We start from the raw sequence: 230,686 nt of genomic DNA, 5'->3' as shown, positions 1-230,686 counted from the left end.
TAATTCTGCGGCAGCCGCTTTTACTTTTTCTACCACTTCAGCAGCGGTGGCGGCTTCTTCTGCGAAAACGTTGGCAGAAAAACTCAAGCTCAGGGTTAAACCAGCAACACCGATCAATGATTTTAACGTCATAAGTTAGCTCCTTTGGTTAGATTATTATGTGTAATATATAGAGGGGAAAGTTTGCTGTGAACAGCATCCACCGCAAACGATGCCATTGTACTGGCTTGTGCCAGAAACTGCAATGTATCTGCAATTGTATTGCAAAATAATTTATCTATTCCCGCGGCGGGTGAATAATCCGATCCACCACATTAATTTGTTCTAAAAACTGTTGGGTGGCGCGTAAAATTTTTCCACGAGAAAACAACAATTGTAAGCGTGTTCCGCCCTTTTGCCGCCATAACACGGCTGAACGCACGCCCGCTAACAGCAATGCGCGCACTTTATCGGCATTACTGGTGTTTTCTAAATAGCGTGGTTCTCCGCTGACTTGAATACGATAATCAAAGGTGCTTAATGTGTTGGAATATAAGCGTGCCATTTGTGTCACAACTTCGGGATGAGCCACCGAGCGCGTTTCAGCGAAGGCGCGAATGTCTTCGATCCCTTCTCCTAAGCGCGACAATACGTCTGAGCGTTTGCTCAACTTGCGTTCCAATAAAATAGCACCCAACGCATAACGCATGGCTTCCATTTCTCGCTTGCGACTTTCGGGAGTGGGATCGTTACGTTGCAATTGGCGAGACAAGGCAATCAGACCGCATTTCAACCCACTTAATTCGCCATAAACCGCGACAATGGAGTCTGCATTGACTTGTAAAATACTGTACAAACTGCTTTCAAAAGGGGTTTGATCGACCAAACCTTGTCGTGCCACCGAGCGAACCAGCTCGGCTGCTTGAAACACGCCAGCAAGCGCGAGGGTACTTTCTTCGATGCTCATAGAATGCGTTGCTATCCGATCACTTTTGTTATCGTTACTGATGAGGTCAAGACAGGAAAATTCAGAATTGGTGGAGGCGGCGGGAATTGAACCCGCGTCCGCGAACACTCCGCCGTTGGCTCTACATGTGTAGCCGCGTCAATGATTTAACCGCCAGCATCCCGACGGGCAGGGCGTACTGACGGTGAGTCTGGAACTTTTTAGCCCATCCACCCCAGACAAGTGAACATAGCGATCCGATTCAATGTTACCCCTGAAAATCCGCGCAGAAACGGCACGTCGCGGCCAGAGGCTGGCTATTTAAGCAGCCAGAGCGTAGTTGTCGTCGTTGGCAACTAATTGTTTGCAGTAGATTTACGAGGGACTGCACCTCGACATGCACCTCTGGTTTTGCCACCCGCGTCGAAGCCAAGTCGCCCCCATAATGAGATTCAGTTTCCAAGTCTAGGCGTTTTTTTAAGATTATGCAAGGGATTTGTGTTTATGAGTTTTCTTCTGGCAAATGAGTTTGTCCACTGAGGCGATAAATCCGTCGCGCCAGCACCAAAGCCAATGCCGTTGCACTCACCGCAATCACAATTCCCGTCAACACCAAAGCATGAGGCAAGGCATCTATTGCAGAAAAATCCCGCGCCGCCGCCGCAATGAGTACCATAAAAACCCCGCTGCCTAAGATATTTAACGCGATAATTTTGCGCAACAAATGTCGATCTCGAATCAACGCAAAAAAACTAAAACACACCAATATCATGCCTACGATAGCGTATAAAGTGGATACCGTCATTTTTTCTTTTTCCTTAATGAAAACCCGCCGCGCTATTTTAATATTAATCCCTTAACACATTGAGACAATCGCCTAAATATAACTGGTTTTGGTTCATCTTAATATTGTCCGTTTTTCTGCCAACAAACCCCCGGCGATCCCACAAATAACAGCAATAATGACATGGCAATAGATACCGTTAAACTGGCTTCAATTAATAAAATTAATCCCCCTGCCCAAGTCGATGGATAAGTTAATAATTCCCCTTGACTCCACATCACGGCCACGCCCACGCTTGCAAAAACCAGTAAACCAATTCCCAATAAATAGCGTACTGCGGTATCACTTTTTTCCTTTGCCTGTATAGCACCGCTCAACCGAAGTAAAACCCCCGCACCACTCAACACCGCGCCCGCTTGAAATGCGCCGCCGCTGGTATAAGCACCTGCCCACAGCAAATAAGCCGCCGCCAACACCAATACTGGCACGTTTAACGACAACATAGGTGTCAACAAAGGCGACAAAGGCGGCACATTCGTCAAAACACAGTCAGCAGCCTCACAATGGGCATGAAACACCGTCCACCCCCCCAACACCGCTAATAGTAACACGGAAATTTCTAATAATGTATCATAAGCGCGATAATTTAATAATACCGCAGTGACGGGATGAGCCACTCCGCTATGTGACAAATTTTGTGTCACTAAAGTGGGAATGTCCATCACTGGCGATGGCGGCCAAGCCCACACAGCCCAAATCAAAATTCCTGCCCAAAAAATTAATAATAACGTCGATAATTGCTTGATAATAAACATTATTTTTACTCCTTTGAGCGGGAAAAATCCCGTAATGCGTCCAAAAACAACGCACCCGTTAAACCTGCGCCAATTGCCGCTTCAGCCAAAGCCACATCCGGTGCCGCCAAGCGCGCCCACGCCAATGCCAACAATAAACCAAACACAATAAACATTAATACAGAACGTAATAAATTTGGATGGGTCAACCCCTGCCAAGCCGTCCACAACAAACTTGACACCAAAAATAAATCAAACCAAATTAAAAATCCCATGATCTCGACAGCCACCTTATGTTTAGTGTGATATTTAAGTGGAATAAAAATAATCTGTACCCATAGAATATGGTGGAAATGTGCTAGAAATAAATACTATTTTGACTTGAAATAGTCCTAAAATGACCAGATAACCTGAGTGGTTATCCCATGTGGCTTTAAGCGGAGAAATTATGGATATTTTGTATTTATTAATTCCAGTTTCACTGGTTTTTATTGCGTTAATTGTGTGGATTTTTATTTGGGCGATTCGTTCGGGACAATTTGATGACTTAGAAGGACCCGCGCACGAAATTCTCATGGACGATGAAGAAAATTCTCATCCTAAAAAATAACCGCTACATAACATGATAAATAGCGGTTATGCAGCTTTATTACGCCTCTTTATTTTGCTTTTTATGAATTGCCGCTTCTAACATGGGTTTTAATTCACCTTTTTGTAGCAATTCTAAGGTAATATCGCACCCCCCAATTAGCTCTCCATCCACATAAATTTGAGGAAAAGTCGGCCAATTGGCAAAGCGAGGGAGATTTTGAAAAATCTCCGGATCAGTTAATACATTGACATAAGCAAATTCAAAACCACACGCATGTAGAGCTTGTGCGGCACGATTGGAAAAACCACATTGCGGCATCTGGGGCGTGCCTTTCATGTAGATAATAACGGGATTATTGGTGACTTGCTCTCTGATTCTTTCCAAAATATCCATAAAAAATAACTCCTCACGTTTTAACAGGTTTTTAGGCTAAGTTCTAAGTGGTTCTTAGCCAAGTGAAAGGGGTATGTAAGGGTTGTTGGTGATTTTTTCAAGTTAAGGGCGATTCTAAATTAAAAAGATAAGTTTCAATCTAAAATCGCAATGCACACCAATACAGGCCATTGCTTATTGGCTTAACTCTGGGGTTTTATCAGAAGATGAATCTTCTTTTTTAATTTTTTTTGCTAACAAGGCTTGTAACATCGCTTTTTCTCGTTGTTCAGCCGCTTGTTTTATTTGGCGGTGTTTTCTCCAAGTATAAAAGGCAGTTAATACCGCAATAATCAGCAATAGCCAAAAAATAAATAACATCATATTTGTCATTATATCACCTCTGAGTTTTTATTCTCATGAACCATTATTGTGAATCGGTTATTCAAGCGCGAAATTTGACCAAATGTTATGGGGAACAATTGGTTGTAAATTCGATTAATTTTCAAGTGCGCCAAGGCAGTTGTTGCGGCATATTGGGACCCAATGGTGCGGGAAAAACGACCACGTTAAAAATGTTAGTCGGCCACACCTTGCCGACTGCGGGAGAATTGTCTGTTTTGGGCTATACGATTCCCAATCAATCACGACAGTTACGGCAAATTATTGGTATTGTACCCCAGCAGGATAATCTCGATCCTGATTTCACCGTCACGCAAAATTTGCAGATTTATGGGCGATATTTCGGATTGAATGCGGCTACTTTAAAAAAACGAATTCCAGATATTCTCAGTTTCGCTACTTTGGGACATAAAGCCAATACCCTAGTCACAACATTGTCGGGCGGAATGCAACGCCGTTTGTCGCTGGGACGGGCGTTAATTAATGAACCGCAATTGGTGGTATTAGATGAACCGACCACGGGATTAGACCCGCAAGCTCGGCAATTAATTTGGCAGCGATTGCGACAGTTAAAAATGCAGGGATTAACGTTAATTCTCACCACGCATTATATGGAGGAAGCAGAGCGGCTTTGTGATGATATTATTGTGATGGATCAGGGAAAAATTTTAGAACAAGGCGCGCCGCAAGCGTTAATTAAGCGTTATATTCCGCCGCAAGTGGTTGAGGTGCATGGCACGCATGTAGATGCTTTAGAAAGGTGGCATGAGGAAGTCGGTCGTCGTTTTAATTTAAACAGCGAAATAGTAGGCGATACGCGATTTTATTATGGTGAAAAAGTGATTTCATTATTAGATTCATTAAGCGAACAATCAGATTTACGTTATTTGCATCGTCCTGCAAATTTGGAGGATGTTTTTTTAAAATTAACAGGGCGAGATTTACGTGATGATTAATTTATTAGAACTGTTTCAATGGCGTTGGTTTAGTGTGTGGTTGCGTAATTTTAAAGTGTGGCAAAAAAATTTAATGCCAGCCTTGTTAGGAAATTTTGGTGAACCGGTGTTAATTTTATTGGCATTAGGGTATGGTTTAGGCTATTTTGTAGAAAGTATGGAGGGAGTGCCTTATTTGTCTTTTTTGGCTTCGGGAATTTTGTGCAGTGGCGCGATGCAAACGGCCAGTTTTGAAGCCCAATATTCCGCTTATACGCGCATGAATGTACAGCACACTTGGCGCGGGATATTAGCCACGCCTTTAGATATTCAGGATATTGTTTTTGGTGAAATTTTTTGGGCAGCTACCAAAAGTTTCATTCATGTCACTGCTGTTTTAATTGTGGCGGTACTATTGGGTGCAATTGACAGTGTATGGTCAATTGTGGCATTACCTGTGCTATTTCTGGCAGGATTAACTTTTGCCAGTATGGCAATGGTGATGACCGCATTGGCAAAAAATTATGATTTTTTCCTTTATTATCAAACACTTTTATTAGCTCCAATGATGTTTTTAAGTGGGATATTTTTTCCACTGTCGAAAATGCCAGAGTTAATACAATCTTTAGTGTGGTTATTACCGCTCATACATGTGGTGGAATTGGTGCGTCCATTATTGCTTAATCAGGCTCTGCCTTCAATAGATTATATATTATGGCATTTATTGGTTATTGCGATTTATGGACTGGTTTTTTTTACCATTGCCTTCATGTTATTACGGCGGCGGTTATCCCAATAGCGTAAGGAGTTTTTTTAATGGCTAAATCACAGTATTCCTCTTATGAACAAACCACGACTTTTCTTAATAAGATGGCGTTATTATTAGACGGAAAACAAGAGGTTAGTTTAGTTTTAGATTTATTGCGCAAAGGGTCACATTGGGCGCAGTATAAAATGTGGTTAGAACAGATCGAAGCGGATTGGAAAAAACACGGCTCTTTTGCGTTGGCTTTGGGTTCTACTTTACCGACATTAGAGCCTTTTTTTACCGATTTTTTACGCAAAGCAGAACAAGAAGGGCAATTGTCTCAAGGCTTGTTGCAATTCGTAGCATTTCGAGAAACAAAAGAATCTGGACACACTGAAGTGATGCAAAAATTATTAGCGACATTGGCTTATTATTTGGTGTTATCTGTCTTTTTCGTTATTTTCCTAATTTTTGCAGGACAATATATTGTTCCTAATTTTGTCTCTATTTCTATTTTGTCTCGTGTAGGAAGTGAACCCCCCATCACGACTCAAATAGTGACTTTATTAAGCAGTGGAGTATCTGTTAGCGTTTTAGGTTTATTAGTGCTTGTATTGATTTATATTGCGGCACGGGCTGATCTGCGGGATTGGGTGTTAAAACGATCTCCGTTAATTGGTGATTTATTTTTGCAATTAACGCGAATTCAAGTTTTAAATACCTTAGCTTTTTTATTGCGACAGGGTTATCCTATTCATGACGCATTAATAATGACGGCAAATTCGCTGGATTATTTACCGTATCAACGGCATTTGCAAGAAGCCGCTCATCAAGTCAAGCAACAACAACATCCTACTACTTTAGATCATTTTTCTTCTGATAATATTGGACATTTGTTATTAGATGTAAAAAATGGGGAATTATTAGCGGATTTATTAATGCGTTTGGCACGTTTGGATTTTTATAAATTGCAACAGCGAGTTCCTGTGATTAATACCATATTGATGTGGTTATTATCGCTGTTATTTGGGGCATTTTTATTGTTAATATTGTTGGGGTTATATATGCCTATTTTTCTTTTGTTTAGTTATTGAGGATGAAGCGATGAGAAAAATAAAATCAGGTTTTGTTTTTCTTGAATTGTTGCTGGTGGTTTTTGTGATTTCTATTTTAGCGGTGGTGTCAATTCCCGCTTATTCAGATTATTTAGAACGGGCTAAAGTCACCGAGGCCTTGGCAATAAGCCAACCCGTGCAGCAGCATATTGCGGAATATTATGCGTGGCATGGTCGATGGCCTGAAAATAATGCGGTATTGGGATTGCCCGAACCCACGCAATGGCAAGGGCGTTATTTGCGACAATTAACGGTTAATCAGGGAAAAATTGAATTGCAAGTGGCGTTGACTTCTACGGAATTGGTTTTATTTTTTACGCCAATAATAGATTCATCGAACACGCGAATTGTTCATTGGAATTGTCACCCGACTGAAGGGTTGCATGAAGAGGTGAATCCTTTTCTTCCGTCTAGTTGTAGAAATAGATAATTAGGGAGTTTAATCATGTTTTCTTTTTCGCGCCCGCAATTAGGATTCACTTTTATTGAGTTAATGACATCAACAGCCATTATTGGTGTTTTGGCTTCGGTGGCTATTCCTGCTTATATGGATTATTTATTGCGATCTAAGGCCATTGAAGCCCTCACTATTTCTCAAGAAGCCATGAGAAAAATTACGGAATATTATGCTTTTTACGGCACTTTTCCACAGGATAATGCAGAGGCAGGATTGCGTGAATCGGATCATTTTTACGGCCATTATGTGAAAAATATCACGGTAGAAAATGGCGCAATTCATCTTGAATTAATTGATTCTAAATTTAAGATGAATTCGGAAGAGGAAGGCAATGCAATGTTGACTTTGCGTCCCACTTTAACGCAGGAAGGAACGGCTTTTACAGGACTTATTTTATCTTGGACGTGTGGTTATTTAAATCCACTGCCTCATGAAACGGTTTATGGCGTGAATAAAACGAATGCAAATCCAAATTTCTTGCCATTAGAATGTCGAGAATAACACGCGATTAACAAATGCGCGGTAAAGGATCATCTTCCAATTCTTCTAATAAACGTTCTCCGCCCAATTCCGTTTCCAAAATCACTCGCGGTGGATGTTGCTCGCACACCGTGCCAATCAGCGCGGCGTGGCTGCCTTCAGGCAGGGCGCGCCACGTTTCCAATACGGCGGTGGCGATGTCGGGCGCGACCACCGCCACCACGCGCCCTTCACACGCCAAATAAAGCGGATCATAACCCAACATGTCACACACCACTTGTACCTCGCCGTTGATTGGCAACTCACTTTGTCGAATACGTAAAGTTAAACCTGTAGCGCGCACATAATCGTGTAAAACAGTAGCCACGCCCCCACGAGTGGGATCACGCATCACCCGCACGCGGTCGCCATAAGGCAATAAAGCCTGCGTCAAAGGCAATACACTGGCCGCGTCCGAACGCAAAGAACCGCGTAAACCAAATTGCTCCCGCGCCAACATCACCGCAATCCCGTGATCCCCCACCGAACCGCTCACCACTATTACATCTCCAGCCTTAATTTGTCTCACATTGAGGGGGCTGGTATTCGTACGATAACCTACGCCCGTCGTCGCTAAATAAAGACCACTGACTTGACCCCGTGGCAACACTTTAGTATCTCCCGCTACAATGGCGACTTGGCATTTTTGTGCGGCTTCGGCTAAACTCGCCATTAAACGTTTCAATAAAGCAATTTCAAAACCTTCTTCAACAAACACATTTAAAGTGAAATAACACGGAATAGCACCCGAAACCGCTAAATCATTCACCGTTCCATGAACCGCCAAACTGCCAATATTTCCCCCTGGAAATTCCAAAGGTTGCACCGTAAAACCATCTGTGGTGATCACCAATTCACCATACGGCCACGATAACATTGCCGCATCTCGTTCAATATCCAGATTGGAATTAGCGAATTGTTGGGCGAAAATGGTTTCGATCAATTCTCGCATGAAATAGCCACCATTTCCGTGTGCCAAACTAATGTGCGTATCTTGTGTCATTGCCGATCCAATTTATTGATTTTTTAATTGCCAATTACCAATATCCGCATTAAATCCTGTTCCCCCCGATTGACCATCTGCGCCTTGACTCCATAAGTCAAATTCACCGTGTAAACCAGGACTTAAATATTGATATGGAAAGCCCCAAGGGTCTTTCGGCAGACCATCTAAATAGCCGCCATCTTTCCATTGGCGCGGCTCTGGCATTCCTGTGGGGCGCGTGACTAAGGCTTCCAAACCTTGATCAGTGCTGGGGTAATTATAATTATCCAAACGGTATAATTTTAATGCCGCTTCAATCGCACGAATATCTTGCTTGGCTTTGACTAAACGCGCCTCATCTGGACGGTTCATAATTTTAGGCACCACTAAAGCCGCTAATACGCCTAAAATAACCACCACAACCATCACTTCAATGAGCGTAAATCCCCATTGGTATTTGCGACATTTATTCATAACCCATTATCTCTTACAAAATCTCTGATAAAAAATTTATTTTATCGCTTCATTTAATGCTGCTTGATAAGGCAATTCTCTAAATTGAAAACGATCTTTATTGGCATTATTCAGCCGCAATAGACTCTCGTTATTAGCATAAGCAATTTCCACCACCGCTAATGCCGAATAACCTCCGCGGGGATGCGGTTGAATCGCCACAAATTCGCCCACACTTCGCTCTTGATCAGGGGCATATAATTTAGCGTGAATATTCGGAGGAAATTCGCAATCAATATGTCCTAAAAATAGGCGTTGTTTTAATTGACCTAAGTAATGTAACCGTGCCACAATTTCTTGTCCTGTGTAGCAGCCTTTCTTAAAATGAATACCATTGAGCAGGTCGTAATTGAGCATTTGTGGCACAAAAGTCTCTGTATTAATTTGCGTCACCTGCGGATAACCCGAAAGAATGTCTACCAATTGCCAAGCGTGCGTAGAAACCGCCGGCAAACGCGTTTGTTGCCAAAACACTTGCAATAACCCCGGATGCGCAATAATCACATAACGTGGGATAATTCCCGCCATTTTGATCAAAGTGACCGCATCGGTGGTAAATACTTGATAATCTTCTGTCGGAGGTTCTACACCCAAGCCATTCACAATCACAGAAGTACTTTGTTCACCGCTGATCCCGATAATGGCGTATTCGTCGCAGGCATGCTGTAAAGTCACTTTACTGCGTAAAACATAGCCTTGTAAACGTTGTAACGTTCCCATTACCCGATCTTTAGGCAGTAATAAGCAATACGCATTGTGGCGTTTAAATAAGGTAAAGGTGCTGATAACGCGCCCTTTTGGATTACACCAAGCCGACAAATGACTGGTTTTTTCATCAATTGCCCGCACGTCATTGGTGAATTGACCTTGTAAAAATGAGCTGGCTTCCTCGCCTCGCGCTTGAATCAAACCATAGTGGGATAAATCCACGATCACGGTCGTTTGTAACACTTGTTGTTGTTCTTGGAGGGGCGTGCCAAAATCGTTGACCATGTCCACTTGGCTAAATTGTGCGCCTTGTGTATGCAGAAATGTACGCCATTCAGAGTTCATCATAAGCCTTTCCTTGTGGTTTGTCTGAATCAGAATTTTAAAATGTGCAGAATTAACTGGCTTTCAAAGCCAATTAAATTATTCGTGTTTAATTCTGTGTATCTTGATTCAAACCCGTTAATTTTTCCATTTTAAAGGGGAATGTTTCTGTGGTGGCGGGCAGGGCAACAACCACTTCAATGCCTTCGTGACCAATGCAATTATGGATTTCGCAATGACCACCGCTATTCCACACCAAACGCGCCACCATGGCTAATCCTAATCCCATGCCTTTTATTTCGCCAGTAAAAGATTTTTCACTCTGATAATAAGGCATCCATACCCGTTCTAAATCTTCGTTAGATAAACAGCGTCCATTGTCGCGGACGGCCAATTTTACCTGATCTAAATCAGATTTGCAGAGCGAAACGGACAAACTAATATCAGGGGAATGTTTGGGGTGAAATTTTTTCGCGTTATTTAATAATTCCCGCAAAATTAACTCAATTGCTTCAGGAGAACAAGTTAATACTTTATTGAGGAGTGATTCAGGTAATTCTAATTGAATGGGTTCTAAAGATAAATCCCATTGCAGGCGGGTTAATAATTCGGGTAAATCAGCCAGTCGAAAATTGGCTTGTAAGGTGCGTAAGCGGGTGGTGTCGATGTAGCGTAAAATTTCTAATACTTGATCTTGCAAGCGTTTTGCGCTTTCTTTGGCAATTTTTAATAAAGCCACAGCCCGCTCGCTGGATAAATCCACATGGGGACTGTCGAGCATTTGCAGGCTGACTAAACCATTTAAAGGACCGCGTAATTTATGCGAAACCAAGGTTTGAAAAGTCCACACTTGGCGTTGTAAATTAATATGCTCGCTGACATTGCGTAAATGCACTAAATGCGAGTGATCTGAAGGATAATCAAAAATGTTTACTTCTAACCATAATGGTGGATGATCTTTGGTTTCAGGGCGCACCAAATAGCGAACATTATCTTTAAGATTATCGGCTGGCCAATTTTCCCAAGCTAAAGTGGGTTCTTTTTGATAACGCGCTGCGGTTAAACATTCATTAAATGATAACGGTAATGTGTGATTTTGACAAATGCCTAAATAACGGCGAGCCGTTGAATTGGCATAAATCAATTGATCCGTGCTTTCTAACAGTAAATAACCTTCATTAGAACGATCCACTACCCATTCAAAGCGAGAACGTTCTAATAATAAACGTCGATAGCGATTTAAACGGGTAATGGTGCGCACTCGTGTCCGCAATTCACTGCGATCAAAAGGTTTGGTAATAAAATCGTCTGCACCCACATTAATACCGTGCAAACGAGATTCGGGATCATCCAGTGCCGTAATCATAATCACCGGCACTTCAGCCAAACGTGAATGAGAACGTAAACGCTGACAGACTTCAAAACCATCCATTCCCGGCATCATTACATCCAGCAATATCAGATCAGGTGTAGTCTCCTCTGCCTTTTGTAATGCTTCCTTGCCCGATGCGGCAAATAATAAATCATAGCCCTCGGTCAGCAATAACATTTCTAATGCGTCTCGCCCCCGATCCTCATCGTCAACAATCAAAATACTGCTTTTATTTACCATTTAAATTAGCCTTAATCTTTTTAGAAACTTTTACTTTTCTTAGGGGAATTATATTTCAAAAGTGATGGACACGTTGTAAAAGTTGAATTAAATTTTTGTGGGTGGATTGCAGAGATTGTAATTCTGATTCTAATTGGTCTAACGACTTCAATTCGCGTTCTCGCTTTTCTTTGTCGTCGATACGGGCGACTTCTGAGGTTTTGCGCAATAATTCTGTGGTTTTCATGTGCATGTCGAGTTCAACGTTGCGTCTGGCACTGTCTAAACCGCGTCGATAACCACGAATAAAGCGATCTTCTCGATCTGTGGGACAAACCCGCTGATAAGTAACGCCTTGTTCTCCTTCGTGAAACCCATTGGCTTCCGTACAATAGTAAATTAAGCCGCGATCACGTCCTGCTTGATAAGCGGCTAAATCAGGTACAATGTGATAGGCACGACATGCCTCTTCGTGTTCATGAATACGCTTCATGGCGTAACCTTCCGTGCCATCACGAAAACCAATCGCTGCCCAATCGTTACGTAAACACTCTTCTTTCGATAACGAGGCACAGCCTGCTAATAATGCACCAGAAACCAGTAAAATGGAAAAAATAGATAAGCGCATCATAAGTTATCACAGCTAAATTAAAATTAAGGCTAAATTAAGAAACTGTTAAAATGGCTTAAAGTCCGCTTTAAATGGGCTAAATGGACTCAAATTCAAATTGAATGCCAACTGAATGGGTGAGATGGCCGCTGTCTTTTACAATGAATCCGACAGCTTGCCAATAGTTACCCTTTCTCATCATGATTACGGTGGCTTGGTAGTTATAGTTATTGGCAAGACAAATATCAAGCTAAATAGCCGTGTAAGCCTAAGATGCACACGTTACCGGCGGAGTGCGATTGAAATAACGATTATGATACACTAATTATCTCGGTGTTTAAGCGTTTCTTTAATGTTCATTTTATGTCATCACCTGTTATCCACAGATGCGAGGAGGTTTTACGGTGCAACGACAGACACTCACCATTGTCAATAAATTAGGCTTACATGCACGCGCCGCTGCAAAATTGGTGCGTTTGGCTTCGTCTTTTGACAGCGATATTACCGTGCGCCGCGAACAGCGTGAAGTCAATGGCAAGAGCATCATGGGCGTGATGTTGTTGGCCGCCAGCAAGGGAACGCAAATTGAGTTGGTGGTCTCTGGTCATGATGAGGAGATCGCTTTAGCCGAATTAGCCGATTTAATCGAAAACCGTTTTGGAGAAGAAGAGTGAGTATTGCACTACATGGAATTGGTGTGTCAAAGGGTGTCGCCATTGGTGCGGTGCATATCATTGACCATGTAGAGATTGATGTAAATGAGTACACCTTATCTCGACAATCGTTGGAAACGGAAATTATTCGTTTTCAAGAAGCCTTAGATACCGCTCGTGAGCAATTAACACGTATTCGCACGCATGTGACAGAAAGTATGCGGGTGGATTTGACGGCGTTTATCGACACGCATTTGATGATGTTAGAAGATGATTTGCTGACTGATGCGCCGGTGCAGATTATTCGTCAACGGCAATGTAATGCGGAATGGGCGTTGAAAATTCAGTGCGATAATTTGGTAAAAATTTTTGAGGAGATGGAAGACCCTTATTTAAGCGCACGTAAACAAGATGTGGTACATGTAGTAACACGCATTCAGCGTATTTTAAAAGGCTATGAGACAGAACCTGCTCATGAGTCTTTGATTGAGAGTTTGGCGGATCGTATTGTGGTGGCTGATGATTTGTCTCCTGCCGATACGGTGTTAATGCAACATCAAGGGGTGTTGGCTTTTGTGACGGAGTTTGGTGGTACGACTTCGCACACGGCGATTTTGGCGCGGAGTTTGGGGATTCCGGCGATTGTGGGCTTGCGGCGGGTGCGGGGTTTATTGCGGGCGAATGACATGTTGATTGTGGACGGTGGCCATGGGGTGGTGATTGTTGACCCTGACGAGGCGACACTCAGTTATTACCGCCAAAGACAGCGCGAGGAAAAGCGTTATCGTGCGTCACTGAATAAAATTAAACATTCCCCCACGCGCACGCTTGATGGAGTGGATATTGCGCTGCAAGCGAATATTGAGTTTCCCGAAGACATGACGGCGGTTAAACGGGTGGGTTGTGAAAGTGTGGGATTGTATCGCACTGAGTTTTTATACATGAATCGTCAGCAAGCTCCTGATGAAGAAGAGCATTTAGATGCTTATGTTAGAGTTTTACAGTCGTTACGTGGCGGCCCTGTGACGATTCGGACATTAGATTTGGGGGCGGATAAGCAAGTTGATAGTCGTATTCATCTTTCGCCATCGGCCAATCCTGCATTGGGATTGCGGGCGATTCGTTTATGTTTACGCGATTTGCAATTGTTTCGTCCGCAATTAAGGGCGATTTTGCGAGCTTCTGCGAAGGGGCATGTGCGTTTAATGGTGCCGATGGTGTCCAGTCCGCAAGAAATGATTCAAGTGCGTAATTTGATCGGTGAAATTCGCAATGAATTAATCCAGAAAAAAATCCCTTTTGATCCGCAAATGCCTATTGGGGCAATGATTGAAGTGCCTGCTTTGGCGATTTGTGTGGATTTATTTACGCCTTATGCGGATTTTTTCTCTATTGGGACTAATGATTTAATTCAGTATAGTTTAGCGATTGATCGGGTGGATAATAGTGTGAATTATTTATACGATCCGTTGCATCCTGCGGTGTTGCGTTTAATAAAAATGAGTATTGATGCGGCCAATAAAGCGGCTAAAAGTGTCAGTATGTGTGGAGAAATGGCGGGAGATCAGCGGTATGTGCGGTTATTATTGGGTTTGGGTTTGCGGGCGTTTAGTGTGAATCCTGAGTCATTTTTAGAAGTGAAACAGACTATTAATCACAGCGAAATAAAAGGCTTAATTCGCCTCGCCAATCGCATGTTAAAAGCGAAAACCAATGAAGAAGTTACATCGTTATTAGAACAGATTAATGGGACAAAATAGTTTTTTCTCCGTTTAAAATTCTTCTGAATCAGAATTATGGGAATGTTCTGATTCAGAAATTTATCGTAATTTCCAAAAAATTCTTTTTTCTGCGCCTAAAAAATTAACCCTTCATAAGTTCTTCAACTTTACTGCTTTAAATAGCGAACCCCGCATAAATCTCATTCTAAATTCTGAATCTGCTCGCGGATTTGTTCAATATGAACTTTTAATTCAATTGCACTTTTAGTGAGGGTTAAATGGCCTGATTTCGCGCCTAATGTATTGGCTTCTCGGTGCAATTCTTGGGCGAGAAAATCTAAACGTCGTCCAATGGCATCTTGGGTTTTTAGGGTTTGACGAATTTCTTGAATATGCGCGGTAAGGCGATCTAATTCTTCAGAAACATCTGATTTTTGTGCCAAAATTAACATTTCTTGTTCTAATCGCTCTGGATTCAGTGCGGTGATTTCTGCCAAGCGAAGTTGCCATTTTTCGCGTTGTTGTTGTACCATTTCGGGTAATAGATTACGAATTTGTGCGATTTCTTGGGTGATTTGTACACAACGCTGTTCCACAAATTGAATCAATTGTTGTCCTTCGCGTTGACGATGAGCGGATAATGCGTCTAAAGTAACTTGTAAAGATTGCATGACATCAATGGCGATTTGTTCAGTATCAATATGATTTTCCAGCACATTTGGCCAGCGTAAAATATCTAATAATTGAGGCGTTTGTGTAACATTAGCCAGCGTCTCGATATGCGCGTGGGCTTGGAGTAGGTTTTTAACTAATGTTTGATTTACAGTGAGTTGGTTGGCATCGCCACTGTATTGTAAATATAAATTACAATATATTTTGCCGCGTTTCAGTTGTCGTTGTACTTGAGTTTGTACGTCAACCTCTAAACGACGAAATTCTTCAGGTAAACGAATGGAAATATCAAGGTAGCGGTGATTGACTGAGCGTATTTCCCAGCATAATTGTCCCCATGTGTGATGTTGTTCATTGCGTGCAAACGCGGTCATGCTGTGCGCCACTCAAAATTCTCCCTCTATCAGTTTTAATGCTGCTGTCTAAAGCAGACCCTAATGATCTGCTTTAGATGAAAAAAAATAAAAAATAAATGATAACTGAATTATCCCATATTATATGGCAAAATAAAATAGAATAAACTGCCTTGATTTTTCTCGCTAATCACTCCCGCTTTTCCGCCTAATTTTTCAGCTATCTTTTTCACAATGGATAAGCCTAATCCATGCCCTTCTATGCTGTGGTGATGCAAGCGCGTAAAGGGTAAAAATAAACGGGCTTGCTCACTTTCAGCCAAACCATTTCCGTTGTCTTTCACCCAGAATTTAACGTGATTACCTTCTATTTTCTCTGCGCCCAGTGTTAATTTCGGGGGCGAGCCGCCGTATTTTATCCCATTGCTGAGATAATTCGCCCACACTTCCTCTATCCAAGGCGGATAACTGTGGATTAATGGCCATTGTTCGGGCAATTCCACTTCGGCCTGATGTTCGGCAATCAAGTGGGCAAGACGCACTTGTAACACTTGTTGTACGATAGCGGCCATGTCCACCGCTTCTAAGACCGGTTGGGATTGGTTGGATACGCCTGCTAAAGTCAGTAACGCATTGATAATACTCATCATTCTGCGAGAAGTACGCGCCAGAATGTCCAGTTGTTTCAAGGTTCGCGCTTCGGGATAACGGTCTGGCGAAATGGTTTGCGCCAGAATATCGGTCAACGTGATGACACCACTTAACGGATTTTTTAAATCATGCGCGACCATTTGCGCAAACATATCTAAATCTTGATTGCGTTGTTGAAGAATTTCATTTTGTTGTTGGATTTGCTGTTGTTGTTTGCGCAATTTAATATGGGTTCTAATTCGCGCTAATACTTCTTCATGTTGAATGGGTTTAGTCACATAATCTTCCGCACCTAATTTAAGCCCTTTTACTTTATCCACCGTATCGCTTAATGCGGTCATAAAGATAATCGGAATGTCGCGGGTTATTTCTCGCTCCTTTAAGGCTTGGCAAACGTTAAAACCATCGATAACAGGCATCATGACATCCAGCAGAATTAAATCAGGCTTGGCGTATTCAGCAGTTCTGATGCCGGTTTCTCCGTTATTAGCGACCAGTACACGAAAGCCGGCTTCGTTTAAAAAGCGTCGCAATAAAGTGACATTGTCTGGCATGTCGTCAACGATCAGTAAAGTGTCTTTTTGGGTCATGGTGTTCATCGTCTTGTCCTTATTAACGGTGTGTTGACTGAAACCCAATTACTGACTAAACATTAAGTGTTGTTTTTTATTGGTAAGAATATCTAAATTTGGCAAGATGTTGTTGGGGAAATGTAGTGACAATTTTCACGGTTGCAATAGTTGTTGCAATAAACCGGCTTGGGCTTGGGTTTGTCGTTTGACCCGTAAACGCTGGCTAGACACAATCGCTTGTAGAGCGTATAGAGCTTCGGCGAATATTTCATTGATGACGAGATAATCGTATTCGTCAAAATGTTGCATTTCAGCCACCGCCGCTTGTAAACGTTTAATAATCACATTTTCGCTGTCCTGCGCTCGACTGCGTAAGCGTTGCGCCAATGCCGCTTGTGAGGGGGGAACGATGAATATGCTAACACTTTCTGGATAAAGTCGTCGAACTTGACGCGCCCCTTGCCAATCGATTTCTAAAATAACATCTTGTCCGTTGTCAAGTTGTTGATCTACCCACAGTTTTGATGTGCCGTAGTAATTGTCAAACACTTGGGCGTGTTCTAAGAAAGTGTTGTCGTCCAACATGGCGCGAAATTCAGACACCGTGATAAAATGGTAATCTCTACCGGTTTGTTCTCCCGGCCGGGGTGTGCGGGTGGTGTGCGACACGGAGACGATGAGGCGAGCAGTTTGTTTTACTAATTCCCGCACAAGACTGGTTTTACCTGCCCCTGATGGGGCTGAAACGATGTATAAAGTGCCGTGGATCAAGAAGGGTCTCCTGTTTTTTTGGTGTAAAACTAAATTTATGGCTCAATCTTGTAAGATTGTTGTTCTTTATGCGGGCGATCCTCTCTTTTCTGATGTCATCACCATGCAAATTGTGTCAATGACAATCATCGTGTAAATTACAGTTCACCTGACGGTGCAAATCCCAATCATTGTATAAATTACCGCTGAAAAATGCAGGAGACAACAAATGATCAAATTCACTCGTGGCTTTACTTTAATTGAACTGATGATTGTGATTGCGATCATGGCCATTCTGAGTACGATTGCCATGCCGACCTATCAAGATGCTGTGATTCGGACGCAGATATCGGAGGGGATTAAACTGGCAGAACCGTTACAACGTCATTTAGAGCTGATTTATCAACAACATCAACGTTTTCCTGCTGACAATCATCAAGCAGGACTGCCACAGCCACAACAATTAATAGGCAATTACGTGACAAAAATGTGGGTAGAAAATGGAGCCATTCATATTACCTATGGCCACCGCATCAACGCCCATGTGGCGGGTAAAACGCTTACACTACGCCCTGCCACCGTCATGGAGAGTCCAAAAAGTCCCTTGTCTTGGTTGTGTGGTTACGCGCAAGCGGTGCCGGGAATGCAGGCACAAGGACATAACTTAACCGACATTCCCAGTCTCTACTTATCGCCAGAATGCCGCAGTTGGCGTAATGCGAGTTAAACGACTCATCCACTAGAATTGCACCACAATGGCTGTGACCTGATGCTGAGTCAAGCGGGCGCGAATATCGTTGAGGCGGTTTAAATCATTAAACGGTCCCAAACGCACCCGATGCCACACATCATGACTATTTGACAAAGTGGCGCGTTCGATGTGCGAAGTAATTCCTAAAGAAGCCAGATAACTTTTTAGCCCTTCCGCTTCTCGCACATCTCGAAACGATCCCACTTGCAACAAATACGTCCCCGGTGTGGTGATTGGTGCTGTCCCCACAGCTAACGTGGCAACATCTTCCGTTTCCGCTTCTGGATTTGTTCCCAAAGGCAGCGGACGCGGTGAGGTGTTATTCACAGTCACCTCTTGATCGGGCAACACCGTATAAAACTCAAATCGGGGCGTAGTTTTGGTGGGTGTGGTTTCTGTTTTGCTGCTGGGTTCGGCACTGACAACTGTTTTTTCCGTTTCACTGGGCGAAGTTTCCGTTTCTGCCAACACCGCCGGAGCCGCGTCAACCGTTGTGGTGACGGCAGTGGGTTGCGTATGCGGTAACATTAACTGCGTGTAAGTGAACACCGAAAACCCAATTCCAATTAAAATTCCCGCCAATAACCATGACCACGGACGCGAAGAACGCCACCGATCCACTTCTTCATAACGAGAACGACGCGGCACTGCCATATTACATCACCTCTGGGGCCGACACCCCAAGAATTGCTAAACCATTTTGTAAAACTTGACGCACAGCCATCACCACACTCAAACGCGCTTGACGTAAGGCTACGTCTTCCACGATAAATTTATGTTCATTGTAATAAGTATGAAAGGCTTGCGCCAATTCACGCAAATAATAAACCACTTGATGCGGCTCATAATTTGCCGCAGCCACTTCAATCACTTCAGGATAACGCGCCAAAGTGTGTAATAAACTCATTTCATGCGCATTATTTAATAATGCCCAGTCTGTTTTATCATCGAATTGCCACGTTAAATCCCGATCTGCCAATTGTTTTAATACACTATGAATTCGCGCATGCGCATACTGAATATAATAGACAGGATTATCGGTAGAATGTGATTTAGCCAATTCCAAATCAAAATCCAAATGTTGCTCACTGCGCCGCTGGACATAAAAAAACCGCGTAGCATCTTTCCCGACTTCCTGACGTAATTCGCGCAGTGTCACAAACTCACCGCTACGGGTGGACATTTGCAAGCGTTCTGTCCCACGATATAAAGTGGCAAACTGCACCAATTGAATACTTAACCGCGTCGGATCGCCGCCTAAAGCCTGAATTGCCGCTTTAACCCGTGCAATGTAACCATGATGATCCGCACCCCAAATATTCACCAAACGCGAAAACCCACGCCCTAACTTATTCCAATGATAGGCCACATCTGATGCAAAATAAGTTTTTTGTCCATTTTCTCGCACCAACACGCGATCTTTTTCATCGCCAAATGTCGTAGAACGAAACCACAACGCGCCTTCTTGTTCATACGTATGACCTGTTTTGATCAATTGCGCAATGGCTTGATCGACATCGCTGGGCTGTCCGTCGTATAAACTTAATTCGGAAAACCAACGATCATAAGTCACCCCAAATTGCGTTAAATCTTGACGAATATCTTCTAAAATCACCTGTAAACCCGCATTAAACACGATACGAAACGATTCAAGACCTAATAATCGCTTACTATTACGGATTAAATCATCAATATGCTGTTCTTTATCGCCATTTTCTTGCGTGGCATCGGGCGTGACATCGGCGAAAACCAAAGCCGCCGCCACACGAAAACGATCTTTGTGTTCTCGATGCACATCCGCAGCAATGTCAAAAATATAATCGCCTTTATAACCATTTGAAGGAAAAACAAAAGATTCCCCGCACAATTCCAAGTACCGTAACCAGACACTCACTGCTAAAATGTCCATTTGACGGCCGGCATCATTCACATAATACTCACAAAAAACCGAATGTCCCGCCGCCATTAATAAATTCGCCAAAGTCGAGCCATACGCCGCGCCGCGCCCGTGTCCGACGTGCAAGGGGCCAGTGGGATTGGCAGAAACAAACTCAACTAATACCGAATCTTTACTGCCTTTTGCGCCACAACCGTATTGATCGGCTTGCATTAATATGGTTTTTACGGTTTTCTGATAGGCTTGTGGATGTAAAAATAAATTAATAAACCCCGGCCCAGCCACTTCTACCCGTTGTAAATCGGGCGCAGAACTGAGTTTTTCCACGAATTTCACAGCCAAATCTCGTGGCTTGATTCCGCAAGGTTTAGCCAAGATTAAAGCAATATTACAAGCAAAATCCCCGTGTGCAGAATCACGTGTCCGATCCAACTGAATCGCGGGAGTGAGATGAGAAGGAATCACGCCTTCAGTTTGTAATGCGATAAATGCCTGTTCAAACAGCGCAGCAAATTGTTGTTTCAAAGCAAAATCCTTATAGTAAGCAAAAAAAACCAAGCCTCATCCTTGAACCGATGAGATCATTTAACTTTTGAACGATGACGATATTATGCAACATTTAGACGAATTCATTAACCACGCGCAAACTGAAATCAAGCAAGCGGCTGATTTACAACAATTAGAACAATTGCGGGTGCATTATTTTGGCAAAAAAGGTCGCCTGACAGAACAGTTAAAACAATTGGGACAACTCCCCCCCGAAGAACGCCGCGAGGCAGGTCAACGGATTAATCAGGCGAAAGATCAGTTACAAGCCGCCTTAGAACAGCAACGAGAGCAATTACAAGCGGCTGCTTTAGCGGCGCAATTAGCCGCGCAGCAGTTGGATGTGTCGTTACCGGGGCGCGGTCAATCTATCGGCGGATTACATCCGATCACCCAGACTTTACAACGGATTGAAGCCTTATTTACCCAAATTGGTTTTACTGTCGCGCAGGGGCCGGAGGTTGAAGATGATTACCATAATTTTGAAGCGTTAAACATTCCAGCGCATCATCCTGCGCGGGCGATGCACGACACGTTTTACTTCAATGCTAACACGCTATTACGCACCCACACCTCTCCTGTGCAAATTCGCGCCATGCGCCAACAGCAACCGCCGTTAAAACTCATCGCGCCCGGTCGCGTATATCGCTGTGATTATGACATGACGCACAGCCCCATGTTCCATCAAGTGGAAGGTTTAATGGTGGATGAAACCGTGAGTTTTGCCGATTTAAAAGGCATTTTACACGACTTTTTGGCGCGTTTTTTTGAGCGGGATAATTTAGAAGTGCGGTTTCGTCCTTCGTATTTTCCTTTTACTGAGCCATCGGCAGAAGTTGACGTGCGCTACACCACCTCACAAGGGCAAACGCGCTGGTTAGAAGTGTTAGGCTGCGGGATGGTGCATCCAAATGTTTTCGCCCACGTCGGCATTGACAGCGAACGTTATACGGGATTTGCATTTGGAATGGGTGTGGAACGTTTGGCGATGTTGTGGTATGAAATCAATGATTTACGCTTGTTTTTTGAAAATGATCTGCGCTTTTTAAAGCAGTTTTAACAAAGTAAACCACAATTTTCACCATTAAGAAAATGGTGGGGGTTGTGGTTTAAAGTAATGCGTTGTGTATTTGGTTCATTTTAAAACCATGTCTATTTTGCCTTTATTGCATCATCGATTACGCGCTGAATTTGTGGTAGAAACGGATTTAAATTTACCAGAATTTAAAGGTATTATTTGGAATCGTGTTTTTAATCAAAATTTAAAGCAAGTGATTTGTCCATTTCATCACAAACGTTGTCAAGATTGTTTTTTATTATCCCGATGTGATTATCCGAAATTATTAAATAATAACACTAATCCAGTATTAATCAAACCACCTTTAATTAAAGATAAAAAATTAGAGCGTGGAAAGCTGTTTAGTGCAGATTTTATTTTACTGCCTGCTGCATTTAAGTCTCTAGCTTATTTACTATTGGCTTTGCAACGAATGGGGAAGATAGGAATTGGTGAAAATTTTCAAGAATTAGGTCAATTTAATTTGCGGCATTTAAGTTACTGGAAAAATGGAAATTGGCAGCTTTTATTTACAGATGAACAAGGATTATTTGATCACTTACCTGAGGCATTTTTGCCTCAATTACCATCATCCCCTATTACACAATTAACCATTCATTTAGTCACGCCTTTGCGACTTAAACATCAAGGAAATGTGTATCAATTTAGCTTTAATGAATTTATTCATGCCATTGAGCAGCGAATATTTAACATTAAAATGGTTTTTCCTTTACCTTCTAAGTCTCGAATTAACACAACAGTTGAAGAATTGCGGTGGCAAAAATTTTCTTATTATTCAAGCTATCAAGGCTGTGAAATCAGTCAAGGCGGTTTAATGGGAACGGTCACATGGCAAGGCGATTTAACACCTTATTTACCTTGGTTGCAAGCAGGTGAATTATTGCAAATTGGGCATTTAATAAAGTTTGGTTTAGGTTGGTTTGAATTGGAATTTTAAGCATAAAAAAACCGCTGGGTAGCGGTTGTTTTTAACGCCCTGTGAACGGGCTTGAATCTCAAATAAGATTCTGTTTAGAGATTCAATTGACAAGATGTAGATAAATGGTTTTTTCTACGCCTTTAGAACAGGCTATAATTAAGAAAAAAACGCTACATTAACAAGCAACAAAATCCTCTTCTTTTTGCACGGCCGCAATTTCTTTTTCGGATGGCGCGTATAAATAAGGTAAATCTTGTCTTATTCCATCTTCAACTAAATCACTAATCCATTGATTCAAACTTTTTTTACGTACTTTTGCTGCAAGACTGGCATAACGATGTTGTTCTGGCGACAAACGCAAGACCAATTTTCCTGAAAAAGGTTTTTCGGGTTCATTGCCTAATTCTTGGCAAAAATCTAAATAATCATCCACCGAATCTTTAAATGCTTTCTTAATCTCAGCTACGGATTCAGCTTGGAAAGTGATGACGGCACGAGTATTAACGACCATGCCATGTAAAATTTCAGCATCGTCATCAAACTCAACCTTTCCGATATAACCCTTATACTCTAACACAATTAACACTCCCTTAGAAATCGTCTGATTAACCCACTAAATTTAATAAATCTATACCAAAATTATGTGAGATATAAAAACAAATTAAGTTTTAATATCTACCTAGATATTAAGTATAAGATACTGTTTAATTTTATTAAACTTAAACACTTTACCTGACAAAAAGGTCTCAAACATACTAGTGACTTCTTTAAAGCTTGATAGGCGATGAAAATTCTTTCTGACCCAATTCTTACCTTGAAGCCAAATATCCTCGACTGGATTTTGCTCTGGGGCATTAGGTGCAAATCTTAATAAACGAACTTTCCATTCTGATTCTGGAAGTCCCCCATTTAATTTCTCTAAATAAGTTCTTAAACCTTCAGAACGATGATAACTTGCACCATCCCAAATAATCACATGACGGGCTTCTTTATATCTGTAAATGAGCCAGTTAATAAAGTCTATCGTATATTTTGTATCAGCTTTCTTTGCCCTATCTAAAATAAATTCTCCCGTATAAATATTCACCGCTCCATACCACGTTTGAGAAGTGCGATAATTACTCATCTTTATTGACGTTCTTTCTCCTTTTTTCGACCAAACATAACCACAAATATCTCCCCACAACTGATGGCTTTCGTCTTGCATCCAGTACATTACCTCTCCACTTTCTATCTGTTCACGCTCCTTATCTATTAAATCCTTAATCTCTTTTTTTTTAGCTTCTACTTTTACCTCATCTTTTGCCGAATTCTCTTTGTGTGTCTTCTTATAACTTAAATTCGCTTCTTCTAATAATTTAGTATAAGAAGTATTTGAAGAATAGAAAACATCATACTCCTCTTTTAAGTATCTCTTTAGTTCCTCTATTGTTATTGTCTTCTTTTCTTGTATCCAATTAATCACATCTTCTCGTTCACGCGGCTTTAAATACCCTGGTGAGCCTTTATACGCTAACTTTAATCCTTCAACCCCTGACGCTAAATAAATGGCTTTCCATTTATCCACAAATTGCACACTGACACAACACGCTAAAGCCGCTTCCGCACGCACAAAACCAAGCAAAGACATTCTTACTGCCATCGCTCGCTTCACTTCTCTCGCTTCACCTGTTGACATTAATTCTTCTAAATCTTCATATCTTTTGTTCATTATTCTCTCCTATTTGAAAAGTATTATTATACGACTCTGAAAAAATTGGTATAGCGGGAGTTTCATCAGAAGATGAAGCGGCTGAATATTTACTTTGGACATCCAATAAAAAAGATTTGCAATTTTGTAAAAAAAGAAAATTAAATAAATATTCAGTAAAAATAGATGAAAAACGTTTATTTTTATTATCTCAAGATGAACTGACTCATTTTTTAAAAGAATCTCGCTCAGAAAGCAGCCTATTTGAACGTTTAAATGACTTTGATTGTTTTAAACATCACACTGAAAAGAATATTTATAAAACCCGTTTGTTAGGGCGTTGGGATAAAAAGAAAAAGAAGGAGTCCCGTGATTGGCATTTTGATCAATTCGCCACACATGCGGATGGAATTAAGCGCATGGGTGTTTTGCGTATGGATGTCGATAACTTGGGTAGTATTTTTAGTTTGGGTTTAGGAAAAAATCCTTCTATTTCCCAACGTGCCAGTTTATCCCGACAATTAAATATATTTTTTTCAGGTTATTTAAATAGTTTGCTTGAAAAATATAATAAAGTGCAAATTATTTATTCAGGTGGAGATGATTTATTTTTAATCGGAAGTTGGGATAGATTGCCTTATATTGCAGATGAAATAAGAAGAAAGTTTTTACATTACTGCGCCCATAATGAAAACTTTAGTTTATCAGGTGGAATGGTGGTTGTTGAAGGCAATTATCCTATGGCATTAAGTGCTGTTCAAGCAGGCGAAGCAGAAGAGGCAGCAAAAAGTTTATTGCGCTATAAAAATGGTGAAAAGCAAACAGATAAAACTAAAAATAGTTTTTGTATGTTAGACATTGCCATTCCTTGGGAAATATATCAAGATGTGGTTGAATTCCGTGAATTAATTGTTAGCGTAATTGAAGGCATGGAAAATAATAAAGCCATTATTGACCGTTTGCGTAAAGTGGTTTTAGCAATGGGCGAATATGAACGGCTTTATTTGCAAAAAAATAAAGATAACAGCACCCTCCATCAATTAATGCAATGGCAACAATGGAGATGGCAATTGGTTTATAATTTAAGTCGTTTAAAACGCAGTTGCTCAGATAACGTTAAAGCAGATATTTCTAAAATAGAAGAAATGCTTTCTAAAAATGGTTGGGAAATGCAATTACCCGTCAATCAATGGTTAGAATTGCCTGTTAGATGGGCTGAGTTTTTAACCCGTAAGGAGTAAAAAATGTCTAATGATATATGTGATTTTATTCAAGAGAAAAAAAATCAGTCTGTTAAATTTGATTTAGAAGCTGCCAAAAAATTGGTAGATAGAGCAGAATATCTGGGGAAATCAATGGCAGATAATAGAGTCACGACCACTCAGATTCGCAATGTTTATGGCACAATGAAAAAACTGGAAATGCTGGGCTGGAATAACAGAACAGCCCGCGAATTATGGTTGATGAAACCTCGTCTTGCTTATGCCGCTAAACGTCAAAAAAATGTTGAAGAATTAAAAACGACTATTAGTGAAGCAATTGATTGTGTTAATGACGCGGAAAGTTTCAAGCGTTTTTGTCAATTTTTTGAAGCCATCGTGGCTTATCATCGCGCCCACGGAGGGAGTTAATTATGTCAGATGTTGCACAAGCAAAAATTAAAAGCAAGATTTTTATTAGAGGTAAAATGATTGTATTAACGGGATTGCATATTGGCGGTAATTCTGTGGGCATGTCAATTGGGGGTGCGGATAAGGTTGTGGTGCGCAATCCACTGGATAATGTTCCTTATGTGCCGGGGTCTTCTTTACGTGGCAAAATGCGCTCGCTCATGGAGCGTTTACGCGGTCATGAGGATGATCCCAACAATGGTGGAAAGGGTGGATTTTCTTGGGATGAACGTAAAAAAGAAGCCATTGCAGGTAAAAAGGGTGAGACTCAATTGGGTCAATTATTTGGAATTACCGCCGCCCATGAAGAAAAAGGGAAATTAACCGCAACTCGTTTAATTGTACGCGACGCAATGATGACGAAAGAAACGGTTGAGAAACTGCAAAATGCACCTAATACCGACATGCCCATGACTGAAGTTAAAACAGAGGTATTTATTGATCGCATTACTTCTGGAGCAAATCCGCGCCAAATTGAACGAATTCCAGCAGGGGCAGAATTTACCATTGAATTTATTTTAACGCTCTTACAAGAAGATGAAAAAGAAACTTTTCTTGATCTGATACAAGAAGGGCTTTTGTTATTAGAAGCAGACGCATTAGGCGGCAGTGGCGGACGCGGTTATGGTCAGGTTAAATTTTTGATTGAACAGATTGAAGAAAAAACCGCACAAAACTATTTTAATGGAGATAAAGCCACTCCAATTACTCATAAAATGACACAGCTATTTAGCAGTGAATTGAGTAAGGAAGCGGTTTAAATGGATACCTTTATTTGTCACCTTAATTTTACTGCACCGCTGCATGTTGACAGTTTGGGAACGGGCTTTTATCAGGAAACCGATAAATTTATTCGTTCTGATACATTAAGCGCGGCTTTATTGTCAACATGGCTGCAATTATTTCCCGAAGATGTGGGCGCATCTAATCAGCAACAACGAGAAGAAGAGATTAAAGAAAATATATTAAATACCAAAAAGATATGATTCATAGAATCCTTAATTTGTCAGAATCAGAATTTACAGACACAAAAATTTTCAAAATTTGTTCTTGTAAGTCGTTTATTTTAAACAGATTTTTTATTCTTTAATTCTGAAAATCTTAAAATTCTGTAAATTCTGATTCTGACAGAAAAATTTTATGAATGACTTAATTTTGGTAAAGCAATTTCGCTTATCTTCAGCTTTTCCTAAGTTGCTTATATTTGATTATAAAACTCAGCAAGAAAAGATTTTTTATTTTTTGCCAAGAGCTGTTAAAACATCTGCTATTCCAGTGGATAAAAAAGATTCTGGCTCTATTAAGAAAATGAAAAAAATAAAATGGATAGAATCCAGCCTTTATTTTGCGTCTTTAACAGAGCGTTTTTGGCAAGCGGATAACCTAGATGAAATGATATGCAATACTGAATTTATTCTGCCTGCTGATCAAATAAAGCAGCTTCCCAGCGATTTTAAAATGTGGAAAGAAAGTGATAATACTCGTGTTGCTATTGATCGATTAACTGCACATTCATCTAAAGGAATTTTATTTGAATTTGCGCGGTTATTTTATGCGGATTTTCAACAAAAAGATGTGAAAAATAATCCTGTTAAACATTTTAAATCTGGATTATATTTTTTTGTGCGTTTTAATAAACCCAATGACACTAAAACCCAAAAAAAATTTAGAGCCGTTTTAGATTTATTAGGAGACAGCGGTATTGGTGCAGACAGAAGCAGTGGACATGGGTTATTTTCTGCCAAAATGATGCCTTCTCATTTGCCATTTCATTCGGCTAAAACCAATCAACCTGCCATTGCACTTTCTTTATGCGCTCCTTCTCAAGAAGAATGTTATCGTTTCTTTGAAAAAGCAGGGTTAGAAAAAGAAAAATTTATGCAAAATGCCGCTTATGAATTGGTGAAACGCGGTGGCTGGATTGCAGGTTCAGGACATCGTAAGCAAACATTACGTCTTTTTGCTGAAGGCAGTTATTTTCATACGCCCTTAGAAGGCGACATTATTGATGTGACTAATACCCCAGATTATTCTGCTTTACGCGATGCGCGTGGTTTTTTTATTGGAGTACCTAATTGAAATGGATAAGCCCACCGTAAGTTATCAGCATATTGTTGAAATATTAACGCCCGTGCATATTGGTACTGGGCAATTGTGGCATCAAGAAGCAGGTGATTTTTTATTAAAGGGTAATGAATTGCATGTGATTGATCAAAATGGATTGTTTGCTATTTTAGTGAATAGCACCCATCAAGATTTAAAAGAATTGGTCGATAAAAGTACTCAAATTGAAGATTTAATGAAAGCCGCTGACACTAAGATGCCAGGACATAGTTATGTGTTAAAAAGTTTTGGTCATTCTAATTTGCCCGAACGGGAATTAAGACCTTTTATAAAAACAGCGTTATTTCAACCTTATATTCCAGGCTCCTCTTTAAAAGGATCGATTCGCACTGTTTTGTTTAATTTATCACTGAATAAATCTCATGTTTTATCAGAAAGAAACAGTGTTTTTAAAAAATTAAATAAACAAAAAAATCCTTCTGAAAAAATAAATACTCAAGCATTTTCTGACACTGCGCCTAAACCTTCCCAAACGCCTAATTATGATTTTTTAAGAGTGCTGCATTTAAGTGACAGCCATTTTTCAACTCAAGATTTAGTGGTTGCTGATATACGCTGGTTTAATTTAACGCAACGCGGCACGGATTTGAAAAAAAGTTGGCGCGATATGGGAAGTCGCAGAAATATAGAAAAATGGCAGGATGCTAAAGGCATTTTTACTGAAGCATTAAAGCCCGGTAGCAAGACCTATATGGCTATTCAATGGGATGATTTTTTACTCAGTGAATTTCCGCAAAAAAATGTTTTGCATTGGAAAGATTTACCTGATTTTATTGGCTTTAATAAATTAAAAATTTTAGTTAATGCTCATGCCTTGAGATTATTAGAAAAAGACATTGCTTTTTATAAACAATATCGGGCTGATGATATACCAAAATTATGTGAGATATAAAAACAAATTAAGTTTTAATATCTAGCTAGATATTAGGTATAAGATACTGTTTAATTTTATTAAACTTAAACACTTTACCTGACAAAAAGGTCTCAAACATACTAGTGACTTCTTTAAAGCTTGATAGGCGATGAAAATTCTTTCTGACCCAATTCTTACCTTGAAGCCAAATATCCTCGACTGGATTTTGCTCTGGGGCATTAGGTGCAAATCTTAATAAACGGACTTTCCATTCTGATTCTGGAAGTCCCCCATTTAATTTCTCTAAATAAGTTCTTAAACCTTCAGAACGATGATAACTTGCACCATCCCAAATAATCACATGACGGGCTTCTTTATATCTGTAAATGAGCCAGTTAATAAAGTCTATCGTATATTTTGTATCAGCTTTCTTTGCCCTATCTAAAATAAATTCTCCCGTATAAATATTCACCGCTCCATACCACGTTTGAGAAGTGCGATAATTACTCATCTTTATTGACGTTCTTTCTCCTTTTTTCGACCAAACATAACCACAAATATCTCCCCACAACTGATGGCTTTCGTCTTGCATCCAGTACATTACCTCTCCACTTTCTATCTGTTCACGCTCCTTATCTATTAAATCCTTAATCTCTTTTTTTTTAGCTTCCACTTTTACCTCATCTTTTGCCGAATTCTCTTTGTGTGTCTTCTTATAACTTAAATTCGCTTCTTCTAATAATTTAGTATAAGAAGTATTTGAAGAATAGAAAACATCATACTCCTCTTTTAAGTATCTCTTTAGTTCCTCTATTGTTATTGTCTTCTTTTCTTGTATCCAATTAATCACATCTTCTCGTTCACGCGGCTTTAAATACCCTGGTGAGCCTTTATACGCTAACTTTAATCCTTCAACCCCTGACGCTAAATAAATGGCTTTCCATTTATCCACAAATTGCACACTGACACAACACGCTAAAGCCGCTTCCGCACGCACAAAACCAAGCAAAGACATTCTTACTGCCATCGCTCGCTTCACTTCTCTCGCTTCACCTGTTGACATTAATTCTTCTAAATCTTCATATCTTTTGTTCATTATTCTCTCCTATTTGAAAAGTATTATTATACGACTCTGAAAAAATTGGTATATTGTTTATAAATATGAAGAATTGCACAAGCAAATTGAGTCAGATTCGGAAAATATGTTTATTCGATTGGGATGGGGCAGTGGTTGGGAAAGTATGACGGGTGGCTGGTTGGATGATGATGAATTACAGACAGCCCGACAAGCCTATGGCAGTAAAATGGGTAAGGTTGGGGTGGATGTTTTCCCAAAAACGCGCCGTTTGGTGGTGAGTGAGGGGTCGCCGTGTTTGCCTTTCGGTTGGATTAAAATTTACTCGCCAGAGGCTTCCAGCGGTCAATTGGCGGCATTGCAGACCTCACAAGCCGCCGAAGCCGCACTGTCCCCATTACAACGACAATTACAAGGCGAATTATCAGGTAATTTACTCAAAGCCAGTGAAAAAGCAGGCTTATGGTTAGCTCAATTGTCTAAGCATTCAGCCGCAGAACAAGTTGAAATTGCTCAAGTATTGAAAACATTTTACCAAGAAACAGGTAAATGGAATTCAAATAAACAGAAAGATGTAAATAAAATGCAAATTTTACGGGATATTTTGGGAGAATAAGAAATGTACACTTTAATTACTTTTATTGGAAAAGTACACAACAAAAGTGGAAAATATCAGACGGCAAAATACCGTTTTTCTGATAATTCTGTGAAAGAAACTTCCCTTTTTGGGATTGCTCTGCAAGAAAAATTGCAAGTTGAACGCTTGGTTGTTTTAGGAACAAGCGGCAGCATGTGGGGTGTCTTTGTAGAATCATTTGATTTGCAAGATGAATTGATCGAAAAACACAGTTTGCTAATTGATAATGCTAATAATGATAATGATAATGATCAATTCACTCAAGAGCAACTGGACAAATTAGCACCATTACTTGAGAAAAAATTAGGAATTTCTTGTGAACTTCGATTAATTCCCTATGGAGAAAATGAAATTGAGCAAGCCGATATTCTACAGGCAATTGCAAAAGGGATAAAAGAAGGAGATAAAGTTGCTTTAGATATAACACATGGATTACGTCATTTGCCTGTCATTACCTTAATAAGTGCTTTTTATTTAAGTAGAGTATATAAAGTAAATATTGAAGGTTTATATTATGGTGCATTTGAGATGCGCCAAAGACACGGTGAGATTGTTCCTGTTTTAAAATTGGATGGTTTATTGAATATTGCCAATTGGGTCAGTGCATTAGATAGTTTTGACAAAGATGGCGATTATGATGTGTTTTCTGAATTGTTGGAAAAGGACGGAATGGCTAAAAATAAAGCCGAATTGCTTAAAAAAGCAGCATTTTATGAGCGCAATTTTAATTTGTCAAAATCTAATGATGCCCTGAATAGTATTGATATATCCTCTGTTAATTTAACAGGCATTACTGGTGTTTTATTTAAAGATGCCTTAGAAAAAAGATTTAAAAAATCTAAAGGTTCTAGTATTTTAGAACGTCAGAAAAAATTGGCTGAATTTTATATTAATAACCGTGATTATGTAAGAGGTGTTATTTTTTTATTTGAAGCTTTTATTACCAGTAAAATGCCCTGTCCTTCTCATGATTATAAAGAGCGTAATCGTGTAAAAGAAGAATATGACACTGGAAAGGGATGTGACGCTTATAAAAAATTAAGAGAAATTAGAAATGCCCTTGCTCACGGAAATGAGCCAAGTCAAACTATAAAGCAATATTTGAAAAGTGAAGATGAGCTTAGACGTTTTTTGAAAAAAGCACGAACAGAACTTTTTAATTAAAAATTGTAAACAGACTCTATTATTTGAGCCGTATCTATTGCTGCTATTTACAACCAACTAAAGCAAACTCTAATTGCTGTAGCCTATTTCCGCACATTATCCTCTAACAATATCCCTCCCCATCGCTTTTATAAAGAATCTCGGTAGTCCCATCACGATTTGGATAAGACTACCAGATTATTTTTGCTCGCATTCATACAGTGGTCAAAAAACTGTTTTAAAGTAACCCGTTCAAGCACAATTTAACCCCTCTGATGATAACGGCAAGATAACAATGTATAAATTTTTACGTTTTAAATTTAATTCAATTTATTCCATCGTCAGCATATTGCTATTTATGGGAATTATTTTTGCCACATTAGGCATTGCTATGTTTTACCAATTCCAAAGTGTACGCTTACAAGAAACGGCCTTACAAATCCAAAAAGAAAAAGCACAAAAAATTGCCTATGGAATAGAAGATTATCTGCGCATTACGATACAATTATCTCGTTCTTTAACCAGTTTAGCAGCACCATTACAGCAAAATAAAAATGAAGTTGAAACCCTATTATATCGCATGTTGCAATCAGCTCCCGAAGAAATGATTTATGGAATGGGAGTATGGTTTGAACCTTATTTATTTGATAAAGAAATTGAATTATTTGGCCCCTATGTTCACCGCAGCCAAACCACGGGAAAAGCCGCTATTTTAACTTATGAATGGAGTCAAAAAGATTATTATTACCCTAAACAATTTTGGTATGTAGAAGGTAAGAAAAAAGAAGGAAAAACATTTTTTACTGCACCTTATTTTGATACCAATTTGGTTTATATGAGTGCAGTTCAGGCTTTTTATGATCAACAAGGACATTTTGCAGGGGTAACGAGTGTCGATATGATTTTGCCTTTGTTACAAAAATTTGTGGCTAAATTTAATATTTCAAAAGAAGAAGTTATCTATGTAGTGACTCAAGAAGGAAAATTATTTGTTCACCCAAATGAAAATGAATTAATGGCTTATGCTAAACAATTGGGTTTGCCCGTGAATAGTATTTTAGATTTAACCAAATCTCATCTTGAGACATTCATGCAATCTCAGGGAGAAAAACAACGGGTCATGGTTTCTTCCGAAGTCGCCGATGTCCATTGGCAAGTGCATATATTGGCTGATGAAGCCAATGTTTTTCAACAAGTGACGGTATTGCGAAATAATTTATTGTGGGCCATAGGTTTATTGTGGTTACTTTTTATTTTCTTATTTATTCTGTTATTACAAGCACATAAAGCCCGCGTCAGGCATAATAAATTGAAGGAAAAATTAAAAGAACAAAATCGCAAACAAAAATTATTACAAGACCTTAATGACGCTTTAGAAGATAAAGTAAAAGCGCGAACCTTGGAATTAGAAACTGCACATGAAAAAATCTGTCATTTGAATGAGCAATTAAAAGCAGAAAATTTACGCATGGGCGCGGAATTAGAAATTAGTCGTCGTTTGCAACAAATGGTATTGCCACGTGCCGAAGAATTAACCCAAATTCCTGATTTAGATATTGCTGGTTTTATGCAGCCGACCAGTGAAGTGGGTGGAGATTATTACGATATTTTACGAGATACGCATGGGGTTAAAATTACGATTGGTGATGTGACAGGACATGGTTTAGAAAGTGGGGTAATTATGCTCATGGTACAAACCGCTATTCGCACTTTATTAGCCAGTCATGCTGCGGAAGATTCTAGCCATTTCTTAGCCATTATTAACCGTGCTATTTATGAAAATGTACAGCGAATGCACAGCGATAAAAATTTAACATTAGCCATATTAGATTATGCCCAAGGTCAATTGACCATTAGCGGACAACATGAAGAAGTTTTAATTGTCCGCGCCCATGGAGAAATTGAACAAATTGATACTTTAGAATTGGGTTTTATGGTGGGAATGATTCCAGATATTTGCCATTTGTTGGGAAAGAAACAAATAGAATTGGCCGCAGGTGACGGCGTTGTGCTTTACACCGATGGCATTACCGAAGCACGAAATCACACGGGAAAATTATATGGTTTACCGCGTTTATTAACTTCAATACAACGACATTGGCCACGCAATAAAGCACGATTTATTCAACAAGCCATTATTGCCGATTTAATGAACTATTTAGGAAATCATCCGATTGATGACGACATCACCTTAGTGGTATTAAAAAGAATGTAGAATTATCTGAATTAAAATACTCCCTGCCCGACTCCCGCCATGCCCAACACAACCCACCACGGCGACACCCGCCACACAGTCAGTAATAAAAAAGCCAATAAAGCCAATACAAAATGACGCGGACTGAGAATAGCACTCGTCCACACAGGATTGTAAAACGCAGCAATGAGCAAACCGACCACCGCCGCATTAATTCCCGCTAAGGTGGCCGCCGCATCCGCACGCGAACGCAACCCTTCCCAAAACGGCAATGCTGCTAAAATCAGAAGAAAACCCGGTAAAAAAATCGCCACCAACGCCACCAACGCACCAATAACAGGAGAACTCTCAAAAAGCCACACACCCAAATAAGCCGAAAGACTAAACAAAGGGCCAGGAATGGCCTGCGCTGCACCGTAACCCGCTAAAAAAATAACAGAATCCACTTGACCCGTCGCCACAAATTCACTTTGCAACAAAGGTAACACCACATGACCGCCACCAAATACCAAGGCACCCGCCCGATAAAAACTGTCAAAAATTCCCCACACACTATTGACTGGTGTATGACTTGCCAATAGGGGTAAACTGAACAGCAACAGTAAAAATACAATCCCACTTCCCAAAGCCAGCCAGCGCGGAATAGACAGCGTAAAAGGCGTGGGCGAAGCGGCTTGTGCGGGTAAATATTTCCAACCGATAAGCCCCCCTAAAGCAATAATCACCCATTGTATCCACCATAACGGCCACCACAACATCAGGGAAGCCGCCGCAAATGCCAGTGTTATTCTCTGACGATCCGGACACAATGTATTGGCCATGCCCCAAATGGCTTGGGCAACAACGGCCACCGCCACCACTTTCAAGCCTTGTAACCACCCTCCCGACACGCCCAACGCTTCCAACGACAGCAAACCATAGGCAAAAGAAAACATGATCAACGCCGCCGGCAATGTAAAACCCACCCACGCCGCCACCGCCCCCGACATCCCCCCACGAATCAAACCTAAACTAAAACCCATTTGACTGCTGGCCGGCCCCGGCAAAAACTGACACAAGGCCAAAACATCCGCATAATCCCGTTCAGACAACCAACGACGTTTCACCACAAATTCTTCTCTAAAATAAGCCAAATGCGCAATCGGCCCACCAAATGCGGTCGCTCCTAACCGTAGAAAAATCAAGAATATTTTCCAGCTATTTTCCATTAGAATATCTCTTCATAAAACGCCCATGAAAATCAACAATAATCAAGGTGACAGCCCCATAAATCATCATGATAAACCACTGATTTAAAGCAATAGGCGCACTGTGAAAAATAGTATTCATAAATGGGAGATAAATAAATGCCAATTGTGCCAAAAACATCAAACCAATACCAATCCAAATCCAATAATTAGAAAATAGATTAACATAAAAAACAGATTGAGTTAATGAGCGACAATTGAGTAAATAAAAACTCTGCACAATAACAAATAAGGTGACAGCTAAAGTTCTTGATTCTGCTTCACTTGCACCTTGCATTTGCGACCAAGTGAAAATACCAAACGCACCGAATAACAATAAAAAGCTAATTAAAAAAATACGGATCATAATATCCGTATTTAAAATAGGTTCATCCACATGTCTGGGTTGGCGTAACATTACGCCACTTTCTTGCGGTTCAAAAGCCAACATTAAACCCAAAAATAAAGCCGTAGTCATATTTAACCATAACGCATGCACAGGCAAAACAGGTAAAGTAGTCCCTAAAAACACCGCTAACATAATCACTAAACCCTGCCCCACATTGGTGGGTAAAATCCACGCAATAAATTTGATTAAATTATCAAAAATCCCGCGTCCTTGTTCTACAGCAGCAGCAATAGAAGCGAAATTGTCATCAGCCAACACCATGTCTGCGGCTTCCTTGCTGACTTCCGTGCCGTTGATGCCCATTGCAATACCAATATCGGCTTGTTTTAATGCAGGCGCGTCATTGACTCCGTCACCTGTCATAGCGACGATGTGACGATTGGCTTGTAGCGCGGAGACCAATTTTAATTTTTGCTCTGGAGCAACTCGCGCAAAAACATGAATATTTTTAGTGGCTTGGCTCAATGTGACATCGTCCATCAGTGACATTTCTGCGCCGGTTAAACCGTTGGCACTGGTATTAATGCCCAATTCTTTTGCCACCGCTAACGCCGTGACTTTATGATCACCGGTGATCATTTTCACATGAATACCCGCTTGCTGACACAAAGCCACCGCCGCAATCGCCTCAGGACGAGGTGGATCAATCATGGCTTGCACACCGAGAAAATGAATATTTAATTGATCCATTTCTTGGAAAAAGGTTTTTAACGAATTCACCGTTTTTGGCACATAACACACACTAAATGCCAATACCCGCAATCCATTCTCTGCCAACTCAATCGCTACTTTTTCTATTTTTTCTTTAGAAAGTGCAATCACATTACCTTCAACATTTAACGCCTGTTTTGACATCTGCAATAAACGTTCTAATGAACCCTTAATGCAAATCATATTCTCTTCGGCACTAATCGGATGTAATGTCACCATATACATACGATCCGATTCAAAAGGAATGGCATCTAAACGAGGGTGTTCTTTAGTCAAGGTTTCATCGTCAAAACCATATTTTTTACCGCTCACCAATAACGCGCCTTCGGTGGGATCGCCTTGCACTTGATAATGACCTTTTTTTGGCTCAATTAACAAAGAATCATTACACAACATGCCACAACGCAATATTTCAGCTAAAGTGCTATAACTTTGATTAGAAATGGGGTCACCATTAATATAAAACGATCCTATGGGATGATAGCCATTTCCCGTTACATTAAAAACAGTATCATCAATGGCAATTTGCGTCACCGTCATTTCATTTTTGGTTAATGTTCCCGTTTTATCAGAACAAATGACAGTGGTGCTTCCTAAGGTTTCTACCGCAGGTAATTTGCGAATAATGGCATTTTTATGCGCCATAATGCGCACGCCAATCGCTAAAGTAATGGTCACCACCGCGGGCAATCCCTCAGGAATCGCCGCCACCGCCAACGCCACTGAAGCCATAAATAAATCTAAAGCATTTTGACCATGTACAAAATAACCCACAAAAAAAGTTAATAATGCCAAGCCAATAATAATCCATAATAATGTTTTAGAAAATTCCGTAATTTTCTTCGTTAATGGCGTATCAATGGTGGTGGCTTCATTGATTAAATGGGCGATTTGTCCCGTTTCCGTTTTATCGCCAATCGCCGTGACCACGCCGACGGCTTGGCCATACGTCACCAGCGTCCCCGCATAAGCCATATTGATGCGATCTGCCAATACCGTGTCTTCGCTCAAAGCTTCGATGCGTTTTTCTACCGCGACGGATTCGCCTGTCAACATCGATTCGTCAATTTTCAAATTATTTACGCTGATTAAGCGCATATCGGCGGGAATTTTATCGCCCGAATTCAACAAAATGACATCACCTAAAGTTACGCTTGAGGATAAGACAGACATTTTTTGTCCATTACGCAACACTGTGGCTTTAGTATTAAGCATTTTTTTCAGTGAATGAATGGCTTTTTTGGCTTTACTTTCTTGCACAAAACCAATGATGGCATTAACAAAAATAACGCCAAAAATAACCGCACTGTCAGCATATTCTTTAAGCAAAAAAGTCACTATACTGGCCACTAATAAAATATAAACCAGTGGATTGTGAAATTGCAGCAGAAATTCAATGAAAGCTGAACGTTCTTTTTTAGGCGTTAATTGATTTAAACCGTAATGTGCTATTCTGGCTTGATATTCGGATTCAGAGAGACCTTTTTTTAAGTTTGTATTTAACGCGGAAATGGTCGAATCGGTATCAATAGAGTGCCACTTTTTAAATTCAATATTCATCACTACTCCTGTCAAATTAGTTTAAGCTAATTTTAACATCATAATAATTTAATAAGTCAAAATGATTGAATGAGAAAAAATCGGCGAATTAAAGAGAGGGGGCTGTGAAAGTGCGTCGTAACGCACCTCACAGTAAAACATGGGGGTTAGGCAGGATTAAACAACACTTCAACTTTGTGGGCGACGCGGTTCTTTGAGGCGGCGGCTTTCATAAAGATCACCACAGATTCTAATTCGCCAATCGCGGCGCGGCAATCCACGCCTTGTTCAGTCAAGAAGTTACGCACTTCTGTGCCACAAAATTCAATTAAAAATTGATCATCTCGCGCCATACCAATCGCTAAACCAATTAAATAAGGCGTTAAACGATCACCACGTTGTAGCGCGATTTTGACCGAAAAAGCGTGCCACGCTTGCATCCAACGTTGTTTTTCCGTTTGCGTTATACGAGACACATCGGTGCGTAAAAACAAAATAATCGCGTTCATGTTTTTAGACAGCGTATCGGGATCCAGTTTTTTGCCCACGCGCCGCAAGGCTCTGGTGTGATGTTCAATGCAATGTTCACATTGATAATACAATGCCAAGCCCAAAGCCACACATTCTTTCTGCTCTAAGGTCAAGTAAGTTGGCCACACTTCTTCGCCATCCGTGCCGTCGAATACAGCCATGTGCATCAGACTCATGATGTCTGAAATGTGTCTGGGAAATACATTGTCCTTGAAAACCTTACTGCTCATTTGCAACCACTCCGTCTGTTGACCTAATTTAAATAACCGATAATATCCCATTATAACAATATCAACATAATCTGATATAGCACGTTTTTTTAAACTCGCCATGCTAACAAAATGATATGACGATTTGATTAAGCTATTGTTTAGGGTATTTAAAACCCATTTTTTTGTAAAAAAGTCATTTTTCAGTAAAAAACAGTTTTTTAAGCAAAAAAATTAATTTAAATCTCATTTTTTTGCGCTAAACAGGCGATTTTATTTAAAGTTTTCTCTAGCAGAATATCCAGATTTTCTCTGTAAACGTTGTTATTTTTCGATCAGAAGAAAATTAAAATACATTGAACACCCTTGCTCTAATGCCCGTTTAACTCTATGATCTATCCATAGTCGATGAGATTGAGGCTTTTATATAAATTGCTTTATAAACAATAAAATAGACCGTTTTTTCTAGCAATCGCCGCCAAAAAAACGGCTCAACGCTCCTTCGATCCGTTCCATACATTACAAGCTGTCGTGTGACTTGGCGCGGTGTTTGCGCCCATGCTAGACCACACGGTTGTGGCTAGAGTCCTCTGATGATCGTTGATGAATATGCAAAATTAAAGTCAATGACTCAAAATTCATAAAATAGCGAGATTTTATCCGCTTTATGTCGGTATGATGGTGTAAAAATCAACCGACTGCCTGTTTTTTTTCTTAAAAACTGACCCAGTTGTGTCCATTCCCACGTGGGTTTTAGGAGAATATGCGAATGCAACATGATCCCTTGTTTCAAGAGCCGACAAGCCCTTCTGTCAAGTCAGCAAGCACGGTGGCTGCGGCGCGGCCTGCGGTGGCTGCAACGTGCGTGATTACGCCGCCAGAGCGGGTAATGACTCCCGTTGCTGCGGCGACTCGTCCGACTTTGGCGAAAATTAGAATTGGTAAGCACTTAAATGCCTCAGCCATTAAAATTATCGGCGGTCAAGATTACGACACGCGCCAACCCGTGCCGCTGAAATACACAGAAGTACGGAAACGTTTTTTATCCGCACGTAATAATTTTTGGCTGCCGAATGACATTTCTATGGGCGACGACAAGGTTCAGTGGAATACTGGACGTTTAACCGAAGATGAAATGTGGTTATTTAAAACCAACATCAGTTATTTAACCGCTTCGGACAATCTTGTTCCCGATAATTTAAATCACGCCATTTTAGAAAACATTACCGCCAATGAAATGCGGCAATATTTGCGTTGGCAAATGGCGGAAGAAGCCAATCATATCGAGTCCTATTTTTTCATTTTGGAATCTTTTGGTTTGGATGAAAAAGGGCAAGGACAGATTTTTGAATTGTATCAGCAAATTCCTGAGTTAATCGAAAAATTAAACTGGAATTTGCAATTTACTAACAACGTTGTTTCTTGTGATGCGCCGATAGGTTCTTATGAAAAGAATCGAGCGTTATTAGAGGATTTAATTAGCTATTATATTTTTGAATATTTATTTTTCCCGTGTGGATTTTCTCAAGTTTTTGCGTTGGCCAGAAATGGCAAATTGAGAAACACGGCGCAACAATATCAATATATTTGGCGCGATGAAAACTTACACGCGATTAATGGTCGTTGGTTAATTCGGCAGATTATTGTAGAGAATCCCAAATTATGGGATGGCAAAATGCGGGATCGGGTGCGGGATATTATTCACGAAGCGGTGGAGTTAGAAGCGGCTTTTGCGCGTGCGACCATGCCCAATGGCGGAATTGTGGGTTTATCGGTGAAAAGTTACACTGATTACGCCAAGATGTTAGCGGATAATATTTGTCGCAGTTTCGATTTACCCGCGATGTACGGTATTTCTGAACATCCTATGCCCTGGCTTAATGAGTTTGAGGTAAAGCAAGAAGTGAATTTTTTTGAAGGTCGGGTCAGAGATTATCAAATCGGAACGACTTTGGAATGGGATTAATGCTCAATTTTTTTCTTGAACAAGATAACCTGACTTTTTTATTCTTACCCATCCTATACCAAGATTAAGTCATTCATAAAATTTTTTCTGTCAGAATCAGAATTTACAGAATTTCATGATTTTCAGAATTAAAGAATAAAAAATCTGTTTAAAATAAAAGATTTACAAGAATAAATTTTGAAAATTCTTGTGTCTGTAAATTCTGATTCTGACAAAATAAGGATTCTACGAACCCTATCTTTTTGGTATAGGGAATTTGCTTTAATGTTTCTTTGTTTTTTGATAAAGAAATAAAATACCAAAAGCCAGCAAACCAAACCCTAATCCCACCCCTAAATGCGCAAAAATACCTGTTAGATGTTCCCCGAATATTCCGCTGATGTTGGAATAATAGTGTCCAAATAAATCCTGTGCAAAATGATGGTGATAATCCACTTTGACCGAAATCGCCGCACTTTCTAAAGTCGAAGCAATAACTACCACTAAACGTTCTAAACGTTCTTGTTTATCGAATTCGTGTTTTAAGGTTTGGATTTGTAACAAACCTTGAATATTTTGGGTTAATTCTTGGAATAAGGGCTGTGTTGGGGATAAGTAGCCTTTGAATAAATCCAGTTGCAACGCGGTGATGTCTTTGGCGTAATGGTAAAAATTTTGCCACGCATGGAGGTCATTGTCCGCGGTTAGGGTTTGGAATTGTGTCAATAAATCGTGGTAATTTTTTAAATTAGCCGTAAGGGTAAATTGATGATCGTTAAGGGCGCGTAAATGATCGCCAAATTGTTTGGCATCATTGGGCAATTCTTGCAGGAGTTGTTCGAGTTGATCTACTTTATCGGTTTTGCTGTGCGGTAATTGGGCGAAAATTTTATTTTTTTCTTTTAATAATTTGTCTAATTCGCGGGCTTCATTGTAATTAATTTGGGCGTTTCTGGTGACATATTCGACTTTGTGGCGTGAGGCCAATAATTTCATTAAAATAAGGTTGTGTTTTTGGGCTAATTCAAGTGTTTTTGCGTGATTTTCTTCGCCGATGAAGACAATTAAATGAATAGGGATGACGTTTTGCGCTTGAGAAACGGAAACGCAGTCGTAAAAAGAACTGCCAAATAATCGGCCATGTTTAACCACAAATTCAGGCGATGTTTCTCCGCTGTCTTGCCATAATTGGGCAATGCACTGACGAATAAAAGGCTCGTCAATAGAAATCGCGGTTGTGGGCTGGAGATAAAGCAGTAAAGTTTGTCCTAAATTGGCGTTAATGGTTTGCGGTAATAAACAGCCTTTTGGATTTAATTGGTGCAATTGCGCGAGGGAAAGCGGATTATTGACAGGGGAAAGGGTGAAATCTACCGCGTAAACATCATGTAATCGCACGGGTACTATTCTTGCACGCCAGTGTTCGTTTTGTTCCGCTTTTGAGGGATTTTCACCGCCAAATAGGGATAAAAAACGGGTATCCTGCCCTTTTTCGGATATAAAATGCCGTTTGAATTGCGCCAATTCGGGCAAATGCAACACGTTTTGACACACAGCAGTTAAGTTATCCCACAATTGCTGTGCATCGGCGCGTTGATCGGTGTCGGTGTCGCTGGCGAGTTGGTAGGCGTATAGGGTTAGGCTGCTGGTGGTGAATTCGATCATTTGGCTTTACCTTCTTGATTTGTGCTTGTTTGGGCGACGGTTTGGTGGGGGTTGATGACGTTGATAATGCCTTCGACTAACCGTTTATATTCTTCTGGAGTCACAGGTTTAGCAGGGGGATTGCCTGCGGCGCGGGTGGCTTCGGACAAATCCAAGTCTATGTTATTGTCCATACACCAATCCGCTAACGTATCGGCTAAATTGCCCAAATGGGTTACGCTGCCGAAAAACGGTTGAATGTGTGCCAATAATGCAGTTTGTTGGGCTGGAGTGACAGCAGGTTTTTGGTCAATAAATTGTTGGATAATTTGCTGATGTAGCGACATGATCGGTCTCCTAAATTAAATTCCCGTATAATAAAACGCCCCCCAATAATAAGCACTTTGATAAGGTTTTTCCAGTGGTTTATTGTTGGCGTTTTGGTGAAATCGGAGGCGATAAGATGAACCCAGTTGACTTAACACAGGCTTTTTTAACCAGTCGTAAATCTCCTGATTATTCGCTTCGCGCAGCCACAATTGCGCTTCCCGCAAAGCCGCTTGCGGGGCTTGTTTTTTCTGCATAAAGTTGTGGTAAAAGTGCATCATCAATAAGGCTGTTGAAACATCTTTAACTGGCCACAGCGAAGCCAATATTCCCGCCGCGCCCGCGTGCAATAGGCTGGTCGGCAAACCAACCACTTCTTCTACTTTCTTCGTGCCAATAATTCCCGTTTGACAAGCGGATAAACTGACTAAACGCGCTTGTAATTGGGCTTGGAAAAAATCGGCGACAGTGAGCATTTTATAATTCGCCATTAATAAACCTGTTTTTAATGGATTTTCAAAATCAACTTCACCATGACAAGCGAAATGCAACACATTAGGGGAATTATTCAAGGCTTCTTTAACCGCAGAAACCGTGGCTTGTTCATGCGCAAATTCTGTGTGTTGTTTAAAGTGTTGTTTAATGGCGATGCTTTCCATTATTGAACTGGGCAATTCGCTTGCCTCTACGGGTTTAGGTTCGTTAATCAGTAATAAATTATCAGATGGTAAAATTGCCGATTTTTGCGCATTCACTAAAGCCAGTGCATTAGGGGCATAATTAATGGTGAATTTATCCACCATATAGTGGCGCGTGCCATTTTCTTTTGTCCATGCCAAATGCAGCGGGAATAGATTTAAGTAACCAATCGGAATTAAGGTGAATTCAGTGCTGGGTAAATGCGACACAATAGGTTGCATAATCGCGGTATATAACCACGCAGTTAAATCATCAATGGCTTGTTGCCATTCTTTTTGGTTATTGTGGGCGTTATCGTAGGCATTAAAGTATTTATCAAATCGCTCTTGCCATTTTTCTGTAGTCAAATCAGGCAAAACAATAGCCTGTATCTCTTTTTTAAATATCCGTAGTGCATAACCTCCTTTGTCCGTATAAAAAACATACACCAGTGGTCGAGTGTCCGCAGCTTGATAAACGCGGTTAATATCGGTGGCGATATTCAGGAAATTTTCCTGATCAGGCTGTTGGCGAATTTCACTTAAAACGCTCTGAAAATGGGCTTCTTGTTGTTGCCACTGCTCAAAAGCGGCTTTGTGCTGTTCTTCATTGGCATTTTGGTAAAAGCGTTGGGCATTTTTAACGGCTTTGCGTTGTTGCTCATAACGCGCATACAAATCAGGGTAATCCTGTTGCAATTGGCTAATATCGGCATTGTCGCGTGCCAACGCAGTGCTTAATAAGCGCGCTGCGCCTTGTTCTAAGGCTTCAACTGCGCCCGCTGGGTTATGTAGCTGAATGCGGGCATAGGCCATTGCAGCGGAAATACCTTGTGTTTCGGTTAAAAACGCCTCTTGGTGTTCGCGTTGTAGTTGTTTTTCTACCAATTGTTCACTGGTAGCTTGGATTTGAGGATAAACCTCTTCCATTTCCTGCCAATTGCTGCGTTCAAATGCCCAGTTGAGCAAATTAACGGAATGATTTAGTAAGTTTTCCAGTGAACCTTTTTTATCCAGTTCAATAGCTCGTTGATAAGCCTTAATCCCCGCCTGCAAATCGCCTAAGTCGTCACCTAAGCGCGAATAGCGGTCGCTTAGTCCATTGCCTAGGTTGTTGAACCAACCCGCCAAATCAGGAGAATCGGGTGGGGTGTGAGCAATAGCTTTTTCGTAAGCTGCAATCGCTGCTTGCAAATCGCCTAAGTCACCTAAGCGCAAATAGCGACCTCTCAGTCCAGTGCCTAAGTTGTTGAGTATAGTCGCTAAATCAGGGGAATCGGGTGGAGTGTAGGTAATGGCTTTTTCGTAAGCCGCAATCGCTGCTTGCAAATCGCCTAAGCCACCTAAGCGTAAATAGCGGTCTGTCAGTCCACTGCCTAAGTTGTTGAGCCGACCCGCCAGTTCAGGGGAATCAGGTGGGGTGTGGTCAATGGCTTGTTGAAAAGCCGAAATTCCCGCTTGTAAATCACCTAAGTCACCTAAGCGTAAATAGCGGTTTGTCACCCCCAGACCTAAGTTGTTAAGACACTTAGCCAACTCAGGAGAGTCGGGTGGAGTGCGGTCAATGGCTTGTTGAAAAGCCGAAATTCCCGCTTGCAAATCGCCTAAGTCACCTAAGCGTAAATAGCGGTCTGTCACTCCCAGTCCTAAGTTGTTAAGACACTTAACCAACTCAGGAGAGTCGGGTGGGGTGTGGGCAATGGCTTTTTCATGAGCCGCAATCCCCGCTTGCAAATCATCTAAGTCACCTAAGCGTAAATAGCGGTGGCGCAATCCACCGCCTAAGTTGTTGAGTATAGTCGCCGACTCAGGAGAGTCGGGTGGGGTGTGGGCAATGGCTTTTTCGTGAGCCGCAATCCCTGCTTGCAAATCGCCTAAGTTACCTAAGCGTAAATAGCGATCTGTCAGTCCCAGACCTAAGTTGTTAAGACACTTAGCCAGCCCAGTAGAATCGGGTGGGATGTGGGCAATGGCTTGTTGAAAAGCCGAAATTCCTGCTTGCAAATCGTCTAAGCCACCTAAACGTAAATAGCGGTGGCGTAATCCTCTGCCTAAATTGTTGAGCAGGCTAGCCAAATCAGGAGAATCGGGTGGGGTGTGGGCAATGGCTTTTTCGTAAGCCGAAATCCCTGCTTGCAAATCATCTAAGTCACCTGAGCGCGAATAGCGGTTTGTTAGTCTATTGCCTAAGTTGTTGAACATAGTCGCCAAATCAGGGAAGTCGGGCGGGCTGTGGTCAATGGCTTGTTGAAAAGCCGAAATTCCCGCTTGCAAATCGCCTAAGTTACCTAAGCGCGAATGGCGGTCTCTCAGTCCAGTGTCTAAGTTGTTAAGTATACTGGGTAAATAAGGCGAATCATCGGGTAGTTTTTTCACCAAGGCTTGCCACGCCTGCAATGCAGTGTCCGAATCTTGAATAACGCCTCTTGCCTTATAGCGATACCAATAAGTTACCGCAATGTTATTTAAAATACTTAGTTGAAAATACTCATCTTGTGCTGGAAAATTAGGGGATTGTAGAATTTGTTGCCAGTAATGAATCGCCTCATCTAAGCCGCTGACATCGTTGTGTTGTAAATAGCGTTGTTCTGCGCTTTCGGCTTGTTCAAGTAGCGACATAAGCGGATTTTGCTCTTCATTCATCTCCAAATCCCCTGCGGTGTGTGTGGTTCAGATTACGTTTTAGCGCGATTCTAGCATATCCAATTGACTTTGTTCAGTCCACCTTTGATACTGCGAAAACAAGCCTAATTCTTTTGATAAGGCTTTTAAGGATAATCTTTTTAATAGCTGTATCGTAATGGGACGCTTTTCATCCCAAAATATTATGGAGTTAAAAAATTCAAGCGCGGGTTCAGAAGTTAATAATGCGTAAATAAATAACGCTTCTTCTTGCGTGTTGAAAGATAAAAAATTAACTGTATCGTCAAATAATACTGTTTTTCCGTCTAATGTACCGACTAAAGTAAAATTTAAAGTTTTATATAATCCTGAAATAGCAATTTTCCACGGTTTAAATGAATAATCGCCTACACCAAAAATTGAAAATTCAGGCTTATTTTGATAAATGACACTTTTGCGCTTGGCTAAATATTCTTTATGTCTTATTAAATAATCCCATGTTTTTGGCGCGATTTTCTTAATGACAGCGGTATTTTCTCCGACAAATTTTTGCGGCACAATAACCACTTTTCGATAAACACCAATATCCCCATGCGCAAGGTCAGAACTTTTTAATAAAGGATAAAGATAATCTGTTTCACATTCGATAAATTCACCTAAACCATTTTTATAGCCCCCATTAACGGGTTCTAATTCCATAATTTTTGCGCAATCATGTTTTATTCCAGAACGCCATATATAATGCGATTCTTCTCCTCTTAAATGTCGCCATTTTTCATACAAATAAAGATGACTGACCATATCACCCTCTCGCTGACCAATAAAGCGGTCGGGTTGTGGCGCGTCTAATGAAGCGTAAACTTGACAATCCACATCACCCGCATCTGTGGTGACTACCAATAAACAAGATTCTACGTTAGCAGAAAAATATTTTTTAGTATCAATCAGATAAATAGAGAAGAAAAGACGATATATTGTATTTTTCCGCAATCGCCGCATCACTTTGCGCGCAACGGCATATTTACACAAAAAAGCCAGTGTGCCATCTCTTTTGGTGAATAAATGCAGCAGTTGTAATAATATAAATTCTGATACATCAAAATTACTGCTTCCCGTAATGGCTTCTATGCCTTTTTGTTGATGAAAATTTGATTTTTCAGGAATATTTTGGCTATTTAAAACACTTAACGCGCTATTTGTCACCCAAGGCGGATTCCCAATAATTAAAAGATAGCCTTGTAATGATGCGATAATAGTTGCCCAATCGGTATTAAAAAAATCCGCTTGTTTAACGATTACTTGTTTATTATCAGGCAATAATTGCTGACTATTTTTCACATAATCAGGATTAATTTCAAAACCCAAAATAGTGGCATGAGTAAATGCTTGATAAGCAGCTAAAATAAATGCCCCTTGTCCGCAAGTGGGTTCAATAATAATATCTGGGTTAAGATGATGATTTTTTTTTAAAATCGAGACAATTTTTTGTGCAAGAGGAATAGGCGTTTGAAAATCGCCAAATTGGGCTTGATGAATTGATTTTGTAGGCATTGATTTTTAGCGAATTTTAAGCACTCCTGATACAGTGCCAGCGTTTTGAATGGCGCGGCTGTATTGGAGTCTCCATTGAAGGGCATTTGAAATGGTTAAATAACCTTGATTTGGGGGAGATTGTAGAATTTTATCAGCCAGTTGATCTGCGCCAATTTCATCTATGGGTAAATTTCTCTCCATAAGAAATGCCATAATATCATCCTTATTTCCATCTCTTGTTAATATATCCAAGATTCCTTTTGTGGTTTGAAAATCTGCGGTATATTCTTTTTCAATAAAAATAGTGTGTTGCATATTTAATTGACTGGTTTTATTGTCGCTATTATCCATTTTATCATAAACAAAAATAAGCAAATGATAACCAAGACCAAATATTTTTTGAGCCGCAGATTTAAAAGGACAAGAGGATTGTGGTTGTTTAATGCTGGTTACTTTTATATCAACTTCCAATTCAGGAAAATCAATTCCAGATGCAGAATTACCACGTAGATATCCATATTGACTTAAAAGAAAATCAGCAAATTTATGCTCAAGATAAGTGCCTACTGCTTTCCCATCGGTTATGCCGTAGAGTGAGGGTTCATGATGCAATGTTTCAATAGCCGCAAATTGTGCAGCCGCTTGCTGTAAAGAGGAAATTGTTAAAATAGGTTTCATATATTTTTGTAGTTTAATTGAAATTTACCAAAAAGATGTGACTCATAGAATCCTTATTTTGTCAGAATCAGAATTTACAGAATTAAAAAATTTTCAAAATTGACTCTTGTAAATAGATTTTTTACTCTTTAATTCTGAAAATCCTAAAATTCTGATTCTGACAGAAAAAATTTTATGAATGACTTAATTTTGGTATTATTGTCCTTTATTTAGCCTCAACAATTAAATTCCCGTATAATAAAACGCCCCCCAATAATAAGCACTTTGATAAGGTTTTTCCAGTGGTTTATTGTTGGCGTTTTGGTGAAATCGGAGGCGATAAGATGAACCCAGTTGACTTAACACAGGCTTTAACCAATCGTAAATCTCCTGATTATTCGCTTCGCGCAGCCACAATTGCGCTTTCTGCAAAGCCACTTACGGGGCTTGTTTTTGCTGCATAAAGTTGTGGTAAAAGCGTGTCATCAATAACGCTGTCGAGGCATCTTCTACTGACCACAACGAAGCCAATACTCCCACCGCGCCCGCGTGCAATAAGCTGGTCGGCAAACCCACCACTTCTTCTGCCTTTTTAAAGCCAATAACTCCCGTTTGACAAGCGGATAAACTGACTAAGCGCGCTTGTAATTGGGCTTGGAAAAAGTCGGCGACAGTGAGCATTTCATTATTCGCCATTAATAAACCTGTTTTTAAAGGATTCTGCACATTCGCGCCACCATGACAGGTAAAATGCAACACATTAGGGGAATTATTCAAGGCTTCTTTAACCGCAGAAACGGTGGCTTGTTCATGAGGGAGTTCTCTATTTTGTTTAAAGTGTTGTTTAATGGCGATGCTTTCCATTATTGAACTGGGCAATTCGCTTGCCTCTACGGGTTTAGGTTCGTTAATCAGTAATAAATTATCAGATGGTAAAATTGCCGATTTTTGCGCATTCACTAAAGCCAGTGCATTAGGGGCATAATTAATGGTGAATTTATCCACCATATAGTGGCGCGTGCCATTTTCTTTTGTCCATGCCAAATGCAGCGGGAATAGATTTAAGTAACCAATCGGAATGAAAGTGAATGCGCGGGGTAACTGTGGCAACAGCGGCTGCATGATGGCGGTATATAACCAAGTGCTTAAATCCTCAATCGCTTGATGCCATGCTTGTTGCTGGGTGTGGGCGTTAAAATCAGCCTCGAAATACTTATTCCCCTGCGCTTGCAATTTTTCAAAACTCAATTCAGGCAAAGCAATGGCTTGTATGTCCTGCTGCAACACCCGCAATGCGTAACCGCCTTTGGGCGTGTCGAAAAGATACACCAGCGGGCGGCTGTGCGCAGCTTGATACACCCGCTGGATGTCGGTGGGGATGGTCAAGAAATTTTCATGCGCGGGCTGTTGTCGAATCTCGCTTAACACCGCCTTAAACGCGGCTTCTTGGGTTTGCCAGTGTTTAAGTGCTGCCTCGCGTTGTGCGGCATCGGCGTTTTGATAATCGCGTTGTGCTTGGCGCACGGTTTGCCGCTGCTGTTTATAGCGCGCATACAAATCGGGGTGTGCCTGCTGCAATGGGCTGACATCGGTGTTATCGCCCGCCAATGCCGCGCTTAATAAACGCGCCACGCCTTGTTCTAAGACTTCCACCGCGCTCGCCAAATCCTGGGTTTGAATACGGGCATACGCCATTCTCGCCGCCAGCCCTTGGGTTTCGGTTAAAAAGGCTTCCTGCTGTTCACGCAATAATTGCTTTTCCATCAAGTGTTGACTGGCAGTTTGGATGTTGGGATAAACCGCTGCCATCTCCTGCCAACTGTCGCGTTCAAATGCCCAGAGGAGAAAATTGCGGGAATGCTTCAGCAAGTCTTCCAGTGAACCTTTTTTAGCCAATTCAATCGCTTGTTGGTAAGCCGCAATCCCCGCTTGCAAATCCGCTAACTCCCCTAACTGAGCATAGCGGTCGCTAAGTCCCAAACCTAAGTTGTTGAGCAGACGCGCCAAATCAGGCGAGTCGGGCGGGGTGTGGGCGATGGCTTTTTTGTAAGCCGCAATGCCGTCTTGCAAATCCGCTAACTCCCCTAAGCGGGCATAGCGGTCACGCAGTCCAGCACCTAAGCCGTGGAGATGACGCGCCAAATCAGGGGAGTCGAGCGGGGTGTGGTCTAGGGCTTGTCGGAAAGCCGCAATCCCCGCTTGCAGATCCGCTAAGTCCCCTAAGCGGGCATAGCGGTTGGTGAGTCCCAAACCTAAGCCATTGAGCCGACGTGCCAAATCTGGGGAGTTGGGCGGGGTGTGGGCGATGGCTTGTTGGGCAGCCGCGATCCCCGCTTGCAAATCCGCTAACTCCCCTAAGCGGGTATAACGGTTGGTGAGTTCAGCACCTAAGTTGTTGAGCCGACCCGCCAAATCCGGGGAGTCGGGCGGGGTCTGATCTATGGCTTGTTGGTAAGCCTTTATTCCTGCTTGCAAATCCGCTAAATCCCCTAAGCGCGAATAGCGGTCCGTCAGTCCATTGCCCAAGTTGTTGAACATAGCCGCCAAATCCGGAGAGTCGGGCGGGGTGTGGGCGATGGCTTGTTGGTAAGCTGCAATCCCCGCTTGCAAATCCGCTAACTCCCCTAAGCGGGCATAGCGGTTGCTTAGTCCAGCACCTAAGTTGCTAATCAGCCTAGGTAAATAGGGCGAATCATTGGGCAGTTTTTTCACCAAGGCTTGCCAGGTCTGCAATGCGCGGTCTAAATCCTGTATCACGCCTTTTGCCCCATAGCGATACCAATAAGTTACCGCGCTGTCATTCAAAACCCCCAGTTGCAATTCCTCGTCTTGCTTGGAAAAATCAGGGTGTTGCAGAATCTGTTGCCAATAATCAATTGCTTCATCTAAGCCGCTCACGTCACCGCGTTGCAAGTAGCGTTGCTCTGCGCTTTGGGCTTGGTTGCTCAGCGACCTGAGCGGGTTTTGTTCTTCTTCATGCTGTTGCTGCATTTGCTGAATTATCTCTAATAATTCAGGGTGTTGCAGTATAATTAACATGGCTTCTGCGTGGTTATCATTCTGTATAGCCTGCATCAGTGCCATTAATGCTTTTTGTAATTCCTCATTCATCTCCAAATCCCCTGCGGTGTGTGTGGTTAGTACTGCATTTTATAGCCGTTCTATGTATATCTAATTGGCTTTGTTCAGCCTCAGTTTCAGAAGTAGCCATATCTGAATCAATAGCAACTCGCAAATCGCCTAATCGTTACTTCAAATTTACCCAAATCTTTCCACAAATAGTTGTGCATTGGTCTGGTATTGAATTCCTAATTCACCGAGGATGGTTTCACTCAAAGCATATTGCTTAAAGCCAGAGCCTTCCTCTCCAAAGGCTTAAACGGTGTAACTCACCGCATAATTGGCCAAATTGATAGCCGCATTCAAATCACGGTTTTGGACATGACCGCATTCACATTTAAAAACTCTGTCTTTCAAGGTTAAATCCTGTTTTATCCCACCACAAGCAGAGCAAGTTTTAGAAGATGGATACCATTTGTCGGCAATAACAATCAAATTACCACGCATTTGTGCTTTATATTGCAATTGCCGCTTGAATTCATAAAAGCCCATATCAGCAATACTTCTCGCTAATTTACCATTCGATAACATGCCTTTTACATTTAAATCTTCAATTCCGATGATTGAAAATCGTCTGGTTAAATTACTGGTGAGCTTATGTAGAGTATCTTTACGAACATTGCTTATTCTAGCGTGTAATGTAGCTAATTTTGCTTTAGCTTTGTACCAGTTAGATGAATCTTGTTGTTTTCTGCTCAAAGATTTTGACAGTTTTTTGAGTCGAGAAATTAGAGTTTTCAATGGTTTAGAACCTGTAATTACTTCACCATTACTCAGTGTTGCCAAAGATGAAATGCCCAAATCTACACCCACAACGCCTTGGTTTTCAGCTTTGCGGAGGTGAGAATAATCATCTATTTGAACAGCAATACTGATAAACCACTTGTTTGCTTGCCGTGAAATAGTTGCAGACAATATTTTACCGTTAAATCTTAGCGATTCTTGCAAACGTACCCAACCCAAACGAGGAATTCTGATACGATTTAATGTATCATTCAGCACAAATTGGTCATTAGTGATGCCAAACGAGTCATGGATACCTTTTTTCTTGAATTTTGGATAATTTGCCTCTCCTTTGAAAAAACGTTTAAACGCCTCACCTAATTGAGTTATTGCCTTTTGTGGGGCATTTTTAGTCACTTCTAACATCCAAGGGAATTCAATATGTTTAATAGCATTTAATTGTTTGCTTAAACTATACCAAAATTATGTGAGATATAAAAACAAATTAAGTTCTAATATCTAGCTAGATATTAGGTATAAGATACTGTTTAATTTTATTAAACTTAAACACTTTACCTGACAAAAAGGTCTCAAACATACTAGTGACTTCTTTAAAGCTTGATAGACGATGAAAATTCTTTCTGACCCAATTCTTACCTTGAAGCCAAATATCCTCGACTGGATTTTGCTCTGGGGCATTGGGCGCAAATCTTAATAAACGAACTTTCCATTCTGATTCTGGAAGTCCCCCATTTAATTTCTCTAAATAAGTTCTTAAACCTTCAGAACGATGATAACTTGCACCATCCCAAATAATCACATGACGGGCTTCTTTATATCTGTAAATGAGCCAGTTAATAAAGTCTATCGTATATTTTGTATCAGCTTTCTTTGCCCTATCTAAAATAAATTCTCCCGTATAAATATTCACCGCTCCATACCACGTTTGAGAAGTGCGATAATTACTCATCTTTATTGACGTTCTTTCTCCTTTTTTCGACCAAACATAAGCACAAATATCTCCCCACAACTGATGGCTTTCGTCTTGCATCCAGTACATTACCTCTCCACTTTCTATCTGTTCACGCTCCTTATCTATTAAATCCTTAATCTCTTTTTTTTTAGCTTCTACTTTTACCTCATCTTTTGCCGAATTCTCTTTGTGTGTCTTCTTATAACTTAAATTCGCTTCTTCTAATAATTTAGTATAAGAAGTATTTGAAGAATAGAAAACATCATACTCCTCTTTTAAGTATCTCTTTAGTTCCTCTATTGTTATTGTCTTCTTTTCTTGTATCCAATTAATCACATCTTCTCGTTCACGCGGCTTTAAATACCCTGGTGAGCCTTTATACGCTAACTTTAATCCTTCAACCCCTGACGCTAAATAAATGGCTTTCCATTTATCCACAAATTGCACACTGACACAACACGCTAAAGCCGCTTCCGCACGCACAAAACCAAGCAAAGACATTCTTACTGCCATCGCTCGCTTCACTTCTCTCGCTTCACCTGTTGACATTAACTCTTCTAAATCTTCATATCTCTTGTTCATTATTCTCTCCTATTTAAAAAGTATTATTATACGACTCTGAAAAAATTGGTATATTCTGTCAGAATCAGAATTTACAGAATTTTAGGATTTTCAGAATTAAAGAATAAAAAACCGATAAAAAACAAACGACTTGCAAGAATCCATTTTGAAAATTCTTGTGTCTGTAAATTCTATCTTTTGGGTATAGCAAGAGGGAGAGTAGAAATGCGGACATTCCAGATTATTTTCGTAGGTACTTAGCTGATTCTTAATGAACTCCCACCACCACATACCCTTGTTGTTGCAATAAATCCAACAATCCCCCTTCGCCCGGTAAATGCAACGCACCCACCGCAATAAACGCATTGCCCTCGCGTAAACGTGGCAGCATTCGCGTCAGCATACGGCTGTTTCGTTCAGAAACCAAACCATGATGAAATTTATCCATTAATTCGGTATATTCCGATTTAGCCAAACCCTCTCGATAAAATGCTAACATTTCCCCTAAATTCCGCTTTAAATAAAGCTCGTGCAACTGCTCAAAAAAATCAGGCATTTCTTCCAATTGATTCAAGGTTTCTTCTAATAAAATTAACTGCTCATCCGTGGTCAACGCATCAAAAAAACCTAACTGCTCTTTAACCGATTCTAAACCGTAAACTGCTTTACTGGATAACTTGGCTTGTTGAAATAACATTAAATCTAAAATTTCGCCTGTTTTAGTTTCAGGCATACTCACTGTGACCATCACTGCCCAAGGTTTTAAACGACGTAAAGCTATTTCAGGAATTCCGCGTTTTTCTAAACGAGAAATTAATATGTCATAATGCGCTTCATTAGCGACAATATCTTTAAGAGAACGTCCGCTGTCTAAGAACATTAATTGCACACTTTGCAATAACTGCCCAGCTTCCATGAGAATTTCAAAAGAAGCACTATCCGCCTGTTCAAAACGTTGCCAAATCACATCAGATAATTGCGTGACACGCTGATCTTCCGTGTGCATGGTGCCGAGTAAATAACTGGGCGACACATTAGGATAACGAATTTCCCAAAAAATGCCCGTCAAATTCCGATCTTCAACATCAATCGTTGGCTCTGTTCTTATCGACATATCTTTAGCCGATACACTCAAGATAATAAAATAAAATAAGAGAGCCACTATACTTTTCACATTAAACATGCCATTATCCTTAAAATCAATTAAAACACAATCATCTCTTCTCGCTCAAAAGGATTCGCATAATCAATCCCCGGCGCATCTTCCCAACCCGAATAACGCTGCATTGCCGTACGCACAAAATCGTAATCTACCAAATCATTAATCACAAATTCACTGTCCAACTGCTGTAAAAAACGAGTATCCGCATGACCCATTAATGTTTGCTTTAAATTATCCACAATTAAACGAGTCGCAGAAGGATAAGGCCATGGTGCAAAATCAATACGTCCCGATCCCCAATCATGATGACGAATTGCGCCCGTTTTTAAATAAGTTTCGTCTTCAGAATAATGGTTAATGGCTTTGTCTAATAAATCCGTGGGAACGGGTAAATAATTCCGTCCTTCTTGCGATAAAATTCTAGGAATGTCGGCTTTATTGTTTTGGGCGAAAATTTGCGCCCGCACCATCGCATTAACCACTTTTTGCGCCCATTGCGGATAGGCTTTAGTATCACGCTCATCCATACACACCACACAACACGGATGATTACGCCAAATATCTCCTGTAAAACGCAATAACCGCGCTCCCGCTTGTATTTCTCCACTGGCATTATGTGGCTCGGCCACAATGTAAGCGTCAAGATTTCCCGCCTGTAAAGCCCACACCATCAACGACGGCGGCAATAATCTTAAATTAACCTCATGCGCAGCCACAGCCGCTTTAGCAGGACGAATCACGGGCGTTAAACCGGCATGGCGTAAACCCATTTGTAAAACCATATTGTGCATGGAAAACCAATAGGGAACACCCACTTGTTTACCACCCAAATCGGTAAAAGTACGCGCATTCAAATGTGGCGCAGTGACCACACCCGATCCATTGGTATGCGCCCACGCCACAATTTTTACCGGAACATTAAAATGGTAACGTAACCAAATGGGAATCGGGTTTAAAAAATGCACCACATTATAGCGGCCACTAAAAAACCCCCGCACCAATGCCGTCCAACTGTTGACTCGCTCCGGCACCGCGACTTCTAGGCCTTCCTCTTGCAAGTAACCCTGTGTTTCTGCTAACAATAATGCGGTAGCATCAGCAATAGGTAAATAACCAATTTTCACTACAGGTTCTGTTTTACTTGTATTATCTAACGTGTTCGCCAACAACGGAGAAGTCATGAGACCCGATAGCCCCAAACCCCCAACCGTCAACGCCTCGCGTAAAAAATGACGACGAGTCGAATCCTGTAGTAAATTGTTTTTCATGATGACGACACCTCATAAAAAGGATAAAAATAAAATAATGCGTTCGCATAAACTCATTTTAGTATTGTTTATTATCTTGTAAAAAGTAAAATAGAGCCATAGCGAATGTCCCCCCAATTCCAACAGGTCTGCCAATATCACCCTCAATGGAGACAATGTGATGAAACTCATCCGTGATTTAAAGATCAAACACAAACTGATGTTAATGCTTTTTTTTCCTTTTGCGGGATTAATTTATTTTGCATCGGTACTGGTTTTTGAGAAGGCTGAATTTTATTTCCAGATGAAAACGCTGGAACAAAATAGCCGATTGTCGTTAAAAGTGACCGAATTGGTTTATCGCTTACAACATGAGCGAATGTTTTCGTTATTCTACCTGCGAACGCCATCAACAGATCGCAAAGACGAACTGAATCAGCGCATTGCTAATACGGTAAAACTGATTTCAGACATAGAGAAAGAATACAACGAAGCCATGTTGCAAGGCGGAAATGAAACGCCGAAAATGGTACTTAATGAATTACAGCCTCATTTTGAAACTGTTACTGCATTACGTCAGCAAGTTGCCGATTTGAAAGCCACCCAAGCACAGGCTTTTGACGGTTATTCTAAGATTAACCAAAGTCTAATTGAATTGCTTACTTATCTGGTGAAAGATCAAAAATATGCCAGTTTTTTCAGACTGGAATTAGCGCGTCTCAATGTAGCGGCTGCTAAAGAAAAATCGGCATTAGAACGTTCGTTATTAGTGCAGGCATTTAAACAGCGTTACTTTGAACCGAGTGATTATAAACATTTTATTCGCTTGGTGGCAGAGCAAGGCGTTTATTTAGACAGTGGTGCTAAACGCTATATGACTCCTGAACAACAGGCAGAATTAGAACAGATTTTTGAGCATCCCCAAGTCAAAGAAATGGAGCGATTGCGAGAAATGGCTTATGCGGCCAGTGTGGATGGTATTTTACCTTTAACTGTTGAAAATGCACAAGGCAAAACAATCGATATATCTGATTATTGGTATGAAACAAAAACGGCACAAATTGATTTATTAGATAAACTCGAAGTGGCATTAAGCCAATATGTTGCCGAAACGACACGAGAAGCGGGAGAATTGGCTTATATTGAATTAATTTTAATTAGCGTTTCTACATTGGTGTTAGTGCTAATTGCCCTGTCTTTTGCTTACACTTTATTGCGTGGGGTGAATTTGAGTTTAGACAAAGCGGTGAATGTAGCCAATTCCATCGCACAAGGCAATTTGAACAATGAATTTGCCATTGAAAATCAAGACGAAACAGGGCAATTACTGCACGTGTTGGACAATATGCAGCAACAATTGCGCGAACGTATTGAGCGAGAACAAACCATGGCCGAAGCCGCATTGCGCATTAACGAGGCGTTAGATAATGTCACCACCAGCGTGTTAATTGCTGATAATGATTATAAAATTATCTACCTGAATAAAGCCGCACAACGCCTGTTTAAAGAACAAGAACCCGCCTTTATGCGTGAACTTCCCAATTTCCGTGCGGATAATTTACTGAATCAATCGGTAGATGTGTTGCATAAAGACCCACAAGCGCACCGTCGTTTATTAGCCCAATTAAAAGGCAGTGAACATGCCCGTTTAGATTTAAGCATGGCTAATATTGAATATTTTGCCACGCCCGTGATTAATCAGAAAGGACAGCAATTGGCGATTGTCAAAGAATTTAAAGATCGCACGATTGAAGTTTCTACTGAACAAGAGATTAATCACGTGATTCATGCCGCCTCACAAGGTGATTTTTCAGGTCGAATTGATCTGGAAAATAAAATAGGATTTTTCCGTAGTTTCGCTGAAGCGTTAAATCAGATTTTAGATTATAACGAACTGGCAATTAAAGATTTAATGACCGTTTTCTCGGCCTTGTCTAAAGGGGATTTAACACTGACTATTGAAAACAATTATTTAGGTTCATTGGATCAGTTAAAACAAGATATTAATACCACTATTCGCTTGCTCAATGAAGTGATGATCACCATCCAACAAAGTGCCAGCGCGGTGAATCAAGCGGCTGAGGAAATTTCGCAAGGCCACATCAGCCTCAGTCAACGCACCGAAGAGCAAGCCGCATCGTTAGAAGAAACCGCAGCCAGCATGGAAGAAATGACCAGCACGGTGCAGCAAAACGCGGATAATGCACGCCAAGCCACTCAATTGGCTTCTAGTGCGCGCACCTATGCCGAACAAGGCAGTAAAGTGGTCAATAATGCCGTGGTGGCGATGGCGAAAATCAACGACAGCAGCAAGAAAATCGCGGATATTATTGGTGTGATTGATGATATTGCCTTTCAAACCAATTTATTAGCCTTAAATGCCGCGGTAGAAGCGGCACGCGCAGGCGAACAAGGACGCGGCTTTGCGGTGGTTGCTACTGAAGTACGTAATTTAGCCCAACGTAGCGCAACGGCGGCCAAAGAAATCAAGAATTTGATCCGCGATAGCGTCAACAAAGTAGAAGAAGGCACTGCCTTAGTCAATCAATCGGGAGAAACATTGACGGAAATCGTCACGGCGGTCAAAAGAGTAAGCGACATTATTGCCGAAATCGCCGCCGCCAGTCAGGAGCAATCTTCTGGTATTCAGCAAGTCAATAAAGCCGTCGCACAAATGGACGAAATGACACAGCAAAACGCAGCCTTAGTTGAAGAAGCCACCGCTGCGGGCGAGTCTATGAGTCACGAATCGCAAAGTTTACGCGAACAAGTGGGCTTTTTCGTCATCAATACCCGCTATGTAGACCTGATCAATGAGAACAATTCTGCTGTTGCCGCGTCCAATTCTCGCACTTCTCGGTTGTCGAAAAAAGCGCATCACACCCCGAAAAAACCCGCCAAACCCACCGTATCACCTAAAGCCGTCACCGAAGACGGGTGGGAAGATTTTTAATTCTGACATATCACATATCACCCAATATTTGCTATATACCAATTTTTTCAGAGTCGTATAATAATACTTTTTAAATAGGAGAGAATAATGAACAAGAGATATGAAGATTTAGAAGAGTTAATGTCAACAGGTGAAGCGAGAGAAGTGAAGCGAGCGATGGCAGTAAGAATGTCTTTGCTTGGTTTTGTGCGTGCGGAAGCGGCTTTAGCGTGTTGTGTCAGTGTGCAATTTGTGGATAAATGGAAAGCCATTTATTTAGCGTCAGGGGTGGAAGGATTAAAGTTAGCGTATAAAGGCTCGCCAGGGTATTTAAAGCCGCGTGAACGAGAAGATGTGATTAATTGGATACAAGAAAAGAAGACAATAACAATAGAGGAACTAAAGAGATACTTAAAAGAGGAGTATGATGTTTTCTATTCTTCAAATACTTCTTATACTAAATTATTAGAAGAAGCGAATTTAAGTTATAAGAAGACACACAAAGAGAATTCGGCAAAAGATGAGGTAAAAGTAGAAGCTAAAAAAAAAGAGATTAAGGATTTAATAGATAAGGAGCGTGAACAGATAGAAAGTGGAGAGGTAATGTACTGGATGCAAGACGAAAGCCATCAGTTGTGGGGAGATATTTGTGGTTATGTTTGGTCGAAAAAAGGAGAAAGAACGTCAATAAAGATGAGTAATTATCGCACTTCTCAAACGTGGTATGGAGCGGTGAATATTTATACGGGAGAATTTATTTTAGATAGGGCAAAGAAAGCTGATACAAAATATACGATAGACTTTATTAACTGGCTCATTTACAGATATAAAGAAGCCCGTCATGTGATTATTTGGGATGGTGCAAGTTATCATCGTTCTGAAGGTTTAAGAACTTATTTAGAGAAATTAAATGGGGGACTTCCAGAATCAGAATGGAAAGTTCGTTTATTAAGATTTGCGCCCAATGCCCCAGAGCAAAATCCAGTCGAGGATATTTGGCTTCAAGGTAAGAATTGGGTCAGAAAGAATTTTCATCGTCTATCAAGCTTTAAAGAAGTCACTAGTATGTTTGAGACCTTTTTGTCAGGTAAAGTGTTTAAGTTTAATAAAATTAAACAGTATCTTATACCTAATATCTAGCTAGATATTAGAACTTAATTTGTTTTTATATCTCACATAATTTTGGTATAGTAGTTAATACATCAACCCCTTCTCGCCCCACGCCAGAGACTGTAATTGTATTATAGTTTCTGGCACAACAATTTATAAATATCAACATATCTGTCACGCAAATTTCTTTTAAAAAAGAGAAGCCGTGTTTCGTTCAAATTTTGTTCAAAAATTAACCGAATAATTGCTGGCAAATTGATATGATCTATAAAGATTCTCATAAAAAACTGACATTAACTTATATTTTCGCCTTGTCTTTAATTGCGTTATTGACGCTGACCAGTCAATATCTAATTCACAACACTTTAGAAGTGCAATCTAATGATTCTCGCATTATTAATATTTCAGGGCGGCAACGGATGCTCAGTCAGCGCATCACTAAATTTGCTTTGTTATTAGAACAAGCTCCCGACGCTGAACAATTTAAACAAACCATGCGCCTATTTAAAGAAAGTTTATCTTTATGGGAAAAGTCACATTTGGCGTTACAATATGGTGATGAGGAATTGGGTTTATTGGATCATGAAAACAGTGTGGCGGTGAATGATATGTTTCGTCAATTAACGCCACATTACATCGCTATACATCACGCTGCACAAGCGATTATTGCCTTAAATCAACAACCTATTCCGCCACAATTATTACAAACTATTTTGTCACATGAGGGAGAATTTCTTAAATGGATGAATAGCATTACTTTTCAATACGACACGGAAGCCAATACGCGTGTGAATTCGCTCAAAGAAATTGAGTTTATTTTAATGATCATTACCTTATTGGTTTTATTATTTGAGGCTTTATTTGTTTTTCGTCCTGCGGCAAATGTTATCTCTCATCAAATTGAAACCATTGAAACCAGCGAAACAGAAAAACTCAAAGCACAAAAAGCTCTGATTGCGCAATTAAAAGAAAATGAACAATTGCAGCAACAAATCACCCAAGATTTAGAACAAAAAGTGCGCGAACGCACCGCAGAAATGACGGAACAAAATCGCCACATTCTCGCCCAATCGCAACAATTACAACTCGCCAAACAACACGCTGAATCAGCCAATCTCGCCAAAAGCCAATTCATTGCCAATATGAGCCACGAATTGCGCACGCCATTAAATGCTGTTATTGGCTACAGTGAAATCTTATTAGAAGAAGCCGATGACAGAAATTTGATTGAATTCTCTCAAGATTTAAAAAAGATTCGAGATTCAGGGAAGCATTTATTAGGCTTAATTAATGATATTTTAGACTTATCTAAAATTGAAGCGGGACGTATTGATTTATTTTTTGAAAATTTTGATGTGCGCGAATTGGTGAATGAATTAGTTCAAACCATGCAGCCCATGTTATCAAAGAATAATAACCATTTTAATGTCGTTCTCCCCAATGACAGCGAAAAATTAATCATTATGCGGGCTGATCATACACGGGTGCGACAAGTTTTATTGAATCTCCTTAGCAATGCGGCAAAATTTACCGAAAAAGGATTTATTACGTTACATATTGAACGCCTTTATTTTCATGATATAAATTGGTACAAGTTTCAAGTGATAGATAATGGCATTGGCATGACTCCAGAACAGCAGAAAAAACTGTTTCAGAGTTTCACTCAAGCCGACAGCTCCACCACCCGCAAATACGGTGGCACGGGTTTAGGTTTGGCGATTACAAAACGTTTTGTAGAAATGATGGGTGGACGTATTCAAGTGCTTAGTGAATATGGAAAAGGCTCGTGTTTTACCATTGAATTACCCACCAACGTAGAAATTTATCTGTCACGCACCAAACAGAATACTTTAATTAAAACCAGTCCTCTTGCTTCTCCTCCGCCCGAATCGTTAGAACCACAGAGCTTGCCGCCTGTTTCTCCAGAAGTTTCCCACAAAGGGGAAATTTTAGTGATTGATGACGATGCCACCGTGCGCGAATTAATGCAGACACATTTGCGTCGTTTGGGGTATCAGGTATTGTTAGCGGACAATGGTATTACTGGATTACGATTAGCGCAACAATTTGAACCCAAAGCGATTTTATTGGATGTGATGATGCCCGAAGTGGATGGTTGGAATGTATTATCTCAATTAAAAGCCGATGTCCATTTGCAACACATTCCCGTCATTATGTCCACCATGGTGGATAACAAACGCTTGGGTTACGTATTAGGGGCAGACGATTATTTGATTAAGCCCGTGAGTCGTCAACAATTGCAAAGCGTTTTGGCGCGTTACTCCCAGCCACAACAAACCTCAACCGTATTATTAGTTGAAGATAATGTGGTGACGCGAGAGATGATGGAGAAAATTTTAACGCGGGCAGGTTGGCATGTGGTACAAGCAGGCAACGGTCAACACGCCTTGGCACAAATAGAACAGCAGATTCCTGATTTAATTTTGACCGATTTAATGATGCCTGAAATGGATGGTTTTGAATTTTTGCACCATTTACGGGAGAATCCTGCATGGAATTCTATTCCTGTGGTGATATTGACTGCTAAGGAATTGACTCCAGAAGAAAGTGTACAGCTCAGTGCAATGACACAACATACCTTTATTAAAGGAGCTTATGAAAAAGAACAACTTTTAATCGAAATTCACCAACGATTAACCGCTAATTCCCGATTAAATAGAGAAAAATAATAGGGCAAAAATAACTTTGCTGCATATCACAAATTTTTGCTATAGTAATTGACACATTATCGCATTTTAACTTGGGGAGTTTAACAGTGAATGGTTGAAACATTTGATCCAAATCATTGGCATTGGTGGATTTTAAGCGTTGGTTTTTTAATTTTAGAATTATTTGTGACGGGGACTTTTTTTCTCTGGTTGTCTGTGGCGGCGGGTTTGGTGGGGTTATTACTGTTTTTATTTGAAATTACCTCTCAAGTGCAATTGCTGCTGTTTGGTGTGGGGGCGATTGTGAGCATGGTGATTACTCGGACTTATCTCAGTAAAAACCCTGTGCGTAGCGATCATCCTCAATTGAATGTGCGCGGAATGGAGTACGTTGGGCGAACTTTTCTGGTGCAAGAAGCGATTGTCAATGGCTTAGGTAGAATACATGTGGGCGACGGCTCGTGGCGCGTTGAAGGCCCCGATTGCCCCGAAGGCACGCAAGTCAGAGTGATCGCAGTAGAAGGAGCGCGCCTCAAAGTGGAATTGATCAATTCTCAACCAGAAAATTAAAATGCTTGAGCGCATACTGTTAAAATAAAACTAAGGTGAGTCTTCACTCACCTTAGTTCACTGGTCTTGTGGGTTTAAAACCATTCATTAAGGAGCATGATACATGCGAAATGTGAAAAAAATGATGTTCTGGCTGTTGTTATGTGCCAGTCCATTGACTTATGCGGGGACTTATTATCTTGCCCAATCGGGTAACGATAGTAATGACGGACTCAGTCCGCAAACCGCTTGGCAAACGGTTGAGAATTTAAATAAAAAATCATTCCAAGATGGTGATATTTTTTTATTTAAGCGAGGTGATGTGTTTCGTGGATCAATTCAGTTATCGCGTTCACCCCAAAATATTGTTTTTTCTACCTATGGCGAAGGCAATAAACCGATTATTTCGGGAAGTATTGTGGTTTCTAATTGGGTGGCCACGAAACATTCGGCTTTAGATTCTCGCGTGGTTTATGAAGCGGATGTTTCGGCTTTATTGCCGCAGACTTCTAGCGGTGATTTTCGACCGATTCAACAATTATTTGTTAATGGTCAATTGATGACGATTGCCCGTTATCCCAATGTACCAACGCCACTGGATAAAAATTGGCTTAAAATTGGGACGGTGACGGGGAAAGATTTCTTTGCCGATCCGACATTAGCAGCTTATCGTAAACCTGACAATTACTGGAAAGGCGCAACGATACGGGTTCGTGACAGTTGGACGTTTACCGTGCGAGAAATCACGGGTTATCAGGCGCGTGATGGGCGTTTATCGGTGGCAAATTTGGGCAGTAAATTGCCTGAATGGGGCTATTTTATTGACGGCAAATTAGAAGAGTTAGATTATCCTAATGAATGGCATTATGATGCGGCGAATAAAAAGTTATATCTTTATCCGCCCGCAGGTGTAAATCCCAATCAAGCCTTAATTGAAGCCGCAGTGTATGAAACAGGCTTAAATGTCAATAATAACAAGCACAATACTTCAGTAGAAAATTTGCAATTTCAGCATTTCATGACACAAGGAATGCACGTTAATAGTTCTAATAATGTGCGTGTGCAACATTGTTATTTTCACCATAATGTCAAAGGGATTACCACGTGGAATACTGCTGATGTGCTGATTGACAGCAACGAGTTCCATCACCATCTCCATGCCAGCATCGGTTTACAATCCAGCGTAAAAGATAATTTTGACGTGAAAAGCAGCACAGTGAGCAATAATATTGTGCTGAATAATGCGTTGTATCGCGCTTATGGCTTGCGTTATGACGGTATTTATCAAGGCAATGCCGTGGATGTTTTTGGTAAGGCTTATACTGTGCGCGGTAATTACGTTGAAAATGTCGCCGAAAATGGAATGTATCTTAAAGACGGTGGCCATCATTTAATTGAAAATAATGTGGTGAAAAATGCCTTATTAATTTTAAATGACGGTGGCGCAATCAGTATTGGTTCTAGTGGTAATGTGATTCGTGGTAATTTTCTCAGTGGTTCTTTGGGAAATATTGATGAATCTAACGGCTGTTCTACCACGAATTTAAACCCTTGTTCCCATCATTCTCGTTATGGTATGGGGATTGGTGCAGACGGTGGTTTTAAAGACAATCTGATTGAAAATAATGTGATTTTCAATAATGCCGATATGGGAATTCGTTTAGCCAGCTTAACCAATACCATTGTGCGTAACAATATTGTTTATAATAATGATCCGCAAATTGTGTTAGAAGATAAATATGGGCCATCTTCTAAGAATTTGGTTGAGAATAACATTATGATCTCATTACATCCTGACCAAATTGGTTTGGAATTGACGGGAACAACGGCGCATGGAGACACGAGAAATAATTATTATTGTAATCCATTTAGCGAATTAGCCGTGACGCGAGACGGACAAAACTATTCTTTGGCGCATTGGCGGCAAGATTTTCCGCAATATGACAAAGGTTCACAAGATTGTGGGGTGTTAATTCCCGCAGAGGCGGTGCAACCCATTGGGGAGAATTTGGTCAGCAATTCTACTTTTGACACCAGTGCCAAGAGTTGGGGGCCAACCAGTAAACCCGATAAATTATTTCATGACACGACTAAATTGGATCAAGGCAGTTTAAAAATTGTTTATAATCCAGAAGATAGAATTTTAAGCGTGTCTCCGAATGACAGCTTTTCTTTACAACAAGATCAGTGGTATCGTTTTGCATTTAGCGTGATTGCGAATGATTTTGGTAATATTCGCCTGCGTTTTAACCAAACACAACCCAAGCATGTTGTCCATGAACAACGGGTTTTTGCGATGGATAAGCAACGGCGAGATTACGAATTTGTTTTTCAAAGCAAACTCACCGACAGTTCTATGAAGGCATTTTTCGGGACGGAAAAAGCAGATGCCAGTCCGTATTGGTTGGATAATGTGTCTTTGCACGCGGTGGCTTTTCTGCCCAATGTACCGGCTCAAGAGCGATTTGCCTTGTTTAGCAATCCCACGTATCAAGACAAGTCGTTTAATTTACCCGCCGCCGCGCAATATGTGGATATAGCGGGCAAACCAGTGCAAAGTTTGACGCTGAAACCTTTCACCGCCACCGTGCTATTGCGCACGGACAATACATTGCCGGCCGCGCCCAGTCCTTTGCCTGCGCCCAGATTGTATTTAAGAGTGAAACAAAACGCGCTGACATTGACATGGGATGACATTTCAGGTGCAAAAGGGTATCAACTCTATTACGCCAATTATCCCCATGTCGGCCAAATCGAATCGGCAGATATGCGATTAAGCCGTCAATTCCGACTGCAATTACCAGAGGGCTTTACCATGCCATCGAATGGCGTTGGTTTTTATGTGGCAGTTGCCGCTTATGACGATAAAAAACAGGTCGGTTCTCTTTCTAATATTGAGCATTTCATGCTGCATTAATCAGGGTGTGAACCACTGCTAGAGGGTAGAGACGCATCGTGTGTGCGTCTCTACAGATTGAAATTACACCGTGAGCGTTTAAATTAAAAGAAATGCACATTGCGCATTGCCACGGGATTAACAATTCGGTAACGAGCGGTTTTAATCGACTCTTTAATCTGTTCTAACACTTTTTCTTTCACACGAATCTTACGCCGCAAATCCTGCATTTGCTGCGTCAATTGCGCCCGACGTTCTGACCATTCGCACGCATCGGTATTGTCCAATTCACCTTGTCGAACCAAAGCCAATGCGGCTTCATAGGCAACGGTCTGTTTCTCAAAAGCCACTTGCAATTGGCGATGTTCAATTTCCAGTTCTATCACTTCATCTTCGACTTCCTGCGCCACTTTCAAGGCCAGATAATCCTGCTCTTCTTGTTCGGTTTGTGGGGACAGGTAATGATCATCCTCGTCGTGAAGATCGAACTCGTGACGCAACGCAGGGGAAACTTGAGACATACGCTCAGTGGTAACGGACATGGCTGACTCCTTATTTTTATTAAACATAGGCTATGAAAAGGAAAAATTCCTCGTTGGCAAAAATAACCAACCTTGTTAAAGCCGCTTTTTACAAAGCCAATAACAAAGATAAACAACAACAAACTCAGGCCGCAACACCAATACACGCCGCGCCATCTCGTCAAGAAAACAACGGCGTGTATTTTTATTTTGTCCTGTTAAACAAAACAGAATTGTTTCTTCAGCGCATTGCAATAAAAAGCACGCTCCTCACTCAACAGAAGGTGCGCAAACGCATAAAAAATGGAGCAAACCGTGTCATACTCGATGTAAAGTCAAAACGCGCCTATCGACGCTTTATATTACATCTGTCCAAATGATCTTGGATCAACCTAATTTAAAAATAGCCTTAATTCTAGCATTTAACCAGTGCTGTCTGCAAAATTGAGCATTTTGCGCTTAAACAATCCCATCCAACCCCCGCGCCAAATCTGCTTGAATGTCCCCAATCGCTTCTAAGCCCACAGAAATCCGAATTAATCGCTCACTAATCCCTGCGCGTTGACGTTGTTCAGGCGAGAGACGGCCGTGCGTGGTGGTTGCGGGATGCGTGATGGTGGTTTTGGTATCGCCTAAATTGGCGGTGATAGACAATAGACGCGTAGAATCAATGACCTGCCATGCTTGCGCCCGATCTCCGCGCACTTCAAACGACACAATGCCCCCAAAACCACGTTGCTGACGCGCCGCTAAAGCATGTTGGGGATGATCCGCCAAACCGGGATAATAAACCCGCTCCACCGCAGGATGTTGTGCCAACCACCGCGCCAATTGTGACGCATGGTCACAATGGGCTTGCATTCGCAGTGACAAAGTTTCCAAGCCTTTTAAAAAAATCCACGCATTGAAAGGACTCATACTTGCCCCTCCAGAGCGCATCACGCCATAGACTTCCCCTTTCAACCACTGCGCCGCACCCACCAACGCACCGCCCACACAACGCCCTTGTCCGTCTAAATATTTGGTTGCCGAATGCACCACAATATCCGCCCCCAAACTTAACGGCTGCTGCAATGCAGGCGTGCAAAAACAATTGTCCACCGCCAATAAACACCCTTTGCTTTTAGCCAAATCAGCCAATTGCGCAATATCCACCAATTCCATCAATGGATTAGACGGTGTTTCTACGAATAACAAGCGCGTTTGTGGTGTCATCGCCTGTTCCCATGCGTCGATAGCCCTTAACTCGACAAAATCCGTGCGCACACCAAAACGTCCTAAAATCCCACTGAACAACGTCACCGTGCTACCAAATAAACTGCGCGAAGCCAACACCTGATCGCCCGCTTTGAGCAAACCCAAGCACAAAGTGAGAATCGCACCCATACCTGATGCCGTTGCAATACACATTTCCCCCCCTTCCAATGCCGCTAAACGCTGTTCAAACATGCGCACAGTGGGATTAGTAAAACGAGAATAAATATTGCCCGGTGCATTATTCACAAACCGATCTGCCGCTTCGGCCGCATTTTTGAACACAAAGCTAGACGTGGTAAAAATCGGCTCGCTGTGTTCTCCCTCTTCGGTGCGCGTTTGGCCGGCACGCACAGCGCGGGTCATCAACTCATAATCGTCCCAGTCCATAATTAATCCGTATTGTTATATAAATCAATAGTTTCTACGTGCGACTGTTTTTTGGACTTCGCGCCGTCGTTACGTTGGTTTTCAATATAGTCCAAATAACCTTGATCCACATCGCCCGTAATATATTCTCCGGTAAAGCAAGAAGTATCAAATTGTTTAATACTCTTATTGCCTTTGCGGGCGGCAGCGATAAGGTCTTCTAAATCTTGATAAATCAACCAATCGACTCCGATCAATTCCGCAATTTCTTCTGTGGTGCGATTGTGGCCGATGAGTTCATTGACGGAAGGCATATCAATGCCGTAAACATTGGGAAAACGCACGGGAGGCGAAGCAGAAGCAAAATAAACTTTTTTCGCGCCCGCATCGCGTGCCATTTGCACGATCTGTTTTGAGGTATTGCCACGCACGATAGAATCATCTATGAGTAACACGTTTTTATTACGAAATTCCAATTCAATCGTGTTTAATTTTTGCCGTACCGATTTTTTACGCATACTCTGGCCGGGCATGATAAAAGTACGTGGAATGTAACGATTTTTCACAAAACCTTCGCGGTATTTGCGATTTAAGGTATGGGCTAGGGATAAGGCAGAAGTTCGGCTGGTGTCGGGAATGGGAATGACCACATCAATGTCGTGATCGGGAAAAGTACGTAAAATCTTCTTGGCTAAGGATTTTCCCATGCGTAAGCGGGCTTTATAGACCGAAATACTGTCAATAATCGAATCCGGACGCGCCAAATACACATGTTCAAAAATACAAGGGCAATAATTACTCTGATCGCTACACATACGAGTAAACAAACGCCCTTCTCGACTGAGATAAATCGCCTCACCCGGTGCCACATCGCGCACCAACTCAAAACCCAGAATATTCAGTGCCACACTTTCCGAAGCCACCATATATTCCAAACCTTGCTCTGTTTCCCGCTTACCAAACACCAGTGGACGAATCCCATTGGGATCACGGAAAGCCACAATTCCGTAATGGGTGATCAAAGCCACCACCGCATACGCGCCACGACATCGCTTGTGAACGCCTGCAACCGCGTTAAAAATATCGTCTTCGTTTAAATTTAACTTACCTTGTTTAAGTAATTCGTGCGCAAACACGTTTAATAACACTTCTGAGTCAGATTCAGTATTGATATGGCGTAAATCTTCTCGGTAAAGGTCTTTTTTTAACGAATCGGCATTGGTCAAATTCCCATTGTGCGCTAAGGTAATGCCATAAGGGGTATTGACATAAAAGGGTTGTGCTTCGGCAGTGGTAGAACAGCCTGCGGTAGGATAGCGCACATGACCAATGCCCATATTACCTTTTAAACGCACCATGTGGCGCGTATGAAACACATCACGCACAAGACCGCTGTCTTTGCGCAAATACAATTTATCGTCTTCACAGGTGACAATGCCCGCGGCATCTTGGCCGCGGTGTTGCAAAACGGTTAATCCGTCGTAAATGGCTTGATTGACGCTGCTTTTGCCGACGATTCCAATGATTCCACACATAGTTATTTCGACTCCAATTTGTAAGACCTCATGCGCTGCGGCGGGCTTTTTATTATAGGCGATTATGACATGATTGGGTGGAAAAGGGTTGAAAGACGGTAACTCTCCATGCAACCCAAAAAGGCGGCTGTCACGAAGCCACAAACCATACAATGTTAAGTCAAGTAAAATGGGAATGATGCAGCCATTCCCACTCTATTTTAGATTACTCTTTTTTCGTATCAAACGAATGAAGCAAATGCGAAATCATACTTTGCGCCAATTCATGTTCACCGAAAAACACATGTTCAATGCCTTCATTTTTCAAAAGAGCCATTTCTTCATCGCTGTGCGTGCGCACCAAAATATCAATATTGGGGTTTAACATACGCGCCACTTCAATCATTTGGCGCGTGCGCACCAAATCAGAAATAGCAATGACTAAAGTTGCCGCGCGTGCCACATGCGCTTGAATCAACACCGCCGGATCAGCCACATCTCCCACCACTGCATGAATACCGTGATCGCGTAATTTTTCTACTTGTTCTCGATTCTGTTCAGCCACCACCACGGTCATGCCGTTGAGTTGTAAGGCTTCGGCAATGCGTCGCCCAACTCGCCCATATCCCACCAAAACCACATGTTTACCGATTTCAGCCGTTTCTTTGGTCATGGGCAGTTCAGCCAAAGGATCATCGGGTTTTTCTAATTTTCGCGCCAACTTAGAGCGACGCAACACCCAATTTTGTACAGGCTTAATGGTTTGGAAAATAAAAGGATTAAGTGCTATGGAAATAATCGCACTGGCTAACACAACGCTTTGATTTTCAGCGGAAAATAGTCCTAACTGTACGCTTAAACCCAATAAAATAAAAGAAAATTCCCCAATTTGCGCCAAACTGGCAGAAACAATCAACGCCGTGTTCAACGGATAACGAAAGGCTAACACCAAACCAAAAGCCACCACCGATTTACCGATGATAATGATTAATACCGTGGCCAATACATGGCCGGGTTGTTCAATAAATACTTCAGGGTCTAATAACATGCCTACGGAAACGAAAAATAACACCGCAAATGCGTCACGTAAGGGTAAAGATTTCTCAGCGGCACGATGGCTTAAATGGGATTCGCGCATCACCACGCCCGCAAAAAACGCCCCAACGCAAAAGAAACCCCAAATAATTCTGAAGAAACATAAGCAATTCCCAACGCCGCACTGATCACACATAAAGTAAATAATTCCTGCGATCCCGTTTTAGCCACTTGCCATAATAACCAAGGAAAAAACCGTTTTCCGATCACTAACATTAAAGCGATAAATAGAGTAATTTTAATGATGGTTTTTAATAAAGAAAAAAACAAATCAGGTCCCAATACCACATTAGTGCTGCCACCTAAAATTAAGGTCGATAACGGCGGCAATAACACCAATAATAGCACCATGACTAAATCTTCAACAATTAACCAACCAACGGCAATTTGTCCATTAACGGATTTTAAAATATTATATTGTTCTAAGGCTTTTAATAACACCACGGTACTGGCGACAGAAAGCGATAAACCAAACACCAAACTTTCGCCAAATTCCCAATTCCAAGTCTGCGCGACAAAAAAACCTAATAAAGTTGCCGTAGCGATTTGCAACATCGCCCCCGGTACGGCAATTTTACGCACCGACAATAAATCTCCCACAGAAAAATGTAAACCCACACCAAACATCAATAACATCACACCAATTTCTGCCAATTGCGCCGATAATTTTAAATCAGCCACAAAGCCCGGTGTGGCAGGGCCAAGAAATGCACCCGCTAATAAATAACCTAATAACGCAGGTAATTTTAAACGTGTTGCAATAAAACCAAAAATAAAAGCTAACGCTAAACTCACGGCTATCGTTGTAATTAAGGCAATATCATGGTGCATATTATTTTCCGTGTATAAAAACTAAACCTTGCAGAATATGGCTAATCACACCTAAAAAATAATTCATGGTGATTTTTCCAAATAAAGCGGCTTTAACAATTTTAGAATCTCTCGATTGCTGGCAAGGTCTAAAGCGGTGAAATCATCTTGGCTTTTTAAGCGGTGATCCGCACCGTGTTTCAATAAAGCCTTTGCCACTTCTATTTTACCGGCCGAAGCCGCATACATTAAGCAAGTTGCGCCTGCCGCATTTTGGTGATCGATCTCTACGCCCGCCGCCACTAAACGATCAATAAATGTTATATTATCCCGAAAACAAGCAAACCAAAGACTATTATTACCATCATGATTGCATTGATTAATGTCAATTAATCCAGAAGCTAATAATTCCTCCGCAATCGCCACTTCATTACGCATAATGGCGCAGGCTAAAGCATTATTACCATAACCATCTACTTTTGCCCAATCATCAGGCGTAAAACCATTGCTGTGTAACCACGTTAAAACAGCAGAAGAAGGAGTATAAGACATGATTGATTCTCTATTAAAAAACCCACGTTTTAGCGGGTTGACCAGGGATTTCTTCTACCAATTTCGGCACTAAATAGCCTGATAATTGAGACTGTAATTGGCGGTGTAATTGTAAAGCCTGCGCTTTGGGCACATCAAAATGCGCCGCACCACTGACTTTATCTAATAAATGCAAATAATAAGGCAACACTCCCCCCGCAATCAGGGCTTCTGATAACTCCACTTGGGCTTGTAATTGATCATTGACTCCGCGCAATAACACCGCTTGATTTAATAACTGCACTTTTGCCATGCGTAAATCAGCTAATTTTTCATACACTTCGCTGTTAAATTCATTGGCATGATTGGCATGAATCACCATAATCACCGTTAAACGAGTCTGACTTATCCAGTCTAATAATGCCGCATTAATACGCAACGGCAACACAATCGGTAAACGAGTATGAAAACGTACCCGTTTTAAATGAGGAATATGGGCTAATTGTTCCATCCATTGCCGCAATTTATTGTCAGAGAGAATTAACGGATCGCCACCGCTTAAAATAACCTCTTCAATTTGCGTATTGTCACGCAAAATAGTTAAGGCATTTTCCCATAAAGGTGCGTTTAATTGCGCTTGATGATAAGGAAAATGACGGCGAAAACAATAACGACAATGTACCGCACATGTTCCTGTGCTAATGAGCAACACTCGTTTGGCATATTTTTGTAAAATGCCCGTAGATTGAGGCATTATCGAATGAAACGATTGTTCTGCCAATGGATCAGCGTGATAGCCATCAACCTGCGCCAATTCTTCCCCCAAAGGCAACACTTGACGCAACAACGGATCGTGCCAATCGCCACGTTTCATGCGAGCGCAATAGCTGTGAGTGACTTTGAGACGAAAAGTCGCCACGGCGCGCTCGGCCGCGGGCAACTGGTCAGCAGGCAACTGTAGTAATTGCCATAAAACGTTGGGATCGGTAATGGCGGTGGCTAAAGCCTGTTGCCATGATTTAAACTCAGTTGATGCCACATAAAACATATTTTTTACTTAGGCCAACCACGTTTCCAACGTCCATTGTTCTGGACGACAAGAGAGAAACACGGCCGCATCGTCGTGCCAATTGCCAACGACATAGCGATAGGCCTTTGTTTCCCCTAACATAAATTCATGAATGGCAGGACGGTGCGTGTGGCCGTGGATTAGGGAATTGACGTGACGTTGTTGCATTAATTCACACACCGCGCTCAAGGTGACATCGGTGATCAGGGTATCTTGTTGTTGTGTGTAATGCTGGCTTAAATGGCGCGCTTGCCGTGCCATGTCGCGGCGTTGCGTTAAGGGTAAACTTAAAAACTGCGTCTGCCACTCTGGCGAACGCACTTGGCGACGAAACGTTTGATAGGCGATGTCTTCCGTGCAAAGTGTATCACCATGCAGCAATAAAGTGGGTCTGCCGTAGATGTCGGCGATCACGTGATCGGTTGTGTACAATTGCCCCCCTAAGCGTTGCACCATCGCAGGCGTAAGCAAAAAATCACGATTGCCGCGCATCACGGTTAAATGTAAACCCCGTTGGGTTAAGAGTAACAGAGTATCCATCAGCGGTTGTAAACTTTCTACATCGTCGTCATCACCCAACCACGTTTCAAATAAATCACCAAGAATATACAAACTCTCAGCCTGACAAGCCCGCTGTTGTAAAAAACGAATAAATAAATCTTGTAGTGAGGGGTGTTCTGGGCTTAGGTGCAAATCAGCGATAAATAAAGTTTCTGGCATGTTTATCATCCGCATTTTATGAAATATTTTTGCCGCTATGGTAGCATGATCATCGCCTTTTAATACAGATTTGATGTGAAAAATGCGAGGATTTGGGGGGATTGAGGTTTTATGACTCAATACGGGTTGCATTGTTATCGCTGTTGTCTAACCCTTGATTTTGCCATTTTGGTAATTATCTCTAGCGAGGTGTGGGTTATTGGCTTAGGTAAAGAGCCACACTTTGTTTCTCTTCAACTTATTTTTTCGGAGTAAATACGGCATGAGTGCGTTTAACAGCGTAAAAGATTGGTTAAATCAACAAAAAACCTCGGTTTCTGAGGGGATTTCGCGTTTTAAAAACAAAGAATTTATGGAAGCTGTTGTGGCAGGTTGTGCTTTTGTGGCCTGCGCCAACGGCGAAGTGAAAGCCGAAGAAAAACGCAAAATGGCAGGTTATATTGAGCGTTCTGAAGAATTGCGCGTTTTTGACATGAAAGATGTTATTAAGGCGTTTAGTCACTATGCGGATGGTTTTGAGTTTGATTTTGTTATTGGCAAAGGCGAGGCGATGAAAGCGATTGGCAAACTCAAAGGGAAAGATGAAGCCTCTCGTTTACTGATTCGGGTTTGCTGCGCGATTGGGATGTCGGATGGTGATTTTGACGACGATGAGAAACAAGCGGTACGGGAAATGGCCACTGAATTGGGATTAAATCCCAGCGATTTTGGTTTGTAATAATGATGAATAACCCGTTGACTGGTTAAAGGTTTAACGGGTTTTGTTTTATCTGAGAAAATTAAGGAGCTTATAGTGACCACTTTTAACAGTGTGAAAGATTGGTTTAATCAACAAAAAACATCTATTTCTGAGGGGATTGCGCGTTTTAAAAACAAAGATTTTATGGAAGCAGTCGTGGCGGGTTGTGCTTTTGTGGCTTGCTCTGATGGTCAAGTTAAACCCGAAGAAAAACGCAAAATGGCGGGTTATATCGAACGTTCTGAAGAATTGCGGGTTTTTGACATGAAAGATGTCATTAAATCGTTTAATAATTATGTAGAAGGCTTTGATTTTGATTATTTAATCGGTAAAGCTGAGGTAATGAAGTCGATTGGCCGCTTGAAAGGTAAAGATGAAATGGGACGCTTATTGATTCGGGTTTGTTGTGCGATTGGCATGGCGGATGGGGATTTTGATGACCATGAAAAACAAGCGGTACGGGAAATTTGTCAAGAGTTGAATTTAAGCCCGCAAGAGTTTGGTTTGTAAAACAAAGTCGGTCGGGATAAATCTCACGTAAACTATTAGGCGCAGTCGCCAATTTATGCGATAATGTACAAATATACAGTATTGGTTTTAACCGTTTCATCTGCCACGTGAGTAACACATAATGGACGACAGCAAAAAGAAAGCCCTCAGCGCGGCCTTAGGGCAAATTGAAAAACAATTCGGCAAAGGCTCTGTCATGCGCATGGGCGATGTCGGAGTTATACAAAATATAGAGACGGTGTCTACTGGCTCTTTAGGATTGGACATTGCTTTGGGGGTGGGAGGCTTGCCGATGGGACGGGTTGTAGAGATTTACGGCCCAGAATCGTCAGGAAAAACCACTTTAACCTTGCAAGTTGTGGCTGAAATTCAGAAAAAAGGCGGAGTCGCTGCCTTTATTGACGCAGAACACGCCTTAGATCGCCAATATGCAGAAAAATTGGGCGTAAATGTCGGCGAATTGCTGCTGTCTCAGCCAAATAATGGTGAGGAAGCCTTAGAAATCACTGATATGTTGGTGCGCTCTGGCGCGGTAGATGTGGTGGTGGTGGACTCGGTTGCGGCTTTGACTCCTAAAGCAGAAATTGAAGGCGAAATGGGCGATTCGCACATGGGTTTGCAAGCGCGCCTGATGTCTCAGGCTTTGCGCAAATTGACCGCAAATATTAAGCGTTACAATACCTTAGTGATTTTTATTAACCAGATTCGTATGAAGATTGGCGTGATTTTCGGCAGTCCCGAAACGACTACGGGTGGAAACGCGCTTAAATTTTACGCTTCGGTGCGTTTGGACATTCGCCGCATTGGTGCGATTAAACGCGGCGATGACATTATTGGTAACGAAACCAAGGTGAAAGTGGTTAAAAATAAAGTGGCTCCGCCATTTAAAGAGGTGGTTTTTGACATTTTGTATGGTGAGGGGATTTCACGAGAAAGCGAAATCATTGATCTGGGCGTGAAAGCCGGCATTGTGGATAAAGCTGGCGCGTGGTACAGCTACAACGGCGAGCGCATCGGCCAAGGTAAGGACAATGTACGTAACTTTTTAAGAGAAAAACCCGATATGGCCAAAGCCATTGAGCAGCAAATTCGAGAAAAGTTATTGACCAGCAGTGTGATCAATGCCAGCAGCGCGGGCAGCGAGGATGAAGTGCTGATAGAAGATGACTTGCCGCCTGGGGAATAAATCCAGTTTTAATATTCGCTAAACTGAAAAACGGCTAAACCAAGATTGAGTTGGTTTGGCCGTTTTTCTTGTCTCAGTCTCAAAAAACTACCAACACGCACTGGGGTCTTCGCCTTCGGCGGCTTTTTTCCCTGTGGACGTGATGATTAATGCGGTACATTTGGTGTCATCAATCGCTTGACGACCATAAGGCTTGGCGGTTAGGGTGTAGTTGCGGCGGAAATTCTCGCTTTCAATCGACAATTCATAAAACTTACTACCCGCATTACCTGCATAGTAAGAAGAGCCTTCTTTTATAATACGGTCTCCCACGTCTGATCCCAAAAGCTCGGACAGGCTACTGGCATAACGATTATTATCCGCGTAAAAAATCTCTTGACGCTGCGTCAACTCCAGCAACGCACCAGTGGCGGTGCTGCGATTGGCGCGTGTTATTTGTTCATTGTACATCGGATAGGCAATCATCGCTAAAATCGCCATGATCGCCACCACAATCATCAATTCCATCAGAGTAAAACCCCGTTGTTGCTGCAACTCACGCATATTATTTTCACACTCCTGAAAATGAAGTCTTTGTTAAATCTTAGGATAAACTAATTACGCACCTGAACGGTCGTGGTAAAAATACGGTGACGATAACCTTGTTCATTGGTTAAATTATCTCGCATCGGCTGGTAGACAACATCAGGGTCTAAAGTGAAAGTGTAGCTTTCTGGATTCGTGACTTCGGGTAAAGTGCCTTGAAAATTCGGGGTGCGCATGAGTAAGGTGATTCGCACACTCACCACTCTTCCAATGACATTTTGCGTGATCGGCACGTAACGGTTGGCAACTCCATCCCCAGGACTATCCGTATCTACCCCAAAACGCACTTGTAAATTTTCTACGCCATCAACCAGTAAGCGCATATTTGGGGGATTATTGGGGTCGGTACGGAACAAGGCAAAACCATCAACCCGATCCCGTGCCGAATCATTGTCGTCCTTGTCAATTGCCCGTACTTCGTAACGAATCACACTTTCTTCGCCCGAAAACAAATCCACCGGACACCCATAAGTGCGCTCAAAACTGCCTTCTATTCGGACTTTATCGCCTGTACGAGCAGCCACACGATAAACACGCCCTCCTCCACAATCTGCCAAAACCAGCGAACTGCCCAACGGATAGTCCGCATTGGGTAGGAACAGTTCTGATCCTGTGGAAGTGTTCAAATTGCTAATATTGGTTGCCGCATTGGTATTCACTGAACCATCACATAAATTCGTAGAACGTCCCAACGTGGCAACTTGTAAAATATCGGATGCCGGTTCATTTTTCCCAGCGTTAGCGGTTTTCACTGTGGGATTGACCAAATAAGTGCCATCAGCCCCACGAAATGCAGTGATAATTGATTCATTGTCCCACCCCCGAATCGGCGCAGCCGCCGCCAATCCCATAGGACGTGACGCAGAACATCCATAAAAACCCGCCATTCGCACATTAAAAGCAATGTCATCCAGCGCAAAACGCGCATTTTCTTGTAACTGCCCCAACTCATCTTGTAATAAGTAGGTACGTTTACTGCTTGACATGATGGTCAAAACGCCCGCCATTAAGATCAGGCTGATGACCAAAGCAATCATAATCTCAATGAGGCTGAACCCTCGTTCAGTACGGTAATTTTGGCGCATCGGTTTATGCGGAAACGCTCACAGACTGCAAGCAGGGATAGCACGTCAGTGTGGACTGACCCATTTTCCGCTCTCCTTTTCTATGATAATGCTATCTTAAAATAAATACAGTGTAAACGCTGTGATTGGCACATCACTACAATTGTAAAACCCATGCCTGAGTGATCTGGGTATCATCGCTTTGGGGATTGATCCAACCAATACGAATATGATAACGCCCGGGTACAGCATCGGCTTCAATTTGCGCCACGCCCGAAGGTAAATTTTCCCGAATGCGGGCAAACCAATTGTCTAAGTCGTAAGCCGCTAATTCTTCAGGGGTACAATCGGAAGTGTCACATTTGGTATTGTAGTCTTGACCGCCGGGGCCTTCATCAGTAAATCCTGACGAAGGATGGACATAAGCACTGGCAACCTGTTGATTATGACGCATTTTGTCCATCATATCATAAGCCAACCACGTGGCTTGCGTGCGGACATAGGCGCGATAATTGGCTTGTTGTCCTGTGGTTTGGAGTGCGGCAATCCCCAACAAACCCACTGACAAAACAAGCAACGCCACCAACATTTCAATCATAGTAAAACCGTTGGGACGAAATAACTGTTTGTTCATCATGTTGTACTCCATACCAAACCCAAATCATCCAAAATCAGTTCATTAACTGTTACAATCAAAATGGCGATCCCGTAAACTCACTCGCCCCGTATATTCGACCTCAATGCGGCGGCCAGCAAGATTAGACTGGCTATCGGTGTGGCAAATCGTCAGCAACAGCGGGCTAGGTAAATTAACCTGTCCTCTGGAATAGGCGATTTCGCTGATTGCGTTATTGGCCGTCACCAGAATGCCATTATCAAATTCAAAACGTCTTAATTCTTCTTTGACTCCGCCCCGCTCCAAAGACAACACCCAACCATCGCCCCATTCATTGGAAGCACTGATCGACTCAATACGCAACACGGCTGAACTGCCTTTGACAATCGATTCATTACGGGCATAATTAAGAGTACGCACTAGGGCATTGGTTTTTGATGTAATTTGATTGCTTTGCAGGGTTCGGCGCATTTCTGGCACCACCAAAGTGACAAGAACACTAAGAATAGCCACTGCAATAAATAATTCGATTAATGTAAATCCAGCCTGTTTTTTCATGATTTTTAATCCATCTTTATTGCAAAACCAACCCATCATATCAGATTGGTCTATGTTGTTACCTCAAGAATAGGTGATCGCCACCACACATCACAGCACGGGAAGCATTAACGGTAAAATAGAGTAGCATAAGTGGTCAGTGCATCAGGTGATGATAACATTCAACGAGAGTTTAAATAAATATTACATTACTTTTATTGGGTAAGTTAAAATTAATCATGCGGATAGGTCTGCATTTGTTATCATTAAACAAAATCCACTCTCTTTACACAGCGAGATAATGATGAAATTTCCTTATGGTTTAGCCGATTTTGCTGCCGTCATTAGCGAAGGTTATTACTACGCTGATCGCACGCAATATATTCATGAATTTGAACAAGCGAGTAAATATTTATTATTTCTCCGTCCGCGCCGTTTTGGTAAAAGTTTAATTTTAAGCATGTTAGAAAACTATTATGATGTGCGTAAAAAAGATCAATTTGAAGCCTTATTTGGACATTTACATATACCAAAATTATGTGAGATATAAAAACAAATTAAGTTTTAATATCTAGCTAGATATTAGGTATAAGATACTGTTTAATTTTATTAAACTTAAACACTTTACCTGACAAAAAGGTCTCAAACATACTATACCCAAAAGATGTGGTTCATAGAATCCTTAATTTGTCAGAATCAGAATTTACAGAATTAAAGAATTTTCAAAATTGACTCTTGCAAGTCGTTTATTTTCAATAGATTTTTTACTCTTTAATTCTGAAAATCCTAAAATTCTGCAAATTCTGATTCTGACAGAAAAATTTTATGAATGGCTTAATTTTGGTATAGTGACTTCTTTAAAGCTTGATAGACGATGAAAATTCTTTCTGACCCAATTCTTACCTTGAAGCCAAATATCCTCGACTGGATTTTGCTCTGGGGCATTGGGCGCAAATCTTAATAAACGAACTTTCCATTCTGATTCTGGAAGTCCCCCATTTAATTTCTCTAAATAAGTTCTTAAACCTTCAGAACGATGATAACTTGCACCATCCCAAATAATCACATGACGGGCTTCTTTATATCTGTAAATGAGCCAGTTAATAAAGTCTATCGTATATTTTGTATCAGCTTTCTTTGCCCTATCTAAAATAAATTCTCCCGTATAAATATTCACCGCTCCATACCACGTTTGAGAAGTGCGATAATTACTCATCTTTATTGACGTTCTTTCTCCTTTTTTCGACCAAACATAACCACAAATATCTCCCCACAACTGATGGCTTTCGTCTTGCATCCAGTACATTACCTCTCCACTTTCTATCTGTTCACGCTCCTTATCTATTAAATCCTTAATCTCTTTTTTTTTAGCTTCTACTTTTACCTCATCTTTTGCCGAATTCTCTTTGTGTGTCTTCTTATAACTTAAATTCGCTTCTTCTAATAATTTAGTATAAGAAGTATTTGAAGAATAGAAAACATCATACTCCTCTTTTAAGTATCTCTTTAGTTCCTCTATTGTTATTGTCTTCTTTTCTTGTATCCAATTAATCACATCTTCTCGTTCACGCGGCTTTAAATACCCTGGCGAGCCTTTATACGCTAACTTTAATCCTTCCACCCCTGACGCTAAATAAATGGCTTTCCATTTATCCACAAATTGCACACTGACACAACACGCTAAAGCCGCTTCCGCACGCACAAAACCAAGCAAAGACATTCTTACTGCCATCGCTCGCTTCACTTCTCTCGCTTCACCTGTTGACATTAACTCTTCTAAATCTTCATATCTTTTGTTCATTATTCTCTCCTATTTGAAAAGTATTATTATACGACTCTGAAAAAATTGGTACAGAATCAAAATTGATTCTGGCAACTCGTTTATTTTCCGTAGATTCTTTATTCTTTAATTCTGAAAATCCAAACAAAAAAAAAAACGCCACGAAACTACGTAATTCGTGGCGTTTTCAGATAAGATGAATACGCTTTTTAAGTTTTAGCAGCGGTGCGCAAACGAATATGCAACTCGCGCAATTGCGCTTCTGTCACCGTAGAAGGGGCAGAAGTCAACGGACAACTGGCCGTTTGCGTTTTTGGAAACGCGATCACGTCTCGAATGGAAGTCGCGCCACTCATCAACATCACCAAACGATCCAGACCAAACGCCAAACCACCATGTGGTGGGCAGCCAAATTTTAAAGCATCCAGCAAGAAACCGAATTTTTGCCGTGCCTCTTCTTCGCTAATTCCTAACAAACGAAATACCGCAGATTGCATGTCAGAGCGATGAATCCGAATCGAACCGCCGCCGATTTCCGATCCATTCAACACCATGTCATAAGCCCGCGATAAACAAGTACCGGGCGACGCTTCTACCTCACTGATTTCGCTGACTTTTGGCGCAGTAAACGGATGATGCAAAGACACCCAACGCGCCTCTTTATCATCCCATTCAAACATGGGGAAATCGATCACCCACAATGGCCGCCAAGATATTTGTGTCAAAGCCAAATCATTGCCAATTTTTAAGCGCAAAGCCCCTAAAGATTCATTGACCACTTTCGCCTTATCCGCGCCAAAAAACAGCACATCGCCCGAATCTGCACCTGTACGCGCTAAAATGGCTTCAACCACTTCTGGCGGTAGAAATTTTAAAATAGGCGACTGTAAACCTGCCATTCCTGCGGTAATGTCGTTGACTTTAATGTAAGCAAGACCCTTTGCGCCGTAAATAGCCACGAAATCGGTATAATCATCAATTTGCTTACGCGACAATTCCTTACCATTCGGCACGCGCAATGCGGCCACACGACCTGCGGGATCGTTAGCGGGCGCAGAAAACACTTTAAATTCAACCTGCTGCATCAAATCGCCCACATCCATCAACTCTAATGGATTACATAAGTCAGGGCGATCTGTCCCATAACGACGCATGGATTCGGCATAAGTTATCACGGGAAAAGGATCAGGCAATTCAACATTTAATACTTCTTTAAATAAATGACGAATCATCGACTCCATTAAATCCCGAATCATCGCCTCATCCATAAACGACATTTCAAGGTCTAATTGGGTGAATTCAGGCTGGCGATCTGCCCGCAAATCTTCATCCCGAAAACAACGCGCAATTTGATAATAACGATCCATGCCCGCCATCATTAATAATTGTTTAAACAATTGCGGTGATTGCGGCAAAGCAAAAAATTCACCTTGATGCGTGCGACTGGGAACGAGGTAATCTCTCGCACCCTCTGGCGTGGCCTTGGTTAAGATGGGCGTTTCAATGTCCAAAAAGCCGTGTTGATCTAAGAATTGCCGTAAAATTTGCGTCACTCGCGCCCGTAATTTTAACCGCTCTCGCATCGGTTGACGGCGCAAATCTAAATAACGATAACGCAAACGCACTTCTTCACTCACTTCTTGTTCTTCAATTTGAAAAGGGGGCGTTTCGGCGTGATTTAAAATGTCTAATGTTTCCCCTAATAATTCAATTTTACCAGAGGCTAATTCTACATTTTCCGTACCTGCGGGACGTGGGCGAATTTTACCTGTAATTTTCAACACATATTCGCTGCGCACACGCTCGGCGGTACGAAATGCTTCGGCAGCATCGCTGTCAAAAACCACCTGCACAATCCCGTCGCGGTCACGCAAGTCAATAAAAATTACGCCCCCGTGATCACGGCGACGTTGTACCCAACCGCACACCGTCACTGTCATACCAACTAAGGATTCATTCAATTGTCCACAATAGTGGCTACGCATGGAGTACATTTCCTTGTATTAATTCAATTAAAAACAATAAGTTACGGTGTGCATTAGAGCGAAATGGACGCAAGCGTAAACCGTCTCAACTGGACGCAGCCGCACAAGCCGACGCAGCCGCACACCCTCCATGACCACAAGCAGGTTCTGGGGCTTTTTTATTTTTAAAATCAGTGGCATACCAGCCTGTGCCTTTGAGATGAAAACCGGCCGCGGACATTTGCTTGACCAGTCCTTCTTTTTCGCAAGCAGGACAATGGGTTAGGGGATCGTCGCTCATCTTTTGCAGGGCTTCTAACTCGTGTCCGCAATCGCTGCATTTATATTCATAAATGGGCATGTTGATTGTCCTCTTGTAGGGAGTGAAATAGGGGATAACTGAAATTCAACTCATTGATTTTATGTGGCTCTGATGTAAGTCCACTGTGCTTAAAATCAAGTCAGAACTGCGGAGTAAACCTCATTGACCTTTGCTGCATTGTATTGAACGATGCAATAAATGGATGTTTAAGACAGGGCTTTAATTCTTATTGTCGTGCTGATCTTTCATTCTGAATCTTTTTAACGCATTTTGTCAATAGACTTGTCAAAGAACCCGCTATTCTACGTTCGATATGACACAACGATGCGAACCTGAAGTCATTCATAAAATTTTTGGGTTTAAATCAGAATCTCAGAATAAATAAACCTCATTTATTCTCAAGCGTTGGCGTGGTGTCTAATAGCTTTTTGGTTCATTTTCCCACAAATCCAGCAACATGGCGTTTTCTGTCAAGCTCGCCGCCGCAAGATAACGCTGATCCGCAGATATATGTAACAAACTGGCAGGACGGGGCAATTTCCCAATACATCGGGCGTGTAAATCGACTCCGCATTGATATAACTGCTGATCTTGGGTCAACCAAAATAAACCTTGTGCCGTACTTCCATAATTCAAAATAGGCTCATTTAATAACTGTTTACGCGGATCACTTTCCAAACTCAATCGCCACAAGGCATAAGAAGGCTCACGCCCCGTCACCGTCAAGGTCATCGCCAACATGACATCGCCCAATTCGCACCACTCAACAATGGGGCCATCTAGCGTCCATTCGGCTTGCACATGACCGTGCAGATCGCGCAATTGCGCCAATTGATTAATACGCCCGCCGCTGGTCAACAACCACCCATCACGCCATAAACGCACTTGCGGCGCAAACGCATAACTTTGTACACGGTAAACATGCTGTTCCCCACTGGGCAAGTGGCAAATATGACCCGAACGCTGATTACACCATATCAAGTATTCTCCGCGCAGATGAAACGCCAACAACGCATCACAGTCTTCCCACAAACAAGTGCGCACTTGGGTACTTAAATCTAAATGCAGCAGACGATTCCCTTGTACGTACAACAATTGATCCGTCCCCACATTCTGCAACGGCGCAGACGCATTTAACAGCACCTGCAAGCCTGTGCGTGAGGCTTGGGGTTGGGCGAACTCGATATGTGTACCGTAAACCACGCCAATCACAGGATGTTGTTCTAAATGTAAACTTAATAACCGCTGCGGCCGCTGCGTCAACGGCAAATGTAAACGCAATCGCCACTGTTCAGGCACATTAAAATCGACAGGAACAACTTTATCCAAACGAATCGGTAACGTTTTAGTCGCCGCACTCGGCTGCCACGAACCATCTACCGCATAACCGCGCTCAATTCGAGACAATAAATGTAAAGCCACTTGGGCATTGCTGGGACGTAAACGCGGGTCTTTTTGCAACAATTGCGCAAGAAAATCACGCAATGGTGCGTATTCAATACCACTTAAATCAGGCACTTGTTTTAAATGCGCCCGCGCCAATTCTGTCGCACTGCCCTCAAAAGGACGCTGTCCCATCACCAATTCAAAACCCATCACGCCTAAACTGTATAAGTCACTGTTAAACGAGAATTTTTCATATAAACGTTCCGGCGCGCAATAAGCAGGACTGCCCACCGTATGCTGTCCCTCATGGGCTTCGCGCAGCGGACAAGCCGCCCCCAAATCACTTAAAATAAAACGGGTTTTTTCTATCTCTTCGGTTTGATCTAACAACACATTTTCGGGCTTAATATCGCAGTGAATCAATTGTAAATGATGCAGATAATCTAAGGCTTGTAATAATTGGCGTAAACAACTAATGACAATGTTTAATTCTAATTTCACATGCTGGCGTAAATAATCGCGTAATGTCCCTGCTTTGACATATTCATAGACCATGCACGCCCGACCATCCGTCAAATGAAACGTATCAATACAGCGCGTAATGCCAGGGTGGGAAATGCCAAACGCCGCCGCCATTTCTCGCAGATACGCTCCGCGAATCGATGGCGCAAAACACTTGATAATGACCGCAGTATGACTCTCATATTCACTTGCCCGATAAACCAGACTATAGGCACTGCTACCTAATAAGTGATGAATGCGATAACGATCAGGCAGTTGTGCCAACAATAGCGGGTCTAACGTACTGGAACTAGAGTTGTCGTAACTGCTCAACAATTGCCTCCGCTGCCACGCCGTCTTCGACTAGGGGTTCAATATTTAAAATACGTTCTTGACTGCTGATCAAAAACTGACACGCGGGAGCGGCACTTTGGCGCGCACAAACAATTTCAATACAATCCAACTCTTGCCCACTGATGCTTTCAAATACGCCACGCAACATTCCCGCAATCATCGCATCCACCCGATCTTCCACGTGATTTAAAGCCGAAGCAAATAAGCTATGCGTCATCACCGCCCGCACAATGCCATAACGCGGCGCGTCGTCTAACAAAATTTGCATGACTCCCCAACCGTGGCGGTTAAAATATTGTTCGATTAGAAAAATATACTGCTCTACAGGCATCTGCACCAAAGGAGGCAATCCCATGATTTTCACTTCTTGTTCCAAACTGAGGGCTAAACGTTTTCCCCACAAATAGCCCGCATTTTTCAAAATCACATGCCACGCTTCGCCCGCCTCATAATGCAAGGCTTCGTAGATACCGCGAATAATGTCGGTGGAAAGATAAATTAAACGAACTTCCGTTGGCGCACGAACCGTTCCCTCGCGCAAGTCGAATCGGTAAGCCGCCGGTTCAAACAAACCGTTAATATTTAGCCCCGATAATAAGGCGGCATCAATGCTGGGAGTTGCGCGTGTTGCCACTGTCGTCATAAAACGCCTCTCAATATTGTTCAGTCAACGTGTTCAGCACTTGCTGCAAATACGGCTCAATGAGCGCGTAAGCCGACGGCGACAGCATTTCTTGATAACGTTGTTTGAGTTTGTAATAGGTTTCATACACCGAACGCATGGGTACGGGCAACAAGTCAATTTGACTGTCCGTACTTTGTCGCGCAAATAACACTTTCTTTTTTTGTACCCGATCAGGAAAATCAAAGGCCAATAAAATCGTGCGTAACCACACCAGCAGTTTTTCATCCAACCACGCCGCATCTTGCATTAACATGGCTTCGGTGGCGTAGGCACTGGTATAGCGTACGTCTCGATTAATTTTCACCTGCGAATACTGATAATATTGTTCAAAGGGATAAACGGCTAAAATTTCATCGGTAATCGCAGAGACCACTTCTTGTTCGATGCGGGAAATTTCGCGGGCGGCATCGGCGCGTTTTTTATGCTCAGGAACGACGCGACAATATTCATCTAATTCCTGTTCGGTCATTTGGCGACTTTCAGCGGCTTTAAAAATCGCGCGCAATTCAGGGTGATAACGCAAACTGCCTTGAGCCACGGGATCAAGCACGCTCATATTTTGCCCTCCCTGTGCAGTAAAACCCACGCATTAACGCCCATTCGTACAATGATATTCACGGCTGGCATGGGAAGGGGTGGTTTATCAAATGGTGTCATGGGTTGTAACTCGTTTGATTTCTTTGGACAAGGCTTTGAAATATTATATCTGTTGTGAATGTATTAAAAAGGGGTCAAGCGGCATGAGATACGTCTTGACCGCGCCACGGTAGCGCAGTGAAAAATCGTCCTGCGGCTTGATGGCGATAGTCGGTATTAAGTAGTTCAGCTTGTTGCTCACTGTGCAAGATGGCGTTACGGGTGGCAATTAACAACGGATTAATACGATCAGCGGCCAGTTTTCGATACTGTTCGGCCGACACAGAAGAATCCGCTCCAGAACCAATGGATAAAGTAAAGGCTTCCGTATCACTACTTGCCCCCTGCCACGGTACGGCACGAAAATAAGCCCCTGCCGATGCGGGCATGATTCGCGCTGGACGATCCATTTTTGTGGCGGCTGGGGATGTTGCGTGGCTATCAGATGCGGAGTCAGACGCAGAGTCCGATGCAGAAGAGTCAGTGGTGTGGGCGGCCATGACATAGCCCGCAAAACGTCCTAAACCTGCTGTTTGAGTGGCTTTGGGAGAAGATTGCGCTTCTTCAGGCACCGATTCGGGTTCAGCCGTCGCATTGTCCCCAGAGTCCTCTTCGACCGCAGAAACGGTGGGCGGGTCAGCGGGTGTCACTGGTTGACTGGCTTCAACGGCCGCTTGGATTTGTTCTAACGACGTTGAAGCGGGTGACGGAGAGCTTTCGGCCAAAATTCTTGCTAACACCGACCGATCAATGGCTTCGGCAAAATTAAGGGTTGCCGTTCCCACATCATTTTTTGAAGACGTGGGCAAAACCTCATGTTCCTCTTCTCGTTCTTGGCTTAGGGCATCTGCAATTGGGCGCAAATCTCGTGTGACTGTTTCTAATTCAGCCAATTGCGCCAATATCGCATCCATATTGCTGGGGGCAGCGGGCGGTGCGGCTGGAATATCGGCGATGGCTATAGATTCAGGTTCTACAGATCGAATGGGAATTGCGGCTTGTTGTGCGGCTTGTTGTGCGGCTTCTTGGGCTTCTTGAGCGGCGATAAGTTCGGCTAAATCGGGTTCTTCGTCGTCAAACTCCGGTAAAATCGCCGTATCTTCTTCTTCCGAAATCAGATCGCGCAAGGCTTGATCGGTGGCTAAGGCTTCGTTGAGAATATGACAGGCTTGGCGCAACTGCTCCATCGCCAATTGGGTGGGATCAAGCGGGGTGGGGACGGGCGCAGTTTTCGGCCATGTGTTGGGAGACAACGCAGTAAACACCGTTGACCAAATGCAAGGCGGGGCATCCATTACCTCAGTTAAACGAGATAACGCCGTGACCAACGGCGCGGTGACTGAATGCGGTTCAGTCGCCAATCCCCAAGCCAGTTTATTCAAACAGGCTCTTAACTGTGCCATTTCTGTGCTGTTTAAATCCGCCATGAGTTAATCCATACGCCCAAGTATTTCCAAAGCACTGGCACCTTCTTGTCGCCAGAATTCAGCCGCATTAATTTGTTTATTGTCACCAATTAAAAATTTACACACGTCGTTGCCCATAGAATAGCATTGCACTTCAATACATTCTCGATCTTCTTTTTCGTAAAAAGAAAAAACGCCCGCAAATAATCCCGCATATAAATGACACACGGGTTTTCCCACTAATTTCATGGATTGCGCCACCGCGGAATTGCGAATTTCAACCACGGTTAAGCCTTTATTTTTAAAACTTAAATCTAATTTCCACGCCCCAAAACCCTCAATGGTCAACGGCCACCACCAACATTCAAACACAAAACGCATGTTCATTTGCCAAATATCAAGTTTACCGCCGCCGAATTCTTGTCTCATGCGTTGGTTAAAGCGTTTCATATCTTGCAATCCCCACTCACGTCCGCATTGGTACATGAGCAAACTGCTGGCATTGCCGACTTCCTCTTCAATCCCCAAGTGCAGACCGTTAATAAACGCCTCTGTCACTTGAGCCGCACGCTGGCCGTCGCGCAAATAAATCGCGCCTTGGTCGGGTTCGTAACGAAAGAATTCATCAGGATGGTAGTAGTTATGATAGCCTTTGTAGCCACCATCGACGGGGGAAATAGGCATATTATTTATTCCTTCATTGGGTTATTACCAATGTCATAATCATTGCCTAGTGGGCATAAACAATGATTATAACCTATTGTTACATTTTGTAAAAAATTTCAGTCTGTGAAAATCACTTTGGCACATCGCTATGAAATCACAATCGCGCTATGTTTTCAATCAAGCATATTAAATTACTTAGGGAAGTATTGGGATATGGGACGGAAGTTAAACCGCAACAATCACCCTCATTCGCGCAACGGGCTTGCCAGCCTTTGCGTTTGCAACAATCTTGTTTTCTTTGTCATCGGTTGGGGAAACAGGCTATTTGTCGTGATTGCCTGTTAGAATTACCTTGGAAAACAGAAAGTTGTGAGCGGTGTGGGGTTTCTTTTGTTTCGCCGCACCAGCGTGTGTGTTATGAATGCCGCACGTGGCCACCGGCGTTTAGGCACACTTATGCTTTATTTGATTATGCCTATCCCATCACAAACCTGTTACACAGTGCTAAATATGGGGGACAATTGGCGGTATTAAATTTGTTGGCAGAATTAATGGCGTGCCATTTAAATCCTAAGCAATTACCAGAATTATTTGTTCCCGTCCCCATGCACGCCCAAGATTTACGCCATCGCGGTTATAATCAAGCGTTGGAGTTGGCACGAGGGCTGGCGCGTCGGCTACAACGCCCTGTGGACATCACGGGAGTCTTTTGTACGCGACATAAACAAACACAAGCCCGGTTATCATTTGTTGAACGACAGGAAAATGTGCGCGGTTTATTTGCGTTACAACACCCTGCGCGTTGGAAAGCTGTTGAACATGCGGCGATTGTGGATGATGTCGTTACTACAGGTTCTACGGTGGGCGAATTAACTCAAGTTTTACTCGCTGCGGGAGTGAAACAGGTGGATGTGTGGTGTTGTGCGCGGCGACAGGGATTACTGCGGGAATGAAATTTTTTAGAATTTACAGCACGTTCTCGCTCCTCCGCCCCAACGCAGGAGCGAGAGAACGAGAGACAATCGACTGAAAATAAACGACAGGTAAGAATTCTTTTAAAAATTCAGAATTCAAAACTTACGCTTTTAAAACCTGTGATTGTTGCATTAATAATTCATTAACGCCTTTTTTAGCCAAATCTAATAATTGACTTAATTCTACAGGTGAAAAAGCGTGGCCTTCAGCCGTGCCTTGTAATTCGACAAAATGCCCTACATCGTTCATGACCACGGTCATATCGGTTTCCGCTTCACTGTCTTCAGCATATTCCAAATCCAACACGGGTGTACCGCGGTAAATGCCCACCGAAACGGCGGCAATTGCCCCGTGAATGGGATTGGTTTTGATCTGTTTTTTGTCGAGTAAAAAACGCACCGCATCCACCAACGCCACATAACCGCCTGTAATTGCGGCAGTTCTTGTTCCCCCATCCGCTTGCAACACATCGCAGTCAATAGTGATGGTTCGTTCACCCAGTGCCTCTAAATCCACCACCGAACGCAAAGATCGCCCAATGAGTCGCTGAATTTCTAATGTTCGACCACCTTGTCGTCCGTTACTGGCTTCGCGCTGCATGCGTTGGTGTGTGGAGCGCGGCAACATGCCGTATTCAGCCGTGACCCAACCTTGGTGGCGATCTTTAAGAAAACGTGGCACACGTCCTTCTACACTGGCTGTACATAATACCCGCGTTTCTCCGAATTCGACCAATACTGATCCCTCTGCATGACGGGTGTAATGTCGGGTTAAACGCACTTTTCGTAATTCATCAACTGCTCGACCACTGGGACGCATGAACTTTCCTTGTCTATAAAATAAATGAAATTAATCAAGTCTCTGGCGATTTTTTCACCGCATCCGCTTGATTGGATTGATCCGACAATAAGGCGACCATCGGAGAAGGTTGTTGGGTCAGCATCGCCAATAAAATGGCTAATCTATCCCGCATTTCTCGTCGATCCAAAATTAAATCAATCACCCCATGTTTTAATAAAAACTCGCTGCGTTGAAAGCCTTCAGGTAAGGTTTCGCGCACGGTTTGTTCAATCACTCGCGGCCCTGCAAAGCCAATTAACGCATTAGGTTCTGCGACATTAATATCGCCTAACATGGCCAAACTGGCTGAAACGCCGCCCGTTGTCGGATCGGTAAGAACCGAAATAAAAGGTAAACCGTGTTGAGTTAAGCGGTTTAATGCTGCGCTGGTTTTTGCCATTTGCATGAGAGAAAACAGAGCTTCTTGCATTCGTGCGCCGCCGCTGGCTGAGAAGCAAACGAACGGCGTATGATGAGCGATAGCCGTATCCACGCCGCGCACAAACCGTTCACCCACCACACTGCCCATAGAACCCGCCATAAATTCAAATTCAAACGCACAAGCCACCACCGCCAAGCCATGTAAATAGCCGCGCATGACGATTAAGGCATCTTTTTCATTGGTGGTTTTTTGTGCTTGATTAATGCGGTCTTTGTATTTTTTACTATCGCGGAATTTTAACCGATCCACAGGCGCAAGATGGCCAGCAATTTCAGTGCGGGGCGATGGGTCTAAAAAGTGTTCTAAGCGTTGTCGCGCACGAATCCGCATGTGATGATTGCATTTTGGGCAGACATGTAAATTTCGTTCTAATTCAGCCCGATACAGAACTGTTTCACACACAGGACATTTTGACCATAGGCCTTCTGGCACGGTATGTTTACTTTTAGTGCCATCGGTACGAATGCGGGAGGGTAATAGTTTTTCAAACCAACTCATGATGTTATCGCATTATATTTTAGAAATTAGGTGTTAGAAAATATAAAAGATTTTCTAAGGGTCTCTCAAGAGGGGGATTAACTCACTCTGAGGAGAATGGAAAGGTTATGGATTATAAAGCAGAATAACAAGATTCGCTGAGGCGATTCTCTGTTATCGAACCACACAAAACCACCTCGAATGGAAAAAGCACATTACTGGATACCGTTCCTGAAACTGAAATTTATCCGCTCTACACCACTTGCCGCACGCTGCCGCAGGAATAATGGCGAATGGTCGCGCCCGTGCGTACTCGTAATGCGCCTTGTTCTGTGATACCTTGCGCGATGCCGTAATGGGTTTGTTGACCGATTTGGACAGCGATATTTTTTTCAAATAAGGCATCACATTTCGCCCAATCGGCTAAATAAGGCGATAATCCCGTATAAGGAAAACTGGATAAAACTCGAAAACAAGTTTCTATTAATTGCGCGGCTAAAATGGTGCGCGAGGGTAAATGAGATAAAACACTTTTTAAATCGGCAGGTGCATATTGAGTTAATGTGATGGGAGCTTGGGTTAAATCATAATTTAATCCCAATCCTAATACTAATATTTGTTTTTGTTTTAAATGACGAATATCGAGCAATAAACCCGCTAATTTAGCATGATTAACATAAAGATCATTAGGCCATTTAATAGAAACAGGCGCGCCCCATTCTCGTAATAAATTAGCAATGGCAACGGCAACGGCTAGCGTTAACCCCGCGGCACTGGTCATGGTATCCCAATGATAACGTATTGATAAACAAATACTTCCTCCCCACGGTGCCAACCAAGTGCGCCCATGTTGGCCGCGGCCATCGGTTTGATACTCTGCAAGACAAATTTGCGGCTCATTGACCTGTTCTAATAAATAACGATTACTGGAATCTAAAACCGTCATCACCTGAATCGATGCAAAAAACTCTTGCAATCCATCCGAACAAAGAGAATATAAACGCGCCGCATCTAAAGGAGGAAATGGCTTTAACCATTGATATTGCCCTATGGCAGGCGAGACGATGGACAAACCTAAATCATGGCATTGGTTTAAAGAAAATGACAGGGATTCGTCAGAGAAATGGTGAATGTTTCCATCGGCTAATTGTTGTAAAATGTTCTGTAAATAAAGCACGGTAAAATGGTCAGTAGTAAGGAAAAATAAACAGTGAATATTATCGTTATAAGGTAAAAAATACTTTCTTAGTATCCAACCAATTTACGGCTATGTTTTCCAAGCAAGGCTTTTACTATCCATAAAATAATTAAAGTGCTTATTAATGTAAAAAGAAACAGCAGCAAATAAGTGAGAATATTGCCGTGAATGACCAAAGAAAATTTATTAATAATAATGCGTAACACCGATAACACATAACCGTGTACAAAATAAATCCCAAAACTCATCGCGGCAATTTTATCCAAAGAAGTGCCTAAGTAATGATCATAACGTCGAAATAAATAAACCATCAGTAATGAACCAAAAATAACTTTAAAATAAGCAGCCATTTCCATATAAAAATCAAGATTAAGAATAAAGCGTAAATAAAACTGCATAAATATAGACAATAAAAATAATCCTAATACCAGTAACCCATATTTTTCTAACCACGCTAACACCATGTCTCGATATTGACTCACCCACATCCCAAAAACATAAATAGAGAAATAATGCACAAACGATTGTAAAGGATTATGGTAAGGAACAACTTCTCGATGCACCACCAAGGAAATTATCACAAAAATAGGTAATGACCAATATAATTTCGGATATTGATTTAATTTAATTAACAACGGCGCAACAAAATAAAAAATAACAATCATCGGAATAAACCACATATAACTCATGTGCATTCCATGTATATAATAAAGCAGCACCCGCACAATAGGATCATAATCGTGAAAAACCCCATCACTTCTCACAAAAGCATCGTAAGCAATCGCAGGAATGGAAATAAGTAAATAGGGTAAAATCACATTATTAAATTTGGTATTAAGATATTTACTAAAAATAAATTTAGCCGATAAATACTGAAATAAAAAACCCGCAATAAATACAAAATAACCCGATGAACGCAAAATAAAAGTGTGTAAAAATCCATTGATAGAAAACATATTATCCATCGGCGGCCACACCAATAACCCCGCCCATAAACAATGCGTTGCTACGATCAATAAAATCACAAAACCACGTAAATTGTTAATATAATTTAAAAACATACGCACTTGACCTTTTATTTTTTTCAAAAAAACAATAAAGAGGATAATCATCCTCTTTATTGCACTCAATTAGTTTATATTTTGAATTTCAACATAAACCAAAGTTTGATTCAACAATTGATAAGCAATTTCGCCAAAAGTCATGGGGCCTGTAATGGGATCGGTATGCTGCCCTTCTAATTCGGAATAAAGATAATTCAAAATGCAATTACACGCAAAAATAGGCGCAGTTAAACCATGCGGCAATGCCGCTTTAAAAGCCGATACATAATCCCCTAAAGGCTTGGCAATGCGATAAGTGACTTTATTAAAAACAGGCGCGTATAAATGCACACATTGCTGTTGAGCATCCACACTTTGAAAACTGACATTCACCAAAGCCCCACAATAATCTGCCACTAATGGATATTTCGTGTCAATTCCACGTGACAATAAATACTGGGCAAAATTCTGTTTTTCGCCATTAATAAGGCAATCCGTGACGCTAAATCCACCAGTTTCAAAACAAATATCATCCCCTTCGCCCAGCTCAAATAGATTAATAATATTAATCAAAGCCATTTTATCTGCCGTTAAGCCCAAGTGCATGACCACAGCGTGATTTTCCAACACATCGCCCGTTGAACCATTGATCACCTTTGGAGTCGTTCGCCCTAATTGTTCTAAATGTACACCAGAAATCCAACCGATAATTGGCTTCATAAACATATCGGGATAATTAGGCGCGTCTTGCGCATAACGAATATGTGCTTGACTGGTCGCAGGAATAATAATAAAAGACAGACCATTTTCAGGCGCATCTTGCGTCATTTGGGCTAAAGATTCGGGCGCATAAGCCCGAATAGTTATCGTTGGAAATAACGCAGAAGGCAAAATAGTCACAAACAATTCTGTTTGCGTGGATAATCCTCCTTTTTCAGTCATGAAATAAGGAATTGTTCCACCAATCCATTGTCCTTTGGGTAATTGCCGCAATAAATTTTCTTCACCCGCTACCATTAATATTTCTCCCTGATTAATACGGTTAGCGGTTTCTGCAACTGACAATAACATTCGGGCTTCTCCATCCTAAAAATAAGTGAATATGATGCAGCAACATCAGCATCTTTTAACCTCTTTTTTTAACGCAAAGGCGCATGAGAAGAAAAATTGCGTTGTTGTAATAAAGATGCACTCGTCGTTGTTGCAACGGGGGAATGTTCGGTTTGAGAACCAAACAAAATTTGAATATCTTTACTTAATACCACATGATAGTGGTTAAAAAAGTGATGCAATTCATCAATACAACGCTGTATATTCGCCTCTGAATTATCCGATTGTACGGAACGAATTAAACGCGATAACATCATGCTGGCCGGCACTAATTTAAAGCGATATTCTCTTTCTCCCATGATCAGTTGTCGCCAAATGAGAGCCGATTTATCGGGAATAAGCATTAACATCACATTTTCTCCTTAGGTGGTTTCTATTACTATTTTTTAAACACAGCAGCCATATTAAAGTAATATTTTACTTTGCGATAACCGCATAAAACTGACTTAACTATAAATGGATTTTGCTAAAATGGCAAAGCCTATTGTTATTAAAGAATAAACAATGATAAAAATACGTGTATTTATTTCCCAATCCTTTTTTTTCACTTAATCAGGTTTAAGCATGACACTGTATATCAAACAACAAGGGCAAGGTTTTCCTCTTATTTTGTTGCATGGTTGGGGATTTAATCATGCGATTTGGGAAGATTGTGCGGCGCAATGGGCGCGGTATTTTACGGTTTATCAAGTGGATTTGCCCGGACATGGGCAAAGTCCGTTATGTGATTACGATTGGGAGCGATTGCTTCCCGTGTTGGCGGCGCAATTGCCAGCGCGAGCGATATGGGTGGGGTGGTCTTTGGGGGGATTATTGGCCAGTGCGATGGCACGGTGGCGGCCAGAACGGGTGCAGGCATTGGTTTTATTTGCCAGTTCTCCGTGTTTTATGACGGCCGATGATTGGCCGCACGCGATGACTCCTCAGGTATTAAATCAATTCGCTCACCAATTGGCGCAGGATATTGAAGGGACTTTACAGCGTTTTTTGTTGTTGCAAGTGCGTGGTTTGGACGCGCCACGCCAAAAATTACGCCAATTACAGCCTTTAGTGGCACAGGCCGGTTATCCGTCGCTGGCGACTTTACAACAAGGTTTAACCTTGTTAATCAACAGTGACTTACGCAAAGAACTGGCTGCAATTTCTTGTCCTGCATTACTTTTTTTAGGACACTACGACGCGCTGGTGCCAGTCGCCGTGCGTCACGACATCGCCAAATGGTGGCCTACATTAAAAACCGTGGTGGTTAAACCCGCCGCGCATTTGCCTTTTTTATCCCATTTTGAAATTATTGATCCAATAATGCGATCATTTTTGTTGCCAGAATCAAAATTTACCGAATTGCAACATTTACAGAATTAATTTACAGCCATTCTCCATTTAATCCCTCAAACGATCAAGAATGACACCGACGAGTCTATTCCTTGATATGTCGTCACTTTTTGTTGCAGTTGTGGAATATCAAACACTTAATTGATCGCTAAAGCCTATGATTTGTTATTATAATTGGCTTGCGTACTTGTTTTGGAATTTGAAGCAACGTATGGCATAAATTTTGTTGTTTCATGCGCGAGGGCTGAACTTTATCTTGTCTTATTTTCACCGTTTTTGCACTGGGTTATATCACGTGTCAATGATTTTAAAAAACAACGAAAGCGTACCACGTATTGTGTTGGGTTTACAAGCGCGCATGATTCTATTTTTTGGAATTATGTTTGCGGTGACGTTACTCATTATTAATGGGGTGCGCATTTATGGCTTGCCTTTATTATCTATTGAGGGGGAATATAGCCAACGACAAGCGGAAATCTTTAGTCATCTTAATTTAATTACTGATTTGAAAGAAGCCAATTTAGAAAATTGGTTAGAAGAGCGCATGAATAATGTCGAAATTCTGTCAAATAGCCGCATGTTACGCCATACATTGTTTGCTATTTACTCTTCTAATTTGGAAAAATTATTAGAACAACATGTCGCCGATCCAACGGTCTCAGCAATTCCTTCTTCTTTACAACAAAGTTTAATGTATAAAACATTAAGTGATGATTTATTATTTTTTAAATCGGCTTATGCGGCGTATGATTCTATTCAATTGGTGGATATTAAAACAGGTATTGTGATTGTTTCTACCGAATGGTTAGAAATTGGTAAAATACTGCCTCATCATTTATTTGAAGAAATAAAAACTAACGTGGAACAAGGGCATAAAATTGGTGTGAAACATTCTAAGAAAATATCGCGTAATGTTCCTTTAGATTTATTTATTGCACATTATGTATACTCTTTAGAAAGTGAAGAACGTTTAGCGATTTTAGTGATTAATATCAAGCATCAAGCCTTGACCCATATTTTGCGTGCGGATCAAGTTTTTGGTCAAAGTGGAGAAGCCTTTTTATTAACCAAAGATTTTGAACTGCTTTCTGCCACACATAAAGTAAATGCGCCTCAAGTGGCTGAAAATGTTCCGTTATTGGGTAAATTATCCGAACAATTGCAAGCACGAATCGCCCAAGAACAACCTGCCGTTTTATTAGGTCAAGATCAGTATCAACAAGCGGTATTAGCCGTGTACCGTCCCGTGCCAACAGGGACAGGCTGGGGATTGGTGGTGAAAGCTGATGAGGCGGAGTTTTTTGCGCCCTTGCGTCAAAGCATGTTAAATGCGTTTGCGATTGGTACTATTTTGAGTATTTTCTTGGGCTTAGGTGGAACTTTTTTATTGGCACGGGCGTTGTCGCGTCCGTTGGAATCGTTGACCCAAACCATTGAACACGTGCAAAACGGCGATTTACACGCCCGCGCTCACGTCACTACCCGCGATGAAGTGGGATTATTAGCCAGCATGTTTAACACCATGTTAGCCCAATTGCAGCAATCTCGCGCCGAATTAGAACAATTGGTTGAAGCGCGCACCGCCGAATTGCGCACGGCTAATTTTAGTTTAGAAATGACTTTGGATGAAATGAAAGATTTAAACGATGATTTAGCCAAAGAAGTGAATGAACGCAAAAAAGCAGAAGCCACTATTCGCCATAAACAACGTGAACAAGAATTAATTTTTGATGCTGCGCCCGCTTTTATTTGGCATAAAGACACAAATAATAATATTCTATGGATGAATCGATCTGCGGCGGAATTAATTGGCGTTAATGCAGATCAATCTGCGCCTTATTCTTTATATGAATTATTAAATCAAGCGGCAGCGGATATTGCTTATCAAGAAGATTGCGAAGTGATCACCACGCGCCAACCGAAATTAGGCATTACCAAACGTTTATATGATAAACATCAAAAATTGGTATGGATGCAAGCGGATAAAGTGCCTTTTATTGATGAAAAAGGCGAATTAACGGGCGTGATTGTTTTAGCCACTGACATTACGCCGCGCATTCAAGCGGAAATTGCGTTACGAGAAAATGAAAAGCGTTTTCGTACCATTATTGATACTGCGGTGGATGGCATTATTATGATTGATACGAAGGGGATTATTCATTTAGGCAATCCTTCGTTAGTAAAAATGTTTGGTTACGATCATATTGAGGAGTTATTAAATAAAAATATTAGCATTCTCATGCCCACGCCTTATAGCGAGCAACATGATTTGTACATTGAGAATTATTTGGAAACAGGACAGCGTGGCATTATTGGAATGGGACGGGAAATTGTCGGTAAACGTCGAGATGGTTCTATTTTCCCCATTTATTTAGCGGTGAATGAATTGGAATTAGAACATCGGAGAATGTTCACGGGCATTATTAGCGACATTACCGAGTTAAAACGCACCCAACAAGATTTGCAACGCAGTAAGCGCGAATTAGAGCGTCAAAATCATGCGTATAGTCGTTTTGTGCCGAGAGAATTTTTAAGTTTTCTGGGGAAAGAAAGTATTGTCGATGTGGAATTGGGAGATCAAGTCCAAAAAGACATGACCATTATGTTTTCAGATATTCGAGATTTTACCGCATTATCAGAATCAATGACTCCAGAAGATAATTTTCGTTTTATTAATGCTTATTTAAGTAAAATGGAGCCTGCGATTGTGCAGCATCAGGGGTTTATTGATAAATATATTGGCGATGCCATTATGGCTTTATTTCCACATACGGCTGATGATGCCGTAAAAGCGGCAATAGGCATGTTAAATAATTTACATTTATACAATGCCGAGCGACAACCAAAAGGTTATTTACCGATTGAAATTGGCATTGGCATTCACACGGGATCGCTCATGTTAGGCACTATTGGCGGGCGAACTCGTATGGATGGTACAGTGATTAGTGATGCGGTTAATTTGGCTTCTCGTGTCGAAGCATTAACCAAAATGTATGGTGCGTCTTTATTAATTACGGAACATACTTTTAATGAATTAAATGAATTAGATAATTATGACATTCGCATCATTGATAAAGTGCGCGTAAAAGGCAAATCGGAGCCTGTGATTGTGTTTGAAATTCTCAATGGTTGCTCTCCTGAAATAAGAGAAGCAAAACGCAGTATTTTAGAACTTTTTACCACGGGATTTACCGATTATCAGCGGCGTAATTTCACTGAAGCCGAAGAAAAATTTAACGAATGCTTACGTCTTAATCCTAAAGATAAAGCCTCACAAATTTATTTAAAGCGGTGTCAATTTTGGGGCCGCTACGGCGACGATCCCAATTGGAATGGCATTACTGAATTGGAAACGAAAGAGGGATAATTTTATTTTGTCAAAATCAGCATTGACAGAATTTCTGATCATTATAAATGACTTCATTTTGGTATATTAACTTTGCTGTCAATTTTGATTCGGACAAAAAATGTTATCAATGACTTAATTTTTTTGTTTTCCAAAATCCAAGATATACTACAATTATTCCTTGTTATTTCAACGCATTAAGTCGTTGAGACGATACGAAACTCGCACAATCAACCCACAATAAAACGCAATTATTTGCTGTGCTAAGGATTTTCCCCTATTCAAAAAAAAAACTCAATCAACTAGGATAAATCCCAATGTTGGAGACGGATCAGATAGACAAATCTTATACTGAAATGCCGTATTATGCTATTGACATAATAATACCTGAGTTTTAAACTAAGACTTAACTTAACCTATACGTGACTTCAAACCAAATTCTGTTCAGAATCCACGTTGCGATTTAACTCTGAAAGACAAGAGGCGTGGCGGTGAATGACACCGTTTAAGCCTTTGGAGAGGAAGGCTCTGGCTTTAAAGATCACTGAAACCCTCCTCTATGTATTAGAAATTCAACACTAAATCGATAAATAGTTATCTATGGATAGGTTTGGATGAGTTTGAAATAACGGAGACACAGAACTATGTCTTATGGACTGAGCTTGAATATACAACTTGCCGTCCCCGGTGGCAGCATCGAAGGCTATGCCCAATCTATTAAAGCCATTCCCATGCTCACAGCCGACGAAGAACGCGCCTTAGCTGAACGTTTACGTGGACTCGATGACCTAGATGCCGCACGGGTTTTGGTCATGTCGCACTTGCGTTTTGTCATGCACATTGCACACAGTTATCGCGGTTACGGCTTGCCACAATCCGATTTAATCCAAGAAGGCAACATCGGCCTGATGAAAGCCGTTAAACGTTTCGATCCCACAGTGGGCGTGCGTTTAGTGTCCTTTGCGGTGCATTGGATTCGCGCTGAAATTCACGAATATATCTTACGCAATTGGCGTATCGTCAAAGTCGCCACCACCAAATCGCAACGTAAATTGTTTTTTAACTTACGTAGCGCGAAAAAACGCTTAGGCTGGTTGACCCAAGATGAAGTGGAGTGTGTCGCACGGGACTTAGGAGTCAGCACCAAAGACGTGTTAGAAATGGAAACACGTTTGAGTATGCACGACATGGCTTTTGATCCCCCGGCTGAAGGAGATGATGACAGTGATGCCTTGTCTCCGGCGGGTTATTTAGAAGATGTGCGTTACGATCCAGCGGCCATGATCGAACAAGACGAATGGGAAGAACACGGTCACGATCAATTGCATCAGGCATTACAAAAACTGGATGCCCGCAGTCAGGATATTTTGAAAAAACGCTGGCTCTCTGAACAGAAAGCCACTTTACAAGAGTTAGCCGCGCATTACCAAGTCTCTGCGGAGCGGATTCGTCAGATTGAAAATAATGCCATGAAAAAGTTGAAGAAAAATATCAACTTACTGGTGTTGTAGCCAACTGAGATGGGTTAATGCAAAAATACACAAGGGACAACAGTGTTATACTGTTGTCCCTTGTGCTGTGCGTCGCGTTCTTCCGTCTGAATTAAAACTTATTGCGCAGCGGCTGGTTTTTGTGCCTCTAACAATTGTTGTAACATGCCTTCGATGCGATCCAAACGTTCTTCCATCATTTGGCGATGTCCTTGGTGTTGGCGGCGACGCTCGGCACGCATTTCTTCACGCATAGGGTGATTGAACTGGGGCGCATAGCCGTAGCCTTGACCGTAACCCATTTGACCGGGATGATACCCAAAACCACCCGGCATTTGTGGTGCTGCGCCGTAGGGACCAAAAGGCATGGCTGGCATTTCGCCTGTTTCTGGCATTTCGCCCATTCTTTCCTGCATTGCCTTCATGGCGGCCATACGCTCTTGCATCATTGCCTCGCGCATTTCAGCCATGTGTTGCTGCATTTGTTGTTGATGTTCTTGCATCATTTGGCGGCGGGCTTCGGGGTCTTTGGTTTCGCGCAATTTCTGCATATATTCTTGATGCAATTGTTGACGTTGTTGACGGTGCTGTTGCATCAGGTTGACCACGGGATTAGCGGCCGTTTCTGCAGCGGCGGGAGCAGCTTCGGTGGTAGCGGGAGCTTCGGCGGCAACGGGAGCAGCTTCCACAGGAGCGGCTTCTTGTGCCAACAAAGGATGAGCAGAAACAGTTAAAGTCAGTGCCATAGCGGCTATATAATAAGATTTCATTTAAAAATCACTCCTAATCGGGTAAAAAAATTCGCGCAGGGACACTTGTCCCCTTACATAGGTTACAGTTATTAAGTATAAGGTCAAATCCAACGGGTTAAAAGATTAACATGGTGACAGTATATTAGCAAATACTAATGGATAAAATCTATCACTGCCCTCGGTACTTTTAACGAGGTTTAACCAACTTGGCCACATCTTGGGCGCAGCTTCGGGAATGACTCAGCAATAATCCCAACGCATTTTTACTTGAGGTGAGGGACACCAAGACTAAATCTTGATTGATGTGCATGAAAGCCACAATACCTTGACGATTTTCAGAGATGATATTGTCGCACGTCCCCATGGCCAGTTCAGCCGTAATGGTATCGCCTAAGGACATTAATGTACTGCCCATAGTGGCAAGACGTTCTAAGGGGTATTTCTTTTGTCGTTGGCGCATGGCACACAAGTGGCCATCCAGCGTGGCGACCAACACCGCGTCCACCACATCACACAAATCTAATAATTTTGCCAAACGATCTTCCACAGGTTTAATCAGTTCAGGAGCAAGCATTATAAAATTCCATTCGATAAATTTAACCAAATTCCAACATCGCCAATAAGGCTTGGATCAACATCACCACACTGTCAGCACAACGCGCATCGACAGCAAACACAGGCAATTCTATGCCACATTCGTGTAAATAGTGATGATAATTTTCTACGTTGGGTTCGGGATGGGTGTCTGTATGGGTAATTGCTATGACCGCGCTGGTTTCGTGAATAACTTCTCGAAAATTATCCAGATAACGCATTAATTCTCCAATCGGATCAGAGCCTGAATTATCGATTAAAATAATTAATCCCAATGCGCCATGGGTTAAAATTTTTCACATGTATTCAAAACGCAATTGGCCGGGCGTACCATATAGGCGTAATTTTTGTCCATCTTCTAAAGTTAATTCGCCATAATCCATCGCTACAGTGGTGGTGGCTTTACGCTGCAACGTGGTGGGGTCGGTGGCGCGCACGTCGGTGTTGATCACGGGAATTTCACTGATAGCAGCAATTGCCGTGGTTTTACCGGCTCCCATGCTGCCTGTGAACACAATTTTTATTTCGCTCATGAGTGATAGCCTTTTTTATTGCAGCAAGCGTTTCAAGATACCACGAAATAGGTCACGTTGCTGTTCAGAAAGTGGTTTTTTAGCCAAGAGCTGCGTTTTTTTAGGGGTTTCTACTAGGTGTAACTGATGACAGGCATTAATAAAATCAATCACTTGATCGATAGATACGGTCGTTTTTTCTGCGATCATCTCTGCTGTTGCAGTGTTACGATTCATAAATGCCGCCAAGCGAATGTGATGGGCTTGGTGCGGCAACATGGCAAAATTCGGCCATTGCTTTAAACGCAGCGTTTGCATTCGAGACAGATTTTTATTCAAACGCCCCTGAGAAGAACACAGCACCGTCACCCATTCAATGGCCTCTGGCGCGTAAGCAAAAAATCGGGATCGCCGTTCATTAAAAGCCGCCTCTGTGATGGGTTCTTGCCGAATCAGCGCAAGAGGGGCATTGTACAGATGGGTTTGTTTTTGTTGTAAATAGTTGTTTAAAGATTCTTGGGTCAAAGCACACCGTTGGGTTGGAGAATAGAGCAGTTCGGCGGCGTTTGGCAGATAAAAACGTTGGGCGTGGGCTTGAGTTTTGGCTTGATGAAGCCGAGCGATCAAAGTGTGCTGCCCATCAAAATGCCCTGCGGTCAACAAAGGCGCAGCGGTTGCCGTTGTTTTTGGCCGAGTAGAAGCAGGGTCCACAGGGGGAGTCGGGGGAATCACAACCTCTGCGGATTCTGGCAATGACACGGGTAAACAATGGGTTGTTGAAAAAGTATTAAGTAATTGAATCAGCGGTTTGACGCGAATGGGTTTTTCTAAAAACCAAGTGGCTTGTTGAGTATTTTCTTTGGTGTAAGCGATCAGAGGAATATGGGCATGTTGTTGTTGCCAAAACGCCCAACCCATTGGATTCTCAAGGTCAACCACGGTCAAATGCGCCAACTCCCTTTTTTCCGTAAAATCCCACAAGGCAGTCAATTGTGCATTGACAATTTGTAACATAGAACGGAACAAAACATCATCATTTTTATTCAAGGCGTAAGTAGTAATGCGAAAAGACATCATCATTTTTATTAAAATAGGATAATCAGCAGGATTCAGAATAAATTTATCCCACTGTACTGCGTTTAGTGTCGTAACGCAATTGATTATTTTGCCGTTTTTCGTATTAATATGTATTATTAAGAATAGGTTTTGCGGGCTAATTGTCGGGTCATGATGGTTTATTTCCTGCGTGCGGGTGGCTTGCAAAAATGGACGCTAACCTTCACACTGATAGGCAACTGTAACAAAGCGTTATGTTTTTTTGTGTTTTGTCAGAAAAGAATCCCGCACAAACAGTTTATCTTCGATCACAAAATCGCTATAGTGGACAGCCAATTTTTCGCACAGATTTCTCATTTAACTCGTATGTCAACACTCAATCGCCGTATTTCTCCTGAAACTTACGATCCCAAGCAGCGCGTTGTGGGCGGGGTGGTTTTGTTCCTTATCATGCTGTTAATTTACAGTTTACTTAAATTGTTGTTGGGGGTGTCTTCTGCTTCTGACGCGGCTTATGCTTTGCGTGAGGCCTTGCCGGATGAGATTCTATCGGGACAAGGGGCGGCGACGGGTTCACCCGCGCTGACGACGGGCGCAGCACAACAAAATACAAAAGCATTGCCCTCTGGTTTTGTGTTTCTCGATATTGATGGAAAACCGATGTTAGGACGCGGGCAAGCGATGGAAGATGAACAGTATGTTACTGATAACAATCAAGTTTCTTCTACCTCCGTGTCTTTGACGGGGACACATTGGATTGTGCAGGCCAGCAGCTTTCGTGAAGAAAGTCGTGCGGATCGTTTGGTAGAACAGTTAAAAGACAAGGGTTTAGATGCTGAAGTACATCGCATTGGTGATTGGTATACCGTGCGTTTAACGCCGCAGGGCGAACGTAAAGAAGCAGAAAAACAATTGCGACAGTTAAAAAATTTAATGGGATTAAATGGCTTAATTAAGAAGGTTAATTAAACAAAATTCACGGATAACGCCATGTTGCAATTAATAGCGATTGGTTTAGGTGGAGCGATAGGTTCATTGGCGCGATTTTGGTTAGCGACGGGGGTTTATGCGTGGTTGGGGCGTGATTTTCCTTGGGGAACTTTGCTGGTTAATCTATTGGGTAGTTTTTTAATTGGTTTTTTAGCATTTTTTCTGGCTGATCGGGCGTTAGCTGTGGAGTGGCGGGCGGCGATTTTTATGGGATTTTTGGGCGCATTCACCACTTTTTCTACGTTTTCTTTAGAAACTATTGCCTTGTTACAAATCGGTGAAGTGACTCGCGCTTTTTTAAATATCATTGTCAGTGTATTTTGCTGTTTATTAGCGACTTGGCTGGGTATGATTTTAGCTAAACAATTTTAGATTTTTTATGGAATAATATTAACATGCTTGATTCGCAATTAATTCGTAATGATTTAGACACAGTGATTACTCGTTTAGCCACTCGTAATTTTACAGTGGATCAAATGCGTCTTATTGAATTAGAAGAACGACGCAAAACGATACAGGTAAAAACGCAAGATTTACAAGCAGAACGCAATCAACGTTCTAAAGAAATTGGACTGGCAAAACGCAACGGTCAATCTGTTGACGAATTAATGCAATCAGTGGCCGAATTAGGGACGCAATTAAAACAGGCTGAAACATCATTAGATGATATTCAAGAAGCCTTAAATCGTCTGTTATTAGGAATGCCAAATTTACCGCATGTTTCCGTGCCAATTGGCGAGGGAGAAGCCGATAATTTAGAAGTTCGCCGTTGGGGAACGCCGCGGGTGTTTCATTTTACGCCTAAAGACCATGTGGATTTGGGTGCGGGATTGGATCAGCAATTGGATTTTGAAACCGCGGTTAAAATTACAGGATCGCGTTTTGTGCTAATGAAAGGGCAATTGGCGCGTTTGCATCGGGCATTAATTCAATTCATGTTGGACTTACACAGCACACAACATGGCTATACAGAAGTCAATGTGCCGTATATGGTGAATGCAGAGAGTTTATTGGGAACGGGACAATTGCCGAAATTTGCCGATGATCTTTTTCATATTCCTCATCAAAATTATTATTTAATTCCCACCGCTGAAGTACCTGTAACAAATATTGTCCGTGATACCATTATTGAAGCCGAACAGTTGCCTTTAAAATTTGTTTGCCATACTCCTTGTTTTCGCAGCGAGGCCGGAGCTTATGGTAAAGACACTCGTGGCATGATTCGGCAGCATCAATTTGAGAAAGTAGAATTAGTGCAAATGGTATTGCCCAGCGAATCTTACAGCGCATTAGAACAGTTAACAGGACATGCTGAAGCAGTATTAAGAGCCTTAGAATTGCCTTATCGTGTGGTGAGTTTATGTACGGGCGATTTGGGTTTTTCTTCGGCTAAAACCTATGACTTAGAAGTGTGGTTACCGGGGCAAGATCGCTATCGGGAAATTTCCTCTTGCAGTAATTTTGAAGCCTTTCAAGCGCGTCGAATGAAAGCACGTTATCGTGATCCTGAAACGCGCAAGCCATTGTTATTACATACATTAAATGGTTCTGGTTTAGCTGTGGGACGGACATTGGTGGCGATTTTGGAGAATTATCAGGATGAATCAGGACGGGTGGCTGTGCCTACCGTATTGCAACCTTATTTGGGAGGTTTATCCCAGTTAGGTTAATTGTGGCATTGGTTTAGGGGTTAAAAAATGAAATGGTTTTTTTATTTTTTACTGGGATTGTGGTTGTTATTGGCAGGCCCAATTGGCGTGTTATTGTTTGGCGATTTAGACTTAGCCAGTTCATGGCAAAGTGCTTCACAAGAAAGTGCAGGTATTGCCCCGCCTCCTAAGGAAAATACAGAAGCCATCATTCAAGTTTACGCGGCGCGCACTTGGAGTTGGCGCGGAGCGTTTGCGGTGCATACTTGGATATCCTTCAAGCGCAGCCAAGAAGCCTTCTATCATTTGTCGCAAGTGGTTGGTTTTTTACAACATACCACGCGAGATGGTAAAGTTTTACAACACCTTACGGATACTATTCCTGACCCGTATTGGTATGGCAGTCCACCTGAATTATTGGCCGAAATTCGCGGGGGGCAAGAGGTTGATTTAATTATTGATCGTTTAGAAAATGCCATTGAGCAATATCCTTATCCCTTTGAATATCGAATGTGGCCAGGCCCAAATAGCAACACATTTACCGCATTTGTGGCGCGGCAATTACCTGAATTAAAATTGGATTTGCCTCCCACGGCTATCGGTAAAGATTTTTTAGAACATGGACAATGGTGGGGAACTGCTCCCAGTGGAACGGGAAAGCAATTGTCGCTTTATGGCTTGTTGGGAATTATGGTAGCAGTGGAAGAAGGCATTGAGCTGAATCTATTAAGCTTAACTGTGGGCATTGATCCTTTAGATTTAGCCATTAAATATCCTGGAATTGGGCGAATTGGTTGGCGTTAATGGTATACCTTACTTGGAATCATAATAATGCGATTCAAAAAATTTTCTTTTGGTTTATTACTGGCTTCATTGTGGCTGCAAAATAGTGCGGCTGATACCTTAGTCGAGGTGATCGAGCGCACTTTAGCCACGCACCCCGAAATTATGGCAGGTCAACATCAGCGATTTGCCGCCGATGAGGCGATTAAACAGGCTCGTGCGGGTTATTTGCCACGAGTGCAGGTGACGGCAGCTTATGGTCATGAATACAGCGATAACCCCAGCACGCGCTTGTCCAGCACGGAAGACGGTGATTTGGAATTGATGCGCCGCGAATTGGGGGTAGGGGTTTCGCAAATGCTGTTTGATGGTTTTGCGGTTAAATCAGCCGTTGCAAATCGCACGGCGTTACGCGATTCTACCGCGTATCGTTTGTTAAATACTCACGAAAATATCGCTCAAGCAACGGCTGAGGCTTATTTAAATATTTTTCGTCGCCAAGTGTTATTAGAACTGGCTAAAGATCATTTAGTGGTGCATCAAAAGAATTATCATAAAATCGAAGAATTATTTGCCAGTGGCGCAGGGAGAAAAGCGGATTTACAACACAGTGAAAGTCGCTTGGCTTTGGCCGAATCTTTGTTAATTAATGCGGAAGGGCATTTAAATAATGCTTTTATTTACTATCAGCAAATCACAGGGGAAACTGCAAAAAATTTAATTCCGCTCGCCAGCGATCCAATTGCGGCCACGTTACGCCAAGCCATTCCCGCTCATTTAGAAGCTGCATTAAGTCAAGCCTTAGAACAACATCCCGTTTTATTAACCGCAAAAGCAGAAATTGCCGCCGCAGAAGCCAGTTATCATCAATCAGGCGCGATTTTAATGCCGCAATTAAGTGTAGAATTGGGTGGTTCTAAGAATAAAAATTTAGACGGGGTAGAAGGCAATAATGATGATTTATATGCCATGTTACGTTTAAATTATGCCCTTTACCAAGGCGGAGCCGACAGAGCCAAACGGGTAGAAGCCGCGCAATTGTTAGCCGCCAGCCGCGAAAATCTGCGCCAAAAAGAACGAGAAGTTGAGCAGGAAGTGCGCTTGGCGTGGAATAATTTGATGACCACACAACAGCGTTTTGCCCCTTTGGAAACGCATTTACGCGCCACTTCGGAGGTGGTTGCCGCTTATCAAGAGCAGTTTAGAATTGGACAGCGCAGTTTATTGGATGTTTTAGATTCGGAAACGGAATTATTTCGAGCGCATTCTTCTTTGGCCGAGTTGCAATATAGTGAATGGATTGAAATTTTTAATTTGCTTAATGGCATGGGTATTTTATTAAGCACACTGGATATTAAAAAAACAAATATACATTAATCTTTACTTTCTAGGTGTTTAAAATTCATGGTCAGTAATGAAATAGTGACTCGTCAAAAAAGCGGGTTAAATTGTCCTTCTTGTCCATTAAAAAATGGCGGTTCGGTGAGTGAATGTTGTATGGGTTTGCGAGCAGTATTGCGCCAAGCTTATCAAAATTCATTATCTCCCACATCACCAGCAGAGAAAATGGGAGATTAGTGCGTTATTAAACAGTTGACGAAATTCGCCCTTTAGCATCCATGACACGACTACCCTAAAAAATCCTCAAAAAACCAGGCTGCAAAAGCATATCGGCCATTTAATCCCGATTTACGATAAATGGAAGTGGCTTGTTGTCGCACGGTTTTCTCTTTGGTGGCGCGCAATTGAGCAATTTCCTCAAAACTCAGCCCTTTAAGTAATAACATAGCCACTTCTTTTTCACTTTGGGTCAATTCCCAACTGGTGAATTGTTCTTGAATAACGCCAGCATATTGACGACTGGCTTGTTTTACTTTCTGATGCACTTCGTCTAAATGCGTGCGGGTCAACGTCAGTTGTTGGCTTAATTGTTCAATTTCTCGCTGCCGCTGCCACACTTCCCACATTAAAAAAATAATTCCAAAAACAGAAAACAAAATAACCACCAATTCTATGGTAATGTGGAATAAAGTATGATCATAATCAGAAAGATCATTATAAAATTCATAAAAATTCAACAACACAATAATCAACAACCAAATAATAAACAGCTTTTCTTTCCGTTGTGACATAATAAAATACACCTTGAAAAATTTCAGTGTAGCAAAATAAGGCCGTTTATACGACCCTTAACAATTTTTCTAAACGTTGGCATCTCACCCACAGCAAGGGTTGGGATGCAGAATTGAATTTTCCATCAACCCCGTTGGCTCTATTTTTTCAACGCTAAATAAGCTCATCATAAATTATTCGCAGCATGAATTGATTTATCAAAATCATTGCAGAAAATAGTGCTTAACGCTTACATTTATTTTCACACGTAATTTATTTCACCTGAAAATTAAGCTAAATATAATACTAATAACTTCAAAAAGATGTGTTATTCTTTCATAAATACTCGCTCAAAAGACTATCGACAATATCCCATCTAGTGCCATAATGTCCTCATGATCGCATTTATCCGTTTTTTATGAGCGAAAGTCAGTGAAGTCATCACACTTTGCTTGATAACAGTGCTATCCTATACTTACCATCAAGTACATCTCTCAAGTCCTAAAGAGACTTTAAAAATGCAACCGAATAATCAATTAAAATATAGAAAAATTATTTGCAGCACAATGTCGGTCGATACGATAAAATTCGCATCGACGGAATGACCACCCTTAAAGATACGGGAACATTGCGCGTAAACCACCCGCACCCGTTAAGCCAACACAGAACATTATCGCTTCGCTTTGTACGCTAAAGACTGTGCAGATGAAAACATTAGTTTATCTTTTATGCTTGGTATTCTCGCTAAGTTTAGCTTTTCCACCTGATGTTGACGCGCAGGGAAAAGGCAAAAACAACGTAGAAACCCTAAAAAAAACCAATAAGTGCGAACGCTGTAATTTAAGCAACGCCAATTTGGTCAATGCCCGTTTGGCGCGTGCGGCGTTACGGGGGGCAAACCTTAGCCGTGCCAAATTGCGTGGGGCCAATTTACGCGGAGCGGACTTACGCGGGGCAAATTTATCCCATGCCGAATTGCGCCGAGCCAACTTACGTGGGGCGCGGATGTCCGGAGCCAATCTGAGTGGTGCGAATTTGCGCGGTGCGAATTTGCGCGGTGCCGACCTCAGCGGCGCACAACTCAGCGGAGCTGACTTCAAGGGGGCTGTATTGAAAGATGCGAAACTCGACGGAGCCAGCGGTGCTAACTTAGACGGCGCAACCCGCTAGTACGCCATTGTGATCTCACAAGATATGGCTTTATATTCGCCACTGTTCACTTTTTCCTAACCGCCACAGCAACGTGTTTTACGGTGCGTTTTGTGGCGGGACGGGGGCTGGCGGGGTCTCAACGCCGAGTCAACTTACGCCCAATCGAGGTTAAACGCACAATCACCTTTAACGTTTTACGGCGCACCTGTCCGCGTTCCTTCACATCCAGCACCAAAAAATACAACACCGACCCCGACACCACACTGTAAATCACTCCACTCACCAAAACTACACCTATCGCATACCAACGATTTTGCAGCGCAATCTCAATCCAATGCGACAATAACAGCGTCAATAAATAACCAATCAAATACGGCACAAATCCCGGCACCAACACCCGACGAATAAATTCCATATTCGGCACCGCCAAAAAGCGATTAATATAATTAAAATAATTTAACGCACCAAATACCGTCGCCAACGCCACCGTCGCCACCACATGCACAACCGTCGGATGCTTTTCAAAATGAAACAATAACAATAAAAAAACAGTCACCAAACTTAAACGACCCAAAGAATAAGTCAACGTACGCGCAGGCTTTTCAATTCCTTGAAAAAACGCCGACCCCTGTCCCGTCAAAATATGCAAATGCTGGGGAAACGCCACAATCGTCATAATCGTCGCCACCACCGCAAACTCCTCTCGCGTCCCCAACCAACCCGCCACAATCACCCCAGAAAACGTGGACAAAAAACCCAAAATAAAACCCATAATTAAATTCATATTACGAGTTCCACTGATATACAATTGATAAATCTCATGTTTACGCTGCTGACTGTGCATGTAGGAAATGGCAGGCATCATCACAGTATTCATAGCCCCCGGAATCTGCGCCGCAGTCACCGGAAAACGCGATCCCAAATCCACCAAACCCGCCGCTTGCGTGCCTAATGTTGTACCACAGACTAACTTATCCATCGAATTCATAGTCATACTCAACATGCCCGTAAACTGCACCACCGCCCCAAAACGATAAAATAACCGCAAACACGACCGCCGAAAATGCCGCAACCCAATCGATAAGCCCGGAATCAAACGATAAGACAAATAAATATAAGAACCCACCATCAAAAAATAACGAATAATCAACGCCGCCATCAACGCATACAACCCCATCCCCATCAACAAAAACACCACAATCAGCACCGTTTCAATACTAATACACACCAAAGACACTAAGGTGGTTTCAGTAATGCGCTGCATCCCGTTGAGCATATACAAAAAACCGCCCAAACTGATTTCTATCATAAAAATACAAGCCGTACCATAAAACAAATAAAAGGCCATTTCATGATAGTGCGGCGCAATTTTAAAAATATCGACAATTAATTTCGGCAAAAACACATAAAACACCGCTAATAAAATTAAACTAATGGTCAATACCACAATAATGCCCGTAGACACCAATTGATTAATCTTATCTACTTCATGTCGCGCATGATATTCCGCCACATAACGCACATACACATTAGAAATCCCAAACGCACCCAATCCCAAATAACCAATAATCACAAAACACAACGACCATAAACCATACTCCTCCGTAGAAACAAACAATAACACGATTGGCGGGATAAATAAGCGCGTCGCCAAACGAAATATGCGCGCTAACATCGAAATAATAAAATTGCGAGAAACCAATGACTTGATTTCTTCTTCATTCAAATTCTTAGGTGTGTGGGGTGTGGGTTGAATTGTATTCATAGTTTTACTGGATAGAAATCAAAGAGGACGGCTGAACAATCAGCAGGCTGGATTAAAAAAAATCACTTCTTTTCTTGTCGCCAATCTCGACGAGCTAAAAAATCCCGATAAGCAACCCATAAAGGCGGCAACAAAAACCACCGTTGAGTCACGATTAATGCGGCCGCTTTCAATACCCAACGCAAAATAAAAATAACCGTAAATCTCGAACGATGAAAATTAAAACTATATTTTAACGTACTTAAATTTTCATAATAATTTGCCTGTTTCAACTGCTCCCGATTTCCGTTGGCTGAATGCCCCACACTGGCACTGCCACGATGTCGCACTACACTGTCTCGACACCACGCAATGGTGTAACCTGATGATTTTAAACGCTGACAATAATCTAATTCTTCATAAAATAAAAAATATTCGTCATTTAACAAACCCACCTCACGCAACACCTTGACGGGAAAAAACAACGCCGCCCCCGCCACATAATCCAAACGCGGTATGACTACCGATTGTTGCGCCGCGGCCAGCGACATACCCTGCCACACCGGTCGCGTGATGGTCAACCACGGATAATAACGACAACCCCCCGCACACTGCACCTGTTGTGGCGCATCCCATTCCACCAACGTACTGCCCCACAACCCCACTTCTGGCTGCGTTTCTGCACAATCTAACAAAGCTTGCAAACTGTCAGGAAAAACCGCGGTGTCATTATTCAACACCCACACATAACCCGCCTCCATTCGCGCCAACGCATAACGCAAACCCACATTATTCCCCCCCGCAAATCCCCAATTTCCCCCCGTTGGCAACAACGTCACCGCAGGAAAATGATCGCCATGGTCTAATTCATTCTCACTTAAAACCTCAGCATAAATCGCCCGGTCAGATGGCGAAAAATGCGCGTTTATCCACTGCGTCAATTGTAAAAAAGAATCATCCGATGACGCATTATCACAAATCACCCACTTCACCGGATAAACACACACCAACTGACGCAACGAGTTTAAACACGCCACCGTTTCCGTCCAATGACACCAATTTAACACCACAATGGTGACAACCATTTGCATTCCTCGTCACAACGCCACAAAAATCCGAAAATGATCATCGGCATACACTTCTCGATAAATTCCCGATTCCGCAATCGCCGAGCCATGCCACGCGGGATCGAGCCAATCGACCAAAATCGCCTTTACCTTAAACACATCGCGCAAACGCATTAAAGCTTCTCGACTGGTTTGTGCTGAAAAAATTTCTTGCATCAAGGCATAAGTTTGCCGATTTTGCGCGGCATCGTAGCGATAGGCGAACACCGTACTGTATTCAACATTCGCATAAGCAACGGCACGATCCGCAAACAAAGCATAAGGCAAAGTCGCCGGCCACGGCGTTAAAGTATGATAACCATCAGGATTGACTTGAACCAACTCATTAGGGCCGACCCATTCCCGTACTTTTTCCCACACCTTCGCGTGTAACAGAAAACTGCGGCGTTCCTGCCATTCTCGTTCACTGAGGGTCGAACGTGCGGGATCAGGCAAACGATACACATGCAACGTTGCCAAAGCCCCCAACATCACCCCCAACATGGTCACAGCCACCAATAAACACTGGCCGCGAATCACCAAAGACAAACCCCGCCATCCCCCAACCCGCGCCAATTGCGAATCCAATAAATCCGACAACCCCACCCCAGCCCAAACCAACAACAACATCACCGGCACCAGTACCGTGCGCCACCCAAATGTATTATTCCAAAACTCACTTTGCACAAACTGCACAATGAGCAGAAAAGTCACCGCTGCCCCTAAACTCAAATAGCGAAAATTGCGAATTTCAGGTGTTGCGGCCTGACGTAACAACAACGTCAACAAACCCACCGCATAAAAAATGCCCAAATTTAAAGGTAAAAACTGCACCCAGAACAATGGCACGTGCATTATTTTTCCCCAAATGCTGTCATAAGCAAATAAATTGGTGGCCAAATGCACTCCCCAACCAAAAGGCAATTGTGTTTCAGCCAATGATGGCCCGGATGATTTCGCCACAAATAACGGTATCGCCGTCAACACACACACCACCACCGCAATCACTGCCGTTTGCGTGCTTGCCCAATACGTGCCTAAACCCAAACGCAAAGCCACCATCGCCAACAATAAACCCGGTAACGCCAAAGTCAACGCAATCCCACCCACCCACGTCGAACTACCAAATGCCGTCGCAGCCACCCAACCAATTATCACCGCATATTCCCACGACAAATGACGCAACAACAAGACCCGACTCACCAAAAACAACATCACCACAATCGCCAATGCCGACAACACATGTTGTGGCACCCAAGCTGCTTGAATCCACAAGACTTCCAATGGATGTATTGTCGCATCCGAATTTGGATAACGCGGATAATCGATCAATGAATGCAAACCAGAACTGGTGAGACTCATTAGCAAATCCGCCGGCGGTCCCAACAGCGCAAAACCAATCACCAGAAAACTCGCCAACACCTTACGCCGCGCCACCAAAAACGCCAACGCCACCAAAAAATTTAACGTGACAAATGCCGTGATACCCGTCATAGCCACATCCACCGGCCAGCCCGCAGCACCCGTCAATAACTTAATGTGCGCGCCCATAAAATGCCAGAGAAAATAATAAATTAAAACAATCCGCTCTCCTTCTGGCGCATAATAAGGATTAAGCGGCAAGACCCCTTCACGGGCAATTCCATCCAACATTGCCACTTTGGCATGGTCAAAAATATGCGTATTAACAAATAAACCCTCTTGAAAAACAAACGGATAAATATTACGAGTCAACGCCGTAGCCCACAACGCGCTGAGTGCCAACAAGGCCAAAACAACAAACCATGACGGCTTTTGATCCGAATAAAACAGCAATAATGGCGCGGTGGATATGGTTGTTTTTGCTGCTATTTTTTTCTGCCAAAAATACCCCCCGCCCACAAACCCAAGCCACAATAACCCTAAAGTCCACACGTTCAAACCCACAACAGTAGTCACCGGCAAACTCACCGCACCAAACACACACAAACCCACCGCCGGCGCAATCAACAAATCTCCCCACCCACGCGAACTTAACCCCAACACACCCAACACCAAAAAACCCGGCACCCCAAACCACAACAAAGCCACCACAACGGCCAACCCTGTGTCTTGAAAGAAAACAGCACTAAATTCCATAATTAATAACCTAAAATCAAAACGATGGTACAATAGGCAAGTCAACAGGATAAAAGTAACCTATCATTCTCACCATCAAAAAATCACATTTCTGGAGGAGCAACATGAGATTTAATAAACACTTAGCTGGATTTACAGGACTGCTATATTCTACTTTACTCAGTGCGAACCTGTGGGCGGGTACAGCGACCGTCATTCAACATCACGACCAAAGCGGCAAAATACAAAAAATCACCATCACCGAAACCAAAGCCCGCATGGACAGCGACCGACCCGAACGCTACATGATTTTGGACTTAGAAGCACAAAAAATGTTCGCCGTTGATGGGTTAGAAAAACAAGTCATGGAAGTTCCGATCAAAGCCGGCAGCGACCTGTCCGCGCTCTCGCCCAATATGCCCAATGTTCCCGACGCACCACCAGTAAAAACCGCCCTCGTAGAAAAAGGAGAAGGGCAACCCCTACTGGGCTACCCCACGCGCCACTACCAAATCACCGCTAACGACCAAGTGTGTTCAGATAACTACGTATCTGCCCAAGCCAGTGACATCGCGCACCTGCAAAATTTTCTCACCGCCATGAGCGAATTAACCCATTCTCGACGGGCAATGATGAAAATGGCATTTGCGTTTAGTCCTTGTTTATTCGCGCAAAGTGAACAAGAAGGAGCCTTAATGACCAAAGGAATTGTTCTAAAAAGCATCGATAATCAAGGGCGCATTGTACATCAAATGGATGCCATTCAGACAGACGTGAGCATTGATGAACAACTCTTTGCCATTCCCAGTGATTATCCCGTGCTGACCGAACAGCAAATGATGCAAAAACGCATGGAACAAATGCAGCAAATGCAACAACAATTCCGTCAAGCCCCTCCGCCACCGCCCTCTATGCCCTCCATGCCACCCGCAGGACAAACTGCCCCGCAATACCGCCCTTTGAACTAATGGCAAATTTATCCCGCAATAATCAGTGGTTTCTAATGTAACCCATGATATGATAAGCGAGGCGCGGGCGGATTTACCCTTTGTGCGTGCCGTGATGACTTTAGAATGGTAGAGTCAACAAAAAACCTAATTTGGGCATTAGCGCGGGCGATGTGTTAAGCCCAATGAGATGATTCACTCTTATGTGACGGATAAATTGAATGAAAAAATTAACAGCACTGTGTATCTTATTAGCCAGCCAAACCGTATTGGCCAGTGAACCTGCGACTCGTCCTGTGGGTGATGCCGAAGCGGGCAAAGGAAAAACGATGGTCTGTATGGCCTGTCATGGTACAGACGGCAATGGCGCAATTGCCGAATACCCACGCATTGCCGGACAACATCCGCAATACATTGCATCGCAACTGAAAGACTTTAAATCCGGAGCGCGTCACAACGCCCTGATGTCCCCGATGGCTGCTGCGTTGTCTGAACAAGACATGCTGGATTTGGCGGCGTTTTACGCCAGCCAAAAAATGGCTTTAACGCCAGCCGCTGACGAATTGGCCGAACAAGGACGAGACATTTATCGTGCGGGTGTGAAAGACAAAGGCGTACCCGCCTGTATTGGCTGCCATGGCCCGAATGGCAACGGCAATGGAGCTGCGTTATATCCACGTATTGGTGGACAAAGTGCCGCTTATTTAGAAAAACAATTACAAGACTATAAATCCGGGGCGCGTGCAGGCGATTCACAAGAGCTACTCAAGTTGATGATGAAGCAAATTGCGGCCAAATTATCTGCCGAAGAAATGAAAGCAGTCGCTGCTTACACTTCAGGCTTACGTTAATTTTCTAATGCCCTAGATTGCCTCAATCAAAAGGGATAACCCTCGCAGATACGAAAGGGTTATCCCTTTTTTATGATCATTTGTGATTTTTTATGATTCTTTTTATCCCCCTAAATAATGCACTTTTAACACATTTTGTTTAACCACCGATTGCGCGAGGGAAATCAAGTGTTGATGATGGGTGAAAAACAGCACTTGGGTTTGTTGGGCGAATTCGGCCAAGATTTGTAGCGTCACTGCGGCGCGATCATCGTCGAAATTGATCAAAATATCGTCTAACACCAAAGGCAACGGCTCATGTTCAGCCAAATAATGCGACACACTCGCCAAACGCAAAGCCAAATACAACTGATCGCGTGTGCCTTCGCTCATGGCGTGCGTGGCGATTTCAGCGCGATCCCGCATTCCGAGTAACACCGCTTGGGGATTATTGCCCACAAATCCAGAACATACCCCCTGATAGCGTCCCAAAGTTAAGCGCGAAAACAACGCACTGGTGCGCTGCAACAACGGTTCTTGATGCTGTTCACGGTAGCGATCCATTGATTTGCGCAATACAGTTGCAGCCAAATGAATTTGCATATATCGCTCGCTTAATGTCTGCATTTCGGCTAATGCGAATTGTGCTTCATCGGCCGCTTTTGCGGCTTCGGCATTGCCGTCCATTTGTCCTAATAAGGTTTTTAATTCGCCAATTTTCTGATCTAATTCTGAGCGGGTTTGCTCTAGCTGTTGTAAAGTATTTTGGTTTTGCTGAATTTGATCGGGTAATTGATCGGGATCAATTTCATTTGCCGCTTCGGCTAATTCTAATAAAGATAAACCTTCCCCTTGTTCTAATAACTGTTGTTCCAGTTCTAATAATTCTTTTTGCACCTGATATTTATGAGCAGATTTCTGTTCGGCTAATTCCAGATCATTCACATTATCACAACAGGCTTGTTGAAATAATACTTGTAATTGCGCTTGGGCTTGTTGTAATTGGGTTTGGGCTTGGGTAAAGGTGCGTTGTTCTTTTTCTAAACGCTGTTGTAATTGCTCTTGACGGGTGGCATCTCTTTCGGCGGCACTTAAACGCTCCGATAAATGCACCACAATATTTTCTACGGGTAAATCCAACAATTCAGGGGCTAATTGTGTCGTTAAACGCACCACATCGGCACGAAACACGTTAGCATCTTCTTCCATGCGCTCAATGCGTCGCCGCAAGCCGTGAATGCGTTCAATTTTGTGCATCACTTGATCTAAAATGTTTAAAACACTGCGTACGCCTGCCACATCCGTATTTGACGCTAAATGTAAAGGAATCAAGGCTTGCGTCCATTGCCGCTGCCAATCGTTTAAGGCTTCGCCGATCTGTTGACACGCGGTTTCTAAATTTTGCTGTTCATTGTGTAAGGTATTGATTTGACGATGCGTATCATCATGTTGTCGCTGCAAAGTGGCGTAATAATCGACGCTAGAACGGGCTTGTTCTACCAAATCACTCAAGCGCGTTAGCGGAATCACACGATGGGGTAAATGGCCTAAAACGTGGGTCAATTCTCCGCAGGTTTTCTGCATTAACTGCTGTTGAATTGTAAAAATATGCTGTTGTTCTCTTAATTGCGTGCTGAGTTGGCGTAAATGCAAACAACGAGTCAACCACGCCCGCATTTCTGCGGGGCTACCGGGGAGAATGCCCGTCGCCTCCCAACACATCAACCAATCGCGTTGTGCTTGATGCGCTAAGTCATTGGCGGCGTACCATTTTTTAATGTGTTGTTCATGTTCTTGTTGCGTGCTGTGTCGTTCGGCTAAAAGATTGGCATATTCGGCTACGCGATGGGCTTCGCGTCGTAAACGATCAGCAATTTCATCGGCTTGCAACAGAGCCGCTTCAAATTGTTGTTGTAATTCTGGCGTATTAGCCCCTTGTTTAATACCTTGCCATTGTTGATTACGCAAGGTGCGGGCGTGGTGTAAATCGTCCTCTGTGGGGACAGCACCGGCATAATTCAGGGCTTCCAATTTCTGCTCGGCTTCGGCAGCGCGGCGGCGGGCTTCTAATAAGCGTTCTTTAATGCGCCGTTGATCGGTTTCTAATTCTTTAAACCGCTGATCAAATTGTTCAATTCGCTCGGCCGCAGGCAAAGCCAATTGATCCAATTCGTCTAATGTTCCTGTCCACAATCCCAGTTGTTTTAAGGCAATATCGGTTTCTTGTTTTAATAATTTAACCGTTTTTTCTGCCTTATTCATTTGCTGTTCTAAATCACCTTGTTTTAAGGCATGAGTTAAAGCGGCTTTTAATGCCTCTAATGGCGGAATAGTGGGTAATTGGGCTAAAATTTGTTGTTGTTGTTTTAACTGTTGATTAATTTTATTAAGACGTTCTTGCAAATTCACCTGTTTTTCTAATAACACAGGTTGTTCATTAGCCAAACGTTCTAATTGATTGCGTTGCAATTGGGTTAATTGCAATTGGGAAACTTCGGTGAGATTAAATTGCGGATAAATTAAACGCAATTGCACTTCCGCATCATTTTGCACCGTGCGCATTTCAGTACGCACACCGGGTAAATCGCGTGCGGCTTTTTGATGACTGCCTGAGCGTTCTACCAAATTATGCAGGGTATTTTTTTCGGCCAATAATAATTGGGGAATAGAAAGTTGCGCTAAAGTTTGTTGCAATTCTTGAATATTGCAATGGGCTTGTTGTTCTTGAGCTTGAGCGGTATTAAGATTGGCAAGAATTTGCAAACGACGTGCTTGGCTGTCGGCAGGAATAAGAATCACATGTGCCAATTGCGTCAGGGTATCTTTTAAAATTTTTTGCCGTTTTAATAACGGTAATGTGCGTTGAATGCGCGTGAGATGTTGCTGTTCTTTTTGCAATTGACGCAATTGCTGCGTGACATGCTGATGTTGCTCACGTGCTGCGTCTAATGCCCGCGCTTGCTCTACCCAACGGCTGGCTGATAAAGAACAGTCTTTAATTCGTTTACTGGCTTCTTTGTAAATGCGAATGCTTTGATTTAATTTAGGTTTATCGGATCGCGCTCTGGGATTAAATAAATCAGTGGCTTCTTTGTCTAATTCTAACAGTAATTTGTGCAATTGTGCATTGCCTGTGCCTGCACTAAATAAACTTTCGCCAACCTCTCCACCAGAATTTAATAAAGCATCGCCCCCTTGTCTCAATTGTTCATGATCAAAACAGAATAAGGTGCTAAAACGGCTCTCAGTGATGGCATTGAGAAAACTATGAAATTCTGTTTCATCTAAAGGCGTATTGTGACGGGTATTGATCAGGGTATTTTTGCGCCCTTTACGACGAAATGCTTCAATAATCTGGCCATTTTCTTTGCTTAAACGCGCACCAATACGCAATTGATCATTGTTATGCAAAAATGCGTCGTTGGTGCGCTCTGGAATGCCAAATAAAAAGTGATTAATGGCGCGTCTTGTGGTACTTTTACCCGCTTCATTTGCACCGTAAATTAAGTGCAACCCTTGTTCCGGCGCGGTAAAATCTAGGGTGGCATTGGTAAAAAGTCCAAATGCGGTTAATTCTAAGGTTAATAGTTTCATGCGCTTTAAGTACTTTGTGCCAGTAATCGTGCCATTAAAAATTCTTCAACCCCGCCCAATAAGTGGCGAATGGTTTCTGGATTGTCTGGATCAATGCTGTCGCTGCGTAATTCGACAGGTAGGGCTTGTTTGAGTGGTTTTAATTCGGCGCGCAGTAAATCCAATTCGTTTTGATCCACCGGTAAGCGACGTAAAGTAGACATTAATTCGCCCAAAGGGCCACTATTAAAGTCTTCTAAAGGGGTCGGTGGTGTGCTTTGCAATAGGATTTTTTCTATCCACAAATGGCCTAAACCGCCGTCGGTGGCGGCGGCGCGGAGTTCGTTTAACCAGCGTTCGGGTTGACGGTGTAATTGAGTGTGTACGTCGCTGCTTCCGGTGAGAATTAAACGCACGGCCAAAGGGCGATCATGGGCTTGTTGTAATAGCTGTGCCATGCGGTCGCGGGTGTCTTGTATTAAATCTTCGGCTTGGCTAAACGGAGTAATATCGAGTTCACACACGTCCCAACGTAAAACATCTAGGGGACAATGTTTCAATTCGGTGACGTGATCGCGTACCGTGACCAATGTGCAGCCTTTTGCGCCCGCTTCGCGCACGTGACGACCTTGCACGTTGCCCGGAAAAACGATGTAAGGGGATTGGTGAACGATTTCTCGATGATGCACATGTCCTAATGCCCAGTAGTCGTAACCATGACTGAGCAGCCCTTTGACGCTGCATGGCGCGTAGGAAGCGTGGCCTTCTCGCCCTTCTAGTGAAGTGTGAAGTAGGCCGATGTTGTAATAACCGGTAATGGGTTTGGGATAATTCGCGCTTAAATCTTCACTCACCGCACGGGTAGGAAAACTTTGTCCATGCAGGGCAACTTTAAGGTTATCCAAACGGAAAGTTTCAGGGTGTTGTTGACTGAATTCACGGACATTATCGGGTAATTGTAATTGACGGGTCATGACATTTCCTGCATCGTGATTGCCATAGACAATAAAAACAGGAATGTGAGCGGCGCGCAATCGGGTCATTTGTTGGTGAAAAAATAGCCCCGTATTATAATCTTTCCAATCACCATCATATAAATCTCCAGCCAAAAGGACAAAATCAACGGCTTCTTGGCAAGCCAAATCAATCAAGTTGAGAAAAGCCCGCCGGGTCGCCGTCTGCATTTGTTCCAACGGCGCGCCTTCATAACGCGCTAATCCACACAATGGGCTGTCTAAGTGAATATCAGCGGCATGGATAAATTTCATGAGACATTACCTTTTTATTTTAATGACGCTTTGCTAAGACTATCTTATGTTTTGCTTTAATTCAATCACCAATCGCTTCATTTTTTCTGATTTTTAGTAAAAAAGAGTGATTTTTAGTCACAGGCTTTCGTTTAACGCTGAATGGAGGTTAAAAAATCATCGTGTCACGATAGAATAACCGCGCAATAATAATAAAAATAGTCTCTCGTTTTACTTCATATTTTTCTTTGGGATGGAATGGAATGATCAATAAATTGGTACGCGATCCGCGTTTGGATACGCTACGGGGTTTGATGTTGGTAATGATTACAATTAATCATTTAGGAAGTCCGTTATCGCTTTATACTTATCAACCGTTTGGTTTTTACAGTGCGGCCGAGGGATTTGTATTTTTATCGGGGTTGGTGGCTGGCTTGGTTTACAGTTATTATGCGCAATTGGGTCGTGGTTTTTTGTGGTCAAAAGCGTTTATTAGAGCCAGAGATATTTATTTAGTACATATTTTATTAGTGGCTTTATTATTAGTCTGTGTTTTGTTGATTCAAGATTGGTTGAGAGAGAAAGATTTGTTAGAACCTTTTTGGGGAGTTTTCGTTGAACAGCCACCTGAATTAACGTTTTTTTTATATGCGACTTTATTATTTCATTCTTCTTACTTAGACATTTTGCCGATGTATGCTTTATTTTTGCTGGCCATGCCATTGGTTATTGAAGCCTTGGTGAAAAAGCGATGGTTATGGGTGATGTCTGTCAGTGTAGGGCTTTGGATTGCGGTGCAGATGGGTTTGCGCAGTGAACAGGTGGTGGGGTGGTTATCGAATGATTTATTGTTATTAAAAACGTGGGGCTTTGAATTTTTAGCGTGGCAATTATTATTTGTCATGGGAATGGTGGCCGGGGCTTGGCGCGTGATTTATCCCGAACAATCGGCATTACCGCCGCGTTTTTGGTTATGGTTATTATGCGTGTTGATTTTCTTGTTTTTAGGTTTTGTTCATGCCAGTGGCAAATGGTTGCAACGGGCTGATGTTGAAATTTGGTTATTGCCGATTATTATTGATTGGCGCGATTGGGTATTGTCGCTTAATTTGCGTAGTTTAAGTCAAACTAAATTTATTACGCCGATTCGCTTATTAAACTTTTTGGTATTGGTTTATTTAATTGCCCGTTTAGGGTCGCGTTGCCCGCGGTGTTTAACCCAATCGTGGTTGGCGTGGTTAGGTCAACATTCGTTGTCGGTGTTTGCGTGGCACGTTATTATTGTCTTTGCCATGACTCCGTTGGGAATGGGCGTTGCGGCGTGGTCTAGGGGGCGTTTGGATTTGGCGTATGAGTGGCAGGTGGCTTTGACGCTGTTGGTTGTCGCCAGTTTAAGTTTACCGGCGTGGCTGCATGAACGTCACCAACAGCATCAAAAAAATAAGCGGGCAGCAAGTTTAGGCACGTTTTAACGGAATTGAACGAATCGGTATTTCCACCATCCCCACGTGAAACCAATCGGGACGGTGGAAAAATAAAAATTACGGCGTTACTGTAATGCTTTGAATAATATCATAAACTTGGTAGATATGATTGTAGTAATCCGCTTCTTTAACCACTTCTCCGACTTCTCCGCGAGTTAAGACTGCACCCAATATGGCGTAGTTTTCTCCCGTTTCTGGAAAATAATGAAACGCTTCCACCAAGTGAAAATGGCGTTGGTCGGAGTCCATAATTTGGAAGCGCGCCGTCAAATCCCAATAATCAACGAAATTCATGGGGGCAAAACTGACAGTGATGCGTTCTTCTTGCTTCTGTGCCAGTTTCAACGCAATAGGTAAGCCAAAAGCCACACTGGTCATGGTGGGATTTTCGTCATACTCTTCATCTCTAGCAGGCATATCGGTTTTAAGTGTCAGCACTAAACTCAATGGTTGTTGTCGATCCGAATGCAGTTTGATGTTCATGTTGTGTTCATCGCCGCCCTGCTCCACCAAAGTCCAACCTGAATCGGGATAAGAAAGGCTAAAATCGTTCCATTGGTAGTGTTTTTTCGGCTCTTCCTCTTCAACCGAATCAGAATCAGACTCCGTCGCGGATACCGAAGAAAAAGCCAGCAACACCCCTAATACTGTACCGAATGCGTATTTAAAAACCATATTTTTCTCCGTTAATGGGATAAATTTTACAAAACGGACATTCTGAAGATTTCTATTAAAACAATACAAAAAATAAGTCATTCATAAAATTTTTCTGTCAGAATCAGAATTTACAGAATTTTAGGATTTTCAGAATTAAAGAATAAAAAACCGATTGAAAATAAACGACTTGCAAGAGTCAATTTTGAAAATTCTTGTGTCTGTAAATTCTGATTCTGACAAAATAAGGATTCTATGAATCACATCTTTTTGGTAAATCAGAAAAAAAACAAGCTCTTAACGCGCTTTTCCTTGATTGGCTACCGCTTGCATCGCGGCGGCCACCGCCGCTTCATCACCCAAGTAATAATGGCGAATCGGTCGGCAATCCGCATCTAATTCGTACACCAAAGGCATGGCAGTAGGAATATTCAAGCCGACAATTTCCGTTTCTGACACATCATCTAAGTATTTGATTAGTGCGCGTAAACTATTTCCATGCGCCACCACCAATACCCGCTCACCGCGCTTGATCGCAGGCACAATGGTCTCGTGCCAATAAGGCAAAAAACGCGCCACGGTGTCTTTTAAACACTCGGTTAATGGTAATTCATCCGTGCTTAAATTGTGGTAGCGGCGATCTTGTGCGGGATGACGCGGATCATCGGCTGCCAAGGCCGGCGGCGGAATATCGTAACTGCGTCGCCAGATTTTTACTTGATCTTCACCATGTTGTGCGGCGGTTTCGGCTTTATTCAGCCCTTGTAATGCACCATAATGGCGTTCATTGAGTCGCCAATGACGATAAACCGGTATCCACATCAAATCCATTTCGTCCAGCGTCAACCACAAGGTGCGTATTGCACGCTTTAGCACTGAGGTGTAAGCGACATCAAAAGTAAATCCTTGTTGTTTCAACAATTCGCCGGCGGCTTTGGCTTCGGCCAGACCTTTTTCTGACAAATCCACATCCGTCCAACCTGTGAAGCGATTTTCCTTATTCCAGACGCTTTCGCCGTGTCTCAGTAAAACAATTTTATACATCACATCAATTCCTTTATGTTTGGCAAATGGGCTATTGTAACCGAAAGGCTAAAAATCGCCCACCCAGCGCATCATGCCCATTTCATGCCGATGACTCAATAAGGCATGATGCGGGAAAAATCGCACCCGTCCTGTCAAATTGCCACACCACGCAGGCTTAATACTCAAACGATAAATCACTTGTTTATCATTGGGTTGGGTTGTCATTGGGAGAAAACGATAGGTTTGCGTCTGCGCAGGCGTGGGCGAATCAGACAACATGATTTCGGGATGGTGTACCGTTTGCGTCAGCAGCAATTCCACATAAATCATATCCGCCGATAATCCATTTAATTGCGCTGTCACTTCTAATTCTAATAAATCGCCATAATGAAGGGGATTTTTAGGTAAATTTAACAACTTCACTTGCACTCCCGGCCAGGCTTCTCTGACTTGGCGTTTCCATTGGGCTAATTCGTCAGCGGCTTGCAAACTATTCGCAAAAAAAGCGCGTCCTTTCTCACTGGCAGGTTGATAAAATTTCTCCACATAATCATTTAAAAAACGCACGCTATTAAAACGCGGCAATATCGTGGTCATTGAGGCAATTGCTCTACGAATCCATTGCGGTGAATAACCATATTGATTGCGTTGATAATAAAGTGGAATCACATCATCTTGTAAAATTTCATATAAGCTGCGGGCATCATCTTGATCTCGACGACTGGGTTCTTGTGAAAACGGTGAGGGCTTGATTCCCCAACCATTTTGTCCATCGTATCCTTCAGCCCACCAACCATCTAATACGCTTAAATTAAGCGTACCATTAATGGCTGCTTTCATGCCTGATGTGCCGCTGGCTTCCATTGGATAAACAGGATTATTTAACCACACATCTACCCCATATAATAAGCGTCGTGCCACCGCTAAATCATAGCCTTGTAATAATAAAACTTTGCCGACAAATTCAGGTTCGTCAGATAATTGATGAATGCTTTTTAATAAGGCTTGGCCGGGTTGATCCGCCGGATGTGCTTTACCCATAAAAATAAACACCACAGGACGTTCTTCATCACTCAACAATTCTCGCAACCAGCTCAGATCATTAAACAATAAAGCAGCTCGTTTATAAGTGGCAAAACGACGCGCAAAACCAATAGTTAAGATATTAGGATTATCGGGATCAATATATTTTAACTTGCGCTGTAAATGAGATTGGCTTAATTGCTGATGACAATATTGGGATAATAAAGCCGCACGAATCACTTTAAGCATTTGTGATTTAATGGATTGCTTGGTGTTCCAAAATACTTTTTCTGGAACTTGATTGGCTAATTGTTGCCATAATGATTGTTGACATAATTGATCGCGCCAATTTCCGCCCAATAATTCATCAAATAAATTGCTCCATTCTTGCGCTAAGAAAGTGGAAACATGAACCGCATTGGTGACATAATCAACAGGGTTTTCTTGTGGCGGAATCTCTGGCCAAAATGCGGTACAAATCTCTGAAGACACTTGTCCGTGAATGCGACTGACTCCATTCACGTGCCGAGTGCCATTAATTGCCAAAGCGGTCATATTAAAATCAGGACTGCCATCGTGACCATGTCCCAATGCTAAAAAAGATTCAGGCGTACGCCCTAATTGTTGCGCGAAATGACCGAGATAATGCAACACTAATTCTTGTGGAAAATGATCATGACCCGCTGGTACAGGCGTATGGGTGGTAAACACCGCGCTGGCAGCCACCGCTTCCAATGCGGTTTCATAGCGATAACCTTGCTCCACATATTCGCGCAAACGTTCTAAAATTAAAAACGCCGCATGTCCTTCGTTCAAATGCCACACGCTAGGCGTTAATTGCAAACGGCGTAATAAACGCACCCCCCCAATACCTAACACAATTTCTTGTTTAATTCGGGTGTGTAAATCGCCGCCGTAAAGTTGATAAGTAATTTCTCGATCTTCGGGGGAATTGCCCGCAACATCGGTATCTAATAAATATAAGTGAATGCGACCCACTTTTACGCGCCATGCTTTTACCTGAACAGAGCGATTTGCAATTTCTACTGCAATGAATAATGGCTCATTATTTTCGTCTAATACGGGATGAATCGGCACATGATCAATATCAATTGCATTATGACGCGCAATTTGATTGCCTTCGCGGTCAATCAATTGAGTAAAATAACCCTGATGATAAAACAATCCCACCGCAACAAATGGCAAACGTAAATCACTGGCCGTTTTGCAATGATCTCCTGCTAAAATACCCAAGCCGCCCGAATAAACCGGCAAACTTTCATGCAACCCATATTCTGCGCAGAAATAAGCAATTAAATCATCGGATTTTAAAGAATGGGTAGGAGGAGAATGGGGAGCAGGCGCGGCATGATACGCATCATAACTGGCTAAAACATGTTGTAATTCTGAAAGATATACGGGATCATCAGTGGCCGCATGTTGCAATTTATCCTGTGCCACACAGCGCAAAAATAAACGCGGTTTATGTCCAATTTGCGTCCATAAATCGGGATCAATGCGTTCAAATAGCGATCTGGCGCGTCGATTCCAACCATACCACAGATCATTAGCCAATTCTTCTAAGCGTTGCAATTCGGCGGGAATAACAGGAATCACCGCCAGATTAAATAACAAATCAGACATTATATTTCTCTCTCATCCTAATCAATGGGTAAAAATGCAATCATTATAAGAAACAAAACGAGTTTTGACCAAAAAGTTTTAGGCTGAATAATAATTAATTATTTTTATGGTTTTTTGGTGGTTTTTAGAGCGAACAAATAGACCAAACACAAAAAAGCCCAACACTCAGATAAATCGAATGTTGGGCTTTTATTTTGGTTGATGTTTCATTTTTAAATCTTTGCGTTAAAGCGGTAATAAGTCTTAATTGTTCTAACCATTTTCAGACACACCCCCTCGCGCCGACAACAACGGAAAACGAGCGGCATAAAGTTGAATCCACTCTTGTGCGGCTTCGTCGCTGCTGAGATCGCGTCCCAGCTCATGCTGTTTGGCGCGATAGGCTTCGATGCGACAAATCTGCTCCACCATGCGCACCCTGAAAATATCATCTTGATCTAAAAATATCACTCCCATTTCAAATCCACACGCCCGCGGCCGACACCACGTCACCTGCGCTTGAATTTCAAAAGGAGATTCGATCAATAAAATACGTAAGCCGACAAAATAACCCGGCGGATACGCGATGGAACTGCGAAACGCCAAACCGCCTAAACTCACGTTATAGACCTGTTGCCGTTGTCGCTGCAATTCACAACCGTCCAGTGGCCACACTTCAATACCAATCTGTGAGGCGTGCCGAAAATATCGCCGCTTTTCCACCCAAGCATTCTCCATAGCAGAAGGAGCTGAATCTGGATCAGGAAAGGAAGAAGTCGCCACCACATTGAGTCACGTTAATAGACTACTGCGACTCACCACTTCCCCATTTTTACGGTACTCTAAACGAATAAAACCACTAAACACGCTAGAAATCACCTCCACGCGATTATTATCTATAATCGCCACACAAGGTACGCCAATAATGCGTCTGGCGCGGATTTCTAAGTTTTTCAGTGTTGTTTCGACAGACATAATCGAAAAGCCTCCTTTGCATGAAAAGAATTCAGAGATCAGAACAGTCAATCGATAAGCCGGGTTTTGTATCCCCTTGCGGGGTGGCAACCATTCCTCTGGGAATAACGTCACCGTTATCCTCTAGCAACCTACCCGGAAACCCATGCGGGCCGCATGTGCGTTGAAGCGTGTTTCCCTATTTGGTCTTGCTTCGGATGGGGTTTACCCTGCCACTTTTGTTGCCAAAAGCGCGGTGCGCTCTTACCGCACCATTTCACCCTTACCTGTTTGTGCTGTTTTTAGACACATTAGGCGGTATATTTTCTGTGGCACTTTCCGTAGGCTCGCGCCTCCTAGGCGTTACCTAGCATCCTGCCCTGCGAAGCCCGGACTTTCCTCTATTTTAGAAAAAAAACAGCGATTGCCTAATCGACTGTTCTGATCGTCCAGAGTTTAGTCATAAATGAGAGGATAATGCAAGAAAATTAACGCGCTAAAAATAAACGCGCCAAGCCTTCTTGCATGGCCAACCCCAGTTTTTCTTTTAAACTGCGTTTTTGTGCGTAATGCACTTGATAAATATCCGCGGTTTTACTGGCCGCCAAGAGATAATCATCACTGGTGGTAATGTCATCAATTAAATTCAAGTTTTTCGCCTGCGTACCATACCAATATTCACCAGTAGCCACTTGTTCAATATTTAACGTGGGACGATGGTCTAAAATAAATTGTTTAAATAATTGGTGCGTATCTTCTAAATCAGCTTGCATTTTAACCCGCGCTTTATCCGTATTTTCACCAAAAACGGTTAAAGTGCGTTTATATTCGCCGGCGGATAATTGCTCAAAATCAATATCATGTTTCTTTAACAAACGGTGAAAATTAGGCAATTGTGCCAATACGCCAATAGAACCAATAATTGCAAACGGTGCCGCAATTAATTTATCCGCTAAACACGCCATTAAATAACCCCCACTGGCCGCAACTTTATCCACCACAATGGTCAAAGGAATGTCTTTGTCTTTTATCCGTTTTAATTGCGAAGCGGCCAAACCATAGGTATGGACTAAACCCCCACCGCTGTCTAATTTAACCACCACTTCATCGCCCCGCGCTTTATCGGCCACCATTAAAATGGCCGTGATCTCTTGGCGCAATGATTCCACTGCCGAAGCCCGAATGTCACCATGAAAATCTAACACGAATAAATGTCGCCGTGGTGCTTTATCTTCTTTCGCTTGTTTTTTTGCGTCGCGTTGTCGGTTTTTCAATTCCTGCTTATCGTAAATCGCCTCTTCCAATTGGCTGCGATAATTCTTAAAACGCTCACTGAGTGAAGTAATTTTTAACTCGCCTTGTTCTTCTTCACTGCTCTGTTGACGCGCCGCCATGGCCATCACAATAATCACCACAATCGCTAAAACAATCGTTAATGTTTTGGCGAAAAATAAACCATAATCAAATAAAAATTCCCACATAATCTGTCCTTAGTCTAAACCCAGAATTAAACCACTATCACCGTTTATAATGAGGGCAAAACCCGACAAAAAAAGGCTTTCAAATAAGCCGTTTCAGGAATCGCAGGATGAATGGGATGATCTGGCCCTTGATGCCCCTGTTCTAACAATTGAACGTGACGATCCACATGACGACCCATAGCACGAATTAAATCCAATAAAGTCTCCGCCGGCAAATGCAACGAACAAGATGCCGACACCAATAAACCATCCCGCTTCAACAAGGTCATGGCCAACTGATTAATACGCCGATAAGCGGCTTCTCCGGCCTGTTGATCTTTGCGTCGTTTAATAAAAGCGGGGGGGTCTAAAATGACCACATCGAATTTATCTTGATTTTGCTTAAAATTTTTCAAGGCCTCAAACACATCTTCTTGCAAAGTATGCACGCGATCAGCAACGCCATTAAGCTGTGCATTCAAGGGGATATGATCTAAAGCGTGTTGCGAACTGTCCACACACCACACCTCACTGGCACCGGCCACCGCCGCTTGCACACCCCAACCACCGACATAACTAAAAAGGTCTAACACCCGCAAACCCCGCACATAACTTTGTAAGCGCGCTCGGTTTAAACGGTGATCGTAAAACCACCCCGTTTTTTGTCCGTCTAAAATTGGCACACGAAAGCGCGTACTGTTCTCAACCAAAATCGGCTCCGGCGGCAACGTCCCACTAACCACCTCAACATAAGGCGTTAAATCTTCCATCGAACGCACGGAACTGTCATTGCGCAATACAATAGCGGCGGGCTTTAACAATTTTTCCAAAGCGGCAATGACATCGTCTTTCAAACGCTCCATACCGGCCGTGCCTAACTGTACCACACAAATCGTATCGTAACGATCCACCACCAAACCGGGTAAACCATCACTTTCGCCATAAATTAAGCGATAACACGGTTGAGTAAACAAGCGTTGTCGTACGGATAAAGCAATATTCATGCGATGCGCAATTAACCCACGATCCAAAAGCACATCGGGTTCACGAGTAAATAAACGCGCACAAATCAACGAAGCCGCATTGACATACGCACTACCCAATGGTTTCTCATCATGACCAAAAACAGTCACTTGTTGACCGGCTTCGAATTGGCGTAAGGGAGATTTATCCACATTGACTTCGTTGCTATAAATCCAGAGATGCCCAGCGCGCAAGCGACGGTCTGCATTTTTTTTTAAAAATAAGGGTGGCAAAGACATGACAATCCTTTTGGCTTACTGCAATAAAATTGGGAAATTAAAGAGAATAAAAATGGATATTAGCTATTCTGTCACCATTCCCAATCGCCGCGCAATTTCTAACGTTAATTCGGCTTGATTTAGCGTATAAAAATGCAATCCCGGTGCGCCATTTTGTAACAAACGACGACACAAATCAGTCACCACATCCAAACCATAAGCCCGCAAACTGGCGCGGTCATGTTCTAATTCGCCCAATCGCCAACGCAACCACCGCGGAATTTCCGCCCCACACATGTCTGAGAAACGCACCAATTGCGTAAAATTATTAATCGGCATAATCCCCGGCACAATCGGAATCGTGACACCACGCTGTTGACAGGCTTCAATAAAACGATAATAGGCTTCATCATTATAAAAATATTGCGTAATAGCCGCATTCGCACCAGCCGCGACTTTATCCACAAAAGCGTCTAAATCCGCACTGGCGGTGCGCGATTCGGGATGACATTCGGGATAGGCAGCCACTTCAATATGAAAATAATCGCCCGTACATTCTCGAATAAATTGGACTAATTCATTGGCATAATTAAAATCACCAATGCGTCCCATCATGCCCGACGGGCGATCTCCACGTAACGCCACAATACGGCTAATATTCTGCGTTTGATAAGCTTTTAATAATGCGCTAATTGCCGTTTTAGAACTACCAATACAAGACAAATGAGGCGCGGCATGAACCCCACAACGATTCTGTATATCCACCACGGTTTCATACGTTTTTTCTTGGGTAGAGCCTCCCGCGCCAAAAGTCACGGAATAATAACTGGGATTAAGAACTTTTAATTGTTCTTGTACCTGTTTTAATTGGCTGTCACCTTCGGCAGTTCTAGGAGGAAAAAACTCACAGCTTAACGCGCTTGTTTTCATATTCATCATGACTCTTATTTTAATAGCAAATAAAATAGGTTTTAAAAAAATAACTCTAACAAACCTCACGACTTCGTCGGATATGAATGTCAAACCACGTCGATTCACACCAGCACTGCGCCAATGGTCATTGCTGAATCGGCGATATTAAATGCAGGTCGATCATTATAGCAGGCTTATTTCTCCACCACAGACAATTATCGCCTGATGTTTGAATTGAGATTTTTAAGAAAGTGGGATTTTAAGAAAGTTTTGGCTTTATTGGCGTAAGGTAAAGCTGGATTAAATGTGGGTGGCGATTTGGGTTTCTTGTCCTATAAATGGGATAGGGGTAAAGTGCCTTGTAAAAACGCATTAACGGTATTCACGATAGGCTGCCACCGTTTTACGGTGCTGATCAAATCCGCTTCTTTATTTAAAGGCACATTATCGCCATCTTGCAACTGCAAACGTAATTGCGCTAAGGCCTGATCAGCGTGTTCTAATTCTTCTGTTTCTTGATGCGTTATTAACACAGGAGAAAGGCTTACAATAGAAGATAAAGATACACTATATTTAATCCCACGACGCAATCCCCACCAATAACGATATTTCACTTGATATAAGCCTAATTCTCGGTCAAAAATAAGCCAATTCAAATCATTCCATTTCAGCAGCGCAATTAAAAAACTAGATAATAACAATAATCCCAAAATTATCAACGGATAACCCGCTAAAGTGCGCGTCATAATTTGACCATAGCCAATCAATTCTAATTCCAAACGCAAATAATGTGGCGTGGCTAAAAATTGGGTGATTTTTTGCGCATGACGTTCGGCCTCGCGTCGATCTGTAAAACCTACGTCCGCAGTGACAGCATGGCTAAATTGAAATTGCAGAATAATCGGCTCTTGTGGACGTTCGCTGACCAACAGAACCACTTGATTTAAATAGCCTTTAACCTCTTTCGTGGCCGCTTTCGTTCCAAAATCAAACAACGGCGCAGGCGGTAATAAGCGACACAACGCCGCTGCCCCCGCTTCCACCCGCTGACACCACACCCGCTCACCATGATTATGCTGCAAACTGCCCAAACCTATTTGAAAACATAACCAACCCAATACCAAACCAAAACCAAAAGTAAATACCCATGATTTAGGATGTTTGACTTGAATCACTAATTGTTTTTCATCATTTTTTACAATATCCATTAAACCTTCTCTTTCCAAAAAAAGAATCCCATTCTCGCATATAACCAAGGGTATTGCGTTACCATTTTTTTAACCTGCATTAAACGATACCCAAATAAAGCCATTGCAATAATAACTGCGGTATCAATTAAATAACCTAAAACAGAAAGCAATTCATCACCAAATAAAGCATAAATAATAAAACGCTCAAATGCCCCCAATAAGCAAGCATACCAAACCACCAGCCAAAAAGACTGCCATTGGCTGGCCACTGCTTGACCAATGGCAAAACCTATTGCGCCAAAAATGCCCACAGAAACAATCCAAAAGACCCAAATCGAATCGCCAAACATTACACACCTCCTTCTAAATAAGCGGCTCGCACTTCGGGACTGGCTAATAATTCTTTTCCCGTGCCGGTTAAAGTAATTTTTCCATTCACCATGACATAAGCACGATGGGCTAAATGTAAAGCATGATGTGCATTTTGTTCCACCAAAAATATAGTGACATTTTCCTGCTCATTAATATCTTTAATCACTTGGAAAATTTGCTTCACAATTAACGGTGCCAATCCCAACGAAGGCTCATCTAATAATAATAAACGCGGCCGACTCATTAAGGCTCTACCAATCGCCAGCATTTGCTGTTCTCCGCCCGACATCGTGCCGCCGCGCTGATGGCGACGCTCACGCAAACGCGGAAATAAATGAAAAATGCGGGCTAAATCTTCATTAAAATAACGTTCATCTCGACAGCCTAATTGCAGATTTTCTAACACCGTCATACGCGGAAAAATTCGCCGTCCTTCGGGAGAATGTGCAATGCGACGACGCATGATCTCATGGGTCGATAAATGGGTAATATTTTCCCCATCAAAATAAATCGATCCCGATCTCGCCACGGGATCGCCACAAATGGTCATTAATAAAGTTGATTTGCCTGCGCCATTCGCGCCAATTAAAGTGACAATTTCACCTTCATTAATCACCACATTAACGCCATGTAAAGCGTGAATATTACCGTAATAAGTGTGAACTTGATCCACTTGTAATAAAGTCATTATTTCTCCCTATTTTCTTATCCCCGCAATCCACGAAAAACAGCTTTTTTATTCGGATTACGTTGCTTGGCTTTCTGGTGTTTACTCAGTGTTGGTGTATTATCGCTAGGTTGAATTAACGCAGATAGAGTACGAATAGTGGGATATTTGAATACATCCACAGGTGATAGCGTGTAATTCAATTGTTGCGCAATCTGTTCACACATGGGCAGAATTAACAGCGAATGCCCGCCTAAATCAAAAAAGTTGTCATTCACCCCGACCTGTTTAACGTGTAACAAGTCCTGCCAAATCGCCACCAATTGCTGTTCCACTGAATTACTCGCAGCCAAAAAAGCCACCGCAGATTGCGTTTGAATTTGCGTGGGAATGGGTAAAGCGGCGCGATCCACTTTACCATTACTGGTCAAAGGCAATTCTGGCAATTGAATGAACATCGCAGGCATTTCATGCGCAGGTAATTGTTGCGATAAAGTATGCCGTAATGTCAGCTCATCTAATACCGCGCCTTTCTTTAAAGCATAATAAGCAATTAAACGCACATCTTGCGCCGAAAAACGATGCGCAATGACCGCTGCTTCTCGCACTTGAGCGTGTTGGGCTAAAACCGTTTCAATTTCGCCTAATTCAACTCGAAATCCGCGCACTTTGACTTGATTATCAATACGCCCTAGATATTCTAAAATACCATCGGCACGATAGCGCGCTAAATCACCTGTTTTATATAAACGAGATGACGAATTGGCATTAAATGGATCGGGAATAAATCGCTCCGCCGTCAATTCAGGGCGTTGATGATAACCGCGAGCCACGCCGTCGCCTCCAATGTATAATTCTCCCATGACTCCAATTGGCACAGGGCGCAAAGTGGCATCTAAAACATACAGTTGCGTGTTGGCAATCGGGCGACCAATCGGCACTTGGCCTTGTGTGGGCGTGTCTGCATCCACTTGATAAACACAACAACCCACTACCGTTTCTGTGGGGCCATACTCGTTAATTAAACGAATATTCGGCGCGAATTCTCGCCAAATGGCCACTTGTTTTGTCGTTAAGGCTTCTCCCCCTAAAATTACATAACGACATTGCTGTTGTAAAGTCTCCGTATTTAATAATGGATTCAGCAATTCTAAATGAGCAGGAGTGAGTTTAATTAAACTTAAATGAGAACTGCTGTTTAACAAGGCTAATAAATCAGTGGTGACGACTTCCGCTTCATGTTGTTTTTCGGGTAATAAAAACAAGGGTTTTCCTGCTAAAGAAGCAGCAAATAAACTGGTAATAGTCGCATCAAAACTCATTGACGCATGAACAGGAACGCCAGACCCTTGTGCGACTTCATAAGCCTGTACTGCCCATGTTAAGTAATTCACCAAACCGCGATGCTCGATCATCGTGCCTTTAGGTTTACCTGTTGAACCTGATGTGTATATCAAATAAGCCAAATTTTGCGCAGTGGCAGCACTTATTGGATTACTTTTTGCCATCTCCGCCCATTGTGGCGCGTCTCGATCCACACACACGACCGTTGCTTGTGTATTCGGCAACTGCGGCAATAAAGCCGTTTCTGTCAATAAAACAGACACTTGCGCGTCGTCTAACATAAACGCCAACCGCGCCGCAGGATAACTGGGGTCTAAGGGTAAATAAGCCCCACCCGCTTTTAAAATCGCCCATAAACTGACAATTAACGCAGGTTGACGGGTCAAACAAACGCCAACAATAGTGTCAGGTTTAACGCCTTTATTTTGCAAATAATGGGCTAATTGATTCACCTGTTGATTCAACTCTGCAAAGGTCAATGTTTTATCTTGAAATTGCAAAGCCATTGCCTGATCCATTTGCGTGGCTTTTTCCGTCAATAAATCGGCTATTGTTTGGTTGCGCGGATAAGGCTGTGCGGTTTGATTCCATTGCACTAACAATTGCTGACGTTGCTCAGGCGTTAATAACGATAATTCATAAACCGATTGCGTGGGATGATTCATTAATTCAGCCAATAAAGTCACATAATGTCCCGCCCAACGTTGCACTGTTTCTGCGGTTAAAATATCGCTGTCATAATCGCATTCCAAAACGGCTGCCGTGCCAATATCGGTTAAATTAAACGTCAAATCAAACGGCGTAAAAGCCACCGATTGCGGCAACCATTCTGCACGTAAATTAACCATTTCTGGCAACACACCGGGTTGATCCAAATTAAATACCGTCGCAATTAAGGGAGCTGTACCGTGATCTTTTTGTTGTCGCCATTGCTTCAACAATTGCGCATAAGGATAATCTTGATGTTGATAGCCACTTAACAATTGCCGACGGGTAGCAATTAAGAATTCATTAAAAGGCTGATTTAGCGATTCAATTTGGCTTTTAATTGGCAATAAATGGGTGCAATATCCCACCATTAATTCAGACCCTTTTAAGCCACGTCCTAATGTTGGAATTCCGATCAACAATTCTTGTTGTCCTGTTAAACGATGCAATAATAAACAATACGCAGCCACATAAATCATAAAAGGCGTGCAATGTTGTTTTTGCGCGAATTCAGGGACTTTTCTCAGCAAATCTAAAGATAAATCTAAACGCACCCGGCCACCGCGATAACTTTTTATCACAGGGCGGGTAAAATCAGTCGGTAATTGCAGCACAGGCACGGTGTGATGTGACCATTGTGTGAGCCAATAATTTTCGTGTGCCAACCATGTCGCCGTTTGCAATTGTTCAAGTTGCCAATGAACATAATGTTTAAAAGGCATCACAGTGGAAAATGGGCTTAATTGTCCGCGCATTGTTGCGTTATAAGCGGAGATAATATCTTGTGCAATGAGATTAATCGAATAACCATCAACCACAATATGATGCGCATTTAATGCCAAGCGATAATGTTCTGCATCCAATTGCACTAAAGTTGCACGGAATAATGGCGGTTTAGTCAAATCAAAAGGCGTGCTTAATTCTTGTTGTAACCATGTGGTAAAAGTCGATTCAGAACCCCGACAATCGATCAACGGCACGTCTAAAACCACTTCAGATACAATGACTTGGTGTTCCGCATAAATCGCTGTGCGTAAGGCTTCATGCCGTGCCACCACGTCATTAATCGCTTGACGCAAGGCCGATACATCTAATTGACCTGTTAATTGCAACATAATGCGAATGTGATAAGCCAGTGAGCCTTCGGGATTAATTTTTGCCAAAGTCCACAATTGTTTTTGCGCTTCGGTTAAAGGCTGATCGGCTTGATTGTCACTTGCTTTTAAAACAGCAATGGGAGAAGGAATGGGCGTGGTTTTTCCTGTTTTTTCAGGAATAAATCCGCCTGCCCGCAATTCTAATAAACTTTCTTTTACCGCTTGAATAATTTTTTCTACATCTTCATCCGTATGGGCAGTGGATAAAAAGCAATTACGCCATTCCCAAACAAACACCCCTTTTAACATTAAATGATAGAATAAAAATTCTAAATTTCCCGTAAAAGAAAAACTGAATAACGAAGCGAAATAAACCACTTTTAACGGCATTTCTTCTGCGCTAAAGAAAGCGTTTAATGTCTCGGCTAAATAGCGCGTGCGTTCATTGACCGCATTTTGTAAGGCAACACCTTGATTTTTCAAATGTTTTAAAGTGGCCAAAGTGGTGGCCATGGCTAAAGGATGTTGGCAAAAAGTACCACCAAATACAGTACGCTCTGCTTGGGGGTAAGAATTGTCGCCGTAGTTCCAAAAACCACCATCAATGCCGTCCATGTACTTCGCACGCCCTGCCACTACACCCACAGGTAATCCACCACCCAACACTTTGCCATACGTGGCTAAATCAGCACGAATACCAAACCATGCTTGTGCGCCGCCGGGGTGAGCGCGGAATCCCGTCACCATTTCATCAAAAATCAGCAATGCGCCCGCTTCTTCGGTCAAACGGCGACAGGTTTGTAAAAATGCTTTAGGCTGTAAATCAGGACGGCGGCTTTGTACAGGTTCTACAATAATCGCGGCGCATTCATGAATATGACGACGAATGTAATCTAATGAAGACTCCTCTCCATAAGGCAACAAAAGCGTATCTTGTACTGCACCAACTGGAATACCTGACGCAATCGGCAACGTATGCAGTTGATCGCCGTCCCATTGCGCCTTGCCCAAACTAAAATCAGAGTGGCCATGATAGGCGTTTTCAAACATAATGATTTTATTACGTTTTGTTGCAGCGCGTGCCAAACGAATCGCCGCCATTACCGCTTCCGTGCCTGAATTTGTAAACGCCACCCGCTCCAATCCCGTCAATTCACAGATCAAAGCGGCCGCTTCACATGTTTCTAGTATTCTCGGTGGCCCCGGTAAGGCGTGCGTTTGGGCTTCGGCCAGAGCCTGTAAGATAAAATCGGGCTGATGACCAAATAAATTCACCCCTTGCCCCATTGTAATATCAATGTATTCGTTGCCATCGATGTCCCAAATCCGTGAACCTTTTGCAGTTTTTCCCACAATTTGGTATAACATTTCTTTGGTGGTGAAGCGAAAACCAACCGTAGCACGACTATCCGCTAATACCGCACGATAGCGTTGGGTCAACTGTTTTGAGGTTTTAGTTTTTTCGGTAAAGCGTTGAATTAACTGCTCTAAATGGGTCTGTTGGGTAGGCGTTAAGCCACGCGCCCGAATTTCTAAAGGCGACAATAAATGTTGTGGTGAAGTATTCGATTTGACCGTGGCTGTATTTTCCGTAACACTTTTGACCGGCGCAGGAGAAGAAGTGGGCGCAACCGCCGATGCCACATTCTGCCCGATTACGGGCGCGTTGAATACAGCATGATCCACGTTAGTAACACCTTGACCGCGTAAAAAATCCAATTGTTGCGCGATAACCTGTTGTAAGGTTTGGGTGGCAATGTGTAATTGTTGTTGAAAAATATGTTCTAATTCAGACGATGAGGTATTGAAAACAGGTGGCGGTGTCGTATTTGTATTTGGCAGCGGCACCGTGGTGGGCGCAGCAGGTGCAGGGTTTTGTGTCACAGAAGGCGCGGGTTCTGGCGTATTTAATGACGGGCTGTGTTCTGTAATGTATTGCGCTAGGGCTTCGATATGGGTCAATTCTTCAAAAAATTGATTGATGGCAATATTCACACCAAAACGATTTTCCACATGACGCTGCACCTCCATTAAAACAAGGGAATTTGCCCCCATTTCTAAGAAAGGCACATGTAAACTTTGTTCTACTGGCATCGCGGGCAATGCGTCCGACATCATGGCAAGCAAGGTGTCAATGACTGTTTTTTGTTGGGGAGTCATCATATAAGCTCTTGAAATGAAATAAAGTTAAAAGGATTAGCGACAATTTTTAAAAAAAATTACGATGAAAATCACAAAATAATTCTAAGTCAACGGTTTTTCTGTCGTACTTGCAAAACAACCGCATAATGTCATAAACTGCTTTACTGATTTTACTCAATTTACCGAATATCGTAGAAAATGCAACGACTATTTTTTACTTAACTGACTGGTGTTGAGTCATACATAAAAATAACTCCGTTATTTATTTTTAATGCTTTGTTTTTTAAAGAAATAGTTAAGTGAGACACTATGGATCAAAAAATTTTATTAACTTATGCCAGTCGCGGTGGTTCTACACAAGGGGTTGCCCATGCGATTGGTGCAGAATTGGTGAAACAGGGTCTAACATTAGACATTCGTTATCTATTAGATGTCAAAGACATTAAGCCTTATGATGTGGTGATTATTGGCGCACCCATTCGTATGGGACATTGGTTATCAGAGGCGCAACAATTTTTAACCGTGCATCAAAATGTGTTAAAAAACAAAAAAGTAGCCTTATTTGTGGTGTGCATGACTTTACATGAAGATACGCCAGAAAATCGGGCTAAAGTATTGGGAATGATGCAGCCAACATTAGCCTTAGTGGACTCAATAGATACAGGTTTATTTGCGGGTGCAATGCGCCCTACTAAATTAAAGTTTTTTTGGCGATTATTAGCTAGAATAACTCATGTTCCTGAAGGCGATTTTCGAGATTACGAAATTATCCGCGCTTGGGCGCGGGGATTAGCCTCGAAATTAATGCCTCCTACTCACCTTTAATTCAAGTGGAAATAAAACAATGTTACGTTGGCTGGATGATGTACCTTGGTTTTTTATTATGATTGCGTGTTTAACATTGGGGTTAGCTCCTTTTGTGCCAGAACCGCATTTAGTAGAGAAAGTGCGGATGTTGTTTCAAGGAACATTGCACCGTCTTATCGATATTTTTGATTTATTAATGCACGCTTCCCCTTTTATTTTAGCCATCATGAAAGGGATAAGAACGCAGCAAATTAAGGCGAATAATAATATTTCTAATTCGGATATGAAAGAGTAGATTTTTTGCTAAAATGCGTGCTAAACTCATTATTATTTTTTTGCGTTTCTTGTCTTATTTGTCGTTAAAACAACAACACCGCATCGCCATTATTACCAGTTATTTATTGATGGCTTTTTCTCATATACGTATGGTGCAAACCAGTCGAGTCAATATTGCGCATTGTTTTCCGCATTATACAGCGAAACAACAAGCGCAATTATTGCGTGAAAGTGTGCAAGAAACGGCTAAAACGGTATTTGAATTATCGGCATTATGGTTGTGGTCACGCGAGCGCATTATGGCTTTAGCAACGGCTTCTCAGCAACATTATTTAGATGATGCCGTAAAACGAGGGCGAGGTGTGATTTTATTAACGCCGCATTTAGGGGCTTGGGAAATGGCGGGATTATATGCGTCTTTACATTATCCAATCACCAGTCTTTATCGTCCACCACGTTTGTCTGATTTAGATTTTTTTATAAAAAATGCCCGCGAACGATTAGGCGCAACATTAGTTCCTACAGATAGGCAAGGTATTAAGGCGTTATTTGCGGCTTTAAAACGCGGAGAAGTGGTTGGCATTTTACCCGATCAAGTGCCAAATGAAGCGGGAACAGGGGTGTTTGCGCCGTTTTTCGCCCGCCCTGCTTATACCATGACGCTAGTGGCGCGATTGGCACGCAAAACGGGCGCACCCGTGATTTTTACCTTTGCCGAACGGTTATCTTTATCCACTGAAAACACGGCACATTTTCGCGTGCATTTTCTTCCTGCTCCTATGGGAATTGATGCTGAAGATTTAATTGAAGCAGCCACTGCATTAAATCAGGGCATTATGCAATGTATCGCTATCAATACTGCACAATATCAGTGGAGTTATAAGCGTTTTAAAAAAGTTCCTGATGGACAAATTTCACCTTATTCTTAAAAGAAATTATTTTTTATAAGGAAATATAATTTTTGAACGCGCTAAAAGATTGGACAACATGGTTTAAGAAAATGCCTTTATTTGCAGCCAATAAACCTGCTTATTGGATTTCTCCTACAGAAATGCAATTAAAGCATTGGGGCAGCAGTGAATGGATTGAATATCAAGCCTGGTTATTTCATCATAGTTTTTTAACCCTTAATGAATGGCAACAATTGCGCGATCAGGTGATGACATGGAAAGAACCGTTATTTTTTTCTTTAGTCACTCCCGTTTATAATACTGATCCTTTATGGTTAAAAGAATGTGCAGATTCAGTGCGCACGCAAATTTATCCTTATTGGCAATGGTGTCTGGTTGATGACGGCAGTTCACGCGAAGAAACTCGCGCTTATTTGGCGCAATTGGCGCGTATTGATCCGCGTATTGAAGTTTATTATTTACCGCACAATCAAGGCATTTGTGCGGCAACTAATTTTGCATTAAATCAAGTAAAAAATAGTTATGTGGCTTTTTTAGATCATGATGATCGTTTAGCCCCTGAAGCGTTATTTTGTATGGCAAATATTTTACGCCAAAATGATTCTATTGATATTCTTTATAGTGATCGGGATAGTTTGTCGTTAAATAACACTCGTTTTCTGCATTTATGTAAGCCTGATTGGTCGCCAGAAACTTTGTTATCAGGAAATTATTTATTTCATCTTTTGGTGTATCGACGTAGTTTATTAGAGGAATTAGGTGGATTACGAATAGAAGCGGAGGGGTCTCAGGATTACGATTTAATTTTGCGTGCCGCAGAAAAAAATCCTAAAATTCATCATGTTAGCCGAATTTTATACCACTGGCGACAACATCCCGAATCGATTGCTTTGGATCATAATGCTAAAGAATACGTTTATCAAGCCGGGCTGACTGCCTTACAAAGCAGTTTACAACGTCGGGGTATTGCGGCTACGGTCTATGAAAATACAGATTTATGTCGGGGGAATTACCGAGTTTGCTTGCCTGCACCAGAAAAAAATACATGGCGGACAGTGGAATTAGACCTCAGTGGTGATTTAGTAGAACAATATCGCCAAGCATGGGCGCAAGCCGATGAAAAGATTGATTTTTTATTGTTTATCACGCAGGGTTTGGATGACTTTGAACCCGCGCAAGCGGAGGAATTATTATCTTGGTTGTTGATGCCGCAAGTGGGATTGGTTACAGGACAAGTGATTGATAATCAAAAAAATTTTAAACATGCAGGTTTGGTTCTGCGTGCCAATCGGCCGCCGTTGTCGCTTTATTACGATCATCCGTATACGCAATCTGGTTACATGGGGGCGACGGCGATTATTCGTAATGTTAGTGTGCCACATCCTTGGATTTGTGCCATGTCGCGGGTGTTGTGGCAGGCCTTAGGGGGGATTCGGGCGGATTATCACAGCGGCTTTGGGGTGCTGGATTTGGCTTTGCGGGCGCAACAACAGGGTTGGCGCACTGTTTACACACCGTTTGCGTCCTTTGTTGCACCGATGTGGCCGGATTCGGTATTGCTTTGGGATATGACTGAAATGAGTACATTTAATCATTATTGGTATGACTTTTTGAATCACGGCGATCCTTATTATAACCGTTATCTCACTTTAGATTTAGTGGATATGGGCTTAGATTTATCATTGCCTCCCTATTTTAATTCGCCTATTTTGAATCGTTTTTTATGAAACCTATTTCATCTCTGGTTTTAACCCGTGCTTTTACTTTATTAGAATTATTAATTGCCATAACATTATCGGTCATGGTGATGATGACATTAGCGATGGGCATGTATATAGTCACGCAAGATTGGCAGCGAACGGGAGATCGTTTAGAAAGCAGTTTAGATGACTCTTTAATTATTCTTCAATTAGAACGCGCTTTAGAATCTGCATTTCCCCATACTTATTTGGAACGAGAAAAAAATGTACGTATTGTTTTTTTTGAAGGCAATAAAGAACAATTAAGCTGGGTGTCTACTGTTTCTCCCGGACAAGGCAATGAATTGAGTGTGTGGAATATTAAGCCCGGTAAGAAAAATGAAGGATTAATTCTAACCGTTTTGCCCGCATTAGCAGGAAATCCCACTGAACGCTTAGAAAAAGCGGAAGGAATTGAAATATTATCTGATTATGAAGTGCGCTTTAGTTATATTTATTTTCAAGATAGTTTGGGTGAAATTGAAACAAAATGGGCAGATGATTGGTCAATATTAGAATGGGATAATGAGCGTGGTCAAGCGCGTTTGCCTGCGGGTGTGCGCGTGTTGTTTGAACACCGTGAAGAATCAGAACGTTCTGTTGAAATTATTGCCCCGATTTGGGTTAATGAACCGATTACTCAATTTTAATGACTCTATTATTCTTAGTTTTATGAGGTGTAGAATGATTAGCGTAATTTTAAAAGCGATTTTGATATTCTTCATTTATTTAATAATAGGGGCAATCATAGGAAGCTATGGAGATAAAAAAGAATTAATGCCAATAGCAGTATTAATAACTTTTTTTGGAATGATACATGCGATAGTATATATCACAAACAAGATATATAGAAAGTACATTTTCCCCAGAGAAGTAGAAAGTTTATTAGTAAAAATAGAAGGATTAAATAACAAGTTGTTTATTCTCGAAAGAGAAAACGTGGAATTAAGAGAAAAAAACAAAAAATTAATAAATCATCAAAAAGGTATTTTAAAGTTGAAAACAAATTTTGGAAGATGCAGGTTACAACTGACTTTGTTGAAAGAAGAAAATCAACAATTAAGGGCAGAAAATAATAAACAAGTGGAAAAATATAAGTCGTTAATTGATCGCATTTCTCGAGATAGAAATAGACAAGCACTTGCACAAAGAATGGCAAACCAAAAGAGAAAGGGAGAGAATTGAAATAACGTAAAGATTGCAAATTGTTGCGATAGGAATTGTGAAGAACAAAAGAATAACGGTTAAACAGAATCAACAAAAAGTTGCAAATAGAGATTTTTAAAATTGGTCTTTACCGTTTGTCCTAACTTTTTTCATCAGAAAAACACAACAAATAAAATATCATATAATGAACGAATTAAACAAAGCTTATCAAGCCGCTTTATATTATTTATCGCGTCGGGAATATTCTGCTTATGAATTGCGCCAACGTTTATTACAAAAAGAATTTGCAGAACGTGTCATTAATGAGGCTTTGCTTAAATTAGAACAGGATAATTATTTAAATCCAGCACGTTTTGTAGAAAGTTTAATTTACAATAAAATGCAGCGCGGTTATGGCCCTTTGCGCATTCAACAAGAATTGCGGCAACATCAGATTGATTCTGAGTTATTATTACAATCCGAACGCTGGCAAAATGCCGATTGGTTTGAATTAGCGCGAGAAGTGCGACAACGGCGATTTGGTTTAACCGCAATTCATGATTTAAAACAGAAAGCGAAACAAGCACGATTTTTATATGCGCGAGGTTTTTCTCAAGATCAAATTAAATATGCTTTATCAGAAACCATAGACTGAAATAAATGAGGAGAATTCAATATGACTCAAGCAGCCATTAAAAATCCACATTATGAGAAAATTGGCGGAGAAGAAGGTGTGCGGCAATTGGTGGAATTATTTTATGAAAAAATGGACACTTTGCCCGAAGTGCGCACCATTCGCAATATGCACGCTCAAGATTTAACCGGAGCAAAGCGCAAATTATTCCGTTTTTTATCGGGATGGTTGGGCGGCCCTGCGCTGTATACGCCACACGGTCAGCCACCGCGTTTGGGACAAAAACACGCGCCTTTTCCCATTGGTCACGCGGAGCGGGATCAGTGGTTATTGTGTATGCAATTGGCAATGGCAGAATTGCAATTAGAGCCTTCTTTACAACAAGAATTAATGGCTTCTTTTACTCGTTTAGCCACTTCTTTAATGAATCATCAGCATACTCATGCGGGTAAAAGATTAAATGAACAAGTGGTGTTATTAGAATATCCTTTTAAGTCTTGATTATTTCCCCTTTTAGGAGCAGATATAATGTCGGAACAGCGACCAAAAATATGGTTATTAGGTGCTTCTTTTGAAACGCCTAATATGGGTGTCAGTGCGTTGGCTGAGGCGAGTTTAAAATGTTTAATTCACCATTGGCCAAATGCCCACATTATGCTGCGTTCTTTTCATACCGATACCACGCAAACGATCACGATAGATGGTAAAACCATTACGCTGCATTATCGGGAAATGTGGTTTGGTCGTAATGTGTTAAAACCGCAAAATATTTATTTGTTACTTTTCTACGCGCTTATCGTTAAAATAATTCCACCATTACGCGGCTATTTAATGGCTAAAAATCGCTATTTTCAAGAATTAATGGAAATCGATATTGTCGCTGATATTACTGGTGGAGACAGTTTTAGTGATATTTATGGGTTAAAGCGGCTTTTTTACGGCTCAATGACTAAGTTTTTAGGCATTTTATGTGCTAAGAAATTTGTCATGTTACCTCAAACTTATGGCCCTTTTAAAGGACGAATCGCCCGCTTTATGGCACGTCGCATTTTAAATAACAGTGATGCCATTTATGCCAGAGATAAAACAGGCGCGGAATATGTGCGCGGAATTCTTGGAGAAAAAAATAAAGCTCTGGTGCAATTTGTGCCTGATGTCGCTTTTGTGTTAGATGCAGAATCTCCGCAAAGTGAGATTTTAACTCACATTGAGAAACACCGAGACAATGGACAGGTGATTATTGGATTAAATGTCAGTGGTTTACTTTATAATAGACATTATCAAGCGGAGCAGCATTTTGGTTTAAATACGACTTATGCAACTTTAATGGTACGTTTAATTGAAACTTTATTGGCTCAAGCTAATACAGTACTTATTCTTGTACCTCATGTCTTTGATGTTAAAGGACATTTTGAAAGTGATCCCGATGCGTGCGAGGATTTATATCAGCGAATGCACGCGAATTATTCTGATCGTTTGTTTGTAGTAACAGATACGTTAAATCATCGTCAAGTTAAATATGTAATTGGGCAATGTGATTTCTTTTTAGGATCACGAATGCACGCTTGCATCGCAGCTTTATCACAAGGCATTCCTGCGGTGGGTTTGGCGTATAGTGGTAAATTTCATGGCGTGTTTGATTCGGTGGGCGCGGCCAACAATGTGATTGATTTAAGAAAAGTAGATGAAGCGGCGTTATTATCTGCGGTGCAGCACAGTTATCAAACACGAGAAGAAGTAGCCCATACTTTAAAACAAACTGTTCCCGCTGTAAAACATCAATTAATGCACTTATTCCAGCATTTTACCCTTTAAAATGAACCGCAATTTTTTTTATCAAAATACGCTAAAGATCACTTTAATATTGGTGATATTTGTCTCTTTTATGACCCAGCTTGTCGCGCAAGAACGACAGGCGCGTGTGGTCGGTGGTCAGCCTGTCGCACAAGGGGAATATCCGTGGACTTTGGCGTTGGTTGAAGCGGGAAAAACCGCTGTAACAGGTCACTATTGCGGTGCGTCGCTGATCGCACCCACGTGGGCAGTGACGGCAGCACACTGTCTCAGTGACCCGCCACGCCGCGATTACATGCCAGCCGATGTGCAGGTAGTGGCAGCTCATGTGGATTTACAGCAAACTTTATTGCTTGATGTGAAGCAAATTATTGTGCATCCTGATTTTAGTTTTAATATTTTGGAAAACGATATTGCTTTATTGGAATTAGCTGAACCTGTTGATTTGCCGATTGTGACTTTATTAGACGAAGCGGATTATTCTTTGCCGACCACCTTATCAGCCACGGTATTAGGTTGGGGCAGTACCAGTAATTTAGGGCGTTATCCAGATACTTTAATGGCCGTTTCTATGCCGTTATTAGACAATGAATTATGTGAAAAATTATTAGTTGATGGTAAAGTCATTCAATCGGGAGAATTACTCCCCAGCATGTTGTGTGCGGGGGGGATGAATTTGGGACGCGATTCTTGCACCGCAGACAGCGGCGGCCCCCTGATTATTCACAATCCTAATGATGATACGATAGTGCAAATTGGTCTGGTCAGTTATGGTGCTGATCGGTGTGGTTATTTCCCTGGTGTTTATACGCGTTTGTCGGCTTTTCAAGAGTTTATTAAAAGTCATGTTGCTGAAGTTCAGTTTACGTCTTTAGACCCCTTATTTGGCGTATGTCAAGAAGGTATCACTCCTGTTCCTGAATCGCCGTCATTAACCGTTTCTGTCGCAGGAAATGATGCGGAATTATTGTGGACAGCACCAAAATTTGCCGAAGGTTACACGCTGTTTTATTTGCCTTTTAATTATCGTGATTTATCTGAATTAAATAGCCTTGATTTAGGACAGCAGATTTTTCTCAAAGGTCATCTTGAACAGCCACAGAATTATTATGTGGCTATTCAAGCCTACAATTGTTCAGGAGAAAGCCGTTTGTCTAATGTGGGATTGTTGTGGTTTTCTCATTTCTGAAATTAAGGAATTTTCACCGTGTTTGATGCCATGATTGATGTTTTAGCCAATGATCGTTTGGCTTTATTATTGTGTGTTGGATTGTTGGGATTAATTGTGGGTAGTTTTTTAAATGTATTGGTTTATCGTTTACCTGTCATGATGCAGCGAGAATGGCAAGCCCAATGTCGAGAATTGTTAGAATTAGAAGCGGTCACGCAAGACCGCTTTAATTTGACTACGCCCGCGTCGCATTGTCCGCATTGTGGGCATCACATTCGTTTTTGGGAAAATATTCCGATTATCAGCTACTTATATCAGCGTGGACGTTGTACGGCTTGTCACAAAGCCATTAGTATTCGTTATCCTTTGGTGGAATTGGCCAGTGCGTTGTTGTCTATTGCTGTGGCGTGGCAGTTTGGGTTTACGTGGTTAATGTTAGCGGCTTTGTTTCTGACGTGGGGCTTGTTGGCGATGAGTTTGATTGATGTTGATCACCAATTGTTGCCTGATGATTTGACTTTGCCGTTGTTGTGGCTTGGTTTGTTGTTGAATTTGTGGCCAGAGACTCGTTTGGTGTCGTTGGAAGCGGCTGTTTTAGGTACGGTTTTTGGTTATTTGTCTTTGTGGACGGTGTATTGGCTGTTTAAATTGATTACGGGTAAGGAAGGCATGGGACATGGGGATTTTAAATTGCTGGCTTTGTTTGGTGCGTGGTTGGGTTGGCAGAGTATCCCCTTGATTATTCTCATGTCTTCTTTGGTCGGCGCGGTTTTCGGAATGGCACAAATTCTGTTGCAAGAGCGCGACCGTAATCAACCCATTCCTTTTGGCCCTTATTTGGCGTGTGCGGGTTGGTTGAGTTTGATGGGAGGACAGGTGTACTTACAAAATACAATTAACTGGTTGATTTAATGTTAAAAATTGGCTTAACAGGCGGGATTGCCTGTGGTAAAACGACGGTGTCTGATTTATTTGCAGGCTATGACGTACCGATCATTGATGCCGATGTGGTGGCACACGCGCTGGTGCAACCCGGTCAGCGGGGTTTACAAGGTATTGTGGCGCGTTTTGGTGATGAAATATTACATAATGACGGCACGTTAAACCGCGCCAAATTACGTGCCATTGTGTTTGCTGATGTGGTGCAACGGCGTGGGTTAGAAAATTTATTACATCCGTTAATTCGTCAGGCCATGCAACAGCAACTGACTGATTTACCAGTAGAAACGCCTTATTGTGTGTTAAGTATTCCGTTATTGTTAGAAACACAGCAAACCGATTGGGTGGATCGGGTGTTGGTGGTGGATTGTAACGAAGCACAGCAGCACGCTCGTTTGGCGTTACGCAGTGGGCTGAGTGCGGTTGAGATTGAGCAAATGTTAGCGGCGCAAGTCAGTCGTCAAGCGCGTTTGGCGGCAGCACACGATGTGATTGACAACAGTGGCGATGTGCAGATGTTGTCGGTGCGGGTGGCGCAATTGCATCAATATTACACCAATATTGCATCCACACCCACCCAAAGTTAGCACACAGGGAAGATGCGACGATTTTTAAAAAACACAAGAATAACAAATAAATAGCTTTGTCAGTAAACGAGAATGAAGGGGAAAAACTGCCCGTAAATCGTAAATAAGTGGTATTTAAAGCGTTTTTTTGATAAAACTTACGTCTGAGTCAAAATGACACGGACATTTGTAGGAATGGAATGACAAAGAATTGCTGAATGCTCTACATCGATTGTTTTGGGCGCAAGGCTCGCCGCGATTCGAGGGGCGATGTTGTTTTATTTTAGTTTAACCGAGGTATGATATTATGAAATTATTGGAAGTCATGTTAGGGGATAGCGTAGGGATTTTATCATTACTTACAGTGGTGTTTGCGATTTTAATTATTCTGTTTTTAGGGGCTTTTTTCCTCTTTGGCAGCGATAAAAGTAAGGGTGATTCCAAATAATTTTGTAATCTGTTACCGTAAATCCCATACGTCAGAACCCCAAAGTACAACACTTTGGGGTTCTTTGTTTTTTAGGATTGGGGATGATTATCTATTAAAATAATAGGCTTTATAAAGTCTTTATTTTATCTGAATTAGAATTTAAGAATTTTGGGCTGATTTTTAATTTTATTGATTAGATTGAATCTTGTCCCAAGTGCTACTTAGGAATGTCATCTGAACCGCGTCGCGCTTCATACGGAACTCAATGGAAAGCCTTTGTTTAAAGGCTTGGCATTCATGAAATGGTGTGTCATTTAATTTTAAAATGATGGTATAACTTGAATTTAATACTTATAATTTTGCCTTGATGCACAGTTTATGCTATGGTAAAGCCGCATAATAATGAACGCTTAATAAAATCAGACATTTTTACTAAGATTTTAGTTGAGGACAAGATAAACCGCCGTTTTTGTTATTGACCATTTCAGACCCATTTACTGGGATTATAAATCAAAAAAGTGATACAGGTTTATAGTTTTTGAGCCAATGGGTCTTTTAGATCACAATGACCACACCAAAGGGAGACACAACAATGACTACACCTCAGAATGACTCTGTGGAGACCGCTGCGCCCGCAAAACGCTCTAAGTGGCGTTTATTTTTTGCTATTTTTGCGATCTTGCTGATCGGTGGAGTGGGAGGGATCGGCTTTACCGTTGGCTTAGAATATACGAATACGACTGAGTTCTGCGTATCTTGCCACAGTATGCAGACCAATTATGAAGAATTAAAACAGAGTATGCACTGGTCAAACGCCTCTGGTGTTCATGCGGGCTGTGCTGATTGTCACGTGCCGAAGGAATTTTTCCCCAAAATGCACGCGAAAATTATCGCCGCTAAAGATGTGTGGCACGAAATCATGGGAACAATCGATACCCCTGAAAAGTACGAAGCCCGTCGTTGGCAGATGGCGAACATGGTTTGGGACAAAATGATGGCCACGGATTCCCGCGAATGCCGCACGTGCCATTCTTTTGACCACATGGATTTAAGCGCGCAAGATCGTTTTGCGCGTAATCGTCACGAACGAGCGCAGGAACGCGGACAAACGTGCATTGAGTGTCATCGCGGTATCGTCCACACCATGCCCGATGAACCCGAACAAGCCGAAGAAGCCCCTCCCGCCGAGGAAGAGGCCGCTGGTTAAGCAATATTGGCTTCTCGTGATGTTCGCCTGATGTGCCTAACTCAGTGCCAGAAAGTACCGATTTTATTTGACGACATTATTTTTTCTTTCCACTTCATAACAAAAAAGGGCATTATGAAACTTTTAAAATTGGTAGTATTAACGGCTGTTTTTTCTATTTTTTCCAATCCAATGGCGGCGGTATTGGCCAGCGATATGGAGCAGTTAAACAGCGATCTGCGAGAAGCCGCTTTGATCGATGATGTCGATTTAATTGAGACACTCATCAAGCAAGGGGCAGATGTCAATGCGGGTAATCAATTCGGCAAAACTGCGCTGATGCGCGCCATTGAGAGCGGCAGTGAACTGTCGGTTGATGTGTTACTGGCACACAACGCGGATGTCAATGCCCGCACGGTGGCAGGTTGTACGCCGCTGACGTTTGCGGCTGAATTTGGTTACGATGTGATCACCAAGTTATTGTTAGATCGCGGCGCAAGTGTCAATAGTCGCACTCGTTCTGGTTGGAATGCGCTGATGATCGCGGCGCGCCAAGGTTACTTGGATGTTGTATTGCGTTTAATTGCAGCGGGTTCTAACGTGGATAATGTGGACAATGAAGGTGAAACCGCATTACTTGGCGCGGTAAAAAAAGGTTTTATTGACGTGGCCAAAGCCTTGTTATCCGCCAACGCCAATCCCAACATCGGCAATCAACGCGGAGTCACGCCCTTAATGCTGGCTACACAACGCGGCGATGTGGAAATGGCCACTTTATTGTTAGCACACAAAGCTGACATCAATCAACGCGATTTAAGTGGTGCTACTGCCTTAATTTATGCGTCTGAAAGTGAGCAAATCGACATCACTCGTTTGTTATTACAGCACAGTGCGGACATTGATTTGCAAGATAATGCTGGCGAAACCGCATTGATCCAAGCCGTGTTCCGTGGTAATGCCGAGATCGTGGCGTTATTACTCGCTCAAGGTGCAGATGCGTCCAAAGTCGATCAAGCGGGTTATACAGCATTAGAAATGGCCACAACTAAGGGCAACGCTGAAATTATCGATTTGTTAAACGCCAATGTGAAAAAATAAGGAAATCAACTGCAATGACGCTATATCAAACTGCTGATTTATGTGATCAATTTCCAGAGGTGGTGAAAGTTGCCGATCCCATTTTTCGCTGTTTTGGACAAAAACCGTCTTTTGGTGGCGAAATGGTCACGGTCAAAGTTCATGAAGACAATGTGTTAGTTAAAGAACGTCTTAATCAGTCTGGCACGGGTAAAGTGTTGGTGGTTGATGGTGGCGGCTCAATGCGTTGTGCTTTGGTGGGCGATTTGTTGGCACAAGCGGCGATTGATAATGGGTGGGAAGGAATTGTGGTGTATGGCTGTATTCGTGATTCAGCCACTATTAACACGCTTCCTATTGGCATACATGCCTTGGCCACGCATCCCCTAAAAAGCGTCAAACATGGACGCGGTGATCGGGATTTGCCCGTCACTTTTGCGGGGGTGACATTCTTTCCCGGCCATTATTTATATGCTGATGCCGATGGAATGATTGTCTCTAGTCAGCGTTTGGTGACTTGAAGGATAGGCTTCGCTTTATAGATCGCTTGCAGAAGTATAGTTGGCCTCTTTCATGTTGAAACTCAATACGTGAGGTGACTTCTGCAAGAGGTCTATTCTGAAAATTCTAATTCAGTCAAAAAGATATTTTTATCAATGGTTTAATTTTACTTTATTAACCATTTCCCCACCGCAAGATTAACAAGAATGGATAACCTAATCCATACCGCCCGTGATGCGTTGTTTTTACTATTTTCTGGTGATGCGGCATTATGGACGATTGTACTCACCTCATTAAAAATTTCCTTATTGGCCATGTTCATCGCTACACCTGTGGCATTATTGTTGGCTTTCGTGCTGGCATTTAATGACTTTTGGGGACGGCGTTTCATCATTTCTTGTTTTAACATTTCACTGGCCATTCCAACAGTCGTGGTGGGGCTGCTCATTTACATGCTGTTATCGCGTCAAGGGCCGCTGGGGGATTTTCGCCTGCTGTTTACACAAACGGCTATGGTGATTGCTCAAGTGGCGTTGAGTTTTCCTGTGCTGGTGGCTATGGGACACGTGGCGTGTCAAGCGGCGGATCGGCGGGCTTGGGAAACGGCAATTACTTTGGGAGCATCGCCCTGGCAAGCCCTATTCACTGTGATGTATGAAATTCGTTTTGGTTTACTTGCCAGCGTTATTGCTGCGTTTAGTCGAATTATTTCTGAAGTGGGCAGTGCCATGATGGTGGGCGGAAATATCTTAGATTATACCCGAAATATTACCACAGCCATTGCCCTAGAGACCAGTAAAGGGATGTTTGCACAAGGGGTTGCATTAGGCATTGTTTTATTACTGATTGCACTGGTTTTAAATGGTCTATTAAGCCTATTACAAGGACAAGGTCAAGCCGCTCATTAGCCATTAAAGCTAAACTATTCACACTAAATGGCTGTCTGATTCGATTTAACACATTAGCCACATCGGGGTGCGACAAGGCATAACCCACACGCAAACCCGCTAAACCATAGGCTTTAGAAAAAGTTCGACAAATAATCAAGTTGGGCTGTGTCGCTAGCCAAGACAACAAGAGGAAAAGTTATTGGCTTTAGATCAATTTTAAAGATATAGAAATTGGGGAATTAAAGGATAATGTTTAATATTTGACGTTATCCTTTTTTGGGGGGATTTAGGCTAATTGGTATGGTAAAAGTTATGCTAATTTATCTCGTTCCAAAGTATTGAGCCTGTAAAAGAACGCCTAAAAACACCATTAAAAGCCCGACGGCGGGTGGTTGGGCTTGGAGTGCAAAGTTAGATTACTTTACCGTGTTGCTGAATAATCTTTGCCAGAGACCTTAACGCCTCATTGACTGACTTTGCGTCAGGAAAGATTTTTGCCACATCAGGTTCAAGCATAATAAGTTTTACACCTTCATGATATGGCTTGGCGTATTTGCCGCGAACACCACCTTTCATGTTAGTAAAATCATATTCATCTTCAAGTTCGTCGTTTAATTCGTTGTCAATTTCCATGCTCATAAAATTGCCGCTCCCGTTTTGTTGCAGGTCTGGCACTGATAATTCTTACCGTTTCACCGCGATACACATGAGAAATCACTAATATCCGCTGTTTATCAGAAAGCCCGATCATTATAAAACGCTCTTCATTTATTGAGTGTTTAGGATCGGGATATGTTACAGATAGCGTATCTCCAAATACAGAAGTTGCCTCTTCAAAGGAAACACTATGTTTGTTGCTGTTAATTTCAGCTTTTAAGGGATTCCATTCAAAATCCATCAGTTACTCTGATTTTAAAGCATAACGACTGGGCTAAACCCACACTCGCCACCACAAAAACTCAAAACAAAACCAAAAAAGCCCGACGGCGGGTGGTTGGGCTGGAGCGATAAGTTAGAGAGCTATCCCCATTCATTAAATACCCATTTCCATACTTTTTTTACAGAAAGGGGGTATTTATTCCATATTTCTGGTATTAAACATATTACTGGTGGTGCTGTATCTATTTCTTCTAGGCGTTTTATATAATTTTCTAATTTCTTTTCATTTTCTTTGAAGCAAAGTTTTATAGTTTGCGGGTAGGTTGATATTAATTCTGCAAATTTAGTGCGAGTTTTAAAGATTGCCAAAAATGGAACTGCAATAATAATTGCTATTGTTTCAATGATAAAAAAGAATAAAACATATAATATTGTTAATGAGACATGAATAACTGCAAGTGCCAAAATTAAGATTATCGCTATAAGAGCTATTGGAAGTCTAATTGCTGTAATAAAACTATCCATAAATTACCCCTAACTTATTCATACCAAGCCATTCCGCCCTGATACTCTACAATATTAAAAAAATAAATCAGGCAATTTCGACCTGACACCGTTACTAAAAATCTACACTAATCTACATAGGTAGTTATTTACATCGTCATCAACTTAGCAATTAAATATTGTCTTACATAATCTCTTATGTGCGTTTAGGTGGGTTGTAACGTGTCCACACCACAAGCATTTTTTTGAATGGTATCACTGTATTTATACCATGTCAATCACCTAATCAGACAAAACACGACAGACGGAAACCCGCGAAATAACTTAGGAAATTACACACTCGAAATTAGCTTTACCAATTTTTTCAGAGTCGTATAATAATACTTTTTAAATAGGAGAGAATAATGAACAAGAGATATGAAGATTTAGAAGAGTTAATGTCAACAGGTGAAGCGAGAGAAGTGAAGCGAGCGATGGCAGTAAGAATGTCTTTGCTTGGTTTTGTGCGTGCGGAAGCGGCTTTAGCGTGTTGTGTCAGTGTGCAATTTGTGGATAAATGGAAAGCCATTTATTTAGCGTCAGGGGTTGAAGGATTAAAGTTAGCGTATAAAGGCTCACCAGGGTATTTAAAGCCGCGTGAACGAGAAGATGTGATTAATTGGATACAAGAAAAGAAGACAATAACAATAGAGGAACTAAAGAGATACTTAAAAGAGGAGTATGATGTTTTCTATTCTTCAAATACTTCTTATACTAAATTATTAGAAGAAGCGAATTTAAGTTATAAGAAGACACACAAAGAGAATTCGGCAAAAGATGAGGTAAAAGTGGAAGCTAAAAAAAAAGAGATTAAGGATTTAATAGATAAGGAGCGTGAACAGATAGAAAGTGGAGAGGTAATGTACTGGATGCAAGACGAAAGCCATCAGTTGTGGGGAGATATTTGTGGTTATGTTTGGTCGAAAAAAGGAGAAAGAACGTCAATAAAGATGAGTAATTATCGCACTTCTCAAACGTGGTATGGAGCGGTGAATATTTATACGGGAGAATTTATTTTAGATAGGGCAAAGAAAGCTGATACAAAATATACGATAGACTTTATTAACTGGCTCATTTACAGATATAAAGAAGCCCGTCATGTGATTATTTGGGATGGTGCAAGTTATCATCGTTCTGAAGGTTTAAGAACTTATTTAGAGAAATTAAATGGGGGACTTCCAGAATCAGAATGGAAAGTTCGTTTATTAAGATTTGCGCCCAATGCCCCAGAGCAAAATCCAGTCGAGGATATTTGGCTTCAAGGTAAGAATTGGGTCAGAAAGAATTTTCATCGTCTATCAAGCTTTAAAGAAGTCACTAGTATGTTTGAGACCTTTTTGTCAGGTAAAGTGTTTAAGTTTAATAAAATTAAACAGTATCTTATACCTAATATCTAGCTAGATATTAGAACTTAATTTGTTTTTATATCTCACATAATTTTGGTATTTAACAATCAAAAAAGCGAAAAATTTTTATTGCGTTGTAAACTGAATATTTTTATTTAACCACTTAGCTATCCAAAAAATAACACCATGAATAAATTTTTATTAGGCGATAATTTAGAAATTCTAAAAATTTTTTCTCGCTCCCACGTTTCAGCGTGGGAGTGTACATTTCGTCGTTCAGTGAGTATCTCGGAAACTTAAAAAACCTAAAACGCCCACTTCTGATTAGGCGCGTCGTTGCAATCGAAAATCTGCACATTCGTCCCCGCCGCATTCACATCGCCCGCTGCATCTAAGCATTTTCCGCCGCCATTCACCAAACGGCCGCCTTCTAACCGCCATTTTTGGTTAGGCGCGTCGTTGCAATCGAAAATCTGCACATTCGTCCCGGCCGCATTCACATCGCCCGCGACATCTAAGCATTTTCCGCCTTCATTAACCATGCGCCCTGCATCAATGCGCCACTTTTGATTGGGGGCATCGTTGCAACCAAAAATATGTACATTCGTTCCATTGGCATGAATATCGCCCGCGACATCTAAACACAAATTACCCGCTACTTTAAGCGGTTTTAAATTGATGACATTATCTACTTCTCGTTTGGCTTCTTCTTGGATTTTGGCCAAACTGTCTTTATCAATATCTATGGCATGAGCAGTCGAGATCAATAACGCTGTCATGGATAAACTGGCGATCATTTTCCACATCGATTTTCTCCTAATGTTGCAAAATAGACAATAACGCTTCCATAAAGCGCGCATTTTCTGTGGCTAAACCAATACTAATACGCAAATGATTAGGCATTTGATACGCACCAATGGGGCGCACAATAACCCCTTGTCGTAATAAAGCCTCATAAATCGGTAAAGCCGCTTGTTTTAAATCAATGGTAATAAAATTACCTGCAGAAGGAATATAGCTGATTTGATGTTGTTCAAATTGTGCCATTAGCCACTGCATTCCTTGCTGATTAACGGTCACAGATTGCTGTAAAAAAGCCGAATCATCTAATACTGTTTCCGCAGCCATTAAAGCCAAACTATTCACATTAAACGGCTGTCTGACTCGATTTAACACATTAGCCACATCGGGGTGCAACAAGGCATAACCCACGCGCAAACCCGCTAAACCATAGGCTTTAGAAAAAGTCCGACAAATAATTAGATTGGGGTGTGTTGCCAGCCAAGACAAGCTGTCATTGGTTTGGGAAGGCGTACTGTATTCGCAATAAGCCTCATCCAATACCACCAATACCGATTCGGGAATGTGCGTTAAAAATTGCTTTAAATCCGCAGAATTCAAGGATGTTCCCGTAGGATTATTGGGATTGGCAATGAAAATCAAACGGGTATCGTTACGAACCGCGTTTTGCATCGCCAACAAATCATGTCCCCAATCCCGCGCAGGCGTAACAATCGCTTTTGCACCAATGGCTTGCGTCACCAAAGGATACACCGCAAACGCATATTGAGAATAAATCACACTGTGTTCTGTCGTCACAAACGCCCGCGCAATTAATTCCAACACGTCGTTAGACCCATTACCCAATGTGATCATTGCGGTATCAACGCCATATTTTCGCGCTAAACGCTGTTTTAAATCAAAACCATTCCCATCAGGATAACGCGCAATAAAAGGCAATTGTTGCGTGATGGCTTTTGTTACCGATTCGGGCGTACCTAATGGATTTTCATTAGAAGCCAATTTAATAATATTCTTAATCCCATATTCGCGTTCTAATTCTTCGATGGGTTTACCGGGTTGATAAGGCTGCAATGCCCGCACACCCGGAGCGGCTAATTGCAAATAATCGCAGGAAGTCATATTTTATCCGTTGTTAATTTTGAATCTTAAAACATTGCCTTTTACAAACGCACTTCAATACCGCGTTCTTGTAAATAAGTTTTTGCTTCGGCAATTGTGTGTTGTCCGAAATGAAAAATACTGGCCGCCAACACCGCATCCGCTTTACCTTCCAAAATACCTGCGGCTAAATGCGCCAATTCGCCCACACCCCCCGACGCAATCACCGGCACTTCTACCGCTTCACTAATGGCACGAGTTAAAGCCAAATCAAAACCATTTTTAGTGCCGTCTCTATCCATAGACGTTAATAACAATTCGCCCGCGCCGAAACTCACCATTTTCTCTGCCCATTGCACCGCATCTAAACCTGTTCCTTTACGCCCACCATGCGTAAAAACTTCCCAACGATTAGGCGCGACATTACGCGCATCAATCGCCACCACAATACATTGCGAACCGAATTGATCACTAGCCGCCCGCACAAATTCAGGTTGATACACCGCTGCTGTATTAATACTGACTTTATCCGCACCAGCATTCAGCATTTTACGAATATCATTTAATTGCCGAATTCCACCGCCAACCGTTAAAGGAATAAACACTTCACTGGCCACCGCTTCTACCAAATGAATAATTGTTTCTCTTTCATCCGAACTGGCAGTAATGTCTAAAAACGTTAATTCATCCGCGCCCTGCTCATCATAACGACGAGCAACTTCTACCGGGTCGCCCGCGTCCCGAATATCGACAAACTGCACGCCTTTGACCACGCGGCCGCCATCGACATCTAAACAGGGAATCACTCGTTTGGCTAATCCCATTGTTATACTCCATAAGCCTGTGCAAAGGCTTGGGCTTGGGCAAAATCCAGCGTGCCTTCGTAGATCGCCCGACCTGTAATCGCGCCGATAATCCCTTCTTGCGCCACTTGACACAAGGCTTCAATATCACGCATATTGGTAATTCCACCCGATGCAATCACAGGAATATGAATGGCTTGCGCCAATTTAACCGTTGCTTCCACATTCACGCCTTGCATCATGCCATCGCGGCTAATATCAGTATAAATAATCGCAACCACGCCATCTTGTTCAAACCGTTTCGCCAAATCTGACACCTCATGGTGTGACAATTTTGACCAGCCTTCGGTCGCCACTTTGCCGTCTTTGGCATCCAAACCAACCATCACATGACCGGGAAACTCCAAACACATATCCGCCACAAAATGCGGCGTAGTCACCGCTTTTGTGCCAATAATCACGTAATCCACGCCCGCATTCAAATAAGCATCAATGGTTTCTTCATCTCGAATCCCCCCGCCCACTTGTAAACTGAGATCGGGAAACGCCTGCGCAATCTCATGTATCACTTTTGCATTCACAGGATGTCCTGCAAAAGCCCCATTTAAATCAACCAAATGCAATCGTTTTGCACCGGCATTCACCCAACGTTGTGCCATCGCTACGGGATCATGAGAGAAAACCGTATCATCTTCCATTCGCCCTTGTTTTAAGCGAACACATTGCCCATCTTTTAAATCAATGGCGGGTATAATTAACATATTCAATTCCTCAGAAAAAACCAATCTATTTTATTTTGCCTATAAAAATGGCACTTATTATCTTAAACTTTTCGCCACAATACAATCTCGTCCGCGTTCTTTCGCCACATAAAGAAAATCATCCACGCGATTTAATAAAAACTCAATCGACTCATTACAATCCCATTCTGTCACACCAATACTCACCGTAAATTGTAACTGGGCATGTAATATTGTTTCTACTTTAACTGCATGACATTGCTGGCGAACATTTTCTGCCAAAATAATTGCCTCTTGTTCAGTGGTGTGGGGTAAAATGGCTAAAAATTCTTCTCCGCCGTAACGTCCGATAACATCTTGCTCTCGCAATTGTGTTTCTAAAATTTTAGTAAAAGCGCGTAAAACTTCATCTCCTGCCAAATGGCCATAACTGTCATTAATGCGTTTAAAGCGATCTAAATCAAATAATAAAACAGCCATTCTATGTTTATTATTCATAAAATTTTGCAACTGCTCAATTAAGACTCTACGATTAAATAACCCTGTTAAAGGATCACGTGTGGCTTGACGATATAAACGCAATAAAATATGTAATTGAGACAATTCAGTCCACAAGGCAATACTGCCTAATAACAGCATTAACCATAAGGTATTTAAAATCTCAATGGTGAGCAATCCATGAATTAAACTATTGGTCACTAAATAGAATAATAACACCGCAAAAACAGCCAATATTCCCTCACTCAATGTTAAAGGAAAAATCGCCCCAATCGTAATGAGTAACAAAGGAAAATACTCATAACCTCTTGATAAACCAACAGGCGGATAATGGCTAAGTAATAAACTGGCAATCAAATAAAATAAGCTGGGAATTAAAATCAACACACCCAAACGAATATGCGCTAATCCCAAATGATAAGGCTGCGTTGTCCATGCACTCAGGGCTAATAAACAGGCGGCAACAGAACAACGCAACAGCAAAAAATAAGGCATTAAAGCCTCAGGTAATAAATAATATTCAATAGGAATCCACAACAGGGTTAAAATAGCCCCCATTAAGGCTAAAATGCGAATGCGTAAAAAAATATAGCCCGTTCGTGAAGAACGGAAATCGGACGAGTGGGAACGAACACTCCACAAATCCCCTAAATTAAAGCTCTTCACAATGCTATACCAAGAATTTAGATTGTCAGGTGGTGTCATTGGCGTGATGCGAATCGGATAAGGTTTGGCTCAATTCATTTTTGATTCTTAATATTAAGAATAGTCGAAAAACACGCAATGAATAGGGTAGCATTTCATTCATTAAGCCATTATGATAATAATCATGGTCATTATTTTGCAGGGCATCCTAATAAAAGAATATAGAAATAGTTAAATAGATAATTATCTTGTTGTTATTAAAGATTTCCTGCCATCCACCCATATTGTAGAATTGTTATGCTTGCTTCGACGATGCTTATTGAATGTATCAATACTTTCCCTTCTTTACTGGATTTTCCCAGAGATAACACATGTCAAGTAGAAAGTTCTTTTAGTGATTTTTTCTTAAAAAGTTTTGACCTAGATTTAACTCAACAATTGCAAGATTTTGCTCAACAACATCAAGTCACAATAGAGCTGATATTATTCAGCAGTTTTAATTTTTTTATCACGCGCTATAGTGAGCAGCGGCATTTTTTATTAGGTGTAGCGAATGATCAGATTCAGCAAGGTGCGGTTTTTGTTTTACCGATTACCATTGAGGATCACGACCATTTTTTGCACCAATTAAATCAAACTAAACATTTTTTTAATGCGCAAATTCCGTCTGAATTATTGTTAGATCAGCGATTGGTCGAGAATAGTTTTACGCTAAAAACAGGCCACCATCCACTCATCCAAACTGCACTAGAATTTCAACATCATCCAGCAGAAAAAACAGAATCTGCTTTATTTCGTTTATCTGCAAAAAAAAGCAATTTATTAGATTTTTCTTTTAGTTTTCTTTTAGAAAAAGATAATATTTTATTAAAAATAAGTTACCGTACTGATTTATTCAGTGAAAAAACGCCGCACTATTGGTTTAAACACTATCAACAATTATTACGCAGTTGTTTACAGCAACCTGAACAAACAGTAACGCAATTAAATTTATTAACGCCAGAGATTCGCCAGCAATTACTTTTTACAGGGAATCAAACCCAGAGCTGCCCCATTGCTACAGTGCCTGTTCCTGCCTTTTTTGAGCAACAAGCCCAGCAAAATCCCCAACACATTGCCGTCACTTTTGAGCGAGAAACTTTAACGTATCAACAATTAAATTGTCAAGCGAATCAATTAGCGCATTATTTACATCGTATAGGTGTACAGCCTGAAATGCCAATTGCGGTTTTTTTACCGACTTCTTTAGCGGCTGTGGTGGCGATTATAGCCATTGTCAAAGCAGGTGCTGCTTATGTGCCATTAGACCCTGATTATCCGTCATCACGATTAGTTTTTCTATTAAACGATGCTGAAGTAAAAATTATTTTAACCACACAAGTTTATCAAAAAAAACTCCCCAACTCATCTGCACACATTTTGTGTTTGGATCAAGATTTTTATCAACAAGAATTAGCAACTAATTTAGCATTAAATATCACACCTGAACAGCTCATTTATATTATCTATACTTCAGGTTCAACGGGGCAACCTAAAGGGGTTTTAATTACCCACCGTAATTTATGCAATGTTATCCAATTTGATATAAAATTATTTAAGCTAAATAAAAATAAACGGGTGCTGCAAGCATTTTCTTTTAATTTCGACGCAGCCAGCGCGCAATTATGGATGGCTTTATCCAGTGGTGCGACCCTATGTTTAACGCGACCAGAAACCGTGCTGACTGTGATTCAAGAACAGGCAGTGACTCATGCAGGATTAACGCCTTCATTACTAAATACATTACCTGAAGTCGATTTGCCTAAATTAGAAACCATTACCGTAGGGGGAGAAATTTGCACCCTTGATCTAGTGAAAAAATGGGGAAAAAATCGGGCGTTTTTTAATTTATATGGACCGACCGAAGCCACAATTTATGCCACTTATGATCAATGTGAAATAGATCAAATACCGACATTAGGTCGCCCGATTGCGAATGTGCAAGTTTATATCTTAGATTCCTATTTAGAACCTTTACCAATAGGCGTTATTGGAGAATTATATATTGGTGGAATTGGAGTAGCAAGTGGTTATTTAAATCGTCCTGAATTAACTGCGCAATCTTTTCTCAATAATCCATTGATAGACGGAGATCGCTTGTATCGCACAGGAGACCGCGCCCGCTGGCGTATTGACGGGCGTTTAGAGTTTTGTGGACGGCGAGATCAGCAAGTAAAAATAAGAGGATTGCGCTTAGAATTAGGAGAAATAAACCAATTATTACAACAACATTCTGCGGTTAAAATAGCCATTGTAAAAGTGGAATCAACGTCAGCACAACAAAAGCATTTAATTGCTTATATTGTACCTAAAGAATTCACTCATCAAGAGCAGTTAGAAGCCGATTTAACCCATTATCTCGCACAGCAATTACCCAAATATGCTCTGCCTGAGAAAATAGTTATTTTAGAAAAATTACCATTAACGCCAAATGGTAAATTAGATGAACAGGCTTTATTTTTATTGTCAAAAAAAACGTCACTCTCTGCCATTAAACCCAGAAACCCATTAGAACAGTTTTTAAGCCAATTATGGCAAACCATTTTATTACAAGAACCACCCAGTATTTTTATTTCATTTTTAACTTTGGGTGGGGATTCTATTAAGGCGATTATGCTGCTGAACCAATTACAAGAACAATTAAAAATAGAAATTTCTTTAGCCGATATTTTAACCTATGCCACGATTGCTGATTTTGCCCATTTTTTACAAGAAAATTATCCGAATATTCCAGAAAAATTACAAGCCGATTATCACGAAATAAAAGAAGAACATTTTACCCCTGTTTTAGCGCATTTAAAAAAGACAAAAGAGTGCATTCAATCCTGTCCCATGTCTTTTGCACAACAACAATTATGGTTATTGTTACAATTACAGGAAAATAACACCGCTTATAATTTACCCATTACCTTAGTTATTAAGGATAAATTAGACTTTGATATTTTGCAACAAAGCCTTTCTTTATTAGTACAACGGCATGATATTTTACGTACTTGTTTTGGTATGGAAGATAAACAGCCTTTACAATTTATTTATCCAAATATTGATGTCACTTTACCTTATATTGATTTGCGTACTATTCATCATGATCAGCAATTGGCACAAATTAAAATCATCGTGCAGCAATTCACCGAAAAAGTATTTAATTTAACCCAAGTTCCTTTATGGCGATGGCAATTATTGCAATTAGCTGATGAGCATTATTTATTACATCTTGTTTTGCATCATTTAATCAGTGATGGCTGGTCAATTTATTTATTGCAAAGTGAATTAAATCATATTTATGAGTCCTTAATAAAAAAACAAAATATAACCTTGCCTGCATTAACGCTGCAATATGCCGATTTTGCGCTGTGGCAACGGCAATATTTAACCGAAATGCGCTTAAATACTTTAACCGAATTTTGGCAAAAAGAACTTAAAAACGCCAAGCCTTTATTAAAATTACCTTTAGATTTTCCCCGCTCCGCACAACAGCATTATCAAGGTGATCTGATCCAAGTTACATTAGACCCTACATTAACAACTCAATTAAAACAATTAAGCCAAAAAGAAGATGTCACTTTATTTATGTTATTATTGGCTTCTTTGCAAGTTTTATTTTATCGTTATTACGGACAAACTGATATATCTATTGGCACGCCATTAAGCAATCGTTATCGCTTAGAATTAGAAGCGATAATGGGTTTTTTTATTAATACGATAGTCATAAGAAATGATTTAAGTGGTAATCCACATTTTAATCACACTTTAAAACAAGTGCGTCAGCGTGTTTTAGCGGTTTACGCCCATCAGGATATGCCTTTTGAAAAACTAATCGACATGACGCAGACAGCAAGATCAAGCCATCACAGCCCGTTATTCCAAGTGTTACTGGTGTTACATAACACCCCGCCTTTTTCTCAAGGTTTATTTCAATTTGAACATCATGATATAGCTATTATGGGAAATAAATATGATTTAAATTGGCATTTTTGGGATAAAGAATCAGAACTGGTCGCAAAAATTTATTATAACCAAGAATTATTTAAAAAATTAACTTTAGAAACGATGCTCATTCATTGGCAAAACTTGTTAAAAAGTATTGTCACTGATCCTACGCAACATTTGGATCAACTAAATTTATTATCAGAATCAGAACGGCTTAAATTTCCCATTTACTCCTTTGATTCCAATGAGTTAAAGCAAGAATCCCTTATTGATGCGTGGTTAGCACAAGTGAAACGCACGCCAACACAATCCGCTTTACATACCCCAAAAGTGCAATGGACTTATCAAGATTTATTCAATCATGTGCGTTATTGTGTGGTGGAATTATCGGCTTTGGCATTGCCGAATGAAAGCCGAATTATTATTTTAAGTGGTGAAGATCACGAGGTAATTACCGCATTATTAGCAGGGTTGTGGTTAGGGCATATTGTCGTGCCTTTAGAACACAATCAACCACTCCGCCGCCTAATTCAGTTAATACAAAAAACCGATCCTGCGTGTTTATTGTATCCATCAAATATGATGGCGATAATGGAAAAATTATCACAGAATATTGAAATTAAAGCCTTTAATTTAAGTCGCTGGTTAAAACCGAACGCTTCCCCTTGTCCAGAACCGCGGGCAAAAGCAGATACGTTGGCTTATTTACTTTATACTTCAGGTTCTACAGGAGAACCAAAAGGTATTCTGCAAAATCATCGTAACGCTTTACATTTTGCGCGGGTGTATCGCTCTGATATTCACATTGCGGACCGTTGGTTATTTAGCAGCCGTTACAGTGTGGATAATTGGGTATTAGACCTGATCGGGGCATTGTTACGCGGAGTGACGTTGTATCCTTACGCATTGATCGATAACGGTCTGAATCAACTCTATGATTTTATTGAAAATAATAAGATAACAGTGTTCCATAACACCCCTACTGTATTTAAAAAATGGTTAGATAGTTTACCCAAACAACAGCGTTTGCCTGACTCGTTGCGTCTTATTTTATTGGGTGGAGAGCCAATTACTGCGCCTATTTTCCTTGCTTATCAACAACATGCCACCGCACAATGTCGCTTAGTGAATGGCTATGGTTTAACCGAAGCTTCCAGTGTTTTACAGCATACCATGACGCTAACCGACACTTTTTATACGACATTCGCGCCGATGGGCAAACTGCAACCGGGCATGGCGATCCAATTGGTTAATGCTGAAGGGCAAAATACCCAAATTTATGGCGAAATCGTGCTGATGAGTCCCTATTTAGCGGTAGGATATTGGCAAAATGGGCAGATTAACCGCGAAAAATTCCCTATAGACCTCAAAAATCCCAGTATTCGCCACTATCGCACAGGCGATTTGGCGCGTTTACGTGCGGATGGTGATTTAGAATATCTGGGACGCAGTGATTTTCAGCTTAAATCGCATGGTTTTCGCATTGAACCTGAAGAAATTGAACAACTATTAAAAACTCATCCCGACATACAAAATGCAGTGGTACAAAAAGAAGTAGAGAATACACAAGAGACAAGCACATTGGTCGCTTACTTAGTTTTAAATACAATACCGCGTTTAGCTTTAAAAAAAGAATTACAAAATTTATTGCGTGAGCATTTTCCAGATTACATGATTCCCCAATTATTCGTACAATTGTCAGATATTCCCCTCACGCCTAGCGGTAAAATCAATCGCCATGCGCTCCCTGCGTCGGCGCAATTGCCTGTTTTGCCCGGCCAGCAAGATACAGTGACAGCCCGTACAGAAATAGAGCAGCAATTGTGTGCGATATGGCAATTTCATTTGCAACAACAACCTATTGGAATTTATGATAATTTTTTTGATTTAGGGGGAAACTCTCTGTTAGCCTTGACCTTATTGGCTGATATAGAACGCCGTCTTAATGTAAAACATCACTTGCCATTAACGCTCTTATTTCAAGCTCCAACCATCGCCGAATTAGCGGAACGATTAGAAAATAATGGACATTTTTCTTTATCTTCTTTGCAAATTATTCGATTAGGAAATGGCTCTAATCCATTGATTTTTCTAGGTTCTATGGCAAGAGCGCAGCACCTAGCCAGTGTTTTACCGAAAGAACAAACCATTTACGGATTTAATATGTTTGCTTTTGAACATCGTTTATCTGTTCCTATTTCTTTATATGATGTCGTGCAAGAATATGCAGATGAGTTACAAAAACAAGGAATTACAAATTACTCAATACTGGGATATTGTGCGGATTCACGTATTGCTTTAGCATTGGCACATGTTTTACAGCAAAGAGGGCAATTGGTTGATTTTCTTGGATTTATTGATTTTGGACGTTGGAGACGGCCACGTTGGCAGCGACATTGGGAAAATGCCCGTCGTTTTGGATGGGTGAATTATAGCCGTCATAAACTATATAATCGCTTTAATATCAGCTATTTATTGAAGCAATTGCATTTAAAAGTTTATCATTATCGCCAATTTTATCTCAAACAAACCATTCAATTATCCACCGAATATCAAACCTTACAATTTATTGGGCAATTTGAACGCCTGCGTAACAGTTGGCCATTAAAGCCGTGGCCGGGTAAAATTCACTTTTTTCTCTCAGAGGAGATGTTGCCCGAGCATACGGATGAATTCTCTGCATTGGCGCAGCAGGGCGTTGAATTGCACCCTGTATCGGGCTTTCATTTAAGTTTATTTACTTTGCCGCATTTAAAAAATTTAGCGGATGCTATTGATGCGGTATTAAATCATAAAAAATAATGACTGGATTTTTATAATAATGAGTTTACGTCACAAAATACTTTGGTCGATTATTGCAGTGCTGCTTATTTTATTAGTGGTTCTATCGTTTTTCATGTCTATTATTTCTTTACAGCGTTTTATTGAAATTGAAGAAAAAACGATTGAACGCAATTTAGAACGCCTGCAATATCTCATTGAAGAAGAATTAAATCACCTAACAGTACATGCCCGTAATTATGCGGTATGGGATCAAACTTATAATTATATTCACTCTCCAACTGAAAGCTATTTAATAGAAAACTTTTCTGACACTAATTTAGAATCCTTGAATTTAAATTGGATGGCTTTATTAGGTTTGGAAGGAAAAATTATATTTGGACGGCATAATATGCTTGAACATGACACTATTGATTCAACCACTGATTTCTTAAAATATGATCTAACATTTGGTTTAAATTTTGAAAAAAAATCCGCAGCAGGAATTTTATCATTTTCCCATTACCCTATGCTATTTGCCAGCCATGTGATTTTAAATAGTCAACGCGAAGGCCCCGTGCGCGGCAGCTTAATGGTAGGGCGTTATTTAACCACAGAAAAGTTACAAGCAATTTCTAAACAATTACAACTCAATATTAAAATGCAAACTTTAAATAAGCACTTTAATAGCTCTAATTTTGAAGACGCATGGCAACAATTACAGCAACAACATAAAACTCGTTTAGTCAAATCGTTATCTGCAAAAGAAGCGGCAGGTTATTTATTACTGCATGATATAAATCAACAACCTAGTTTGATTTTTGAAATTATTTTTCCCAGAGAAATTTATCAGCAAGGTTTAATTAACGTTTATTATATTAGCGGTGCGATTATTATTACAGGAATATTTTTTATCGTTATTTTATTGCTATTGATAGATAAATTAATACTATCGCGTTTGACAGAATTAAGTCAATCTATGTCTGATATTTCTTTAGAACCCAAACAATTACAAGTTTTAAAAACAGATGACTATGGCGACGAATTAACGCAATTAACCATAACAATTAATAATATGTTATTAAGTTTGCATGATAATCATCAACGCTTAAAACACAATGAAACTCGCTTAAAAACTGCACAACGCATTGCGCATGTGGGACATTGGGAGTGGAATTTACATCGAGATGAACATTATTGGTCAGAAGAACTATTTAATTTACTTAAATTAAGCCCAAAAAAAGATGAAATTAATCAGCATCTTTTTCTAAAACATATCCCTATTTCTGAACAAGAAATGGTGCAATTTACTTTTACCAAAACGATAGAAACAGGACAAGCCAACGAATTGGAACATCACATTATTGACGCGCAAGGACAAACCCGAATTTTTCACACGCGAATTGAATGTATCAATGGCTTTAATACGAGCCACCATCACGTCATTGCCACCATACAATACCAATTTTTTCAGAGTCGTATAATAATACTTTTCAAATAGGAGAGAATAATGAACAAAAGATATGAAGATTTAGAAGAATTAATGTCAACAGGTGAAGCGAGAGAAGTGAAGCGAGCGATGGCAGTAAGAATGTCTTTGCTTGGTTTTGTGCGTGCGGAAGCGGCTTTAGCGTGTTGTGTCAGTGTGCAATTTGTGGATAAATGGAAAGCCATTTATTTAGCGTCAGGGGTTGAAGGATTAAAGTTAGCGTATAAAGGCTCACCAGGGTATTTAAAGCCGCGTGAACGAGAAGATGTGATTAATTGGATACAAGAAAAGAAGACAATAACAATAGAGGAACTAAAGAGATACTTAAAAGAGGAGTATGATGTTTTCTATTCTTCAAATACTTCTTATACTAAATTATTAGAAGAAGCGAATTTAAGTTATAAGAAGACACACAAAGAGAATTCGGCAAAAGATGAGGTAAAAGTAGAAGCTAAAAAAAAAGAGATTAAGGATTTAATAGATAAGGAGCGTGAACAGATAGAAAGTGGAGAGGTAATGTACTGGATGCAAGACGAAAGCCATCAGTTGTGGGGAGATATTTGTGGTTATGTTTGGTCGAAAAAAGGAGAAAGAACGTCAATAAAGATGAGTAATTATCGCACTTCTCAAACGTGGTATGGAGCGGTGAATATTTATACGGGAGAATTTATTTTAGATAGGGCAAAGAAAGCTGATACAAAATATACGATAGACTTTATTAACTGGCTCATTTACAGATATAAAGAAGCCCGTCATGTGATTATTTGGGATGGTGCAAGTTATCATCGTTCTGAAGGTTTAAGAACTTATTTAGAGAAATTAAATGGGGGACTTCCAGAATCAGAATGGAAAGTTCGTTTATTAAGATTTGCACCTAATGCCCCAGAGCAAAATCCAGTCGAGGATATTTGGCTTCAAGGTAAGAATTGGGTCAGAAAGAATTTTCATCGCCTATCAAGCTTTAAAGAAGTCACTAGTATGTTTGAGACCTTTTTGTCAGGTAAAGTGTTTAAGTTTAATAAAATTAAACAGTATCTTATACCTAATATCTAGGTAGATATTAAAACTTAATTTGTTTTTATATCTCACATAATTTTGGTAAAGATGTCACTGAAATGCGGCGCGCACAAGCAGAAACAGAGCGTTTATTAACAGAAAATCGATTTCTCATTCATCGCTTTATTGAAGCGCAAGAACAAGAACGCAATTATTTAGCGCGAGAATTGCACGATCAATTTGGTCAAAGCATTACCGCGATTCAAGCCGAAGCGGAAACGATTTTAGAATTAGTTCGTTCTCAGCAACTTTCAGGACAAATTGATGCTAAAAAATTATTAATGCAAATTAATATTGGTATGCAGGCCATTTTACCCTTATCCGATCAAATGTATAATGTGATGCACAATTTAATGCAATATTTACGTCCCAGTGGCTTGGAAGAATTGGGTTTGGAAACAGTATTGCGTGAAGTGATTCGACATTGGCAAAATAGACATTCCCAAGTGAATTGTGAGTTTAATGTATTTGGTCGTTTGTCTGGTTTTAGCGAACAGGTTAATATCACGGTTTATCGCATTATTCAGGAGTGTTTAAAAAATATTGCGCGTCACGCCCAAGCCACATCGGTAAAAATTGAATTAGCTTTTGATATTGAAAAATCATTATTAACTTTACGTATAGCAGACAATGGTAAAGGAATAAAAACAGAGAAAAAATGGGGGATTGGTTTAATTGGAATTCGTGAACGAGTCCAAGCATTGGGTGGAGAATTAGTTGTGCAAAGTCAACCCATGCAGGGCGTTAATATTTTCTTATCTATACCGATTATTTCTCCTCTTTTACAATAAAAAATAAGATAAAATGGCAGTTTATTATGAGCATAATTAGGGTGTTATTAGTTGATGATCACGAAGTGGTATTGTCGGGTTATCGTCGCTTATTAGAAAATGCGGGTGACATTAAAGTGATTGATGAGGCACGCGATGGGGCGGCGGCTTATTTGTCTTACGTTGAACATCAACCTGACGTGGTGGTGATGGACATTTCTATGCCCGGTATGGGCGGTCTGGAGGCGGCACGTAAAATTTTACAGCGCGATCCCAATGCGCACATCCTGATTTTTAGTGTGCATGAGACGGAAGTGTTTTTAAATCGGGCGTTGGAAGAGGGCGTTTTAGGTTATATTACAAAACGCAGTGCGGCTAAAGTGATGGTGGAAGCAGTAAGACAAGTAGCCAAAGGAGAGGCTTATGTAGGACAAGAATTGGTGGGCTATTTGGTGCGGCAAAAAAATACTCCACCCGATGATACATCGGTATTAGAGCGATTATCTCCGCGTGAATTCGAGATTTTTCTCATGTTAGCAGAGGGAAAGCAAGCCACTGAAATTGCGGAGGTATTAAATATTAGCACTAAAACAGTGAGTCATCATTATACCAGCATTAAAAATAAACTAAATGCGTCTAATGTGGTGGATTTAACCCGTTTAGCGATTCGGCACCGTTTATTAGAGCCTTAATTTTTAATTAAGTAGAGGAAAAAGGATAAATTATGTCTTTAAAAGCAGCATTAGAAGCCTACCGTCGCGGACAATATGAAAAAGCCCGCAAATTAGCTACTCAAGTCACAAAGAATGAACCTGATAATGAGAATGCGTGGGGAATTTTATTATTACTCGCAGAAGATGAAGCAGAACAATTGCGAATTGCCAAGCGATTGCAACAGATTAATCCACAACATCCTGCGGCGTTAAATACTTTACGTCATGCAGGAAAATTAAATCGCAAAGATGAAGAATTGATTTATGAAATGTTGTGGAATTGCGATTATTGTGGGACGACGCAATTATTGGGAAAAACGCATCGTTTTTGTCCACATTGTGGCGCACCGCAAGATGCCAATAAGCGTTATTTTCCCGACGATTCGCAAAAAGTGGCGGTGCAAGATCACCAATATTTCGGGGCAGACCGTTTATGTACCGCTTGTGGCACGGCAAACAGCGCACAGGCTGATTTTTGTCAGCAGTGTGGTAGTCCCCTAGAGGCGGATCGTATCGTCAAAGCACAAGCCGAACAGGTGCGTTCTCACGATTCTGATCAGTTCATTTCCCAAGATGCGCCCGCTGCCGCTTCTCCGAAAGCAACCCGTCGTTGGCCGACGCTTCTTTTAGCGATTATTGCGGTTGTTATTCTCGGTTTATTCACGTTTATTTTCTGGACAAAAGAAGCCACGGCCGTTTTAACAGGACATGAATGGCAACGTGCGATTAAAGTCGAACATTTCGCGCCGCAATCGGATAAAGCCTGGTGTGATCAATTACCAAAAGATGCTTATAATATTAATCGCCAAAGTGAAGTCCGTTCTCACCGCCAAGTTCCCGATGGAGAAACCTGCGACACGCGCCGCATTGATCGCGGTGATGGCACGTTTGTTGAGCGAGAAGAATGCACGCCTATTTATCGCAAAGAACCCGTTTATGATATGCGTTGTTATTTCAAAGTGGATCGCTGGCAATTAGCGCGGACAATGGAAGCCAGCGCAATGGATAAAAAACCCCATTGGCCAAAAGCTGAATTAAAAAAAGAAGGTTCTTGTTTAGGCTGTGAGCGATTGGGTTCGCGTGAGGAAAATTATTGGTTGCATTTTCAATTAGAAAATGCAAAATCAGAGCCATTTCGTTGTGCTTTTGATTTGCCCGAATGGCAAAAAGCCCTTGTAAAATCACATTGGCAATTAAAAGTAGGAGCAATTATGGGAGAAGCGCGTTGTGATTCGCTGACATTGCACCCATAATTAATTTTATTTTGCGATAATTTTATGGGTTTTTATTTGGTTTTTATTTAATTTTTGCTTAATTATTTATAATGAATACTATCTCTGCTCCATTATCCGCTTATTTTTGTATTGGATTGGCAGGATTGCGTCCAACGCCATTTGTTTTGGGTCGTTTTGCCAGCATTGGGCAACGATTAACACAACATCGCCAAAGTATTTTGGAAAAAGCCTTAAAATATCAATCATTAAGTGAATGGCAAAAGCAAAAACCTCAATTAAATCATTTAGCCGAATTAGACGCAGTTTTTACGCCTTGGATTAAGTTTGTTAGTGAAGTGAGTCCTGCGTTGCCACGACGGCAAAATTGGGTTGCTTTATTACGGGCATTGAAACAAACACAATTACCCGCTGCGCCTTGTATTTTAAGTGGTTTTAATGATGCCGTGCGTTTATTATTAAATGATGCGGAATTAATTTATTGTCATGAGCAACAGCGTTTAGTAGAAAATGCGTTAAGTCATCAGCAATATCGTTATCAATGTTCCTTAGACGCTTCGATGATTAGCGAAAAAATAAGCGTGGAATTATGGCAGTTTATTGATCCTACACAGGTGTCTTATTCCCGTGAAAAATTAGCGAAGAATTTACAGCAATTATTAAAAACGTGGCCAGAGCGTACTTTGTCACAGTCTGCCATTGTCAGCGAATTAGAATTTATGATGGGCTTTGTTGAATGGCTAATTCTTCCTGATACCTTATCCCGTGAAGCGTGGGAAATTTTACTGCTGTTATTAGAACATCAATTAGTGGATAGCCATCAAGAGCAGTTAGGCAATGTTTTAACGGTTTTAATCAATGCGACTCCGCGCTTCGATTTTATCCGTAATGTGTGGCAAAAGAGTAGCCGTCATTATGAAAAAATTACTGTTCCTGTATTAAAGTTTTTATCGTTATTTATTCTGTTTCAAGCCCAGCCTGATTCTCATTTAATGATTCGTTTTAGTCGTCACTTAGAGTTACCTGAATTATTAAATGCGTTGGCTCCACAATTAAAAGATTTAATTCAAGCCCATCGACATACTTTAGATGAATTGCGGCCATTATGGGAACGTTCACAATTAGATTGGTTAGCGGATGCTATAGAGCGTTTTAATAATTTGTTATTATATACGCAACATAACCAATTATTATTGTCGCAATTAAACCAATGGGAATTAGAATCAGCTCAAGCATTAATGCACGCTTTACCACCAAAAACCAATGTTAAATTAGACTATTTACAAGGTATTTTTAGCGAATGCGTTTATTTGGCGGGGCAAGTAGCGGCTTTGGGTTTATTACCGCAATTAGCTCGCAATTTGTTTAAGCGTCATTTAACGCTTTATTTAGGTGCAGATAGTGCTGAAAAAATTTGGCAAAAACCATTATTAATGCAGCGATTATTAGAACAAATTGATAATAGTGATCCGCGTTGTCAAAAATTGTTGCGTGATATTCGTCCTTTATTGGCTACGGTCAATGAAGTGATTGAAGACAATTTAAATTTTCCTGCCAATTGGTTTGGTACGGCGACGGCTTTGCAAACGGTCACCAGTTCTCGTGTGGGCTGCCAACATTTGGAATTGGTCATGACTTTGCGTATGTTGGCGAATTATCGGCGATTATATGCGCATTATTCCGCGATGCAGGAATTGCAACGTTGGTATTTGCGCAATATTTTACAAATTGCATCTGCACAAATTGATCCCGTTGCTATTTATACCGCTTTTCTCGGCGTGAATAAAATTTTACAAGAGCGGACGCAAAATCCCAGCCCGCCTGCATTAATGAAAACGTTACAGTTATTTATCGAATCATTACCTGATTTATTAGCAAGCAAACGCTTGCCTTTATTAAAAGAAGAATTAGCCAACTTAGCGTCTAATCATGTTTTAACGGCTTACCCTCAATTAGCAGTGTCATTAGGGGAAAATGGAATAAAAGCTTTAGTACATGATAATGAATTATTATTAGGACAAGTGGCAAAAAGTTTATTATTGCCTTCGCAACAAGTGCGCGGTCAATTATTGCGTTGGTGGTATAGTTGTCATGAGCGTTTGTTAACGCCGCGTCCAATTCCTGTGCATGAAGCCAATTTACAAGGTTTGCAAATTGCTTTAAAAACCCATTTAACCGCACCTGAAGTAGAACGCATTTTTCAAATTATTGTCGAATTGCATGAATCAGCATTAGGGTTTAATTATCGTCCTGAAAAAAGTGAAACGATACAATTTAATCCTTTTATTTTAGAAGGTTTGGTATGGCAACGTTTATTTGCTGCTAAAGGAGATCATTTATTAAAAAATGCGGAAATGATTATTAAAGACTTGAGTAAAATGATTCAAGATCATTTCCCTCAAAAAGACAGCATTTTATTAATCAATCAATTAACAGTTTTTTTTGCCAATTTATTACAACAAGGCGATGTGGAAGCGGCTTGGCAAAAAGTGCAGCCTTTATTTGATTTAAGTTTGCAGTCTATGGACAGCGTTTTATTAGAGCAGCAATGGCAATATATTATCTTGCAATTACCGCGTTATTTAAGCAGTAATGAAACCGCTTATTGGGAAACATTAATGCAGCAAGGGGTGCAAGTGTTAAGACAAGTGGCTTTAGGTCGGCGTATTGACGCGCAAATTGCAGCCACAGCGTCTACAGTCATTGAGCAGGTTAGTTTAAATGTCGCCATGACCAAAAGTAATAAACGGCGTTTAAAACAGGCTTTAATGCAATTCTTACAGTTTTTTGCTGATGGATTACGCACGCAATGCCCTTCGCTTTTGGCATTAAATACAGGGCGTTATTTACAAGAAATTATTTTACCTCAAGTCGATCAAACGGGAACAGTGTGGCATTTATTATGGACTCGTTTAGAGGTTTATTTGTCTTCACAATTAAATAAAAATGAGCGTTTTTCTCTGTCTTTATGGACGATGCAATTGCAATCTAATGCAGATTTATTATCAGAAGTTCGTCCATTGGTTTTGCATGTTTTTCAAGCGCATGATTTTATGTTTGCTGAAACGCCCAGAGAAGAGCAACAATGGCGAGATTGTATTAGTGGTTTAATGAGTGCGGCGATTTTGCCCAATACCGCGCCTTTTTCGAGTCGTTTATTAATTCAACGTTTATTATTAAGCAGTCCTGTTTTAGCCAATGAAACTGCGAATAGTTGGCAGCAACATTCGACAGCATTATCAGAAGCCTTTGATGAATGGCTGACACCCAATTTACGCGGTGCATTAATTGAACGCCATGCTGAATTAATCTCTAGTTTATTAAGTTTAAATCAAGTCAGTGCGGCTAATTTAAATATGCCTGTATTGGGAGTGTATTGTGGATTGTTAAATGCACATTCAGCGAATTATTTAATCTGGCAAATGTGGTTATTAGCGCGTTATCAACAAGAACCAATTGGACTAAAAACAGAAGAATTAATTATTTGTCAATTATTGAATTGGCGCAGTCCCAGTTTATCTGCTTTACAAGCCGCACAATTACGCTATCAAGAGGCGATACAATTTCAAGTTGAATTAAAATCAGTTTCGCGTAAACAGCGGGGTTTTAAAGGTTTATTTGGGCGATCCAGTGCCTCACTGATTGAAGTCAATGAATCGCAAGTGCAGCAATCTCATTTATTAATTAGACAATTAGGACGTTTATCTGCTTTTACTATGGATTCTGAATGGTTGCCTTTAAATGCTTCTTTTTTTGAATATTTATTTGTGCATTTAGAAAATCATGACAGTGAAGCACAACAAGCGATTATTTCTGCATTAGCAGAAGCCTTAAATCATCGTTATGGACAACATCATAAATTAACCATTATTTTTAATAATGCCAATGAATTATTGCCGCATTTAACATTAGCGTGTCATTTGTTAGATTCGCATCAAAATTGGGCTGAAAGAGCCTCTTCTTTATTGACCACAGAATTAAGCCAATTAACCTCTAATGCCATTCAGAGCAACAACGTTTATTAACGCTGATGCAATTTGCTTTATATCGTTTGGGGGTTATGTTTGCACAAAATACTTCCGTATCTGCGGAGCAATGGTGGCGAGAAGTTGAATTATTATTAGGCGGATCGCGGCTTAAAGCGTCTCCTGTTATACGTCGGATTGCGGCTTTACCCAATGCCTTAACGCATGAGTTGACCAAAGAAGAATTGCAAATATTGGAAGCATTTATTCAACAATGTGTTAGTATTGTAAGTATGCGTGATTTGCGCGATTAACCTGATTTTAATTTTTCTTAGCTCACCTTTAGGATGCAAACAAGATGTGGAAATTACCCATTTTTATTGCGGTGTGTTTAATGCTATTGAGCGGCTCACTTTTGGGTAGCGAATTTGTTTATCGCGTTCCCAATCCTGATGACCCTATTTTGCGCCGTGAAGCGGGTTTGGTACAAGGCAGCTTCACTCGTGGCGTTTCGCGGGGCGTGTCCAGAGGCGTTTCTCGCGGCGTATCCAGAGGCGTTTCTCGTGGAGTTTCTCGCGGCGTATCCAGAGGCGTTTCTCGTGGAGTTTCTCGCGGTGTGTCCAGAGGCGTTTCTCGCGGGGTTTCTCGCGGCGTATCCAGAGGCGTTTCTCGTGGAGTTTCTCGCGGTGTGTCCAGAGGCGTTTCTCGCGGAGTTTCTCGTGGAATTGCCGCAGGGGTGGTGACAACTGCATTAACGTCTGAATTAGAGTTGCAACCCTTGCCTGATTTAATTGCACCATTAGCTCCGCAACGCACAGGATTATCCAGTGTTTCTCAACCGATTTTTTATTGGTATGTGTCGTCAGCTTGGGATGGAGAATTTGAATTTACTTTAAATGATCCAAATCAACCTGAACCTGTTTTAGAATTAACCATTGGTTTGCCTGAGGATAAAGAATATCATCCGGCCGGAATGCACGCTTTATCTTTAGCTGATTATCACGTGCAATTAAAACCGAATGTAAATTATGAATGGTTTATTAGTATTGTGCCAGATGAATGGGAACGTTCGGCTGATTTAGTCGCCAGTGGCAGTGTGCGTTATCAGACATTACCCGTAGACATTCAGAATATGTTAAAGCAAACGCCTAAAGAACAGCATTATCGTATTTATGCGCAAGCGGGTTTTTGGTACGATACGGTTTCTCACTTATCTCATTTAATTGAACAATCACCAGAGAATAAAACATGGCGTTTAGATCGTGCCAATTTATTAGAGCAAGTCGCTATGCCTAATGTAGCGGCTTATGATCGATCTGTGGTGCATTAATTTTCAAGGTATTTTGGGACTTGGGATAATGTTTTTTACTCAAAACATTATCCCTTATTTTAGCCTCTGATTAAAACAATGGGTGGTGTGGTTTTTATGAAAAAAAATCATCTTATTTTTTTGTTTTCGGTTCTATTTTTATTTCTCATTATTATTGCGTGGCAGCAATTTGCCTTAAATCGCAGTCAAACAGCTTATGATGAGGCACAAAGTAAAGTTTTTGAATTGAATACCCGCATAACGCAATTACAACAGCATATTCAAGACCAAGAAACGGCATGGCAAGCGCGTTTAAATCAGGCGCAAACTGCTCATCAAATCCAAGTCGAAACTTTGCAAAAAGATGGGCAGCACACTCAATCTATTGTCCAGCAGCGTCAACAACAAATTGAACAGCAACAATTGGCTTTAGAAAAAACGCAACAAGAATTGCAAACCACACAGCAAGCATTGCAGCAAAATCAAAGCCAATTGGCCACACAAAATGCGTTAGTGCAAACTTTACAAAATAATTTAGCCCAACAGCAAACGGAATATGCACAAAATATTGCCCATTTGCAACAAGAAAACACGGAAAAATTAGCCCAATTACAACAAGAATATACGCAGCAATTGACGGCATTGCAAAGCGAATTGGCAACGCAAAAAACGCATTATGAAACAGAGAAACAAACCTTAATCAATGAGACCACGCAACGCTTGCAACAACAGCAAAACCAAGCTGAACAAGCACGTACTGCCTTGATTGATCGCCATTTGGCACAAGTGACGAAATTGCAAAATGATAATTTAATTATTCATCGCGCTTTAGCCAATCAGTTAAAACAAGCTGAAGAACAGCAACAAAATTGTTTATTGGCTTTACAACCTTGTCAGCAACAAGTGGAGCAATTTAATGCCCTTTCTACTGAGAAAGCAGCAGAAAAAGTAACTGTTAATTGTCCTGTTGCAGAATCCGATTTGTTGGCAGAAAAAACCCGTTATGCAGAATTGCAAACCAGTTATGTTTCTTTGCAGCAAAAACAAGCTGAAATAGAACAAGTCGTGACGGTAAAAAATGCTGAAATTGATGATTTAAAACAGAATTTTTCTCAGCAAATTACTCTGTTACAACAGCAAAATCAAGAATTGGTTACGCAATTAGAATCTGCTGTCACGCAGTTAGAAATGATTCAGCAACAACAATTGGAATTAAAAGCCGCTTGTGAAGCAGAAATTAAAGATTTACGGCAACATTATGAAAGCACACAAGCCGAATTAGACAGTAAAGCATTGGCTTTGGTTGAACAAGAGCAACAATCGGTTGCCCATCGCCAGTTGTTGCAAGATTTAACAGGGGATAATGAGCAGCTTAAACAGGCGTTAGAACGCACACAAGCCGCTCTAACGACAGAACGCGACGCGCACGGGGGGATAGTGCAGCAACAGCAGGAATGCGCGCAGGCCTTGATTCAGGCACAACAGGAAGTTTCCACCTTGCACACGCAAGTGTCGCTGTCAACCCAAGCACACGCCGCGCAAAAGGCGCAAATGGACACCTTGCAACAAGATTTAATGCAGTTAAATCAAGACCTTTCTACTGCAAATACACAGCGGCAGCAATGTTTGGCTGATGTGGAATCAGCCCAACAGAGGTTAAATGAACAATCCCAACAATTAACCTTTGCTCAACACTGTGAGCAAACCTTGACGCAATTAAAAGCGCAATTGGAAGAAACAAAATGGCAAGAAGCCAATTATTTGCAGGAAATTAAACGCGCCGAATATTTGTTAGCCCAATTGACGCAAAAAACAGCGCATTGTTTTTCTCAGCCTTAATGATTTAATAGCCCTGTGGTGGAACATAATGCGCATCATTGGGATTAAGGAAAATAAAGTGAAATTTTCCTTCTTCTAATTCGACAAAATCCATCACCGCACCTTGTAATAAATCTTTATAAGCAGACTCAAAAACAATGTCTATGCCGTGCGAATTAATATGCACATCATCATCCTGTTTGTCGTCGAAGCCGACACCATATTCAATGCTGCCATCGGCTTGACGACGCGCTGCGATGCGTAAAGCCATTCCGGCCATACCATTTTCTTTGGCTGATTTAAAAATTTGTTCAGCCGCTTTTTCGGTTACTTTAAACATAGTGATTTCCGATCATTTTGAAGAAGGGTTTGATTTTGATTAAGCCGACAATTTCGGACAAAATGAAGAAATCGTTTTGTCCACGGATTCGCTTCTACATCACGTAAATGGGCATAATTCACTAACGTGTTGCGATAAACCAAGCCATCTTGTTGATTTATCATGCCACTGCCGCGTTGCACCCGATAGGCAAAATTAAAGTGACCGTCTAAATGAATAATCCGCGAATGGTGGAATTCATGCGCATAAACTTCGCCATTTCCCGTTATTCCCCAAGGATGATAAGCCGTTTCTTGCAACTTAACATAACCTCGTCCTTGCGGTTTATTTTCCATCACGGTGTTATAAGGCAATGCGCCCACCATTTTCATTTTTTCATCACACCAATAAATATATCGTCCTAAATACATTAAGCCGCCACATTCGGCATAAACGGGTAAATCATTTTCAATGGCTTGACGTAATTCTTCTTTAAAAGAATAATTAGCAGCTAATAATTGGCCATTGGTTTCTGGAAAGCCACCGCCAATAAATAAACCGTCTAATAAAGGTAAATGTGAATCGCGCACGGCATCGATAAAGATTAATTCCGCGCCATTTCTTTCTAAGGCTTCTAAATCGCTGGCATAATAAAAATTAAACGCGCTATCTCGAATAACACCAATGCGTAATTTTTCAGGATAAAAAACCGCTTCCGTTTGTGCTAATTTAACGGGTAATAAAGCAGGAGCTTGGGCGGCAATGTTCATGCACGCGCTTAAATCCACTTGCTGGCTAATTAACTCGGCTATTTCATTAATTTTTTCTTCGGTGTGCATCAATTCTGTGCTGGGAATGAGACCCAAATGACGTTCATCAATGTCCAAACGCGGATCGCGTTGTACGGCACCCACAACAGGGATTGACGTGTAACGCTCAATCACCGCTCGCAATTTCTGCTCATGTCGCGCCCCGCCCACTTTATTCAAAATTACACCCGCAATATGCAATTGCGGATCAAACGCCTGATAACCCAATAATAACGGCGCAATACCACGTGTAATGCCTTGAGTATCCAGCACTAAAATCACAGGCGATCCCAATAAATGCGCCAAAGCGGCATTGCTATTGCTACCTTCAATGTCCACACCATCGTATAAACCCTTATTGCCTTCAATCAAACACATATCCGCATTTTGCCCATAATGCGCCACATAATGTACGATTTCAGCATGAGACATGGTGTAAAAATCAAGATTATGACAAGGGCGTTGACTCGCCTGATGCAACCAAAGCGGATCAATATAATCTGGCCCTTTCTTAAAAGTTTGTACGCGCTGTCCCAAACGACTTAACGCGGCACTAAGACCGATACTTAATGTGGTCTTACCAGAGGATTTATGCGCGGCGGAAATGAGAACGTGTGGCATGAACAATTTTCCTTTGGAATTTGGGACAATGTCCCCCATATTGGAGAGACAGAAAAAATTTCTGAGTCACAAGATTTGAAGCGCAAATGTTTTTCTCTAATTCAGACCCACCTAAAACATGACACACCATCACAATGAGGAGCTAAAAAAATGCCTAAAAAAACATTTCCCTGCGGTCACAAAGGCAATGGCCAATTTTGCCATACTTGTAAACAACTGGAAGAGGATAAAAGTGAACAAATCCAAGCCAAAACCGAAAAACAACAGTGGAAAGAAGCCTTTGCTCACGATCCCATCGATTTGCGCGGATTGCCGCGTAAAAAACTGGTGTTAAAAGCCCGCGCCATTTTAGATGCCATTAGGCACGGCGAACCCTTCCCCCAATTGAACGGCAAACGAATGAACTATAACCGCAAAATTATTTCTGTGCCGATTGATAATGATTACCGCATTTTATTTAAAGAAGATAAGGACGGACTTATTCCTTTTGATCTGCTGTCACATGAGGAATATAATGTGAAAAAGCCTGGTGCCAGTAAGGTGTAAAAAAATAAGCTGAACCAGAATAAATGAATCATTCTGATTCAGCTTTTTTTTATAAAGCAGGCACTTCTTCTGTGACGCATTCGGGTAAAACATCAAAAATGCGCATGGCTAATACGGTCATTAATAATGACATAGCCAGCCCCGCTAATCCCAACATAAACTCCCAATGACTCGGCGCGTAATTGGCAACGACTCCATCATGAAAACTAGACGCTAAAATTTCCATTTCAGGAAACATATCTAAAGGATAAGCCTGTCCACCAATGATCAGCACATAAAGTTGAATCATACCACCAATCACCACAGACACCGAAGCCACCGCAATCATGCTAAATTGCTCGCCTAATCGCGGATGATACAGTATGAATAACGGCAACGCCGCGCCCAATCCAATCTGTCCCAACCAGAATAAAGTCGTATAATGGCCGCCGTCTAATAAAAAGAAACGCACCACGCCATGTTGTTCTGTAAAATAAGCAAAAGTGATGAAATAAACCGTTAAAAAATATAATGCGGTAATAATAAACATCGCCAATAAATTCTTTAAACGCATCACCACCGCATGATTTAACATGCGTTGACTCCCGCGATAACTGCTCATTAAAATAAGCAGAAACATCGCTTTACCAAACATTAATGACATGGCAATAAACATCGGTGCCATCACCGCTGTGCCATAAGGTTCGCGGGCTAATAAGAAACCAAAAATTGATCCCGTCCCTGTGGTTAAAATTAAACGCCAAATAAATGCAATTCTACCCGCAATCGGATAATAAGGCTGCATTCGTTTTTCCATCATAAACCACAAGTAAATAAATACCACCGCCATGAAACCATTATATAAAACAATATTCCACGCAAAAATTGATTTAAAATTATAATGCGTCATGGCAATGATCAAACGATCCGGCCGGCCTAAATCTAAGACCAAAACCATTAAGCCACCAACCAATAAGGTGATCGCCAATAAACCCGATAAACGCCCCAGCGGTTTATACACCTCTTGGCCGAATACCGTACTCACTGAAGCCACGTTTAAGACCCCAGAGGCCGCTAGAATTAAAAAAATCGCAAAAATATGCGGCATTCCCCACACCACTTGGTTATTCATCCCGCTGATCCAATGCCCCTCATGCTCCATTGTCCAAGCGGCCAACAACCCCATGGCAACCATGATGGCTAACACCACCAGCAAAATGTAAAAACCCACACTTTGCCCTTCTAATTTGCGATAAACCGTTATTTTATTCGTAGGGTTCATAACTGATTAAATTCCTTGATAACGCACACCCGGATTTAAGCGCAGATCGGCTCTAATCGTGGTGCTGTATTCAGTACGTAACCGTTGTGCCAATTCGCTATTGGGATCGTTCATGTCGCCAAATAACATCGCCCCGCGTCCCGTTGCGGCGCAGGCTTCGACACAGGAAGGTAAACGTCCCGTATCCACCCGATGGACACACAAAGTACAACTTTCCACCGTTCCCTTACCGCGAGGCGCGTGGGCTTTTTGATCGGTGATGACTTCGTGAACAAACGAACGCGCTTTATAAGGACAAGCCATCATGCAATAGCGGCAACCAATACAAATATGTTTATCCACTAAAACAATGCCGTCTTGGCGTTTAAACGATGCCCCTGTCGGACACACATCCACACACGGCGGATGCTCACAATGTTGGCACATCATCGGCAGAGAATGCACGCGCCCTGTGGTTTTGTGACGCAGATCGACTTTACGAATCCATTGGGCATCGGTTTCTGGGCGATTGTGATCCGTGATTCCGTTTTCTGTGTGACATGCCGTCACGCAGGCTTGACAATCTCCACACTTGTTACTGTCAATCAACAAGCCCCAACGTTGACTTGCATTCACAGCCGCCGATACGGTTTGTAAAAAAACACCCGGTGCTAAGGTCAAACCGGCGACCGCAGCCACTTGTTTTAAAAAATCACGACGCGGCGGTTGAATGGGTTTTGATTCAGACATGTTAAAAACTCGTTATGTTCTGCAATAAGGCCAAGCACAAGCAGTGATTGATTCGCAGGCGAATGAGACAGCGTGAATGGGTTGACATTTTCACCAGAGCAAACCCACCACGCTGCCCTACACTACGAATTACTCCGCAGGCAAGCTAGTATGACATTGGAAGCAATCCACCGTCACCGCAGCGTATTGGTGACAAGCACGGCAAAAATGCTGCGAATCCTCATGGACACTCAATGTCTGCCCTTGTGCATTGGGCGTGACGTGGCAATCAATACAGCCTTGTAAACTGTGTTTTTGACCACGAATGCCGTTGTACATTGTCTCATCTCGAAAATGTTTCAAGAATTGACCATGTTGACTGCGGATCAATGGGATCGACTCCACACAGGCTTGTGTTTCAGAAACAGGCATTTTCGCTTTAGGCAAACCTTCGGGCGAAAAACGCGCTTCTGTTTTCGGCACAGCGGGCGTTTGATCTTGGGCGTTTAGACTCAGCGCAATGCTCAAGCCCCCCCCAATCAACAAGATGAACACGGCCATAAAACGACCCGTGAATAACCGACTCCACATCGTTATTCACCCAAACCCATGTTGATATAGCCCGTTGGGCAAACGTCTGCACAGATATGACAGCCAATACAACGGCTGTAATCAGTGTAAACATAACGTCCTGTGGTGGCTTCTTTCTTCGGAGTCCGTTTGACGGCTTCTTGGGGACAGAACACCACGCAATTGTCACACTCAAAACACATCCCACAACTCATACAGCGTTTGGCTTCGGCTTGGGCGCGTGCGGCATCTAGGCCGACAATCCGTTCTACATAGTTACCAATCACATTGTCCGCGCTGACATGCACTTCTGCCCGAATTTCCCGCGGCACATCGTTAAAATGTCCTAAGAACAAGACCTTAGAATCAATAATTTCCATTGGCCCACGATCTTCGTAGTTATGTACTGCGTATTTAGCGGCTGATGTCCCTCGCATATCGCCAGCTTGTTCAGGAACAAAAGGCTCTGGAGCTAAGTTGGCTTCTTTTAACTTTTCTAATAAGTCAAAATGATGCACGTCCACTTTTGGCCGTTTTTTCAACCAGTTGGCTTTTAAGTAGCGGTCAATGGATTCTGCGGCAATTGAACCTTGACCAATTGCCGTCGTCAGCAAATGCGGACGAATAATGTCGCCTGCGACGAAATGACCGGGACGGTCTTTCACTTGATACGTTGCGTCGGCATCAATGAAGTTACGACCGTTGTTTAACTCATCTAAACCAGTCAAATCACCATATTGACCAATGGCCGCGATAATTACATCAGCTTCAATCACGTATTCAGTGCCTTCAATCGGAATCGGCCGATTGTTTTTCACTTCACACTTGGCCATTTTCAGACCCGTCGCGTAGCCTTTTTCATCCAAAATCACTTCTAAAGGCATGACTCCGTCTTGAATATCGACCCCTTCGCGCAAGGCATCTTGTACTTCATGCTGTGCGGCGGTCATTTGGCTTTTGGGGAATAATGAAGTCAACACGACATCCGCCCCTTGACGTGCCGCAGAAGATGCGGCATCAAAAGCGACATATTCGGCTGATTCTTCGTTAGCGACTTGTTCTACCATATCAGGGTGAACATGTCCCAAACGACGTGCGACAGAAGCCACGTCAATTGATGTATCACCACCACCGACAACCACTAATTTTTTCGGTACGCCGTTGACTTTGGATTGGTTGAAATCGCTTAAAAACTCCACACCACGCAAGCAGTTAGGCGCGTCAGAACCGGGAACGGGTAAATTTCGCCCTTCTTTACAACCCAAAGCCCACAAAATCGCGTCAAATTGCTCTTCTAAATCGGCAATACTGACATCGCGTCCGACTCGTGTATTCATACGAGTTTCTACGCCCAAGTCGAGAATACGTTGAATTTCTGCATCCAACATATCACGTGGCGTACGATAACCGGGAATCCCGTAGCGCATCATACCGCCTAAAGATTCGTGATCATCGAAAATGGTGCAAGCATGACCCAATAAACGCAATTGATAAGCGGCCGACAAGCCCGCGGGGCCACCGCCAACAATGGCCACTTTTTTACCGGTATCGACACCGGGTGGCGGCAATTTAAAGCCGTTTTTAATCGCAGTATCACCAATAAACTGCTCAACGGCATTAATACCGACAAAATCATCCACCGCATTACGATTACAATTGGTTTGACACGGCGCAGGACACACCCGACCCATAACAGATGGGAACGGATTGGCTTTGGTAGAACGTTGAAACGCATACTCTTCCCAGGTCATGCCGGCTGGTGGTTTTTCCATCCCACGCGCAATGCCCAACCAGCCACGAATGTCTTCTCCCGCCGGACACGCGCCTTGACACGGTGGCGTGCGGTGAACATAAGTAGGACATTTGTGACTCCAACTGGCTTGGAAAATCTGTAGATGACTGCGATACGGTTTGCTGTCACCGTCTTTGTAGCGGCGAAACGTTAATGGTTTTTTTTCTGTAACGGGGTTTTGTGTGGACATAAGACCATCTCCTCCTCAATATTTAGGTAACGGTATTGTTTTCGGGGTGTTCGGAGTCGGTTTGAAAGACAATGGCATCGCCAATCAACTGGTGAACACTGATGACTTGATCCATTTTGAAACCGTAGTAAGGCAAAACTTTGGTGAATTGACTTTTACAAATGGCACAAATCGCGGCTAAATGGGTAATTTGATATTGTTCAGTGGCTTGCTGTAAGGCTTGCATTCGGGGCATTGCGCCTTTGATGCGTAATTCAAGCAAATCGTCGGTCAACAGACCGCCGCCGCCGCCACAGCAATAGGTTTGGTCATGGATGGTTTCAGGAGCCATGTCATAAAAATTATTACAAGCGGCCTTAATCAATTCGCGGGGAATGGTAAATTGTCCGCCGGGTACGTTGCCCATACGCGAAGCCCGCGCCACGTTACAAGAATCGTGGAACGTCATCACACGGTGATCGTTGACGGATTTATCCAGCGTCAACTTGCCCGATTGCAATAAATCGTAGGTAAATTCACAAATATGCTGCGGAACAGGATAACGCGGATCGAGAAAATCAAACGGCCCCGCTAAAGTATTCAGAAAACTATACGCCACACGCCACGCATGACCACATTCACCAAATACAATACGTTTCACGCCCAATTCAATCGCGGCTTCTCGAATACGCAAGGCGATACGGCGCATATTTTCATAACTGCCGATAAACAGGCCGAAATTGGCCGCTTCAGAGGCTTTAGAACTCAGAGTCCACGTGACTCCCGCTTGATGAAACACTTTGGCATAGCCGACTAAACCATCCACATGCGGTTCAGCAAAAAAGTCAGCCGAAGGCGTAACCAATAAAATTTCCGCTCCCGCTTCATCCAACGGAAAACGCACTTTAATGCCAATATCGGCTTCTACATCTTCTTCCAAACCTTCCAACGTATCGCGCAAAGCGGGTTCAGGTAAACCTAAGTTATTACCGATTTTATAAACTTTGCCGATGATTTCATTGGAGTATTTTTGGCCGCGACCGATGCTGTTTAAAATTTCGCGTGCGGCCATGGTGACTTCAGCGGTATCAATCCCATAAGGACAATACACCGAACAACGGCGACATTCGGAACATTGGTGATAATAGTTGTGCCAATCGTTTAACACTTCTTCGGTTAAATCGACCGCGCCGACCAATTTGGGAAAATACTTACCCGCTAAAGTAAAATAGCGACGATACACTTTACGTATCAAATCTTGTCGTGCCACGGGCATATTTTTTGGGTCTGCCGTGCCGAGTAAGTAATGACATTTGTCCGTACACGCGCCACATTTCACGCACGCATCCATGTAAACTTGGAAACTGCGGTATTTTTTCAGCAATTCGCCCATCTTATTCAAGGCGATACTTTGCCAATCCTCTGGCAATTCGCCACGGAATCCCAAGGCCGCTTGCATGTCAGGTTTAGCGATATAAGGGCCGCTTCCTGCCATGACATCGGGTTGTAGTTTTGGGATTTCGATATACGGTTTAAGTACTGGCACATCAATAGTCTTGGCCATGTTTACGCTCCTTTGTGTCCAGCTTTTAGGCTTGTGCTATGACGATGACGCATCTTCTAAACGTTTAGCCCAATCGGCGATATGTCGTTGTTCGCGTGGATTATCGACTTGATTACGGGTGGGACTGAAGAAAACGCCGGGGGCATGTAACAGTTTGCTGTAAGGAAAAATGATCATCAGCAGCAACACTGCGGTTAAATGCAGCAACAAAATAGGATCAGGAGGAATCGGCTGCCAACTGAACGTCATCACGCCCAACATAAAGGCTTTAAACTGAACAATATCTGTGTGCAGTACAAAAGTCATCATGAGACCGCTGCCGCCAATGGCTAAAAGTAACACTAGCATCAGGTAATCCGATGGACTGCTGATATAACGAATCCGTTCCACCGCAATTCGCCGTACCAATAAGCCAACCAAACCGATCATCATGATAAAACCTGCATATTTACCAATGGGTTGGATAAGAATCACCCAAGTCCACACGGGGTCGATGAAATAACGGACATGACGCAACAACACCAACCATAAGGCACCATGAAACAACATTCCGAATAACCAAATCCATTTATTGGCGCGGAATAAACTTTCAAACCAAATCACTTCGCGTAGCATCCGCAAAACCACTCCCGTCCGAGTGGTGGGCGCAGGCGTGGTTGGAATTTTTAACGGCGCAGGCACACTGGCGTACTGATACACCTTGTAACCCACACCAAAAAGTAACACGGCTGTTGCAAAATAGAACAAAAGCGCGTAAATTGTAGTTAATACCATAAGCAAATTCTCTAACCTTCAATCCCGCCTGACCTCACTCGCCAATGGCTCGCCAATAGACGGGGATTTTTTTCAGACGCATTAGATTTATTCAAATGTTTTACAGCAGACCCGTAGAGCAGACAAAAACAGTCTGATCCGCCTTGACGTTTTACTCAGAAGTCGAAGGCGGAAGCGAAAAAATCCACTCAAAACTGATCAGCCATGCCGCAAATAGGGCAAGCGATTCAAGGAATTACACGCAACCTGTGGGTTTGGGTAATCCTGCGAAACGGCAGGCTTGTTTGGCAGGGCCGTAGGGGAATAGATCATACAAATATTTGCTGTTGCCTTTGTCCGCGCCCAGTTTTTTGCCAATGGCTTTGGTTAAAACGCGAACCGCAGGCGCGATTTGATACTCTTCATAGTATTCACGCAAAAAGTCGATCACTTCCCAATGGCTCTCGGTCAGTGTCAAGTCGTCTTGTTTGGCCAACACTTGTGCCACATCTCGGTCCCAATCGTTCAGATTGGTTAAGTAACCTTCTTCGTCAGTTTCGACTGTTTTACCGTTGACTTCGATTGCCATAACGTTATGTCCTCTTGTAATGTATTGTGAGAAAGGGTTAAGAAAAAAGGGCAGTGTCCAGCCGTCATAAGATGAAGAGGGCGGCCACCCTTAGGTAAAAAATGCCTTGTCTTGTGACTACAACCACGCTTGGGTGGCTTGATATTCGATCACTAAATCGACAAAGCCATTGTAATCAATTAGTTGTACGCCCGCGATCACTTTGTCCGCGGTAAAACCACGGGCTTGTAAATCGGGTAATAAGGCATACACTTTTTTATCATTCAGGGCATCTTTAATCTGGGCTTCAGTTTGTGTGCCTTGTAATGCAGCATAAACGCCATCTTCTAATAATAAAATGCCACAACCCGCCTGCGATAACCGTAAACAGGTTTGTAATGCGACGCGCTCAAATGGGGATTTGTTGACCGTGTGTAATAACATGTTGGACTCCGATTAAAAGCTAAAAACCACTTCTTGTTCAGCCATCAACGCGGCCATTTGCGCACTGTCTAGCACTTCGACGGGGACTAGCAAATCTGCTTCTGTCAAACCGCGAGCTTCTAAAGAGGCTTGATCGACATACAATTTTTCCACATCATACATTTCTAAAGCGCGATAGGTGGGGGAAAAATTCTTCATGCCAATGCCATCAGTGCTTTGTCCTTTGACCAATTGATATACGCCATCGTCCACAAACGCCAAACTGACATCTTGATCGAACGCCGCACCAATCAACACCACTTCCAACGATTCCAACGCATAAATACTGCCGTAAGGGGCTTTGCGATTGAGATATAAAAACTTTTTAATTTTGCCGCCGCTGTTTTCGTCGTCCATCATCTCGATCCTCGTAATAGGTTAATGACTTGTGTTTAGTCGCCAAAAACGACCAAGCGATCTGCTTGAATACCTGCTTCAATCAATTGTCCCAATCCAGAAATACGGAAACCTTCTGCGATATTATGGGCATCTTTACCGTTGCGTTTGGCTTCGTTTTCGTCGAGTAAACCACGACGTTGTGCCGCAGCGACACACAGCACTAAATCCAATTGATATTGTTTCGCCAATTCAGACCAGCGAGTGACCACATTACGATCATCTTGCGGTGGCACGGTCAAACGAGTGCCGTTATTCACACCATCGTGATAGAAAAATACGCGAAAGATTTCGTGACCTTTTTCTAACGCCGCTTTGGTAAATTGATAAGCCGAATCAGAGGCTTGATGGGTATAAGGCCCTTCGTTGATCAAAATGCCAAACTTCATAGTGACGGGTTCTCCTAAAAAGTGTGTAGAGACAATGTTAGGGATAACCGATTGTTTAATAACACGATTATCCCTTCTCCCCCGAAAGGAAGTTGTGTTTTAGAAACGAATATGGGTTGACGCATTCAAGCTGCGACGCGAACCCCGCCAATTATCGATATGGAACTTGGTAAATGGCAATTCGGTTAATTCAAAAAACCGCGCCCAACCAATACGATCCACCCAATCCGATAAACGCTCCCAATCACGGGCATCTTCTTTGTAAACCCGTAAAATTTTCTTCACAATCGCGGCGGCTTCTGTCCAACGCGGCGGATTGTTAGGAATACCTGCGGCCACCAATTTTTGGAAACTGGGCTTGCTACGGGCATTGGAGTGATTGCCACCTACCCAAATCGCCAGTTTAGAATGTTCTGGATCGTTGATTTGCATGGGTGGGCAGGGTGGATAGCACGCACCACAACAAATACATTTCTTCTCATCCACTTCTAGTGACGGTTTGCCATTAACCAAAGCGGGACGAATCGCCGCAACAGGACAACGTGCCACAACAGTAGGCCGTTCACACACGTTTGCCACTAAATCATGATTGATTTTCGGCGGCTTAGTATGTTGTACGTTAATGGCGATGTCGCCTTGACCGCCGCAGTTGATTTGGCAGCACGAGGTGGTGATGTGTACGCGATTGGGCATGTCTTCGCGCACAAATTCTTCATACAATTCATCCATTAAGGCCTTAACCACACCCGATGCGTCCGTACCGGGAATGTCGCAATGTAACCAGCCTTGCGTGTGGGCGATCATGCTCACTGAAGGGCCTGTTCCCCCAACGGGAAAACCTTCTTTGGTCAATTTTTCAATCAGCGGCGCGACTTTGGCTTCATTGCTCACCATAAATTCGATGTTACTGCGAATGGTGAAACGAACATGACCTTCTGCAAATTCGTCAGCGATGTCGCACAATTTGCGAATGGTGTATAAATCCATTTGGCGTTGCGTGCCAGCGCGGATAGTCCACACTTTATCTCCGCTGTGGGAAGTGTGACACAAAACACCGGGACGAGGACGTTCATGATGTTTCCATTGACCAAAGTTACGCGCCAGCACGGGGTGCATGTATTGGAACGGATCGGGTACGCCAGATTCAATGGGCATACGGGGTGCGCTCATAAGAAGAATCTCCTGATATTATCATATTGTGATATTGCAACAGTATCAACTCCCTGTCAAACGGGGAAGTTGATACTTCTTTGCCGTTTTCTTTGCGGCCAACTGCGCTTATTTTGCGTGAAAGCGATTAACCGGCGGCTTGTTCTGCTTTGCGTTCAAGCCATTTTTGCGCTTCTTCGTCCCACGTATCCATACGGACGTAAGAACATTGACGGGGTTCAGACACCATGTGCGGATCAACCTCAACACCAATGCCTTCTAAGAAACTCACCAAGCCAATTCGCTCGATCATTTCGCCGGTACGCTCATGTTCTAAGGCATTTTCGGCGAAAAATTCGATGGTGTTTTCCGCGATTTCTTTCAGACGTTGGTAATCGTCATCGCTTTCTAAGCGCAGGAAAGGCACGATCACCGTTCCCATTAAGTCACCGATTTTCAGGGTGCGTTTGCCGCCCATTAATACGGTTACGCCTTTTTCCTTACCGACGGATAAGGCTTTGGTCATGACGTTAATGCAGTGCATACAACGCACGCAGTTGCGGTTGTCAATGGCTAAGGTATCATCGTCATTCAGGGATAAGGCTTTGGTCGGGCAACGAGTGACGACATTGTCGATCACATATTTGCGTCCTTTTTTGGCCACGAAGGCTTTCACTTCTTCTTGATCGGCTTGAATTTCATCGCGCCACGTGCCGATAACGGCCATGTCGGCGCGTTCAATGGAGTTCATGCAATCGTTAGGACAGCCAGACACTTTGAACTTAAACTTGTAAGGCAATGCAGGGCGGTGCATGTCATCTAAGAAGTTGTTGACTAAAATACGGTGAATCTTCTGCTCATTGGCACAAGAATGCTCACAACGCGCCGCACCCACACAAGACATGCCTGTACGTACCGCGGGGCCTGCGCCACCTAAGTCAAAACCAATTTCGTTTAACGCATCAAAAGCGGCCTGTACGTTTTCGGTTTTGGTGCCTTGGAACATGATGTCGCCGCTTTGGCCGTGCAGGGCGATTAAACCAGAGCCGTGCTGTTCCCAAATGTCACACATTTGACGTAAAATGTCAGTGGTGTAGTGCATTCCTGCGGGTGGTTGAATACGTAAGGTGTGAAACTCTTTGGATTCAGGAAATTTGGCGGCCACTTCGGAAAAACGGGGAATGACTCCGCCACCATAACCGATTACGCCTACGGTGCCGCCTTTCCAAAAGCCTTTGCGGGTTTCATAAGAGTGTTCTAATTGGCCTAACAAGTCGATCATCATGGCTTGATAGGGTTTGCCGTCATCACGGGCGAGGCGTTTCAGTCCAGTGACGAAACTTGGCCACGGCCCGCCTTCCAATTGATCCAGCATTGGGGTATTGCGCAATTCTTTGCTCATCGCACGGTCTCCTTTAGACATCTGTCGAGTGTAGTTGTGATACTCTTTGCAGGGTATCGAGATGACGAATTAAGTCTGATCCTCACCGTCAAATGACTTAATTCGTACTCCGAATCTCTATTGATTACGCCAAGTAGAGAAACGAAAATAGCTATTTTTTATTCATCGGCTATCGGCTAAGATTTCTGTCGAAGTTATTGATTTCGCCAAAAAACCATGTTGCAACGCATCATTTTTAGTAAATCACTGCAATCTAATATACTAAATTAGTTATTTACTGCGAATTAGTCAAGCGAATTTTATAAACCTTATATTTCAATAAGTTATATTGGATTCTAAATGTTTAGAAAAACACTCGGTTATTAAACCGCGGTTTTGCGCTGAGGAAGCGGGTAAAAACAACAAAAAGTAGTGCAATAATGCAAACAGATTTTATTAATGAAGCCATAAGGGAGATTAGTGATGTCATTTGATTTTCGGACATTTAGTGACGCATCGAATTACAACGCATTTCGGACAGAGAAGTTACAACATTATCCTTTGTCCGTAGAAAATATTACAGTAGAAGTGCGCGATCCCGCTCAACTGTCCACTGTAGAACGAGAACAGATGGCGCGCTGTTTGGCGCAAACCAATATGGTGATTTATCGCGTGACTGACGCTGAAAAGGTGGATAAAACAGTGTTAACCGCATTAGGTCGGCAATGGGGGTTGACGCGAATTGACACCACTTTGTGTACAGAAGAAGATGGGATTACCGCATTACAAGTGGTGAGCGAAGGTCAAGCCCATGAGTATATTCCTTATACGAATCAACCACTTAATTGGCATACGGATGGTTATTACAACGCATTGGACAGCCACGTGTTGGCTCTGTTGATGTATTGCGTTAGACCTTCTGTTTCTGGGGGAGAAAATGCTTACATTGATCCTGACATCGCTTACATTCATTTGCGCGATACAAATCCCGATTTTATCACGGCGTTGATGGCTGCGGATGCCATGACCATTCCCGCCAATCAGCAGGGTGATGTTGTTTTACGTCCTGCGCAATCCAGTGCGGTGTTTAGTTTTACCAAAGATGGCCAGTTAAATATGCGTTATACTGTGCGTAAACGTCATATTCAATGGGCAGATCGTCCCTTAGTGCGGGAGGCGGTGGCGTGTTTAAATGAATTTTTAAACAGTGATACGCAATTTCACGTGCGTTATCGTCTACACGCGGGTGAAGGTGTGTTGTGTAATAATGTTTTACACAATCGCACCGGATTCACCGACGGCGACACGCCAGACACACAACGTTTGTTGTATCGCATTCGTTATTATGATCGGGTGGTGATTTAAATGAATGTGGGAATCAGAATGGACAAAATTTCTTGAAAAACTTATTCTGTACATTCTGATTTTCTATAAAAAAAATCATTAACCCTACTTAAAACTGGAGTTATTATGTCTTCTTCTACGTGGCCAAAGCGTTTTTACTCATTGGATGCCATGCGCGGAATAGCGGCTATTATTATTGTATTATCTCATTGGGTGCATTTTGTATTTATTGGGGAAAAAAAAGTTATCCCTTTTGATAAAACCACATTCCCTTTATACGATATTTTAAAACCTTTTTATTTAACAGGCACATTAGGAGTTAATTTTTTCTTTTTACTGTCTGGTTTTGTTTTTTTCTGGTTATATCAAAAGCAAATCAGTGAAAGAAATATCGATTTTAAGACATTTTCAATAAAGCGAATTGCCCGCTTATATCCGTTGCACTTAGCCACGTTATTGCTGGTGGTGGTTTTGCAATTGATTTACTCCCAACAATATGGATTTTATTTTGTATACAGTCATTTTGACGGGTATCATTTTGTTCTCAATCTCTTATTTATTCAAAAATGGGGGCTGGACAATGGTTTTTCTTTTAATGGCCCTGCTTGGGCAATATCTGTTTTAGTTTTCCTTTATCTTTTATTTTTTATACTGGCTTATTGGCGCAAAGCGACGTTTTTAATTTGTTTGCTGATTTCAATGATAGCGGCGATCTTATTAGTGGCTGATTCTTCAGAGTATCTGAATCGTTATTTATTGCGCGGTATCAGTGGCTTTTTCTTTGGTGGCTGTATTTTTTACGTCGCGGTTTACCTCAGTCCCCACGCTGAAAAAATACGACTAGGATTTTATGCGGCAACACTGATACTTTGGGGAGCAACTTTATTTTCATTTTATGGGGCTGATTTAACGGTTTATATTAAGCAATTGGGATTTATCGGTAAATTATTTTTAGAAGGCTACGTTCATTATTTGCTATTTCCCATTAGCCTCTTGAGCTTGATTTTTCTGGAAATGCAACGCGGCATCTTATTAAAAAAAATGGCGTGGCTGGGAGATATTAGTTATTCCTTATTTTTGTTACATTTTCCCTTGCAACTAATGGTTGCGATTTTAGTTGGTTATGGTATTTTAGATAAAACTTTGTTTTTAAATGTGGGCTTTTTCATCGGCTTTTTTGCGGTATTAATTGCCTTATCTTACCTCACTTATGTAAAATTTGAGCGTCCTATGCAAAGCTATTTATAACCATAAGTACCCAAAGAAATAATCTGGCCTATCTGCATTTCTACTGTCCTTTACTTCTGCTTGCTAGGCTGGAAAGTTATCGGTTATTTTCATGATTAACATTTAACAAAATAACCTCATCTTCTGACAGAACGATTTTATCAATGCCTTAATTTTGGTATAGGAGTAAAAAAATCATGCGCTATTTATTTCGCTTGAGTTTATTCTGGCTTTTATTATGTTACGTTTCATTTATTCAGGCCAATACGCTTTTACAAGAATGTACGCCACAAGCTTTACAAGCAGCCCTTGATCAAGGTGGGTTGATTCAATTTAATTGCGGACAAAAACGTATTGCGCTTACTGAAGAATTAATCATCAGTCGAGATACCATTATTGACGGGGGCGGCCATCAACAAGGTGGGCTGATCACCTTAGATGGACAACAGCAAACTCGCGTATTGAGAACCCATAATAGTGTCAATGTAGAGCTAAAAAATCTCACTATTATCAATGGGAAACCTTCTGGAGATGGCTCAGGTGCGGGACTGCGTATTGGTAATTTTAGCCGTGTTCGTCTTGATCATTGTGTATTTAAGAATAATAACGGCACTTCTGGATTACAAGAACATGGTGGCGGAGCGATTTTTATTGCCAGTTTGGGTGAATTAAGTGTGCATCGCAGTTTATTTGAAGACAATATCGGCGTTAATGGCGGGGCAATTAATAATTTATTAAGCCAATTAACCGTGACAGATTCCTTGTTTATTAATAATGACACTTCTGGCGGCAAAGCGGGTGCGAGTAGCAGTGCCAATGGTTATGGTGGCGCAATTTATACCGATGGCGCAAGCGACAATACGACTCAACAAGGCGGAGTTATTCGCATTGAGCGTAGCCAATTTATTGGAAATCGGGCAGCAGGACAAGGCGGAGCCGTATTTAGTTTTGTTTATCCGCCAGATAAGGTGTTGATTAGTCACAGTTTATTTCAAGATAATCATGTGATTAAAGACAACAAAGGAGATGCCCTTGGTGGCGGTTTGCGGCATGGCAATGGTGTTTTAGTGCTGAGTCATAGTGTATTCATTGACAACACAGCCCAAGCACAAGGAGGGGCTTTGTGGATAGGGGAGCAGTCGCAAAATTCTAAAATTCTCAATAGCACGTTTTATAACAATAAAGCGGTTGAAAATCAAGACGGTAGCGGTGGTTTGGCCGGTGCCATCATGCCAATTGGGGGAAGTTTAGAAATAAGCAATACTACAATTGCGGGCAATCATGCGGGATTTGTAGGCGGGGCATTATTCGGCGGAGAGGATAATGTGACGTTTAAAAACAGCCTAATTGTAAACAATACTGCCTACAATTCAGGCAAAAATTGGCAGAAAAATCAAAATTGTGCGGGTTCTTATCGAGACGGTGGCTTTAATATTCAGTTTCCCGCCAAAAATCCCAATGACAGCACGGACAGTAATTGTACGCAAAAAGTTCAAATTATTGATCCTTTATTGACAGAATTAGTGCAAAGCGATTTGCCTTTTTTAAATCTACACGTTAATAGCCCTGCAATTGGTGCGGGTCGTCAATGTGAGGCGACAGATCAACTTACGGCAATACGCCCTGAAAATTGTACCCTAGGGGCAGTGGAGAAAGTGACGGATATTCGTTCTGGAGTTGCTTATAATCTTCAGAATCAACTCATTGAAACTAATGCGTATTTTTCGCCAAGAATAATAAAGGAGGGGGTAGAATTACCCCACAGCAACCGTATTCATGGCGCAGTCAGTTTGCGTATGTCAATTAAGGTGGACAGTCAACATGTGGGTCGTCCTGCGGCGATGATGGTGGTGGCGATATACACGGATGCCCAACAAAATACACAACAATTTATGCGTCAAGGGCAAGCGTGGCACGTGTGGGATGGTACTGTCGCCAGTTTGTTGGCAACGCCCGCAGAATTACGGGAAACATTAGCCCCGCAAGAACACATCAGCATTGTGGAAGATGTCGCTTTTGATGTAGCAGGACAATTACAGGTTTTTGTCGCTTATGCAGTGCAAATCGGTGATGAGGTGCATTTGGTGTTTAACGGTCATCGTCCTTTGGTGGCGAATTTGTAGTGTATAAACGAAAACAATCTGTTATTCCCCTTCTTAGCAGGAAGAGTAAAAATTCTGAACGATTGTAGTGGCTGAATATTTTTATTTAGCCACTTATGCCGTTTTATTTATTACGCAGATACTGTTCATCATTAAAACTACTCACCCACTGCGGACGATAGACCACAAAAATAGTCATTAATAAACCATTAATAAAGGCTTCAGGAAATAACATCACGATAATAAATAACGGTTGCTCTCCCAATTGACTCAACTGATAAGTGTCGCTAATTAACAGTAAAGACAGACCTAATAACCGATTCATTAACATCGCTATTGCAGCACCAACAAAAGCGGTAATGTAAATATAAATAAAGAAATGACGCGGAAACCACCAATAAGCCAACCAATAAATAACATAGGTAATTAACGCAGGAACAACGCCATTTATTAACACCGTTAATGGATAACCATATAAACTGGCAGCTCCTTCTAACACTAAAGTCAATTGCGCCACGCTGGCAGAAAGAATGGCAAACGGCAATCCAAACATTAATGTCACTGTGGTCATGAGCAGTAAATGAAATTCCATACCGGGCGTAATGCCCGCACTCAATCGCCACGCCAACCACAACACCACACAACTGCCTAACCACACGTGGGCATCGCAAGCATCTCGCAACCGCGCCCACGGAGCCTGCCATATCGCCCACAATAAAATAGGCAAATACAGCAATGTCCCCAACCACAACCCCATTTCAGGAAAAAAAGTGGGCGAAAAGTTCATAATAACTCCATTATTCCCGTCGCCAACTGGTTTGCTGCGCGGTGTCTTCTAAAATCACACCTTTTTGCTTTAATTCATCTCGAATGCGATCCGCTTCAGCCCATTGACGCGCCAGACGCGCTGCATTTCTAGCTGCAATTAACTGCTCAATGTCGTGATTAGATAAGCCTGCTAATTCGTCTTTTTGACCGCTGCGTTGTAAAAATTCATGCGGATCAGTTTGTAATAAACCTAAAATTTCTGCCAATTGCCGCAATTCATTTGCCCATTGAATCGCTTGAGTTAAATCACTGTCGCGCACCCGATTAATATCCCGCACCAAATCGAATAACACCGCAATGGCTTCTGGCGTATTAAAATCATCTTCCATCGCCGCATGAAACCGCGCTTGATAGGTCGAATGTTCAGGCAATGTCTGGGTTAATGGCAAGTCTTTTAAAGTGTTATAAAAACGAGTTAATGCCTGTTGAGCCGTGTCTAATTGCTGATCGGAATAATTCAAAGGACTGCGATAATGACTGGCTAAAATAAAATAACGAATCACTTCTGGTTCGTAACGTGCTAATACTTCGCGTAAGGTGAAGAAATTACCCAATGATTTAGACATTTTTTCTTCATTCACGCGCACAAAACCATTGTGCATCCAATAATTGACAAAATGCTTGCCTGTTGCCGCTTCGGATTGTGCAATTTCATTTTCATGATGCGGAAATTGTAAATCCATACCGCCGCCGTGAATATCAAATTGTTCGCCTAAACAATCAGTTGACATGGCTGAACATTCGATATGCCAGCCCGGCCGCCCTGCGCCCCACGGTGACGGCCAACTGGGTTCATCGGCTTTAGCCATTTTCCATAACACAAAATCCAATGGGTCTTTTTTAGATAATTCAATATCAACCCGTTCTCCCGCCCGCAATTCACTAATTTTCTTACCCGACAATTGACCGTAATGAGGAAAACGATTAACCGCGTAATAAATGTCACCATTATCGGCTTGATAAGCGAAACCTTTTTGCATTAATGTATTGACCATATTAATAATGGATGCAATAGATTCAGTGGCTTTAGGCTCCACATCAGGACGCAATACACCTAATGCGTCGGCATCTTCATACATCGCTTGAATAAAACGATGCGTTAAATCTTGAATAGACTCTTGATTCTCTGAGGCGCGTTTAATAATCTTGTCGTCAATGTCAGTGATATTGCGCACATAAGTGACTTCAAAACCGCGGGCGCGTAAATAACGCACCACCATATCAAACACCACCATCACCCGTGCATGACCCACGTGGCAATAATCATACACCGTCATGCCACACACGTATAAACGGACTTTATTGGCTTCAATGGGCGTAAAGGGCATCTTTTGGCGCGTTAATGTGTTATAAATCGTAAGCATGATGTGACTGCATTTGGTTGGTGAGAAAAGCAACAGTGTAACGTAATTACCGGCAATTGAGTAGGCCTATGCCGTCGAATTAAGTCCGATCTAATATAAAATGATGAGGCATTATGAATATTTTTTTTAATTTTTTTCAATTACTATTATTGGTTTATTTTTTAAGTGCTTGTACGGACAATGTTCCAACTGTTATTACCGTCGATCATTCTGAAGCGGGTATGGTGGTTAAAAGTGAAAATGACACGCATCAATTACGGCTGGCTATTCCCAGTTTAGCGGGTTGGGGTGCATTGACAGAGATTCGTTTATCATTAGGCGATACATTAGAATTATTAGCCACCGTAGAAAACAATGAAGGACATCCCTTAGATGCCCAAACTTTATATTTATCATCGCGCTCAGGTAATTTTTTTACGCAAAATCAATTGATTACTAATGAAGATGGTCAAGCACAAAGTGTGTTATTAGCAACGATCACTGGAAATGATACCATTACCTTAAATTATAAAGATGGACTGCAAACGCACGTGAATGTAGTGGTTAATGAAACGGCGACTTTATCGGCGGATAATTTACCTACATTAGCGGATTTACCGGGTGTGGTTTCTTGGAAATTATTTAATCAAGTTCAATACAGCGAATCTGTGACAACGCCCCCTGTTTTTGCGCCAGAATTAACGGCTTTAAATGGACAAATTATCACCGTGCAAGGCTTTATGATTCCTTTAGAAAAAACAGCGGGACAAAAGCATTTTGTATTAGCCATGTATCCGCCCAGTTGTTTTTACTGTTTACCTGCGGGGCCGGAGGGTATTATTGAAGTCTTGAGTCAAGAGGCGATTCCATTTTCTTTTGATCCGTTGTTGATTTCTGGCCGATTGGTGTTATTAAATGATGATGAAATGGGAGTTTTTTATCGCATGGAAGAGGCGGGGGTGAAGTAGGGGGAGAGAGTGATAGAAGTTTAGAGTTAATCAGAATTTCCAAAATAAAAAAATCCTGAAAATTCTGACTCCAAACCCAGCGTTTTATGCTTTAATTAACGACGTTTTAACACCAATAAAGTGACATCATCCATTAACGTTTTCCCGCTTAAATGGCGGTACAGATCGTCAATAATGGCTTGCTTAATATGTTCCACATCTTTTACCCATAATTGACTGACTATCTCTTGCAAACGATCTAAACCGTATTGTTGATTTTTAGGATTAAAAGCTTCGGTTAAACCATCTGTATATAAAATAATCCCGTCACCTGATTCTAACTGCACAGAAAAATCATCAATAAAATGGGCAATATCAGGTTCAATGCCGACAAAAAAACCCAAATTAAACGTATCAATTCGCTCCACATTGCCATTGGCGCGAACCACTAAAACTTCCTCGTGTTGTCCGCTAATGGTAAGCATGCCGTCACTTTGATAATCTAATAAAATAAGCGTTAAACTCTTATCCGAATTTATCCGTTTTAAATTACCGTAAATAGTGCGATTTAAAATAGATAAAAACTGAATTGAACTATTAATGCCACAGGTTAATAAAGTACGCACACAAGTTTGCAACATTAACATCACCACACTGCTTTCTAAACCATGTCCAGTGACATCTCCAATACCGATTTTAATATGCCCGTCATATTCCAAAATATCATAATAATCGCCCCCCACTTCGGCGGCAGGCTGAATAAAACAAGCAATGGCTAATTGATTGCTTAATTTCGCCAATTCCTCAGTGGCGGGTAACAACATTTCTTGCAAACGCTTGGTGACATGCAATTCTGCCGTCATGCGCACATTATCAGCTCGTAATTGACAATTGAGAGAATGAATTTCTTGATTAGCAAGTTCTAATTGTTCCGTACGTTTTCTCACATTATCTTCTAAAGTGGCATTGGCTTCGCGCAATAATTGCTCTGCCCGCTTTAAATTAATTTCTCGCAAAGCCACTTTATGTATCATCACATCAAATGCTCGCGCTAAATCGCCCACTTCATCATCTCGATTTAAAATTTCCTCTTGGAAATATTCACTGTCACTGCCTTCTGCTAATTTCTTAGAATTATCAGTGATTTTTATTAATGGTTTGGTCAAAGAATTAACTAAGAAAATAATCGCAATAATCCCTAAAAATAAAATAAACGCTGTCGTTAATGCAATCGCATAAGAGAGACTCAAAACAGGCTTAAATACATCACTGGCATAAGTGCTGGCGACCACAATCCAACCCATTTCTGGAACATAAGTCAGACTGGCTATTTTTTCGCTAAAAAACGGCTCACCTTGATCCATCCAACGATAATGAACAATCCCCGTTTTTTGCTTAATAATTTCTCGAATAAAATAAAAACCTGTGTCATCTTGATAGTTAAACACGTTTTTATTTTCTAAATTAGGATGTAAAATTAAATTACCCGCTAAATCAAGAATAAAAATATATCCCTTCATGCCCACAGTAATCGTGGACATTTTACGTTTTAATTCTTGTTGATTAATTAAATAAGAAAACTCTTGTTTATAAGAAGAAGAGGCCACTAACCAATCCCAAGGCTCAAAATAGCTCACATACATCGCTTTTTTAGACATGGCAGGCTCATCTGGATTTTGCCATTCATATTCAAAATAACCATTTTTTAAAGCAAAAGCAGTCTGTCCAAAATCATATTGCGCCACATCTAAATTAGGCACTTTAGGATGAATTTCACAAATCACATGTTGAGGAGCTTGGCTAATGTTATAAACAAAATTATAACCTATTTTGCCAATGCGATGACTGAGTAAAACATCAGCAACTTTTTGTTTTGCTTCGGTTTCAGTGAGGAGATTATCCTGATATTTCTGATAATAATAGCGCACCATATCTAAATTACTTTCAGAAATCGCCCGCAAATAATTTTGCACGGAAATATCAATGGTGGCATCGGTGGTAATTCTGATGCTTTTAGTGATATTATCTAATTCGGATAAATGATTTTTCTGTAAAGCACGATAAGTAATAAAAATACTGGTAGAACCTATAATCAACGCCGTTAATAAAATCACAATGACCCAATTTATAATTAAACGCTGTCTAATACGCACGTTATCCTCCTTAAATACCCTAAATTTAATCAAAACAAAATTTGCAACCCTGAAATTATTTTTATAGAATGACAGACGACATCAAGCAAAGATGAGCATGAATGAATAAAAATTATGTATTTTATAATAAAAATTATCATAAGTAAATGTCACAATCTATCATTCATTCGTTTACTTCTCATTGTTAAAAATAGGTTAAGGAACAAGAAACATGAGCCGCTTTTTATTGCCAAAAGATTTATCTGAGCAAGTACGCGCCGCATTAGCCGAAGATTGCGGCTCTGGTGATGTCACGTCTCAATTGATTCCGCCTGAAACAACGGTGACAGCCCATGTGCTTTCCCGTCAATTTGCGGTTATTGCTGGCGTAGATTGGTTTAATGAAGTTTTTATGCAATTGGGAGATCAAGTCCAAATTGATTGGTATGTAGAAGACAGCAATATTGTGTTTGAAAATACCATTATTTGCCGTCTTGAAGGCAATGCCAGAGCTTTATTAACGGGCGAACGGACTGCATTGAATTTCTTACAATCTCTCTCTGGCACGGCGACACAAACTTACTTTTTTGCCGAAGCCATCCGCGAAACAAAAGCGAAAGTTCTCGACACAAGAAAAACAATTCCCGGTTTAAGAACCGCACAAAAATATGCGGTTAAATGTGGTGGTGGCACTAATCATCGTATGGGTTTATATGATGCTTATTTAATCAAAGAAAATCATATTTCGGCAGTGGGTTCTATTCGTGCCGCTTTACAGAAAGCACAAGCCCTTAATGCTAAAAATATTCCCATTGAAATTGAAGTAGAACGCCTAGATCAAATCGAAGAAGCTTTAGCCGCTGGCGCCACTCGGTTATTATTGGATAATTTCGATATTCCCATGTTGAAAGCGGCAGTGACTTTGGTGAATGGACGCGCCACATTAGAAGCGTCGGGAAATATTGATTTACAAAATGTAAAAGAAGTCGCCGAAACGGGCGTTGACTTTCTTTCTGTAGGCATATTAACCAAAGAAATTCGTGCCATTGATTTTTCATTGCGCATTCAAGAATAGGTTATTTTTTTCTCTTTATCCTGCTATACCAATTTTTTCAGAGTCGTATAATAATACTTTTTAAATAGGAGAGAATAATGAACAAGAGATATGAAGATTTAGAAGAGTTAATGTCAACAGGTGAAGCGAGAGAAGTGAAGCGAGCGATGGCAGTAAGAATGTCTTTGCTTGGTTTTGTGCGTGCGGAAGCGGCTTTAGCGTGTTGTGTCAGTGTGCAATTTGTGGATAAATGGAAAGCCATTTATTTAGCGTCAGGGGTGGAAGGATTAAAGTTAGCGTATAAAGGCTCGCCAGGGTATTTAAAGCCGCGTGAACGAGAAGATGTGATTAATTGGATACAAGAAAAGAAGACAATAACAATAGAGGAACTAAAGAGATACTTAAAAGAGGAGTATGATGTTTTCTATTCTTCAAATACTTCTTATACTAAATTATTAGAAGAAGCGAATTTAAGTTATAAGAAGACACACAAAGAGAATTCGGCAAAAGATGAGGTAAAAGTAGAAGCTAAAAAAAAAGAGATTAAGGATTTAATAGATAAGGAGCGTGAACAGATAGAAAGTGGAGAGGTAATGTACTGGATGCAAGACGAAAGCCATCAGTTGTGGGGAGATATTTGTGGTTATGTTTGGTCGAAAAAAGGAGAAAGAACGTCAATAAAGATGAGTAATTATCGCACTTCTCAAACGTGGTATGGAGCGGTGAATATTTATACGGGAGAATTTATTTTAGATAGGGCAAAGAAAGCTGATACAAAATATACGATAGACTTTATTAACTGGCTCATTTACAGATATAAAGAAGCCCGTCATGTGATTATTTGGGATGGTGCAAGTTATCATCGTTCTGAAGGTTTAAGAACTTATTTAGAGAAATTAAATGGGGGACTTCCAGAATCAGAATGGAAAGTTCGTTTATTAAGATTTGCGCCCAATGCCCCAGAGCAAAATCCAGTCGAGGATATTTGGCTTCAAGGTAAGAATTGGGTCAGAAAGAATTTTCATCGTCTATCAAGCTTTAAAGAAGTCACTAGTATGTTTGAGACCTTTTTGTCAGGTAAAGTGTTTAAGTTTAATAAAATTAAACAGTATCTTATACCTAATATCTAGCTAGATATTAGAACTTAATTTGTTTTTATATCTCACATAATTTTGGTATACGAATTTAATTTTTCATGAATGCCCTTATTACTCACGTTATTTTCGATTTAGATGGTGTGTTGCTGGATACCGAAAAATTTTACACGGCAGCCACGCAAGAAATTGCGAAGCAGTACGGACGCAGTTTAGACTGGGATACGAAGTCGCGGATGATTGGCCGCGACGTGCGCGTGGCGGCGCAAATTGTGATTGATGCACTACAGTTACCCTTGTCCATTGCTGAGTATGTAGAACAAAGAGATCGGCGATTGCGGGATTATTTTCCCCATGCGCAGGCGATGCCCGGCGCGGTGGCTTTGACCGCTAGCTTGCGCGCTCGCGCCATTCCCCATGCCATCGCCACCAGTTCGCCCAGTGAGTCTTTCGGTTTAAAAATGCAGCAGCATCAAGCATGGTTACAACAATTTGCTGCGGTGATTTGTGGAGACAGCGCAGGGATTCGGGCGTTAAAGCCTGCGCCAGATGTGTTTTTAGCCGCGGCCGCAGCCATGAACGCCCCACCCGCGCACTGTTTGGTGTTTGAAGATTCTCCCGCGGGTATTCAAGCAGCTAAAGCCGCGGGCATGTTTGTAGTCGCCTTGACCGATTCTGTGTATAACCCTGAAATTTATCAAGCGGCTGATTTACGTATTTCTCATTTGGGTGATTTTAATTTGCAGGATTGGGGATTGGAGTAATTAAACGCTTATTGTGGATTTTTTTGGCGCGGTAATTTTGCATCTATCTTCGTTTAATCACCCTTTATTATTTCCCTATTTTCCCGCTAATCTAAGTCCATCCCGAAAATTAAGCCCCATGAGAATCAGTTGTATCATACCCATGAGCAATTCGACGGTTTGTACGCTGTAAAAAACAAAATCAAACTGTCCCCTATTCGCTTGATAGGACAGAAAAAATGCGCAAGGTATCATGATTAATACCCCATTTAACACAATAAATTTCATGCGATTTTTTTTGTTATTGATAAAACGCCCGCCTCGATTTCCTGCGAGAAGAAAACCGCTCCCTCCCGTTATGGCCATGGCAGGAATCAAAATCAACATACCATAAAGAATGGCTTGCTTAATGAGCATCACATCTTGTTCAGAAAGGAACAACTCGGAAACAACACTGGCGATCCAAAAACCTAAAATACAAAACATCGCCACGACACTTGCTAGAACATGGATAATGGGTTTCATACGAATAAACGCTTTTAATTCAATAGTTGCAGGAAAATAGAGTTTAATTTTTTGACATCATAATGTCAATTATGCAATATAAACAATTTTATTTGCAAGGAAAGCATCATGTCTGACTTGACCAGAACCGCGGCGGGTGCTGCGTTGTCCGATTTAGTTTTAGATTTATTTCGCGTGAGTAATCAAATGCTGACTGCTGGGGATCGTTTGGTGGCCGAATTGGGTTTAACCAGTGTACGTTGGCAAATATTGGGCGAAATTGTTGCCGCAGAAAAACCACAGCCTGTTGCTTGGCTGGCGCGAGACATGGGAGTGAATCGGCAAAATGTTCAACGAGTGATTAATGATTTAGAAAAAGAAGGCTTGGTAACTTTCGCGCCTAATCCGCATCATAGACGTGCTTCCTTGGTGGTGTTGACAGAAAAAGGGCAGCAGATTTTTGATGCCGCGATGCGTTTACAAGTCCCTTGGATTAATCAACTCTCAGACGGACTTCACGTTGAAGAGATTAAAATCACCCATAAAATAATGACCGCTATTCAAGAAAAATTAGAACGCGATTTGTCGAGTTTTAATTCGTAGGATTTTATTCTTTAAAAGAATTAAAAAATTTTTTATCGCGATTTAAATCTCCCAACTAAGAACAGAATTCTTATCAAAAAAACCAACCCCAAAAACGAGGACAAAACATGTCACACGTATCAGGAAATCGATCATTTATTTCCTTGAACATTGCCGTATTGAGCATTTCTGACACTCGCACCGAAGCCACAGATGCCTCTGGTAAGGTTTTGATGGATTTAATCACGCAAGCAGGACATCGCGTGGCTGAAAAAACCATTGTCAAAGACAATATTTATCAAATTCGAGCGGCTTTATCTCGTTGGATTGCCGATGACGACATTACGGTGGTTTTAACCACAGGCGGAACGGGAGTTACAGGACGAGATTCTACGCCTGAAGCGGTTACGCCATTATTGGATAAGAAAATCGAAGGATTTGGGGAATTATTTCGCCAAATTTCCTATGAAGAAATTAAGACCTCAACCATTCAATCACGCGCTATTGCAGGTGTGGCCAATGGCACTTATATTTTTTGTTTGCCGGGATCATCAGGTGCATGTCGCACGGCATGGCATCATATTTTAAATGCGCAATTAGACTATCGCACGCAGCCGTGTAATTTTGTCGAATTAATGCCGCGCTTATTGGAAAAATAAATGTTTAATTCGACTGCGTCACAACAGCATTATGAAATGGCATTAACGCCTGAAGAATTTAAACGGATTTTTGCCAAAATGATGCCCGGTGTCCATGAGGCGCGGTCGGATTATTGTTTACAAATTCAAACGGCAACACTACACCTTCGCATTCAACTGATTCCACAACCTCCGCGTCGTATTGCTTTGCTCACTTTGCCGGTGACACGGGTTGAATTGTATTTTGATAACGATTCTGTGAGTGAACGTTTGGCTTTTATGCAGCGTTTTTCCCACTATTTTCAACGCGGTGGAGGATAAACGCTTTATTTCGTTGTTTTTCACAATAATTTTTTATATTTCAATAAGATAAAAAACACCACTCATACTCTGATCCGTAACGAATTCAATTTGTTATAATAGATATTTTTAGCTCTGGTCTTCTGCAAAAGTCATTGGCTGTTGGGACTGGGGGTGTCTCCTTAAATCGCAGTTTGTGGTGTTATGAATACAGAAAAATTGAAAGATGAATTGGCTCAAGTATTAGGTTACCATGAGGCCACTAAACATCATTTTCATCAATATGCTCGCGGCCCTCAATTCTTAGATTGGGATGATCAACCGGATCCGTTTCGACGTTTTCAAGGCGCGCCTTTATTTCCTCTGCCTCATCCACCGCATGATGTGACACAAGTGCCTTATTCTTCTGCTTTTTTACAGGGAAGTTGTCGCACGCAACCGCTGAATTTATCGCACATTTCACAATTGTTTTACAATAGTTTTGCCTTGTCCGCTTGGAAACAAGCCGGTGAGACACGCTGGGCATTGCGCGTGAATCCTTCCAGTGGCAATTTACACCCGACAGAAGTTTACTTGCTGTGCGGCGCGATTGACGGTTTACATCATAAACCTTCTGTGTTTCATTACGCACCCAAAGAACACGCTTTAGAACAACGGGCTGAATTGTCTCACACATTATGGACGAATTTATCGGCGAATTTCCCTGCAACTACTTGTTTTATCGGCTTATCTTCGATTCACTGGCGCGAAATGTGGAAATACGGAGAGCGGGCTTTTCGCTATTGTCAGCATGATATTGGACACGCCATTGCGGCATTAAGTGTGGCTGCTTCGGCTTTGGGGTGGACGGTGACATTGCTGGATGGCTTGGGAACAGAAGAATTAGTGCTACTTATGGGACTCACCCATTTGCGTGAAGGCAACGAAGCAGAACACCCCGATTGTTTATTGGCGATTTCTCCCACACCCACCGCCGCCGATGCACGGCCAGAGGCGACAGCAATCCAAGCCTTTGCTCGCTTACAGTGGCGCGGTGAAGCCAATCGTTTAAGCCCTGAACATTTGCGTTGGCGTATTATTGAACACGTCACCATTGCCACGCATAAAGCCGCCGGCGATTTACCTTATACAATAACGCCTACAATTCCCACCTCTTCCGTAGTCCACGATGTCCGTCAAAATGAACCCAGTATTCATGATATTGTGCAGAAGCGACGCAGTGCGGTGGCGATGGACGGACACAGTCATTTAAGCGCATCGCATTTTTTTCGCTTGTTAAAACGTACGTTGCCCTTGCCCGGACAAGTGCCTTTTACCGCAGTGGCGTGGCCTGCCCAAGTTAATTTAGTGTTACTGGTACATCGCGTGGAAGGGTTGGAATCTGGACTTTACTTGTTATTGCGCGAGGCGAATGCGAAAGAACGTTTACAAGGCTTGTTAAAACCTGAATTTTCTTGGCAATCTGTGCCTTCTTGTCCCGACGATCTGCCCTTATTTCACCTGACTTCGGGCGATGGGCGACAATTGGCTAAACAAGTTTCTTGTCATCAGGCAATTGCGTCGGATGGTTGTTTTGCGGTATCCATGTTGTGCCGTTTTCAACCGACATTAGCCGCGTGGGGTGCGTGGTTTTATCCGCGTTTATTTTGGGAAACGGGTTTGATTGGCCACCTGTTGTATTTGGAAGCAGAATTTAATCAGTTGGCAGGTACAGGAATTGGTTGCTTTTTCGATGATGCCGTACATGAAGTGTTAGGTTTAACTGGAGATGAGTACCAATCACTTTATCACTTTACTGTCGGTGGCCGCGTCGAAGATTCGCGTTTACTGACCTTGCCCGGTTATGGCAATTAATTGTTTTTATTAACAACCTAAACAGAAATAATTTGAACTATTAGCATTTCTACCGCCCCCTAACCCCCCTCCTGCTAGGAGGGGGGAATAAGAGCTTGTTTTTATAATTAAAATTTAACAAGATAACCTCATCTCTTCCCCCTCCTAGCAGGAGGGGGCAGGGGGCGGTAGAAATGTGAAAATTCTGAACAATTTTAGTAGCTGAATATTTTTGTTTAACGACTTATTTTTATTTAACCACTTATGACCACAAAATAAGGAAATTTCTCAGTGACTACTTACGCAACAGAAGACGAACAAGTTGAAGCCATTAAAAAATGGTGGAAAGAAAATGGCTTATCCGTCGCCGCCGGATTAATTTTAGGGGCATCTTTATTATTAGGATGGCAAGCGTGGCAGGCCTACACGCAACAAAAAGCAGAAACAGCCTCAGCGCAGTATGAACAAGTGTTGTTAGCGATTGAAAAAAAGCAATCCGACCAATTACAAGGATCGGCTAGAGCGTTATTAGCAGATTACAGTAGCAGTCCTTACGCCAGTTTAGCGGCTTTAGCCTTGGCAAAACAAGCGGTTGACGACAATCAGTTAGATGCCGCTCACGCGCATTTGCAATGGGTACTCGATCACGGTAAACCTGCACATGTTAAACATATCGCACGTTTACGCAAAGCACAGTTATTTTTAGATCAAGACAATATTGCCGCGGCAAAAGAGGTGTTAAAAGTGCCTGAAAAAGCGGATTTTGTCGCGGCTTATGCTGAATTAGAAGGCGATATTGCGTTGGCTGAAGAGGCGTTAGAGGCGGCGCGAGTTGCGTATCAAAGCGCGTTGGATTATAAGGAATTAAACAGTGCGCACCGTCGTTTATTACAAATGAAATTGGACAATGTCGGCCAATCAGATACCGATCACTTATTGGCACAAGCTCCAGAATTGCCTGCGGCCGAAGAAACTCCTCCGGCTAATCCTATTGAAATGACTTTAGTTCCCGATCAAACCGGTTTGCCTGAAGCGATCCCGTCTATCGAAGTCACGCCGGTTACGGAAACAGTGGAAATTCCCGCGGAAACTCCTGTGGTAGAAACAGTGGTCACCCCCGCGGAAACTCCTGTGGTAGAAACAGTAGTCGCTCCCGCGGAAACTCCTGTGGTAGAAACGGTGGGAATTCCCGCGGAAACTCCTGTGGTAGAAACAGTAGTCACTCCCGCGGAAACTCCTGTGGTAGAAACAGTGGTCACTCCCACAGAAACTCCTGTGGTAGAAACAGTGGTCACTCCCGCAGAAACTCCTGTGGTAGAAACGACGGTTGAAAATACACAAACGCCCACGCCTGAAGTTACTCCTTCCGTCCAAGTCACTCCAGTGACAGAAACTGTACAAGCACAAGAAGTGGCTCCGTCTGAAATTCCACCCGCACCGGTATCGACAGAGGAATAACCTAATGTTACGTGTGTTGATAGGAATTGGGTTATTGTCGGTGCTATCGGGATGTGGTTTATTCACCCAAAAAGATGTCACCCGTGAACCTGCGCCATTGGTTGATTTTACTCCTAGCGTTGCCGTTTCGGGATTGGTGCAATGGACGGTAAAAGCCAGCAGTGGCCTAAAAGCAGAACAATTTTTGCCGCTAAAACCCGCTATATTCGACCGTAAAATATTTGTCAGCGATCCCAGAAATGGCGTTACTGTATTTAATGCAGATACAGGAAAAGTGGTATGGAAGAATGCGTTAAAAAATATTCCTGTCTCCAGCGGCCCCGGTGTCAATCAAGAATTAGTCATTGTGGGATCAAATAAAGGCGATTTAATCGCCTTAAATAGCACCACCGGTGCAGAAGTATGGCGTACCGAATTGTCTAGCGAAATATTGACTCCGCCACAATTGGCACAAGGCGTTGTGGTGGCGCGGACTTTAGATGGCAAATTGTGGGGCATTGATAGCCGTAGCGGCCAACGGACTTGGGTTTATGAACGGACTGTTCCTGTATTGACTTTGCGCGGTGCAAGTACGCCTGTTTTGGTCAGCGGCGCGGTGATTGCGGGTTTTGATAACGGAAAATTGGCCGCAGTACAGTTAGACAACGGCGCATTGTTGTGGGAAGCCAGTATCGCCGTACCACGCGGCCGCTCCGAATTGGAGCGTATGGTTGATATTGACGCAGACCCTGTGATTATGGGGGATGTTTTATACGTCGTCAGTTACCGCGGGCGAATGGTGGCGATGGATTTGTACAGCGGCCGTGTTTTGTGGGAGCGGGAAATGTCTTCTCATGCGGGTTTAGGCGCGGATAATCGCTATGTTTACGTGACAGATGATCAAGATCATGTGTGGGCTTTGGATCGTTTTACTGGTTCTGCGGTGTGGAAACAGACCAAATTGGAAAATCGCCAATTAACCGCCCCCGTGAGTACAGGACAATATGTGATTGTGGGTGATGTAGAAGGTTATTTACACTGGATGCGTGCTGAAGATGGGCAGTTTGTCGGTCGTCACCAAACGGATAAAAGCCGTATTTTAGCCCCGCCGATTTTAGCACAAGACCGTCTTTATGTTTACAATCAAAGTGGACGAATCAGTGTATTGGCTGTGCCTTAGTGAATGGATGCTCAGAAAAGATAAATGGGAGACAATGAAATAATGCACGCCAATACGCTGCAAAAATGGCAACATTCTCATGATTTTCGTGTAGATAATATACAAGGCGAGATGCAAACGCGACGAGTGCTGCTTTTAACCGGCAGTATGATGTTGATTGAAATTGTGGCGGGATTCGCTTATGGATCAATGGCTTTGTTAGCCGATGGTTGGCACATGGGGACGCACGTGGCGGCATTTGCCATTACTTTATTTGCTTACCAATATGCGCGTCGTTACGCTCAACATCCACAATTCAGTTTTGGCACGGGCAAAGTCAACGTGTTGGGCGGATTTGCCAGCGCGGTGGCTTTGGCGGTGGTGGCGTTGATCATTGGCTTGGAATCAATACAACGCCTTATTCACCCAGAAAATATCCATTTTAATGAAGCCCTAATTGTTGCCGTATTGGGTTTGCTGGTGAATTTATTTTCTGCTTGGTTATTGCGCGATCATCATCACCATCACCATGAACACGATCACCCCGCACATGATCACCATGAACATGAACATGATCATAATTTACGAGCAGCTTATTTTCATGTTCTAGCGGACGCATTGACTTCGATTTTAGCGATTATTGCGTTATTAATTGGAAAATATGCGGGAATTATTTGGATAGATGCGGCAATGGGCTTAGTGGGAATGGGGATTATTATGGTGTGGGCTTTGGGTTTATTAAAGGAAACCAGTCCTATTTTATTAGACCGTAATTTAAATGATCCATTAAGAAAAAAAATCCAGCAGAAAATTGAGCAAGATTTAGACAATCGAGTGGTTGATTTACACGTGTGGCAAATCAGTCCTAATCATTACGCGGCAATTGTGGTTCTCGTGACTGATTCGCCGCAAGAATCAAGTTATTATAAGCAGTTATTACACGAATTTGAATTGGCACATTTATCAATAGAAGTGATTCGTTGTGAAGAACAATGTGTTCAGTTAAATCTCGCCAAATAAAGCCGTTCCTACGCGAATATGGGTTGCACCTGCGGCAATCGCCCATTGGAAATCATGGCTCATTCCCATTGATAAATAAGAACGCGCTGCGGGTTGCGAATGAAGTGGCAAGGTTTCGGCCAATTGTGCCAAACGCTTAAACCAAAGCAATAAAGATTCATTCGCAGCCTCATAAGGCAGTAAAGTCATTAAACCTTGCACCTGTAAATAAGGCAATTGTTGAATGGTTAATAAATCATTTAATAAGGCCGTTCTTTCCTGCTCATGTTCTGGCCACAGCGCACACGGCCAACCGCTTTTTGATAATTCGCCTGAAATATTGACTTGTAAAAAAACAGGTAAATGGCGATTGAACACTTGTAATTGTTGAGACAATCGTTGTGCAATTTTTAATCGATCTAGCGCATGAAAATAATGCGCATACCGCGCCACGGCTTCACTTTGGCGGGATTGCAAATGACCGATAAAATGCCATTTTAAATCAGTAAGATGAGCTAATTGCTGGGCTTTTTGGGCTAATTCATCGCTGCGATTTTCGCCAAAATCCCGAATACCCAACGCATAACAGGCTTCAATCGCGGCAATCGGTTGTTGTTTACTGACCGCAATTAAAGTAATTTCTTTAGGATCACGCTGGGCTTGAAAAGCAGCCGCTTTAATCTGCGTTTGTACGCGCTCAAGTGCTTGTTGATACCGTTGCAGCAAGGTTACATTAACCATTCCTTGTTAATCCAATTTATTCCTTAATCAATAAAAATCATCATGCCTTCAATTTCATTGTGGGCAATCTCGTTATCCATTTCTTGATTAACCGATTTCCACACTTTGACCAATAACTTTTTTGGCTCAGTCACGGTGAGAATGTGATATTTCTGCATTAACATTTGAATGCGGTCGCGTTTCCACAGTTGTTTCAACTGTTCTATCTCGCTTAATTGCTGTAAACGCAACACACAAATATGTCCCTGCATGGCGATATTTAAAGCCCGCCGAAATCGCGCCCCCACATGCGTCATATCGCGCAAATCGTCCGATTGAGTCAATACCGACATAAATGCCCGCTCTTCCAACAGCACACAATGATTGGCCGATTCGCCTTCTAAACCAAAAGCAATTTTAACTTTCTTAAAATGCAAAGCCAACAGTTGATATAAACGTTTATGCGGTTCTAATTGGGCAATAAGCGTTTTATAATCCGCTTCGCTACCAATCACCATTAATAATTCTCGTTGGCAAATATTAAGATTTAATAATAAACCCTTTAAGCGCAATGCCGCCAATTTTTTATAAGAAAAAGCGTGCATATCCGCACAAAAATCGTTCAACAAATGAATGCTATTTAAAAAATCGCCCGCAAAACTGGGACGAGTCAACACTTTACGTGCTTAAATATCTTGAATACTTACAACATGATGAGGCGGATGAGCAACCGTAGTTTTAGCGTCCATTGTAAATGCCTACTGATGTAATCTGTAATGAAAGGGATTAAGAATAATTTAAGGTGATATTCTTGTAATCTAGCAGTATTGTGCAATTCATTGAAAGAATCAAGGGATAAAAACATTTATATTTTTGCTTATTTGTTTAAATTAGAGAATAAATAAAGTGATTGATTAAATTTTTCTCACTCCCACGCGCTAACGTGGGAGGTATCGAACTTTACATTAGGCGATGTCCAGAATTCCAATTACTGCAACAAAAAATTCCCCACCACAATATGCGGATAACGATGCACTTGACCGGCTTGATCCGTTGCCACAAGGTTAAATTGTCCCTTACTTGTCCCAAAAAAATGACTCACTGTCCCTGCGGGTAAACTGCCTGCGGGATAAGTGTAATCGGCGCGGTATACTATATCTCCGTTAGGTAACACTTCCTGTTGACGCAAGGCCACACGCACATCCCCTTCTACTTGGGTTAAAACCACGCTATCCAGCGGCGCAATCCCCGCTCGCACCAAAGCCACCACCGTCAATTGTGAGGCGTGGCGATCTAACAAAATCGGATCAAATCCCGCCGCTAACACTTGAGGAAACGCCCGCCGTAACGCCACATGTGTACTCGGCTCTACATGCAAAGCCGCCGCAGGACGCATTAAACGTGGATATTGTCCAATTTCTAAATTCGGATAAGCATGAAATTGACCGCTTTGATCTTGGGCTTGTACTCTGAATTGATTTTTTTCTACGCCAAAAAAATCCCCCATGGTCGCGGCTTGCCATTGTCCACGTGGAAAAGTGTAAATCCCTTCAAATCGCTGCAAGCCATTGTCATAAGTCGCTACCGGCGATAAAAAGAGGTGAAAATCGCCTTCATTGGCCAGTAAACGCACGCTTTGAATGGGTGTTGCTCCCGTGCGCACTAAGGCAAAAATTCGCACATGGGTATCTAATACGTCTAACAACATGGGATCAAACCCTGCCATTAACACTTGCGGCCGCTCCCGCGCCATACCCACAATAGGCACTTCTGGCGTATTTCTATCAAATGCCACAATGGGCATAGACACCGCCACACTGTGTTGCGTCAAAGGAGAATAAACTTCTAACACCACAGGATAACTGCCTTCGCGTTGATACGTATGAATTGGATTACGTTGGGTGGACACTTCTCCGTCGCCAAAATGCCACAAATAATGCAATTCATCCCCCAGTCCCGACTGCAAGGCCTGCGATTGATTCGTAAAAAAACTACGCAATGGCCGTTCCCCAAATTGTGGTGACACAGTAAATTTGGCTTCTACATTCAATTGTCCCGTATCACTTATTAAAAAAGTGCGACGTTGATTCACCGTTTGCCCTTTGGCATTACGCGCATTTAAACTCACTTCATACAAGCCCGCTTTATGATAACGATGGACAACAATGGGTTGCGCGGTATTGATGGGTAAACTGTTATCTCCCAGATTCCACGTATAAAATTGTCCCGCAAACGCCAACGGCACTCGTCCCACAAAAGTCACTTGTTGCGGGTCTTGCGGATTCACGGCAATTTCTAACACAATAGGCACAGGCGTATTGTCCGTGACTTGGTTCAATTCCAACTGATACATCCCTTGTACACTGTCTTGCGCACTGGTCACTTCAATAAATAATGGCCGATCATCCGTCGGTAAATAACGAATTTGGGCATCAAACTCGCCGCCGCCGTCGTTATTTTCTCGAATACGTCGCATTAAGGCATCATATAAGTACAAATAACTGTCGAATTGCTGCGAACGCAGAGTAATCACTAATTCTTGACCGGGAACAGGATTGGCAATGAGATAACGATCTGCAAACGCACTGGTTCTGGTTTGTGACACACCATCGGCAGGCGATAATTCTCCGGTGACGCGATCATTGATTGGTAATATAATATCCGTTTCTTGTGGCTGTGCGGCGACTTCCACCACTTCGCTGTGCAAGGCCAATTCCCCTTGATCATCGCGCACGCGCAAACTCACCACAAATTGACCCGGACGAGTATAATTGTACTCTATCGTGTTTTCTGCTGTACATTGCCACGGACTGCCATCACCAAATCGCCAGCAACGTTCAGCAATTTGTCCCTCGGGATCGCGGCTAAAATCGGTAAAAGTCGCTGTCACCGGCGTTTGTAAAGGATAGGGCGTGACGCGAAACGGATGCACCAAAGGAGCTTGATTGGCGGGATTGCGCGTGATACTTAGCCCATATTCTCCCAATTGACGACGGCGATGGCTGGTCACTTCTAAGTAATAAGTGCCTTCTTGTGGCGCGGTAAAATGTAAAAACGCCGCCGTTGTATTATTGTGGGCATTATCATTGCCGGCCAATAGCGTTTGTCCGGTTTGATCGGCAAATAAATACAAATAGGGATCAAAATAAGCCGTTGCCTGTATGCCAACCGTTTCGCCCGCATTGAGGTGAAACGCATAAAAATGCGCGGGTGTGGCCGCACGACGGTGCGAATGGGGATCATTTTCGGTGAGTTCTCCGCGGCGCGGAGATTCATCGGGTGTTAAAAAAATCGCATTTTCAAAATGTTGGCTTGGTGTGGGAAGCGCAGGATTAAAATTAAGCAATTCGGGATAAGCGGCTAACCCAATATTTTCAAATAAAGCTGTAGGACTTTCTAATAATTGCGCGACAAATTCATCAGCCGCACTTAAACGGGGCAATTGCGCCACAAAATAGACCACCCGCCGTTGACTACGCGGTGGAATCGAAATATCACGGTAATGCCAACGCAATTGATTGCCTTGCAATTCTACGCTGGCTTGCACGGGGTGATTCACTTGAGAGTGGTAGTGCATTAAAACAGGGGCTTGAGAGTGATTTTGTGTCACTAAAAACTGCTCGGTTTGCCGTAAAATTTGCGGATGATTCGCGCCCAATTCTCCGAAAATTTCCACGCTCACCGTTTGCGCTTGATCGCTGTCGTTATAAATTAACTCACTATAACGGGCAAATTCGCCATATTTTGGGACATAAATCCGTCGCTGTACGCGCAACGCAGTGTTCGGAATCGTATAATCACTGGTGCGAATTTCTCGCCCATCAGGAGATAAACTATTGATTTGTCCCTGATAACTGACTTGGTTCACGCGCAAACGATACATATCCGCATAGGCTTGTTGGGTGCCGTGACGCAATGATCCGTGTTCACTGACATCATAATGGAAATCATTGGCATCAAGCAGCGTTATCGCGCCAATCCCGTGACTTATCCCCAATAACCCTATCCCAATAAGCCGACTAAATACAAGTCGCTGGTTCATAAAATGAATACTCCATAAACTGGATAAAAAACGCTATCATCCCGCAAACGGTGATGAAATCAATTAATTGGTATTTATTTTACCACTATCGGCTTGTTTCCACAGAATCCAGTTCTATTACACTGTAAACTGCTAAAATAGCGCGTTGCCCGTTTATCTCGCACTTATTTAGTGCATTGTAGAGGAATGACGTGCTTATTTTTCAATAAAAAGATAGAAAAATGAATGGCTTAATTCACTGGCATGTAAGTTGCGGTTTTGCCTTGTGCTGGACAGCGATGTCCAGTCAAACCCAACTTTATCCGTGAAATAACGAAGGAGAACCACAGGATGCGTGACAAACCCTCTTTTAAGATGCGCAATATGCTGCTCAATATCACCGCGGCAGCCGCTTTAATCACTGCACCATTCGTTTATGCTGCCGACACCATTAAAGTCGGCATTTTGCATTCTTTATCCGGCACAATGGCGATTAGTGAAACCTCGCTTAAAGACATGGCCTTAATGGCAATTGAAGAAATCAATCAAAACGGCGGTGTTTTAGGTCAACAATTAGAGCCTGTTGTGGTTGATCCTGCTTCGGATTGGCCGTTATTTGCTGAGAAAGCCCGCGAATTATTGCAAAAAGAAAAAGTTGCGGTGGTTTTTGGTTGTTGGACTTCCGTTTCTCGCAAATCGGTTTTGCCCGTATTTGAAGAATTAAACGGATTATTATTTTATCCCGTGCAGTATGAAGGCGAAGAATCGTCTTATAATGTTTTCTACACGGGTGCCGCGCCGAATCAACAAGCCATTCCAGCAGTGGAATATTTGATGAGTGAAGATGGCGGTGGGGCGAAACGTTTTGTGTTATTAGGCACAGATTATGTGTATCCGCGCACGACCAATAAGATTTTGCGGGCGTTTCTCAATCAACAAGGCATTACTGATGCCGATATTATGGAAGAATATACCCCATTTGGTCACAGCGATTATCAAACCATTGTGGCTAAAGTAAAGCAATTTGCTGCGGGTAAACGCACAGCGGTTATTTCCACCATTAATGGCGATTCTAATGTGCCTTTTTATAAAGAATTATCAAATCAAGGCTTAAAAGCTGAAGATGTACCTGTGGTGGCGTTTTCTGTGGGTGAAGAAGAATTGCGTGGCATTGACACGTCTTCTTTAGTGGGACATTTAGCGGCATGGAATTATTTTATGTCGATTGATACGCCTGAAAATAAAGCCTTTATTAGCAAGTGGCAAAATTATGTAAAAGCCAAAAAATTATCTGGCGGCGATCAACGAGTCACTAATGATCCGATGGAAGCCACTTATATTGGTGTTAATATGTGGCGACAAGCCGTAGAGCAAGCAGGCACCACGGAAATCAATGCCGTGCGCCAAGCATTGGGTTATCAAACCTTTAAATCACCTTCAGGTTTTGAAATTGCGATGGATGCGAAAAATCACCATTTGCATAAACCTGTTTTTATCGGTGAAATTACTGAAAATGGTCAATTTGACATTGTGTGGAAAACAGAAGGGCCAATTCGCGCTCAAGCTTGGAGTCCTTACATTCCCGACAGTGCCAAAAAAGTGGCTGATTGGACATTTCCTTGGGTTTGTGGCAATTGCACCGAGCCTAAATTTAGCGCGACGAAATAATTAACGCGCATTATCCGTGCTGATACCGCAAAAGAGAATGCGGTATCAGTTTTTTTCTTAATCTTTTTTTAAAGTTAATAAAGAATTTATAATGATGCAACGTTTTAGTTATTTTCTACTTTTCATTATGCTTTTTACAAGCAAAATATATGCAACGGATTTTGAATTGGCATTAACGGATTTAGCCCAAGCTAAAGATCGCAGTGCTTTAATCAATGCCATTCAGCAATTGGGTTCAACCGGCGATGAGCGTGGTATTGCTGTTTTAGAAGCCCTAGAAAACAATAATCTTAGAGTAACAGATACACAGCAATTAGTGATTCTTTCCGAAGCGTTGGCGCGATTTGTTTTAACGGATGAAACAGTAGAAATAAGTACCCTTACTTTACGTCAATTGCCTCAAGTCAATAATGCCGTACGGCGTGCATTGCGTCCTGCGGTGGCAAAATTACAGTTAAATTCTCCCCATATTCACACCCGATTGGCAGCGGCTGAAGAATTGAGAAAACGCCCACCCGATGGCGCAGCAGAATTATTAAATATGGCTTTAGCCAAAGAAGAAAATGCAAAAGTTAAAAAATTATTAATGTTGGCTTTAGCCCAAGTAGAATTAAACAGTGGTAATGAAACGCAACGACTGGCTGCGATTGCTTTATTAGGAGAACAGGGCAATATTGATTTTACCGTGCAACTAAAAGAATTATTAAAACAAAATGACAGCGGCGACTTCATCGAATCCACTGCCGTTCGTACCGCCGCACAAAAAGCCCTAGCCCAAATTGAAGCCAAAGAAGATCAAATTGCTTTATTTCGTAATTTATTTTATGGGATTAGTTTAGGCAGTATTTTATTATTAGCGGCGTTAGGATTAGCCATTACTTTTGGTCTCATGGGAGTCATTAATATGGCGCATGGCGAAATGTTAATGTTAGGGGCTTATTCGACTTATGTGGTGCAGAATATTTTTAAAGATTATTTACCCGCTTCGTTATTTGATGGTTATTTAATTGTGGCGTTACCTGTGGCTTTTATTGTCAGTGCCAGCGTGGGAATTTTATTAGAACGGACAGTGATTAGACATTTATATGGTCGTCCTTTAGAAACGTTATTAGCGACGTGGGGAATTAGTTTAATTTTAATTCAAACCGTGCGGGTATTTTTCGGTGCGCAAAATGTGCAAGTCGCCAATCCCAGTTGGTTATCTGGAGGATGGGAAGTGGCGAGTAATTTTGTGATTCCGTACAATAGAATAGCCATTATTTTGTTCGTTATCATGGTGGTGGTGATGGTGTGGTTAATTTTGCAACGCACGGTGTTGGGCTTACAAGTACGCGCTGTGACGCAAAATCGCAATATGGCCGCGTGTATGGGCATTCCTACACGGCGGGTGGACATGTGGACATTCGGTTTAGGTTCTGGAGTAGCGGGCTTGGGCGGCGTGGCTTTGTCGCAAATTGGCAATGTCGGCCCCGAATTGGGACAAGGCTATATTGTTGATTCGTTTATGGTTGTGGTCTTAGGCGGTGTGGGAAAAATCGCAGGCACAGTGACAGGCGCGTTGGGGTTGGGCGTGGTGACTAAATTTTTAGAACCTGAAGTTGGGGCTGTTTTAGCGAAAATTATGGTATTAATCCTCATTATTCTCTTTATCCAAAAACGTCCACAAGGGATTTTTGCATTAAAAGGGAGATTTGCGGAGAGTTAGCACATTTGAAAATAATAACGTTGAATTAGGATGGTGGCATGGTTTGGATTAAAGAGTTACCTTATTTTTCAAATAGTGAAATTTATGCGCATTTATTGCACCAATTACCCTATTTTATTTGGCTAGATAGCGGCGGACATGAGCGTGGACGTTATGATATTTTAGTGGCTGATCCTTATCAAACGATAGTGACATGGGGAAAATGTACTGAAATTAAATCATTAAGACATTTACAGCAGACGACTATTGATCCTTTTACTGTTTTAGAAAATGCACTTCGTGTTCATGCTCATGAAAAAACACACTTGCCTTTTTCAGGAGGTGCGGTGGGTTATTGGGGGTATGATTTAGCGTGGCAATTAGAAAATTTACCGCCGCGTTATAAAAAAAATATGGCATGGCCAGAAATGGCTATGGGCTTATACGATTGGGCAATTGTGGTGGATCATCAGCAGCAACAGACTGTTTTTGCTTCACAACAGGTTCATTTCTCACCAGAAAAAATACAAGCTATTTATCAACAATTACAGCTTCATTTAAATGCTGTCCCTCCCCCTTCTTTCCCCTTACAATTACAAGAAAATTTGCGTAGTGTATTGAACAAAGATAATTATAATTTAGCCATTAGAAAGATTAAAAATTATATTCGTGAGGGTGATTGTTATCAGGTTAATTTTGCTGATTGTTTTTCAGCGAGGGCAATAGGCGATGCCTATAGCAGTTATTTATCATTACGCCAACAAAGCCCCGCTCCTTTTGGGGCTTTCTTACGCTTACCATGGGGAGATATTTTAAGTAATTCTCCCGAACAGTTTTTACAGATTAACACCAAAAGACAAGTCCATACTTATCCCATTAAAGGCACGCGCCCACGCCACTCCGATGCAAAACAAGATATGATGTTGGCACAGGAGTTATTGCACAGCGAAAAAGATCGCGCTGAAAATATTATGATTGTTGATTTATTACGCAACGATTTAAGCAAAACGTGCCAACATGTTAAAGTCCCTGTTTTATGTGAATGGCATTCATTTGCCACCGTGCATCATTTAATAAGCGAAATTAGCGCGGAATTAAAACCAAATCAATCCGCTTTATCTGCATTTAAACACTGTTTTCCCGGCGGTTCTATTACAGGCGCGCCAAAAATCCGTGCCATGCAGATTATTGAAGCCTTAGAATCGTATCGACGGGGTATTTATTGTGGCAGCATTGGTTATGTTGGATTTGATGGACAATTAAACAGTAATATCGCTATTCGTACCGCCTGTTATCAGGCAGGAATCTGGTTATCGTGGGCAGGTGGCGGAATTGTCGCTGATTCAAGTCCTGAACAGGAATATGAAGAAATACGGGTGAAAATGGCGGTATGGTCTCGTTTGTTTGGGATCAGTATTGATTGAAAAAACAAATGGTATGTAAACTTTTTTGCGCGTTGTTTGACTAAAACAGATTCTTGATTCTCAAGCGATCACCTACACATAGGGGATAGTGTCAACGAAACAACCGCAATAGGAGTTTTAATATCATGGCAATGGATAAATTAACCATTCGTTTTCAACAAGCCTTAACACAAGCCCAAAGTATAGCGATTGGTCACGATCATCGTTTTATTGAGCCTGCGCATATTTTATCAGCCATGCTGGATCAAAATGACAGCGTTATTAATCAGTTATTGCAACGCGCAGGAGCGAATAGCCATCAAATCCGTTCTGCTTTAATGGGCGTTTTAGAAAAAATCCCGAAAATCAGCAGTCGTGTGGGTGAAGTGCATTTGTCTAATGATGCCACTCGTGTGTTAAATCTTGCCGATAAATTAGCGCAGAAGAAAAAGGATAAATATATTTCCAGTGAGCTTTTTTTATTGGCATTATTAGAAGATAAAGGCGAATTAGCACAATTACTAATTCAAGCAGGATTAGAAAAGAAATCGCTGGAACAAGCGATTGATCAATTGCGCGGTGGACAACAGGTTAATGATGCCAATGCAGAAGAACATCGCCAAGCCTTAGAACGCTTTACCATTGACTTAACAGAACGTGCCGAACAAGGCAAATTAGACCCTGTTATTGGGCGAGATGAAGAAATTCGCCGCACCATTCAAGTCTTGCAACGCCGCACTAAAAATAATCCTGTATTAATCGGTGAACCTGGGGTAGGAAAAACGGCTATTGTCGAAGGATTGGCGCAGAGAATTATTAATGGGGAAGTGCCTGAAGGATTGAAAAATAAACGCTTATTGTCTTTGGATATGGGAGCGTTAATTGCGGGGGCTAAATATCGTGGAGATTTTGAAGAGCGTTTAAAAGCGGTTCTCAACGATTTATCGAAACAAGAAGGGCAAGTCATTCTTTTTATTGATGAATTGCACACGATGGTCGGCGCGGGCAAAGCCGAAGGATCAATGGATGCGGGCAATATGTTAAAACCTGCATTAGCACGCGGCGAATTGCATTGCATTGGTGCGACCACATTAGACGAATATCGTCAATATGTAGAAAAAGATGCGGCCTTAGAACGTCGTTTTCAAAAAGTCATGGTGAATGAGCCGAATGTGGAAGATACCATTGCGATTTTACGCGGCCTAAAAGAACGTTATGAAGTGCATCATGCCGTTGACATTACTGATCCAGCGATTGTCGCCGCCGCCACATTATCGCATCGCTATATTAGTGATCGTCAATTGCCTGATAAAGCGATTGATTTAATGGATGAAGCGGCCAGTCGAATTCGCATGGAAATTGACTCTAAACCAGAGCGAATGGATCGTTTAGATCGGCGGTTAATTCAACTGAAAATTGAACGCGAAGCCTTGAAAAAAGAAACGGATGAGGCTTCACAAAAACGTTTGAGTAAATTAAACCAAGAGATTGACGAATTAGAACGCGAAGTTCACGATTTAAATGCAATTTGGCAATCAGAAAAAATGGCCGTGCAAGGTACGCAGCAATTAAAAGAAGAATTGGAGCGTGCGAAACAAGCCTTAGAAACTGCTCGCCGTGCCAGCGATTTAACACGCATGTCTGAATTGCAATATGGACGCATTCCTGAACTGGAAAAGCAATTAAAACAAGCAGCGCAATTAGAGCGCACAGGAATGTCTTTATTGCGCAATAAAGTGACTGAAGAAGAAATTGCTGAAGTCGTGGCGCGTTGGACAGGAATTCCAGTGGCAAAAATGCTGGAAGGTGAGCGTGAGAAACTGTTGCGCATGGAAAGTGCGCTACATCAGCGTGTTGTGGGACAAAATGAGGCCGTCACCAGTGTTTCCAATGCCATTCGTCGTTCACGCGCTGGTCTTGCCGATCCCAATCGCCCGAATGGCTCATTTTTATTTTTAGGGCCGACGGGTGTTGGTAAGACAGAATTATGCAAAGCTCTGGCTGGGTTTTTATTCGATACGGAAGAGGCGATGGTGCGCATTGACATGTCAGAATTCATGGAAAAACATTCGGTTGCGCGTTTAATTGGTGCGCCGCCGGGGTATGTGGGCTATGAAGAAGGCGGCTATTTGACGGAAACCGTGCGCCGCCGTCCGTATTGCGTTATTCTGTTAGATGAAGTGGAAAAAGCTCACCCTGACGTTTTTGGTGTCTTACTTCAAGTGTTAGATGACGGGCGTTTGACCGATGGACAAGGGCGTACGGTCGATTTTCGCAATACAGTAATCATCATGACTTCTAATTTGGGATCACAACTGATTCAAGAATTATCAGGAGGGGAGCGTTATCAAGAAATGAAGGCCGCGGTTATGCAGATTGTCGGGCAGCATTTTCGCCCTGAATTTATTAATCGCGTCGATGATGTGGTGGTGTTTCATCCGTTGGAACAAGCCCAAATCCGCGCCATTACCGATATTCAAATTCATTCATTACGCCAACGACTGCAACAACAAAATATTCAATTGCAATTAAGCGATTTGGCGTTAGATCAACTGTCTATTTCGGGATTTGATCCCGTTTATGGCGCACGTCCTTTACGTCGCAGCATTCAACGAGAATTAGAGAATCCATTAGCCCAAGCTTTATTGCGTGGTGAATTCACGACGGGAGACACGATTTTAGTCGATTGGGACAATGGTGCATTGCAATTGCGACGTGGATAATTGATTTTCTCTCATTCCCACCTCTTTGGTGGGAATATTTTTTTTAAGAAAAAATGAATTTTTATGCTATCTGTTATTTACCGTTTTTTAACTGAAAATAAACTTTTTGCTTTGCTGTTACCTGTGGCATTATTGCCTTTGGGTATTGCGATGTACATTAGCTATCATAACGCCAAAGATAGCCTGTTAAAAGCCGCTTTGGCGCAAGTTAATGGCAATGTTTCCCATTTAAGTCACGAATTGCACAGCACATTAACCCATTATTTCAGCGATTTATCCACCCTAAGTTACACCGCCCCTTTACAAGGTTTAATTAATCAGCATATCGCCAATGCAGAAGCTAAAGAAAAATGGTTAACTCAATTAGAAAATATTTTTATTACCACTTTAGAAAGTAAGAAATTTTATCAAATATTGCGCTATATGGATGAACGAGGAAAAGAACAATTACGGGTGGAATATCAACAAAATAGAATCCAACGTCATCTCGCAGAAACCGCGCCTGATTTAAGCGAATCGCCCTTATTTAAAGAAAGTCAATCGCGCAATGCAGGGCAAATGAGTGTGGCGAATATTCGTCTAAAGCGCACTGAAAATAACATCTTAGTTGTTCCCTATTTGCCGATTGTAGAAGTCAGTTTGCCTTTGTACGATTTACAAGGGAATTTTCAAGGGGTATTAATGGCTGAAATTGATGCCCGATCTTTATTAAGTTTATTAACGGTAGATGGCACTCGTTCTTATCTGATTAATCAACAAGGCTATTATCTCAGTCACCCTTATAATAATCATTTAACTTTTGGCTTTGAACATCAACAATCACCGCAGTTTTTCTCAGATTTTCCTCAATTAGAACAACGAATGAATAATACTCATCAAACCTTGTTATTATTCAGTGATCAGCACCAAATGATTATTGGTTTAAATCGCCTTTATTTTGATGATAATCATCCGGAGCGTTACTGGATTTTAATGAATGTTTTACCAGAAAATGATGCAATGGCACCCATTCGGGAAATGGAAAAAATTGTTTTAGCGGTGATATTTATTACTTTATTAGTGATTATTGTGCGTACGGTTTCAGCGGCGCAAATTTTTCATCGTTTAGAACATCGTTTATTTGCACAAGAAAAATTATTGCGTTTGGTGATTGATAGCATTCCTCAATATATTGCATGGAAAGATACGCAAGGTCAATTCATGGGATGCAATCGAAATTTTACCCGATTGGCCAATGTGGAAAATGCAGAAAATATTATTGGTAAAAGTGAACATGAATTAACACTGACCGAACGCAATTTAAAATTATTTTATGAAGCAGATAAAAATGTCATTAATAGCAATGTGGCGCATTATCATTTAGTGCGCACGGTTATTTTACCGAATGGACAAGAAATTTGGACGGAAAATAATCGCATTCCTTTGCATAATGCGCAAGGTAAAGTGATTGGCATTTTAATGACGATGGAGGATATTACCCAGCGCAAACAGGCTGAATTTGCCCTGCAACAAGCCAAAGAAGCCGCTGAGGCGGCCAATCGCGCTAAAAATCAATTTCTTGCCAGCATGAGCCATGAATTGCGTACGCCGCTGAATGGCATTCTGGGTTACGCGCAAGTGCTTGGACAAGCCACTGATTTAACAACAAAACAGCGTGAAGGAATCAGTGTCATTCGGCGCAGTGGCGAACATTTGCTGACGTTAATTAACGATATTTTAGATTTAGCAAAAATAGAAGCGGGTAAAATAGAATTGCAATTAGGTGAAGTGCGCTTTACGCAATTTTTGCGAGATTTAATTGATTTATTCAGTATGCGTGCGGAACAAAAACATTTAAAATTTAATTATCATGCCTTATCGCCATTACCCGAAGTGATTAAAGCTGATGAGAAAAGATTGCGGCAAATATTAATTAATCTATTAGGCAATGCCATTAAATTTACTGAACAAGGAGAAATTACTTTTGATGTGCGTTATCAACAAGATCGGGTATGCTTTACTATTAAAGATACGGGTATTGGCATTCCTGAAGAATATTTAAATGATATTTTTCTACCTTTTCACCAAGTTCCTACCGTACACCATAAATATTTAAATACCAGCGAAGGCACAGGATTAGGGCTATCTATTAGCAACACATTAGTGGAAATTATGGGGGGTAAATTACATGTGCGCAGTGAAGTGGGAAAGGGAAGTTTATTTTGGTTTGAAATCACTTTACCCGCCATCGCAAAAACGCAGACGATTTACACTAAAGAATCTTCTCGTACTGTAATTGGTTATAGTGGAGAGAAACGGAGTTTATTATTAGTCGATGATAAACCAGAAAATCGTAATGTGCTGATTAACATGTTGTCTCCATTGGGTTTTATTATTCGAGAAGCGCAAGATGGTAAGCAAGGATTAGCCAGTGCCATTACGCAACCTCCTGATGTGATTTTAGTGGATTTGGTGATGCCTGAATTAGATGGGTTTAATATGGTGGAACAATTGCGCACATTAAAGCAGTTTAGTGAAACTGTTATTATTGCTGTTTCTGCGAATGCTTTTGATGCCACTCAAGCCCGCAGTTTAGCCAGCGGTTGCAATGCGTTTATTCCCAAACCTGTGCATTTAGAACGCTTATTAGCATTATTGCAACAACATTTAAATTTGCAATGGATTTATGGAGTCACTGAAGCCGAATTATCTCCCCTTTCTATAGAAACACCTCCATTGTCTTTACCCGATATTCAAGATGTTCCCGAATCTATTATTGAACCCTTATATCAATTGGCTTTAGTGGGAAAAATGAAGCGGTTATTAAGCGAATTAGACGTTTTAGACACCCAACATCCCAAGCTACATATTTTATTTCAACATATCCGCGCTTTTGCCAAATTATTCCAAAGTCAGAAAATATGCGAATTGCTTGAACCTTACCGCGCTAAAAAGCTGGAATTATAAGCGATAATAACGCGCTATTAAAATATTAGCCATATAAAGACAAAACATCCCCATGACTTCTAATAGCTCTTCAATAACAGGAAAAAAAGTATTTTTCTGCCGCAAATAACCCAGATAAGCCTCCATAAATTCAAACACAAAAACACTGGGTAAAATAACAATCGCTGCCCATAATAAAGCCCGAATTTTTACTGTTTCTTGCACTTGATTGACTAAAGCAGTGATTTGAAATAAATTAAACACAATAAAAGCAAAAACCAATACAATAATAGGACTTAATAATAACCAAGGGTAGCCCATGCCATAAATCGGCGTATCTTGCAATAAAGTCAGAGATCGATCCGCCCAAGAACCTGCTGTTTCATGCAAACTGCCCACTTCATCCGCAGACAATAAACATGTGGCTAATGCCGCTAATTTAAAAATAAGACGTTGCTGAGAATGAGGATGGTAATGGGGCGCATGTCCCCAACCTAATAACACGAAACTCAACGCAGTGAGAAAAAACACAATACTAGAAAACCAAGTGGCAATTGTGTTTTCTTCTCTTAAATCTAATAATTCAACAATACGATGCCAATTAATGGCTAAAAATCGATTCCAATTCGCATCTTGAGTCAGATGAGAAAAAACAGTGGTTAAACAGAAAAGTAAACACAATAAAAAAATCGGTAAAATTAATTTTTCCAACAAGCTCAATAGTTTCATAATTTTTATAAATTTTCTAAACTTTAGATAAAGGATTTTGTTATGGATGAAGAACAGTTTCGCCAAACTCAAGCCGCATTGATCGAGCGTTCTTGTCCTTTTGTCAAAGGCATATTAACGCAACGTTGCCATTGTAGGCAAGCTAAAAAATTATTT

Annotated in this window: 205 protein-coding genes, 2 other RNA genes and 3 pseudogenes (2 of these 210 only partly in view); 94 read left to right on the top strand and 116 right to left on the bottom strand. The window is 41.8% G+C overall.

The window, feature by feature from the left end:
- The 6 genes from TPSD3_RS07945 to TPSD3_RS07920 form a co-directional block, all read right to left on the bottom strand.
- Window positions 1–132, bottom strand: partial view of a cache domain-containing protein gene (locus TPSD3_RS07945; protein WP_086488028.1) — the beginning only. It extends 366 nt beyond the left edge of the window; the window shows 132 of its 498 coding nt (coding positions 1–132); its start codon is at window positions 130–132; the stop codon falls past the left edge of the window.
- Between the two features lie 145 nt (window positions 133–277).
- Window positions 278–946, bottom strand: a complete 669-nt coding sequence (gene hflD, locus TPSD3_RS07940; RefSeq protein WP_086488027.1) for a high frequency lysogenization protein HflD — start codon at window positions 944–946, stop codon at window positions 278–280.
- A gap of 68 nt (window positions 947–1,014) precedes the next feature.
- Window positions 1,015–1,367, bottom strand: a transfer-messenger RNA (tmRNA) gene (ssrA, locus tag TPSD3_RS07935).
- A 60-nt stretch (window positions 1,368–1,427) separates the two neighbouring features.
- Entirely contained in the window at window positions 1,428–1,730 is a 303-nt protein-coding gene (locus TPSD3_RS07930) for a sodium:proton antiporter (protein ID WP_086488026.1), read from the bottom strand.
- Window positions 1,731–1,828: 98 nt separating this feature from the next.
- Window positions 1,829–2,524, bottom strand: a complete 696-nt coding sequence (locus TPSD3_RS07925) for an MnhB domain-containing protein (protein WP_086488025.1) — start codon at window positions 2,522–2,524, stop codon at window positions 1,829–1,831.
- Between the two features lie 5 nt (window positions 2,525–2,529).
- A complete protein-coding gene (locus tag TPSD3_RS07920) occupies window positions 2,530–2,778 on the bottom strand; it encodes a Na(+)/H(+) antiporter subunit B (RefSeq protein ID WP_086488024.1) in 249 nt (82 codons plus the stop codon).
- A gap of 173 nt (window positions 2,779–2,951) precedes the next feature.
- Here TPSD3_RS07920 and ccoS point away from each other — a divergent pair, with 173 nt between their 5' ends.
- Window positions 2,952–3,113 carry a cbb3-type cytochrome oxidase assembly protein CcoS gene (gene ccoS, locus TPSD3_RS07915; protein WP_086488023.1) on the top strand — a complete coding sequence of 54 codons (162 nt, stop codon included), beginning with the start codon at window positions 2,952–2,954 and terminating at the stop codon, window positions 3,111–3,113.
- Between the two features lie 39 nt (window positions 3,114–3,152).
- On the opposite strand, the gene grxD is transcribed toward ccoS, so the two are convergent.
- Both grxD and TPSD3_RS07905 read right to left on the bottom strand, forming a co-directional pair.
- Window positions 3,153–3,488 carry a Grx4 family monothiol glutaredoxin gene (gene grxD, locus TPSD3_RS07910; RefSeq protein WP_086488022.1) on the bottom strand — a complete coding sequence of 112 codons (336 nt, stop codon included), beginning with the start codon at window positions 3,486–3,488 and terminating at the stop codon, window positions 3,153–3,155.
- A gap of 174 nt (window positions 3,489–3,662) precedes the next feature.
- Window positions 3,663–3,860 carry a hypothetical protein gene (locus TPSD3_RS07905; protein ID WP_086488021.1) on the bottom strand — a complete coding sequence of 66 codons (198 nt, stop codon included), beginning with the start codon at window positions 3,858–3,860 and terminating at the stop codon, window positions 3,663–3,665.
- Between the two features lie 26 nt (window positions 3,861–3,886).
- Between TPSD3_RS07905 and TPSD3_RS07900 the strand changes: the two genes are divergently transcribed.
- The 5 genes from TPSD3_RS07900 to TPSD3_RS07880 are packed head-to-tail and all read left to right on the top strand — an operon-like array spanning window position 3,887 to window position 7,625.
- Window positions 3,887–4,825, top strand: coding sequence for an ATP-binding cassette domain-containing protein (locus tag TPSD3_RS07900; RefSeq protein ID WP_086488020.1), 939 nt, complete (start codon window positions 3,887–3,889; stop codon window positions 4,823–4,825).
- Window positions 4,818–5,603, top strand: coding sequence for an ABC transporter permease (locus TPSD3_RS07895; RefSeq protein WP_086488019.1), 786 nt, complete (start codon window positions 4,818–4,820; stop codon window positions 5,601–5,603). The genes TPSD3_RS07900 and TPSD3_RS07895 overlap by 8 nt, the downstream gene beginning before the upstream one ends.
- Window positions 5,604–5,620: 17 nt before the next feature.
- Window positions 5,621–6,646, top strand: a complete 1,026-nt coding sequence (locus tag TPSD3_RS07890; RefSeq protein ID WP_086488018.1) for a type II secretion system F family protein — start codon at window positions 5,621–5,623, stop codon at window positions 6,644–6,646.
- 10 nt (window positions 6,647–6,656) lie between these two features.
- Window positions 6,657–7,097, top strand: coding sequence for a pilin (locus TPSD3_RS07885; protein WP_086488017.1), 441 nt, complete (start codon window positions 6,657–6,659; stop codon window positions 7,095–7,097).
- Between the two features lie 15 nt (window positions 7,098–7,112).
- Complete coding sequence (locus tag TPSD3_RS07880) at window positions 7,113–7,625, top strand: pilin (protein WP_086488016.1); 513 nt, start codon at window positions 7,113–7,115, stop codon at window positions 7,623–7,625.
- Window positions 7,626–7,632: 7 nt separating this feature from the next.
- On the opposite strand, the gene hypE is transcribed toward TPSD3_RS07880, so the two are convergent.
- The 5 genes from hypE to TPSD3_RS07855 form a co-directional block, all read right to left on the bottom strand.
- A complete protein-coding gene (gene hypE, locus TPSD3_RS07875) occupies window positions 7,633–8,646 on the bottom strand; it encodes a hydrogenase expression/formation protein HypE (RefSeq protein ID WP_086488015.1) in 1,014 nt (337 codons plus the stop codon).
- A gap of 12 nt (window positions 8,647–8,658) precedes the next feature.
- Window positions 8,659–9,102 carry a type II secretion system major pseudopilin GspG gene (gspG, locus tag TPSD3_RS07870; RefSeq protein ID WP_086488014.1) on the bottom strand — a complete coding sequence of 148 codons (444 nt, stop codon included), beginning with the start codon at window positions 9,100–9,102 and terminating at the stop codon, window positions 8,659–8,661.
- A gap of 36 nt (window positions 9,103–9,138) precedes the next feature.
- On the bottom strand, window positions 9,139–10,197 hold the full coding sequence (gene ygfZ / locus TPSD3_RS07865; protein ID WP_086488013.1) for a CAF17-like 4Fe-4S cluster assembly/insertion protein YgfZ: 1,059 nt from the start codon (window positions 10,195–10,197) through the stop codon (window positions 9,139–9,141).
- An 85-nt stretch (window positions 10,198–10,282) separates the two neighbouring features.
- The gene (locus TPSD3_RS07860) at window positions 10,283–11,785 is read right to left on the bottom strand and encodes an ATP-binding response regulator (RefSeq protein ID WP_086488012.1); all 1,503 of its coding nucleotides are present in this window, start codon (window positions 11,783–11,785) and stop codon (window positions 10,283–10,285) included.
- 55 nt (window positions 11,786–11,840) lie between these two features.
- The gene (locus TPSD3_RS07855; RefSeq protein WP_086488011.1) at window positions 11,841–12,395 is read right to left on the bottom strand and encodes a DUF2799 domain-containing protein; all 555 of its coding nucleotides are present in this window, start codon (window positions 12,393–12,395) and stop codon (window positions 11,841–11,843) included.
- A 383-nt stretch (window positions 12,396–12,778) separates the two neighbouring features.
- Here TPSD3_RS07855 and TPSD3_RS07850 point away from each other — a divergent pair, with 383 nt between their 5' ends.
- Both TPSD3_RS07850 and ptsP read left to right on the top strand, forming a co-directional pair.
- Window positions 12,779–13,048, top strand: coding sequence for an HPr family phosphocarrier protein (locus TPSD3_RS07850; protein ID WP_086488010.1), 270 nt, complete (start codon window positions 12,779–12,781; stop codon window positions 13,046–13,048).
- Window positions 13,045–14,787 (top strand): phosphoenolpyruvate--protein phosphotransferase, encoded by a 1,743-nt coding sequence (gene ptsP / locus TPSD3_RS07845; protein WP_086488009.1) that lies wholly within the window; start codon window positions 13,045–13,047, stop codon window positions 14,785–14,787. Before TPSD3_RS07850 ends, ptsP begins: the two co-directional genes overlap by 4 nt.
- A 161-nt stretch (window positions 14,788–14,948) precedes the next feature.
- On the opposite strand, the gene TPSD3_RS07840 is transcribed toward ptsP, so the two are convergent.
- From TPSD3_RS07840 to gmk, 3 genes are all read right to left on the bottom strand, one after another.
- Window positions 14,949–15,794: a YicC/YloC family endoribonuclease gene (locus tag TPSD3_RS07840; protein ID WP_245391544.1), complete on the bottom strand. Its 846-nt coding sequence runs from the start codon at window positions 15,792–15,794 to the stop codon at window positions 14,949–14,951.
- Window positions 15,795–15,904: 110 nt separating this feature from the next.
- On the bottom strand, window positions 15,905–17,023 hold the full coding sequence (locus TPSD3_RS07835; protein WP_245391543.1) for a sensor histidine kinase: 1,119 nt from the start codon (window positions 17,021–17,023) through the stop codon (window positions 15,905–15,907).
- Window positions 17,024–17,149: 126 nt separating this feature from the next.
- Complete coding sequence (gene gmk / locus TPSD3_RS07830) at window positions 17,150–17,767, bottom strand: guanylate kinase (protein ID WP_086488007.1); 618 nt, start codon at window positions 17,765–17,767, stop codon at window positions 17,150–17,152.
- A gap of 208 nt (window positions 17,768–17,975) precedes the next feature.
- Here gmk and TPSD3_RS07825 point away from each other — a divergent pair, with 208 nt between their 5' ends.
- Window positions 17,976–18,473 (top strand): pilin, encoded by a 498-nt coding sequence (locus TPSD3_RS07825; RefSeq protein WP_086488006.1) that lies wholly within the window; start codon window positions 17,976–17,978, stop codon window positions 18,471–18,473.
- 12 nt (window positions 18,474–18,485) lie between these two features.
- Here the strand turns inward: TPSD3_RS07825 and TPSD3_RS07820 are convergent, their stop codons facing one another.
- Window positions 18,486–19,151 (bottom strand): SPOR domain-containing protein, encoded by a 666-nt coding sequence (locus tag TPSD3_RS07820; protein ID WP_086488005.1) that lies wholly within the window; start codon window positions 19,149–19,151, stop codon window positions 18,486–18,488.
- 1 nt (window position 19,152) lies between these two features.
- The gene (gene argS, locus TPSD3_RS07815; protein ID WP_086488424.1) at window positions 19,153–20,919 is read right to left on the bottom strand and encodes an arginine--tRNA ligase; all 1,767 of its coding nucleotides are present in this window, start codon (window positions 20,917–20,919) and stop codon (window positions 19,153–19,155) included.
- Window positions 20,920–21,004: 85 nt separating this feature from the next.
- On the opposite strand from argS, the gene pheS reads away from it, so the two are divergent.
- Entirely contained in the window at window positions 21,005–22,000 is a 996-nt protein-coding gene (gene pheS, locus TPSD3_RS07810) for a phenylalanine--tRNA ligase subunit alpha (RefSeq protein WP_086488004.1), read from the top strand.
- Between the two features lie 88 nt (window positions 22,001–22,088).
- Complete coding sequence (cas6, locus tag TPSD3_RS07805; protein ID WP_140048515.1) at window positions 22,089–22,955, top strand: CRISPR system precrRNA processing endoribonuclease RAMP protein Cas6; 867 nt, start codon at window positions 22,089–22,091, stop codon at window positions 22,953–22,955.
- Between the two features lie 157 nt (window positions 22,956–23,112).
- On the opposite strand, the gene TPSD3_RS07800 is transcribed toward cas6, so the two are convergent.
- Window positions 23,113–23,514, bottom strand: a complete 402-nt coding sequence (locus tag TPSD3_RS07800; RefSeq protein ID WP_176329786.1) for a type II toxin-antitoxin system HicB family antitoxin — start codon at window positions 23,512–23,514, stop codon at window positions 23,113–23,115.
- Window positions 23,515–23,616: 102 nt separating this feature from the next.
- Window positions 23,617–24,648 carry an IS630 family transposase gene (locus TPSD3_RS07795; protein WP_086488002.1) on the bottom strand — a complete coding sequence of 344 codons (1,032 nt, stop codon included), beginning with the start codon at window positions 24,646–24,648 and terminating at the stop codon, window positions 23,617–23,619.
- 116 nt (window positions 24,649–24,764) lie between these two features.
- On the opposite strand from TPSD3_RS07795, the gene cas10 reads away from it, so the two are divergent.
- The 6 genes from cas10 to csm5 all read left to right on the top strand — a co-directional run bounded on the left by cas10 (window position 24,765) and on the right by csm5 (window position 29,313).
- Window positions 24,765–25,868, top strand: coding sequence for a type III-A CRISPR-associated protein Cas10/Csm1 (gene cas10 / locus TPSD3_RS07790; RefSeq protein WP_086488001.1), 1,104 nt, complete (start codon window positions 24,765–24,767; stop codon window positions 25,866–25,868).
- A gap of 3 nt (window positions 25,869–25,871) precedes the next feature.
- Window positions 25,872–26,258, top strand: a complete 387-nt coding sequence (csm2, locus tag TPSD3_RS07785) for a type III-A CRISPR-associated protein Csm2 (protein WP_086488000.1) — start codon at window positions 25,872–25,874, stop codon at window positions 26,256–26,258.
- Window positions 26,259–26,260: 2 nt separating this feature from the next.
- A complete protein-coding gene (gene csm3, locus TPSD3_RS07780) occupies window positions 26,261–27,058 on the top strand; it encodes a type III-A CRISPR-associated RAMP protein Csm3 (RefSeq protein WP_086487999.1) in 798 nt (265 codons plus the stop codon).
- Complete coding sequence (locus TPSD3_RS07775; protein ID WP_086487998.1) at window positions 27,059–27,283, top strand: hypothetical protein; 225 nt, start codon at window positions 27,059–27,061, stop codon at window positions 27,281–27,283.
- Window positions 27,284–27,437: 154 nt separating this feature from the next.
- Window positions 27,438–28,376, top strand: a complete 939-nt coding sequence (gene csm4 / locus TPSD3_RS07770; protein WP_086487997.1) for a type III-A CRISPR-associated RAMP protein Csm4 — start codon at window positions 27,438–27,440, stop codon at window positions 28,374–28,376.
- A gap of 1 nt (window position 28,377) precedes the next feature.
- Window positions 28,378–29,313 carry a type III-A CRISPR-associated RAMP protein Csm5 gene (gene csm5 / locus TPSD3_RS07765; RefSeq protein ID WP_176329785.1) on the top strand — a complete coding sequence of 312 codons (936 nt, stop codon included), beginning with the start codon at window positions 28,378–28,380 and terminating at the stop codon, window positions 29,311–29,313.
- Between the two features lie 25 nt (window positions 29,314–29,338).
- On the opposite strand, the gene TPSD3_RS07760 is transcribed toward csm5, so the two are convergent.
- Window positions 29,339–30,370 carry an IS630 family transposase gene (locus TPSD3_RS07760; RefSeq protein WP_086486662.1) on the bottom strand — a complete coding sequence of 344 codons (1,032 nt, stop codon included), beginning with the start codon at window positions 30,368–30,370 and terminating at the stop codon, window positions 29,339–29,341.
- A gap of 106 nt (window positions 30,371–30,476) precedes the next feature.
- Between TPSD3_RS07760 and TPSD3_RS07755 the strand changes: the two genes are divergently transcribed.
- From TPSD3_RS07755 to TPSD3_RS07745, 3 genes are all read left to right on the top strand, one after another.
- Entirely contained in the window at window positions 30,477–30,965 is a 489-nt protein-coding gene (locus tag TPSD3_RS07755; protein WP_086487995.1) for a hypothetical protein, read from the top strand.
- 3 nt (window positions 30,966–30,968) lie between these two features.
- Window positions 30,969–32,150, top strand: a complete 1,182-nt coding sequence (csx2, locus tag TPSD3_RS07750) for a TIGR02221 family CRISPR-associated protein (protein WP_086487994.1) — start codon at window positions 30,969–30,971, stop codon at window positions 32,148–32,150.
- Between the two features lie 337 nt (window positions 32,151–32,487).
- Window positions 32,488–34,344 (top strand): SpoIIE family protein phosphatase, encoded by a 1,857-nt coding sequence (locus tag TPSD3_RS07745; protein WP_176329784.1) that lies wholly within the window; start codon window positions 32,488–32,490, stop codon window positions 34,342–34,344.
- Window positions 34,345–34,355: 11 nt separating this feature from the next.
- Here the strand turns inward: TPSD3_RS07745 and chrA are convergent, their stop codons facing one another.
- From chrA to TPSD3_RS07730, 3 genes are all read right to left on the bottom strand, one after another.
- Window positions 34,356–35,507 (bottom strand): chromate efflux transporter, encoded by a 1,152-nt coding sequence (chrA, locus tag TPSD3_RS07740; protein WP_425353087.1) that lies wholly within the window; start codon window positions 35,505–35,507, stop codon window positions 34,356–34,358.
- Window positions 35,508–35,520: 13 nt separating this feature from the next.
- The gene (locus TPSD3_RS07735) at window positions 35,521–38,229 is read right to left on the bottom strand and encodes a cation-translocating P-type ATPase (RefSeq protein WP_086487991.1); all 2,709 of its coding nucleotides are present in this window, start codon (window positions 38,227–38,229) and stop codon (window positions 35,521–35,523) included.
- A 146-nt stretch (window positions 38,230–38,375) separates the two neighbouring features.
- Window positions 38,376–38,969, bottom strand: a complete 594-nt coding sequence (locus TPSD3_RS07730) for a carboxymuconolactone decarboxylase family protein (RefSeq protein WP_217884399.1) — start codon at window positions 38,967–38,969, stop codon at window positions 38,376–38,378.
- A 748-nt stretch (window positions 38,970–39,717) separates the two neighbouring features.
- Between TPSD3_RS07730 and TPSD3_RS07725 the strand changes: the two genes are divergently transcribed.
- Window positions 39,718–40,914, top strand: coding sequence for a ribonucleotide-diphosphate reductase subunit beta (locus TPSD3_RS07725; protein ID WP_176329783.1), 1,197 nt, complete (start codon window positions 39,718–39,720; stop codon window positions 40,912–40,914).
- 261 nt (window positions 40,915–41,175) lie between these two features.
- On the opposite strand, the gene TPSD3_RS07720 is transcribed toward TPSD3_RS07725, so the two are convergent.
- From TPSD3_RS07720 to TPSD3_RS07670, 11 genes and pseudogenes are all read right to left on the bottom strand, one after another.
- Window positions 41,176–42,558: a hypothetical protein gene (locus TPSD3_RS07720; protein ID WP_086487989.1), complete on the bottom strand. Its 1,383-nt coding sequence runs from the start codon at window positions 42,556–42,558 to the stop codon at window positions 41,176–41,178.
- A complete protein-coding gene (locus tag TPSD3_RS07715) occupies window positions 42,555–42,884 on the bottom strand; it encodes a hypothetical protein (protein WP_086487988.1) in 330 nt (109 codons plus the stop codon). The genes TPSD3_RS07720 and TPSD3_RS07715 overlap by 4 nt, the downstream gene beginning before the upstream one ends.
- A 15-nt stretch (window positions 42,885–42,899) precedes the next feature.
- Complete coding sequence (locus TPSD3_RS07710; protein ID WP_086487987.1) at window positions 42,900–46,184, bottom strand: CHAT domain-containing protein; 3,285 nt, start codon at window positions 46,182–46,184, stop codon at window positions 42,900–42,902.
- Window positions 46,185–46,223: 39 nt separating this feature from the next.
- A complete protein-coding gene (locus tag TPSD3_RS07705) occupies window positions 46,224–47,714 on the bottom strand; it encodes a DNA methyltransferase family protein (RefSeq protein ID WP_176329782.1) in 1,491 nt (496 codons plus the stop codon).
- A gap of 6 nt (window positions 47,715–47,720) precedes the next feature.
- Complete coding sequence (locus TPSD3_RS07700; RefSeq protein ID WP_086487986.1) at window positions 47,721–48,374, bottom strand: type II restriction-modification system restriction endonuclease; 654 nt, start codon at window positions 48,372–48,374, stop codon at window positions 47,721–47,723.
- Window positions 48,375–48,596: 222 nt separating this feature from the next.
- Complete coding sequence (locus tag TPSD3_RS07695; RefSeq protein WP_086487985.1) at window positions 48,597–48,791, bottom strand: hypothetical protein; 195 nt, start codon at window positions 48,789–48,791, stop codon at window positions 48,597–48,599.
- On the bottom strand, window positions 48,792–51,464 hold the full coding sequence (locus TPSD3_RS07690) for a CHAT domain-containing protein (RefSeq protein ID WP_086487984.1): 2,673 nt from the start codon (window positions 51,462–51,464) through the stop codon (window positions 48,792–48,794).
- 264 nt (window positions 51,465–51,728) lie between these two features.
- Window positions 51,729–52,652, bottom strand: a pseudogene (locus TPSD3_RS07685) (RNA-guided endonuclease InsQ/TnpB family protein); the annotation flags it as partial.
- A gap of 67 nt (window positions 52,653–52,719) precedes the next feature.
- A complete protein-coding gene (locus TPSD3_RS07680) occupies window positions 52,720–53,751 on the bottom strand; it encodes an IS630 family transposase (RefSeq protein WP_086486669.1) in 1,032 nt (343 codons plus the stop codon).
- A 247-nt stretch (window positions 53,752–53,998) separates the two neighbouring features.
- The gene (locus tag TPSD3_RS07675) at window positions 53,999–54,913 is read right to left on the bottom strand and encodes a TraB/GumN family protein (protein ID WP_086487983.1); all 915 of its coding nucleotides are present in this window, start codon (window positions 54,911–54,913) and stop codon (window positions 53,999–54,001) included.
- A 20-nt stretch (window positions 54,914–54,933) separates the two neighbouring features.
- Entirely contained in the window at window positions 54,934–56,160 is a 1,227-nt protein-coding gene (locus tag TPSD3_RS07670; protein WP_086487982.1) for an ABC transporter substrate-binding protein, read from the bottom strand.
- 160 nt (window positions 56,161–56,320) lie between these two features.
- Between TPSD3_RS07670 and TPSD3_RS07665 the strand changes: the two genes are divergently transcribed.
- From TPSD3_RS07665 to TPSD3_RS07645, 5 genes are all read left to right on the top strand, one after another.
- A complete protein-coding gene (locus TPSD3_RS07665; RefSeq protein ID WP_086487981.1) occupies window positions 56,321–59,092 on the top strand; it encodes a methyl-accepting chemotaxis protein in 2,772 nt (923 codons plus the stop codon).
- An 87-nt stretch (window positions 59,093–59,179) separates the two neighbouring features.
- Window positions 59,180–60,211 carry an IS630 family transposase gene (locus TPSD3_RS07660; protein WP_086486662.1) on the top strand — a complete coding sequence of 344 codons (1,032 nt, stop codon included), beginning with the start codon at window positions 59,180–59,182 and terminating at the stop codon, window positions 60,209–60,211.
- 230 nt (window positions 60,212–60,441) lie between these two features.
- A complete protein-coding gene (locus TPSD3_RS07655) occupies window positions 60,442–62,871 on the top strand; it encodes a response regulator (protein ID WP_086487980.1) in 2,430 nt (809 codons plus the stop codon).
- A 90-nt stretch (window positions 62,872–62,961) separates the two neighbouring features.
- Window positions 62,962–63,420, top strand: coding sequence for an NfeD family protein (locus tag TPSD3_RS07650; protein WP_086487979.1), 459 nt, complete (start codon window positions 62,962–62,964; stop codon window positions 63,418–63,420).
- A 103-nt stretch (window positions 63,421–63,523) separates the two neighbouring features.
- Complete coding sequence (locus tag TPSD3_RS07645; RefSeq protein WP_086487978.1) at window positions 63,524–66,316, top strand: right-handed parallel beta-helix repeat-containing protein; 2,793 nt, start codon at window positions 63,524–63,526, stop codon at window positions 66,314–66,316.
- 83 nt (window positions 66,317–66,399) lie between these two features.
- Here TPSD3_RS07645 and TPSD3_RS07640 read toward each other — a convergent pair whose 3' ends face one another.
- The gene (locus tag TPSD3_RS07640) at window positions 66,400–66,837 is read right to left on the bottom strand and encodes a hypothetical protein (protein ID WP_086487977.1); all 438 of its coding nucleotides are present in this window, start codon (window positions 66,835–66,837) and stop codon (window positions 66,400–66,402) included.
- A 53-nt stretch (window positions 66,838–66,890) separates the two neighbouring features.
- On the opposite strand from TPSD3_RS07640, the gene TPSD3_RS07635 reads away from it, so the two are divergent.
- A complete protein-coding gene (locus tag TPSD3_RS07635) occupies window positions 66,891–67,196 on the top strand; it encodes a hypothetical protein (protein WP_086487976.1) in 306 nt (101 codons plus the stop codon).
- A 79-nt stretch (window positions 67,197–67,275) separates the two neighbouring features.
- Here the strand turns inward: TPSD3_RS07635 and TPSD3_RS07630 are convergent, their stop codons facing one another.
- The 7 genes and pseudogenes from TPSD3_RS07630 to TPSD3_RS07605 form a co-directional block, all read right to left on the bottom strand.
- Window positions 67,276–68,460, bottom strand: a complete 1,185-nt coding sequence (locus tag TPSD3_RS07630; protein WP_086487975.1) for an O-succinylhomoserine sulfhydrylase — start codon at window positions 68,458–68,460, stop codon at window positions 67,276–67,278.
- Between the two features lie 2 nt (window positions 68,461–68,462).
- Entirely contained in the window at window positions 68,463–69,974 is a 1,512-nt protein-coding gene (gene purF, locus TPSD3_RS07625; RefSeq protein WP_086487974.1) for an amidophosphoribosyltransferase, read from the bottom strand.
- A gap of 205 nt (window positions 69,975–70,179) precedes the next feature.
- Window positions 70,180–70,626 (bottom strand): NAD-binding protein, encoded by a 447-nt coding sequence (locus tag TPSD3_RS18325; RefSeq protein ID WP_245391567.1) that lies wholly within the window; start codon window positions 70,624–70,626, stop codon window positions 70,180–70,182.
- A gap of 150 nt (window positions 70,627–70,776) precedes the next feature.
- Window positions 70,777–71,879 (bottom strand): annotated as a pseudogene (locus TPSD3_RS18320) (cation:proton antiporter domain-containing protein); the annotation flags it as partial.
- A 63-nt stretch (window positions 71,880–71,942) separates the two neighbouring features.
- On the bottom strand, window positions 71,943–72,410 hold the full coding sequence (locus TPSD3_RS07615) for an ankyrin repeat domain-containing protein (RefSeq protein ID WP_086487973.1): 468 nt from the start codon (window positions 72,408–72,410) through the stop codon (window positions 71,943–71,945).
- Window positions 72,411–72,423: 13 nt separating this feature from the next.
- Window positions 72,424–73,437 (bottom strand): EF-P beta-lysylation protein EpmB, encoded by a 1,014-nt coding sequence (gene epmB / locus TPSD3_RS07610; protein WP_086487972.1) that lies wholly within the window; start codon window positions 73,435–73,437, stop codon window positions 72,424–72,426.
- A 9-nt stretch (window positions 73,438–73,446) separates the two neighbouring features.
- Window positions 73,447–74,178, bottom strand: coding sequence for a UDP-2,3-diacylglucosamine diphosphatase (locus TPSD3_RS07605; RefSeq protein WP_176329781.1), 732 nt, complete (start codon window positions 74,176–74,178; stop codon window positions 73,447–73,449).
- Between the two features lie 262 nt (window positions 74,179–74,440).
- Here TPSD3_RS07605 and TPSD3_RS07600 point away from each other — a divergent pair, with 262 nt between their 5' ends.
- From TPSD3_RS07600 to recA, 3 genes are all read left to right on the top strand, one after another.
- The gene (locus TPSD3_RS07600) at window positions 74,441–74,896 is read left to right on the top strand and encodes a tellurite resistance TerB family protein (protein ID WP_086487970.1); all 456 of its coding nucleotides are present in this window, start codon (window positions 74,441–74,443) and stop codon (window positions 74,894–74,896) included.
- A gap of 75 nt (window positions 74,897–74,971) precedes the next feature.
- On the top strand, window positions 74,972–75,427 hold the full coding sequence (locus tag TPSD3_RS07595; protein ID WP_086487969.1) for a tellurite resistance TerB family protein: 456 nt from the start codon (window positions 74,972–74,974) through the stop codon (window positions 75,425–75,427).
- A gap of 121 nt (window positions 75,428–75,548) precedes the next feature.
- On the top strand, window positions 75,549–76,613 hold the full coding sequence (gene recA / locus TPSD3_RS07590; protein WP_086487968.1) for a recombinase RecA: 1,065 nt from the start codon (window positions 75,549–75,551) through the stop codon (window positions 76,611–76,613).
- 87 nt (window positions 76,614–76,700) lie between these two features.
- Here recA and TPSD3_RS07585 read toward each other — a convergent pair whose 3' ends face one another.
- The 4 genes from TPSD3_RS07585 to TPSD3_RS07570 all read right to left on the bottom strand — a co-directional run bounded on the left by TPSD3_RS07585 (window position 76,701) and on the right by TPSD3_RS07570 (window position 79,436).
- Window positions 76,701–77,156, bottom strand: a complete 456-nt coding sequence (locus TPSD3_RS07585) for a type IV pilin protein (protein WP_086488421.1) — start codon at window positions 77,154–77,156, stop codon at window positions 76,701–76,703.
- A 50-nt stretch (window positions 77,157–77,206) separates the two neighbouring features.
- Entirely contained in the window at window positions 77,207–78,283 is a 1,077-nt protein-coding gene (locus TPSD3_RS07580; RefSeq protein WP_086488420.1) for a PilW family protein, read from the bottom strand.
- Between the two features lie 136 nt (window positions 78,284–78,419).
- Complete coding sequence (gene pilV, locus TPSD3_RS07575; RefSeq protein WP_176329780.1) at window positions 78,420–78,899, bottom strand: type IV pilus modification protein PilV; 480 nt, start codon at window positions 78,897–78,899, stop codon at window positions 78,420–78,422.
- A gap of 42 nt (window positions 78,900–78,941) precedes the next feature.
- Entirely contained in the window at window positions 78,942–79,436 is a 495-nt protein-coding gene (locus TPSD3_RS07570; protein ID WP_176329779.1) for a GspH/FimT family pseudopilin, read from the bottom strand.
- A gap of 280 nt (window positions 79,437–79,716) precedes the next feature.
- Between TPSD3_RS07570 and TPSD3_RS07565 the strand changes: the two genes are divergently transcribed.
- Window positions 79,717–79,965, top strand: coding sequence for an AAA family ATPase (locus TPSD3_RS07565; protein WP_217884398.1), 249 nt, complete (start codon window positions 79,717–79,719; stop codon window positions 79,963–79,965).
- A gap of 273 nt (window positions 79,966–80,238) precedes the next feature.
- Here the strand turns inward: TPSD3_RS07565 and TPSD3_RS07560 are convergent, their stop codons facing one another.
- From TPSD3_RS07560 to TPSD3_RS07525, 8 genes are all read right to left on the bottom strand, one after another.
- Complete coding sequence (locus TPSD3_RS07560; protein ID WP_086487964.1) at window positions 80,239–81,216, bottom strand: IS630 family transposase; 978 nt, start codon at window positions 81,214–81,216, stop codon at window positions 80,239–80,241.
- A gap of 188 nt (window positions 81,217–81,404) precedes the next feature.
- Window positions 81,405–83,180 carry an aspartate--tRNA ligase gene (gene aspS, locus TPSD3_RS07555; protein WP_086487963.1) on the bottom strand — a complete coding sequence of 592 codons (1,776 nt, stop codon included), beginning with the start codon at window positions 83,178–83,180 and terminating at the stop codon, window positions 81,405–81,407.
- Between the two features lie 85 nt (window positions 83,181–83,265).
- Window positions 83,266–83,520, bottom strand: coding sequence for an FmdB family zinc ribbon protein (locus tag TPSD3_RS07550; protein ID WP_086487962.1), 255 nt, complete (start codon window positions 83,518–83,520; stop codon window positions 83,266–83,268).
- A gap of 378 nt (window positions 83,521–83,898) precedes the next feature.
- A complete protein-coding gene (locus TPSD3_RS07545) occupies window positions 83,899–85,701 on the bottom strand; it encodes a serine/threonine protein kinase (RefSeq protein ID WP_176329778.1) in 1,803 nt (600 codons plus the stop codon).
- Window positions 85,679–86,365: a hypothetical protein gene (locus TPSD3_RS07540; RefSeq protein WP_086487960.1), complete on the bottom strand. Its 687-nt coding sequence runs from the start codon at window positions 86,363–86,365 to the stop codon at window positions 85,679–85,681. The genes TPSD3_RS07545 and TPSD3_RS07540 overlap by 23 nt, the downstream gene beginning before the upstream one ends.
- 10 nt (window positions 86,366–86,375) lie before the next feature.
- Window positions 86,376–86,963, bottom strand: coding sequence for a globin family protein (locus TPSD3_RS07535; protein WP_086487959.1), 588 nt, complete (start codon window positions 86,961–86,963; stop codon window positions 86,376–86,378).
- A gap of 175 nt (window positions 86,964–87,138) precedes the next feature.
- Window positions 87,139–88,470: a hypothetical protein gene (locus TPSD3_RS07530; RefSeq protein ID WP_086487958.1), complete on the bottom strand. Its 1,332-nt coding sequence runs from the start codon at window positions 88,468–88,470 to the stop codon at window positions 87,139–87,141.
- Window positions 88,471–88,473: 3 nt separating this feature from the next.
- Window positions 88,474–89,133, bottom strand: a complete 660-nt coding sequence (locus TPSD3_RS07525) for a V4R domain-containing protein (RefSeq protein ID WP_086487957.1) — start codon at window positions 89,131–89,133, stop codon at window positions 88,474–88,476.
- Window positions 89,134–89,282: 149 nt separating this feature from the next.
- Between TPSD3_RS07525 and TPSD3_RS07520 the strand changes: the two genes are divergently transcribed.
- Window positions 89,283–90,068 carry a ComF family protein gene (locus tag TPSD3_RS07520; protein WP_086487956.1) on the top strand — a complete coding sequence of 262 codons (786 nt, stop codon included), beginning with the start codon at window positions 89,283–89,285 and terminating at the stop codon, window positions 90,066–90,068.
- A gap of 124 nt (window positions 90,069–90,192) precedes the next feature.
- Here TPSD3_RS07520 and rph read toward each other — a convergent pair whose 3' ends face one another.
- The 6 genes from rph to TPSD3_RS07490 form a co-directional block, all read right to left on the bottom strand.
- Entirely contained in the window at window positions 90,193–90,909 is a 717-nt protein-coding gene (gene rph / locus TPSD3_RS07515; protein ID WP_086487955.1) for a ribonuclease PH, read from the bottom strand.
- A gap of 34 nt (window positions 90,910–90,943) precedes the next feature.
- Complete coding sequence (gene accD, locus TPSD3_RS07510) at window positions 90,944–91,870, bottom strand: acetyl-CoA carboxylase, carboxyltransferase subunit beta (protein WP_086487954.1); 927 nt, start codon at window positions 91,868–91,870, stop codon at window positions 90,944–90,946.
- Window positions 91,871–92,102: 232 nt separating this feature from the next.
- Complete coding sequence (locus TPSD3_RS07505) at window positions 92,103–93,026, bottom strand: biotin--[acetyl-CoA-carboxylase] ligase (protein ID WP_086487953.1); 924 nt, start codon at window positions 93,024–93,026, stop codon at window positions 92,103–92,105.
- Between the two features lie 68 nt (window positions 93,027–93,094).
- Window positions 93,095–94,108: an acyltransferase family protein gene (locus tag TPSD3_RS07500; protein WP_176329777.1), complete on the bottom strand. Its 1,014-nt coding sequence runs from the start codon at window positions 94,106–94,108 to the stop codon at window positions 93,095–93,097.
- Window positions 94,109–94,177: 69 nt separating this feature from the next.
- On the bottom strand, window positions 94,178–95,161 hold the full coding sequence (locus tag TPSD3_RS07495) for a DUF6976 family protein (protein WP_086487951.1): 984 nt from the start codon (window positions 95,159–95,161) through the stop codon (window positions 94,178–94,180).
- 68 nt (window positions 95,162–95,229) lie between these two features.
- A complete protein-coding gene (locus TPSD3_RS07490) occupies window positions 95,230–95,550 on the bottom strand; it encodes a hypothetical protein (RefSeq protein WP_086487950.1) in 321 nt (106 codons plus the stop codon).
- A gap of 214 nt (window positions 95,551–95,764) precedes the next feature.
- Here TPSD3_RS07490 and bioH point away from each other — a divergent pair, with 214 nt between their 5' ends.
- From bioH to rpoH, 3 genes are all read left to right on the top strand, one after another.
- Complete coding sequence (gene bioH / locus TPSD3_RS07485; protein ID WP_086487949.1) at window positions 95,765–96,562, top strand: pimeloyl-ACP methyl ester esterase BioH; 798 nt, start codon at window positions 95,765–95,767, stop codon at window positions 96,560–96,562.
- A 271-nt stretch (window positions 96,563–96,833) separates the two neighbouring features.
- Window positions 96,834–99,899 carry a PAS domain S-box protein gene (locus TPSD3_RS07480; RefSeq protein WP_086487948.1) on the top strand — a complete coding sequence of 1,022 codons (3,066 nt, stop codon included), beginning with the start codon at window positions 96,834–96,836 and terminating at the stop codon, window positions 99,897–99,899.
- 623 nt (window positions 99,900–100,522) lie between these two features.
- Entirely contained in the window at window positions 100,523–101,389 is an 867-nt protein-coding gene (rpoH, locus tag TPSD3_RS07475; RefSeq protein WP_086487947.1) for an RNA polymerase sigma factor RpoH, read from the top strand.
- Between the two features lie 98 nt (window positions 101,390–101,487).
- On the opposite strand, the gene TPSD3_RS07470 is transcribed toward rpoH, so the two are convergent.
- From TPSD3_RS07470 to TPSD3_RS07455, 5 genes are all read right to left on the bottom strand, one after another.
- The gene (locus TPSD3_RS07470) at window positions 101,488–102,138 is read right to left on the bottom strand and encodes a hypothetical protein (protein WP_086487946.1); all 651 of its coding nucleotides are present in this window, start codon (window positions 102,136–102,138) and stop codon (window positions 101,488–101,490) included.
- A gap of 169 nt (window positions 102,139–102,307) precedes the next feature.
- Entirely contained in the window at window positions 102,308–102,694 is a 387-nt protein-coding gene (locus TPSD3_RS07465; protein ID WP_086487945.1) for a roadblock/LC7 domain-containing protein, read from the bottom strand.
- 22 nt (window positions 102,695–102,716) lie between these two features.
- A complete protein-coding gene (locus TPSD3_RS17915) occupies window positions 102,717–102,989 on the bottom strand; it encodes a hypothetical protein (RefSeq protein ID WP_245391542.1) in 273 nt (90 codons plus the stop codon).
- A gap of 21 nt (window positions 102,990–103,010) precedes the next feature.
- Complete coding sequence (locus TPSD3_RS17910) at window positions 103,011–103,247, bottom strand: GTP-binding protein (protein WP_245391541.1); 237 nt, start codon at window positions 103,245–103,247, stop codon at window positions 103,011–103,013.
- A gap of 15 nt (window positions 103,248–103,262) precedes the next feature.
- A complete protein-coding gene (locus tag TPSD3_RS07455; RefSeq protein ID WP_140048512.1) occupies window positions 103,263–104,306 on the bottom strand; it encodes a hypothetical protein in 1,044 nt (347 codons plus the stop codon).
- 300 nt (window positions 104,307–104,606) lie between these two features.
- On the opposite strand from TPSD3_RS07455, the gene TPSD3_RS07450 reads away from it, so the two are divergent.
- The 6 genes from TPSD3_RS07450 to TPSD3_RS17500 are packed head-to-tail and all read left to right on the top strand — an operon-like array spanning window position 104,607 to window position 109,282.
- On the top strand, window positions 104,607–105,251 hold the full coding sequence (locus TPSD3_RS07450; protein ID WP_176329776.1) for an SPOR domain-containing protein: 645 nt from the start codon (window positions 104,607–104,609) through the stop codon (window positions 105,249–105,251).
- A gap of 21 nt (window positions 105,252–105,272) precedes the next feature.
- The gene (crcB, locus tag TPSD3_RS07445) at window positions 105,273–105,644 is read left to right on the top strand and encodes a fluoride efflux transporter CrcB (RefSeq protein ID WP_176329775.1); all 372 of its coding nucleotides are present in this window, start codon (window positions 105,273–105,275) and stop codon (window positions 105,642–105,644) included.
- A gap of 23 nt (window positions 105,645–105,667) precedes the next feature.
- Window positions 105,668–106,942, top strand: a complete 1,275-nt coding sequence (serS, locus tag TPSD3_RS07440) for a serine--tRNA ligase (protein ID WP_086487942.1) — start codon at window positions 105,668–105,670, stop codon at window positions 106,940–106,942.
- A 27-nt stretch (window positions 106,943–106,969) separates the two neighbouring features.
- On the top strand, window positions 106,970–107,725 hold the full coding sequence (locus TPSD3_RS07435) for a DUF3750 domain-containing protein (RefSeq protein ID WP_086487941.1): 756 nt from the start codon (window positions 106,970–106,972) through the stop codon (window positions 107,723–107,725).
- 27 nt (window positions 107,726–107,752) lie between these two features.
- Complete coding sequence (locus TPSD3_RS07430; RefSeq protein WP_086487940.1) at window positions 107,753–109,081, top strand: TolC family outer membrane protein; 1,329 nt, start codon at window positions 107,753–107,755, stop codon at window positions 109,079–109,081.
- 27 nt (window positions 109,082–109,108) lie between these two features.
- Entirely contained in the window at window positions 109,109–109,282 is a 174-nt protein-coding gene (locus TPSD3_RS17500; protein WP_176329774.1) for a hypothetical protein, read from the top strand.
- Between the two features lie 50 nt (window positions 109,283–109,332).
- Here the strand turns inward: TPSD3_RS17500 and TPSD3_RS07425 are convergent, their stop codons facing one another.
- The gene (locus TPSD3_RS07425) at window positions 109,333–109,836 is read right to left on the bottom strand and encodes a helix-turn-helix transcriptional regulator (RefSeq protein WP_086487939.1); all 504 of its coding nucleotides are present in this window, start codon (window positions 109,834–109,836) and stop codon (window positions 109,333–109,335) included.
- 685 nt (window positions 109,837–110,521) lie between these two features.
- Between TPSD3_RS07425 and TPSD3_RS07420 the strand changes: the two genes are divergently transcribed.
- Window positions 110,522–110,986 carry a pentapeptide repeat-containing protein gene (locus tag TPSD3_RS07420; protein WP_086487938.1) on the top strand — a complete coding sequence of 155 codons (465 nt, stop codon included), beginning with the start codon at window positions 110,522–110,524 and terminating at the stop codon, window positions 110,984–110,986.
- A 118-nt stretch (window positions 110,987–111,104) separates the two neighbouring features.
- On the opposite strand, the gene TPSD3_RS07415 is transcribed toward TPSD3_RS07420, so the two are convergent.
- The 3 genes from TPSD3_RS07415 to TPSD3_RS07405 form a co-directional block, all read right to left on the bottom strand.
- A complete protein-coding gene (locus TPSD3_RS07415) occupies window positions 111,105–112,733 on the bottom strand; it encodes an MATE family efflux transporter (RefSeq protein ID WP_086487937.1) in 1,629 nt (542 codons plus the stop codon).
- A gap of 62 nt (window positions 112,734–112,795) precedes the next feature.
- The gene (locus TPSD3_RS07410) at window positions 112,796–113,797 is read right to left on the bottom strand and encodes a glycosyltransferase family 2 protein (RefSeq protein WP_176329773.1); all 1,002 of its coding nucleotides are present in this window, start codon (window positions 113,795–113,797) and stop codon (window positions 112,796–112,798) included.
- A gap of 12 nt (window positions 113,798–113,809) precedes the next feature.
- Window positions 113,810–115,936 carry a hypothetical protein gene (locus tag TPSD3_RS07405; protein ID WP_086487935.1) on the bottom strand — a complete coding sequence of 709 codons (2,127 nt, stop codon included), beginning with the start codon at window positions 115,934–115,936 and terminating at the stop codon, window positions 113,810–113,812.
- 104 nt (window positions 115,937–116,040) lie between these two features.
- On the opposite strand from TPSD3_RS07405, the gene TPSD3_RS07400 reads away from it, so the two are divergent.
- Window positions 116,041–116,883, top strand: coding sequence for a hypothetical protein (locus tag TPSD3_RS07400; RefSeq protein WP_086487934.1), 843 nt, complete (start codon window positions 116,041–116,043; stop codon window positions 116,881–116,883).
- 200 nt (window positions 116,884–117,083) lie between these two features.
- Window positions 117,084–117,713 carry a c-type cytochrome gene (locus TPSD3_RS07395; protein ID WP_086487933.1) on the top strand — a complete coding sequence of 210 codons (630 nt, stop codon included), beginning with the start codon at window positions 117,084–117,086 and terminating at the stop codon, window positions 117,711–117,713.
- A 102-nt stretch (window positions 117,714–117,815) separates the two neighbouring features.
- Here TPSD3_RS07395 and TPSD3_RS07390 read toward each other — a convergent pair whose 3' ends face one another.
- Together TPSD3_RS07390 and TPSD3_RS07385 are read right to left on the bottom strand one after the other, a co-directional pair.
- Window positions 117,816–121,286 carry a YhaN family protein gene (locus TPSD3_RS07390; protein ID WP_086487932.1) on the bottom strand — a complete coding sequence of 1,157 codons (3,471 nt, stop codon included), beginning with the start codon at window positions 121,284–121,286 and terminating at the stop codon, window positions 117,816–117,818.
- A gap of 5 nt (window positions 121,287–121,291) precedes the next feature.
- Entirely contained in the window at window positions 121,292–122,533 is a 1,242-nt protein-coding gene (locus tag TPSD3_RS07385) for a metallophosphoesterase family protein (protein WP_086487931.1), read from the bottom strand.
- A 242-nt stretch (window positions 122,534–122,775) separates the two neighbouring features.
- Between TPSD3_RS07385 and opgC the strand changes: the two genes are divergently transcribed.
- Window positions 122,776–123,984, top strand: coding sequence for an OpgC domain-containing protein (gene opgC, locus TPSD3_RS07380; protein WP_086487930.1), 1,209 nt, complete (start codon window positions 122,776–122,778; stop codon window positions 123,982–123,984).
- A 69-nt stretch (window positions 123,985–124,053) separates the two neighbouring features.
- Here opgC and TPSD3_RS07375 read toward each other — a convergent pair whose 3' ends face one another.
- From TPSD3_RS07375 to TPSD3_RS07315, 13 genes are all read right to left on the bottom strand, one after another.
- Window positions 124,054–124,671 carry a hypothetical protein gene (locus tag TPSD3_RS07375; RefSeq protein WP_086487929.1) on the bottom strand — a complete coding sequence of 206 codons (618 nt, stop codon included), beginning with the start codon at window positions 124,669–124,671 and terminating at the stop codon, window positions 124,054–124,056.
- Window positions 124,672–124,947: 276 nt separating this feature from the next.
- A complete protein-coding gene (gene gpmA / locus TPSD3_RS07370; RefSeq protein ID WP_086487928.1) occupies window positions 124,948–125,694 on the bottom strand; it encodes a 2,3-diphosphoglycerate-dependent phosphoglycerate mutase in 747 nt (248 codons plus the stop codon).
- A 48-nt stretch (window positions 125,695–125,742) separates the two neighbouring features.
- On the bottom strand, window positions 125,743–128,343 hold the full coding sequence (gene glgP / locus TPSD3_RS07365; RefSeq protein ID WP_086487927.1) for an alpha-glucan family phosphorylase: 2,601 nt from the start codon (window positions 128,341–128,343) through the stop codon (window positions 125,743–125,745).
- A gap of 252 nt (window positions 128,344–128,595) precedes the next feature.
- Window positions 128,596–129,045 carry a PilZ domain-containing protein gene (locus TPSD3_RS07360; RefSeq protein WP_176329772.1) on the bottom strand — a complete coding sequence of 150 codons (450 nt, stop codon included), beginning with the start codon at window positions 129,043–129,045 and terminating at the stop codon, window positions 128,596–128,598.
- A gap of 69 nt (window positions 129,046–129,114) precedes the next feature.
- On the bottom strand, window positions 129,115–129,297 hold the full coding sequence (locus TPSD3_RS07355; protein ID WP_086487925.1) for a hypothetical protein: 183 nt from the start codon (window positions 129,295–129,297) through the stop codon (window positions 129,115–129,117).
- 39 nt (window positions 129,298–129,336) lie between these two features.
- Window positions 129,337–129,716, bottom strand: an RNA gene (gene rnpB / locus TPSD3_RS07350) — RNase P RNA component class A.
- Window positions 129,717–129,764: 48 nt separating this feature from the next.
- Window positions 129,765–130,757, bottom strand: a complete 993-nt coding sequence (gene sohB / locus TPSD3_RS07345) for a protease SohB (protein ID WP_176329771.1) — start codon at window positions 130,755–130,757, stop codon at window positions 129,765–129,767.
- 44 nt (window positions 130,758–130,801) lie between these two features.
- Window positions 130,802–131,998 carry a class I SAM-dependent rRNA methyltransferase gene (locus TPSD3_RS07340; protein WP_086487923.1) on the bottom strand — a complete coding sequence of 399 codons (1,197 nt, stop codon included), beginning with the start codon at window positions 131,996–131,998 and terminating at the stop codon, window positions 130,802–130,804.
- A gap of 63 nt (window positions 131,999–132,061) precedes the next feature.
- Window positions 132,062–132,913: a methylenetetrahydrofolate reductase [NAD(P)H] gene (metF, locus tag TPSD3_RS07335; RefSeq protein ID WP_217884431.1), complete on the bottom strand. Its 852-nt coding sequence runs from the start codon at window positions 132,911–132,913 to the stop codon at window positions 132,062–132,064.
- Window positions 132,914–133,221: 308 nt separating this feature from the next.
- Complete coding sequence (locus tag TPSD3_RS07330; RefSeq protein ID WP_086487921.1) at window positions 133,222–134,097, bottom strand: hypothetical protein; 876 nt, start codon at window positions 134,095–134,097, stop codon at window positions 133,222–133,224.
- Window positions 134,097–134,429 carry a DUF6867 family protein gene (locus TPSD3_RS07325; protein ID WP_086487920.1) on the bottom strand — a complete coding sequence of 111 codons (333 nt, stop codon included), beginning with the start codon at window positions 134,427–134,429 and terminating at the stop codon, window positions 134,097–134,099. The genes TPSD3_RS07330 and TPSD3_RS07325 overlap by 1 nt, the downstream gene beginning before the upstream one ends.
- A complete protein-coding gene (locus TPSD3_RS07320; protein ID WP_086487919.1) occupies window positions 134,429–135,139 on the bottom strand; it encodes an ABC transporter ATP-binding protein in 711 nt (236 codons plus the stop codon). The genes TPSD3_RS07325 and TPSD3_RS07320 overlap by 1 nt, the downstream gene beginning before the upstream one ends.
- Before the next feature lie 17 nt (window positions 135,140–135,156).
- The gene (locus TPSD3_RS07315) at window positions 135,157–140,430 is read right to left on the bottom strand and encodes a non-ribosomal peptide synthetase (protein ID WP_086487918.1); all 5,274 of its coding nucleotides are present in this window, start codon (window positions 140,428–140,430) and stop codon (window positions 135,157–135,159) included.
- A gap of 288 nt (window positions 140,431–140,718) precedes the next feature.
- On the opposite strand from TPSD3_RS07315, the gene TPSD3_RS07310 reads away from it, so the two are divergent.
- The 17 genes from TPSD3_RS07310 to TPSD3_RS07230 all read left to right on the top strand — a co-directional run bounded on the left by TPSD3_RS07310 (window position 140,719) and on the right by TPSD3_RS07230 (window position 154,494).
- Window positions 140,719–141,234, top strand: coding sequence for a flavodoxin domain-containing protein (locus tag TPSD3_RS07310; protein WP_086487917.1), 516 nt, complete (start codon window positions 140,719–140,721; stop codon window positions 141,232–141,234).
- 19 nt (window positions 141,235–141,253) lie between these two features.
- Window positions 141,254–141,511 carry a hypothetical protein gene (locus TPSD3_RS07305; RefSeq protein WP_086487916.1) on the top strand — a complete coding sequence of 86 codons (258 nt, stop codon included), beginning with the start codon at window positions 141,254–141,256 and terminating at the stop codon, window positions 141,509–141,511.
- Between the two features lie 13 nt (window positions 141,512–141,524).
- Window positions 141,525–142,421 carry a lysophospholipid acyltransferase family protein gene (locus TPSD3_RS07300; RefSeq protein WP_086487915.1) on the top strand — a complete coding sequence of 299 codons (897 nt, stop codon included), beginning with the start codon at window positions 141,525–141,527 and terminating at the stop codon, window positions 142,419–142,421.
- A gap of 32 nt (window positions 142,422–142,453) precedes the next feature.
- Window positions 142,454–144,130 (top strand): glycosyltransferase, encoded by a 1,677-nt coding sequence (locus TPSD3_RS07295; RefSeq protein WP_086487914.1) that lies wholly within the window; start codon window positions 142,454–142,456, stop codon window positions 144,128–144,130.
- Window positions 144,127–144,792 (top strand): PulJ/GspJ family protein, encoded by a 666-nt coding sequence (locus TPSD3_RS07290; protein ID WP_086487913.1) that lies wholly within the window; start codon window positions 144,127–144,129, stop codon window positions 144,790–144,792. The genes TPSD3_RS07295 and TPSD3_RS07290 overlap by 4 nt, the downstream gene beginning before the upstream one ends.
- A gap of 34 nt (window positions 144,793–144,826) precedes the next feature.
- The gene (locus TPSD3_RS07285; protein ID WP_086487912.1) at window positions 144,827–145,327 is read left to right on the top strand and encodes a hypothetical protein; all 501 of its coding nucleotides are present in this window, start codon (window positions 144,827–144,829) and stop codon (window positions 145,325–145,327) included.
- 166 nt (window positions 145,328–145,493) lie between these two features.
- Entirely contained in the window at window positions 145,494–145,943 is a 450-nt protein-coding gene (locus tag TPSD3_RS07280; RefSeq protein ID WP_086487911.1) for a regulatory protein RecX, read from the top strand.
- A 21-nt stretch (window positions 145,944–145,964) separates the two neighbouring features.
- On the top strand, window positions 145,965–146,423 hold the full coding sequence (locus TPSD3_RS07275; RefSeq protein ID WP_086487910.1) for a group II truncated hemoglobin: 459 nt from the start codon (window positions 145,965–145,967) through the stop codon (window positions 146,421–146,423).
- Window positions 146,424–146,450: 27 nt separating this feature from the next.
- A complete protein-coding gene (locus TPSD3_RS07270) occupies window positions 146,451–147,737 on the top strand; it encodes a polysaccharide pyruvyl transferase family protein (protein ID WP_086487909.1) in 1,287 nt (428 codons plus the stop codon).
- A 70-nt stretch (window positions 147,738–147,807) separates the two neighbouring features.
- Window positions 147,808–148,905 (top strand): trypsin-like serine protease, encoded by a 1,098-nt coding sequence (locus tag TPSD3_RS07265; RefSeq protein WP_176329770.1) that lies wholly within the window; start codon window positions 147,808–147,810, stop codon window positions 148,903–148,905.
- Window positions 148,906–148,923: 18 nt separating this feature from the next.
- Window positions 148,924–149,799, top strand: a complete 876-nt coding sequence (locus tag TPSD3_RS07260) for a prepilin peptidase (protein WP_342587068.1) — start codon at window positions 148,924–148,926, stop codon at window positions 149,797–149,799.
- Window positions 149,799–150,413 carry a dephospho-CoA kinase gene (coaE, locus tag TPSD3_RS07255; RefSeq protein ID WP_086487907.1) on the top strand — a complete coding sequence of 205 codons (615 nt, stop codon included), beginning with the start codon at window positions 149,799–149,801 and terminating at the stop codon, window positions 150,411–150,413. The genes TPSD3_RS07260 and coaE overlap by 1 nt, the downstream gene beginning before the upstream one ends.
- Window positions 150,414–150,699: 286 nt before the next feature.
- The gene (locus tag TPSD3_RS07250) at window positions 150,700–150,840 is read left to right on the top strand and encodes a DUF3149 domain-containing protein (protein WP_086487906.1); all 141 of its coding nucleotides are present in this window, start codon (window positions 150,700–150,702) and stop codon (window positions 150,838–150,840) included.
- A 574-nt stretch (window positions 150,841–151,414) separates the two neighbouring features.
- The gene (locus tag TPSD3_RS07245) at window positions 151,415–152,029 is read left to right on the top strand and encodes a NapC/NirT family cytochrome c (RefSeq protein ID WP_086487905.1); all 615 of its coding nucleotides are present in this window, start codon (window positions 151,415–151,417) and stop codon (window positions 152,027–152,029) included.
- A 114-nt stretch (window positions 152,030–152,143) separates the two neighbouring features.
- Window positions 152,144–153,106: an ankyrin repeat domain-containing protein gene (locus TPSD3_RS07240; protein WP_176329769.1), complete on the top strand. Its 963-nt coding sequence runs from the start codon at window positions 152,144–152,146 to the stop codon at window positions 153,104–153,106.
- Window positions 153,107–153,120: 14 nt separating this feature from the next.
- The gene (gene rraA, locus TPSD3_RS07235) at window positions 153,121–153,606 is read left to right on the top strand and encodes a ribonuclease E activity regulator RraA (RefSeq protein ID WP_086487903.1); all 486 of its coding nucleotides are present in this window, start codon (window positions 153,121–153,123) and stop codon (window positions 153,604–153,606) included.
- A 186-nt stretch (window positions 153,607–153,792) separates the two neighbouring features.
- On the top strand, window positions 153,793–154,494 hold the full coding sequence (locus TPSD3_RS07230; RefSeq protein WP_176329768.1) for an ABC transporter permease: 702 nt from the start codon (window positions 153,793–153,795) through the stop codon (window positions 154,492–154,494).
- Here the strand turns inward: TPSD3_RS07230 and TPSD3_RS17495 are convergent.
- From TPSD3_RS17495 to TPSD3_RS07210, 4 genes and pseudogenes are all read right to left on the bottom strand, one after another.
- Window positions 154,487–154,654: pseudogene (locus tag TPSD3_RS17495) on the bottom strand (aminotransferase class I/II-fold pyridoxal phosphate-dependent enzyme); the annotation flags it as partial. The gene TPSD3_RS07230 and the pseudogene TPSD3_RS17495 sit on opposite strands and share 8 nt — an antisense overlap.
- A 233-nt stretch (window positions 154,655–154,887) precedes the next feature.
- Window positions 154,888–155,115 (bottom strand): hypothetical protein, encoded by a 228-nt coding sequence (locus tag TPSD3_RS07220; RefSeq protein WP_086487901.1) that lies wholly within the window; start codon window positions 155,113–155,115, stop codon window positions 154,888–154,890.
- Window positions 155,099–155,374, bottom strand: coding sequence for a BrnT family toxin (locus TPSD3_RS07215; protein WP_086487900.1), 276 nt, complete (start codon window positions 155,372–155,374; stop codon window positions 155,099–155,101). Before TPSD3_RS07215 ends, TPSD3_RS07220 begins: the two co-directional genes overlap by 17 nt.
- Window positions 155,375–155,496: 122 nt before the next feature.
- Entirely contained in the window at window positions 155,497–155,880 is a 384-nt protein-coding gene (locus TPSD3_RS07210) for a hypothetical protein (RefSeq protein WP_086487899.1), read from the bottom strand.
- Between the two features lie 383 nt (window positions 155,881–156,263).
- Between TPSD3_RS07210 and TPSD3_RS07205 the strand changes: the two genes are divergently transcribed.
- Window positions 156,264–157,295: an IS630 family transposase gene (locus tag TPSD3_RS07205; RefSeq protein WP_086486662.1), complete on the top strand. Its 1,032-nt coding sequence runs from the start codon at window positions 156,264–156,266 to the stop codon at window positions 157,293–157,295.
- Window positions 157,296–157,549: 254 nt separating this feature from the next.
- Here the strand turns inward: TPSD3_RS07205 and TPSD3_RS07200 are convergent, their stop codons facing one another.
- Genes TPSD3_RS07200 through TPSD3_RS07180 form a run of 5 tightly spaced genes read right to left on the bottom strand, consistent with a single transcriptional unit; the run spans window position 157,550 to window position 161,853 of the window.
- Window positions 157,550–158,050 (bottom strand): RICIN domain-containing protein, encoded by a 501-nt coding sequence (locus tag TPSD3_RS07200; RefSeq protein WP_176329767.1) that lies wholly within the window; start codon window positions 158,048–158,050, stop codon window positions 157,550–157,552.
- Between the two features lie 10 nt (window positions 158,051–158,060).
- On the bottom strand, window positions 158,061–159,167 hold the full coding sequence (gene hisC / locus TPSD3_RS07195) for a histidinol-phosphate transaminase (RefSeq protein WP_086487897.1): 1,107 nt from the start codon (window positions 159,165–159,167) through the stop codon (window positions 158,061–158,063).
- Window positions 159,168–159,208: 41 nt separating this feature from the next.
- A complete protein-coding gene (hisF, locus tag TPSD3_RS07190) occupies window positions 159,209–159,970 on the bottom strand; it encodes an imidazole glycerol phosphate synthase subunit HisF (RefSeq protein WP_086487896.1) in 762 nt (253 codons plus the stop codon).
- 2 nt (window positions 159,971–159,972) lie between these two features.
- Window positions 159,973–160,710, bottom strand: coding sequence for a 1-(5-phosphoribosyl)-5-[(5-phosphoribosylamino)methylideneamino]imidazole-4-carboxamide isomerase (hisA, locus tag TPSD3_RS07185; RefSeq protein WP_086487895.1), 738 nt, complete (start codon window positions 160,708–160,710; stop codon window positions 159,973–159,975).
- Between the two features lie 57 nt (window positions 160,711–160,767).
- Window positions 160,768–161,853, bottom strand: a complete 1,086-nt coding sequence (locus tag TPSD3_RS07180) for a GGDEF domain-containing protein (RefSeq protein ID WP_176329766.1) — start codon at window positions 161,851–161,853, stop codon at window positions 160,768–160,770.
- Between the two features lie 276 nt (window positions 161,854–162,129).
- On the opposite strand from TPSD3_RS07180, the gene TPSD3_RS07175 reads away from it, so the two are divergent.
- The 10 genes from TPSD3_RS07175 to TPSD3_RS07130 all read left to right on the top strand — a co-directional run bounded on the left by TPSD3_RS07175 (window position 162,130) and on the right by TPSD3_RS07130 (window position 180,934).
- Window positions 162,130–168,603, top strand: coding sequence for a non-ribosomal peptide synthetase (locus TPSD3_RS07175; RefSeq protein ID WP_086487893.1), 6,474 nt, complete (start codon window positions 162,130–162,132; stop codon window positions 168,601–168,603).
- Between the two features lie 19 nt (window positions 168,604–168,622).
- Window positions 168,623–170,062: a CHASE4 domain-containing protein gene (locus tag TPSD3_RS07170; RefSeq protein ID WP_086487892.1), complete on the top strand. Its 1,440-nt coding sequence runs from the start codon at window positions 168,623–168,625 to the stop codon at window positions 170,060–170,062.
- 9 nt (window positions 170,063–170,071) lie between these two features.
- Window positions 170,072–171,103 carry an IS630 family transposase gene (locus tag TPSD3_RS07165; RefSeq protein WP_086486662.1) on the top strand — a complete coding sequence of 344 codons (1,032 nt, stop codon included), beginning with the start codon at window positions 170,072–170,074 and terminating at the stop codon, window positions 171,101–171,103.
- 62 nt (window positions 171,104–171,165) lie between these two features.
- A complete protein-coding gene (locus tag TPSD3_RS07160) occupies window positions 171,166–171,897 on the top strand; it encodes an ATP-binding protein (RefSeq protein WP_086487891.1) in 732 nt (243 codons plus the stop codon).
- A gap of 26 nt (window positions 171,898–171,923) precedes the next feature.
- The gene (locus TPSD3_RS07155; protein WP_086487890.1) at window positions 171,924–172,568 is read left to right on the top strand and encodes a response regulator; all 645 of its coding nucleotides are present in this window, start codon (window positions 171,924–171,926) and stop codon (window positions 172,566–172,568) included.
- 32 nt (window positions 172,569–172,600) lie between these two features.
- Window positions 172,601–173,842 (top strand): hypothetical protein, encoded by a 1,242-nt coding sequence (locus tag TPSD3_RS07150; protein WP_086487889.1) that lies wholly within the window; start codon window positions 172,601–172,603, stop codon window positions 173,840–173,842.
- 71 nt (window positions 173,843–173,913) lie between these two features.
- Complete coding sequence (locus TPSD3_RS07145) at window positions 173,914–177,846, top strand: hypothetical protein (RefSeq protein ID WP_140048509.1); 3,933 nt, start codon at window positions 173,914–173,916, stop codon at window positions 177,844–177,846.
- A gap of 5 nt (window positions 177,847–177,851) precedes the next feature.
- On the top strand, window positions 177,852–178,100 hold the full coding sequence (locus tag TPSD3_RS07140) for a hypothetical protein (RefSeq protein WP_086487887.1): 249 nt from the start codon (window positions 177,852–177,854) through the stop codon (window positions 178,098–178,100).
- Between the two features lie 44 nt (window positions 178,101–178,144).
- Complete coding sequence (locus TPSD3_RS07135) at window positions 178,145–179,116, top strand: DUF928 domain-containing protein (protein WP_086487886.1); 972 nt, start codon at window positions 178,145–178,147, stop codon at window positions 179,114–179,116.
- A 96-nt stretch (window positions 179,117–179,212) separates the two neighbouring features.
- Window positions 179,213–180,934, top strand: a complete 1,722-nt coding sequence (locus tag TPSD3_RS07130; RefSeq protein WP_140048508.1) for a coiled-coil domain-containing protein — start codon at window positions 179,213–179,215, stop codon at window positions 180,932–180,934.
- A gap of 4 nt (window positions 180,935–180,938) precedes the next feature.
- Here TPSD3_RS07130 and TPSD3_RS07125 read toward each other — a convergent pair whose 3' ends face one another.
- Window positions 180,939–181,253, bottom strand: a complete 315-nt coding sequence (locus TPSD3_RS07125; RefSeq protein ID WP_086487884.1) for a HesB/IscA family protein — start codon at window positions 181,251–181,253, stop codon at window positions 180,939–180,941.
- Window positions 181,241–182,662 (bottom strand): cobyrinic acid a,c-diamide synthase CobB, encoded by a 1,422-nt coding sequence (locus tag TPSD3_RS07120; RefSeq protein WP_086487883.1) that lies wholly within the window; start codon window positions 182,660–182,662, stop codon window positions 181,241–181,243. The genes TPSD3_RS07125 and TPSD3_RS07120 overlap by 13 nt, the downstream gene beginning before the upstream one ends.
- A 150-nt stretch (window positions 182,663–182,812) precedes the next feature.
- On the opposite strand from TPSD3_RS07120, the gene TPSD3_RS07115 reads away from it, so the two are divergent.
- Window positions 182,813–183,208: a DUF7682 family zinc-binding protein gene (locus TPSD3_RS07115; protein WP_086487882.1), complete on the top strand. Its 396-nt coding sequence runs from the start codon at window positions 182,813–182,815 to the stop codon at window positions 183,206–183,208.
- Between the two features lie 49 nt (window positions 183,209–183,257).
- Here the strand turns inward: TPSD3_RS07115 and nrfD are convergent, their stop codons facing one another.
- The 12 genes from nrfD to dsrA all read right to left on the bottom strand — a co-directional run bounded on the left by nrfD (window position 183,258) and on the right by dsrA (window position 194,412).
- Window positions 183,258–184,469, bottom strand: a complete 1,212-nt coding sequence (gene nrfD, locus TPSD3_RS07110; protein ID WP_086487881.1) for an NrfD/PsrC family molybdoenzyme membrane anchor subunit — start codon at window positions 184,467–184,469, stop codon at window positions 183,258–183,260.
- A 6-nt stretch (window positions 184,470–184,475) separates the two neighbouring features.
- On the bottom strand, window positions 184,476–185,198 hold the full coding sequence (dsrO, locus tag TPSD3_RS07105) for a sulfate reduction electron transfer complex DsrMKJOP subunit DsrO (protein ID WP_086487880.1): 723 nt from the start codon (window positions 185,196–185,198) through the stop codon (window positions 184,476–184,478).
- A gap of 129 nt (window positions 185,199–185,327) precedes the next feature.
- Window positions 185,328–185,768: a hypothetical protein gene (locus tag TPSD3_RS07100; RefSeq protein ID WP_086487879.1), complete on the bottom strand. Its 441-nt coding sequence runs from the start codon at window positions 185,766–185,768 to the stop codon at window positions 185,328–185,330.
- Window positions 185,769–185,770: 2 nt separating this feature from the next.
- The gene (locus tag TPSD3_RS07095; protein ID WP_086487878.1) at window positions 185,771–187,729 is read right to left on the bottom strand and encodes an NAD(P)-binding protein; all 1,959 of its coding nucleotides are present in this window, start codon (window positions 187,727–187,729) and stop codon (window positions 185,771–185,773) included.
- A gap of 22 nt (window positions 187,730–187,751) precedes the next feature.
- Entirely contained in the window at window positions 187,752–189,272 is a 1,521-nt protein-coding gene (gene dsrK, locus TPSD3_RS07090; protein WP_086487877.1) for a sulfate reduction electron transfer complex DsrMKJOP subunit DsrK, read from the bottom strand.
- Window positions 189,273–189,308: 36 nt separating this feature from the next.
- A complete protein-coding gene (locus TPSD3_RS07085; protein ID WP_086487876.1) occupies window positions 189,309–190,046 on the bottom strand; it encodes a respiratory nitrate reductase subunit gamma in 738 nt (245 codons plus the stop codon).
- 235 nt (window positions 190,047–190,281) lie between these two features.
- Window positions 190,282–190,614, bottom strand: a complete 333-nt coding sequence (locus TPSD3_RS07080) for a TusE/DsrC/DsvC family sulfur relay protein (RefSeq protein WP_086487875.1) — start codon at window positions 190,612–190,614, stop codon at window positions 190,282–190,284.
- Between the two features lie 117 nt (window positions 190,615–190,731).
- Window positions 190,732–191,037, bottom strand: coding sequence for a sulfurtransferase complex subunit TusB (gene tusB / locus TPSD3_RS07075; protein WP_086487874.1), 306 nt, complete (start codon window positions 191,035–191,037; stop codon window positions 190,732–190,734).
- 12 nt (window positions 191,038–191,049) lie between these two features.
- Complete coding sequence (gene tusC / locus TPSD3_RS07070; protein WP_245391540.1) at window positions 191,050–191,436, bottom strand: sulfurtransferase complex subunit TusC; 387 nt, start codon at window positions 191,434–191,436, stop codon at window positions 191,050–191,052.
- A gap of 32 nt (window positions 191,437–191,468) precedes the next feature.
- Entirely contained in the window at window positions 191,469–191,861 is a 393-nt protein-coding gene (gene tusD / locus TPSD3_RS07065; protein WP_086487872.1) for a sulfurtransferase complex subunit TusD, read from the bottom strand.
- Window positions 191,862–191,960: 99 nt separating this feature from the next.
- A complete protein-coding gene (dsrB, locus tag TPSD3_RS07060) occupies window positions 191,961–193,031 on the bottom strand; it encodes a dissimilatory-type sulfite reductase subunit beta (RefSeq protein ID WP_086487871.1) in 1,071 nt (356 codons plus the stop codon).
- Between the two features lie 127 nt (window positions 193,032–193,158).
- Window positions 193,159–194,412, bottom strand: coding sequence for a dissimilatory-type sulfite reductase subunit alpha (gene dsrA / locus TPSD3_RS07055; protein WP_086487870.1), 1,254 nt, complete (start codon window positions 194,410–194,412; stop codon window positions 193,159–193,161).
- A gap of 462 nt (window positions 194,413–194,874) precedes the next feature.
- Here dsrA and TPSD3_RS07050 point away from each other — a divergent pair, with 462 nt between their 5' ends.
- The 3 genes from TPSD3_RS07050 to TPSD3_RS07040 all read left to right on the top strand — a co-directional run bounded on the left by TPSD3_RS07050 (window position 194,875) and on the right by TPSD3_RS07040 (window position 199,085).
- Window positions 194,875–195,756, top strand: a complete 882-nt coding sequence (locus TPSD3_RS07050; protein WP_086487869.1) for a TauD/TfdA family dioxygenase — start codon at window positions 194,875–194,877, stop codon at window positions 195,754–195,756.
- Window positions 195,757–195,861: 105 nt separating this feature from the next.
- Entirely contained in the window at window positions 195,862–196,983 is a 1,122-nt protein-coding gene (locus tag TPSD3_RS07045) for an acyltransferase family protein (RefSeq protein ID WP_086487868.1), read from the top strand.
- Window positions 196,984–197,159: 176 nt separating this feature from the next.
- Window positions 197,160–199,085 carry a hypothetical protein gene (locus TPSD3_RS07040; protein WP_086487867.1) on the top strand — a complete coding sequence of 642 codons (1,926 nt, stop codon included), beginning with the start codon at window positions 197,160–197,162 and terminating at the stop codon, window positions 199,083–199,085.
- A gap of 103 nt (window positions 199,086–199,188) precedes the next feature.
- Here the strand turns inward: TPSD3_RS07040 and TPSD3_RS07035 are convergent, their stop codons facing one another.
- Complete coding sequence (locus TPSD3_RS07035) at window positions 199,189–199,851, bottom strand: energy-coupling factor ABC transporter permease (RefSeq protein WP_086487866.1); 663 nt, start codon at window positions 199,849–199,851, stop codon at window positions 199,189–199,191.
- 10 nt (window positions 199,852–199,861) lie between these two features.
- A complete protein-coding gene (gene cysS / locus TPSD3_RS07030; protein WP_086487865.1) occupies window positions 199,862–201,256 on the bottom strand; it encodes a cysteine--tRNA ligase in 1,395 nt (464 codons plus the stop codon).
- Window positions 201,257–201,369: 113 nt separating this feature from the next.
- On the opposite strand from cysS, the gene TPSD3_RS07025 reads away from it, so the two are divergent.
- On the top strand, window positions 201,370–202,203 hold the full coding sequence (locus tag TPSD3_RS07025; RefSeq protein ID WP_086487864.1) for a DUF3299 domain-containing protein: 834 nt from the start codon (window positions 201,370–201,372) through the stop codon (window positions 202,201–202,203).
- A gap of 95 nt (window positions 202,204–202,298) precedes the next feature.
- Here TPSD3_RS07025 and TPSD3_RS07020 read toward each other — a convergent pair whose 3' ends face one another.
- Entirely contained in the window at window positions 202,299–204,335 is a 2,037-nt protein-coding gene (locus tag TPSD3_RS07020) for a cache domain-containing protein (protein WP_140048506.1), read from the bottom strand.
- A 211-nt stretch (window positions 204,336–204,546) separates the two neighbouring features.
- Between TPSD3_RS07020 and nadC the strand changes: the two genes are divergently transcribed.
- The 3 genes from nadC (at window position 204,547) to TPSD3_RS07005 (ending at window position 207,226) form a co-directional block, all read left to right on the top strand.
- Window positions 204,547–205,389, top strand: coding sequence for a carboxylating nicotinate-nucleotide diphosphorylase (nadC, locus tag TPSD3_RS07015; RefSeq protein WP_086487862.1), 843 nt, complete (start codon window positions 204,547–204,549; stop codon window positions 205,387–205,389).
- Window positions 205,390–205,466: 77 nt separating this feature from the next.
- Window positions 205,467–206,498 (top strand): IS630 family transposase, encoded by a 1,032-nt coding sequence (locus TPSD3_RS07010; RefSeq protein WP_086486662.1) that lies wholly within the window; start codon window positions 205,467–205,469, stop codon window positions 206,496–206,498.
- A 65-nt stretch (window positions 206,499–206,563) separates the two neighbouring features.
- Window positions 206,564–207,226, top strand: coding sequence for an HAD-IA family hydrolase (locus TPSD3_RS07005; protein ID WP_086487861.1), 663 nt, complete (start codon window positions 206,564–206,566; stop codon window positions 207,224–207,226).
- A gap of 75 nt (window positions 207,227–207,301) precedes the next feature.
- Here the strand turns inward: TPSD3_RS07005 and TPSD3_RS07000 are convergent, their stop codons facing one another.
- Window positions 207,302–207,730 carry a hypothetical protein gene (locus TPSD3_RS07000; protein ID WP_086487860.1) on the bottom strand — a complete coding sequence of 143 codons (429 nt, stop codon included), beginning with the start codon at window positions 207,728–207,730 and terminating at the stop codon, window positions 207,302–207,304.
- Between the two features lie 108 nt (window positions 207,731–207,838).
- Between TPSD3_RS07000 and TPSD3_RS06995 the strand changes: the two genes are divergently transcribed.
- From TPSD3_RS06995 to dmeF, 7 genes are all read left to right on the top strand, one after another.
- A complete protein-coding gene (locus tag TPSD3_RS06995) occupies window positions 207,839–208,312 on the top strand; it encodes a MarR family winged helix-turn-helix transcriptional regulator (protein ID WP_086487859.1) in 474 nt (157 codons plus the stop codon).
- 107 nt (window positions 208,313–208,419) lie between these two features.
- Window positions 208,420–208,950, top strand: a complete 531-nt coding sequence (gene moaB / locus TPSD3_RS06990) for a molybdenum cofactor biosynthesis protein B (protein WP_086487858.1) — start codon at window positions 208,420–208,422, stop codon at window positions 208,948–208,950.
- On the top strand, window positions 208,951–209,250 hold the full coding sequence (locus tag TPSD3_RS06985; RefSeq protein WP_086487857.1) for a hypothetical protein: 300 nt from the start codon (window positions 208,951–208,953) through the stop codon (window positions 209,248–209,250).
- Window positions 209,251–209,433: 183 nt separating this feature from the next.
- Window positions 209,434–211,083, top strand: coding sequence for a SagB/ThcOx family dehydrogenase (locus TPSD3_RS06980; RefSeq protein WP_086487856.1), 1,650 nt, complete (start codon window positions 209,434–209,436; stop codon window positions 211,081–211,083).
- Between the two features lie 270 nt (window positions 211,084–211,353).
- The gene (locus TPSD3_RS06975; RefSeq protein WP_086487855.1) at window positions 211,354–212,520 is read left to right on the top strand and encodes a YfgM family protein; all 1,167 of its coding nucleotides are present in this window, start codon (window positions 211,354–211,356) and stop codon (window positions 212,518–212,520) included.
- A gap of 4 nt (window positions 212,521–212,524) precedes the next feature.
- Window positions 212,525–213,679 carry an outer membrane protein assembly factor BamB gene (gene bamB / locus TPSD3_RS06970; protein ID WP_086487854.1) on the top strand — a complete coding sequence of 385 codons (1,155 nt, stop codon included), beginning with the start codon at window positions 212,525–212,527 and terminating at the stop codon, window positions 213,677–213,679.
- 24 nt (window positions 213,680–213,703) lie between these two features.
- Entirely contained in the window at window positions 213,704–214,678 is a 975-nt protein-coding gene (dmeF, locus tag TPSD3_RS06965; RefSeq protein WP_245391539.1) for a CDF family Co(II)/Ni(II) efflux transporter DmeF, read from the top strand.
- Here the strand turns inward: dmeF and TPSD3_RS06960 are convergent.
- From TPSD3_RS06960 to TPSD3_RS06950, 3 genes are all read right to left on the bottom strand, one after another.
- Window positions 214,661–215,398, bottom strand: coding sequence for a YggS family pyridoxal phosphate-dependent enzyme (locus TPSD3_RS06960; RefSeq protein WP_086487852.1), 738 nt, complete (start codon window positions 215,396–215,398; stop codon window positions 214,661–214,663). The genes dmeF and TPSD3_RS06960 overlap by 18 nt on opposite strands.
- 23 nt (window positions 215,399–215,421) lie before the next feature.
- Window positions 215,422–216,054, bottom strand: a complete 633-nt coding sequence (locus tag TPSD3_RS06955; protein WP_086487851.1) for a hypothetical protein — start codon at window positions 216,052–216,054, stop codon at window positions 215,422–215,424.
- Between the two features lie 311 nt (window positions 216,055–216,365).
- Window positions 216,366–219,419, bottom strand: coding sequence for a DVUA0089 family protein (locus TPSD3_RS06950; protein WP_086487850.1), 3,054 nt, complete (start codon window positions 219,417–219,419; stop codon window positions 216,366–216,368).
- A 330-nt stretch (window positions 219,420–219,749) separates the two neighbouring features.
- Between TPSD3_RS06950 and urtA the strand changes: the two genes are divergently transcribed.
- The 5 genes from urtA (at window position 219,750) to TPSD3_RS06925 (ending at window position 229,822) form a co-directional block, all read left to right on the top strand.
- Entirely contained in the window at window positions 219,750–221,066 is a 1,317-nt protein-coding gene (urtA, locus tag TPSD3_RS06945; protein WP_217884397.1) for an urea ABC transporter substrate-binding protein, read from the top strand.
- A 91-nt stretch (window positions 221,067–221,157) separates the two neighbouring features.
- On the top strand, window positions 221,158–222,771 hold the full coding sequence (gene urtB / locus TPSD3_RS06940; RefSeq protein WP_217884396.1) for an urea ABC transporter permease subunit UrtB: 1,614 nt from the start codon (window positions 221,158–221,160) through the stop codon (window positions 222,769–222,771).
- A gap of 38 nt (window positions 222,772–222,809) precedes the next feature.
- Window positions 222,810–224,174: an anthranilate synthase component I family protein gene (locus TPSD3_RS06935; RefSeq protein ID WP_086487849.1), complete on the top strand. Its 1,365-nt coding sequence runs from the start codon at window positions 222,810–222,812 to the stop codon at window positions 224,172–224,174.
- A gap of 125 nt (window positions 224,175–224,299) precedes the next feature.
- On the top strand, window positions 224,300–226,876 hold the full coding sequence (gene clpB / locus TPSD3_RS06930) for an ATP-dependent chaperone ClpB (RefSeq protein WP_086487848.1): 2,577 nt from the start codon (window positions 224,300–224,302) through the stop codon (window positions 226,874–226,876).
- A 63-nt stretch (window positions 226,877–226,939) separates the two neighbouring features.
- The gene (locus TPSD3_RS06925) at window positions 226,940–229,822 is read left to right on the top strand and encodes an ATP-binding protein (RefSeq protein WP_086487847.1); all 2,883 of its coding nucleotides are present in this window, start codon (window positions 226,940–226,942) and stop codon (window positions 229,820–229,822) included.
- Here the strand turns inward: TPSD3_RS06925 and TPSD3_RS06920 are convergent.
- Window positions 229,817–230,530 carry a hypothetical protein gene (locus tag TPSD3_RS06920; protein WP_140048505.1) on the bottom strand — a complete coding sequence of 238 codons (714 nt, stop codon included), beginning with the start codon at window positions 230,528–230,530 and terminating at the stop codon, window positions 229,817–229,819. The two genes, TPSD3_RS06925 and TPSD3_RS06920, sit on opposite strands and share 6 nt — an antisense overlap.
- A gap of 42 nt (window positions 230,531–230,572) precedes the next feature.
- Between TPSD3_RS06920 and TPSD3_RS06915 the strand changes: the two genes are divergently transcribed.
- Window positions 230,573–230,686 carry the beginning of a hypothetical protein gene (locus TPSD3_RS06915; protein ID WP_086487845.1) on the top strand. 345 nt of this gene lie beyond the right edge of the window, so 114 of the gene's 459 nt are visible here — the first part of the coding sequence; its start codon is at window positions 230,573–230,575; its stop codon lies beyond the right edge, outside the window.

This window comes from Thioflexithrix psekupsensis (assembly GCF_002149925.1).
In the GTDB taxonomy this organism is placed as follows: Bacteria; Pseudomonadota; Gammaproteobacteria; order Beggiatoales; family Beggiatoaceae; genus Thioflexithrix; species Thioflexithrix psekupsensis.
The sequence above is the reverse complement of the archived record's forward strand: the minus strand, read 5'-3'. Positions and strand labels throughout refer to the sequence as shown.

What these genes read in the sequence shown, in the direction of transcription:
- hflD (WP_086488027.1), bottom strand. Translation starts at nt 946, where the DNA reads ATGAGCATCGAAGAAAGTACCCTCGCGCTTGCTGGCGTGTTTCAAGCA.
- TPSD3_RS07710 (WP_086487987.1), bottom strand. Translation starts at nt 46,184, where the DNA reads ATGAATGAAGAGCAAAATCCGCTTATGTCGCTACTTGAACAAGCCGAA.
- TPSD3_RS07490 (WP_086487950.1), bottom strand. Translation starts at nt 95,550, where the DNA reads ATGTTAATGCTTATTCCCGATAAATCGGCTCTCATTTGGCGACAACTG.
- TPSD3_RS07645 (WP_086487978.1), top strand. Translation starts at nt 63,524, where the DNA reads ATGCGAAATGTGAAAAAAATGATGTTCTGGCTGTTGTTATGTGCCAGT.
- TPSD3_RS07775 (WP_086487998.1), top strand. Translation starts at nt 27,059, where the DNA reads ATGGATACCTTTATTTGTCACCTTAATTTTACTGCACCGCTGCATGTT.
- TPSD3_RS06925 (WP_086487847.1), top strand. Translation starts at nt 226,940, where the DNA reads ATGCTATCTGTTATTTACCGTTTTTTAACTGAAAATAAACTTTTTGCT.
- TPSD3_RS07570 (WP_176329779.1), bottom strand. Translation starts at nt 79,436, where the DNA reads ATGAAAAAACAGGCTGGATTTACATTAATCGAATTATTTATTGCAGTG.
- TPSD3_RS07425 (WP_086487939.1), bottom strand. Translation starts at nt 109,836, where the DNA reads ATGTCACAACGGAAAGAAAAGCTGTTTATTATTTGGTTGTTGATTATT.
- TPSD3_RS07265 (WP_176329770.1), top strand. Translation starts at nt 147,808, where the DNA reads ATGACCCAGCTTGTCGCGCAAGAACGACAGGCGCGTGTGGTCGGTGGT.
- cysS (WP_086487865.1), bottom strand. Translation starts at nt 201,256, where the DNA reads ATGCTTACGATTTATAACACATTAACGCGCCAAAAGATGCCCTTTACG.
- TPSD3_RS07245 (WP_086487905.1), top strand. Translation starts at nt 151,415, where the DNA reads ATGACTACACCTCAGAATGACTCTGTGGAGACCGCTGCGCCCGCAAAA.
- TPSD3_RS07375 (WP_086487929.1), bottom strand. Translation starts at nt 124,671, where the DNA reads ATGGTTTTTAAATACGCATTCGGTACAGTATTAGGGGTGTTGCTGGCT.
- TPSD3_RS07525 (WP_086487957.1), bottom strand. Translation starts at nt 89,133, where the DNA reads ATGCCTATTTCCCCCGTCGATGGTGGCTACAAAGGCTATCATAACTAC.
- TPSD3_RS07745 (WP_176329784.1), top strand. Translation starts at nt 32,488, where the DNA reads ATGGGAATTATTTTTGCCACATTAGGCATTGCTATGTTTTACCAATTC.
- TPSD3_RS07175 (WP_086487893.1), top strand. Translation starts at nt 162,130, where the DNA reads ATGCTTGCTTCGACGATGCTTATTGAATGTATCAATACTTTCCCTTCT.
- TPSD3_RS07735 (WP_086487991.1), bottom strand. Translation starts at nt 38,229, where the DNA reads ATGAATATTGAATTTAAAAAGTGGCACTCTATTGATACCGATTCGACC.
- tusD (WP_086487872.1), bottom strand. Translation starts at nt 191,861, where the DNA reads ATGAAGTTTGGCATTTTGATCAACGAAGGGCCTTATACCCATCAAGCC.
- hisC (WP_086487897.1), bottom strand. Translation starts at nt 159,167, where the DNA reads ATGACTTCCTGCGATTATTTGCAATTAGCCGCTCCGGGTGTGCGGGCA.
- TPSD3_RS17910 (WP_245391541.1), bottom strand. Translation starts at nt 103,247, where the DNA reads ATGAGCGAAATAAAAATTGTGTTCACAGGCAGCATGGGAGCCGGTAAA.
- accD (WP_086487954.1), bottom strand. Translation starts at nt 91,870, where the DNA reads ATGAGTTGGTTTGAAAAACTATTACCCTCCCGCATTCGTACCGATGGC.
- TPSD3_RS07120 (WP_086487883.1), bottom strand. Translation starts at nt 182,662, where the DNA reads ATGCCACACGTTCTCATTTCCGCCGCGCATAAATCCTCTGGTAAGACC.
- TPSD3_RS07290 (WP_086487913.1), top strand. Translation starts at nt 144,127, where the DNA reads ATGAAACCTATTTCATCTCTGGTTTTAACCCGTGCTTTTACTTTATTA.
- TPSD3_RS07130 (WP_140048508.1), top strand. Translation starts at nt 179,213, where the DNA reads ATGAAAAAAAATCATCTTATTTTTTTGTTTTCGGTTCTATTTTTATTT.
- hisA (WP_086487895.1), bottom strand. Translation starts at nt 160,710, where the DNA reads ATGTTAATTATACCCGCCATTGATTTAAAAGATGGGCAATGTGTTCGC.
- ccoS (WP_086488023.1), top strand. Translation starts at nt 2,952, where the DNA reads ATGGATATTTTGTATTTATTAATTCCAGTTTCACTGGTTTTTATTGCG.
- TPSD3_RS07470 (WP_086487946.1), bottom strand. Translation starts at nt 102,138, where the DNA reads ATGAAATCTTATTATATAGCCGCTATGGCACTGACTTTAACTGTTTCT.
- TPSD3_RS07680 (WP_086486669.1), bottom strand. Translation starts at nt 53,751, where the DNA reads ATGAACAAGAGATATGAAGATTTAGAAGAGTTAATGTCAACAGGTGAA.
- hisF (WP_086487896.1), bottom strand. Translation starts at nt 159,970, where the DNA reads ATGGGATTAGCCAAACGAGTGATTCCCTGTTTAGATGTCGATGGCGGC.
- TPSD3_RS07285 (WP_086487912.1), top strand. Translation starts at nt 144,827, where the DNA reads ATGATTAGCGTAATTTTAAAAGCGATTTTGATATTCTTCATTTATTTA.
- csm5 (WP_176329785.1), top strand. Translation starts at nt 28,378, where the DNA reads ATGGATAAGCCCACCGTAAGTTATCAGCATATTGTTGAAATATTAACG.
- bamB (WP_086487854.1), top strand. Translation starts at nt 212,525, where the DNA reads ATGTTACGTGTGTTGATAGGAATTGGGTTATTGTCGGTGCTATCGGGA.
- TPSD3_RS07480 (WP_086487948.1), top strand. Translation starts at nt 96,834, where the DNA reads ATGATTTTAAAAAACAACGAAAGCGTACCACGTATTGTGTTGGGTTTA.
- TPSD3_RS07135 (WP_086487886.1), top strand. Translation starts at nt 178,145, where the DNA reads ATGTGGAAATTACCCATTTTTATTGCGGTGTGTTTAATGCTATTGAGC.
- TPSD3_RS06950 (WP_086487850.1), bottom strand. Translation starts at nt 219,419, where the DNA reads ATGAACCAGCGACTTGTATTTAGTCGGCTTATTGGGATAGGGTTATTG.
- TPSD3_RS07215 (WP_086487900.1), bottom strand. Translation starts at nt 155,374, where the DNA reads ATGGATTTTGAATGGAATCCCTTAAAAGCTGAAATTAACAGCAACAAA.
- TPSD3_RS07045 (WP_086487868.1), top strand. Translation starts at nt 195,862, where the DNA reads ATGTCTTCTTCTACGTGGCCAAAGCGTTTTTACTCATTGGATGCCATG.
- TPSD3_RS07220 (WP_086487901.1), bottom strand. Translation starts at nt 155,115, where the DNA reads ATGAGCATGGAAATTGACAACGAATTAAACGACGAACTTGAAGATGAA.
- TPSD3_RS07330 (WP_086487921.1), bottom strand. Translation starts at nt 134,097, where the DNA reads ATGGATATTGTAAAAAATGATGAAAAACAATTAGTGATTCAAGTCAAA.
- TPSD3_RS07520 (WP_086487956.1), top strand. Translation starts at nt 89,283, where the DNA reads ATGTTTTCAATCAAGCATATTAAATTACTTAGGGAAGTATTGGGATAT.
- sohB (WP_176329771.1), bottom strand. Translation starts at nt 130,757, where the DNA reads ATGTGGGAATTTTTATTTGATTATGGTTTATTTTTCGCCAAAACATTA.
- TPSD3_RS07310 (WP_086487917.1), top strand. Translation starts at nt 140,719, where the DNA reads ATGGATCAAAAAATTTTATTAACTTATGCCAGTCGCGGTGGTTCTACA.
- TPSD3_RS07605 (WP_176329781.1), bottom strand. Translation starts at nt 74,178, where the DNA reads ATGCCAGAAACTTTATTTATCGCTGATTTGCACCTAAGCCCAGAACAC.
- TPSD3_RS07200 (WP_176329767.1), bottom strand. Translation starts at nt 158,050, where the DNA reads ATGTGGAAAATGATCGCCAGTTTATCCATGACAGCGTTATTGATCTCG.
- TPSD3_RS07010 (WP_086486662.1), top strand. Translation starts at nt 205,467, where the DNA reads ATGAACAAGAGATATGAAGATTTAGAAGAGTTAATGTCAACAGGTGAA.
- TPSD3_RS07675 (WP_086487983.1), bottom strand. Translation starts at nt 54,913, where the DNA reads ATGTTTAATGTGAAAAGTATAGTGGCTCTCTTATTTTATTTTATTATC.
- dsrA (WP_086487870.1), bottom strand. Translation starts at nt 194,412, where the DNA reads ATGAGCAAAGAATTGCGCAATACCCCAATGCTGGATCAATTGGAAGGC.
- TPSD3_RS07000 (WP_086487860.1), bottom strand. Translation starts at nt 207,730, where the DNA reads ATGAAACCCATTATCCATGTTCTAGCAAGTGTCGTGGCGATGTTTTGT.
- TPSD3_RS07230 (WP_176329768.1), top strand. Translation starts at nt 153,793, where the DNA reads ATGGATAACCTAATCCATACCGCCCGTGATGCGTTGTTTTTACTATTT.
- TPSD3_RS07930 (WP_086488026.1), bottom strand. Translation starts at nt 1,730, where the DNA reads ATGACGGTATCCACTTTATACGCTATCGTAGGCATGATATTGGTGTGT.
- TPSD3_RS07300 (WP_086487915.1), top strand. Translation starts at nt 141,525, where the DNA reads ATGCGTGCTAAACTCATTATTATTTTTTTGCGTTTCTTGTCTTATTTG.
- TPSD3_RS07925 (WP_086488025.1), bottom strand. Translation starts at nt 2,524, where the DNA reads ATGTTTATTATCAAGCAATTATCGACGTTATTATTAATTTTTTGGGCA.
- TPSD3_RS07275 (WP_086487910.1), top strand. Translation starts at nt 145,965, where the DNA reads ATGACTCAAGCAGCCATTAAAAATCCACATTATGAGAAAATTGGCGGA.
- TPSD3_RS07660 (WP_086486662.1), top strand. Translation starts at nt 59,180, where the DNA reads ATGAACAAGAGATATGAAGATTTAGAAGAGTTAATGTCAACAGGTGAA.
- dsrO (WP_086487880.1), bottom strand. Translation starts at nt 185,198, where the DNA reads ATGTCTGAATCAAAACCCATTCAACCGCCGCGTCGTGATTTTTTAAAA.
- TPSD3_RS07250 (WP_086487906.1), top strand. Translation starts at nt 150,700, where the DNA reads ATGAAATTATTGGAAGTCATGTTAGGGGATAGCGTAGGGATTTTATCA.
- TPSD3_RS07650 (WP_086487979.1), top strand. Translation starts at nt 62,962, where the DNA reads ATGGTTGAAACATTTGATCCAAATCATTGGCATTGGTGGATTTTAAGC.
- bioH (WP_086487949.1), top strand. Translation starts at nt 95,765, where the DNA reads ATGACACTGTATATCAAACAACAAGGGCAAGGTTTTCCTCTTATTTTG.
- TPSD3_RS07535 (WP_086487959.1), bottom strand. Translation starts at nt 86,963, where the DNA reads ATGAGCGTGCTTGATCCCGTGGCTCAAGGCAGTTTGCGTTATCACCCT.
- TPSD3_RS07115 (WP_086487882.1), top strand. Translation starts at nt 182,813, where the DNA reads ATGCCTAAAAAAACATTTCCCTGCGGTCACAAAGGCAATGGCCAATTT.
- crcB (WP_176329775.1), top strand. Translation starts at nt 105,273, where the DNA reads ATGTTGCAATTAATAGCGATTGGTTTAGGTGGAGCGATAGGTTCATTG.
- TPSD3_RS07835 (WP_245391543.1), bottom strand. Translation starts at nt 17,023, where the DNA reads ATGAACACCATGACCCAAAAAGACACTTTACTGATCGTTGACGACATG.
- TPSD3_RS07050 (WP_086487869.1), top strand. Translation starts at nt 194,875, where the DNA reads ATGTCATTTGATTTTCGGACATTTAGTGACGCATCGAATTACAACGCA.
- TPSD3_RS07080 (WP_086487875.1), bottom strand. Translation starts at nt 190,614, where the DNA reads ATGGCAATCGAAGTCAACGGTAAAACAGTCGAAACTGACGAAGAAGGT.
- TPSD3_RS07565 (WP_217884398.1), top strand. Translation starts at nt 79,717, where the DNA reads ATGATGAAATTTCCTTATGGTTTAGCCGATTTTGCTGCCGTCATTAGC.
- hypE (WP_086488015.1), bottom strand. Translation starts at nt 8,646, where the DNA reads ATGACACAAGATACGCACATTAGTTTGGCACACGGAAATGGTGGCTAT.
- TPSD3_RS07385 (WP_086487931.1), bottom strand. Translation starts at nt 122,533, where the DNA reads ATGAAATTTATCCATGCCGCTGATATTCACTTAGACAGCCCATTGTGT.
- glgP (WP_086487927.1), bottom strand. Translation starts at nt 128,343, where the DNA reads ATGTCTGATTTGTTATTTAATCTGGCGGTGATTCCTGTTATTCCCGCC.
- tusC (WP_245391540.1), bottom strand. Translation starts at nt 191,436, where the DNA reads ATGATGGACGACGAAAACAGCGGCGGCAAAATTAAAAAGTTTTTATAT.
- TPSD3_RS07895 (WP_086488019.1), top strand. Translation starts at nt 4,818, where the DNA reads ATGATTAATTTATTAGAACTGTTTCAATGGCGTTGGTTTAGTGTGTGG.
- TPSD3_RS07155 (WP_086487890.1), top strand. Translation starts at nt 171,924, where the DNA reads ATGAGCATAATTAGGGTGTTATTAGTTGATGATCACGAAGTGGTATTG.
- TPSD3_RS06920 (WP_140048505.1), bottom strand. Translation starts at nt 230,530, where the DNA reads ATGAAACTATTGAGCTTGTTGGAAAAATTAATTTTACCGATTTTTTTA.
- TPSD3_RS07640 (WP_086487977.1), bottom strand. Translation starts at nt 66,837, where the DNA reads ATGTCCGTTACCACTGAGCGTATGTCTCAAGTTTCCCCTGCGTTGCGT.
- TPSD3_RS07085 (WP_086487876.1), bottom strand. Translation starts at nt 190,046, where the DNA reads ATGGTATTAACTACAATTTACGCGCTTTTGTTCTATTTTGCAACAGCC.
- TPSD3_RS07390 (WP_086487932.1), bottom strand. Translation starts at nt 121,286, where the DNA reads ATGAAACTATTAACCTTAGAATTAACCGCATTTGGACTTTTTACCAAT.
- TPSD3_RS07580 (WP_086488420.1), bottom strand. Translation starts at nt 78,283, where the DNA reads ATGCGCCAAAATTACCGTACTGAACGAGGGTTCAGCCTCATTGAGATT.
- TPSD3_RS07885 (WP_086488017.1), top strand. Translation starts at nt 6,657, where the DNA reads ATGAGAAAAATAAAATCAGGTTTTGTTTTTCTTGAATTGTTGCTGGTG.
- epmB (WP_086487972.1), bottom strand. Translation starts at nt 73,437, where the DNA reads ATGTTTTATGTGGCATCAACTGAGTTTAAATCATGGCAACAGGCTTTA.
- TPSD3_RS07890 (WP_086488018.1), top strand. Translation starts at nt 5,621, where the DNA reads ATGGCTAAATCACAGTATTCCTCTTATGAACAAACCACGACTTTTCTT.
- TPSD3_RS07405 (WP_086487935.1), bottom strand. Translation starts at nt 115,936, where the DNA reads ATGGAATTTAGTGCTGTTTTCTTTCAAGACACAGGGTTGGCCGTTGTG.
- TPSD3_RS07395 (WP_086487933.1), top strand. Translation starts at nt 117,084, where the DNA reads ATGAAAAAATTAACAGCACTGTGTATCTTATTAGCCAGCCAAACCGTA.
- TPSD3_RS18325 (WP_245391567.1), bottom strand. Translation starts at nt 70,626, where the DNA reads ATGACCAAAGAAACGGCTGAAATCGGTAAACATGTGGTTTTGGTGGGA.
- TPSD3_RS07315 (WP_086487918.1), bottom strand. Translation starts at nt 140,430, where the DNA reads ATGATGACTCCCCAACAAAAAACAGTCATTGACACCTTGCTTGCCATG.
- TPSD3_RS07400 (WP_086487934.1), top strand. Translation starts at nt 116,041, where the DNA reads ATGAGATTTAATAAACACTTAGCTGGATTTACAGGACTGCTATATTCT.
- TPSD3_RS07670 (WP_086487982.1), bottom strand. Translation starts at nt 56,160, where the DNA reads ATGAAAAACAATTTACTACAGGATTCGACTCGTCGTCATTTTTTACGC.
- TPSD3_RS07495 (WP_086487951.1), bottom strand. Translation starts at nt 95,161, where the DNA reads ATGTTATTGTCAGTTGCAGAAACCGCTAACCGTATTAATCAGGGAGAA.
- TPSD3_RS07630 (WP_086487975.1), bottom strand. Translation starts at nt 68,460, where the DNA reads ATGGACTGGGACGATTATGAGTTGATGACCCGCGCTGTGCGTGCCGGC.
- TPSD3_RS06960 (WP_086487852.1), bottom strand. Translation starts at nt 215,398, where the DNA reads ATGGTTAATGTAACCTTGCTGCAACGGTATCAACAAGCACTTGAGCGC.
- opgC (WP_086487930.1), top strand. Translation starts at nt 122,776, where the DNA reads ATGATCAATAAATTGGTACGCGATCCGCGTTTGGATACGCTACGGGGT.
- TPSD3_RS07585 (WP_086488421.1), bottom strand. Translation starts at nt 77,156, where the DNA reads ATGCGTGAGTTGCAGCAACAACGGGGTTTTACTCTGATGGAATTGATG.
- TPSD3_RS07840 (WP_245391544.1), bottom strand. Translation starts at nt 15,794, where the DNA reads ATGACCGCGTTTGCACGCAATGAACAACATCACACATGGGGACAATTA.
- TPSD3_RS07465 (WP_086487945.1), bottom strand. Translation starts at nt 102,694, where the DNA reads ATGCTTGCTCCTGAACTGATTAAACCTGTGGAAGATCGTTTGGCAAAA.
- TPSD3_RS06935 (WP_086487849.1), top strand. Translation starts at nt 222,810, where the DNA reads ATGGTTTGGATTAAAGAGTTACCTTATTTTTCAAATAGTGAAATTTAT.
- TPSD3_RS07325 (WP_086487920.1), bottom strand. Translation starts at nt 134,429, where the DNA reads ATGTTTGGCGATTCGATTTGGGTCTTTTGGATTGTTTCTGTGGGCATT.
- rph (WP_086487955.1), bottom strand. Translation starts at nt 90,909, where the DNA reads ATGCGTCCCAGTGGTCGAGCAGTTGATGAATTACGAAAAGTGCGTTTA.
- TPSD3_RS07005 (WP_086487861.1), top strand. Translation starts at nt 206,564, where the DNA reads ATGAATGCCCTTATTACTCACGTTATTTTCGATTTAGATGGTGTGTTG.
- TPSD3_RS07900 (WP_086488020.1), top strand. Translation starts at nt 3,887, where the DNA reads ATGAACCATTATTGTGAATCGGTTATTCAAGCGCGAAATTTGACCAAA.
- nadC (WP_086487862.1), top strand. Translation starts at nt 204,547, where the DNA reads ATGAGCCGCTTTTTATTGCCAAAAGATTTATCTGAGCAAGTACGCGCC.
- TPSD3_RS07755 (WP_086487995.1), top strand. Translation starts at nt 30,477, where the DNA reads ATGTTTATTCGATTGGGATGGGGCAGTGGTTGGGAAAGTATGACGGGT.
- TPSD3_RS07160 (WP_086487891.1), top strand. Translation starts at nt 171,166, where the DNA reads ATGCGGCGCGCACAAGCAGAAACAGAGCGTTTATTAACAGAAAATCGA.
- TPSD3_RS07665 (WP_086487981.1), top strand. Translation starts at nt 56,321, where the DNA reads ATGAAACTCATCCGTGATTTAAAGATCAAACACAAACTGATGTTAATG.
- TPSD3_RS06980 (WP_086487856.1), top strand. Translation starts at nt 209,434, where the DNA reads ATGAATACAGAAAAATTGAAAGATGAATTGGCTCAAGTATTAGGTTAC.
- nrfD (WP_086487881.1), bottom strand. Translation starts at nt 184,469, where the DNA reads ATGAACCCTACGAATAAAATAACGGTTTATCGCAAATTAGAAGGGCAA.
- TPSD3_RS07100 (WP_086487879.1), bottom strand. Translation starts at nt 185,768, where the DNA reads ATGTGGAGTCGGTTATTCACGGGTCGTTTTATGGCCGTGTTCATCTTG.
- purF (WP_086487974.1), bottom strand. Translation starts at nt 69,974, where the DNA reads ATGTGTGGAATCATTGGAATCGTCGGCAAAAGCAGCGTCAATCAAGCC.
- urtB (WP_217884396.1), top strand. Translation starts at nt 221,158, where the DNA reads ATGATGCAACGTTTTAGTTATTTTCTACTTTTCATTATGCTTTTTACA.
- urtA (WP_217884397.1), top strand. Translation starts at nt 219,750, where the DNA reads ATGCGTGACAAACCCTCTTTTAAGATGCGCAATATGCTGCTCAATATC.
- csm2 (WP_086488000.1), top strand. Translation starts at nt 25,872, where the DNA reads ATGTCTAATGATATATGTGATTTTATTCAAGAGAAAAAAAATCAGTCT.
- dmeF (WP_245391539.1), top strand. Translation starts at nt 213,704, where the DNA reads ATGGGAGACAATGAAATAATGCACGCCAATACGCTGCAAAAATGGCAA.
- recA (WP_086487968.1), top strand. Translation starts at nt 75,549, where the DNA reads ATGGACGACAGCAAAAAGAAAGCCCTCAGCGCGGCCTTAGGGCAAATT.
- TPSD3_RS07025 (WP_086487864.1), top strand. Translation starts at nt 201,370, where the DNA reads ATGAATATTTTTTTTAATTTTTTTCAATTACTATTATTGGTTTATTTT.
- TPSD3_RS07165 (WP_086486662.1), top strand. Translation starts at nt 170,072, where the DNA reads ATGAACAAAAGATATGAAGATTTAGAAGAATTAATGTCAACAGGTGAA.
- gspG (WP_086488014.1), bottom strand. Translation starts at nt 9,102, where the DNA reads ATGAATAAATGTCGCAAATACCAATGGGGATTTACGCTCATTGAAGTG.
- TPSD3_RS07855 (WP_086488011.1), bottom strand. Translation starts at nt 12,395, where the DNA reads ATGATGCGCTTATCTATTTTTTCCATTTTACTGGTTTCTGGTGCATTA.
- TPSD3_RS07720 (WP_086487989.1), bottom strand. Translation starts at nt 42,558, where the DNA reads ATGATCGAATTCACCACCAGCAGCCTAACCCTATACGCCTACCAACTC.
- TPSD3_RS07340 (WP_086487923.1), bottom strand. Translation starts at nt 131,998, where the DNA reads ATGTCTTTGCCACCCTTATTTTTAAAAAAAAATGCAGACCGTCGCTTG.
- clpB (WP_086487848.1), top strand. Translation starts at nt 224,300, where the DNA reads ATGGCAATGGATAAATTAACCATTCGTTTTCAACAAGCCTTAACACAA.
- ygfZ (WP_086488013.1), bottom strand. Translation starts at nt 10,197, where the DNA reads ATGATGAACTCTGAATGGCGTACATTTCTGCATACACAAGGCGCACAA.
- TPSD3_RS07715 (WP_086487988.1), bottom strand. Translation starts at nt 42,884, where the DNA reads ATGTCGCTACATCAGCAAATTATCCAACAATTTATTGACCAAAAACCT.
- TPSD3_RS07560 (WP_086487964.1), bottom strand. Translation starts at nt 81,216, where the DNA reads ATGAACAAAAGATATGAAGATTTAGAAGAGTTAATGTCAACAGGTGAA.
- TPSD3_RS07355 (WP_086487925.1), bottom strand. Translation starts at nt 129,297, where the DNA reads ATGTCTGTCGAAACAACACTGAAAAACTTAGAAATCCGCGCCAGACGC.
- TPSD3_RS07420 (WP_086487938.1), top strand. Translation starts at nt 110,522, where the DNA reads ATGAAAACATTAGTTTATCTTTTATGCTTGGTATTCTCGCTAAGTTTA.
- grxD (WP_086488022.1), bottom strand. Translation starts at nt 3,488, where the DNA reads ATGGATATTTTGGAAAGAATCAGAGAGCAAGTCACCAATAATCCCGTT.
- TPSD3_RS07700 (WP_086487986.1), bottom strand. Translation starts at nt 48,374, where the DNA reads ATGAAACCTATTTTAACAATTTCCTCTTTACAGCAAGCGGCTGCACAA.
- TPSD3_RS07795 (WP_086488002.1), bottom strand. Translation starts at nt 24,648, where the DNA reads ATGAACAAAAGATATGAAGATTTAGAAGAATTAATGTCAACAGGTGAA.
- TPSD3_RS07760 (WP_086486662.1), bottom strand. Translation starts at nt 30,370, where the DNA reads ATGAACAAAAGATATGAAGATTTAGAAGAATTAATGTCAACAGGTGAA.
- TPSD3_RS07095 (WP_086487878.1), bottom strand. Translation starts at nt 187,729, where the DNA reads ATGTCCACACAAAACCCCGTTACAGAAAAAAAACCATTAACGTTTCGC.
- TPSD3_RS07905 (WP_086488021.1), bottom strand. Translation starts at nt 3,860, where the DNA reads ATGACAAATATGATGTTATTTATTTTTTGGCTATTGCTGATTATTGCG.
- TPSD3_RS07880 (WP_086488016.1), top strand. Translation starts at nt 7,113, where the DNA reads ATGTTTTCTTTTTCGCGCCCGCAATTAGGATTCACTTTTATTGAGTTA.
- TPSD3_RS07415 (WP_086487937.1), bottom strand. Translation starts at nt 112,733, where the DNA reads ATGAATACAATTCAACCCACACCCCACACACCTAAGAATTTGAATGAA.
- coaE (WP_086487907.1), top strand. Translation starts at nt 149,799, where the DNA reads ATGTTAAAAATTGGCTTAACAGGCGGGATTGCCTGTGGTAAAACGACG.
- TPSD3_RS07690 (WP_086487984.1), bottom strand. Translation starts at nt 51,464, where the DNA reads ATGAATGAGGAATTACAAAAAGCATTAATGGCACTGATGCAGGCTATA.
- csm3 (WP_086487999.1), top strand. Translation starts at nt 26,261, where the DNA reads ATGTCAGATGTTGCACAAGCAAAAATTAAAAGCAAGATTTTTATTAGA.
- tusB (WP_086487874.1), bottom strand. Translation starts at nt 191,037, where the DNA reads ATGTTATTACACACGGTCAACAAATCCCCATTTGAGCGCGTCGCATTA.
- TPSD3_RS07825 (WP_086488006.1), top strand. Translation starts at nt 17,976, where the DNA reads ATGATCAAATTCACTCGTGGCTTTACTTTAATTGAACTGATGATTGTG.
- TPSD3_RS17500 (WP_176329774.1), top strand. Translation starts at nt 109,109, where the DNA reads ATGGTCAGTAATGAAATAGTGACTCGTCAAAAAAGCGGGTTAAATTGT.
- TPSD3_RS07615 (WP_086487973.1), bottom strand. Translation starts at nt 72,410, where the DNA reads ATGTCTTATACTCCTTCTTCTGCTGTTTTAACGTGGTTACACAGCAAT.
- TPSD3_RS07655 (WP_086487980.1), top strand. Translation starts at nt 60,442, where the DNA reads ATGATCTATAAAGATTCTCATAAAAAACTGACATTAACTTATATTTTC.
- pheS (WP_086488004.1), top strand. Translation starts at nt 21,005, where the DNA reads ATGCAACATTTAGACGAATTCATTAACCACGCGCAAACTGAAATCAAG.
- metF (WP_217884431.1), bottom strand. Translation starts at nt 132,913, where the DNA reads ATGAATATGAAAACAAGCGCGTTAAGCTGTGAGTTTTTTCCTCCTAGA.
- TPSD3_RS07705 (WP_176329782.1), bottom strand. Translation starts at nt 47,714, where the DNA reads ATGCCTACAAAATCAATTCATCAAGCCCAATTTGGCGATTTTCAAACG.
- pilV (WP_176329780.1), bottom strand. Translation starts at nt 78,899, where the DNA reads ATGATGAACAAACAGTTATTTCGTCCCAACGGTTTTACTATGATTGAA.
- dsrK (WP_086487877.1), bottom strand. Translation starts at nt 189,272, where the DNA reads ATGGCCAAGACTATTGATGTGCCAGTACTTAAACCGTATATCGAAATC.
- TPSD3_RS07035 (WP_086487866.1), bottom strand. Translation starts at nt 199,851, where the DNA reads ATGAACTTTTCGCCCACTTTTTTTCCTGAAATGGGGTTGTGGTTGGGG.
- TPSD3_RS07040 (WP_086487867.1), top strand. Translation starts at nt 197,160, where the DNA reads ATGCGCTATTTATTTCGCTTGAGTTTATTCTGGCTTTTATTATGTTAC.
- TPSD3_RS07530 (WP_086487958.1), bottom strand. Translation starts at nt 88,470, where the DNA reads ATGGCGGATTTAAACAGCACAGAAATGGCACAGTTAAGAGCCTGTTTG.
- TPSD3_RS07210 (WP_086487899.1), bottom strand. Translation starts at nt 155,880, where the DNA reads ATGGATAGTTTTATTACAGCAATTAGACTTCCAATAGCTCTTATAGCG.
- TPSD3_RS07145 (WP_140048509.1), top strand. Translation starts at nt 173,914, where the DNA reads ATGAATACTATCTCTGCTCCATTATCCGCTTATTTTTGTATTGGATTG.
- TPSD3_RS07540 (WP_086487960.1), bottom strand. Translation starts at nt 86,365, where the DNA reads ATGACGACAGTGGCAACACGCGCAACTCCCAGCATTGATGCCGCCTTA.
- rraA (WP_086487903.1), top strand. Translation starts at nt 153,121, where the DNA reads ATGACGCTATATCAAACTGCTGATTTATGTGATCAATTTCCAGAGGTG.
- TPSD3_RS07150 (WP_086487889.1), top strand. Translation starts at nt 172,601, where the DNA reads ATGTCTTTAAAAGCAGCATTAGAAGCCTACCGTCGCGGACAATATGAA.
- serS (WP_086487942.1), top strand. Translation starts at nt 105,668, where the DNA reads ATGCTTGATTCGCAATTAATTCGTAATGATTTAGACACAGTGATTACT.
- TPSD3_RS07125 (WP_086487884.1), bottom strand. Translation starts at nt 181,253, where the DNA reads ATGTTTAAAGTAACCGAAAAAGCGGCTGAACAAATTTTTAAATCAGCC.
- TPSD3_RS07140 (WP_086487887.1), top strand. Translation starts at nt 177,852, where the DNA reads ATGCAATTTGCTTTATATCGTTTGGGGGTTATGTTTGCACAAAATACT.
- TPSD3_RS07430 (WP_086487940.1), top strand. Translation starts at nt 107,753, where the DNA reads ATGCGATTCAAAAAATTTTCTTTTGGTTTATTACTGGCTTCATTGTGG.
- aspS (WP_086487963.1), bottom strand. Translation starts at nt 83,180, where the DNA reads ATGCGTAGCCACTATTGTGGACAATTGAATGAATCCTTAGTTGGTATG.
- TPSD3_RS07410 (WP_176329773.1), bottom strand. Translation starts at nt 113,797, where the DNA reads ATGGTTGTCACCATTGTGGTGTTAAATTGGTGTCATTGGACGGAAACG.
- rpoH (WP_086487947.1), top strand. Translation starts at nt 100,523, where the DNA reads ATGTCTTATGGACTGAGCTTGAATATACAACTTGCCGTCCCCGGTGGC.
- TPSD3_RS07600 (WP_086487970.1), top strand. Translation starts at nt 74,441, where the DNA reads ATGAGTGCGTTTAACAGCGTAAAAGATTGGTTAAATCAACAAAAAACC.
- TPSD3_RS06985 (WP_086487857.1), top strand. Translation starts at nt 208,951, where the DNA reads ATGTTTAATTCGACTGCGTCACAACAGCATTATGAAATGGCATTAACG.
- dsrB (WP_086487871.1), bottom strand. Translation starts at nt 193,031, where the DNA reads ATGAGCGCACCCCGTATGCCCATTGAATCTGGCGTACCCGATCCGTTC.
- TPSD3_RS07820 (WP_086488005.1), bottom strand. Translation starts at nt 19,151, where the DNA reads ATGGCAGTGCCGCGTCGTTCTCGTTATGAAGAAGTGGATCGGTGGCGT.
- TPSD3_RS06995 (WP_086487859.1), top strand. Translation starts at nt 207,839, where the DNA reads ATGTCTGACTTGACCAGAACCGCGGCGGGTGCTGCGTTGTCCGATTTA.
- csx2 (WP_086487994.1), top strand. Translation starts at nt 30,969, where the DNA reads ATGTACACTTTAATTACTTTTATTGGAAAAGTACACAACAAAAGTGGA.
- moaB (WP_086487858.1), top strand. Translation starts at nt 208,420, where the DNA reads ATGTCACACGTATCAGGAAATCGATCATTTATTTCCTTGAACATTGCC.
- TPSD3_RS07455 (WP_140048512.1), bottom strand. Translation starts at nt 104,306, where the DNA reads ATGATGATGTCTTTTCGCATTACTACTTACGCCTTGAATAAAAATGAT.
- TPSD3_RS07435 (WP_086487941.1), top strand. Translation starts at nt 106,970, where the DNA reads ATGAAATGGTTTTTTTATTTTTTACTGGGATTGTGGTTGTTATTGGCA.
- TPSD3_RS07500 (WP_176329777.1), bottom strand. Translation starts at nt 94,108, where the DNA reads ATGTTTTTAAATTATATTAACAATTTACGTGGTTTTGTGATTTTATTG.
- TPSD3_RS07280 (WP_086487911.1), top strand. Translation starts at nt 145,494, where the DNA reads ATGAACGAATTAAACAAAGCTTATCAAGCCGCTTTATATTATTTATCG.
- gpmA (WP_086487928.1), bottom strand. Translation starts at nt 125,694, where the DNA reads ATGTATAAAATTGTTTTACTGAGACACGGCGAAAGCGTCTGGAATAAG.
- TPSD3_RS07730 (WP_217884399.1), bottom strand. Translation starts at nt 38,969, where the DNA reads ATGAGCAGTAAGGTTTTCAAGGACAATGTATTTCCCAGACACATTTCA.
- TPSD3_RS07305 (WP_086487916.1), top strand. Translation starts at nt 141,254, where the DNA reads ATGTTACGTTGGCTGGATGATGTACCTTGGTTTTTTATTATGATTGCG.
- TPSD3_RS07725 (WP_176329783.1), top strand. Translation starts at nt 39,718, where the DNA reads ATGCAACATGATCCCTTGTTTCAAGAGCCGACAAGCCCTTCTGTCAAG.
- TPSD3_RS07860 (WP_086488012.1), bottom strand. Translation starts at nt 11,785, where the DNA reads ATGGTAAATAAAAGCAGTATTTTGATTGTTGACGATGAGGATCGGGGG.
- csm4 (WP_086487997.1), top strand. Translation starts at nt 27,438, where the DNA reads ATGAATGACTTAATTTTGGTAAAGCAATTTCGCTTATCTTCAGCTTTT.
- TPSD3_RS07170 (WP_086487892.1), top strand. Translation starts at nt 168,623, where the DNA reads ATGAGTTTACGTCACAAAATACTTTGGTCGATTATTGCAGTGCTGCTT.
- cas6 (WP_140048515.1), top strand. Translation starts at nt 22,089, where the DNA reads ATGTCTATTTTGCCTTTATTGCATCATCGATTACGCGCTGAATTTGTG.
- TPSD3_RS07550 (WP_086487962.1), bottom strand. Translation starts at nt 83,520, where the DNA reads ATGCCCATTTATGAATATAAATGCAGCGATTGCGGACACGAGTTAGAA.
- TPSD3_RS07205 (WP_086486662.1), top strand. Translation starts at nt 156,264, where the DNA reads ATGAACAAGAGATATGAAGATTTAGAAGAGTTAATGTCAACAGGTGAA.
- TPSD3_RS07270 (WP_086487909.1), top strand. Translation starts at nt 146,451, where the DNA reads ATGTCGGAACAGCGACCAAAAATATGGTTATTAGGTGCTTCTTTTGAA.
- TPSD3_RS07240 (WP_176329769.1), top strand. Translation starts at nt 152,144, where the DNA reads ATGAAACTTTTAAAATTGGTAGTATTAACGGCTGTTTTTTCTATTTTT.
- TPSD3_RS07320 (WP_086487919.1), bottom strand. Translation starts at nt 135,139, where the DNA reads ATGACTTTATTACAAGTGGATCAAGTTCACACTTATTACGGTAATATT.
- TPSD3_RS07920 (WP_086488024.1), bottom strand. Translation starts at nt 2,778, where the DNA reads ATGGGATTTTTAATTTGGTTTGATTTATTTTTGGTGTCAAGTTTGTTG.